We start from the raw sequence: 229759 nt of genomic DNA, 5'->3' as shown, positions 1-229759 counted from the left end.
GCAAATCGTCTGTCGACAACAGCAACGGCGAGATCGGCATCATCGGCTCGTGCCCGCCGATGCAGGACCTGTACAGCAAGATCCGCAAGGTCGCGCCGACCGACTCCAATGTCCTGATCCAGGGCGAGTCCGGCACCGGTAAAGAACTGGTGGCCCGCGCCCTGCACAACCTGTCCAAGCGTGCCAAGGCACCGATGATTTCGGTGAACTGCGCGGCCATCCCGGAAAGCCTGATCGAGTCCGAACTGTTCGGCCACGAAAAAGGCGCGTTCACTGGCGCCAGCGCCGGGCGCGCCGGTCTGGTGGAAGCGGCGGACGGCGGCACGCTGTTCCTCGACGAGATCGGCGAACTGCCGCTGGAAGCCCAGGCCCGCCTACTGCGCGTGCTGCAGGAAGGCGAGATTCGCCGCGTGGGTTCGGTGCAGTCGCAAAAGGTCGATGTGCGTTTGATCGCCGCGACCCACCGCGACCTCAAGAGCCTGGCGAAAATCGGCCAGTTCCGTGAAGACCTGTATTACCGCCTGCACGTGATTGCCCTGAAACTGCCGGCGTTGCGCGAACGTGGCGCCGACGTCAACGAAATCGCCACGGCGTTTCTCGCCCGCCAGAGTGCGCGCATCAACCGTACCGACCTGAAATTTGCCGCCGATGCCGAACAAGCCATCCGGCATTATTCCTGGCCGGGTAACGTGCGTGAGCTGGAAAACGCCGTGGAGCGCGCGGTGATCCTGAGCGAAAGCCCGGAAATCTCCGCCGACCTGCTGGGTATCGACATCGAGTTGAGCGACCTGGAAGACGACGAGTTCATCGGCTTGCCCGCGCAAACCGCGGGTAACACCAGCAACAGCAGCCATGAGCCGACGGAAGACCTGTCGCTGGAAGACTATTTCCAGCACTTTGTGCTTGAGCATCAGGATCACATGACCGAGACCGAACTGGCGCGCAAACTGGGCGTCAGCCGCAAGTGTCTGTGGGAACGTCGTCAGCGCCTGGGCATTCCACGGCGCAAGACCGGGGTCACCAGCGAGAGCTGAACGTTACCTGTCGAGTGTGCGGGTAACGCTTGAAGACGTGAAAAAACTGTTACCTCAGCTTTTTCACGTAACAGAAGCCGGGGTTATCGGTAACGAAACCCCGGCTTTTTTTCGCCCCGAGAAAACCGTTATATCGACCTAACCCCTTGTTTTATTGGGCTTCGCAAAAGTTGGCACGGCACCTGCTATATGTTTGGTACAAGAACAATAACAAGCAATGCACAAGACAATAAAAATAAGACGAATCGACTCACGCACAATAAAAACAAGACGGCGAGAGGCGCAGCTAACTGATTCTTTTGGAGAGGCGTTGTATTTGGGGCTAGCCCCACGACCAGGCCGAGAACAACAAAAACTGTCCTAAGACAGAGCCTGTACTGGTTGGATCGCAAGATCACTGCAACACAGCGACCAAAGCAATCCGTTTGCTCTTGGCTCCCGATTGGGAGGGTCATGAAGGAAAAGCTTCATGGCGAGGGCACTCAACAAAAACAAGAAGCCCGAATCAATAATAAAAAGAGCACGCAACTACTTCTTGGGGAGCTTCGGCTCCCCTTGTAGTTTCTGTCTTTCGGCAAAAACCTCCGTTTCGACCCTGCCCGATGCCTGTAGCCTGCGGCTTGCAGCGCAAATCTGCTGCGTCCTACACCATCCCCCGACTAAATGCTAGAATCTGCGCCCATCATGCGGTCATTCTTTGGTATGGCCGAACATTCCTTCAAACAGTGCATCCCATGCTGAAGAAGCTGTTCCAGTCATTCCGAACACCCGTGCGTCGTACGCAACACATCCGCAGCACTCCTGAAGTGCTCAACAGCGGCCAACATTCGCTGCAAAAGGGGCAATTCAGCCGCTATGCGGTGAATATCGTCGAACGCTTGCAGGGCGCCGGCTACCAGGCCTATCTGGTCGGCGGTTGCGTGCGTGACATGCTCCTGGGCATCACGCCCAAGGATTTCGACGTCGCCACCAGCGCTACCCCCGAGCAAGTCCGAGCCGAATTCCGCAATGCGCGGATCATCGGTCGCCGCTTCAAGCTGGTGCATATCCATTTCGGTCGCGAAATCATTGAAGTCGCGACCTTCCGCGCCAATCACCCGGTCAATGAAGACGACGAAGACAGCAATCAGTCCTCGCGTAACGAGAGCGGACGGATTCTGCGCGACAACGTCTACGGCACCCTGGAAGAAGACGCGCAACGCCGCGACTTCACCATCAACGCCCTGTATTACGATCCGGTCAGCGAGCGCATTCTCGATTACGCCAACGGCGTACACGACATCCGTAATCACCTGATCCGTTTGATCGGCGATCCGAAGCAGCGTTACCAGGAAGATCCGGTACGCATGCTGCGGGCCGTGCGTTTCGCCGCCAAGTTGAATTTCGGCATCGAGAAGCACACCGTGCAGCCGATCCGCGACCTGGCGCCGATGCTGCGCGAGATCCCGTCCGCTCGCCTGTTCGAGGAAGTGCTCAAGCTGTTCCTCTCCGGCCACGGCGCGATCACCTTCGAGATGCTGGTCGATCTGCAACTGTTTGCCCCACTGTTCCCGGCCAGTGCCGACGCCCTGGAATACAACCCGGAATACACCCACACGTTGATAAGCGAAGCGCTGACCAACACCGACCTGCGCATAAAACAGAACAAACCGGTCACACCGGCGTTCCTGTTTGCCGCCCTGCTGTGGCCTGCCCTGCCGGCCCGCGTATTGCGCCTGCAAGAGCGTGGCATGCCGCCGATTCCGGCCATGCAGGAAGCCGCGCATGAGCTGATCGCCGAACAGTGTCAGCGCATCGCCATTCCAAAGCGCTTCACCATGCCGATCCGCGAGATCTGGGACATGCAGGAACGTCTGCCACGCCGCAGCGGCAAACGCGCCGACCTGCTGCTGGACAATCCACGTTTCCGCGCCGGTTACGACTTCCTGCTGCTGCGGGAAAGCGCTGGCGAGGAAACCGACGGTCTGGGCGAATGGTGGACGGATTATCAGGACGCCAACGACAGCGAACGTCGCGACATGATCCGCGATCTCAGCGGCAAAGGTGATGACGCCAGCGGTGCGCCACGCAAACGTCGCCGCAGCAGTGGTTCCAAGCGCAAGCGTGCCGGGGCTTCCAGCTCGACGGGCGAATAAGGCATGGAACGCATCTATATCGGTCTGGGCAGCAACCTCGCTGACCCGGCCGAACAACTGCGCAGCGCGCTCAATGCGCTGGGGCAATTGCCGCAAACTTCCCTTGCTGGTGTTTCGGCGTTCTATCAGAGCGATTCACTGCTGCCGGGACAACCGCGTTACACCAACGCGGTCGCTGCCCTCGACAGTGATCTCGCGCCGCTCGACCTGCTCAATGCCCTGCAAGCCATCGAAAACGATCAAGGTCGGGAGCGCCTGGAGCGCTGGGGGCCGCGTACGCTGGATCTGGATATCCTGTTGTTCGGTGATCGCCTGATCGACCAGCCGCGACTGAAAGTCCCGCACTACCAGATTCAGGAGCGGGCATTCGTGCTCTATCCTCTGGCCGAACTGGCTCCCGCCGATCTGCGCCTGGCCGATGGCCGCACGTTGGCTGACCTGCTCGCCGCCTGCCCGTTCGTAGGCTTGGAACGCCTCCCGACAGATTGATTACAATCCCCTGTGGGAGCGAGCCTGCTCGCGAAGGCGGTGTGTCATTCAACACTGCGTTGACTGATCCGCCGCCTTCGCGAGCAGGCTCGCTCCCACATGGGTTTATTGCATACGCTGGATTTTGTCGGACAAAACTCGCCGAATCAGCTCCGCCGTGCCGCTGAATCGCATCAGTAACGCCGGTAACACTCCCCTCGTAACAATGCGGTAACACACGCAATTGACTTCCTAGGTTCTCCTCACGACTATAGGCGTCCCGCTGCCGCCAACCCGGCACATACGGGCGCAATCCAGGCCTTATAAGCACGACAAAAGACCGTGCGCCTGAGTAGACGAAGAATCACGCGCGTTACTCGCAGTAGTTTCCAGAGCGCCTGAACGAGGATTTTTTACATGCCAGCCATCACCCTGACCACGCTCCAGAGCCTCAAGCAGAAAGGTGAAAAGATCACCATGCTGACCTGCTATGACGCGACCTTCGCCCACGCCTGCAACGAGGCCGGTGTCGAAGTGCTGCTGGTGGGCGACTCCCTCGGCATGGTTCTGCAAGGGCACGACAGCACCTTGCCGGTGACCATCGCAGAAATGGCCTATCACACCGCTTGCGTCAAACGCGGCAACACCGACGCCCTGATCCTGGCTGACCTGCCGTTCATGGCCAACGCCACGATCGAGCAAACCCTGACCAACAGCGCCACGCTGATGCAGGCCGGCGCGCACATGATCAAGGTCGAAGGTGCGCTGTGGCTGGCGGAGTCGATCCGCCTGCTGGCCGAACGCGGTGTGCCGGTCTGCGCGCACATGGGCCTGACCCCACAGGCGGTGAACATTCTTGGCGGCTATAAAGTGCAGGGCCGCAACGAGAACCAGGCGCGGCAGATGCGTGCCGATGCGATCTCGCTGGAACAGGCTGGGGCCGCCATGCTGTTGCTCGAATGCGTGCCGAGCGAACTGGCGGCGGAAATCAGCCAGGCCGTGAAGATTCCGGTCATCGGGATTGGCGCCGGTAGCGATACCGACGGTCAGGTACTGGTGCTGCACGACATGCTCGGCCTGTCGATCACCGGTCGCGTGCCGAAATTCGTCAAGAACTTCATGCAGGGTCAGGACAGCATCCAGTCCGCCCTGAAGGCCTACGTCAACGAAGTCAAAGGCGTTACGTTCCCAGGCCTCGAACACGGATTCTCTGCATGAACACTGTCAAAACCGTACGCGAATTGCGTGCCGCCGTGGCCCGCGCCCGCAGTGAAGGCAAACGCATCGGCTTCGTGCCGACCATGGGCAACCTGCACAGCGGTCACATTGCGTTGATCACCAAAGCCACACAGCGCGTGGACTTCGTGGTTGCCAGCATCTTCGTCAACCCGCTGCAGTTCGGCGCCGGCGAAGACCTCGACAAGTACCCGCGCACCCTGGCGGCGGATCAGGAAAAGCTGCTGCAAGCCGGCTGCCATTTGCTGTTCGCCCCGACCGTCGAAGAGATGTACCCCGACGGCATGGCCGGGCAGACCCGGGTCAGCGTGCCGCAACTGTCTGAAGGCCTGTGTGGCGCCAGCCGTCCGGGGCACTTCGAAGGTGTGGCGACGGTGGTCAGCAAGCTGTTCAACATGGTGCAGCCGGACTTGGCGATCTTCGGTCAGAAGGATTTCCAGCAACTGGCGGTGATCCGCGCGTTGGTGCATGACCTGAACATGCCGATCCAGATCATCGGCGAACCGACCGTGCGTGCCGCCGACGGCCTGGCGCTGTCATCGCGCAACGGTTTCCTCAGCGAAGACCAGCGTGCGGTGGCCCCGGTGGTCTATCGGACCCTGAGCGCAATCGCCGAGTCGATCAAGCAAGGCGAGCGCGACTACCCGGCGCTGATCGCCGCTCAAGTGCAACAGCTGGAGGCCGCCGGCCTGCGCCCGGACTATTTGGAAATCCGCCACGCCCTGACCTTGCGTCCGGCAACGGCTGAAGACCGCGATCTGGTGATTCTGGTGGCCGCGTTCCTCGGCACCACGCGGTTGATCGACAACCTGCACCTGAACCTCGATACCCCCGTTTAAAGCAAGATCAAAAGATCGCAGCCTGCGGCAGCTCCTACACATGAGTCCATGTAGGAGCTGCCGCAGGCTGCGATCTTTTGCGTTGTATTGCCGCCCCCAAAGCCTTCGGGCACACTGCCCGCCGTTCGTTTCCAACCCGGGAAATTCCTCATGCAAGCCATCATGCTCAAGGCCAAGCTGCACCGCGCCGAAGTCACTCATGCGGTACTCGATTACGAAGGCTCCTGCGCCATTGATGGCGAGTGGCTGGACTTGTCCGGCATCCGTGAATACGAGCAGATCCAGATTTACAACGTCGACAATGGCGAGCGCTTCACCACCTACGCGATTCGTGGCGAAGAAGGTTCGCGGATGATTTCGGTGAACGGCGCAGCCGCGCATAAGGCCAAGGTCGGCGACCGCGTGATTATTTGCGCCTACGCCCATTACAGCGAAGCGGAACTGGTCAATTTCAAACCGCGCATGCTGTACATGGCCCCGGGCAATGAGCTGAGCCACACCAGCAACGCGATTCCGGTTCAGCTCGCCTGAGCCGCTTCGAGGCGCCACTCCCCTTCCGTTGGTCGGCCCGTTCCCGGTATTGATGTTAAAAAAGTACAGGGAACAGGTCAGAAGAAGTCAAGACAGATCGCAGCGCGAGGTTTACTGTATTCGCCCTGCGTTGAAAAATCGTGTCGACGCATTTGACCCTCGCCCAACCAGGGCGTATCGGTCTGTTCTGTGTTCAAAAGGCCGTTCAAGTAAAAAGGAAAACCGCAGCGATGGCGTACTACCGCACTCCTCATGACGTTACCGCTCTGCCTGCCTGGCAGGCGTTGAAAGATCACCGCCAAGCCATGCAGGATTTCAGCATGCGCGAGGCCTTCAACGCCGATCCGCAGCGCTTCAATCAATTCACGCTCAGCAGCTGCGGCCTGTTTCTCGATTATTCGAAGAACCTGATCAACGCCGAGACCCGCAACCTGCTGGTGGGCCTGGCCAATGAAGTCGATCTGAAAGGCGCGATCAAAGCGCTGTTCGACGGCGAAATCGTCAACGCCTCCGAAGGCCGCCCGGCGCTGCATACCGCCCTGCGCCGCCCGGTGGGCGACAAGCTGTCGGTCAATGGCGTCAACGTGATGCCGGAAGTGCACAAGGTGCTGAACCAGATCACCGATCTGGTTGGCCGCATCCACGACGGTCTGTGGCGTGGTTACACCGAGAAGCCGATCACTGACGTGGTCAACATCGGCATCGGTGGCTCGTTCCTCGGCCCTGAGCTGGTTTCCGAAGCATTGTTGTCCTATGCGCAGAAAGGCGTGCGCTGCCATTACCTGGCGAACATCGACGGCAGTGAATTCCACGAGCTGACGCAGAAGCTGCGCGCCGAAACCACACTGTTCATCGTTTCGTCGAAATCCTTCAACACCCTCGAAACCCTGAAGAATGCTCAAGCCGCCCGTGCCTGGTATCTGGCGCAGGGTGGTTCGGAAGCCGAGCTGTATCGCCATTTCATCGCGGTATCGAGCAACAACGCGGCAGCCGTCGCGTTTGGCATCCGCGAAGAAAACATCTTCCCGATGTGGGACTGGGTCGGCGGTCGTTACTCGCTGTGGTCGGCCATCGGTCTGCCGATTGCCCTGGCCATCGGCATGTCCAACTTCAAGGAACTGCTGTCCGGTGCCTTCACCATGGACCAGCATTTCCAGAGCGCACCGTTCGAACAGAACATGCCGGTGCTGCTGGCCCTGCTCGGCGTGTGGTACGGCAACTTCTGGGGCGCGCAAAGCCACGCGATCCTGCCGTACGACCACTACCTGCGCAACATCACCAAGCACTTGCAACAGTTGGACATGGAATCCAACGGCAAGAGCGTGCGTCAGGACGGCACCTCGGTGTCGACCGATACCGGCCCGGTGATCTGGGGCGGCGTCGGCTGTAACGGTCAACACGCGTATCACCAGTTGCTGCACCAGGGCACCCAATTGATCCCGGCCGACTTCATCGTGCCGATCGTCAGCTTCAACCCGGTCTCCGATCACCATCAGTGGCTGTACGCCAACTGCCTGTCGCAGAGCCAGGCGCTGATGCTCGGCAAGACCCTGCCGGAAGCCGAGGCCGAACTGCGCGAAAAAGGCATGAGCGAAGAGCAAGTGCGCAAACTCGCACCGCACAAGGTGATTCCGGGCAACCGCCCGAGCAACACCCTTGTGGTCGAGCGCATCAGCCCGCGTCGTCTTGGCGCGCTGGTCGCCATGTACGAGCACAAAGTGTTCGTGCAGAGCGTGGTCTGGGGCATCAACGCCTTCGACCAGTGGGGCGTGGAACTGGGCAAGGAATTGGGCAAAGGCGTTTACAACCGTCTGGTCGGCAGCGATGAAACCATAGCTGACGATGCTTCCACCCAAGGCCTGATCAACTACTTCCGCGGTCGTCACCGCGGGTGAGGTGAATGGCTTGCCCACAAATCCTGTGGGCAAGCCATTTCCAATGTGGGAGCGAGCCTGCTCGCGAATTCGGTGTGTCATTCAGCATCTTTGTGGCTGATACAGCGCATTCGCGAGCAGGCTCGCTCCCGCAGTTGTTTCAGGGATGACTTGAACCTCCAGGCCGCTCGGCGCATCTTTATTCCTGTCGCACAACAAGAATAAGGAACCGTCATGTTCGATATCAGCACGTTCCCCAAAGCCGATGCCGTCCGCCGGGCTGCGCAGTTGAGTCAGGACGACTATAAGCGTCTGTACCGCGAATCGATTGAACACCCCAGCGCCTTTTGGGCCGAACAGGCCACGCGCTTCCTCGACTGGAGCACACCGTGGCAGACCGTTCAGCGCTACGACCTGAAAACCGGTGAAGCGTCCTGGTTTGCCGGCGGCCAACTGAACGTCAGCTACAACTGCATCGACCGCCACCTCGCACAACGCGGCGAGCAGACCGCGATTCTCTGGGAAGGCGACGACCCTGCCGAATCGGCACAGATCACTTACAAAAAACTCCACCATCATGTCTGCCGCCTGGCCAACGTCCTGAAAAGCCGTGGCGTGAAAAAAGGCGACCGGGTGTGCATCTACATGCCGATGATCCCCGAGGCGGCCTACGCGATGCTCGCCTGCGCGCGGATCGGCGCGATTCACTCGGTGGTGTTCGGTGGTTTTTCCCCGGACTCCTTGCGCGACCGTATCCTCGACGCCGACTGCCGCACGGTGATCACCGCCGATGAAGGCGTGCGCGGCGGCAAATTCGTACCGCTCAAGCAAAACGTCGACAAGGCCCTGCACAGTTGCCCGGACGTCAGCACGGTCGTCGTGGTCGAACGCACTCAAGGCAAGGTCGATTGGGTCGAAGGCCGTGACCTCTGGTATCACCAGGCCGTGCGTGACGTCAGCGACGACTGCCCGCCGGAGCCAATGGACGCCGAGGATCCGCTGTTCATCCTCTACACCTCCGGCAGCACCGGCAAACCCAAGGGCGTGCTGCACACCACCGGCGGCTACCTGCTGCAAGCGGCGATGACCTTCAAGTACGTGCTCGATTACCGCGAGGGCGAAGTGTTCTGGTGCACCGCCGACGTCGGCTGGGTCACCGGCCACAGTTACATCGTCTACGGCCCGCTGGCCAACGGCGCGACCACACTGATCTTCGAAGGCGTGCCGAGCTACCCGAGCAGTTCGCGCTTCTGGCAGGTGATCGACAAACACCACGTCAACATCTTCTACACCGCGCCGACTGCCCTGCGCGCGTTGATGCGCGAAGGTGCCGGACCGCTGCAGGAAACGTCGCGCCAAAGCCTCAGACTGCTCGGCAGTGTCGGTGAGCCGATCAACCCGGAGGCGTGGGAATGGTACTTCAACGTGGTCGGTGAACAGCGCTGCCCGATTGTCGATACCTGGTGGCAGACCGAAACCGGCGGCATCATGCTCAGCCCGTTGGTGAGTGCCCAGCGGATCAAACCGGGTTGCGCCACGCAGCCGATGTTCGGCGTGCAACCGGTGTTGCTCGACGAGCACGGCAAGGAAATCAAAGGCGCCGGCAGCGGCGTGCTGGCGATCAAGTCGAGTTGGCCGGCGCAGATCCGCAGCGTCTACGGCGACCCGCAACGGATGGTCGACACCTATTTCAAACCCTACCCCGGCTATTACTTCACTGGCGACGGCGCACGCCGCGACGAGGACGGCGACTACTGGATCACCGGGCGTATCGATGACGTGATCAACGTCTCCGGCCACCGCATCGGCACTGCCGAAGTGGAAAGCGCGCTGGTGCTGCACGACAGCATTGCCGAGGCCGCCGTGGTCGGTTACCCGCACGACGTCAAAGGCCAGGGCATCTACGCCTTCGTCACTCCCATGAACGGCTTCGAGCCGAGCGATGATCTGAAGAAAGAGTTGCTCGCCCACGTCAGCAAGGAGATCGGCAGCTTCGCCAAACCGGACCTGATCCAGTGGGCGCCGGCCTTACCGAAAACCCGTTCAGGCAAGATCATGCGGCGCATCTTGCGCAAGATCGCCTGCAACGAACTCGACAGCCTCGGTGACACCTCAACCCTGGCCGATCCGAGCGTGGTGCAGGGTTTGATCGACAAGCGCCTCAATCAGTAACATCCGTGGCGCGGTCACCCGGCCGCGCCCGTTCATCACCAATGAGTTGTCATGGAATTCATCCGCAGCCGTATCGAAAACCAACTCATGAGCCTGACCGGGCTGTCCCTCGGTCAACTCGATCTGGAAAACCCCAAGGGCGATCCCGGGCTGTTCGGCCCCGACTCGATCAGTTGGCAAGTGCACGGCGATTTCAGCAGCATGCTGATCGGCGGCATCAGCGCGCTGTTGCTGCAAGCCCTGCATCCGCTGGCGCTGGCCGGGGTCTGGGATCATTCGAACTTTCGTCAGGACATGCTCGGCCGCTTGCGCCGCACCAGTCAATTCGTTTCCGGCACCACGTTCGGCTCGCGCAAGGACGCCGAATGGCTGATCGACAAAGTGCGCACCATTCACCTGCAAGTGGTCGGTACCGCGCCGGACGGCCGACCGTATGCGGCCAGCGATCCGGACCTGCTGACCTGGGTGCACGTAGCCGAGGTCAGTCACTTTCTTGCCGCGCATCTGCGTTACCGCAACCCGCAATTGTCGGGGGCGGATCAGGATCGCTACTACGCAGAAATCGCCGTGGTCGCCGAGCGCCTGGGTGCGCAGGACGTGCCGAAATCACGTCAGGCCGTGGCCGACTATCTGCAACGCCTGCGCCCGCAACTGCTCTGTGATGAGCGCAGCCGCGAAGTCCTGCGCCTGCTGCTCGACGCCCCGGCCCCAAGCGTGCTGGCCCGACCTTTTGGCGACCTGATGATGAAGGCCGGCATAGACTTGCTGCCGGACTGGGCCAGCGCCATGTTCGGCATACGGCAGAATCCGCTGCAACGCCAGCTGATCCGCGCCAGCGTCAAGCGCAGTGCACCGATGCTGCGCTGGGCGATGCGCAATGGTTCGGTGCAGCGAGCCAAACGACGGATGGGTCTGTTGATCTGATCTATACACAGAACCTGTGGCGAGGGAGCTTGCTCCCGCTGGGTTGCGCAGCGACTCTCGAAATGTTGCGAGCGCTTCGCACTCGAGCGGGAGCAAGCTCCCTCGCCACAGGTCTGAGCAATGGCTCAGGGCATCTGTAGCTGCACAATGCTAAACTCCCGCGCCCACATTCTCACCAGCAAGGCGCACGCATGTCTTCCTTGAATCAGGCGCTGCGCGCCGCCCTCGACCAACGCCAGGATCTGCTCGCTGAGCTGCACAGCCAGGGCACCGATTGCTATCGGCTGTTCCACGGCAGCCAGGAAGGCGCCGGCGGCCTGACGGTGGACCGCTATGGCCCGCAACTGCTGGTGCAGAGCTTTCACCAGACGCTGGAACGTGACGACCTGCTGCAACTGCACGCCCTGGTCAACCAGACCCTGGGGTTTGACACCCTGCTGGTCTACAACGACCGCTCCCGCGGCAACTCGCGGATTGACCGCGAAGACAGTGTCTACAAAGCCGACGAGGCCGCGCTGGTGGATTTGGTCGGTCATGAGTGGGGCCTGAACTACCGCGTGCGCGGGCGGCATGCCGGACAGGATCCGTTGCTGTTCCTCGACCTGCGCAACACCCGTGGCTGGGTCAAGGATCACGCCAAGGGCAAGCGCGTGCTCAACCTCTTTGCCTACACCTGCGGCGTTGGCCTGAGTGCCGCTGCCGGTGGTGCGCGCGAGGTGTGCAATCTGGATTTCGCCGAAGGCAATCTGGCGGTCGGCCGTGAGAACGGCCTGCTCAACCCGCAATTGCCCGAGATGCAATTTATCCAGTCCGATTATTTCCCGGCGATCCGTCAGTTCGCCGGGCTGCCGATCAGCCAGCGGCGCGGGCAGAAACTGCCGAGCTATCAGCGCCTCGAACAGCGCCAATACGATCTGGTGCTGCTCGATCCTCCGGCCTGGGCCAAGAGCGCGTTCGGCACCGTCGACCTGCTGCGCGACTACCAAAGCCTGCTCAAACCGGCGCTGCTGACCACCGCCGACAACGGCGTGCTGATCTGCTGCAACAACCTGGCGAAAGTCAGCATGGACGACTGGCGCGAACAGGTCCTGCGTTGTGCAGAGAAGGCCGGGCGACCGGTGCGCGAATGGAGCGTGATGACCCCGGGCGCGGACTTCCCGTCGCTGGACCAACAGCCACCGCTGAAAACCCTGATCCTGCAGCTGTAACCCCCCCTGCGGGACTGGCAACCATCCAATGTGGGAGCGAGCTTGCTCGCGAAGGCGGCGCGTCAGTCAGCATATTTCTCGACTGATCCGCCGCCTTCGCGAGCAAGCTCGCTCCCACAGTGTCTTGGTCCTACAGAACAATCTGAACAATCCTGTCCCCCACGATGTACTTCGGAACCAGAATCGCGTGCCATACTCCAAGGCACTCCGATTCAGACAGATGAAGCCGCACATGCCCAAAGGATTGATCCGCGCGATTGGCGCCTTGTTGACTGCTCTGGCCCTCTACAGCCTGCTGGGGTTTCTGATTTTGCCGGGCGTCGCCCTGCGCATTGCCAACCAGCAACTGGCGAACTACGCCACGGTGCCGGCGCATATCCAGCGCATCGAACTCAATCCGTTCAGCCTGGAAGTCACCCTGTGGGGCTTGGTCGTCGGTGAGCCGGGCAAGGAGCAAGTCGGCTTCGAGCGGCTGTACGCCAACCTGCAACTCGACAGTCTGTGGACCAAGGCGCTGCACCTGGCCGATATCGAGCTGGACAAGCCCAAGACCGAAATCCTCTTCGCCAAGGACGGCCAGCTCAATCTGCTGGGCCTGTTCAAGATTCCCGCCAGCGAACCGACCCCGGCCGATCCGAATGCCAAGCCGTTCCCGCTGCGCATCGATCGCATTCAGCTGGCCGGCGGCAACGTGCATTTCGAGGACGCGCGGCCGAGCGAGCCCATCGAGTTCCTTTACGACAAACTCGACTTCGAACTGAAAAACCTCAGCACCCTGCCCGAAGACAATGCCGACATGACCCTGGTGGCTGCCGGCCCGGCCGGTGGGCAGATCGACTGGAAAGGCAACTTCAGCCTGATCCCGTTCACCTCTGAAGGCACCTTGAAAGTCACCGACGGCAAGATGAAATCCTTCTGGCCCTATGTGCGTGACGCCCTGCCGCTGGTGCTCGAAGACGGCGTGATCAACCTCAGCACCGAGTACAAACTGAATCTGTCGAAAGAAACCGAACTGCTGCTGAACAACGTCGCGGTGAACATAGCGCCGTTCGCAATCAAGGCGCCGGACGGACGTCCGCTCGCCAGACTCGAACGCCTTGATGTCAGCGAGACCTCGCTGGACCTGGCCAAACAGCAGGTAGTGGTCGGCAAGATCCGCAGCAACAAACTGGAAACCTGGGCCGCGCTCGAAGCCGACGGCCAGCTCGACTGGCAGAAACTGTTCGCCAGTCAGCCGTCAAAACCTGCCGCCAAGGCCGCCGCCGAACCCAAGACCACTCCGGCCGCCGCCGACTCGCCGAAAGAGCCGGCCGCGCCGAGCAAGCCCTGGCAGGTGCTGCTCAAGGATGTGCAACTGCGCAACTACACCGTGCATCTCGCCGACCGTTCGGCCAACCCGCCGGTGGCGCTGGATGTGACGCCGCTGAATATCGACCTGCAGGATTTCGACAGCCTCAACGGTTCGCCCTTCAAGGTCAGGCTCGACAGCGGTCTGGGCAAACAAGGCAAGATCAACGCCGACGGCGTGGTCAACCTCGCACCGGTTACCGCCCAGCTCAACGTGAAGACCCAGGACATCGACCTGCGTGTCGCGCAGTCCTACATCAATCCGTTCATTCGCCTGGAATTGCGCAGCGGCATGCTCGGCAGTGACCTCAAGGTCAACCTCAAGAGCACCGAGCCACTGGCACTCAGCGTTACCGGGCGCGCGCAGATCGATCAACTGCACACCCTCGACACCCTGAAAACCCGCGACTTCCTCAAATGGCAGCAAGTGGTGGTTGAAGGCATCAACTATCAACACGGTGACAGTGTGTCGATCGACAAGGTCAACCTGTTCCAGCCGTATGTGCGGTTCATGATCAACGATGACCGCACCACCAACATTGATGATTTGCTGATCCCGCAACCTGCCGATTCCGGGGCGAAAACGGCAGCGGCCAAACCCGCCAGTAACTCGAAACCGCTGGGCATTCACATTGGCGGTATCGCGATCAATGACGGCTCGGCCAACTTCGCCGACTTCAGCCTGACCCCGAACTTCGCCACGGCAATCCAGCAACTCAACGGCCAGATCGGCACCATCGACAGCCGTCAGGCGAAACCGGCCAGCGTCGACGTCAAGGGCAAGGTCGACCGCTATGCGCCGGTGACCATCAAAGGTGCGGTCAATCCGTTCGACCCGATGGCCAGCCTCGATATCGCTACCAGTTTCAAACGCGTCGAACTGACCACGCTCACCCCGTATTCCGGCAAATTCGCCGGCTACCGCATCCGCAAGGGTCGGCTCAATCTCGACCTGCACTACCTGATCACCAAGGGCCAGTTGAAGGCTGAAAACAAAGTGGTGGTCGAGCAGCTGCAACTCGGCGAGAAAGTCGACAGCCCGGATGCCGTGAGCCTGCCGTTGAAACTGGCGATTGCCCTGCTCAAGGACGTCGATGGCAAGATTTCCATCGAATTGCCGGTCACCGGCGACCTCAACAACCCGCAATTCAGCGTAATGCCGATTGTCTGGCAGACCCTGCGCAATCTGATCGTCAAAGCGGCTGCCGCGCCGTTCAAGCTGATTGGCGGGCTGGTCAGTGGCGGCGGCTCTGAAGACCTCGGCACCGTGTCCTTTGCCCCAGGTTCGAGCGACCTGAGCAAAGACGCCGAATCAGCGCTGGACAAACTGTCCCAGGCGCTCAAGGAACGTCCGGCCCTGCGCCTGGAGATCGAAGGCACCGCCGCGCAAAGCAGCGACGGTCCGCTGCTGGCCGAACAGCGTCTGGAACGCGAATACCAGTACAACTACTACAAGATGCTCCAGCGCCGTGGCGACAAGGTGCCGGCCCAGGCTTCCCTGCTGCAAGTGCCGGAGAACGAGAAAGGCCCGTTGCTCGAAGGCATCTACCGCACGCGTCTGAAAACCCAGCCGCCGGCCGAATGGAAGGATCTGGGCAAGGAAGAACGCACGGCGAAAATGCGTGACGGCGTGATCAAGTTCTGGAGCTCCAGCGATGTCCTGCTGCGCCAGTTGGGTCAGGAACGCGCCAGCAGCATCAAGGACTATCTCGTCGACAAGGGCCAACTGGCCGATGACCGGGTGTACTTCATCGATGCCAATCTGGGCGAGGCCGAGAGCGATGGCCGGGTCGTGACGCAAATGCACCTGGACGCCGAATGATGAACCGCAAATGGCGGGTGGCTTTGACGCTGCTGCTCGCCGCCAGCCCTGCGCTGGCCTCCGACACGCTGCGCTGTGGCAGCCAACTGGTCAGTCTCGGCGACCGTGCCAGCGAAGTGCTGCAGAAATGCGGCGAACCGGTCAGCCGCGATGTCCTCGGCTACAAGCGCAGCGCCAACCGCCGCGAAGAATTTCAGGTCGAGGAATGGACCTACGGCCCGAGCAACGGCATGTATCAATACCTGCGCTTTGAAGGCAATCGCCTGCGGCAGATCAACAGCAAGCGCGGTAACTGAAAGATCAAAAGATCGCAGCCTCCGGCAGCGCCTACAGGGAAATGCATTCCACTGTAGAAGCTGCCGGAGGCTGCGATCTTTTGCTTCTACCCAATAGAACAGGCCCCGACACAAGTGCCGGGGCCCGTAATGGTCACATCCGTGTGACCGTTCGCATGAACTCTAAAGTTGCGGCAGACGTATTGCTCGGCCCGTCTGTCGCGTCTTCTCCCGGTCCAGGCGAGAAGTCCTGCCTTACTCGGCTTTCAGGCCGTCAGCGGAGACCGCTTTGACGCCTTTGATTTTCTTGGTGATGTTCACAGCGGTGGTTTTCTGAGCTTCGGTGACAGCGACGTCAGAAGACAGGGAAACCACACCTTTGTTGGTTTCGACTTTGATGTCGGTACCAGGAATGCCTTTTTCGGTTACCAGGTCGCTTTTGACTTTGGTAGTGATCCAGGTATCGGAAGTAGCTTCTTTAGCCTTGGTCATTTCACCAGCAGCCAGAGTCATTGGAGCCTGAGTAGCCTGGGTGGATTGTGCGAAAGCACCGGAAGCCATGGTCAGGGTCAGCGCGGTAGCAGCAGCGGCAGTGATAGCGAACTTCTTCATACGAGTAACTCCTGTTTTTCTGGAAAGTCTGCTGGTTGTCTTGTCAGCAGGGTTACTGGGTATATTGCGAACGCTGTGCCAACTTTTCGAAAGACAATAAATCGTTATAAATCAATAAGTTATGAATTAGATAAATTTTCGAAATCATGCAATTTGCATGACGCGTGGATTATCGACATGCAAGTTGCGGTTTTTTGGAAAGTTCCTAAATGGCTGAAATTATTGAAGCTTTTTTTACTGCTCTGGAAATGAAAATGCCCCGAAGATCGGGGCATTTGCCATTCAGGCCCTCGCATCAAGTGCCACTGGCAGTGCAACCTTTTGGCGAGTAGTCAGGGTTGACGGTGGTTGCGCAGGTCCACACGCCAGAGGTGCTGCCCGTTGCAGCGCCTGAACGGGTGAGCGTGATTGTCTTACCCAATACCGGACCCGGTGCGTTCACCAGTGTGCACGTGATGGTGCCGGCACCGGTCGAGGCCGTCCCAGAGGCCGCCAGTGTGCAGTTCGACGTGGTCGCGGAAGCGCCGCCCGCCACCAGTGTCAGCGTCGGATCCGTACCTTGATTGATGGTGTCTTCAAACGGCACTTTGAGCGCGCTGATTTCTGCCAGACCCGCTGTCACTTTCGAACGGGCCTGGTATTTGGAGTATTGCGGCAGGGCGATGGTCGCCAGAATGCCGATGATCGCCACCACGATCAGCAGCTCGATCAGAGTGAAACCCTTTTGGTTGTTCATAGACAGGCTCTCCATGCATGAGTCGGAATCTCATGATCTGCAAAGGGCTCAGCATAGGCCGTGCCAACCGCTTGCAGACCCCGTGCGCTGGGCTTCAACACGCGATATCGCGCTTTCCTACAACCTCTAACCGCACTATCTGACACTTTTTGTCACCTGCAGAGAGGGTGTTTGGCGCTGTCACTTGACTAGGCTATAAGTCATGAACTGTCAGCTTCCGGAATCCCCATGAATGACATCGCTCTGAGCGGTCTGGCCAAGCAGTTGGTACAGGCCGAACTGCTCACGGAAAAAAGCGCCCAGCAGGCCTGGCAACAGGCGCAGCGCAATCGGCTGTCGCTGGTCAGTTATCTGGTGCAAAACAAACTGGTGAAGAGCTCACAGGTGGCCGAGATCGCTTCAGAGCATTTCGGCATGGCCTTCATGGACCTCAATTGCCTGGACAAGGAAACCCAGCCCAAAGGCCTGGTCAGTGAAAAACTGGTGCGCCAGCATCACGCCCTGCCCTTGTGGCGCCGTGGCAACAAGCTGTTCGTGGGCATTTCCGACCCGAGCAATCATCAGGCGATCAATGACATTCAGTTCAGCACCGGGCTGAGCACCGAAGCCATTCTGGTGGAGGACGACAAGCTCACCGAGGCCATCGAGAAATTCTTCGACACCCACGCCAGCGGTCTGGAGGACATGGCCGACGTCGATCTCGACGGCATGGATGTCGAGTCCGTCGACGACAGCCGCCAGGACGCCATCGGCGGGCTCGACGCCGATGACGCGCCGGTCGTGCGCTTCGTGCACAAGATGCTGCTCGACGCGATCAAGAGTGGCTCCTCCGACCTGCACTTCGAACCCTACGAGAAAAACTTCCGGGTGCGGGTGCGCACCGACGGTATCCTGCGCGAGGTGGCCAAACCGCCGATTCAACTGGCCGGACGGATCGCCGCACGCCTGAAAGTCATGGCCAGCCTCGACATCTCGGAGCGGCGCAAACCGCAGGACGGGCGGATCAAGATGCGCCTGTCGAAGACCAAGTCGATCGACTTCCGGGTCAACACTTTGCCGACCCTGTGGGGCGAAAAAGTGGTGATCCGGATTCTCGACCCGTCCAGCGCGCAGATCGGCATCGATGCATTGGGTTACGAACCGGCGCAGAAAGACCTGTACATGGCGGCGCTCAAGCAGCCGCAGGGCATGATTCTGGTGACAGGGCCGACCGGTTCGGGGAAAACCGTATCGCTGTACACCGGCCTGAATATTCTCAACACCGTCGACATCAACATTTCCACCGCCGAAGACCCGGTGGAAATCAACATGGAAGGCATCAACCAGGTCAACGTCAATCCGAAACAGGGTCTGGATTTTGCCCAGGCCCTGCGTTCGTTTCTGCGGCAGGATCCGGACGTGATCATGGTCGGCGAGATCCGCGACCTGGAAACTGCCGAAATCGCGATCAAGGCCGCACAGACCGGCCACCTGGTGCTGTCCACGCTGCACACCAACAGCGCCGCCGAAACCCTGACCCGCCTGCACAACATGGGTATTCCCGGGTTCAACATCGCCACCTCGGTGAGCCTGATCATCGCCCAGCGCCTGGCGCGCAAGCTGTGCAACCACTGCAAGAAACCGATCGAAATCCCCCGCGAAACGCTGATCAAGGAAGGTTTCCCGCCGGAACAGATCGGCAATTTCACGATCTACGAGCCGGTCGGTTGCGATCACTGCAACGGCGGCTACAAGGGACGCGTGGGGATTTATGAAGTGGTGAAAAACACTTCCGAGCTGCAGCGGCTGATCATGGCCGAAGGCAACTCGCTGGAAATCGACAGCCAGATGCGTCGCGACGGCTTCGACGACCTGCGCACCTCGGGCCTGCACAAGGCCATGCAAGGCATCACCAGCCTGGAAGAAATCAACCGGGTCACCAAGGACTGAACATGGCGGTCAAGGCAGCGAAAATCAGCATCTACGCCTGGGAAGGCACGGATCGCAAAGGCAGCAAGGTCACGGGCGAGTTGAGCGGGCAGAACCCTGCGCTGATCAAGGCCCAACTGCGCAAACAAGGCATCAACCCGGGCAAGGTGCGCAAGAAATCCACCTCCTTGCTCAGCCTCGGCAAACGCATCAAGGCCCAGGACATCGCCCTGTTCACCCGGCAGATGGCAACCATGATGAAGGCTGGCGTGCCGTTGTTGCAGTCGTTCGACATCATTGGCGAAGGCTTCGACAACCCGGCGATGCGCAAACTGGTGGACGAAGTGAAGCAAGAGGTGGCGGCCGGCAACAGCTTCGCCGCCGCCCTGCGCAAGAAGCCGCAGTATTTCGATGAGCTGTATTGCAACCTGGTGGATGCCGGCGAGCAATCCGGTGCACTCGATACGTTGCTCGAACGGGTCGCAACCTATAAGGAAAAAAGCGAAGCGCTCAAGGCCAAGATCAGGAAAGCCATGACTTACCCCACAGCCGTGGTGCTGGTGGCGATGGTGGTCACGGGGATTTTGCTGGTGAAAGTGGTGCCGCAGTTTCAGGCGGTATTTTCCGGTTTTGGCGCTGAACTGCCGGCCTTCACGCTGATGGTGATCAGCATCTCCGAGTTCATGCAGCAATGGTGGTGGGCGGTGCTCGGCGCCCTGATTGCAGCAGTGTTCGGCATCCGTCATGCGCTGAAGACATCCCAGGCATTGCGCGACCGCAAGGACACCTGGCTGCTGAAGCTGCCGCTGGTGGGCACGCTGATGTACAAATCGGCGGTGGCGCGATTCGCCCGCACCTTGTCGACCACCTTCGCCGCTGGCGTACCGCTGGTGGAGGCACTGGATTCGGTGGCCGGCGCTACCGGCAACGTGGTGTTCAAACGTGCAGTGCTGCGTATCCGCCAGGACGTCGCCACCGGCATGCAGCTGAATTTTTCCATGCGCAGCACCGGGGTGTTCCCGAACATGGCGGTACAGATGACCGCGATCGGTGAGGAGTCGGGCGCGCTGGATGACATGCTCGACAAGGTCGCCGGTTTTTATGAGGACGAAGTGGATAACATGGTCGACAACCTCACCAGCCTGATGGAGCCGTTCATCATGGTGGTGCTCGGGGTCATCGTCGGCGGGCTGGTAGTGGCCATGTACCTGCCGATTTTCCAGCTCGGCTCAGCGATCTGACATGCCTATCGACCAACTCTTCAGTCTGTATCCGCTGGCCTTTGTGTGCACCGCCCTGCTGCTGGGTCTGGTGGTGGGCAGTTTCCTCAACGTGCTGGTCTGGCGTCTGCCGAAAATGCTCGAGCGCGATTGGCGCCAGCAGGCGCAGGACGTCCTCGGCCTGCCGAGCGAAACGCCACTGCCGACCTACAACCTGATGCTGCCGCACTCCCAGTGTCCGCACTGTGGCCACCGGATTCGGCCGTGGGAAAACTTTCCGCTGCTCAGCTACCTGTTGCTGCGCGGACGCTGTTCGGCGTGTACCGCCCCGATCAGCAAACGTTATCCCCTGACCGAACTGGCTTGCGGCCTGCTCTCGGCATTCGTCGCCTGGCATCTGGGGTTCGGCTGGCCGGCCGCCTTGTTGATCGTCCTCACCTGGGGCCTTCTGGCGATGAGCCTGATCGACACCGAACATCAATTGCTGCCCGATGTGCTGGTGTTGCCGTTGTTGTGGCTGGGGTTGATCGTCAACAGCTTCGGGCTGTTCGTCTCGCTACACGCCGCGCTGTGGGGCGCGGTGGCCGGCTACATGGCGCTGTGGTCGGTGTTCTGGCTGTTCAAGCTGCTGACCGGCAAGGACGGCATCGGCCACGGCGATTTCAAGCTGCTGGCGCTGCTCGGGGCCTGGGGCGGCTGGCAGATTCTGCCGCTGACGATCCTGCTGTCATCGCTGGTGGGGGCGATTGTCGGGGTGGTTCTACTGCGTCTGCGTGAGCAGAAAACCTCGACGCCGATGCCCTTCGGCCCGTATCTGGCAATTGCCGGCTGGATTGCCTTGCTCTGGGGTGGTCAAATAACCGACTTCTATTGGCAGTTTGTCGGTTTGAAATGAATACCCCTGTGGAAAAACCCTGGATTCTCGGCCTGACCGGCGGCATCGGCAGCGGCAAAAGCGCCGCGGCCCAGCACTTCATCAATCTCGGGATCCATGTGGTCGACGCTGATCACGCAGCGCGCTGGGTGGTCGAGCCCGGGCGTCCGGCGCTGGCGAAAATTGCCGAACACTTCGGGCCCGGCGTCCTGCAAGCCGATGGTACGCTGGACCGTGCGGCCCTGCGCAAGTTGATCTTTGAAGTGCCGGAAGAACGCCGCTGGCTCGAAGCCCTGCTGCATCCGTTGATCGCCGAGGAAATCGCTCACCATCTGGCGCTGGCAAAATCGCCTTATGCGATTCTGGTGTCACCGCTGCTGATCGAATCCGGGCAATACGCGATGACCCAGCGCATCCTGGTGATCGACGCCCCGCAACAATTGCAGATCGAACGCACCTTGCAGCGCGACCAGACCAGCGAACAGCAGGTCCAGGCGATCCTCAAGGCCCAGTCGAGCCGCGAAGACCGCCTGAGCCGTGCCGACGATGTGGTGGTCAACGACCGCGACCTCGCCTGGCTGCACAGCGAAGTCGAGCGCCTGCATCACTTTTACCTGACTTTATCCGGAGGCCAAGCATGAGCCCAATCCCAACCGTTGACTGCCCAACCTGCGGCGCCCCCGTGGAATTCACCCCAGAGAACAAATTCCGCCCGTTCTGCTCCGATCGCTGCAAGCTGATCGACCTCGGCGCCTGGGCGTCCGAAGAGCACAAGATTCCGGTCGCCCCGGATGCCGAAGACGAAATGTTCTCCGGTGATTTCGACCCGCGTCACTGATCGCGATCAGGGCCGCATGAAGCCGTAGTCCTGATCGTCGTCGAGGTTTTCCGCGAGAAAGCGCAATTCGTCGGCCAGGTCTTCGGCGTTGCGCACCGTCTTGCTCTGCTGCACCACCGCGCTGAGCAAGGCGCGCAAACTCAGGCCCGGATCGAAGCCGACCTCCAGCGCCATCTCCAGACTCTGCCGCGTTTCCTGCCTCGCCCACTCGTAAACACTCATGCCGCTGCTCCTGAAGGGATTTGATTGAGCATGAAATGCCGCGAGGGTGACGGATTTGATGTGGATCAAGACTTGGGATCGTCGTCCTTCCACGGCGCCGAAAGGTAGCGGGTGCGATTGAAGGTCTCCAGCCAATCGGGACTGAACACCACCAACGCGCTGATCACCATGCCGTTGATGAACGCTTCGGGGAAAATCAGCAGCCACAGGTAGCCGATGAAGTCTTCCAGCCATTCCGGCATGGCAAACAGACCGTCGTACCACAGCAGGCTAAGGCTCAACGTCAGGCACAACAAGGCCGACAACGCTGCGGCAAAGAATCCGGAACAGAAGATATACACGAACGGATTTCGCGGCTGGGCACGCTCGACGATGATCGCCACGCACTCAGTGATCAACACCGGCAACAGGATCAGCAACGTACCGTTGACCCCGACCGCCAGCAGATCCTGACGCCCGAGCAACACCAACCCGATCTGCGCCACCAGCCCGCCGACAATCGCCAGCGGCCAGTCCAGCAAAAGTGTCACGGCGGTCATGCCGATGAAGTGATAAGAAACTCCGGTGTCGAAATCCCTGCGCACCATCCACAGCAAAAACACGGCGAACACGGTGCCGAACAGCAGGTGCTGACGGCGACTGTCACTGAACAACTCGACCCACGGCGCACGACAGATCGCCCAGATAAGCACCGGCAGATAGATCAGCCAGCCGACCGTCAGGCTTTGCGGTGACAGCAACTCGGCGCCGATCATGGGCGGGCCTTCTCCAGTGCCTCGTGCAGTTGGGCCGCGTCGGTGTACTCATGTTGCTCGAGCAGTCGGCCGTCCTTGAGTTGCAGCCACAGCACCGAGCCTTCGGCGCCGGGATAACGCGACGCCACCCTGCCTTCACGATCAAGCATGACCCGATAGCTGTAGTCACGCATCGCCGGTATCGCGAACATCTTCGCGATCAGCGCCGGCATGCGCTGGATGTCAGCGACAAACACGGCGTGACGCGCCTCCAGATAGCCTTTTGGCTGGTCTTTCAACGCCTGCTTGATCAGCTTCGCGCCGTCCATGTCGCGCGCCACCAGCAGCGTCGTGGTGCGGTTATCGAGGGTGAACGGCTGATCGTATTGATCCAGCAACGTCCAGGGCGCCAGCCGCTCACCGATTTCAAGCGCCTGGGCCCACAGCGGAATCACAGCCAACACCAGCAGCCAGCGAAATTTCACGTTCATCCCCTCGATTTGGCATTAATGGACGGTTTTCCTCAGTCTACACCGCCCATTGCAACCGCCCACTGACACACATTGCCGCGTGGTGCTTTCAGCTTGTCGCAATTGAACGCTAAGCTTGGGCTTATGGATGACTCAGATTATTTACGCCTGCTGACCATCGCGGCCGAGCAAGCCAACGCGTTCCTGTCCAATGCCCGCAAATGGGAGCGTGAGCGTTGGGTCTGCCAGCGCCTGCTGCAAGGCTTGAACATTCCTTACCGCGCCGATGAGTTTGCCCCTGCTGGCGAGCCGCCGGATGTGCTGTTTCGCGATGCCAATTTCGAAGTGTTTTTCGTGCTCGACGAAGGCCGCCGACTCAACGACGAATGGCGCGACGAACTGCAACGCCGGCGCAGTGCATTTTCCCTCAGCCAACTGGTGCGCCGTGAAGCCAAGCCACGGCGGATCCCGGCCAATGAATTCTTGCTGCGACTGGCGCCGACCTTGCGCAAAAAAGCGCACAACTACAAGGAACGCGGCATGGATCTGGGCGAACTGGACATCATCGCCTTCGCCAGCCTCAAGCGCGAAGTGCTGGACCTCAACAGCCACTTCCCACCGCCCACCGAATACCTGCGTCAGGGCTGGCGCTCGCTGTCGCTGGTCGGGCCGACCTTCGCCCGGGTGCTGTTCGCGCATCCTGATGCACCGGATTTCCTGCGCAGCAACCTCGGTCGCAGCATCGTCTTCGATGTCGGGATCAGCCTGTGACGCCGCTGCAGCAGTTGATTGCCGACGTCCCGCAGACCGGGCGCGTGCGCTGGATCGGCGTGCGCCCCGAGTCTCGCGGGCCGATGATCGAACTCGACGCGGTGGAAGCACGACTGGAGGCCGGACTGACTGGCGATCACGCCCGCCCGGGGGTGCGCAACGCGCGGCAGGTGACGTTGATCCAGTTCGAACACCTGGCCGTGATCAGCGCGTTGATGGGCCGGTCACAGGATCATCCGGTCAAGCCTGAAGACCTGCGGCGCAATCTGGTCATCAGCGGTATCAATCTGTTTAGTCTCAAGGGTCGGCGCTTTCGCATTGGTCAGGCAATATTCGAGACCACTGGCTGGTGTCAGCCCTGCGCACGCCTGCAAAACAACCTCGGCCCCGGCACCTTTCAAGCGGTGCGCGGGCATGGCGGAATTACCGCCCGGGTGTTACAAAGCGGGATCATCCGCCTCGACGACGGTGTTTCTGTCGAACCGGTTCCGGCCAGTGGCTATGCTGCGTTCAACCCGGGATAAAAACCGCTGTAGCGTCTCCACCTTCAGCAACGTCTACCTGACGAGGCCTTTATGACCAGCCGCCTGAACCCCGAAGACCAGAAGCATGTCGAAGAGTACCTGCAGTTGTCCCAACACCGTGTCGAGCGCCGGCCTTTCCGGCCGTGGATGCTCCTGGTGCTGGTGCTGGCAGTGACCATTGGTCTGGGCTTGCTGAGCCGACTTATCAGTTACCTGACGCTATGAGCTGCCTGGCGCTCGCTCGGGTAACCGCACCGATTTCCTTTAAAAACCTTGCGAGTTATCCCTATGTCCCATCGTATTGTCATTGTCGGCGGCGGCGCCGGCGGTCTGGAGCTGGCTACCCGTCTGGGTAAGACTCTGGGCAAGCGCGGCACGGCCAGCGTGATGCTGGTCGACGCGAACCTGACGCACATCTGGAAACCCCTGCTGCACGAAGTGGCCGCCGGATCGCTGAACTCTTCCGAAGACGAACTCAACTATGTTGCCCAGGCGAAATGGAACCACTTCGAGTTCCAGCTGGGGCGCATGAGCGGGCTTGATCGGGCGCAGAAGAAAATCCAGCTGGCCGCCACCTACGACGAGAACGGCGTGGAACTGGTACCGGCGCGTGAAGTGCCTTACGACACGCTGGTGATCAGCGTCGGCAGCACCACCAACGATTTCGGCACCCAGGGCGCGGCGCAGCACTGCCTGTTCCTCGACACCCGCAAACAGGCCGAGCGTTTCCACCAGCAGCTGCTCAACCACTATCTGCGCGCGCACGCCGGACAGACCGATGTGGTCGAGCAGATCAGCGTGGCCATCGTCGGTGCCGGCGCCACAGGTGTCGAGCTGGCGGCAGAGCTGCACAACGCGGCGCATGAACTGGCGGCTTATGGTCTGGACCGGATCAAACCGGAGAACATGCACATCACCCTGATCGAAGCCGGCCCGCGAGTGCTGCCAGCCCTGCCGGAACGCATCAGCGGCCCGGTGCACAAGACCCTGGAGAAACTCGGGGTCAATGTAATGACCAATGCGGCGGTCAGCGAAGTAACCGCCGACAGCCTGATCACCGCCGATGGCAATGTGATCAAGGCCAGCCTGAAAGTCTGGGCCGCCGGGATTCGCGCACCGGGTTTCCTCAAGGACATCGATGGCCTGGAAACCAACCGCATCAATCAGCTGCAAGTGCTGCCGACGTTGCAGACCACCCGCGACGAAAACATTTTCGCCTTCGGTGACTGCGCCGCGTGCCCGCAACCGGGTTCGGATCGCAACGTGCCGCCGCGTGCACAAGCCGCACACCAACAGGCATCGTTGCTGGCCAAGTCGCTGAAGCTGCGTATCGAGGGCAAAACCCTGCCGGAGTACAAGTACACCGACTACGGCTCGCTGATCTCGCTGTCGCGTTTTTCCGCTGTGGGTAACTTGATGGGCAACCTGACCGGCAGCGTGATGCTCGAAGGCTGGCTGGCGCGTATGTTCTACGTGTCGCTGTATCGCATGCACCAGATGGCGCTGTACGGACCGTTCCGCACGGCGATGCTGATGCTGGGCAGCAAGATCGGTCGCGGTACCGAGCCACGCCTGAAGCTGCACTAAAACCAAAACGTGTGGGAGCTGGCTTGCCAGCGATAGCGGTCGGTCAGTCGGCGATGATGTCGACTGATCCGCCGCTATCGCGGGTAAGCCACGCTCCCACATTGTTTTGTGCAGCTCACAAAATCAGCAAGCTCACTCCTGCAATCGATCACCGCTCATCAAAGCTGGAAGCGGCGCACCATGCCTTGCAGCGCGTTGGCCAGTTGCGACAGTTCGTGGCTCGACGCACGGGTCTGATCGGCACCCGTCGCCGAACGGACCGACAGGTCGCGAATGTTCACCAGATTACGATCCACTTCCCGCGCGACTTGCGCCTGCTCTTCGGCGGCACTGGCGATCACCAGATTACGCTCATGGATCTCATGCACCGAAGCGGTGATGGTTTCCAGCGCCTCCCCGGCCCGCTCGGCCAATGCCAGTGTGGTCGTGGCCCGTGCAGCGCTGGCCTGCATCGAATCCAGCGCCAGGCTTGAACCACTGCGCATGCCCTGCACCATCTGCTCGATCTCCTGCGTCGATTGCTGGGTGCGATAGGCCAGCGCCCGCACTTCGTCGGCGACCACCGCAAAACCTCGTCCGCTTTCCCCTGCGCGGGCCGCCTCGATGGCGGCGTTGAGCGCAAGCAGGTTGGTCTGCTCGGCAATGGCACGGATCACATCCAGCACTTTGCCGATGTCCTGTGACTGGTTGGCCAGCGATTGCACCAACTCGCCGGTGTGCTGCACGTCGCTGGCCAGCGCATGGATGGCCGATGCGGTGTCACTGACCCGCGCCTGCCCCAGTTGCGCCGACTCACTGGATTGGCGGGTGGCATCGGATGTCGACACCGCGTTGCGAGCGACTTCTTCAACGGCCGTGGTCATTTCATTGACCGCCGTCGCCGCCTGTTCGATTTCGTTGTTCTGCTGCTGCAAGCCTTGTGTGCTGTCGAGCGTCACCGCGTTGAGTTCATCAGCAGCGCTCGCCAGTTGCGTGGCCGAACCGCTGATGCCTTGCAGCGTTTCCCGCAGGTTTTGCTGCATGGTCGCCAGCGCCTTGAGCAATCGGCTGACTTCATCGTTACCGTGGGTTTCGATCGGCCGGGTCAGGTCGCCTCGAGCCACACTTTCGGCAGCGCTGACGGCGCTGCTCAGCGGACGGACGATGCTGCGGGTGAGCAACATCGCCAGCGCCACCGTAGCCAGCGCCGCCAGCGCTATGAACAGGCTGACGATCGTGCGCGAGGTCTGGTAGTGGTCAGCGGATTTCTGGCTCTCCGCAGCAACCTGTCTGGCGAACAGATCCGACAGGTCATTGAGCTGCTTGCCGGAGCCGTCGACCACGGTCTTCATATCAACCAGCAACAGTTTGGTCAGCTCGTCACGCTGGCCTTGATCGGCCAGGGTGAAGGATTGCGCGATGCCGGTGCGATACGCGGCGAAGGTTGTTTTGAACTGGTCATAGAGCTGCTGGCCTTCCGCCGTGGTGACCAGTTTGTCGTAGGCGGCGATCTTCTCGCTCAGCTCCTTGTCGCGGGTATCCATCTGGCTGCGGTAAGTCGCGATGTTCTGCGGATCCTGATCAAGGGCCATGCGCAGGGAAATCGTACGGATCCGCAACATCAGCTCGCGAATTTCGTCACCGCCACGAATGCTCGGCAGCCACTGGCTCTCCACCGCGACCTCACTGTCACGAATGCTCGACATCTGCCCCAAGGCAAATACGCCGAGCAACGCCACCAGGACCGCAATCAGGGCAAAACCCAACGCGGCACGAGGAGCAATATTCAACTGACGAAGCAACATGACGAACGCCCTTATTCTTGTATTGGCCAGATTGAAGGGGCGAACAGTGGCAGCCCCTCTCGTTAGCGGGCTATCGGCAAGTTGTACGATGACTTGAAAGGAATTGTCTGACGCGAGGACAAAAAAAATCCCCGTATCTTTCGATACGAGGATTTTTAATATGGTCGGGGTAAGGGGATTCGAACTCCTGACATCCTGCTCCCAAAGCAGGCGCGCTACCGGACTGCGCTATACCCCGGTAAAAAAAAGGCGACCTTTCAAAGATCGCCTTCTTCGATCAGCGCTTTTGGCCTCTGATCTTAAGATTCGATCCCAGTGTTACCTGGTTTCAAAAATGGTGGGTCGTGTGGGATTCGAACCTACGACCAATTGGTTAAAAGCCAACTGCTCTACCAACTGAGCTAACGACCCAAAAATGGTCGGGGTAAGGGGATTCGAACTCCTGACATCCTGCTCCCAAAGCAGGCGCGCTACCGGACTGCGCTATACCCCGGCTTGAAATTGGCTCCGTGACCAGGACTCGAACCTGGGACCCAATGATTAACAGTCATTTGCTCTACCGACTGAGCTATCACGGAACTACATATTTCAATTTACAACGGTGAAACTTACAGCTCTTAGACGTCGTTCGCATCGCTGCGTTCGTGTGTCTGAGGCGCGCTATTCTACAACCTAGAACACCTCTGTCAACCCCCTAAATCGCTTTCAAGTTAATGATTTGCAACTTATTTCAGATTTCAGCTCAGTGAGCTGAGATGCTGCGGGTGACTGACTGCGGGGCGCACTTTACAAGCCTTTTCCTTAGAGTTCAACAGCCTAACGAAAAAAAGGCCTCGCAAAGCGAGGCCTTCCTTATTTCATTGGCTTTACCGCTCAGTCGAAAACGATTTCGTCGTTCACGACCTTGCCGGTTGCCGTGTCGCCCGGCAGGAAATGCCCTGACAGGATCAACTGCGCCAACGGGTTTTCGATCCAGCGCTGGATCGCACGTTTGAGCGGACGTGCGCCATACACCGGGTCGTAACCCACGGCAATCAGCTTGTCCATCGCTTCCGGGCTCAGTTCCAGCTTCAGCTCGCGCTCGGCCAGACGACTGCGCAGACGGCCCAGCTGGATCTCGGTAATGCCCGCGATCTGATCCCGCGCCAATGGCTCGAAGATCACTACTTCGTCGACCCGGTTGATGAACTCGGGACGGAAGTGCGACGTCAGCGCGTCCATCACCGCTGCACGCTGCGCCTCACGATCACCGACCAGTTCCTGGATCTGCGACGAGCCGAGGTTCGAGGTCATGACAATCACGGTATTACGGAAATCCACCGTACGTCCGTGGCTGTCGGTCAGGCGTCCATCCTCCAGCACTTGCAGCAGGATGTTGAACACGTCCGGGTGCGCCTTCTCGACCTCATCCAGCAGGATCACCGAGTAAGGCTTGCGACGTACCGCTTCGGTCAGGTAACCGCCCTCCTCGTAACCTACGTAGCCTGGTGGTGCCCCGATCAGCCGCGCCACGGAATGTTTCTCCATGAACTCGGACATGTCGATCCGCACCATTGCCTCTTCCGTGTCGAAGAGGAATTCGGCCAGCGCCTTGCACAGCTCGGTTTTACCGACCCCGGTCGGGCCGAGGAACATGAACGAACCGCTCGGACGATTCGGATCCGCCAGCCCGGCACGCGAGCGCCGTACGGCGTTGGCCACCGCGACCACCGCTTCGTCCTGACCGATCACGCGCTGGTGCAACAGGCTTTCCATCTTCATCAGCTTGTCGCGCTCGCCTTCGAGCATTTTCGACACCGGAATACCGGTCCACTTCGAAACGACTTCGGCGATTTCCTCTTCGGTCACCTTGCTGCGCAGCAACTGGTTCTCGCTCTTGCCGTGCTGGTCGACCATTTGCAGGCTGCGCTCCAGATCCGGGATCACCCCGTACTGCAATTCGGCCATGCGGTTGAGGTCGCCTTTACGGCGCGCGGCTTCCAGTTCCTGACGCGACTGTTCGATCTTCTGCTGAATCTGCGCCGAACCCTGAACCTCGGCTTTTTCCGAGTTCCAGATTTCTTCCAGATCCGAGTACTCACGTTCGAGGCGGACAATTTCTTCCTGGAGTTTTTCCAGGCGCTTCATCGCCGCTTCATCGCTTTCTTTCTTCAGTGCCTGGGATTCAACCTTGAGCTGAATCAACCGACGCTCCAGACGATCGAGCACTTCCGGCTTGGAGTCGATCTCCATGCGGATGCGGCTGGCAGCCTCGTCGATCAGGTCGATGGCCTTGTCCGGCAACTGCCGATCAGTGATGTAGCGATGGCTGAGCTTGGCGGCCGCGATGATCGCACCGTCAGTGATCGCCACCTTATGGTGAACCTCATAACGCTCCTTGAGGCCACGCAGGATGGCGATGGTGTCTTCTTCGCTCGGCTCGTCCACCAGCACTTTCTGGAAGCGCCGTTCGAGGGCGGCATCCTTCTCTATATATTGGCGGTACTCGTTGAGCGTGGTTGCGCCGACGCAATGCAACTCGCCGCGAGCCAATGCCGGTTTGAGCATGTTGCCGGCATCCATCGAGCCTTCGCCCTTACCGGCGCCGACCATGGTGTGCAGCTCGTCGATGAACAGAATGATCTGCCCTTCCTGCTTCGACAGTTCGTTGAGCAGTGCTTTGAGGCGTTCTTCGAACTCACCGCGATATTTGGCACCGGCAATCAGCGCGCCCATGTCCAGCGACAACAGGCGTTTGCCCTTGAGCCCGTCCGGCACTTCGCCGTTGATGATGCGCTGGGCCAGACCTTCGGCAATCGCGGTCTTACCCACACCAGGCTCACCGATCAGCACCGGGTTGTTCTTGGTGCGACGTTGCAGCACCTGAATGGTGCGGCGGATTTCGTCGTCACGGCCGATCACCGGATCAAGCTTGCCGTCTTCGGCGCGCTTGGTCAGGTCGACGGTGTACTTGTCCAGTGCCTGACGCGACTCTTCGTGGTTGGCGTCATTCACCGCCTCACCACCGCGCAGGTTGTTGATTGCGTTCTCCAGGGCTTTCTTGCTCACGCCCTGGCCGAGCAGCAGTTTGCCGAGCTTGCTGTTTTCGTCCATCGCGGCGAGCAGCACCAGCTCGCTGGAAATGAACTGGTCGCCCTTCTGCTGGGCCAGACGATCAGCCTGATTGAGCAGGCGCGCCAGATCCTGCGACATGTTGACGTCGCCGGTCGGGTTCTGGATTTTCGGCAATTGATCGAGCTCTTTGGTCAGCTCTTTGCGCAGGCTGTTGACGTCGAAGCCCACTTGCATGAGCAGGGGTTTGATCGAACCACCCTGCTGTTCAAGCATGGCTTGCATCAAGTGCGCCGGCTCGATGGCCGGATGATCGTGGCCAACGGCCAGGGATTGGGCGTCGGACAACGCCAACTGTAATTTGCTGGTTAAACGGTCTATACGCATGGGGTCACCTTCCTTTTGAGCAGGTCGGACCTAAAAACCATCCTGAATAAAGAAACCTGCCAGATACCACTGTAGATGCGGTCGATTCTGGGAGATTCAAGCGTCGGGAGATTGATGTAGATCAGACAAGCTTAGCGGGTGAGCCAGACAAGGGAGGCAAAGCGCCCCGTGCGCGACGCACGGCGGTAAGAAAAGAAGCGCGGATCGGTCACCGTGCAGAAACCGCCACCATAAACCGCCGTGACACCTTTGGCCGCCAGACGCAGGCGCGCCAGCAGATAAATGTCAGCCATGAACTTGCCAGCATTGTGGCTGGGCACGAAGGCGGCTGCCGCTTCCGGCAGTTGCTTGACGAAGACTTCGCGTACTTCCGGGCCGACTTCAAACGCTTTCGGGCCGATGGCCGGGCCGAGCCAGACCAGCACGTCCGCCGCAGCGGTGTCGAGATGATCGAGGGTGGCTTCCAGTACGCCGGCCGCCAACCCGCGCCAGCCGGCATGGGCCGCCGCGACGCGAGTGCCGGCCCGGTTGCAGAACAATGCCGGCAGGCAATCGGCAGTCATCGCCGTGCAGGCAATCCCGGGAGTTGCCGTCCAACTGGCATCGGCGGTTGCCACCACGCCCGGATCAGCATGAGCCACGACAATGCCGTGCACTTGCTGCAACCAGGCAGGCTTTATAGAGAAATGTTCGGTCAGACGCCGACGATTCTCGGCGACTGCGTCCGGGCGATCATCGACATGATCGCCCAGATTGAGGCTGTCGAACGGCGCCTCGCTGACACCTCCCTCGCGGGTGGTGACACAGGCCCTGACGCTGGCCGGCGCAGGCCAGTCCGGCGTCAGCCAGTTCATCCGACGAAGGCCTCGCGATCCTGCTTGAGCAGGGTCAGCAGCCAGACGAAATCTTCCGGCAGCGGCGATTCCCAGCTCATGCGCTCACCGGTGGTCGGATGATCCAGCTCAAGGAAACGCGCGTGCAGCGCCTGACGCGGGAAGTGCTTGAGCGACTCGACCATGGTCGGGTTCGCCGCCGGCGGAATGCGGAAACGACCGCCGTACGCCGGGTCGCCGACCAACGGGAAGTTGATGTGCGACATGTGCACACGGATCTGGTGGGTCCGGCCGGTTTCCAGTTTGACCCGCACATGCGTGTGGGACCGGAAACGCTCCAGCACGCGGTAGTGACTGACAGCCGGCTTGCCGCCTTCCATCACGGCCATGCGCTGGCGCTGCTGACCATGACGGCCGATCGGGGCGTTGATCTTGCCCCCGGCGGTCACCACACCGATCACGATGCACTCGTAGATCCGGCTGACGCTGCGGCTCTGCAGCTGGGCAACGAGCTTGGTCTGCGCCTGAATGGTCTTGGCCACCACCATCAGACCGGTGGTGTCCTTGTCCAGGCGATGCACGATACCGGCACGCGGGACATTGATGATGTCCGGCACGTGGTGCAGCAAGGCATTGAGCAAGGTGCCATCGGCGTGGCCGGCAGCCGGGTGCACCACCAGGCCCGCAGGCTTGTTGATCACCAGGATGTCGTCGTCTTCATAGACGATGTCGAGCTCGATGTCCTGGGCGATCCACTCGCCCTGGGCTTCCTGCTCGGCAGTCAGCTCAAGGACGGCACCGCCATGCACGATGTCGCGCGGGCGGATGACCGCCCCGTCCACAGTCAGGCGACCTTCTTTGATCCAGGCGGAAAGGCGCGAGCGTGAGTGCTCAGCGAAGAGTTGGGCGGCGACTTGATCGAGGCGTTGGCCGCCCAAATCGGACGGCACCTCTGCGCGAAGTTCAATTTTATCGGACATGCTCTGACTGGGCGTCGGCACAGCCTTTGGTTTCGGCTGCGCGCTTGTGGTTAAATACGGCGTCTTTTGCCCCGAGGCTTTTCAACGGGGCGCTCATCATAACAGGACGGCCCCGCCCAAGACAGCGGCCGTCATAGGGACGCAAGCCGCCATGCAAGTGAAACACCTGCTGCTGATCGCCATCCTCGCATTGACCGCTGCTTGCTCATCGAAGGAAGTCGTCGACGAAAACCTGAGCGAAGCCGAGCTGTACCAGCAGGCTCAGACCGACCTGGACAACAACAGCTACACCAGCGCCACGGCCAAGCTGAAGGCTCTGGAGTCGCGTTATCCGTTCGGTCGCTACGCGGATCAGGCACAGCTTGAACTGATTTATGCCAACTATAAAAACGCCGAGCCGGAAGCTGCCAAGTCCGCCGCCGAACGTTTTATCCGTTTGCACCCACAGCACCCGAACGTGGACTATGCCTATTACCTCAAGGGCCTGACCTCGTTCGACCAGGACGTCGGCCTGCTGGCGCGCTTCCTGCCGCTGGACATGACCAAGCGTGACCCTGGCGCTGCCCGCGACTCGTACAACGAGTTCGCCCAACTGACCAGCCGCTACCCGAACAGCCGCTACGCGCCGGACGCCAAGCAGCGCATGATCTACCTGCGCAACCTGCTGGCCGCCTACGAAATCCACGTAGCCGACTACTACCTGACCCGTCAGGCCTACGTCGCCGCCGCCAACCGTGGCCGTTATGTAGTGGAAAACTTCCAGGAAACTCCATCGGTCGGCGATGGCCTGGCGGTGATGACCGAGGCTTACCAGCGTCTGCACCTGGACGAACTGGCCGCTACCAGTCTGGAAACCCTGAAACTCAACTACCCGAATCACCCGAGCCTGCAGGACGGTCAGTTCGTGCCATCGGTTGCCGAAGCCGACAACCGCTCGTTCCTGAGCAAGGCGACTTTGGGCCTGATCGAGTCGCGTCCACCGCTACCGCCGGGAGAAACCCGCGCCAACCAGGACGTGCAGAAGCAGTTCCAGGACGCGAAAGACGCGATCCCGAACGAGCTCAAGCCTAAAGACGAAAACGGCGACGTGATCGAGGAAGAGCGTCATGAAGCCGAAGGCAACAACGAAGATCGTTCGTGGTTCAGCTACATGACCTTCGGCGTGTTCGACTGATCACATCGGTTACATAAAAAGGGAGATCTGCGGATCTCCCTTTTTTGTGGCGGCGCGTTAATAGTCTGTGCGCTTGCCGGCTCCTTGGCTAAACTGCCGAATCATTAGCCGAAAAGCCGCCCATCATGCTTCGTTTACTGTTCTGGATTGTCCTGATTTTCGCTGCGGTATGGCTGTGGCGCAAATTCAAGGCGCCCGCCTCGTCTGCTCAATCGCCCCGCGAGCAAGACGCCGCACCGATGGTGCGCTGCGCCCACTGCGGCGTGCATCTGCCCCGCGACCGCGCGCTGAACCTTCAGCAACAATGGTATTGCAGCCAGGCTCATCTTGAGCAAGGCCCGGGTGCCAGTGATCGCTGAGGCCGCCAACGCCGACCGTAAACAGGCGCAGCGCCTGCTGCGCCTTTATCATCTTTACCGTTTGAGTGTCGGCATCACGCTGGTGCTGCTGATCTCCAGCAATATGGACAATCGCCTGCTGACGTCGGCCGACGACGATCTGCTGCGCAGCGGCAGCTGGTTGTATCTGGTGCTGAACATCCTGCTGGTGGTGTTTCTGGAAAATACCCGGCGGCCCTCGCAGCTGTTCAGTCTGGCGCTGGTGGATGTGCTGCTGTTGTGCGGTTTGTTCTACGCGGCGGGCGGCGTGGCCAGCGCCATCGGCAACCTGCTGATTGTCTCGGTGGCGATCGCCAACACCCTGCTGCGCCGGCGCATCGGCCTGCTGATTGCCGCCATCGGCGCACTCGGCATAGTCGGCTCCAGCTTTCTGCTGGGCTTCAGTCACCCCCTGAGCGCCAATGACTATCTGCAAGCCGGGACCCTCGGCGCTTTGTGTTTTGCCGCATCGTTGCTGGTCCAGGGCCTGATCCGGCGCCTGGAAGTCAGCGAAAATCTCGCCGAACAGCGCGCCTGCGAAGTCACCAGCCTTGAAGCCCTCAACGCTCTGATTCTGCAACGCATGCGTACCGGCATTCTGGTGCTCGACGAGCAGCGCCGGGTACAGCTGGCCAACCACAGCGCGAAGACGCTGTTGGCCCAGTCGCATCTTGAAGGCCATTTGATCAGCGACTATTCGCCGGCATTGGTCGAGCGCCTGCAACTGTGGCTGAGCAACCCGACCCTGCGCCCGCAGAGTCTGAAGATTCCCGGCAACGGCCTGGAACTGCAACCGAACTTCATCGCCCTCGATCAGAGCCCCAACCAGCAAACCCTGGTGTTCCTCGAAGATCTGGCGCAAGTCGCGCAGCAGGCCCAGCAACTCAAGCTCGCCGCGCTCGGGCGCCTGACCGCCGGCATCTCCCATGAAATCCGCAATCCACTGGGCGCCATCAGTCACGCCGCGCAGCTGCTGGGCGAGTCCGAGGAACTCGATGGTGCGGATCGGCGTCTGACGCAGATCATTCAAGACCACTCCCAGCGCATGAACCGAGTCATCGAAAACGTCCTGCAACTGTCGCGCCGCCAGCAGAGCGCCCCTCAGCGCCTGGATCTCAAGCCATGGCTGGAGCACTTCGTTGCCGAGAGCCGCGAACAGGCGAGCGAGCGGCAGTCGATTCATTTGCGGATCAATTCCGGGGACTTCATCACGTTGATGGATCCGGATCAGCTCACGCAGATTCTCGACAATCTGTTACGTAACGGCTGGCGCCACAGCGCCCTGCTGCACGAGCAGGCCGAGGTCTGGCTGGCGCTGCTCATCGACCCCGAGAGCCAGCTGGCGGTGCTTGAAGTCCAGGACAATGGCCCCGGTGTACCACTGGATCAACAACCGCATCTGTTCGAACCCTTCTTCACTACCAGCAGCCAGGGCACCGGCCTTGGGCTTTATCTGTCCCGTGAGCTGTGCGAAAGCAACCAGGCGCGCCTAGACTTCAAACCACGCCAAGGCGGCGGCTGCTTTCGCATCACCTTTGCTCACGGACGGAAACAAAGTTGAACACGAGCCCACGGCAAAAAATCCTCATCGTCGACGACGAGCCGGATATCCGCGAACTCCTGGAAATCACCCTGGGACGGATGAAACTCGACACCTTCAGTGCTCGCAACCTCGGCGAAGCCCGGGCGCTGTTGCAACGCAATGCGTTCGACCTGTGCCTGACCGACATGCGCCTGCCCGACGGCACGGGGCTGGACCTGGTGCAGCACATCCAGCAACGTCATCCACAACTGCCGGTGGCGATGATCACCGCGTATGGCAGCCTGGAAACCGCGATCAATGCGTTGAAGGCCGGCGCCTTCGACTTCCTCACCAAGCCGGTTGATCTGACGCGCTTGCGTGAACTGGTCAGCACCGCGTTGCGCATGCCGGCGGTGGGCGGCGCCGGCACGTCGATAGATCGGCGCCTGCTCGGCGACTCGCTGCCCATGCGCGATCTGCGCAAACAGATCGACAAGCTGGCGCGCAGTCAGGCGCCGGTCTACATCAGCGGAGAGTCGGGCAGCGGCAAAGAACTGGTCGCACGGCTGATCCACGAACAGGGACCGCGCGCCAGCAAGCCATTTGTGCCGGTCAATTGCGGGGCGATTCCGTCCGAGCTGATGGAAAGCGAGTTTTTCGGCCATCGCAAGGGCAGCTTCACCGGCGCGGTCGAGGACAAACCCGGACTGTTCCAGGCCGCGCATGGCGGCACCCTGTTTCTCGACGAGGTGGCGGACCTGCCGCTGGCGATGCAGGTCAAACTGCTGCGGGCGATTCAAGAGAAAGCCGTGCGCAGTGTCGGCGGCCAGCAGGAAGCGGTGGTCGATGTGCGCATTCTCTGTGCTACCCACAAGGATCTTGAGGCCGAGGTCGCCGCCGGGCGCTTTCGCCAGGACCTGTATTACCGCTTGAACGTGATCGAACTGCGCGTGCCGTCCCTGCGCGAACGGCGCGATGACATTCAGGTATTGGCTGCGCACATGCTCCAGCGTCTGGCGGCAGGCAGCGGTCGAGCGGCGGTCCGCCTGCACCCACAGGCGCTTGAGGCGCTGAAGAGTTACCGCTTCCCGGGGAATGTGCGAGAGCTGGAAAACGTCCTCGAACGGGCGCACACGCTGTGTGAAAACCAGTTGATCGAGGCGGCAGACTTACGCCTCAGCGAAGGTAATTGCGCGGTCGAGGGCGGCATCGCCGATCTTACCCGGATCGACAACCTTGAGGATTATCTGGAGAACGTCGAGCGCAAGCTGATCCTGCAGGCGCTGGAGGAAACCCGCTGGAATCGCACGGCAGCGGCGCAACGCTTGAGTCTGTCATTTCGCTCGATGCGCTATCGGCTGAAGAAACTCGGTCTGGATTGAGGCCCCCTTCGCGAGCAGGCTCGCTCCCACATTGGATTTTGTGACCGACAAAGATCAACTGTGGGAGCGAGCCTGCTCGCGAAAGCGATCTGCCAGGCTACAGAAAATATCAGACTAAATGCGACCTTCAGGCGCATACGGCGCCGGATCGATAATCGGCGTACGCCCGAGCATCACATCGGCAAACAACTGACACGACGCCGGCGCCAGCACCAGGCCGTTGCGGTAATGCCCGCAGTTCAGCCACAAACCGTCAAACCCTGGCACCCGGCCGATATACGGAATACCCTCCGGCGAACCCGGGCGCAAACCGGCCCAATGCCCCACCACTTCGGCCTCTGCCAGCGCCGGCAGCAATTCGACTGCCGAAGCCTTGAGGCTCTCCAGCGCGACCTCGGTCGGGGTCTTATCGAAGCCTTCGTGCTCCAGCGTGCTGCCGATCAGAATGTGCCCGTCGCGACGCGGAATCGCATAACGTCCCTTGGCCAGCACCATGCTCGGCAGAAAATCCGCTGCACACTTGTAGAGAATCATCTGGCCCTTGACCGGCTCCACCGGCAGCGTCAGATCCAATGTCTTGAGCAGATCACCGCTCCATGCCCCGGCCGTCAGCACGATCTGCTCGCCGCGGATCAGGCCCTTGGACGTCTCGACGCCACTCACTTGCTCGCCTTCGCGAACAAACCCGCTGACTTCGCATTGCTCGTGAATCGTCACGTTCGGCAACGCCAGCAACGCGGCTTTCAGCGACTTCACCAGCCGTGGGTTTCTGACGTTGGCCACATCGGCCATGTATATCGCCCGGGCGAACCCGCCACCCAGCACCGGCACCGCGTCGTGCACCGCCGAGATATCCACAGCCCGCAGCGGACGGTTTTCCCGCTCAGCCCAGGCCAGTGCTTCGGTTTCATCTTCCAGATCCAGCCAGTACAGGCCGGTGGTGTGCACTTCGGGATCAACCCCGGTATCGGCAAACAGTCGCTCGCCCAGTTGTGGATAAAAATCCTGCGACCAATGCGCCAGCGCGGTGACGGCCGGGCTGTAGCGCCACGGGTACAGCGGGGAAACGATGCCGCCACCGGCCCAGGACGATTCCTGGCCGACGTTCGAGCGATCCAGCAGCACCACGCTGCGCACTTCGGAGGCGAGGTTGTAGGCGGTCAGCAGGCCAATCACCCCGCCACCGACAATCACCACTTGCTGTTGCCTGGTCATGTTTGATCCAACCGTAATAAAGACAGCGGGCGCAAAGAGGCGCCCGTAAGAAGTTACCTCAGCGGCCCCAACAATCCTTGGTGGTCAGCCCGGTGGTAGCGTTGTTCATGCTTCTGACGCCGGTGTTGGTCAGGGTGAAATCCCCGCACTTGTCGGTCGCCATGGTCGTACCGGCCTTGCGGGTGGCGGTCAGCAGGAAGGTCTGGTCAGCGATCGTCGGGGTGATGGTGTAAAAATCATTGCCCGTGCTCAGACCGGTGATGCCGGTGTAGACGTTGTTTTTGGTGTAGAAGCGCTCGAGGATCTGCGCCTGTTCCGAAAGCAGCGACACCACTTCGGCGCGCCGGCCCTTTTTCAGGTACTCGGTGTAGCTCGGTGCGGCGATGGTGATGATGATCCCGATGATCGCAATCACGATCATGATTTCGATCAGGGTGAAGCCCCGGTTGAATCTGCGCATGCCTCAATCTCTCACTTACTGTATTTGTCGCCACATGATACGACGGCTGCCGCCACCGGGTTTTTCCACCAGCGTGGTCACGGTGCCACTGGAATCGTTGACGAACTTGCGAGTCCCGCCGTTGACGATGGCGTTCAGGGTCGGAATCCCGCCGGTGAACACTACGCCACTGGAGATCGTGTCGTTGCTGTCGACCACGCCATCGGAACTGGTGTCGAGCACCGCGTAGTTGAGCATCTTACCGCTGAACGCATCGAGTTCGACCAGTTTGCCGGTACCGAAACTGGCACAAGGGTCCGTGGTGTCGACACTGGCCGTGGTAAACACGATGCGTCCGAGCACCAGACTGGCCTGATTGATCACCCGCTCGCCAGTCAGCACATTGTTGTACACCAACGGCAGATACCAGCCCTTCTCCCCCGGATAGGTCGTGTCGTTCTGGCTGGTAGTGATGAACTGCCCAGTGCTGCCGGAGAACACGCCGGTCACCGCCTGCGCCTGCAGACTGCTGACCGTCAACTGTCCGGAACCGCCGTCGGCATCCCACACCGAGTAGAACGCCTGCAAATCCTTGTTGGTCTTGTCGGCGGTCTCGTTGAATTTGCCGGTGCCGACGAAGATCTGTTTGCCCCCCAGCGAATTGTCCGCCAGCAGCGGCTGCGCGGTGATCGGCTGAGTCGCACCGCCCGCCGTGGTGAACAGTGGTTTGCCGGAAAACGCCACGCCCCAGCTGTCGGTCGACGTCGCGCTCAGATCGAATTTCCACAGACGCCCTTTCAAATCACCGCCATAGGCGGCCTGCACCACGTTCGAAGAATTGACCTTGAGCTTGACCGACGACAGACCATTGGTGGTCTCGGTGCTGTCGATGACGATCTTCTTGATCAACGAACCGTCACGCACATCCAGCACATACAAAGCCGCCACTCCGGAGTTGCTGCCATAACCATTGGCAATGAACGCCGCCCAGCGACCATCGGCCAAGCGTGCCACTTCCGGCCGCGCGTAGGCATAACCCAGATCATTAAATGCGTTGGCTGTGTTCGCTGTGGCGGGTGCGCTGACTTCCCACAAGGCATTGAGCACATTGCCCGCAGACGCGTCGAACAATTGCAGCGCGTAGAAAGTCTTGCCGCCAGCGCCGGTGCCGCCGATGGCCAGGGTTTTCCAGGCGCTGTTGATTTGCGCGTCATACACACCGACCTGACCGTCCACCAGAAACTTGTGGCTGACGCCATTGATGTACGCTGGATCGGCAATCAGCCGTAGCGACGGCAACACGCTGGACGGCATGTAGGCATAACGTCGAGTGCCGTTGGCCGAGTTGATCACGTTGACGAAGCCGTCGTTGGCATTCACCACCAGACTCGAATTCATGTTCGCTGCTTTGGTGGTCAGGTACGTGGTGTAAGTGGTGTCGCCCGACAGGTCGGAGGCGGTTTTATCACTGGGCGAAGCCAGCACCAGTGGCGAGTTGATGATGTCGCCGAGTAATACGCTGCGCACCTTGAGCCCGGTCTTGCTGGTGCCCTTGCTCCACTCCACCAGATCGCTGCCGCTGATGCCGGTGGGCAGGCTCTGACTGAGCGCCGTCTGTTGGGTCGCGGAAAAGTTGCCGTAGGCCAGCGTCACGGCGGCGTTGCTGCTGGTGTTCCACGATTGATAGGTCGGTGCGGTCGCGCCCGGGACGATAGTGGTATCGGTGGTCCACAGGGCCGCCGAGGTGTTCACCGCGCCCGCCGAAGTGAAGCCGAATGACTTGATCGTGCCACGCCAGTCCTTGGGGTCGTAGCTGGTCTGGAAATAACTGGTGCCACTGGCCAGCGTGGTGCCGCTGGTGACTCCCGCGCCGCCGGAACCGGCCTTGGAGGTGATATCGCTCAACGCCGAAGACAACGCGGTGTTGAGACCGGTGCTGTCGGTCGCCTGGTAATAGCGGCCCTGCCCGTAGCTGGCAGCGTCCGAGAGCATGTCGTTGTCGGCGGTAAAACCGACGGTGTAGGTATTCATGTTCTGCTTGGGAAAATCCACCGCGTTCCAGCTTTTGCCGGCAGCGTCGGTCCCCGTCGAACGCATGTCGATGTCGAAGGCGAATTTGGCAATGTCATCCAGATACAGCGTGTCACCCTCGTTATCGCCATTGGGGTTGTTGCCGTCATTGTTGATGCCGTCCCAGTTCGGCAGACGACTGCCACCCAACGGATCATTGCTCGGGAAGGTGCGGTCGTAAGTCGGCAAACCGTCGGTGATGACCACGCCGTAGTTTTTCTGGCAGCGGTACTGGATCGGACTGGTGTAAGTCGTCGGCGTGCTGTTGTAGTACGGCGCCATGCCGCGCATGTAGCGGGTGATTTCGTAGTAGGTTTCCGCCAGTGGCGTGTTGGCCACGGCACCTAAAGCGTTGATCGAGGAAATCAGCGCGTTGTAGTTGGTGTCGGCCTGCGCCTGGGTCACGCTGCCGGACACCGGTGACAGGTCGCTGATGGAGCGGGCGATGTAGCCACCATTCCCGGGATTGTTGTTGGTGACCGGGTTGAAGGTCGACAGGCCCATGCGCAAGTTACGGTTGCTGGTGACCAGGGCGGTGGACACGTTGCGCGCGACGTTGATCCGGTAGTCGTTGGGAATCGCCCCGGTGGTGAAGTCGCGGGTGCCGTTGTTGATCGCCAGACTGACCACATAAGAAATGTAATCCCCCGTGTAGCGCGTATTGCCGCCGCCCACCGGATCAGGCAGTTTCAGGCACAGCGGTGCAATGCTGTTGTTGTAGAAGGCGAAGGCGCCGCCGGAACAACCGGATGTCGGCAGGTTCGATAAAAATACCGGATCGCCGGTAATCGCGGGCGCATTCAATGCCGAACACAGGCCAAGGAACGCATTGCACTGCCGGGCCGGGGTGCGCGTGACGTTCGGGTCGAATCCTGCCGCGTAAATGATGCTGTTCATACTGCCGGAATCGTCGATCAGCAACATCACGTTGGGCGGCACCGCCGCTGCGCTCAAGAGTGGCGAGTCGGACGGCGTGAACGCATACGCCGGCGCCGCCAGATACAAGCCCAGCAGCATGCCGGCCAACAGTGTCCAGCAGCGCTCAATACTTCGCATAGACACTCTCCACCACACTGCGCGACGTACCGGCAATGCCGACTGCCGTAACCCGATACAGGGTCGCCGACGTGTTGCTCGGCACGTTGACCGCCGTCAGAGTGGTACCGATATTCTGTACACCATAAAAGCCGTTACCGGCTGCGATCCACGTTACGCCGGAAGTCGAATTAAGCCCCGCCGCACTGACCACCGAGGACTCTGCTGGCGGCGCACACTGCGTGGTATTGGCACACACCGCCAGCGAGTAACTGTCGAGCTGTACCGCACTCTCGCCGATACGCAACGCGGCCTCGGCGGTCTGGAACGACTGATTGCGCAGGCTGACGCTGCCGGCCATTTTCTCCTGCAGGTTGGCGCTCTGCATCGAGGACAGCCCGATCAAGGTCAGCAGCAACAGGAACACCAGACTGACCAGCAGCGCCATTCCGCGCTGGTTTTGCCGCTGGTTGAATGCAACTTTCATCAGCCCGGCCCTCACTGCAAGCGGTTGCGCAATGCGGCAACCACGTTGAAGGTTTGATTGGCCACCCGATTGTTCGGGTCGGTGAGGGTCAGGCTCAGGCGCACACTGCGGATGCGCGCCGGATCGCTGGGGTTGGCGCTGTAGGAGGAAGCCGCGACGTCGGTGGCGGACGCGGCCAGGCCGAAGGTCACATTAAAGGCACTGACGTTATTCACCAGGACCTGTTGGGTCGGGGTGCCGCTGCCGGTGCCCATGAGAATCTGGTTGTTGCTGAAGCTGTAGATCAAGCGGCGGATCGGAAAGGCGATCTGCCCGCTCGCCGCCGCCCGCAACCCGGTATAGGCCGTGGCGCTGTTGCGGCAATCGGAGAGCACCGTCCAAGTCGGTGTGCCGCCACTGCCGCCAACATCGGCGGTGACCAGGGTCAGCTTGAGGTTGCTGTTGTCCCAGTTGATCGGCGTAACCTGCGCCGCGTAGAAATCCCCTGCCGAACTCGCGTCAGTAATTGTGCCCAGGCAGCCAAACATGCCGACCATGCGCAGTTCCTGGATCATCTTGCTCAGGACAAAACGCGCGTCTTCCTGCATCGCAGCGGCGGTGTTCTGGCTGACGTAAGTGTTTTTGGCCGCAAGGAACGTCTGCACCACCCCCAGTACGATGATCAGCCCAAGCGCCAGCGCGATGAGCATTTCGATCAGGCCGAACCCCCGCTGATCATGCTTCATGGCGTGGCCACCGGGTCGACCGTGGCGCGACTGGTCAGAACAAAGCTGCGTGTGGTGCCGGTGGCATTCGCGGCCCGCGAGTCATTCCAGTTGATGGTGATGGTGTACACCCGCTGATTGAGGGTGATCGTGCCCGTGGCGGTGGGCCCGCCGAAATTGACGATGTTGGTGGTGAAGTCGTAAAGATCCTGATCGCGGGCCACACCGAGATTGCCCGAGGTCGGCGGCGTCACCGTGTAGTCGGCGGCAGCGTTGGCGCGGATGCGGTCCATCATGTCGTAGGCGATAAAACTGGCCTGACTGGTCATTCGTGAACTGTCAGTGTATTTCAGCGCATTGAGTTGCACGGCGGCTGCGCCCAATATCCCGACCGTCAGAATCAGCAACGCGACCAGCACTTCGATCAGCGACATGCCTTCCTGTGCCTGTGTGCTCCCTGCCCTCATCCGCAACTTCCACCCGATTGAATTCGTCCGTTCAGACACACGTTCAGCGTCCTGCTTTGCGTTCCCAGCACGTAACTGATGACCACCGCTGTCGACGGCGCCGCCAGGCCACCCAGATTATTGAAATCCAGTGCGGACACTCCTGAGGGTAGCGTCAGAGTCGCGCCGCTGCTCATCGCTGGAACAACCCGCAATACATTGGCCGCAGTGCCAGTACCGTCGTAAACCGACAATTCGCCAGTCCACACGCTGCCGCCGGCGCTCGGGCGCAAGCGTGTGGTCACGCCGCGATCAATCGCCTCCAGCCGCGCAAAGTTGATGGCACGCTGCAGGTCGCCCATTTCCGTATCGGCCTTGCTGCTCTGGATCGAGCGGGTGAAACCCGGCACCGCCAGGGTGATGAGGATCACCAACACGGCGACCGCAGCCAACAGCTCGGGCAGCGTGAAACCTTTTGTACGATGATCCATCGATGCCCTCCGTTGCCGTCGGCTATACCTGCTTCTACAAACTAGAACATTCGACCGGCCTGCGTCGGTTGATTTGCCCTGCCCGACGAAAAGGATCGTGCCGGGCTTCATGCTCCACGGAGGGAGTCGTCATGCCGCAACAGGGTTTCAGCCTGATCGAATTGCTTATGGGACTGGCGATTGGCGCAATTGTTCTGTCATTGGTCAGTCCGGCGTTCGCCGCCTTCAGCGAGGCGACTCATCGCGAGCAGGCAGCGCGGTCGCTGCTCGAGGGCATTCGCAACGCCCGCACCCTGGCCATCACCCGCAATCAGAGTGTGGTAATCCATGGCATCGGTGGCGACTGGAGTCAGGGCTGGCGGATCATTCTGGATCTCAACGGCAAGGGGCCGCAGGACAGCAGCAATCCGCTGCTGGTGGAAAAGGCGAGTGACGGACGAATACCGATCGTCGGCAATTGGGCGGTGAGTCGTTATGTGCGTTTCAGCAGTCTGGGACAACCGCTGATGCCCGGGCGGGCGTTTCAGGCGGGGACGCTACATATCTGCTCGGCACGCGAGCCGGTCAGCCAACTCCAGGTGGTGCTGGCGGCAACCGGTCGGGTGCGCCTGACCAGCGCAAAGGCTGAGCAGGCGCTGTGCCTGAAGACGAAAAACGTCAGATCGAGCGGACGCGCAGCTCTTTCGGCATCGAGAAGGTGATGTTCTCTTCGCGGCCGGCCAGCTCATCGGCACCCGTCGCGCCCCAGGCCTGCAACTGCTGGATCACGCCGCGAACCAACACTTCCGGCGCGGAGGCTCCGGCGGTGATGCCGATGCGCTCAACGCCATCGAACCAGCTTTTCTGCAGGTCTTCGGCGCCGTCGATCAGGTAGGCCGGCGTGGCCATGCGTTCGGCCAGTTCACGCAGGCGATTGGAGTTGGAGCTGTTCGGGCTGCCCACCACCAACACCACGTCGCACTCGTCAGCCAGTTGCTTGACCGCGTCCTGACGGTTTTGCGTGGCGTAGCAGATGTCGTCCTTGCGCGGACCACCGATGGCCGGGAAACGTGTGCGCAGGGCATCGATCACGCGACTGGTGTCGTCCATCGACAGGGTGGTCTGGGTCACGAACGCCAGTTTTTCCGGGTTACGCACCTGCAGTTCGGCCACGTCTTTTTCGTCTTCGACGAGGTAGATCGCGCCACCATTGCTGGCGTCGTACTGGCCCATGGTGCCTTCGACTTCCGGGTGGCCGGCGTGGCCGATCAGGATGCATTCACGGCCGTCGCGGCTGTATTTGGCGACTTCGATGTGCACCTTGGTCACCAGCGGGCATGTGGCGTCGAATACCTTCAGGCCACGGCCGGCGGCATCATTGCGCACGGCCTGGGAAACGCCGTGGGCACTGAAGATCACGATGACGTCGTCCGGCACTTGATCCAGTTCTTCGACGAAGATCGCGCCACGGTTGCGCAGGTCTTCGACGACGAATTTGTTGTGCACCACTTCATGACGCACGTAGATCGGCGGCCCGAAGACTTCCAGGGCGCGGTTGACGATTTCGATCGCCCGGTCCACGCCGGCGCAGAAGCCACGGGGGTTGGCGAGTTTGATTTGCATGCTGTGCCTCGTGTCTTGCGCGCAAGAAATAGCGAAAACGGTTGAAAACATTGTGGGAGCGAGCCTGCTCGCGAAGGCAGTGTGTCAGACAACAGCTATGTTGAATGTCAGTCAGCATTCGCGAGCAGGCTCGCTCCCACATTTTTACAGCGCTTTGACGTTGATGATCTCGACGTCAAAGGTCAGCGTCTTGCCTGAGAGCGGATGGTTGAAGTCGATGGTCACTTGCGCGTCGTCGAACGCTTTCACCACACCCGGCAACTCAGTATTGGCCGCATCATTGAAGATCACCAGCAAACCCGGCGACAGTTCCATGTCGACGAACTGCGAACGCGGGATGATCTGTACGTTTTGCGGGTTCGGCTGGCCGAAGGCGTTTTCCGGCTCGACGGTCAGCGTACGCTTGTCGCCGGCCTTGAAGCCGAACAATGCCGCTTCGAAACCCGGCAGCAGGTTGCCGTCGCCGACCTTGAAAGTCGCCGGGGTTTTGTCGAATGTGCTGTCGACCGTGTCGCCGTTCTCCAGGCGCAATGCAAAGTGCAAAGTGACTTCCGTGTTCTGGCCGATGCGTTGCTCAGCCAATACCTGTTCAGTCATGAACGGCTTCTCCGGTTTTCTTCGATTTGAACATGTCCAGTGCGAGCATCACCGCACCCACGGTGATGGCGCTGTCGGCGAAGTTGAACGCCGGGAAGTACCAGCGGTTCTGCCAGTGCACCAGAATGAAGTCGATCACATGGCCCAGGGCAATGCGGTCATACAGATTGCCCAGCGCGCCACCCAGCACCAGCGCCAAGGCGACGGCCAGCCAGGTATCGTTGCGGCCCAGGCGTTTGAGCCAGACCACCAGCACCGCACTGACCACGATCGCGATCAAGGCGAACAGCCAGCGCTGCCAGCCGGAGCTGTCAGCCAGGAAGCTGAACGCCGCGCCGGTGTTGTAGGCCAGGGTCCAGCTGAAGTAATCGGGAATGATCACGATCTGCTGGAACATTTCGAGCTTGCCTTCGAAGTAGAACTTGCTGGCCTGGTCGATGACCAGAACCAGCAAGCTCAACCAGAGCCAGCCCAACCGTCCGAAACGGCCAACGGCGTTAGGCATAGTGACGAACCTCGCCGGCGCCATCGATGTTGTCGACGCAACGGCCGCAGATTTCCGGATGCTCCGGGTTCACTCCGACGTCTTCACGGCAGTGCCAGCAACGGGCGCATTTCGGGAAGGCCGATTTGACGATCTTCAGTTTCAGGCCACTGACTTCGGTGGCTACCGCGTCCGCAGGAGCCTGAACGAAAGGTGCCACGCTGGCAGTCGAGGTGATCAGGACAAAGCGCAGTTCGTTGCTCAGCTTCGCCAGGTCGGCGCTCAGCGCGTCTTCGGCGAACAGCGTCACTTCGGCTTGCAGGTTGCCACCGACGGCTTTGGCCGCACGCTGGATTTCCATCTCTTTGTTGACCGCCACCTTCACTTCCATGATGCGATCCCAGTACGCGCGACCCAGCTCGAAGCCTTCCGGCAGTTCGGTCAGACCTTCGTACCAGGTGTTGAGCATGACGGATTCGTTGCGCTCGCCTGGCAGGTACTGCCACAGCTCGTCGGCGGTGAACGCGAGGATCGGCGCGATCCAGCGCACCAGCGCTTCGGAGATGTGGAACAGCGCGGTCTGGCACGAGCGGCGTGCCTTGCTGTCGGCGCCGGTGGTGTACTGGCGGTCCTTGATGATGTCGAGGTAGAAACCACCCAGCTCCTGCACGCAGAAGTTGTGGATCTTCGAGTAAACGTTCCAGAAACGGTATTCACCGTAGTGCTCTTGCAATTCGCGTTGCAGCAGCAGCGTGCGATCCACCGCCCAGCGATCCAGCGCCAGCATGTCTTCTGCCGGCAGCAGGTCGGTGGCCGGGTTGAAACCGGTCAGGTTGGAAAGCAGGAAGCGCGCGGTGTTACGGATACGGCGATAGGCGTCCGCGCTGCGTTGCAGGATCTGCTCGGACACCGCCATTTCGCCGGAGTAGTCGGTCGACGCGACCCACAGACGCATGATGTCGGCGCCCAGAGTGTCGTTGACTTTCTGCGGCGCGATCACGTTGCCCAGCGATTTGGACATCTTGCGCCCGGACTCATCGACGGTGAAGCCGTGGGTCAGCAGTTCGCGGTACGGCGCGTGATTGTCGATGGCGCAACCGGTCAACAGCGACGAGTGGAACCAGCCGCGGTGCTGGTCGGAACCTTCCAGGTACAGGTCGGCGCGTGGACCGGTCTCGTGGCCCATCGGGTGTGAGCCGCGCAATACGTGCCAGTGAGTGGTGCCCGAGTCGAACCAGACGTCGAGGGTGTCGCTGATCTTGTCGTATTGCGGGGCTTCATCGCCCAGCAGTTCGGCAGCGTCGAGTTTGAACCAGGCTTCGATGCCTTCGACTTCGACGCGCTTGGCGACTTCTTCCATCAGTTCGACGGTGCGTGGGTGCAGCTCGCCGCTTTCCTTGTTGAGGAAGAACGGGATCGGCACGCCCCAGTTGCGCTGACGGGAGATGCACCAGTCCGGACGGTTGGCGATCATCGAGTGCAGGCGCGCCTGGCCCCAGGCCGGAACGAACTTGGTGTCTTCGATGGCCTTGAGCGAGCGTGCGCGCAAGGTGTCGCCGCTGACTGGTTCTTTGTCCATGCCGATGAACCACTGCGCGGTGGCGCGGTAGATCAGCGGGGTCTTGTGACGCCAGCAGTGCATGTAGCTGTGTTCGATGACGGTGGTGTGCAGCAGCGCACCGACTTCGGTGAGTTTTTCGACGATGGCCGGGTTGGCCTTCCAGATGAACTGGCCGCCGAAGAATTCCAGCGACGGCACGTACACGCCGTTGCTTTGCACCGGGTTGAGGATGTCATCGTTGACCATGCCGTATTTCTTGCAGGTCACGAAGTCGTCCACACCGTAGGCCGGAGCGGAGTGAACCACGCCGGTGCCAGCGCCCAGTTCGACGTAGTCGGCCAGGTACACCGGCGACAGGCGGTCGTAGAACGGGTGGCGGAAGTTGATCAGTTCCAGCGCCGAACCCGGCGCAGTGGCCAGTACGGTGCCTTCAACGCCGTAACGCGACAGGCAGGATTCAACCAGCTCTTCAGCCAGGACCAGCAGCTTGTCGCCGATATCAACCAGCGCGTAGTTGAATTCCGGGTGCACGTTCAGCGCCTGGTTGGCCGGGATGGTCCACGGGGTGGTGGTCCAGATCACGATCGAGGCAGGCTTGCCCAGCGACGGCAGACCGAACGCGGCGGCCAGTTTGGCTTCGTCGGCGATCGGGAACGCCACGTCGATGGTCGAGGACTTCTTGTTCTCGTACTCGACTTCGGCTTCGGCCAGCGCCGAACCGCAATCGAAGCACCAGTTCACCGGCTTGAGGCCCTTGAACACGAAACCGCCCTTGACGATTTCGGCGAGGGCGCGGATTTCACCGGCCTCGTTCTTGAAGTCCATGGTCTTGTACGGGTTGGCGAAGTCGCCGAGCACGCCGAGGCGGATGAACTCGGTCTTCTGCCCTTCGATCTGCTCGGTGGCGTAGGCACGGCACAGCTCGCGGGTCTTGTCCGCGCCCAGGTTCTTGCCGTGGGTCACTTCAACCTTGTGCTCGATCGGCAGGCCATGGCAGTCCCAACCCGGAACATAAGGCGCGTCGAAACCCGACAGGGTTTTCGAGCGGATGATCATGTCCTTGAGAATCTTGTTCAGTGCGTGACCGATGTGGATCGTGCCGTTGGCGTACGGAGGGCCGTCGTGCAGGACGAACTTCGGACGATCCTTGCCAATCTCGCGCAACTTTCCGTACAGGCCAATACTGTCCCAGCGCTGCAGAATCTGCGGTTCGCGCTGTGGCAGGCCGGCCTTCATTGGGAAGGCGGTGTCCGGAAGGTTTAGCGTGGCTTTATAGTCGGTCATTTAAGGCTCTTCATTAGCGATGGGCGCTAGGTGCGGCTAGTGCACGGGCGGCGGCGACATCCGCGTTGATCGCCGTTTTCAGTGCCTCCAGGGAGGCGAAACGCTGCTCTTCACGCAGCTTTTGGTGGAAAACCACCGTCAGACGCCGGTCATACAGATCGCCGGCAAAATCCAGTAGATGAACTTCAAGGTGGGCTTTGCCATCACCTTGGACCGTGGGCCGCACGCCGATATTGGCGACGCCGGGCCAGGTCTTGCCGTCGATGTCCACATCCACCAGGTATACCCCGGTGAACGGCACACGACGACGCTTGAGTTGAATGTTGGCAGTGGGCGTACCCAGTTGCCGGGCCAGTTTCTGGCCGTGCAGCACGCGACCGGCGATCCGGTACGGGCGGCCGAGCAAGCGTTCGGCCAAGGCAAAATCGGCGGCGGCCAACGCGTTGCGCACCTGGGTGCTGCTGACGCGAATGCCGTCCAGCTCGACGGTTTGCGCGGCTTCGACGGTAAAACCGTGAACCTGCCCGGCCTGCAGCAGGAAATCGAAATCGCCGAGGCGGTCGCAACCAAAGCGAAAATCGTCGCCGACTTCCAGATGCTGCACGCCGAGACCGTCCACCAGGATGGTATCGACGAACTCACTGGCGCTGAGCTTGCTCAGGCGCTGGTTGAATGCCAGGCACAACACCCGGTCGACACCTTCGGCAGCCAGCAGCTGCAATTTGTCGCGCAAGCGGGCCAGACGTGCCGGCGCGGTCTCCGGGGCAAAGAACTCCCGGGGCTGCGGCTCGAAAATCACCACGCAGCTGGGTACGCCCAACTCAAGCGCACGCTCACGCAGCCGGGCCAGGATAGCCTGGTGACCACGGTGAACACCGTCAAAGTTGCCAATAGTGGCGACGCAGCCCCGATGCTGGGGGCGCAAGTTGTGGAGGCCTCGAACCAGCTGCATAACGCGCTTCTTGCTCATAAAGTGGTCGATTATAACCACACCCGACGGTCGACGACAGGCAACACCGTAACGCAAAGTGCTCGAGCCGACAAAACTGCCAGCCCATGCCCGTATTTAATGGCTGAAACCTCAGCTCAAGGCCTTGCGATTGAAGTCACGCAGGCGGAAACCGAGCAGCAGCAACATACCGAAATACGCCACCACACCAGCAACCACCAGCGCCCCCAGACGCAGGAAGCGCTCCAGCATGTGTCCCTGATCCCAGGCCGGCATGAAATGCATGCCCAGCAGCAGCACTGCCGACATCACCGCCACCGCTACCACCAGCTTGAAACCGAACATGTACCAGCCCGGTTGCGGCTGATACATCTTTTGCTTGCGCAGTTGATAGAACAGCAACCCGGCATTGAGGCAGGCCCCGGCACTGATCGCCAGCGCCAGACCGGCGTGAGCCAGCGGGCCGATCAACACCAGATTGAACAACTGCGTGCACACCAGCGTGAAGATTGCGATTTTCACCGGGGTGCGGATGTTCTGTTGCGCATAAAAGCCCGGCGCCAGCACTTTGATCACGATAATTCCGAGCAGACCGACAGAATAGGCAATCAGCGCACGCTGGGTCATGGACGCATCGAACGCGCTGAATTGCCCGTACTGGAACAGAGAAACGGTCAGCGGCTCGGCGAGAATCCCCAGCGCCAATGCACACGGCAGCACCAGCACAAAGCACAGGCGCAGGCCCCAGTCGAGGATCCGCGAATATTCGTGGCGATCCTTGCTCGCATAGGTCTTGGCCAATGTCGGCAGCAGAATCGTGCCCAACGCTACGCCGAGCACGCCGGACGGCAGCTCCATCAAACGGTCGGCGTAATACATCCACGACACCGACCCGGCCACCAGGAACGAAGCGAAAATGGTGTTGATGATCAGCGAAATCTGACTCACCGAGACGCCAATGATCGCCGGCAACATCTGCTTCATCACTCGCCAGACACCGGTATCACGCAGGTTCAGGCGTGGCAGCACCAGCATGCCGATCTTTTTCAGGTGCGGCAGTTGATAGAGCAACTGCGCCAGACCACCGACCAGCACCGCCCAGCCCAACGCCATGACCGGCGGGTTGAAATACGGCGTCAGGAACAGCGAAAACACGATCATGCTGACGTTAAGCAGGGTCGGCACGAAGGCCGGCACCGAAAAACGGTTCCAGGTATTGAGAATCGCCCCGGCCAGCGAGGACAGGGAGATCAGCAATATATAAGGGAACGTCACCCGCAACAGATCAGAGGTGAGCTGGAATTTTTCCGGTGTGTCGGTAAAACCCGGAGCCGTGGCCCAGATCACCCACGGTGCAGCGATCATCCCCAGCGCGGTAACCAGCGCCAGCACCAGGGTCAGCAAACCGGAAACGTAAGCGATAAAGGTGCGAGTCGCCTCTTCGCCCTTTTGGCTTTTGTATTCGGCCAGAATCGGCACGAAAGCCTGCGAGAACGCACCCTCGGCGAAGATTCGTCGCAGCAGGTTGGGCAATTTGAAGGCAATGAAAAAGGCGTCCGTCGCCATTCCGGCGCCGAAGGTGCGAGCGATGAGCGTGTCACGGACGAACCCCAGAATCCGGGAAAGCATCGTGATAGAGCTGACAGCGGCCAACGATTTGAGCAGATTCATTGAGGAAATTAGTGCCTGTCGATAAACAGCAGGCGAACAATGCGCCTACTTGTGCGATACTCCGCGCCGCAACAGCACAGAGCCAAAGCTCGCGAGTTTACAGGTCAAGCGCCGGAAATAAATATCCCGCCTCTTTATACCTACCACTTAGCGGAACGTTTCAAGCGCCCTTGACAAGACTTCTCTTCATCGGCATGATTCGCGGCCTATTTTGTTTGCTATTTCCTAAAAAGTCTTTCGAGGAGCTCGACGGTGGCCAACTCACCTTCCGCCAAAAAACGTGCAAAACAGGCTGAGAAGCGTCGCAGCCACAACGCCAGCCTGCGTTCCATGGTTCGTACCTACATCAAGAATGTAGTTAAAGCCATCGACGCAAAAGACGCTGAAAAAGCTCAAGCTGCATACGTTCTGGCTGTGCCAGTTATCGACCGCATGGCCGATAAAGGCATCATCCACAAGAACAAGGCTGCTCGTCATAAGAGCCGTCTGAATGGCCACGTCAAAGCACTGAAAGAAGCTGCTTAATCGACGTAGTCATTAAAAAACCGACCTTAGGGTCGGTTTTTTATTGCCTGCAATTTGATAAACGCAGAGCAAAAAAATGCAGGAGCGAGCAAGCTCACCCCTGCAATTGGTTTTGCGCTGTTACTGCTGGACCGGCACCCACGGCACGATCGGAATTGCGGTTACCGCATTCTGCGGACTCCCTTCGATCACGCGATCGCTGTAGACCAGATACACCAGCGTATTGCGCTTCTTGTCGAGGAAACGCACCACCTGCATGGTCTTGAACACCAGCGACGTGCGCTCCTTGAACACCTCGTCGCCGTCTTTCAACTCACCCTTGAACTTGATCGGACCCACCTGGCGACAGGCAATCGACGCTTCAGCGCGATCCTCGGCCAGACCGAGGCCACCCTTCACCCCACCCGTTTTGGCGCGAGACAGGTAGCAGGTCACGCCGTCGACTTTCGGATCATCGAAAGCCTCGACTACGATTCGGTCATTCGGGCCGACGAACTTGAACACCGTCGACACCTGACCGATTTCCTCGGCCGAGGCCAGCAATGGCAACGCCATCAGCAGACCCAACAATCCTTTTGCCATGCGCATGCGTAATTTCCCTTAGACCAGAATCAGGTTGTCACGGTGAACCAGTTCCGGCTCAGCCATGTAGCCCAGCACGCCGACAATTGCATCCGACGACTGACCAATGATTTTTTGCGCCTCAAGCGCACTGTAGTTAGCCAGTCCACGGGCAATCTCGCGACCATCAGGTGCCACGCAGACCACCATTTCGCCCCGGCGAAAACTGCCCTGAACCAGCTTCACTCCGACCGGCAACAGACTCTTGTGGCCCTGCGACAATGCCGACACCGCACCTTCGTCCAGCACCAGCGTGCCGCGAGTTTGCAGATGCCCGGCCAGCCACTGCTTGCGCGCAGCCAGCATGCCGCGCTCAGGCGACAGCAGCGTGCCGATGCGTTCACCCGCCTTCAAACGATCAAGCACTCGCTCCAGACGCCCACCGACGATGATCGTATGCGCCCCGGAACGCGCCGCCAGACGTGCCGCTCGCAGCTTGGTCTGCATGCCGCCACGCCCCAGCGCACCGCCGGTGCCGCCCGCCACCGCATCCAGAGTCGGATCATCGGCACGCGCCTCATAAATCAGTTGCGCATCGGGGTTATTGCGCGGATCAGCATCGAACATGCCATCGCGATCGGTGAGGATCACCAGCAGATCAGCCTCGACCAGGTTGGCCACCAGCGCTGCCAGCGTGTCGTTGTCGCCGAAACGGATTTCGTCGGTAACCACCGTGTCGTTTTCGTTGATCACCGGGATGACTTTCAGCTCGACCAGTGCACGCAGGGTGCTGCGGGCGTTCAGGTAGCGCTTGCGGTCGGACAAGTCATCGTGAGTCAGGAGAATCTGCGCGGTGTGCCGACCGTGCTCGGCAAAGCTCGATTCCCAGGCCTGCACCAAGCCCATCTGACCGATTGCCGCGGCAGCCTGGAGCTCGTGCATCGCACTGGGTCGTGCGGTCCATCCCAGACGGCTCATGCCGGCAGCCACAGCACCGGAAGACACCAGCACCAGCTCGACACCCGCCTCATGCAAGGCCACCATCTGCTCGACCCAGACACTCATTGCCGCGCGATCCAGCCCTTTGCCATCAGCCGTCAGCAAAGCGCTGCCGATCTTCACGACCCAACGCTGCGCACCTGTCACCTTGCTCCGCATCATCTTCAACCTTAGCTTGAGGGCAGCGCGACCCAGCGCCGCCCATGTCGTTATTTGTGACTTGCGATTTCCAGATACTAAAACGCCGCTCGATTGAGCGGCGCTTAAGTTTACTGCAACGAATCAGTCGCGCACGTAAATGATTTCCGGACCGTCTTCATCATCCACATCTTCTTCGTCCCAGTCATCGTCGCCGATGTCATGGACCGACTTAACGCCACTGCGACGCAGGGCACGCTTGTCGTCCAGCGCCTGCAATTGAGCACGAGCTTCATCTTCGATGCGCTGATCGAGATCGGCCAGCTCTTCCTTGTACGCCGGGTCGTTAGCCAGACGATCGGCACGATCTTCCAGGTAACGCATGATGTCGCGCGTCAGACGCTCGGTGCCTTCTTTGGCGATGGCCGAGATCACGTAGACCGGACCTTCCCACTGCAGACGATCGACGATTTCCTTGACGCGCTCTTCGTGCTCTTCTTCAAGGATCTGGTCGCATTTGTTCAGCACCAGCCAACGATCACGCTCAGCCAGCGAAGGACTGAATTTGACCAGTTCATTGACGATCACTTCAGCCGCGTCTGGTGCACTGCTGTCATCCAGCGGCGCCATGTCGACAAGGTGCAGCAACAGACGCGTACGCGCCAGGTGCTTGAGGAAGCGAATACCCAGACCGGCACCGTCGGAAGCGCCTTCGATCAGACCCGGAATGTCGGCGATGACGAAGCTTTTCCAGCGGTCGACGCTGACCACACCCAGGTTCGGCACCAGCGTGGTGAACGGGTAGTCGGCGACTTTCGGCTTGGCCGCCGACACCGAACGGATAAAGGTACTTTTACCGGCGTTCGGCAAGCCCAGCAGACCAACGTCGGCCAGCACTTTCATTTCCAGCTTCAGGTCGCGCTGCTCACCCGGCTTGCCCGGCGTAGTCTGGCGCGGCGCACGGTTGGTACTGGATTTGAAACGCGTATTGCCCAGACCGTGCCAACCGCCCTGCACTACCATCAGTTTCTGGCCAGCCTTGGTCAGGTCGCCAATCACTTCCTGGGTGGCCGAGTCGATCACGGTGGTACCGACCGGCACGCGCAGGATCAGGTCTTCACCCTTCTTGCCGGTGCAATCGGTGCTGCCGCCGTTGGAGCCACGCTCGGCATCGAAGTGCCGGGTGTAACGGTAGTCGACCAGGGTGTTGAGGTTTTCGTCGGCCATCATGTAGATGGAACCGCCGTCACCGCCGTCACCACCGTTCGGGCCGCCGTTCTCAATGAATTTTTCCCGACGGAAACTCATGCAGCCATTGCCGCCGTCGCCAGCTTTTACGCGGATCGATACTTCGTCTACAAACTTCATAACTCAACGCCTCTCGCCATACGGACGAGCCGAAAAACAATCAAGACATAAGACTCTTGCAAAAATGAGCGCAGCGACCCCAAACCACGACCTGCATCGCACGCCGACAGCCCATACAAACAGTTTTGCAAGAGACTCACCCCACAAACGAAAAAGCCCCGTCGCAAGACAGGGCTCTTCCAGCGATCTCGCGATTAAGCCGCGACAACGCTCACGTAACGACGACCGAAGGCGCCTTTTACTTCAAACTTGATCACGCCTTCGATTTTCGCGAACAGGGTGTGATCTTTACCCATGCCAACGCCGTAGCCAGCGTGGAATTGGGTGCCGCGCTGACGCACGATGATGTTGCCGGCCTTGATGACCTGGCCGCCATACATCTTCACGCCAAGGCGTTTGGCTTCTGAGTCGCGACCGTTACGGGTACTACCACCAGCTTTTTTGTGTGCCATGAGTTCAATTCTCCTAGTGAGGAATTAGGCTGTAATTAAGCCTGAATACCGGTGATTTTGATCTCGGTGAACCACTGGCGGTGGCCCATACGCTTCATGTGGTGCTTACGGCGACGGAACTTGATGATGCGGACTTTATCGTGACGACCTTGGGAGATCACTTCAGCCTTGACGGTTGCGCCAGCAACAACAGGTGCGCCGATGTTCACGTCGTCGCCATTGGCGACCAGCAGAACGCGGTCAAAAGTCACGGATTCGCCAGTAGCGACTTCCAGTTTTTCGATCTTCAGGTATTCACCTTCAGCGACCTTGTATTGCTTACCGCCGGTAACGATTACTGCGTACATGGTATTTCTCCGATAATCCTGCTCACCCAGCTCTTTATAAGAAGAGGTATTGGCTGGCATGGCTGCATGGGGCTGGAACGGCCCAAGTGCAATTGCGTAAGGCAGGTGCTGCCCAGGAAGTTCAGGGTGCGCGATTGTACGCAAGCATCGAGAGTCACGCAAGAGGCCGTCCATCGCGCCTTGACAGGCCCCGGTGTGGGTCCTAGCATGCCGCGCAACCCTTCTGGAGCAACTGTCGCTGATGCAACCCCAAGCTTTCTACCGCGCGGTGGCGGACGATTTTAGCGCCGTCGACGGCATCATCAAGAAGCAGCTGACTTCCCGAGTGCCGCTGGTATCGAAAATCGGCGATTACATCACCTCGGCCGGCGGCAAACGCCTGCGTCCTTTATTGGTGCTGCTGTGCGGCAAGGCCCTGGGTCGCGAAGGCGACGACCTGCGCCTGCTGGCCGCCACCATCGAATTCCTGCACACCGCGACCCTGCTGCATGACGACGTGGTCGACATGTCCGGCATGCGCCGTGGCCGCTCGACCGCCAACGCCATGTGGGGCAACGCTCCGAGCGTGCTGGTCGGCGATTTCCTGTACTCGCGCTCGTTCGAAATGATGGTCGAACTGGGCTCGATGCCGGTGATGAAGATCCTGTCCCAGGCCACGCGCATCATCGCCGAAGGCGAAGTGCTGCAACTGTCCAAGGTGCGCGACGCCAGCACCACCGAAGAAACCTACATGGAGGTCATCCGCGGCAAGACCGCGATGCTCTTCGAAGCCTCGACCCACAGCGCTGCCGCACTGGCCGGTGCCTCCGCCGAGCAGAGCGAAGCCCTGCGCACCTTCGGCGATCACCTCGGCGTGGCGTTCCAACTGGTCGACGACTTGCTGGACTACAAGGGCGACGCCGAGACCCTGGGCAAGAACGTCGGTGACGATCTGGCCGAAGGCAAGCCAACCCTGCCGCTGATCTTTACCATGCGCGAAGGCACGCCGGAACAGGCTGCCCTGGTGCGCCAGGCGATCCAGAAAGGCGGAATCGAAGACCTCGAAAGCATCCGCATCGCCGTGGAAGCCTCGGGTTCGCTGGAGTACACCGCGCAACTGGCCCGTGACTACGTGGCCCGTGCGATCAAGTGCCTCGACGCGCTGCCGGCCAGCGAATACCGCGATGCACTGGTAGAACTGAGCGAGTTTGCGGTCGCCCGCACGCACTGATATCGCTGAAGCAAGATCAAAAGATCGCAGCCTGCGGCAGCTCCTGCACAATCATCTGTAGGAGCTGCCGAAGGCTGCGATCTTCTGCTTTTGGCTCCATCAAAGGCTAAAACCTTATACAATGTGCGACTTTTAGCGATCCACATCCCAAGGAGCCTTAGTGAGCACGTTGCCACCCTGCCCGAAATGCAATTCCGAATACACCTACGAAGACGGTGCCCAACTGATCTGCCCTGAGTGCGCCCACGAGTGGTCGGCCAACGGCGAAACCGAAGTGGCGTCCGATGATGCCGTGAAGAAAGATTCGGTCGGCAACGTCCTGCAGGACGGCGACACCATCACCGTGATCAAGGACCTGAAGGTCAAGGGCACCTCGCTGGTGGTCAAGGTCGGCACCAAGGTCAAGAACATCCGCCTGTGCGATGGCGACCACGACATCGACTGCAAGATCGACGGCATCGGCCCGATGAAACTCAAGTCCGAGTTTGTCAGAAAGGTCTGATCCTGCTGTCAGCCATCCCACGCCCGGCGTGGGATGGAGCTCCGCCCTCTCCCGCTTTGCTCCCGCAGACTCGCGTAATAGCCAGACGCCAGCCGTTTTGACCTTACGCAATCTTTACCCGGAAAAAATCGCATTCCGCCAATAGACGCTTGCTATTTGACGAATAAGAATTATTCTCATTGAAACCTTTCAAGGAGATGAGACCCATGACTTATTTGATCGACGCCTGGCTGGATCGCCCACACCCGTACCTCAGAATCCTGCATCGGGAAACCGGCGAAGTCTGTGCGGTTCTGGAAGAAGAAGCCCTGCATGAGCTGCAGGATCAGGGCGATCTGGACGTCAGCAGCCTGAATTCCAGCGAGCCGCTGGTGCTCAAGGAGCTGGTGCGTAATCTGTTCCTGTTCTGCTATGCCCGGGCCTTGCGCCCGACCCATGAGCTGCATCACAAGATCGAAATATGAGTAGCGCGGTAAAAACTGTGGGAGCCAGCCTGCCGGCGAAAGCGGTGTGTCAGGCAACGAATGAGTTACCTGAAAGGACGCCTTCGCGAGCAAGCCCGCTCCCACATTATTGACCTGTCACCGGGACAGGCCAGGCATTACAGAACGTCCAGCAGCTCGACGTCGAATACCAGAACGCTGTGCGGCGGGATGCTGCCAACGCCTTGAGCGCCGTAAGCCAGTTCGCTCGGCACGTACAGGCGCCATTTGCTGCCGGCGTTCATCAGTTGCAGGGCTTCGGTCCAGCCGGCGATCACGCCGCCCACCGGAAATTCTGCTGGCTGGCCACGATCGTAGGAACTGTCAAACACGGTGCCGTCGATCAGCATGCCGTGGTAGTGAGTACGCACGGTGTCTTCACGGGATGGCTTGGCGCCTTCGCCTTGGGTCAGCACTTCGAATTGCAGACCGGAAGCCAGAGTAGTGATGCCTTCTTTCTTGGCGTTTTCAGCCAGGAACGCACGGCCTTCACCGGCAGCCGCTTCAGCTTTGGCGGCGGCTTCGGCTTGCATGATCTCGCGGATCACCTTGAAGCTGGCGGACATGGCTTCCTGATCGACACGGCTTGGCTTGCCGGCGAATGCGTCGGTCAGACCGGCCAGGATGGCGTCCAGGCTGACACCCGGTGGCGGGTTGTCGCGCAGCTGGTCGCCCAGCTGACGGCCAATGCCGTAGCTGACGCGGGTTTCGTCGGTGGACAGATTTACTTCGGACATGACACTGCTCCGCTGTGCGGACGGCCGCAAGACTTGCCGTGCGTGCACAGCGCGTCCCGGCGCGCCCGGAACCTAAAAGGGCGAGCAGACTAGCACAGATGCCCAGCGATGGCGCGCAACGCCTACAGGGCCGAGCGCCACGCCAGCGGCACTTTCAGGCTTTCATCGACGCTGCCGCCCAAACCGCACATTTCGTCGTGCACCGAGGTGTGGACGAGGTTGAACGGCAGCACCGGAAAGTTATGCAGCAAATCCCGCGCGTGCTCCACCGAACGCAGCTGCAGCATCTGGCCCTTTAGATCACTCAACGGATACGCGGCTCCATGCATCCGCGCCTCGAGCAGATAAATCCCGCCCTCCATGGAGATCAGGTTCAGCTCATCAACCTTTCTGGCGATGGCAAACGCATTCAACTCTTGCAGGTTCATGAAGGCACCTCGTGCGATGGCGAGCCAGGACCTTTACAGGGATATGCCCGCGCGCACCAAAGCACAAGCCACAAACGGCACCGCCCGTCTGTTTCGCAACAGACGGGCGGTGTATTGGCAGCGAGCAATCAATGATCAGTGCTTGGTGAGCTTGTCCAGATAGCCCATCGCAAACGCCGAGATCACGAAGGTCATGTGGATGATCACGTACCACATCAGGTGCTCGGGATCGACGTTCTTGGCGTCCATGAAGATCCGCAGCAGGTGGATCGAGGAAATCGCCACGATCGACGCCGCCACTTTCATCTTCAGCGACGAGGAGTCCATGGTGCCCAGCCAACTGAGCTTCTCTTTGCCTTCATCGATGTTCAGCTCGGACACGAAGTTCTCGTAGCCGGAAATCATCACCATCACCAGCAAACCGCCCACCAGCGCCATGTCGATCAGCGACAGCAGCACCAGGATCAGATCCGATTCGGCCATGGAAAACACGTTGGGAATGACATGAAACACTTCCTGGAAGAATTTCAATGCCAGCGCCAGCAGCCCGAGGGACAGCCCGATATAGATCGGCGCCAGCAGCCAGCGCGTGGCGTACATTGCATTTTCGATAAAGCGTTCCATTGACTCTCACACAATAAGGATTGAAATCGGCGGCGAGTATACCAGCCGACCGTGACAGCCAGAAACGGCCCGGCCCGTACCTCCAATCAGCGCAACCTGCGTGTGTGTATGATTTTTTTTCTGCTACTGTCCAAACCATTGACCGCCTAGCGAAAGTGGACAGGACGACTGGAAATGGATGTGCGATTGCCGTTGAAAACTGCCGGGATTTGCCTCGCTCTGCTGCTGGGCGGCTGCTCTCCCGGCGAAGAGAAAAAAACCTCGGTCAGCCTCGACGCGAAGACGGCAACCTTCGAACATTCACTGGACGCCATCACCGATCCGAAGCTCAAGGACGCCGTGACCGAACTCGGCGGTTCGCTGCTGTTGCTCGAACGCGCGCAACTCAAGCTCGACAGCACACCGCTGAAAACCGTCTACGGCGAAGACACGCTCGGCATCCTCAAGCACTACCCTTCGCCGCAGGCGCTGGTCGATACTTTCATCAACGGGCTGTTCGTGCTGCACAAGGACGCCAGCTCCGACTACCTCACCGACCTGCAGCCAGTGTTCCCGTTCAACCTGAACATTCCCGGCGGTTTTCTGTTTCCGCATGGCGTGGAATGGCAGTCGGTGACCCTGAGCAACAAGCGCGTGATCACCTATCAGCCGGAATGGTCGGAAACCGATCCCGGCATTCAGTTGAGCCCGTCCAGTTCCAATGTCAACAACCCCGATGACCTGACCGTGACCTACCCTTTCATCGAGGGGCTGGACGTCGACAAGAATACACAATCGCAGCCAGTGAGCCTGCAGGGCAACGTCGAAGTCATCACGCCGCGCCGCCTGTTCAGCTTCAACCTGAGTCAGAAGGATGTCGGCCAGACCCGCACCGATGACAACCTCAGCGTCACCCTGCTCAAGCTTGCAAAAAACTACGCCGAAGTCGAATTCAGCAACAGCCTGCCATTGGCCCCCGAGGTCGAGGGGGCGCAGCTCAATCCGTTGATCGTTCAGGCCCGCGACACCACCGGGCAATACCTGGTGCGCGCCGGCTCAATCAATGAGAGCCCGGCACAGGTGGCTTTCTACGAGAAACAACTGGCGCAACTGCAACAGCAGAAAACCTGGAGCGAGGCGCTGGAAAAACAGCTTGAGGACGAACAGCAGGCCTTCACACAGCAGCATCCGCGCCGCTATAACAAGGTCTACTTCAACGGCCCCGTCGATACCCTGGAGGTCAGCGTGCTCGATTTTTCATCGGCGACCGTGACCCGCAAGGCACTGGATTTGCCGGTGCGCACTTTCAGTCAGCACACCACGGAAAAGACCATCCAGCCGCTGGACCCGGACGTAGTGGTCTATGACGATCTGGCGCCGAACTGGCTCAAAGGCGCGAGCCTGACCGAGGAAGCGTTGAAGGCCGGCATCCGCATCCATCAGTCCGTGGAGGATCCGAGCGCCGCGCGCATCGAGTTCTCCCACCGGCGTACCTTCAATGATGAATTGCTCGGCGATGATTTCAGCCCGGGAGAAAGCCCGGTGACGTTCTTCACCGAGAAACGCAGCGGCAAACTCGACGAGCCGATCGAACTGCCACCCGAGGCCTATCAGGTCGATCCGCTGCAAGCGACCATCACTTACGATTTGAACCTGTTCCCGGAAACTCCGGCAATTGCTGTGGGTTCGATGCCGCTGTTTCTGGCGAGCGTCGACAAGAAAACCTACGACGCCAAGGCCCTGCCCAAAGGCCTGGAGATCAAGAACAACACACTGGTGGTGGACCTGAAACGGTTCCCGGCCAACGCCTGGCGTTTCTTCGTCAAGGACGACAGCGGCAACTACCTGAAACAGATTCTCTCGGTCAGCCACGACGCGAGTGCGCAAGGCCCGGCGCTGTTCGGCGTGCATTACTTCTATGGCCGTCCAACGCAGGTGGAGACCTATCAGCGAACTGAACTCAATACCGTGCAATACGGCTTTGAGGTCAAGCTCGACAAGGCGCCGTTGCCCGACACGGCGCGGTGATTGCGCCTAATGGTCGAACACACCGGCCGGACGTCCACGGCCACCGTTGATCTGGCGCAGCTGCGCCTGCAAGTGCAAGCTCCAGATCTGCGGATCATTGGCCAGCTCGTAGCCGTGCATCGTCAGGCTTTCCACAATGGTGTCGAGAATCGACTCGGCGGCGACCGGCCCGTGAAACGGGCCCTGGGCCTTGATGGCGGAGGGTTGTTCGCCGGCCATGCCGGCAGCGAAGAGCAAGGTCCACATGCCGTTATCGCCGGCCAGAGGTTTAATGGCGCATTCGATACGGGTCACAAGACCCAGGCATTGACGGGTGAGGCAGAGGTTGCGCGACATGGCGGCGACCCTCGGTAAAACCTGTATTCAGCCTTCACGCGAAGGCTGTTTCGATCCAGTGATACTGTCGATGTCCTTGAGCTGAGAATAGAAGAAAAGTCCGCCGCGCAAGCCGGATAGAACCAGAAGGCGCCGAATGGTCATTGTGTGAATTCTGACGCCAGAGTAGTGGCACTTTTCCCGAAGATCAGCGCAAAAATCAATCTGAAAAACAACTGTGGGAGCGAGCTTTCTCGCGAATGCGGATGTTCAGGCAACTAAATGTCGACTGGTATGCCGCCTTCGCGAGCAAGCTCGCTCCCACAGGATTTGCTCTAGACTTTTTAAGCTGGTTTGGCTTCTGCCAACGCCTCCTGCGCCAACTCCTTCTCGGCCTCTTTCAGATCCTCTTCACTGATCATCTCGGCAATCACCCGCAGACGCTCGACCACGCGCGCATTGACGCTGCCTTCAGGGAACTGACCGTCAGCATCCGGCTCACCGGCCGGCTCGCCGACCAACAGGCTCAGCGCCTCATCGGCCTGACGCACCGCGTACACGTGGAACTGCCCGGCGCGCACCGCCGCCAACACCTTCTCGTCGAGCATCAGCGTGGCGACGTTGGCCTGCGGAATGATCGCGCCCTGCTCACCCGTCAGCCCACGTGCTTCGCAGAGACGGAAGAAGCCCTCGATTTTCTCGTTGACCCCGCCGACCGCCTGCACTTCACCGAACTGGTTGATGGAACCAGTGATCGCGAAGCACTGCTTGAGCGGGGTTTTCGACAACGCCGAAATCAACGTGCAAGCCTCGCCCAGCGACGCACTGTCGCCATCGACGTAACCGTAGGATTGCTCGAGCGCAATGCTCGCGGAAATCGCCAGCGGGAATTCCTGGGCGTAACGGCTGCCCAGATACCCGGTGAGGATCATCACGCCCTTGGAGTGGATCGGCTGACCCAGGTTGACCTCGCGTTCGATGTCGACGATGCCGCTGCCGCCCGGGTACACCGTGGCGGAAATCCGCGCCGGTACACCGAACGCCGAATCGCCGACTTCCAGCACGGTCAGCCCGTTGCACTTGCCGACCGCAGCGCCGTCGGTGTCGATCAGGATGATCCCGGCGAGCATGTCGTCGAGAATCCGCGCCGATACGCGGCCAGTGCGAGTGGCTTTGGCTTTCAGCGCACGCTCGATGTGCCCGGCGTCGGTCATTTCATCACCGGCCAGATGACGAATGAAGTCCGCCTCGCTGACCAGTTGGAACAGGTCGCCGATACGCGCCGACAAACGCCCCTGATGTTCGGCCAGCCGTGCGCTATAAGTCGCCAGACGCGCCACCGCATCGGCGGTCAGCGGCGCCATGCCTTCTTCCGAAGTGCGGGTTTTCAGCAACTGGGCGAACTGCTCCAGGCTTTCGTCGACCATCGGGATGTCTTCGTCGAAGTCGACCAGCACGCGGAACATCTCCTGGAAGTCCGGATCCAGGTCCTGCAGCGTGTAATACAACTGCCGCGCACCGATGATCACCACTTTGACCTGCAACGGAATGTGCTGCGGATTCAGGGTCACGGTGGCGAAACGGCCCATCTCGCCCAGCGGCGACTCCATCTTCAGTTTGCGCGATTGCAGGGCGCGCTTGAGTGCGTCCCACACGAACGGCTCACTGAGCATTTTTTCCGCTTCAAGAATCAGGAAGCCGCCATTGGCGCGATGTAATGCGCCTGGGCGCAACTGGCGATAAGTGGTGTAAAGCGCACCCTGATCGGTGGTGTATTCAATGCGGCCGAACAGGTTTTCGTAGGTCGGATGCGGTTCGAACACCACCGGCGCACCGCCACTGTGCGGATGACCGACCACCAGGCTCGGCGCGTATTGCTCTTCCAGCAGCTTGCGCGCCACGGCGTCGGTCTTGCTGTCGTCGACCAGTTGCTCGACCACGGTTTTCAGCAGATACACCTGCATCGCTTGCAGGTAACCGCAGACCGCGGCGTTCTCCGCGTACTTTTCCGACAGCGGCGACAGCAACGGCTGCAAGGCCAGGGTGATGGTTTCTTCGTTGAGCTGACGCAGCTGATTGTTCGACTCGCGCTTCCACTGCGGCAGGCTCGCGAGTTCTTCATTCAGCCGCTCTTCGAGGCCGGAGATATCCTCGTGGAAACGCTCGCGCTCGGCTTCCGGCAATTGCGAAAACTCGGCTTCATCCAGCGCCTTGCCTTCGAGCATCGGGGTGAAGGCGATGTTGCTGCTGTCGCGGTACAGGGCGACGTCTTTTTCCAGGGCCAGACGTTCGATGACATCCAGTGCCTTGTCGTAGCGCTGGTTGAAGGCGCGGTCGATGGCGCTTTTTTTCTGCTGGTAGGACGGGTGTTCGAACACCGCCGGAAACGTCGCCAGCAGGTTGTCGATCAAGCCGTTGATGTCACCGATGAATGCGCTCGCCGTACCCGATGGCAGCTCCAGCGCGCGGGGTTCGCGCGGCTCATCGAAGTTGTTGACGTAGACCCAGTCCGCCGGGGTCTGCAGGCGTTTGCCTTCGGCCTTCAGGTAGCGTTTGACGAATGAGAAGCGACCGGTGCCCGGTTCGCCCATGACAAAGACGTTGTAACCGGGGCGGGGCATGGCCACACCGAACTGCAAGGCTTCGACCGCACGTTCCTGGCCAAGCACACCGCGAAAGGGCTCCAGATCATTGGTGGTAGTGAAGCTGAACTGTTCAGCGGAAAACGGACGGGTCAGCGCTTCGGGCGCTAGACGCAAGCTGGCAGCAACAGGATCAGGCATCGGGCTTCCTTAACAATCAGGCGGGGCAGATAGCGGCATTCTGGCGCTGCCCGTGCCCCACTGGCAAGGCGCGCCATGCGACAAAGCATAGACAAGCGCCGAGCCGCGCGGCCCGCCCCGTGAATCCGGGGATTTCAACGAATAATCAGCAAAAAATCACGGAACCACGGGAACGTGCCTAAACTCCAAACTGCGCGGCTGGAACTAATAACCGGCCCACTGGCTTCAAAAGGGTCTGTCTAGGCAGCACTTGGGGGGCCAGAACCCTGTCCATTGGTATGCACACAAAGAGAACAAAGCTATGAAACGGATTCTTCTCGGTACTCTCTTCACCGTTGTTTCCCTCAATGCCATGGCGCAAGCGCCAGGCGGTCCGGATTGCGGTTGGGGCAACATGCTGTTCGAAGGTCAGCGTGGCACCCCGGCACACTTCCTGGCATCCACCACCAACGGCACCTCCGGTAACGCTACGTTCGGTATGACTTCCGGCACCAACGGTTGCTCCACCAACGCGTCGCTGACCTACGGCGGTAAATCCTGGTTCGCCATGAATGGCATGATGAACGAGCTGTCCGAAGACATGGCAAAAGGCAACGGCGAAGCGCTGACGACTTACGCTGTGGTACTGGGCGTGGCGCCGGAAGACCGTGCGCATTTCGCCGCTGTCACTCACGAGCACTTCCAGCAAATCTTCAGCAAGGCTGACGTGACCGCCGAAGACGTGCATACCAACACCCTGGCTGTACTGAAATCAGACCCACGTCTGGCCAAGTACGCCACTCAGGCTTAAGCTCGACCCCACCCGCTTCTTTCGGGAAGCGGGTTTTGTTTTTTATGGCCCACCCTTTTTGAGCAATGCAAGTCAGTTGTGACATGTGCTGAGCCCTGTGGCGAGGGAGCTTGCTCCCGCTGGAGTGCGCAGCGCTCCCGGTTTTCAAAACGGGGCCGCTGCGCGCCCCAGCGGGAGCAAGCTCCCTCGCCACAGGGTTGGTGCGGGTTTGACTGGTCGACATTAATGCTTGGGGTCTTTGTTTTTCTTTCGACTTAAGTTGCCACTTATGCTCAAACGCCTTGCCTGGCTGGCGCTCTGTGTCTGCGCCCCGCTGTCCGCCGCGCCTCACATCGACCCTCAACGTTTGCAGCAACTGGCCAACGACCGCTTCTGGATTTCCCTCGGTCATTACGAAACCGCCAAGCTCGGCGGCTGGCGCAGCTATGTCAGCGACAGGAAATTCTTTCTCGCGCCTGATGGCAACGAACACCCCGACCACGAGTTGGCCGCCACCGTGCAAGCGCTGTATGCCCCGGCCAGTCTCGGCGAGCAGCACGCGCAGTGCGTCTATCCGGCCCGCACCCGCTGGCTGAAAGCGCAGCTCAACCTGAGCGATCTGCCCGCCCCCGATTGCGCCGAATTCAAGAAATGGTTCAAGGACGTCTCGCCGCACAGCGCGGTGATGATCTTCCCGGCGGCGTACCTCAACAGTCCGTCGTCGATGTTCGGCCACACCCTGCTGCGCATCGATCAGGCCGACGTGCAGGCCGACAAGACTTCGCTGCTCAGCTACGCCATCAACTTCGGCGCCTACATCGAAGGCTCCGACAACAGCATCCTCTACGCCTGGAAAGGCTTGATGGGCGGCTACCCGGGGCTGTTCGCGCTGGTGCCGTATCAGGAAAAACTCTCCGAGTACCGCAGCCTGGAAAACCGCGACCTGTGGGAATACCGGCTGAACCTGACGCAAGCAGAAACCGCACGCATGGTCGAACATGTGTGGGAACTGAAGCAGATCCAGTTCGACTATTTCTTCTTCGACGAAAACTGCTCCTATCGCCTGCTCGAATTGCTGCAGGTGGCGCGTCCAAGCCTGCGCCTGACCGAGCAATTCCCGCTGACTGCCATCCCTACCGACACGGTCAAAGCCGTGAAGGAAGCCGGACTGGTGGAAAGTATCGAATACCGCCCATCCCGCGAACGTGAACTGCTCAGCCGTGCCCAGCCGTTGAGCAGTGACGAACAGCAATGGGTGCTGAAAGTCAGCGCCGATCAACAAGTGTTGCAAGACCCGACCTTCAAAGCCCTGCCCCGGGATCGACAGGCGCTGATCATCGATGCTGCGTATCGTCTGGAACGCTATCGCGCCAACGGTCAGGAACGTGATCCGCAACGCGCTCAGCGCAGCTTCGAACTGCTGCGGGCGATCAACAAAAACCCGGCGCCGGAGCTGCAGATCCCCCAACCGGGCCTGCCCGAAGACGGCCACGAATCACGCACCTGGCAGGCCGGCATCGGCACCCGGGGCGACCGTGCGTTCGGCGAGTACGGTTTGCGCATGGCCTATCACGACCTCAACGACAACGCCGAAAGCTTCCCCCTCGGCGCACAGATCGAAATCCTGCAAATGAAGCTGCGCCAGTACGAAGGCAACCAATGGCAATTCCAGCAACTGGATCTGGCGACCATTCGCTCGCTGACCCCGCGCAATGAGTTGCTGCAGCCGCTGTCGTGGCAAGTCACTGGCGGCCTTGAGCGCGTACCGGGCAAACACGATGACGAAAACCTGGTCAGCCACGTCAACGGCGGCGGTGGCGGCACCTGGCAACTGGGCGAAGACACGCTCGGTTTTGCCCTTGGCACGGTGCGCATCGAACACAACAATGACTTCGCCGAATTCGTCTCCCCGGCCGGCGGTTTCAATACCGGCGTGTTGTGGAAAAACCCGCTGGGCAATCTCAGCCTGGAAGCCAAGGGCGATTACTTCTTCAATGGTGAAGTGCGCCGTAGCCTGAGCCTGAACCAGCAGTGGGAATTGTCGCGCAACCTCGGTTTGCGCCTGAGTGCGCAGCGTGAGTTCAGTCATGTGGCGACGCCGGAAAACGAAGTGATGCTCGAAGTGAAGTGGTATCACTATTAAAAGATCGCAGCCTGCGGCAGCTCCTACAGTGGGAATGCATTTTTCCTGTAGGAGCTGCCGCAGGCTGCGATCTTTTGATCTTCCTTTCACACCCCATCAACGAATCCCCTTCTAGACTTTCCCTATCAGCCGAGAATCGGCGCAGGAGAGTGCAATGTGGCGGTGTGCGGGACTGTTGGGTGTTTTGCTGTTGCTCGGGGGTTGCCAGACCACCCATGAAGACTTGATCGCCAAAGGTTATCCACCAGCCTTCGCCGACGGTTTCGATGACGGTTGCGTCAGTGGCCGGCAAGCCGCCGGCTCGATCAGTGGCGAGTTTCGCAAGAACGTGCCGCGCTACCTCAAAGACAAGCAATACGCCGAAGGCTGGACCGACGGCTTTCGCCAGTGTCAGGCGATGCTCGAGAACAAGGATCGCGAAGAGTATCGCAACGAACACTGGGACGAGCGCGAGCGCGCCTGGCAACAACAGAAGGATCAGGACGCCGGACGGGCCTATCGCTCGCAATAGGTCGTTTCCAGACATCCAGTGAAACCAAATGCCGGCGACCATGGCCCAAACTCTATGCAGAGGAGGACAGCATGAGCCGCGCTTTCGTCAACGAAGACAATGCCGCCGCGCAAGCCGATCAGCCCGTCGAACGGCAGGTCAGCGCGCAGCCCAATTACGTCACACCGCAGGGGCTGGCACAGCTGCAGGCCAAAGTCGCCGAGCTGCAAGCCCTGCACGCCGAACAATCGGCCAAGGGCGAACAAGCCGACAAGCAGCGCCTGGCCGATCTCGAAAGGGATTTGCGCTACTTCAACCAACGCCTCGCCAGTGCACAAGTCGCGGCCCCCGCGACCTCTACCGAAAAAGTGCAGATTGGCAGTTGGGTGACCTTTGCCGACGAGCACGACACCGAAAGTCGGGTGCAACTGGTCGGCGAAGATCAGGCCGACGCCAGTCAGGGCCTGATCAACTGGGGCTCGCCGCTGGGCCGGGCGCTGCTCGGCGCCCGGCTCAATGACGAGGTGCTGTGGCAGCGCCCCGCTGGCGATCAGCTGATTGAGGTGATTCGCATCGAACCGGCTTAAACCACGCCTTGGGCCAACATCGCATCGGCGACTTTGACGAAGCCGGCGATGTTCGCGCCTTTGACGTAGTTGATCCGCCCGTTCTCTTCGCCGTAATGCACGCAAGCGTGGTGGATCGACTGCATGATCGCATGCAATTTGCTGTCCACCTCGCCAGCGGTCCACAGCAGGCGCATGGCGTTCTGCGACATCTCCAGCCCGCTGACCGCGACCCCGCCGGCGTTCGACGCCTTGCCCGGGGCGAACAGAATGCCGGCCTCGATAAAGATATCCACAGCCTCCAGCGTGGTCGGCATGTTTGCGCCCTCGGCGACGCACACGCAGCCGTTGCGCAGCAGTGTGCGCGCGGCGTTGGCGTCGAGTTCGTTCTGCGTGGCGCACGGCAACGCGATGTCGCACGGCAGCGACCACGGCAACTGCCCGGCGCGGAACTCCAGACCGAACGCCGTGGCCAATTCGCTGATGCGTCCGCGTTTGACGTTTTTCAGTTCCAGCAGCGCCAGCCACTGTTCTTCGCTCAGGCCCGATTCGCAGTACAACGTGCCTTCGGAGTCGGACAGGGAAATCACCTTGCCGCCCAGGTCCATGACCTTGCGCGCCGCGTACTGGGCGACATTGCCGGAACCGGAGATCGCCACGCGTTTGCCTTCGACGGTCTGTCCGCGGCGCTTGAGCATTTCTTCGGCGAAGTACACGCAACCGAAACCGGTGGCTTCCGGGCGAATCAGGCTGCCGCCGTAGGTCATGCCTTTGCCGGTCAACACGCTGGTGAACTGGTTGCTCAGGCGTTTGTACTGGCCGAACAGAAAGCCGATCTCCCGCGCCCCGACACCGATGTCGCCAGCCGGCACATCGACGTCCGCGCCGATGTGGCGGTACAGCTCGCTCATGAACGCCTGACAAAAACGCATCACTTCGGCGTCGCTTTTGCCTTTCGGATCGAAGTCCGAACCGCCCTTGCCGCCGCCCATGGGCAATGAGGTCAGGGAGTTCTTGAAGGTCTGTTCGAAGGCGAGAAACTTCAGCACGCCCAGGTTCACCGAAGGATGGAAACGCAAGCCGCCCTTGTACGGGCCGATGGCGCTGTTCATCTGGATGCGGAAACCGCGATTGACCTGGACCTTGCCCTGATCGTCGACCCACGACACGCGAAACACAATCGCCCGCTCCGGCTCGCAGATACGCTCCAGAATCCCTGAGGTCAGGTAATGCGGATTGGCTTCGAGAAACGGCCACAGACTGCGCAGGACTTCTTCGACGGCCTGGTGGAATTCGGGTTGATCCGGGTCGCGTTTTTTCAGTCGGGCGAGGAAGGATTCGACGGATTCGATCATGGGAAAAGTCTCGGCAAATTTATTGTCGTTGGAAGCGATTGAGCCGGACTGTAACAAACGAATTGCGCACAGTAACAGCGCAAAATGTCGCAGTTATGAAATTAAATGGTGCACAGGATATAAATCAGGCGGTTTTTTGATCTGGTTTTGCACCTGAATGGGGAGAACAGATTGAAGTGATGCACCAACAGTTACACCGCTATCGCTGGCAAGCCAGCTCCCACAGTTTTCGTGGCGCTCACACATTCCAGGTACAACAAAAATCCTGTGGGAGCTGGCTTGCCAGCGATGAACGCAACTCGGTATTGCCGAAAAAACCAGGCAAAAAAAAACGGAGCCCGAAGGCTCCGCTTTTTCATTCAACCAACCCGAATCAGGCCAGTTTCTTGTGGCGGACCCGGTGTGGCTGGGCCGCTGCTTCGCCGAGACGCTTTTTGCGGTCGGCTTCGTACTCGGTGTAGTTACCTTCGAAGAACACCGCTTGCGAGTCGTCTTCGTACGCCAGGATGTGAGTCGCGACGCGGTCCAGGAACCAGCGATCGTGAGAGATCACAATGGCGGCGCCTGGGAAGTCCAGCAGGGCTTCTTCCAGGGAACGCAGGGTTTCAACGTCAAGGTCGTTGGACGGTTCGTCGAGCAGCAGAACGTTGCCGCCCTCCTTCAGGGTCAGCGCCAGGTGCAGACGACCGCGCTCACCACCGGACAGGTCCTTGACGAACTTCTGCTGATCGCCGCCCTTGAAGTTAAAGCGACCGACGTAAGTGCGCGACGGAATCTCGTAGTTGCCGATGCGGATCTGATCGGAACCGTCGGAGATCTGCTGGAACACGGTCTTGCTGCCGTCGAGGTCTTCGCGGCTCTGATCCACGCAGGCCAGTTGCACGGTTTCGCCGATTTCGATGGAGCCGGAATCCGGAGTCTCCTTGCCCATCAGCATGCGGAACAGGGTCGACTTACCGGCACCGTTACCGCCGATCACGCCGACAATGGCGCCCTTCGGCATGGAGAACGACAGGTTGTCGATCAGGACGCGATCGCCGTAGCCCTTGGTGACGTTCTTGAATTCGATGACCTTGTCGCCCAGACGCGGACCGGCCGGGATGTAGATCTCGTTGGTTTCCGAACGCTTCTGGAACTCCTGCGACTGCATTTCTTCGAAGCGTTGCAGACGTGCCTTGGATTTCGACTGGCGGGCTTTCGCGCCTTTGCGCACCCACTCCAGTTCTTCCTTCATGGCTTTTTCGTGAGCCGACTGTTGCTTGGATTCCTGGGCCAGACGATCGGACTTGGCTTCCAGCCAACCCGAATAGTTGCCCTCGTAAGGAATGCCCGCGCCGCGGTCGAGTTCCAGAATCCAGCCGGCGACGTTGTCGAGGAAGTAACGGTCGTGCGTGATCGCGACCACGGTGCCCGGGAAGTCGTGCAGGAAGTGCTCCAGCCACGCCACGGAGTCAGCGTCCAGGTGGTTGGTCGGTTCGTCGAGCAGCAGCATGTCCGGGGCGGACAGCAGCAGGCGGCACAGGGCCACGCGACGCTTTTCACCACCGGACAGGTGTTCGACCTTGGCGTCCCAGGCCGGCAGACGCAGGGCGTCGGCGGCGACTTCCAGTTGACGCTCCAGGTTGTGACCATCGCTGGCCTGCAGGATTGCTTCGAGCTTGGCCTGCTCGGCAGCCAGCTTGTCGAAGTCGGCATCCGGGTCAGCGTAAGCGGCGTAGACCTCGTCCAGACGCGCTTGCGCGTCCTTGATCACGCTGACGGCTTCCTCGACCACTTCACGCACGGTCTTGGTCGGATCAAGTTGTGGTTCTTGCGGCAGATAACCGATGTTCAGGTCCGGCATCGGACGGGCTTCGCCCTCGAACTCGGTGTCGACGCCGGCCATGATTTTCAGCAGCGTGGACTTACCCGAACCGTTGAGGCCGAGTACGCCGATCTTGGCGCCGGGGAAGAACGACAGCGAAATGTTTTTCAGGATTTCCCGCTTCGGCGGAACAACTTTGCCCAGCCGATGCATGGTGAAGACGTATTGAGCCATGGAGAACCTTGGGTCAGTGACAGATGAATGATTGGAGCGCAGGCGATGCCCGGCCAGACCGATGCGCGTCGTTCACTTGATGGTCATCAATGCGTGCGCGCTGAAAAAGTCTGAGTCTAGGAGCTGGAACGCTCCCGCGTAACCGGCAAAGCTACCTGAATGACGGAAGGCAGTCCAGCCGAGTGGGGCTGGCACTTCGCCACAACTCAAGGCATGCTAGCCGCCCTTCGGGCGTCCGGCTTATAGTGCACGTCGCGCCAGTCCAGCCAAACCGCAGGATTTCAGCTTGTCCAACGTTACCCCGCCAGCTTCTGTGAGCGCGTCCAACCCGGGGACCGGCTCGCCCCTGCGCGGAACATTGAAGGGTGCCTTGGCGACGCTGGTACTTTTGCTGCTGGCATTGCTGTTCTGGCAGTTGCTCGACCAATTGCGCGAGACCCAGAAAAACCAGCGCCAGTACACCATCGACTACACCGCCGACCTCGCCTCACAGGTCAGCCTGAACATGTCGCTGAATGCGCAAATCGCCCTCAACCTGCTACCGATCGTCGAACAGCCACAGTCGTCCGACGAACAGCAGGCGCTGCTGCGCAAGCTCCAGCAATCGCTGCCGGACGTACGCAGCCTGGCCCTGCTCAGCCCGTCCGGGAAAATCCTCAACGACAGCGCCAGCGACAGCCACGACGCCGATTACCTCGCTGAACTGGTGCGCCGCAGCCGCGCCCAGGCGCATTACTTCAGCAACGCCGACGACGGCTCGGTGGTGCATCTGTTATTGCATCAAGCCAGCGGCAGCACGCGCGGTTACTGGGTGTTGCGCCTGACCCCGACCTTCTTCGACTCGCTGACCCAGCAGGGCGAAACCGGCATCCGCCCGTTGTGGCTGGTGGAAAACCGCCTCAACCACCAGATCATCAGCCGCGACGAAGCGCTGTCTTCAGCCAGGCCCGGCGTGCTGAGCCCCGACGACCTGGCCAACACTGTTTTAACCGTGCCGCTGAGCAGCAGCGACTGGCAGTTGCGCGGGCTGTTCGACCGTCAGCGGGTGCTCGAAGAACTGTTGCCAGCGTTTATCGGCAAATGCCTGCTGGGTCTGGCGTTCTCGATGCTGCCAGTGATCGCGCTGCTGAACATGCGTCGCCGCCAGCGCCAGTTGCATGAAGGCCGCCGGCGTTATCAGGACATCTTTGAAGGCACTGGCGTTGCGTTGTGTGTGCTCGATCTGTCCGGCCTCAAGCAGGTGTTCGACAAAGCACAGATCCAGACCAGCGACCAGCTCAAAGCCTGGCTCGACCAACCGGTCCAGCGCCAGCAACTGCTGCAAGAACTGCGCGTTACCGAGGTCAATCAGGTCGCGCTGCAGCTGCTCAATGTCAATTCCTGCGAGCACGCCTGGCAACTGCTGATCGACGGCCAGCCGCACAGCCAGTGCGCCATCGGCAACCAGGTGCTCGACGCCGTTCTGCAGCAACAGAATCAACTGGAACTGGAAATCAGACTGCCGGATATCAATGGCCGCGATCAGCACCTGTGGATGGTTCTGCGCCTGCCTGAAGAGCTGCACGACTATAAAGCGGTGATTCTGAGCATCAACGACATCACCAGCCGCAAGCTGATCGAACTGTCGCTGCTGGAGCGCGAAGGCTTCTGGTCGGACGTGGTGCGCACGGTGCCGGATCATCTGTATGTGCAGGACGTGATCAGCCAGCGGATGATCTTCAGCAACCATCACCTCGGCCAGACCCTCGGTTACAACCGCTCCGAGCTGCACCAGATGGGCGAGTACTTCTGGGAAATCCTCCTGCACCCGGAGGACGCCGACTATTACCACCGCTCACGGCAGATGCAGCGGCACGCCGGTTACAGTCAGTTGCTACAATGTCAGCTGCGCTTCCGCCATCGTGACGGCAAGTGGCGGCGCTTCGACATTCGTGAGCAAGCGCTGGCCCGGGACAAACACGATCAGGTCACGCGGATCATCGGCGTGGCCAAGGACATCACCGAGCAGATCGAGGCCAGTGAATCGCTGCGTGACAGCGAGCAGCGCTACCGCATGCTCGCCGAAAGCATCAGCGACGTGATTTTCTCCACCGACAGCAAGCTGTCGTTGAACTACGTCAGCCCGTCGGTGCAGGCGGTGCTGGGTTACGACGCCGAGTGGATTTTCCAGAACGGCTGGCAATCGACCATCGCCAACCCGCAGCAGCTGAGCGGCATCTATTCCCTGATGGACCGGGTCAGCAAAGCGCTCGACAAGCCTGAGCAACTCGCACAGCTGCGAAGCCAAGTGCAAACGCAGATGTTCCTGTTCGACTGCCTGCGCGCCGACGGTCGCAAGATCCCGATCGAGCTGCGCCTGGTGTTGGTGTGGGATGAACACGGCGCCTTCGAAGGCGTGCTCGGCGTCGGTCGCGATATCAGTCAGCAACGCCGCGCCGAAAAAGACTTGCGTATGGCGGCCACGGTATTCGAGCACTCGACTTCGGCGATCCTGATCACCGACCCCGCCGGTTACATCGTGCAGGCCAACGAAGCCTTCAGCCGGGTCAGCGGTTATGCAGTCTCGGAAGTGCTCGACCAGCTGCCGAACATGCTCACCGTCGACGAACAACAGGATGCGCACCTGCGTTACGTGCTCAAGCAACTGCATCAGCACAGCACCTGGGAAGGCGAAGTCTGGCTCAAGCGCCGTAACGGCGAGCATTACCCGGCATGGGTCGGCATCACGGCGGTACTCGACGATGAAGGTGATCTGGCCAGTTACGTGTGCTTCTTCAGTGACATCAGCGAGCGCAAGGCCAGCGAACAACGCATTCATCGCCTCGCCTACTACGACGCCCTGACCCACCTGCCGAACCGCACGCTGTTCCAGGATCGCCTGCACACCGCGCTGCAATCGGCCGAGCGGCAGAAGTCGTGGGTGGTGCTGATGTTCCTCGACCTCGACCGCTTCAAGCCGATCAACGACTCCCTCGGCCACGCCGCCGGCGACCGCATGTTGAAAGACATGGCCACGCGCCTGCTGGCCTGCGTCGACGAAGACGACACCGTGGCGCGCATGGGCGGCGACGAGTTCACCCTGCTCCTGCAACACCGCTCCAGCCGCGAAATGGCGCTGAACCGGGCGATTCATGTGGCCGAGCAGATCCTCGCCAGCCTGGTGAAACCGTTCGTGCTGGAAGGCCGCGAGTTCTTCGTCACCGCCAGTATCGGCATTGCTTTGAGTCCGCAGGACGGCAACGAACTCAGCCAGTTGATGAAGAACGCCGATACCGCGATGTACCACGCCAAAGAGCGTGGCAAGAACAACTTCCAGTTCTATCAGGCCGACATGAACGCCAGTGCGCTGGAGCGTCTTGAACTGGAAAGCGACCTGCGCCATGCGCTGGAACAGAACGAATTCGTCCTGTATTACCAGCCGCAATTCAGCGGCGACGGCAAACGCCTGACCGGCGCCGAAGCGCTGCTGCGCTGGCGTCATCCGCGTCGCGGGCTGGTGCCGCCGGGAGATTTTATTCCGGTGCTGGAAGAACTCGGTCTGGTGGTCGACGTGGGCGACTGGGTCATCAGCGAAGCCTGCCGTCAGCTCAAGACCTGGCACCAGAACCGCGTGCGCGTGCCGAAAGTCTCGGTGAACATCTCGGCGCGGCAGTTCTCCGATGGCCAGCTCGGTACGCGCATCGCCACGATCCTGCGCGAAACCGGGCTGCCACCGGCGTGCCTGGAGCTGGAGCTGACCGAAAGTATCCTGATGCGCGAAGTCAGCGAGGCGATGCAGATTCTCGCCGGGCTGAAAAACCTTGGTCTGAGTATCGCGGTCGACGATTTCGGCACCGGTTATTCATCACTGAACTACCTCAAGCAGTTCCCGATCGACGTGCTGAAGATCGACCGCACCTTTGTCGACGGCCTGCCGTCCGGCGAGCAGGACGCGCAGATCGCTCGGGCGATCATCGCCATGGCCCACAGCCTCAATCTGGCGGTAATCGCCGAAGGCGTGGAAACCCATGAGCAACTGGACTTCCTGCGCGAGCATGGCTGCGATGAAGTGCAGGGCTATCTGTTCGGCCGACCGATGCCGGCAAGCCGGTTTGAAGCGCAGTTCAGCAATGATGCGCTGTTCATGTTCGACTGAGGTTCTGTGTAAAGGCTGCTGACCCCATCGCTGGCAAGCCAGCTCCCACAAGGGTTGATGTCGATCACAAGTCGTGTAGTTCACCCAGGTTAATGTGGGAGCTGGCTTGCCAGCGAAGAGGCCGGCAAAAGCACCGCACATCTGTCATGAACGCCACTTGTCTGCGACATGATGTCGTTTCATATGCCATCCAAAACCCATTGGGTTAGAATGCCCCCCTTTTCTGCCCCCGATCCTTGAGGACCGCCATGTTCAGCCGTGATTTGACTATTGCCAAGTACGACGCCGATCTCTTTGCCGCCATGGAGCAAGAAGCTCAGCGCCAGGAAGAGCACATTGAGCTGATCGCTTCGGAAAACTACACCAGCCCTGCGGTGATGGAAGCTCAAGGCTCGGTACTGACCAACAAATACGCCGAAGGCTATCCGGGCAAGCGCTACTACGGTGGTTGCGAGTACGTTGACGTCGTTGAACAACTGGCCATCGACCGCGCCAAAGAGTTGTTCGGCGCCGATTACGCCAACGTTCAGCCGCACGCCGGTTCGCAAGCCAACGCCGCTGTTTACCTGGCCCTGCTGCAAGGTGGCGACACCATTCTGGGCATGAGCCTGGCCCACGGCGGTCACCTGACCCACGGCGCCAGCGTTTCCTCCTCCGGCAAGCTGTACAACGCCGTGCAGTACGGCATCGACGCCAATGGCCTGATCGACTACGACGAAGTCGAGCGTCTGGCCGTTGAGCACAAGCCGAAAATGATCGTGGCCGGTTTCTCTGCCTACTCGCAGATTCTGGACTTCCCGCGCTTCCGTGCCATCGCGGACAAAGTCGGTGCCTACCTGTTTGTCGACATGGCTCACGTGGCCGGTCTGGTCGCCGCTGGCGTCTACCCGAACCCGGTACCTTTCGCTGACGTCGTGACCACCACCACGCACAAGACCCTGCGCGGTCCACGTGGCGGTCTGATCCTGGCGCGCGCCAACGCCGACATCGAGAAGAAGCTGAACTCTGCAGTATTCCCGGGCGCCCAGGGTGGCCCGCTGGAGCACGTGATCGCTGCTAAAGCGATCTGCTTCAAGGAAGCGCTGCAGCCTGAGTTCAAGGCTTACCAGGAACAAGTGGTGAAGAACGCCCAGGCCATGGCCGAAGTGTTCATCGCGCGCGGTTTCGACGTGGTTTCCGGCGGTACCAAGAACCACCTGTTCCTGCTGTCGCTGATCAAGCAGGACATCTCCGGTAAAGACGCCGACGCCGCGCTGGGCAAAGCGTTCATCACCGTGAACAAGAACTCCGTGCCTAACGATCCACGCTCGCCGTTCGTCACTTCCGGCCTGCGCTTCGGTACTCCGGCTGTGACCACTCGTGGCTTCAAAGAGGCAGAGTGCAAAGAGCTGGCCGGCTGGATCTGCGACATCCTGGCTGACCTGAACAACGAAGCGGTGATCGACGCCGTTCGTGAGAAAGTCAAAGCCATCTGCAAGAAACTGCCGGTATACGGCGCTTGATGCGACGTTAAATCAGCAGCATGAAAAACCGGCCAAGTGATTGGCCGGTTTTTTTTCGTCTGCGTGAAAGTCGCTGCCGCCTCACTTAAAACTTGAAACAACAACTTCAAAGAAAAACAGGACACCAACAAAACTTAGCTGTTAGTGTTAAAAACAGAATACGCAACAGCAACTAAAAATCCACACAAAACAAAGAAACACCCATCAAAAACTCAAGGAAGAGTTCATGACAACAAACAGGCAAAAGTCATTTATCGCAACACTAACACTGGATCAGCACCATCTGAACGTCCTGGGCGCGCTTTATGAAAACCCAGTCTTGCGTTATGACAATTCATTTTCCGGCGGTTTTTATACAGGCGCCCCCAAAACGATCGATGATGCCCATCTATTGGGTTGCCGCCCCCAAAGGGAAGTAAAGAATGTTCAACCCATGAACATTTATTTTCGCTGCACTGATGACTATTACCACCTTTACATACGCGACCACGCCACGCACACCGGCTATTGCTTGAGCAAGGGTCGCGCCGGGGTATTAGGGGCTTTTCTGCCGGCGGGCAGCGATACCACCTCTTTCAACTTGCTGAGCCACGATAACCGGATCATCACCTTGCAGGATATGGGCGGTGATCGTCAGCGAGTGCGGCTCAAGGCACGCAACGCAGGCCAGATAACAGCGCTGCGTCGACGAGGCGCGCCCTACACCTACCTGGCCGAGACGGATAACACAGGCCTGCCATTCACATTGAACATCATCGAGCGCAATGCATCGTTTCTCAGTGATCCCGACGAAATCTGACATCAACGTTCAAATATTCAATATTTACGCCATTGAACAGTCCGCTGTTTATTTATCAGCACTCAAATAATCGAGAAATACCATGAGCACCAATCAGGAAAAATCCTTTATTGCAACATTGAGCACTCGCTATGGCTACCCGCACTTCCCCAAGTTGACGTATGGCAGAAAGGTCACGACTCCGCGTCCTGATTATGAAGCTTTTACGTTCTCCCACCACCTGGATGTTTCAAACTATCTCTTTCTCAAGCCGGATGTTGCACCGGACGCACTGACTCTTTACTTCCGCTGCCTTGACGACTACTACACTATCTATATCTTCACGCCAGGCGAGTACTACTACAGAACCATCAGCCGTGAAGAAAAAGATTTCTTGAACTCTTATGCAACCGAAGATGGAGACCAGACCACGTTCAACTTGCTCAATGCCAAGGGCAATATCATCACGCTGGATCAGATCGAAACGGATACGCCCACCGTCAGAATCCAGACCCGAAGCGGCGCGCTGTTGTGCGCCGGGCAAAGTCGCAACAAGCATGACCCCAGAGTCGGCACGTTCGTACGCACCAACGCGAACCGCAGCGCCGGTGTTCTCGACTTCAAGCTCAATATCCTGAAGCGCAACGTGCCTTACTGAGCAGATTGAAATCCGCCAGCGTCAGCACAAACCAGCCCGGCCGAACATCGCCGGGCTTTTTCGTTGCGCACCGGCTCCACAGCAACACCGAGCAAAGCACCACTGGTCAGACCGGTCATGCCAATTTCCGACCTCCCTCTTGTATTTCAAGAAATCTCGCGCGTAGACTGCGCCTGCACTGGACATACCGGTAAGACCACAATAATTAAGTCCTGAATCTGATGTGCTCCGCACACGGCAACCAGGACACCGACCAGGATTCCTCCCATGCTCAGATGGTGCTCGCGTTCAATCTTCCTCCAAGTGGTTCTCGGACTGGTGCTCGGCATCATCTGCGGACTGACCCTTCCCGAATATTCCGCTCAGCTCAAACCCTTGGGCGACGGCTTCATCAAACTGATCAAGATGCTGATCGGCCTGATCGTGTTCTGCGTGGTGGTCAGTGGCATCAGCGGCGCAGGGGATCTGAAGAAGGTCGGGCGTATCGGCCTCAAATCGGTGATCTATTTTGAAGTACTGACCACCATTGCGTTGGTGATCGGTCTGGTGTTCGCGTTCAGCACCGGGATCGGCAGCGGCGCGAATATCCATCTGGAGCAGTTGTCCGTCGCTGACATGGGCGATATCGCCGAACGCGGCCAGCACATGCACACCACCACGCAGTTCCTGATGGACCTGATCCCGACCTCGGTGCTCGGCGCCTTTGCCGACAACAACATCCTGCAGGTGCTGCTGTTTTCGGTGCTGTTCGGCAGCGCACTGAATCTGGTGGGTGAAGCGGCCTCCGGGATCTCACGGCTGATCAACGAGCTGAGCCATGTGATCTTCCGCATCATGGGCATGATCGTACGCCTGGCGCCCATCGGCGTGTTCGGCGCCATCGCCTTCACCACCAGCAAGTACGGCCTCGATTCGCTGCAGCACCTGGGCAGTCTGGTCGGCTTGTTCTACCTGACCTGCGTCGCGTTCGTCAGCGTGATCCTCGGTGTGGTGATGCGTGCCTCGGGCCTGCGCCTGTGGCCACTGCTCAAATATCTGCGTGAAGAGCTGCTGATCGTCATGGGCACCGCCTCCTCCGATGCCGTGCTGCCGCAGATCATGCGCAAACTCGAACATCTGGGCATCGGCAGCTCGACGGTCGGGCTGGTGATACCCACCGGCTACTCGTTCAACCTCGACGGGTTTTCGATCTACCTGACGCTGGCCATTGTGTTCATCGCCAACGCCACCGGCACGCCATTGGCGATGACCGACCTGCTGACGATTCTCCTGGTGTCGCTGATCACCTCCAAGGGCGCCCACGGCATTCCCGGTTCGGCGCTGGTGATTCTGGCGGCGACACTGACAGCGATCCCGGCGATTCCGGTGGTCGGGCTGGTGCTGGTGCTGGCGGTGGACTGGTTCATGGGCATCGGCCGGGCGCTGACCAACCTGATCGGCAACTGTGTCGCCACCGTGGCCATCGCCCGCTGGGAAAAGGACATCGACGTACAACGCGCCAACAAAGTACTCAGCGGTCAGCAGGGCTACAACTTTCAACCGCGTAAAACCGGAACTCCGGCGCACCAGCAAGAGTTCTGATTTTCAACCCTGCAGGAGCTGCCGCAGGCTGCGATCTTTTGATCTTGTTTGCGGCATCCCCTATAGGCTTACGGAGCTAGACAAGTGATCACCACATCAACCGTCGTCAACTCAGTCGTAGAAAAACTGCGCGCCGCCCTCGCTCGTGGTCAGTGGCGCTCCGGCGACATGCTGCCGGGCCAGCGCGAACTGGCCGAACAACTGGGCATCAGCCGTCCGAGCCTGCGTGAAGCGGTGATCGTTCTGGAGACCCTGGGCCTGGTCCGTTCAATGCCGGGCAAAGGCGTGGTAGTGCTCGACGCCCAGCTCAGTGACAGCCAGAGCCACGACAGCGCGGTCGCCGGCGCCAGCCTCGAAGACGTGCTGCAACTGCGCTACACCCTTGAGCCGTTCATTGTCGGCCTGGTCGCGCAGTCGATCAGCAGCAAGGAAGTCGGCCAGTTGCGCCTGACCCTGATGGACATGCGCGAAGCCCTTGAAGCGGGCGACAGCGAAGCAGGCGTCAGCGCCTACATCGCCTTCCACGAAGAGCTGTTCACCCTGACCTCGAACCCGATTTTCCAGAGCGTGGTGCAGCAGACCAGCAATGCCCTCAAGCAAAGCGCCGAAGTGCTGCGCAATTCGCCTGAGCATCTGGCCGAGCGCCTGGAAGAAAACGAAGCGGTGGTGCGCGCGATCCGCAGCAAGAACAGTGCTCAGGCCAGCGCCGAAATGCGTCGGCACATCCTGCGCGAAGGCCAGCGGATGGGCATCGAACTGAATATCCCGGAAGACAACCTCAGCCACTGAATGCTTCACACTGGAGACCGGCCATGAACAGTCTTGCCACGTCGCCGCACACTCGTCAGATGTCGGCACCTCTGCCCTTCTCGCGCCTGCGAGCGCCGGCAGATGCTCTGTACCCGCGGCTGTTCGAGGCCATTCTGGACCGGCGAATCGACCCGGCCAGCCGCTTCACCGAAGACAGTCTCAAGCAGATGTTTGGCGTCAGCCGCGCCGATGTACGCCGAGTACTGACGCAGTTGTCCCATGAGCAGGTGATTGTGCTGCGCGCCAATCATCGGCCACGGGTCGCCGCACCGGATGCAGAGCAGACCCGACAAACCCTGCACGCTCGGCGCCTGACCGAAGCGACGCTGGTGCGTCTGGCTTGTCAGAATGCGTCGGCGGAGGGTTTGAAACGCTTGCGCACGCTGGTCGAACGCGAACGCCTGGCCGTGGTTCAGGAACGGCATGCGGCGGCGATTCGTTTGTCCGGCGAGTTTCATCTGCAGTTGGCGCAGATGGCGGGGAATGCACCGCTGGCGCATTTTCTCGGTAGCCTGGTGCCGTTGACGTCGCTGGCGATTGCGCGGTGTGATGGATCAACGCCAGGTTGCTGCGCGTGGCAGGAGCACCTGGCGATTATCGAGGCGGTTGAATGTGGAGATGGGGTTAAGGCCAGTCTACTGATGAATCGGCATCTGGATGATCTGGAGCAGACGCTGCTGGAGCCAACCGTCAAGCATTGCGTTGTCGGTTGAATCGCCATCGCGGGCAAGCCCGCTCCCACAGGGTTATCGTCGTTCACAGATTGTGTGTACACCTATAAACCTGTGGGAGCGGGCTTGCCCGCGATGGCGTCAGCCCTGACACCGAAGAACCATCAGGCAGAAGCCACCTTGGCAAACCCCGCCCGAATCTTCTCTTCCGGCAAATCATCGGCAATAAACACGATCACACTTTCCCGCGCCTCACCCTCGGCCCACTCGGTGTCCCAGTCGAAACCGTAGAGTTTCAGCACGCCCTGGAACACCAGGCGCCGATCCTCGCCAGCGATGTTCAGCACTCCCTTGTAACGCAGCAATTGCTTGCCGTGCTCTTCCAGCAACTCATTCATGAATTCGCTGAGCCGATCGATATCCAGCGGCTGGTCCGTGCGCAGCACCAGGCTGGAGATGCGATCGATGGAAGGCGCCTTGCTCACCGGACGCAGGCTGACCCCGCCGCCCAGATCGGCGTTGAGGTTGAAACCACGCACATCAAGCAGTTCCGCCAGATCGATGTTGCCGTGCTCGACCACGCGGATTGGTGCACGGCGGTTGATTCGCGTCAGGCGTTCGCTCAGTGCATTCAACGTGGCCTCATCCACCAGATCAGTCTTGCTGACCAGCAAGCGGTCGGCGAAACCGATCTGCGCCTGGGCGATGGTCTGGGTCAAGTGCAGGTCGGCGTGGGCGGCGTCGACCAACGTGATGATGCCGTCGAGCAGATAGCGCTCGCGCAGCTCTTCATCGATGAAAAAAGTTTGCGCCACAGGCGCTGGATCGGCCAGCCCGGTGCATTCGATCACCAGCCGGTCGAAGGCGATTTCGCCGCTGTCCAGACGTTCGAGCAGCAGGTACAGGGCCTTGGTCAGATCAGTGTGAATGGTGCAGCAGACGCAGCCGTTGGCCAGGGTCATGACTTGCACCGGCTGGTCGCCGAGCAACTGGGTGTCGATGCCGGCGTCGCTGAATTCGTTCTCGATCACGGCGATTTTCAGACCGTGCTCGGCTTTCAGCAGATGGCGCAGCAAGGTGGTCTTGCCGGCACCGAGAAAACCACTGAGTACCGTTACGGGTATGGGAGAAGACAAAACAGATCCCCTTCACAAAATGAATGAACAACACAAAAACAAATGTGGGAGCGAGCTTGCTCGCGAAAGCGGTGTGTCAGTCAAATCATTCATCAACTGACACTCCGCATTCGCGAGCAGGCTCGCTCCCACAAGGGGGATTGCATCAACCGCAGGCTGTCAGCTCAACAGCACTTCGGCCCACCCTTGCCACCGTAACGCGCTTCCTGACGCTCGCGAAAGAACATCTCGTAGCTCATCACCGGCTTGTCCGGGTGTTTGGTTTGCATATGCTCGACGTAGGTGTCGTAGTCGGGCATGCCGACCATCAGGCGCGCGGCCTGACCGAGGTATTTACCGAGGCGACTCAGGTCATTGAACATGGTGCAATCCTCTGGTTACGCGTCCGGCAGGGCCTGGAATGGCGATTCTTTATCCGTACGCTCTTTTTTGCCCCAGGCGGCAATGCCGACCTTGAGCGCGTAGAACAGGATGCTGAAGACCACGAACAGGAACAGCGCGGTGAGCGTTGCGTTGGTGTAGGCGTTGAAGATCACGTGCTGCATCTGCTCGATGCTCTTGGCCGGAGCAATGACTTGGCCGGCGGCCAGGGCATCGCTGTACTTCTTGGCCAGCGACAGGAAGCCGATCGCCGGGTTGGCGTCGAACAGCTTGATGAAGCCCGCAGTCGTGGTGCAGATCAGCAGCCAGGCGGCCGGCAGCAGGGTGACCCAGATGTAGCGCTGGCGCTTCATCTTGATCAGGACCACAGTGCCGAGCATCAGCGCGATACCCGCCAGCATCTGGTTGGAGATACCGAACAGCGGCCACAGGGTGTTGATGCCGCCCAGCGGATCGATCACGCCCTGATACAGCAACCAGCCCCACATCGCCACACAACCGGCGGTGGCGATCAGGTTGGCGGTCCACGATTCGGTGCGCTTGAGCGCCGGAACGAAGGAGCCGAGCAGGTCCTGCAGCATGAAGCGCCCGGCACGGGTGCCGGCGTCCACAGCAGTCAGGATGAACAGTGCTTCGAACAGGATCGCGAAGTGGTACCAGAACGCCATGGTGTTTTCACCCGGCAGGACACTGTGCAGGATCTGCGCGATACCGACCGCCAGGGTCGGCGCACCGCCGGCACGGGCGAGGATGGTGGTTTCACCGATGTCATGGGCAACCGCTTGCAGCGCCTCAGGCGTGATCGCGAAGCCCCAACTGCTGACCATCTGTGCCACCGATGCCACGTCACCACCGACCACCGCGGCCGGGCTGTTCATGGCGAAGTACACGCCCGGCTCGATCACCGAAGCGGCAACCATCGCCATGATCGCCACAAACGATTCCATCAGCATGCCGCCGTAACCGATGTAACGGGCGTTGGTTTCGTTATCCAGCAGCTTCGGCGTGGTACCCGACGAGATCAGTGCGTGGAAACCGGATACTGCACCGCAAGCGATGGTGATGAACAGGAACGGGAACAGACCGCCCTTCCACACCGGCCCGGTGCCGTCGACGAACTGGGTCAGCGCCGGCATTTTCAGCTCGGGCATGGTCACCAGAATACCGATCGCCAGAGCGATGATGGTGCCGATCTTGAGGAACGTCGACAGGTAGTCGCGTGGCGCGAGGATCAGCCACACCGGCAACACGGCGGCGACGAAGCCATAACCGATCAGCATCCAGGTGATTTGCACACCGGTGAAACTGAAAGCCTTGGCCCACACCGGATCAGCGGCAATCTGCCCACCGAGCCAGATCGAACCGAGCAGCAGCAACACGCCGATGACCGAGATTTCGCCGATGCGACCCGGGCGGATGTAGCGCATGTAGATGCCCATGAACATCGCGATCGGGATGGTCGCCATCACGGTGAAGATGCCCCACGGGCTCTCGGCCAGGGCCTTGACCACGATCAGCGCCAGCACCGCAAGGATGATGATCATGATCAGGAAGCAGCCGAACAGGGCGATGGTGCCGGGGATGCGGCCCATTTCTTCACGGACCATGTCGCCCAGGGAACGGCCGTTGCGCCGGGTCGACATGAACAGGACCATGAAGTCCTGCACCGCGCCCGCCAGCACCACCCCGGCAATCAGCCACAACGTGCCGGGCAGGTAGCCCATCTGCGCCGCCAATACCGGGCCGACCAGAGGTCCTGCGCCGGCAATCGCGGCGAAGTGGTGACCGAAAAGAATGTGTTTGTTGGTCGGCACATAGTCCAGACCGTCGTTGTTGAGCACGGCGGGGGTGGCCCGACGTGGATCGAGTTGCATCACATTGTTAGCGATGAACAGGCTGTAGTAACGGTACGCAACCAGATAAATGGCCACTGCCGCGACCACGATCCACAAGGCGTTGATCGCCTCGCCTCGGCGCAATGCCACTACGCCCAGGGCGCACGCTCCTACGATTGCCAGCACTAGCCAGGGTAAGTGGCGTAGCAGGCTATTATTATTTTTCATTTTATTATTCCAGCCAGGGTGGACAAGAAAGACAGCCACCCCGAGTTTAGCGCTTACGGCGCCAAAGGCCATACCCCGACGTTGGTCTAGACGGCTCGTTGATTGGCAGCCACCCGCGAGTCGGGTCTATAGTCAGCGAACGCTTCCGAGGATTGCGCCATGAGCGAACAACCAGCCAATCGCCGTCGCTTCAAACGTATTGCGTTCGATGCCAGAACCGAGCTGAGTCAGGGCCAATTCATCTGGCCGGTGAAACTGATCGATCTGTCCCTCAAGGGGCTGCTGATCGAGCGGCCGGAGCCTTGGCTGGGGGACAAGGAACAGGATTTCTTCGTCGACATTCATCTGAGCGATGACGTGGATATTCAAATGGATGTGCATCTGGCCCATGAGGATCACGGCCAACTGGGGTTTGTCTGCCGGCATATCAGCCTGGAATCGATCCAGCGCTTGCGGCGGTTGATCGAACTGAATCTGGCTGACGAAGCCGAGCTGGAGCGCGAATTGGGTGCTCTGATCGAAATCTAGCCATCAATGGAAATTCCCTGTGGGAGCGAGCCTGCTCGCGAAGACGGTGTGTCATTGAGCAATGATGCCGACTGACACGGCCCCTTCGCGAGCAGGCTCGCTCCCACAGGTTAAGCGTTCACTCAAACAATGCGTCGAGCGCCTGTTCGAGGCGGGTCACGGCAATGATCTGCAGCCCCGCCGGCGCCTCTTTCGGCGCATTGCCTTTGGGCACAATCGCGCGTTTGAAGCCATGCTTGGCCGCTTCCTTCAAGCGCTCCTGACCGCTCGGCACCGGGCGTACCTCGCCGGACAAACCGACTTCGCCAAACACCAGCAGATCATGCGGCAGCGGCCGGTTGCGCAGGCTCGACATCACCGCCGCCATCAACGCCAGGTCGGACGCGGTTTCCAGCACCTTCACCCCGCCGACCACGTTGAGGAACACGTCCTGATCGTGGGTCGGGATGCCGCCGTGCCGATGCAATACCGCCAGCAACATCGCCAGACGATTCTGGTCCAGACCCAGGGTGACCCGGCGCGGGTTGGCCAGATGACTGTCATCGACCAGCGCCTGCACTTCCACCAGCATCGGCCGCGTGCCTTCCCACGTGGCCATGACCACACTGCCCGGGACTTCCTCCTGGGCACGGGTGAGAAAAATCGCCGACGGGTTGGAGACTTCTTTCAGGCCCTTGTCGGTCATGCCGAAGACGCCGAGTTCGTTGACCGCGCCGAAACGGTTTTTCACCGCCCGCAGCAAGCGCAAACGCCCGTCCGATTCACCTTCGAAATACAGCACGGTATCGACCATGTGCTCCAGGACTCGCGGGCCGGCGAGCGCGCCTTCCTTGGTGACGTGACCGACGAGAAAAATCGCCGTGCCGCTCTGCTTGGCATACCGCACCAGCAACGCCGCACTCTCACGCACTTGCGATACACCACCCGGCGCTGATTGCAGCTGTTCGGTGAAAATGGTCTGGATCGAGTCGATCACCATCACCTTGGGTTTTTCCTGGCGGGCGGTGGCGATGATGGTTTCGATGCAGGTTTCGGTCATCACCCGCAGTTGATCCTGCGGCAGTCCGAGACGGCGGGCACGCATGGCCACTTGTTGCTGCGATTCTTCGCCGGTGACGTACAGCGCCGGCATGCTCTTGGCGAGGTTGCACAGTGTCTGCAACAGGATCGTCGACTTGCCGATGCCCGGGTCACCGCCGATCAATACCACCGAGCCGTCGACCAGACCGCCACCCAGGACCCGGTCCAGCTCACCGGACGCGGTAGAGAAACGCGGAATCTCTTCGATGCTGACTTCGGCCAGGGTCTTGATCTGCGCCTGCTGCCCGGCCCAGCCGGTACGCCCGGTGGGCGCCGTGGCGCCGCCGCTCTCGATCATGGTTTCGGTCAGGGTATTCCAGGCGCCGCACTCGCCGCACTGGCCCGCCCATTTGGGAAAGGTTGCGCCGCATTCGGTGCAGCCGTACATGCGCTTGGCCTTGGCCATCTGGATCCCCCGGCAAAAACCGCGATGATAACGCAGCCACCGCTCAGCGCGGCACGGCGGTGCGGATTTCGCCGTTGGCCAGACGCGCGGCGCTATTGCCCAGCGGATCCTCGGCATTGAGGTCGGCGCCCTTGGCCTTGAGCGCGTCGAGCAGTTCGATGCGCTTGAACAACCCGGCGTACATCGCCGCCGTCTGGCCTGCGCCATTACGTTGATCGGGGCTGCAATCGGTGGCCATCAGGCGGCGGGCGATCTGGATCTCGCCCTTGAAAATCGCGCCCATCAGCGCCGTGTTGCCGCGTTGATCCTGCGCACAGGCATCAGCACCTGCCACCAGCAATCGCTCAACTGCCGCACCCTGGCCGTGATACGCCGCCAGAATCAGTGCGGTGTAGCCCTTGCTGTCGCGGGTATCGAGGGAATAACCGGACTCGATGAAGGTCTCGAGCATCGGCACATCACCACGCCGGGCCGCATCGAAATAGTAATCCTGCAACTGGGCCTTGATCGCCTCGGGGTTCTGTTCGGCCAGCGCTGTACATGACAGGCAACCGAGCAGCAATAACAGACAAAATCGCATCAGCCTTCTCCTTGAGCAGAACGGGGCCTGCATCAGGCCCCGCGTTGCATGGCGTCGAGATCAGTCGACCAGTTTCGCTGCCAGCGCCTTGACCCGGCTCAGGTCACCCTTGGCCACTTTCGTCACGCCAGTGCCGTATTCCGGATCGGCCTTATAAAGGAAGGACAGGATGATGTGCTTGCTCTCGTCATCGGTGGTGGCCAACGAGCCGCCGAAGCTGGCAATCAGGTCCTGACGTTCCTGCTGGCTGAACGAGCGGTACAGATCACCGGCCTGCTTGAAGTTCTGCTCGCGCTGAATCTTCGCCTGCTGGGTGCTGCCGGACAGCGCCAGCTGGCTGTAACGCGCACTTTGCTGCTCTTCACGCGGTTGCAGGCGGCTTGGCTGATAGTTCACGCCAGACTGCGTAGCACCGAAGTTCATCGCACCGTCCTGATTGCCATTGTTGACGGCAACTTTGGGCGCGTTGATCGGCAACTGCAGAGCATTGGCTCCCAGACGATACATTTGCGTATCGGCATAAGAGAACACTCGGCCTTGCAACAGACGATCTTCCGAAGGTTCGATACCCGGCACCACATTGGCCGGGGCCATCGCAACTTGTTCGGTTTCCTGGAATACATTGGCCGGATTACGGTTCAACACCATTTGTCCAACTTTTCGCTCAGGAACATTCGGCCAGATTTTGGTAGCGTCCAATGGATCGAAATCAAACTTGGACAAATCTTGTGGATTCAGCACTTGGATGTACAAGTCCCATTTCGGGAAATCACCCTTGTTGATATGACTGACCAGATCATTAGTCATATGACTGTAATCCTTGCCCTGAACTTTCTCGACTTGTTCAGGTGTCAGGTTTTTGATGCCCTGCAAACTTTTCCAGTGGAACTTCACATAGTGCACTTCGCCTTTGGCGTTCACCAACTTGTAGGCATGCACGCCATTACCGTCCATCTCCCGATAACTGGCTGGAGTACCCGAATTGGAATACAGCTCGGTCAGCGTGCGAGTGGCTTCCGGCACGTGGGAGAAGAAGTCGAAACGACGCGAGTCATCGTCCAGGTTGGTGCGTGGATCGGGTTTGAAGGCGTGAACCATGTCCGGGAACTTGATCGCATCGCGGATGAAGAAGGTCGGGAAGTTGTTGCCCACCAGATCCCAGTTGCCATCGGCGGTGTAGAACTTGGTGGCAAAACCCCGTGGATCACGCAGGGTTTCCGGAGAGTGGTTGCCATGCACCACGGCGGAGAAACGCACGAACACCGGTGTGACCTGGCCAGCGGCGAATACTTTGGCCTTGCTCAAATCGCTGAGGTCGTTGGTCACGGTGAAGGTCCCGTGAGCCCCGGTGCCGCGGGCATGCACCACGCGCTCGGGAATGCGCTCACGGTCAAAACGCTGGAGCTTCTGGATCAGTTGCACATCCTGCAGCAACACCGGGCCGGTGGCACCGGCGGTCTGCGAATTCTGGTTGTCGCCGACCGCGGCACCGTTATCACGGGTCAGGGGTGCAGCGTGCACGGAGAAAGTCAGCAAGCTGGCGGCCAGCACGCCGAAAGTACGGCGATGGGGAAAAGCCCCCAGTCCAAGAGTGGAGTTCATATCAGGTTCCTCTGGTTTTTTTGGGCGCATCCAGGTGCGCAAACCAGAGGCTAGAGGGCTATGACGGTGAACATAAATAGAAAGTTCGTAACTCGACGATTGAAAAAAATGGCTTTGTGATCAGCGTTTTACGGCGTATTTCGCGCGCGATTAGTGGCACTTTGCAAACTAATCGTTGATTCATGTGTCGATAAAAACGGGCATTGTAATAAGGTGTTTCGCGCAGGACGCGTTTTGCTGATTTACACTGCGTACACCAACCTCATCTGTAACAAGGAAATAACCTATGGGCGTGCTAAGTGAGTTCAAGGCCTTCGCGGTCAAAGGCAATGTGGTCGACATGGCCGTCGGTATCATCATCGGTGCAGCCTTCGGCAAAATCGTTTCGTCGTTTGTCGGCGACGTGATCATGCCGCCAATCGGCCTGTTGATCGGTGGGGTGGACTTCAGTGATCTGGCCATCACGCTGAAAGCCGCCGAGGGCAACGCCCCAGCCGTGGTACTGGCTTACGGTAAATTCATTCAGAGCATTCTGGACTTCGTGATCGTCGCCTTTGCGATCTTCATGGGTGTGAAAGCCATCAACCGCCTGAAACGCGAAGAAGCCGTGGCCCCTTCCCTGCCGCCGGTTCCAACCAAAGAAGAAGAGTTGCTCGGCGAGATCCGCGATCTGCTCAAGGCGCAGAACAATCGGCCTTGACGGCTTCATGAATGAAAACGGCGCCTGATGGCGCCGTTTTTTTTTACCAGTAATTTTCCACCGCCACCTGACCGGGCCGCCGCGCCAGGCTCAGGCTCATGTGGCGTTTCTTCAACAACGCGCGGGTGTCATCAATCATCTGCGGATTGCCGCAAAGCATGACGCGCGAGTGCTCGGGGGTCAGTTCCACGCCGGCCTCACGTTCCAGTTCGCCGCTTTCGATCAACGTGGTGATGCGACCGTGCAAGGCGCCAGGCCAGCGTTCGCGGGTAACCGTGGGGATGAACCGTAATTTATGGGCATGCTCTGCCAGGTAATCACGTGTGGAAAGCTCAGCGATCAATGATTGATAGGCCAGCTCCCTTGCCTCGCGCACGCTGTACACCAGAATAATTCGCTCGAAACGCTCCCACACTTCGAAATCCTGCAGGATCGACAGAAACGGCGCCACGCCGGTCCCTGTGGATAACAACCACAGATCCCGGCCGTCGACAAAACGATCCAGCGTCAGGTATCCAAAGGCCTGGCGCTCCACCAGCACGGTATCGCCGACCTGCAACCGGCTCAGTTCACTGGTGAATTCGCCACCCGGCACCACAATAGAGAAGAACTCGAGAAACTCGTCGAAGGGTGAAGAAACCATCGAGTAGGCACGCCACACCGTGCTGCCATCCGCCTTGGTCACGCCCAAGCGGGCGAATTGTCCTGCGCGGAACCTGAAACCCGTATCGCGCGTGGTGCGCAAGGTGAACAGGCTGGGGGTCAAGGGCTGCACGTCGAGCAAGGTCTGGGCAGTAAACTTTTCTGCACTGACAGTCATGGGCCACTCCACTGTAAAGAACCCAGACAGTTTCGCGCAAACTGACACTGTAAACACCACTGTTTTTGTAATGTCTTTTCATTTAGCGAAGCCAATGAGAAACAAACCCAGATACAACCAATGGAGAAACTTTCATATCTCAATCTGAAATTGAATGACACCTTGAATACAACGCTCTACTCCGGACTAATAACATTATTGCAATCAAACTTCTCTGCAAAGAGCAAAAAAGTTCAACGCCAACTGTAGGACATGTCCTACACTCGGTTGCGTGATGGATTCATTGGATCCAAACAGCCCAGCGCGTAAAACGACTCACGGAGAGTTTGTGATGGAAATGTGGAAGGAGTCGCAATTAAAGCAACTGACTTTCGCGAGAGAAATAGAGACCGCTTATCCGATCCTGCTGAGATTCGCTCAAAACATAGGCTTCAACTTTTGTGCTATCTCTTTGACATCAAACAATCGGAACGCTGACTTTAAAGCCTTGCAAATCAATAACTATCCCAAAGAATGGAATAATCTCTATGAACAGAAAAGCTACAGCAAAGTTGACCCGGTAGTCATACACTGCAACCAGTCAATGCTGCCGATTGTCTGGACCGAAAAGTTGTTTGCGCCAACTCCACAGTTGTGGGACGCACAACAGGAACATGGATTGCGCCACGGCTGGTCCCAGTCGTTTCACCATGAAGCCAGCGGGCTGTGCAGCACGCTCAGCCTTGTCAGGAAAAATGGTCCTCTGAGCCCGCTCGAGTTGTACGAGCATTTTGGCTACATGTTTTACGCGACCAGTCATCTGAGTGATCTGTTTGCCAGAACCCTGCCCACAGCCCCGCAAAAACCCCAACAACCGCACCTTTCACCGCGGGAACTGGAAGTGCTGAAGCTCTCGGCGCTCGGCAAAACAGCCTATGAAATCGCCAGGATCCTCTGCCTGAGCGAACGAACCGTGAATTACCACGTGCAAAACGTGATTATCAAACTGAACGTCTGCAACAAAATCTCCGCCGTCATCGCCGCCAGCCGCTGCGGCCTTCTCGACGCCCCCTCCGCCTAAAAGCCACGGGTATTTCAACAGAAAAAAACGTACCATTTGAGGCCTTCCCGAGTGATGACGTGAGCAGTGACGTCGTATTGCACTCGGACGGTTCCGCCGCACACTCCCTTGGCCGCGGGCCACCCGTTGATTATCCAGAGTCCCCGCCCCATGCCTTTGCTCGACACGCCCTTTGCCCAACTCGACCTGATCCGCCAGCCCGAGCAGCAGAATGAACCTCTGCAAGCCTTCGACGCGGCTGACGAGTACCTGCTCAATCATCTGGCCGCGCAACAACCGGCCGCAGACACTCGGGTATTGGTACTCAATGACAGCTTCGGGGCCTTGGCAGCGAGTCTGGTGGGCAAGGTTCAGGTCAGCAGCAGCGGCGATTCGTTTCTCGCGTTCCAGGGTCTGGAAAAGAATCTGGTACGCAACGGACTGCCATTCGATGCGGTGCGCGGCGTTGCGGCGAGTGAGCCGTTGACCGGGCCGTTCGACAAGGTGTTGATCCGCGTCCCCAAGACGCTCGCACTGCTGGAAGAGCAACTGATCCGCCTGCAAGGGCAACTGGCCCCCGGCGCCGAAGTGGTGGCAGCGGCCATGGTCAAACACTTGCCGCGCGCCGCCGGTGATCTGCTGGAGCGTTACATTGGCCCGGTACACGCTTCACTGGCGGTAAAAAAGGCTCGCCTGCTGATCGCGACACCCGAGGCCAAAGCCCCGGCGACCTCGCCCTACCCGTCGCGTTACCAGCTCGACGAGCCGGCCATCGAGTTGCTCAACCACGCCAACGTGTTCTGCCGTGAAGGTCTGGATATCGGCACCCGGGCCTTTCTCCCGCACCTGCCCAAAAACCTCGGCAGCGCCCGGGTCGCCGACCTTGGCTGCGGAAACGGCGTACTGGCCATCGCCAGTGCTCTGCACAACCCTGACGCACACTACACGCTGGTCGACGAATCGTTCATGGCCGTGCAATCGGCTGCGGAAAACTGGCGCGCCGCGCTCGGCGAGCGCGAAGTGATCGTGCGCGCCGGCGATGGTCTGGCCGGACAGGAGCCGCAATCGCTGGACGTGGTGCTGTGCAATCCGCCGTTCCATCAGCAGCAAGTGGTCGGCGATTTCCTCGCCTGGCGCATGTTCCAGCAGGCCCGCGAGGCGCTGGTGGTAGGCGGTGCGTTGTACATCGTCGGCAACCGGCACCTGGGCTATCACAGCAAGCTGGCGCGACTGTTCCGTGGCGTTGAGCAAGTGGCGGCCACGCCGAAATTCGTGATTCTCAAAGCCCGCAAGTAAAGCATCAGGCAAAAAAAACCCTCCGCGGTACAGAGGGTCATAAAACCGTGCCCAAGGGCAGCGGGACGGGATGTTTCAGTGTGTGGTAAGGCCGGCCGCGTTCATGAACAGGCGCATCAGGCTGGCGGCAATGAACAGCGCGCCAACGCTACCGATCCAGATCAGGGCCAACCAGGCGAGCCGCTGCCACAGCGGCTTTTTTTCGGCTTCTTCAATCTCGTGCAGGGAATGTTTGCCGTTCATTGCATTGTTCCTCTTGGGCGATGGCGTCGCTGAGGACGCCACCGCGAGCCGGCTTGCTCTCACAGGGTGAGCAGAGCGAGAGATCAGTGGTAACCGTCTTCATGGGTGACCTTGCCGCGGAACACGTAGTAGCTCCAGAAGGTGTAACCCAGGATGAACGGAATGATGAACAGCGTACCAACCAGCATGAAGCCCTGGCTCTGCGGCGGTGCGGCGGCGTCCCAGATCGAGATCGACGGCGGCACGATGTTCGGCCACAGGCTGATGCCCAGACCGCTGTAGCCGAGGAAAATCAGCACCAGGGTCAGCAAAAACGGCATGTAGTTGGCGTTGCGTGCCACCGCGCGGATCAGCCCGTACAGCGTCACCAGCACCAGAATCGGCACCGGCATGAACCAGAACAGGTTCGGCATGCTGAACCAGCGTGTCGCGATCTCGGGGTGAGCCAGCGGCGTCCACAGACTGACGATGCCGATCACCGCCAACAGCACGAATGCCAGCGGCCGCGCGAGGTTGTGCATCTGCTCCTGCAACTTGCCTTCGGTCTTCATGATCAACCAGGTACAGCCGAGCAAGGCATAGGCCACCACCAGCGCGGCGCCGCAGAACAGGGTGAACGGTGTCAGCCAGTCCAGTGAACCGCCGGCGTATTGTCGATTGACCACCGGCAAACCGTCGATGAACGCCCCGAGTGCCACGCCCTGGAAGAACGTCGCCGCCACCGAACCGCCAATGAACGCCTTGTCCCACAGGTGACGTTTGTCGTCCTTGGCCTTGAAGCGGAACTCGAATGCCACGCCGCGAAAAATCAACCCGATCAGCATGAAGATCAGCGGCAGGTACAGCGCCGACAGCACCACCGAATAGGCCAGCGGGAACGCGCCAAACAACGCCGCGCCGCCCAATACCAGCCAGGTTTCATTGCCGTCCCACACCGGGGCGACAGTGTTCATCATCACGTCACGGTCGGTCTTGCCCGGGATGAACGGGAAGAGAATCCCGATCCCCAGGTCGAAACCGTCCATGACCACGTACATCATGATGCCGAAGATGATGATCACGGCCCAGATCAGCGGAAGATCAATACCCATGAGTCAAATCTCCTTTTCCAGGCTGCGCGGCGAGTCAGCGTCGGCGCCTTCGTCATCGGCGGCGGACAACGGCCGCGCCGGGGTGCGTTTCTGGCCGGGACCCCCTTCGTTGGTCTCCTTGCCTTCGTCGGTTTTCGGCCCTTTGCGCACCAGGCGCATCATGTAGCCGAGCCCCGCACCGAACAGCGCGAAATACACCACAACGAACATGATCAGGGTGATGCTCATCTGCATGAAGCTGTGATTGGACGAAGCATCCGCCGTGCGCATCAGCCCGTAGACCACCCACGGCTGCCGACCGATTTCAGTGGTGAACCAGCCAGCGAGGATCGCGATCAGGCCGGACGGCCCCATCCACAACGCCAGATACAGGAACGGGCGTGAGGTGTAGAGCGTGTCGCGCTTGCGCAGCCACAGGCTCCACAGACCGGTGAAGATCATCAGGAAACCGAGGCCGACCATGACCCGGAACGACCAGAACACGATGGTCGAGTTTGGCCGGTCTTCTGGCGGGAACTCCTTGAGCGCCGGCACCTGCTTGTCCAGCGAGTGGGTCAGGATCAGGCTGCCGAGGTACGGGATCTCCACGGCGAATTTGGTTTTCTCTTCTTTCATGTCCGGCCAGCCGAACAGGATCAACGGCGTCGCTTCGTTGCCTTTGTTTTCCCAATGGCCTTCGATTGCGGCGATTTTCGCCGGCTGGTGCTCAAGGGTGTTGAGGCCGTGGAAGTCGCCGATCACGGCCTGGATCGGCGCGACGATCAGTGCCATCCACATCGCCATCGACAGCATGGTGCGGATCGCCGGGTTGTCCCTGCCGCGCAGCAAGTGCCAGGCCGCTGACGAGCCGACGAAGAACGCCGTGGCGACGAACGCCGCCGTCGCCATGTGCATCAGGCGATACGGGAACGAGGGGTTGAACACGATGGCCAGCCAGTCGGTCGGGATCACTTGACCGTTGACGATCTCGAAGCCTTGCGGCGTCTGCATCCAGCTGTTGGACGCGAGAATCCAGAACGTCGAGATCAGCGTGCCGATCGCCACCATCACCGTGGAGAAAAAGTGCAGTTTTCGTCCGACCTTGTTCCAGCCGAACAGCATCACCCCGAGGAAACCGGCCTCAAGGAAGAACGCGGTGAGCACCTCATAGGTCAGCAACGGTCCGGTGACGGAACCGGCGAAGTCCGAGAAACGGCTCCAGTTGGTACCAAACTGGTAGGCCATGACCAGACCAGAGACCACCCCCATGCCGAAGTTGACGGCAAAGATCTTCGACCAGAAGTGGTACAGGTCTCGGTAGGTGTCGTTATGGGTTTTCAACCACAGCCCTTCGAGCACCGCCAGGTAGCTCGCCAGACCAATGGTGATGGCCGGGAACAGGATGTGGAACGAGATGGTAAATGCGAACTGAATTCGGGCGAGATCGAGCGCCTCTAAACCGAACATAAGTCTTCCTCTGTCAGGTAATACCGGCGATGGGGCTTGTGGCCCCTGCACCTACTGCCCCCACGGATATCGAGTGCGGCGAATTCTGATTCGTTCTTTTTTAATAACCATCGCAACGCAGGGAGTCTGGCCGTCGGGCCACCAGACCATGGCCCGGGAGGGTCTTGATCTGGATCAAGCAACGTTAAAAGAGTAGTCCCATTTCCGACGAAGAACGGCGTGGTCGTTTGCCGCGTGACAAGTTGCCTCAGCGCCTGAGTAACGCTCTGAAATACATCCCCCAGATCCAGAAAACCGTCCTGTGGCGAGGGAGCTTGCTCCCGCTCGGCTGCGCAGCGGTCGTAAAAAGGTTTTCCAGCGCTTGCCCGAAGGTATGATTTCGCTGCGTTGGGGCCGCTTCGCGACCCGGCGGGAGCAAGCTCCCTCGCCACAGAGAATGGGGTACCCGGATAATCGATGTTTGGCTAACTAAATTTTTCGTCATGGCAACTTCCTGTTACAGACTGGTGATAACCTCACCCTTCCGCCCCGAGCCAGACCTGCCTTCAGATGCCCAGCCAAGAGCCCCTGCTGTTACGTCACCATCGTCCGTTTCTCGCGTTCTGGTTCGCCCGGATCTTCACCGCCAGCGGCTTTCAGATGCTCACGGTGGCGATCGGCTGGAATCTGTATCAGTTGACCGGCAACGTGCTCGACCTGGGCCTGGTCGGTCTGGTGGAATTCGCGCCACGGGTGCTGTTCATGCTGCACACCGGTCACGTCGCCGACCGCTATGACCGGCGCCGGGTGGCGGCGATCTGTCAGTCGTTGCAGGCGTTGATTGCCTTGGCACTGGCCATCGGCAGTGCGACCGATCACGTGACCCGGGAAATGATCTTCGTCCTCGCCTTCCTGCTCGGCGGCGCGCGCTCCTTCGAGCTGCCGACTACCCAGGCGCTCCTGCCAAGTATCGTGCCCAGCGCCCTGTTTCCACGCGCGGTCGCCGCAGCGCAATCGGCTCAACAGTCAGCCACCATCGTCGCCCCGGCCCTCGGTGGCTTGCTTTACGCGTTTGGCAGTGTCTGGGTCTACGGCCCGACGGTGTTGCTTTACGTCATCGCCTGCACCTTGATGCTCAACCTGCCCGCGCGACAGACGCCATTGAACAAAGGCAAAGCCACGCTCGACTCGTTGCTGGCGGGCATCCGTTTCATTCGCAGCCGCCCGGACATTCTTGGGGCGATCTCGCTGGACCTGTTCGCCGTGCTGCTGGGCGGCGCCACCGCGTTGCTGCCGGTGTTCGCCAAGGACATTCTGCTCACCGGGCCGTGGGGCCTGGGCCTGCTGCGTTCGGCGCCTGCGGTCGGCGCGCTGGGGATGTCGCTGTTTCTGGCGCGATTCGCCGTCGAGCGCAACGTCGGGCGCGTAATGTTCACCGCCGTCGGCGTCTTCGGCGTGGCGACCATCGCCTTCGGCCTGTCGACCTCGTTCTGGTTCTCACTGGCGGTGCTGGTGGTGCTCGGCGCGGCGGACATGATCAGCATGGTGATCCGCGCCTCCTTCGTGCAACTAGAAACCCCGGACGAAATGCGCGGCCGGGTCAGCGCGGTGAACGGCCTGTTCATCGGCGCCTCGAATCAGCTCGGCGAATTCGAATCCGGCCTCACCGCACACTGGTTCGGCACCGTCCCAGCCGTGGTGATGGGCGGGATCGGCACGCTGGTGGTCACCGGAACGTGGATCAAACTGTTCCCGACCCTGGCCAACCGCGACCGGATGCATGTGCCGGTGGAGGAGGCGAAGGTTTGAGACTCCTCAAACCAACATATCCCCCGCCACTTTCGCCCGCAATGCCTTGCCACCAAGCTGCTCCACCAACATCAGGGCAAAGTCCAGTGCGGCGCCGGAGCCCTGGGCGGTAATGCAATTGCCGTCGACCACCACCGGTTGATCAACAAACGTACAGCCCGACAGTTGATGACTGACACTTGGCAGGCAAGTCATGCGTCGCTGGCGTAACACGCCAGCGGCTTGCAGAGCGATGGCCGGGGCTTCGGCGATGGCGGCGAACAGGCGTCCGGCGCTGGCCTGGTCCTTGAGCAATTGTTGCAGCGGCTGATGCGCCGCCAGATGTTGAGAACCGACAACCCCGCCGGGCAGGACGATCAGGTCAAACGTCTGCGCCAGTACATCGACCAGCATGCCGTCCGCCGTCAGGCGCGTACCGCGTGCGCAGGTCAGCATGCGCCGGCCTTCGATGCTGGCCGCCACCACTTCAATGCCGGCGCGGCGCAGCACGTCGATCAGGGTCACGCTGTGCAGATCATCGATGCCCTCGGCGAGGGTAATCAGGGCTCTAAAGGTCATGGGCGCCATCCGCTGAGTGATCTTTAAAGCGTAGTCAGCTTTGCCCTGCCTGTTTGCTGACAGCCGTTACTTGATGTAAAGCTGGGTCGACATCGTGTTGCGTGGCGCGTTGATCGAGGTGTTGCTGAAGCTGAACGTGCCTTCCTGCTTGCCCGCCAGATCGAAGGTATACAGTGAGCCGACCGTTTTGCTGCCGGGGGTGCATTCGGTCAGATTGCCGGTATCGAAAGCGCACACCGGGGCGCGGGTGCCATTCACTTCAAAACCGTCCAGCGTGGCGTGCGGCTGGTTCTGGCCATAGCCGATTTCCAGCACATACACCTTGATGCTCGGGCCGCTGTGATTACATTGGGTTTGCGGCTGGTTATCGCCAATGTCTTCCAGGCCACAGGCCGGCGACTGGACCTTGATCACTTTCACTTCGGTCAACGGTGGCGCCGAGGCTGCCAGCACCGCCGTCGGCCCGGCCATCAGCCCTGCCATTAACCCGAAAGCCTGCATCCAGCGCTTGCCCATGTGATCGCGTTTCCCCAAAAAATTCAGCGTGCAGTATGGCGCAGATAACCCTGCTACAAAACTTCGACGACGTTCGGCACCAACAACCGCCATATTCCTCACGCTGCTGGTATGATGCGCGGCTTTTTCCGGCCCACCACAAATTCCCAGGCGCTTGCGACGGTCTGTGCTTTGCTGTTGAGGTCGATACATTCACGGCGCCACGCGCGCCACGGGGAGCAGACATGCTGGAAAGGCTGTTTCAACTCAAGGCACACAACACCAACGTGCGGACCGAGATTCTGGCGGGCGTCACGACTTTCCTGGCCATGGCCTACATTCTGTTCGTCAACCCGAGCATTCTCGGCGAGACCGGCATGGACAAAGGCGCGGTGTTCGTCGCCACCTGTCTGGCAGCTGCCATCGGCTCGACCATCATGGGCCTGATCGCCAACTACCCGATCGCCCTCGCCCCGGGCATGGGCCTGAACGCCTTCTTCACTTACACCGTGGTGCTGCACATGGGCCACACCTGGCAAGTGGCGCTGGGCGCGGTGTTCATCTCGGCGGTGTGCTTCTTCCTGCTGTCGATCTTCCGCATCCGCGAATGGATCATCAACAGCATCCCGCTGCCCCTGCGCTCGGCGATTGCCGCCGGTATTGGCCTGTTCCTGGCGCTGATCGCCCTGCACAACGCCGGTATCGTGGTCAGCAACCCGGCGACCATGGTCGGCCTCGGTGATCTGAAAGCCCCGGCCCCGATCCTTGCCACCCTCGGCTTCGCCCTGATCGTCGCTCTCGAAGCACTGAAAGTGCGCGGCGCGGTGCTGATCGGCATTCTGGCGGTGACCATCATTTCCATCGCCATGGGCTTCACCCCGTTCGGCGGCGTGACCTCGATGCCACCTTCGCTGGCCCCGACCTTCATGCAACTGGACATCAAGGGCGCACTGGACATCGGTCTGGTCAGCGTGATCTTCGCCTTCCTGTTCGTCGACCTGTTCGACAACTCCGGCACCCTGATCGGCGTCGCCAAGCGCGCCGGCCTGATGGGCAAGGACGGCCACATGCCGAAAATGGGTCGTGCACTGATCGCCGACAGCACCGCGGCGATGGCCGGCTCGCTGCTGGGTACTTCGACCACCACCAGCTACATCGAATCCGCTGCGGGCGTGAGTGCCGGCGGCCGTACCGGTCTGACAGCGATCGTCGTGGCGATCCTGTTCCTGCTGGCGCTGTTCTTCTCGCCACTGGCGGCCAGCGTTCCGGCATTCGCCACCGCACCGGCGCTGCTGTTCGTCGCCGTGCTGATGACCTCGGGCCTGGCGGAAATAGACTGGGAAGACATCACCGTTGCCGCACCGGTCGTGGTCACCGCGCTGGCGATGCCGTTCACTTACTCGATCGCCAACGGCATCGCCTTCGGTTTCATCTCCTGGACCGTGATCAAGCTGCTGTCGGGCCGCGCCCGTGAGCTGAACCCGGCGCTGGTGATTCTGTCGATTCTGTTCGTGATCAAGTTGGGTTGGTTCAACGCATGACTTTCGATTCCCAGGCCTACGCCACTCAGCTCGAAGACAAGGTCACGCGTTTGCGTGACCTGCTGGCCCCGTTCGATGCGCCAGAGCCGACCGTGTTCGACTCGCCGCTGCAGAACTTCCGCCTGCGCGCGGAATTTCGCCTGTGGCGCGAGGCCGGTGAGCGGCACTACGCGATGTTCTCCCAGGACGACAAACGCACGCCGATCCTGATCGAAGAGTTCCCCATTGCCAGCCTGCGCATCAACCAGTTGATGCCGCAGCTCAAGGCCGCGTGGCAGGCCAGCGCGGCGCTGAGCCACAAGCTGTTCCAGGTGGAATTCCTGACCACCCTGGCCGGCGACGCGATGATCACCCTGTGCTACCACCGTCCGCTGGACGAGCACTGGCATGCGGCCGCGTCGAAGTTGGCGGCTGATCTCAACGTCAGCGTCATCGGGCGTTCCAAGGGCAAGCGCGAAGTGATCGGCCACGATTACGTGGTGGAGAAACTCGACGTCGGCGGTCGCACCTTCAGCTACCGTCAGCCGGAAGGCGCGTTCACCCAGCCCAACGGCACGGTGAACCAGAAAATGCTCAACTGGGCCTACGAAGCACTGGGCGATCGTCCTGACGATCTGCTGGAGCTGTATTGCGGCAACGGCAACTTCACCCTGCCGCTCGCCACCCGCGTGCGCAACGTGCTGGCCACCGAGATCAGCAAGACTTCGGTCAACGCCGCACTGAGCAACCTCAGCGAAAACGCTGTGGATAACGTCACGCTGGTGCGGCTGTCCGCCGAAGAGCTGACCGAAGCACTCAACGAAGTGCGCCCGTTCCGTCGCCTGCAGGGCATCGACCTGAAAAGCTACGAGTTCGGCAGTGTGTTTGTCGACCCGCCGCGCGCCGGCATGGATCCGGACACCTGCGAGCTGACTCGGCGCTTCGACAACATCCTGTACATCTCCTGCAACCCGGAAACCCTCGCGGCCAACATCGCCCAACTGCACGACACGCACCGCATCAGCCGCTGCGCGATGTTCGACCAGTTCCCGTGGACGCATCACATGGAGTCCGGGGTGTTGCTGACTCGGCGTTGATGGCGAATGCCAGATGCGAGAAAGCCGTCGTGATTGACGGCTTTTTTGTGGACACCACAAAAGATCGCAGCCTGCGGCAGCTCCTACCTCTGGAATGCGATCCTCCTGTAGGAGCTGCCGCAGGCTGCGATCTTTTGTTTTGTGCGATTAACGAACACTAAGCGCCAAGGGCAACGCCGTTCAATTGACCAAGGTAACCATCTGGTACATTTTACCTCCACAGGCTGAAACCTTCGGCCCAAGCCAAAAACAATAAGTGGAGTTTGCCCCCATGCCCCCTATCGTTCTGGTGCTCAACGGCCCGAACCTGAACCTGCTCGGCACCCGTGAACCGGCAACCTACGGTCACGAAACCCTGGCTGACATCTCTGCCCTGTGCGGGCGCGCCGCCGAAGAATTCGGCCTGGCCGTGGAGTTTCGCCAGACCAATCACGAAGGCGAACTGCTCGACTGGATTCATGCGGCACGCGGCCGTTGCGCCGGGATCGTGATCAACCCGGCAGCCTGGACGCACACCTCGGTGGCGATCCGCGACGCCTTGGTCGCCAGTGAGTTGCCAGTGATCGAAGTGCATCTGTCCAACGTGCATGCGCGTGAACCGTTCCGCCATCACTCGTTCGTCTCGGCCATCGCCACGGCGGTGATGTGCGGCTTTGGCAGCCATGGCTATCGCCTGGCTCTGGAGCATTTCAGTCAGCGACTGAAGGGGCGCGCAGCATGACCCGTAAACCGGTAATACTGGCTGGCCTGATCGGCGCGGGCATTCAAGCCTCGCGCACGCCAGCCCTGCATGAACACGAAGGCGATGCCCAAGGCTTGCGCTATCTGTATCGGCTGATCGACCTCGATCAGTTGCATCTCGACAGCAATGCCCTGCCCGACTTGCTGCAGGCCGCCGAACGGATGAACTACACCGGCCTGAACATCACCTTCCCGTGCAAGCAGGCGATCATCCCGCTGCTCGACGAACTGTCGCCGGAAGCCCGGGGCATCGGCGCGGTCAACACCGTGGTGCTCAAGGACGGCAAACGCATCGGCCACAACACCGACTGCCTGGGTTTTGCCGAAGGTTTTCGTCGCGGCCTGAAAGACGCTGCGCGTGCACGTGTCGTGCAGATGGGTGCCGGTGGCGCAGGCGCGGCGGTGGCCCATGCGCTGTTGAGCGAAGGCGTGCAGCAACTGAGTATTTTCGACGTCGATCGCGAGCGCGCCGAGAGTCTGGCGAACAACCTCAACCAGCATTTCGGCTCAGGTCGCGCGGTGGCCGGGCACGATCTGCCGAGTACGCTGAACCAGGCCGATGGTCTGGTGAACACCACGCCGATGGGCATGGCCAAACTGCCGGGGATGCCCGTGCCGGTGGAGTTGCTGCGCAAGGAATTGTGGGTCGCGGAGATCGTGTACTTCCCGCTGGAAACCGAACTGCTGCGCAACGCCCGCGCCTTGGGCTGCCGCACGCTGGACGGCGGCAACATGGCGGTGTTTCAAGCGGTGAAGGCGTTTGAGCTGTTCAGCGGCGTGGTGCCGGATGCGCAGCGCATGCTGGCGCATTTTCAAAGCATGAACGTTTAAAAGATCAAAAGATCGCAGCCTTCGGCAGCTCCTACAGGGACTTGTGTAGGAGCTGCCGAAGGCTGCGATCTTTTGCTTGTCAGGGCTGCAAGTAGCGCAACACCGACTCGCAGATCATCTCGCGATGACGCTGCTTGATGCTTTCATCCGGCAGATCGATCTGAAAGATCTCACCGAACGTGTGGCGGTTCGAGACGCGGTAGAAGCAGAACGAGCTGATCAGCAAGTGCACATCCAGCGCGTCGAGCCCGGCGCGGAACACGCCCTCCTCGGCACCGCGGCGCAAAATCTCGCCCAGCGAATCGAGGATCGTATTGTTCATCGCCTTGATCGCGTCCGAACGCTTCACGAATTCGGCGTTGTGGATGTTTTCGATGCAGACGATGCGCACGAAATCGACGTTGCGGTCATGGTGGTCGAAGGTGAACTCCACCAGTCGGCGGATCGCCACCACCGGCGGCAACTCGGCGAGGTGCAGGCGGTTTTCGGTGCTGCGGATATCGCCGTAAAGCTTCTCCAGCACCTCGACGTACAACTGCTCCTTACTGCCGAAGTAGTAATAGATCATGCGTTTGGAGGTATGGATACGCTCGGCGATCGCGTCAACGCGGGCGCCGGACAAACCCTGCTGGACGAACTCGACGATCGCCTCCTGCAGGATGTTCTCGCGGGTCTTTTCCGGGTTGTTCTTGCGACTCTTGCGCGGCTCGATGCCGGATACGACGGAGGCGGCGGGGAGTTCTGAAGTCATTGTCATTGCGGGCTCACGGCCATCACTGCACAGGTGGGCGATTATGGGCCGCGCTGCACAGTGAAGGAAGCCACGCGGCCCGTGTTTAATCCCGCGTTTACGAAATTCCTACAACTTCGCCTGGCGCACCGCGCCGCTGCGTGATTTGGCCATCGCCGCCAGACGTACCGCGACGTTCGCCGCACCATAACCGGCATAGCCGTTTTTACGCTGAATGATCTCGAAGAAGAAGCGTCCCTCGAACGGCTCGGTATAGACGTGGAACAGTTCACCGCCCTGGGCATCGCGGTCGTAGAGCACGTTGTAGTACGCCAGTTCGCTGAGGAACTCGTCGTCGAAATCGAAGCGCGCAGCGAGGTCGTCGTAATAGTTGAGCGGGATATCCAGCAACGGCACGCCAGCCTCCTTGGCGCGGCTGACTTCGGCGAAGATGTCATCACAATCGAAGGCGATGTGATGCACACCGGAGCCGCGGTAACTCGACAGTGCGTGAGAGATCGCAGTGTTGCGGTTCTCCGAGATATTCAGCGGCAAGCGGATCGAACTGTCGCGGCTGCGCAACGCGCGGCTCTTTACCAACCCGTACGGATCGGGCAGCACCACTTCATCGTCGGCCTCGAAATCCAGCAGGCTCTTGTAGAACAGCACCCAACTGTCGAGGCTGTCGGCCGGCAACGCCATGGCCATGTGATCGATGCGCTTGAGGCCGCCACGGGCCTGGGCGTTCGGCAGCAGATTGAAGTCGGTGCCATAGACATCCGCCGCTTCATCCACCAGATAAATCAGGCTGCCGTCCGGTGCACGCACCGCGGCCAGTTCCAGTTCGTTGGGGCCGACCAGGCCGCGATAGGGCTGGCCCTTGTAGGCGACGGCGCGGGCCAGGGCGCTGGCGCTGTCCTTGACCCGCACGGCGGTGGCGCACAGCGATGGGCCGTGCGCCTCAAAGAAACTGTGGCCGAACGAATACGGTTCGGCGTTGAGGATCAGGTTGATATCGCCCTGACGCAGCAGGCTCACGCTCTTGGAGCGATGCTGCCCGGCCTTGACGAAGCCCAGGCGCTCCAGCCAATTGCTCAGTTTGGCGCCGAGGCTTTCGTCGACAGCGAACTCCAGAAACTCAATGCCGTTGTACTCGCTGGCCGGCGGCGTTTCGAAGAGGATCTCGCGGTTGGCCACCGGCGTCGGTTGCTGCTCCAGCCGCTGACGGGTCTTCTCTTCCAGGTACAACAGCGAACGCAGACCATCGGCGGCATTCGCTCGAGGTGGCGCGGCGCGGAAGCCGTCGTTGAAAATTTCCAGCGACAACGGGCCGGTGTAACCGCTCTGGATGATCGGCGCGAGGAAGCCCGGCAGATCGAACTCACCCTGCCCCGGGAAGCAGCGGAAATGCCGGCTCCACTCCAGCACATCCATGGCGAGAATCGGCGCGTCGGCCATTTGCACAAAGAAGATCTTGTCGCCGGGAATGTCGGCAATCGCGCTTGGATCACCTTTCAGCGACAAGGTGTGAAAGCTGTCGAGCAGCACGCCGAGGGCCGGGTGATCGGCCTGGCGGACGATGTCCCAGACCTGTTGATACGTATTGACGTGCCGGCCCCAGGCCAGCGCTTCATAGCCGATGCGCAACCCGCGCGCGCCGGCCCGTTCGGCCAGCAGCCGCAGGTCATCGACCAGAATCTGCCGGTCGCCGACGCTGTCCGCCGAGGCGTTGCTGCAGACCAGCACCAGGTCGGTGCCCAGTTCCTGCATCAGGTCGAATTTGCGCTCGGCCCGCTCCAGATTGCGCGCCAGCCGATCTCGGCGGCAACCTTCGAAATCGCGGAACGGCTGGAACAGCGTGATGGCGATCCCCAGGTCAGCGCACATCTGCCTGATTTCCCGCGGACTGCCGTCGTAATACAGAAGATCGTTCTCGAAAATCTCGACGCCGTCGAACCCGGCGGCGGCAATGGCTTCGAGCTTTTCCGGCAGGGTGCCGCTCAGGGAAACGGTGGCAATGGAACGCTGCATGTTGCTACTCCCGGACTGCGCCGCGCTTATCTTTAAGGTAGGAGCTGCCGAAGGCTGCGATCTTTTGATCCTGGTCCTGAAAAGCAAATTCAAAAGATCGCAGCCTTCGGCAGCTCCTACACAGGATGTTTTTTATCGTTGGGAAATTATTGGCTGCATGACTGCGCACAGCAATTTAAAGTGTACCAGCCGGTTAGTTTTGCGTGCGATTATCGAACACTATGGCGTTTCGACGAATTGACGATTTTTCGTCCACTGCCCACCATCGACTCCACATTGAGTCCGGATATGAACCTTCGGTCGCAGTGCGTGCAAACAACACCACATAACAAATTCAAAAACGGGTGGAACAATGATTCCTTCACAGACTTCCCGCATGGCTCCGGCCATGAGCACTGCCACGGGTGGCATCGGCGACAAGATCCGCGGCGCCATGGCCGTCGGCAAGACCCGTTGGGGCATGCTGGCGCTGGTGTTTTTCGCCACGACCCTGAACTACATCGATCGCGCGGCCCTCGGCGTCATGCAGCCCATTCTTGCCAAAGAAATGAGCTGGACGGCGATGGATTACGCCAACATCAACTTCTGGTTTCAGGTCGGCTACGCGATCGGCTTCGTCCTGCAGGGACGCCTGATCGACCGCGTCGGCGTCAAGCGCGTGTTCTTCTGCGCAGTGCTGCTCTGGAGCCTGGCCACCGGCGCTCACGGTCTGGCGACGTCGGCCGTCGGCTTCATGGTCTGCCGGTTTATCCTCGGCCTGACCGAAGCGGCCAACTACCCGGCCTGCGTGAAAACCACGCGCCTGTGGTTCCCGGCCGGCGAACGCGCGGTGGCCACCGGCATCTTCAACGCCGGGACCAACGTCGGCGCCATGTTCACGCCGATGCTGCTGCCGCTGATTCTCCACGTCTGGGGCTGGCAGGCAGCGTTCCTGTGCATGTCGGCACTGGGCGGGATCTGGCTGCTGTTCTGGGGCTTGAAATACTTCAACCCGGAAGACCATCCGAGCGTCAAACAGTCGGAGCTGGAATACATCCAGAAAGAAGTCGAACCGGAACAGGCCCGCGTCCCGTTCTCACGCATCCTGCTCATGCGCGGCACCTGGGCGTTCGCCCTCGCCTATTCGCTGACCGCGCCGGTGTTCTGGTTCTACCTGTATTGGTTGCCGCCGTTTCTCAACCAGCAATACAACCTGGGCATCAACGTCACCCAAATGGGTATTCCGCTGATCATCATCTACGTGACGGCCGACTTCGGCAGCGTCGGTGGCGGCATTCTGTCTTCGTTCCTGATCGGTCGCGGCATGAACTCGATCAAGGCGCGGCTGCTGTCGATGTTCCTGTTCGCCTGCTGCATCATCGGCGTGATCATGGCCGCCGGTTCGGGCAATCTGTGGGTCGCCGTCGCGGCAATCTCCCTAGCGATCGGCGCGCATCAGGCCTGGACCGCGAACATCTGGAGCCTGGTGATGGACTACACGCCCAAGCACATGATGAGCACGGTGTTCGGTTTCGGCGGCATGTGCGCAGCGATTGGCGGGATGTTCATGACCCAGATCGTCGGCCACATCCTGACCGTCACCAACAACAACTACACGGTGCTGTTCACCCTGATCCCGGCGATGTACTTCATTGCCCTGACCTGGATGTACTTCATGGCACCGCGCAAGATTCCAGACGTCAGCGAGTAACCGGCCTACCCTGTAGGAGCTGCGGCACGCTGCGATCTTTTGATCTTGATTTTGAAGATCAAAAGATCGCAGCGTGCCGCAGCTCCTACACAGGAATTTGTGGATCCTTCAGCGACGGCTCTGCTGCCACGCCGCCGCCAGGCCGCTGCAGCAGATCACCACAATGCCGATCACCGTCAACAGGCTCGGCGTGTGATTGAACACCACCCAACCCAACAACCCGGCAAAGACGATCTGACAGTAACCGAACGGCGCCAGCAATGCCGGCGCGGCATGGCGAAACGCCTGGGTCAGAAACAGGTGCGCGGTCATCCCGCAACTGCCCAGCGCCAGCATCAACACGGCATGCATCAACGTCGGCACCTGCCAGAAGAACGGCACCAGCGCACTCATCACCAAGGTGTTGCACAGACCGGCGAAGAAGTTGCTGGTGGTCGGGCTATCGACCTCACTGAGCTTGCGCGTCAGCAGTTGATAGAAGCAGAAAAACAACGCCGAGCAGAACGGCAGCAGCACCGCCGGAGTGAACAATTCACCGCCCGGGTGAACGATGATCAGCACGCCGATGAATCCACAGATCACCGCAATCCATTGCCCGCGCGTCACCCGTTCCTTGAGCAACGGCACCGACAATGCCGTCACCAGCACCGGCGCAAGAAAGTTGACCGCCGTGGCCTCGGCCAGCGGGATGTACAACAGCGCCGTGGTGAAAAACAGACTGGTGCCGAGCAGACACAGCGCCCGCGCCAACTGCCACAACGGCCGTTTGGTACGCAACACCCGAAGCCCCGATTGCGGCAGGAAGATCCCCGCCATCAGCAAGGTGTGCACCAGATAACGCGCCCATACCACCATGACGATCGGGTAGAAACCCGATAGGTATTTCGACAGCGCGTCGTGGCTGGAGAACAGGAAAGTCGCCACGACAATCAGCAAAATCCCCTTGAAGGGTTGGTTGACACCGGAGAGCGGGGTGCTGACGGTCATTGGATATCTCTGAAGGAAAAATAAACAGTGGCGGGGACGCTGGCGCCCCGCCACAAAAACTGACTTATAACTGCGTCAACAATTCCCGCGTCCTGTCGAGCGCCATCTGCGCTCGTTGCAATCCGCTGACGCCCTGCTCCAGCAGTTTCACCGTGGGGATCTCCAGGCTCAATGGAATATTAGCTGGCAGACTGCGCAACAAACCGTGCAGGTCGCAATCGCCCTCGCCGGGAAACCGCCGCTCGTTGCGCGCCTGACGCAAGATCTCGGCCATGTCCGCCGGTCTCGGCCCCGCCACATCGCACAATTGCGCATAACGCAGGCGCGCCGGTGCGACGCTGGCCAGATCCTCCAGCCGTGAGCCGGAGCGATCGAAATGAAAGGCATCGACCAGCACCGCGGCGTTTTCCCGGTCGGCGTTGGCAACGATGCGCAACGCCTGCTCGAGGTTGCGCGCATCGGTCCAGGGCATGAACTCCAGATGCGGATGCAAACCGTAAGGCGCCGCCAGATCACACAGCGCGGCAAAGTTGTCGGTGAGCCGTTGCTCGTCAGGATCATTGCCGGCGACGAGTAATTCACTGGCGCCAAACTCCGCGCCGACGGCCAGCAGCTTGTCGAAATCGGCAACCACCGTGTGCGGTTTCAGGCGCAGGATTTCCACGTCGAGCACCGCGATGCCAGTGTCGCGCAAACGCCTCAACGTCTGACGCCGCAGATCACCATCGGCCACCAGCGGAAAGTGATATTCCTCCGGCGTCGCCGGTTCCAGGCGCAGGCCGACATGGCTGTAACCGGCACGCGCCGCCACCTCGACCATTTGCGGTGGCGATAATTCGAGTACGGTGAGACTGGCCAGAGACAGGATTCGTTCGTTCATGCTCAAGCCTCGACCGCTGCCGGGGAACAGGCACGGCCGCTGGCCGCCGCTTCACGAATCGCCTCGACCAGCGCCAGGGTTCGCGCGGCATCGGCGGCACTGACCAAGGGTTCGACTTCACGCCGCGCGACCTGCACAAAATGTTGCAGCTGCAAACGCAACGCGTCCCCGCCCTCACACTGTTCTTGCAGCGCGATCAGCGGTTCGTGCCAACCGGCATCGACTTGATCGGCAGCGTAATGCCAACGCTTGAGTTGCGGAATGCTTAACGCTCCGGCAGTGCCCGCCAGCAAATAACACGGCTGATCGGCCTGACGCGGGTAAACCGGGTTTTCTGCGGAATTCAGCTCCCAGCTCCACGGCGCAGCGACCGCATCGGAACCGCTCAGCGTGCCCAGTGCACCGCCGGCAAATTGCAGTAACACCGCGACGCTGTCTTCGTTGGCAAAACCCCGCACCGCGTTGTCGGTGACGGCCTGCACCGACTGCACCTCCCCGCACAGGTGACGCAGCAAATCGAGGTCGTGAATCAGGTTGGTCAGCAACAGGCCCGCGCCCGGCTCACGGCGCCACGGGACCTCGAAATAACGGTCGGGTTTGCGCACCTGGAACAGTGCGGTAACCGTGGTCAGCCGCCCGAGCGCGCCGCTGCGCAGCAATTGGTGGGCACGCACGATCAACGGATTGTGCCGCCGATGATGGCCGACCAGCACCGGCACGCCGCTGCGTTTGACCGCCGCCACCAGTTCGAGTGCCTCATCCAGATGCACGCCCACCGGTTTCTCCAGCAGCACCGCAATCCCGGCGGCGAGGCAATCCAGCGCCGTGCTGACGTGCTGATTATTCGGGTTGGCCACGATCACCGCATCGGGCCTCACCTGCTCCAGCATCTGCCGGTGATCGGCGAAATACGCCACGCCCCACTGCGCCGCCAGCGCGGGAACCTGCGGGCCGGGATCGGCCACTGCACACAACCGGGCTTCATCGAGGGTTTGCAAGTGCTGGTAATGCTGGTGGCCCATGTTGCCGGCGCCGATCAGGGCGATACGAAGGGGCGGAGTCAAGGCGCGATCCTCTTGTGATTGTTGTCGGAAATGTCACTCCAGCAACAATTTAGAATCGAGTTCCAAAATCAAACACCCACTAATAGAAAATCCGTGCGAACACCGCACAACTTCGCACACGACGCTCAACCTGTAAGAGTTGCCGCAGGCTGCGATCTTTTGCTCTTGATCTGAAAAACAACGTCAAAAGATCGCAGCCTTCGGCAGCTCCTACAAAGATCGGCGCGGGTCAGACAAACAATTCGGACGCCAGGCTCGCCGCCGACAACTCCTCGGTGAACTTCATCAGCAACGGCGCCAGTTCATGCAGCCGCGCGCCAGGCATCCGCGCGCTTGGCCCGGCGATGCTCAGTACGCCGATCACCCGTCCGTCAACGGGATGCTTGACCACCGCGGCAATCGCCGAAGTGCCCACCGCCGAACTTTCCTCGACGCAGGCATAACCCTGCTCACGCGCCAGCCGCAGGCGCTCCAGCAACTCGATATTGGAGCGCGGCGCATTCGGCCCAATGCCCACCGGCACTTCCGCGCCCTGGCGCTCGACCAGCGACAACGCCTCGGCATCGCTCATGCAGGCCAGCCACGCGTGCCCGGAGGCGGTGTAGAACAACGGCGCGTCGCGGCCCATGTCCGGGTCATAACGCAGGCCCGTCCGGGCGCCCTGCGCCTTGGCGATCCAGGTCTGGCGCTCGCCATCGATCACCCCCAGACGCACCAGTTCGCCGGTTTCCTGCGCCAGTCGATCCAGCACCGGCTGCACGATGTCGGCACCGCTGCTCGACAGGTACTGAAACCCCATCGCCACCAGTTTGGTCGACAAGTGATAGCGCAGAGTGTCTGCATTCTGCCGTACATAACCCAGCCGAATCAGCTCGGCGAGCATACGGTGAGTGGCACTTTTCGGGATGTCGAGCTGCTCGGCCAGGGTCTGCATCGGCAGCCCGCGCGGCTCACTGGTGAGGCTTTCCAGCACGCTGAAAACCCGTTCGATCTGACTGCCGGCCATGGGAAGATCCAAATGAAATTTCGCCGATTCTAAAAGACATCCGAGACAAAGCGAAATCCGGAACTGGCTGTGCGATAACCGCCCACTTTACTGAACCATGCCTTGTTGCAGCTGCACATAATTAGTTAATTTCTGGAACCTAATTCCAATAAAACCCAGCTGCGGAGCTTTGCCTGATGCCTGCCGAACTTCCCGAAATCGACTGTGACGTGCTGGTCGTCGGCTCCGGTGCCGCCGGTTTATCTACAGCGGTCACTGGCGCATGGCACGGTCTGAAAGTCATCGTGGTTGAAAAGGATCCGCTGTTCGGTGGTGCCACGGCGTGGTCCGGCGGCTGGGCGTGGGTACCGTGCAATCCACTGGCGCGACGCGCCGGCATCGTCGAAGACATCGAGCAACCGCGCACGTACCTGCGCCACGAACTCGGCGAACATTACGACCCGGCCATGATCGACGCCTTCCTCACTGCCGGACCACACATGGTCGCGTTTTTCGAACAGCACAGCGCTTTGCAATTTGCCGACGGCAACGCCATCGCCGACATCCATGGTGATACGCCGGGCGCTGGCACGGGCGGGCGCTCGGTCATCGCGGCGCCTTACGACGGACGCCAAGTCGGACGCCTGCTCAAGCGCCTGCGTACAACGATGCGCGAAACGTCCTTCATGGGCATGCCGATCATGGCCGGCGCCGACCTTTCGGCGTTCCTCAATCTCACCCGTTCGCTGAAAGCGGCTTGGCATGTAACCCGTCGTTTTACCCGACACTTGCTGGATCTGGCGGTACACGGCCGGGCCATGCAACTGGTCAACGGGGTGGCGCTGGTCGCCAGGCTGGCGAAATCCGCCGAGGACCTTGGTGTCCTGTTATGGGAGTCGGCGCCGGTGAGCGAACTGCTGCGCGATGAAGCAAGGGTTTACGGCGCCGTGGTCAACAGCGCAAAAGGCCCGATCCGCGTCCATGCACGCAAAGCCGTAGTGCTGGCCGCCGGCGGTTTCGCCAATGACGTCGAACGGCGCAAGGCCTTGTTTCCGCGCACGCCCACGGGTCATGAACACTGGGCACTGCCGCCGCTGGCGGTGAATGGCGATGGCCTGCGTCTGGGCGAAAGCGTCGGTGCCACGGTCAATACCGAGCTGGCGTCGCCCGTGGCCTGGGCGCCGGTCTCGCAAGTGCCGCATGCTGACGGCAGCATCGGCCATTTCCCACACATCATCGAACGCGGCAAACCGGGAATCATCGGCGTACTGCGCAACGGCCAGCGCTTCGTCAACGAGGCCAACGGTTACTACGACTACGTCAGCGCCATGGTTGCCGCCACGCCTGAAGGCGAGGAAGTCGCCTCGTGGCTGATCTGCAGCCGCGCCTTTCAACGGCGTTATGGCCTGGGCATGTCGCGGCCATTTCCCGTTCCGCTGTCAGGATTTATTCGCAGCGGCTATCTGAAAACCGGCAACACCCTGGAAGAATTGGCCAGCGCCTGCGGCATCGACCCGAGCGGATTACGTCACACGGTGGATCACTACAACTCGCATGCGCGCCTTGGCGAGGACCCGTTGTTCGGTCGCGGTTCCACGTCCTACAACCGCAAGCAGGGCGATCCGGCGAACCTTCCCAACCCCTGCGTTGCCCCAATAGAGGCCGGCCCTTTTTATGCCGTGAAAGTGCAACCGGGCTGCTTCGGCACCTTTGCCGGGCTCAAGGTCAACCCGCAGGCACAAGTGCTCGACGCCCATGCCCAGCCCATCGCCGGGCTCTACGCCGCCGGTGGCGACATGGCCAGCATCATGGGCGGGCACTATCCGGCAGGCGGGATCAACCTCGGCCCGGCGCTGACGTTCGGCTACATCGCCGCCCGGCATATCGCCGGTATTACTGCTTTCGAACAGGAGATCGACCATGCAGCACATCGTTAACGCCCAGGGTTTGAACATGCCGAAACTCGGCCTCGGCACCTGGCCGATGCTCGGCGACGAATGCACCCGTGCCGTCGAGCAGGCGCTGGAACTCGGTTATCGGCATATCGACACGGCAGCGGCCTACAACAACGAAGACGCAGTCGGACAAGCGTTGGCGAACACATCGACACCCCGCGAGCAGATTCATGTCACCACCAAGGTCTGGTGGGACCAGTTGCAACCCGACGCCATGCGCCACTCGATGGAACGAAGCCTCAAGGCTTTGCGCAGCGAGTACGTCGACCTGTTCATGATCCATTGGCCGAGCATTGACTGGGACTTGCCGCGCACGCTTGAAACCCTCGCATCCTTCAAGGAGCAAGGTCTGGCTCGCAACATCGGCGTGGCGAATTTTCCGCTGCCGCTGCTGCGCAAAGTCGTCGAGGAATACGCCATCCCTCTGTCAGCGATCCAGGTCGAGTACCACGTCTTGCTCGGACAAAACGCCTTGCTCGACTATGCCCGCCAACACGATCTGGCACTGACGGCCTACACGCCATTGGCGCGCAACAAGGTCTCGGACATTGCGCAGATTCAGCAGATCGCGAAAAAACACAGTGTGCTGCCGACTCAGATCGCATTGAAATGGCTGCTCGATCAGCCCAACGTCGCGGCGATTCCCAAAGCCAGCAGCCGGGCCAATCAACTGGCGAACCTGGCTGCGCTGCAGGTTGAGCTGGACGCTGAAGACCGCGCACTGATCGCCGCACTGCCGAAAAATCAGCGTCAGGTCAGCCCGGATTTCGCCCCGGTGTGGGACGCCTTCGATCGCTGACGCACAGTGCGAAAGGAGAAATCCGCCAACGGATTGAATTAGTCGCGCACACGCTCGTCAATAACAGGCCCGCCCTCGTCACCCGAGGCCGGGCCTGCTTGCGTGTGCGCCAATGGACGGACGACCGGACTGGCGCCACACTCACACACCAGCAACACTCATCACCACGTACAGATAGAGGATTCCCACATGCTATGGAAAAAAGGCCGACGCAGTGACAACGTCGTCGATGCCCGTGGCGATGATAGCGGCGGTGGCGGCGGCATGCGTTTCGGTGGTGGCAAAGGCCTGAGCCTCGGGGCGATCCTGCTGATCGTCGGCATCGGCTGGATCACCGGGCAGGACCCGCTGCAGATCCTCGGCCAGCTCACCGGGCAAATGACCGAACAATCGGCACCGGCCTCGACGCAAACCCGTCAGGCGCCACCGGCCAACGACCAGCAGGCCGAATTCGTGCGTTCGATCCTCGGCGATACCGAAGACACCTGGGGCGCGATTTTCCAGCAGGCCGGCCGCCAATATAAGGACCCGACTTTGGTGCTGTTCAGCAACCGGGTCAATTCCGCCTGCGGTCTGGCGACTTCGGCGACCGGCCCGTTCTATTGCCCGGCGGATCAGAAAGTCTATCTGGACATGGCCTTCTTCCAGGAAATGGCCCAGCGCTTCAAGGCTGCCGGCGACTTCGCCCAGGCCTACGTGATCGCGCACGAAGTCGGCCACCATGTGCAGACGCTGCTCGGCGTCTCGGCGAAAATTCAGGCAGCCCGGCAGCAGGGGCGGCAGATGCAGGGCGACGGCGGTTTGCTGGTGCGTCAGGAATTGCAGGCTGACTGCCTGGCTGGCGTCTGGGCCTACCATGCGCAGCAGCGCCTGAACTGGCTGGAAGCGGGTGACGTCGAAGAGGCCTTGAACGCGGCCAACGCCATCGGTGATGATCGCCTGCAACAACAGGGTCAGGGTCGAGTGGTGCCGGACTCGTTTACCCATGGCACGTCAGCGCAAAGGGTGCGCTGGTTCAAAACCGGATTCGCCCAGGGCCAGGTCGGCCAGTGCGATACCTTCGCGGCGAAAAACCTGTAAATGCACAAATGGCTTTTGGCGTTACTGATCATCGGCGGCAGCGCACACGCGGCGGGCGTCGATGCCATCAGCTCCGGGCGTCTGCAACTCAAGGCCGGCGAAATGGCCGTGGGCATCAGCCCCGCACCGGAAAAAATCGAGCGGGTGCTGATCGTCATTCACGGCCGTCTGCGCAACGCCGAAACCTACCGCAAGAGTGCCGAGCACGCCACGGAATTGGCCGGACAAACTGCGCACACGCTGGTGATCGCGCCGCAGTTTCTCAATGAAAGCGACGTCGCCCTGTACTCGCTGCCCAACACGTTGCTGCGCTGGAAAGGCAACGAGTGGATGGGCGGCGGGTTATCCACAGGGCCGAATCCGCTGAGTTCCTACGCCGCGCTGGATGAAATCGTCGCCCGGGTCAGCGACCGCAAGCAGTTTCCGGATGTGAAACAGATTGTGATTTTCGGCCACTCGGGTGGTGGCCAAGTGGTGCAGCGTTATGCCCTGCTGGCAAAGGATCAACCGGCGCTGAAGGCCAACGGCATTCGCCTGCGGTACGTGGTGGCCAACCCGTCGTCATACGCGTATTTCAACGAACAGCGGCCAGTGGCCTTCGATCACGCACAGTGCCTTGGGTTTAATCGCTGGAAGTACGGCCTGAGCGACATGCCGGTGTACGCCGGCGGGCAAACGCCGTTGCAGCTTGAAAGCAGTTACATCAAGCGCGAGGTGATTTATCTGCTCGGTCAGCAGGACACCGACCCGCAGCATCCGGCGCTGGACAAGAGCTGCGCCGCCGAAGCCCAGGGCGCGTATCGACTGGAACGCGGCAAACTGTTTTTCGGCTACCTGCTGCGCCGGCATCCGGAAGGGGTGAATCAGCGGCTGGTTGAAGTGCCAGGGGTCGGGCATAACGGCGATGGGATGTTGACGTCGCCGGAGGGGCAGAAAGCGCTGTTTGATCAGTAAACTGTTTAGCGGATTTTATGCCCTCTTCGCGAGCAAGCTCGCTCCCACAGGGGAATGTATTTCAAATGTGGGAGCGGGCTTGCTCGCGAAGAGGTAGCTCAGGCACCAAAGAACTTAGGCCAGAAGCATCCGCCGCAACTCGACACAATCCTGCGCATGCCAGTCGGTCAGCTCCGGCCATGGGTTATCCGGCAAATTCACCAGCACCGTCCGCGCCCCGGCCGCTCGCCCGCAATCCAGGTCGAAGCGGTAATCCCCGACCATCACCATCTCGCACGCCGGCACCTTCCAGGCCTCGGCCAGTTTCAGCAACCCGCCGGGATGCGGCTTCGGCGGTGCTTCATCGCGGCCCAGCACATCGTCCACGGCGAAGCAGTCGGCCAGACCAATCGCTTCGAGCGTCACATGCGCCAGCTCCCGCGCGTTGCGCGTCAGGATGCCCAGGCGATAGCCACGCCCGTGCAGATCGCGCACCAACTCCACCGCACCGGCAGCCGGTTTCGAACCCAGCGCCAGATCGCGCTCATGCTCCAGCAGCCAGGCATGTTTCGCCGCCGCTTCGTCGGCCGGCAGCGCCGCGAGGTGGGTGAGAATGTCGTCCTCGGGCGGAATCGCCAGCGCCACGCGGATCGCCGCAAAGTCATGCACGGCGATCGTCAGCGTGCCGTCCATGTCGAACACCCAGTGCTTCACATCGCTCAGGCTCATGCCCAGTCCTTGCGGTGACGAATCAGGCCTTCCTGGGTCACCGACGCCACCAGTTGCCCGGCGCGGTTGTACACGCTGCCACGGGAGAACCCACGGGAATTACCGGCCCACGGGCTGTCCATCGCGTAGAGCAGCCAGTCGTCGGCGCGCAGATCATTGTGGAACCACAGCGCGTGATCGAGGCTGGCGACCTGCATGTCTTTCTGCCAGACCGACTTGCCGTGGGGCAGCATCGAAGTGGTCAGCAGACCGAAGTCCGAGGCGTAGGCCAGCAGGTATTTGTGCAGCGCCGGAATGTCGGCCAGCGCGCCATCAGCACGGAACCACACGTACTTCACCGGATCGGCCGGCTGCGGGTTGTACGGGTCTTTTTCAGTGACCGGGCGCACTTCGATCGGTTTCGGGCAGAGCAATTTTTCGCGCATGTGCTCGGGAATCAGGTGCGCGCGCTGCTGGGTCAGTTCCAGCTCCGACGGCAGGTTTTCCGGACCGACCACCACCGGCATCTGGCTCTGGTGCTCGAAGCCTGCCTCGTCGTACTGGAACGACGCGCTGCAGGTAAAAATCGGGTGGCCCTTCTGGATCGCGGTGACCCGCCGGGTGCTGAAGCTGCCGCCATCACGCACGCGATCCACCGAGTAAACCACTGGCAATTTGGCGTCGCCGGGGCGCAGGAAATAACCGTGCATCGAATGCACATGGCGCGCCTCTTCAACCGTCTGACTGGCCGCCGACAGCGACTGGCCGAGCACCTGCCCGCCGAACAACTGACGGAAACCCAGGTCCTGGCTGCGGCCACGGAACAGGTTTTCCTCGATCGGCTCCAGGGTCAGCAGGTCGACCAGATCTTCCAACACTTGGCTCATTCAGACTCTCCTCACACAACGCTATGCCACGCAGTCTTGGCTGCGGCGGCCCATTCAGGTTCTGGCGCGAGCCATTGTCGCGCCATTGTAAACGTCCGTGTCGGCTTAGCCATGCAGGGTTTGCAGCCATTGCTCCCTGGTAATCCGGTACAGCACATGCCGGCGCAACGGGTGATCGACGGCAACTTTGGGGTGATCGAAATCATCGGCCGGATCGTGCTGCATGCCAATCGCTTGCATGACTTTCTCCGAAGGCAGATTGCTCTGGGCGGTGAAGGACACGATTTCCTTCAGCGACAACCGGTCAAAGCCGCAACGCAGAGCGGTCCATGCCGCTTCACTGGCATAGCCCAGCCCCCAATGCTCGCGGGCCAGGCGCCAGCCGATTTCCACCGCTGGCGTGAACGGGGCATCGAAACCGACCACACCCAGACCGGTGAAACCGATGAACTCGCCGCTGTCCTTGCGCTCCAGCGCCCATAATCCGAAGCCGTGTTCGGCAAAATGGCCGCGCACCCGACCAATGAGCGAAGCACTTTCCAGGCGGCTCAAGGGCTGTGGAAAGTAACGCATGACCTGCGGATCGGCACACATCGCCGCAAATGCCGGCAAATCCTCGTCCTGCCATTGGCGCATCAGCAATCGCGCACTTTCCAGTTGCAGTATCGGCTCCATCATGCCCCTCCGTTTCCATGCCGCAAGTCTACATCGCTGGTAGGATCGTTCACTCTTTCCATCGTTCCTACATGAAGTCGCCATGCCACTGCCGTTGATCTACCACGAAGACTACAGTCCCGAGTTTCCGGCGGATCACCGCTTTCCGATGGACAAGTTCCGTTTGCTGCGCGACCACCTGGTCGACAGCGGCCTGACCCGCGACGCCGACCTGCTGCGCCCGGAGATCTGCCCCAACGACATCCTCGCCCTGGCGCATGACCGTCGCTATATCGAACGCTACATGAGCGGCGAGTTGTCCCGCGAAGACCAGCGGCGCCTTGGCTTGCCCTGGAACGAAGCGCTGGCGCGGCGTACGGTGCGGGCGGTCGGCGGTTCAATTCTGGCGGCAGAAAAAGCCCTGGAGCATGGTCTGGCCTGTCACCTGGCCGGCGGCACCCATCACGCTCACTACGACTACCCGGCCGGGTTCTGCATCTTCAACGACCTGGCGATCATCAGCCATTACCTGCTGCAAAGCGGTCGGGTGAACCGTGTGCTGATCTTTGATTGCGACGTGCATCAGGGTGACGGCACCGCACGCATCCTCCACGACACGCCGGAGGCGATCACCGTTTCCCTGCACTGTGAAAAGAATTTTCCTGCACGCAAGGCCGAAAGCGACTGGGACATTCCGCTGCCTAAAGGCATGGGCGATGCCGACTATCTGCAGGTGGTGGATGACACCCTCAACTACCTGCTGCCGCTGTATCAACCGGACCTGGTGCTGTACGACGCCGGGGTCGATGTGCACAAGGACGACGCCCTCGGTTATCTGCAGCTGACAGACGAAGGCGTCGCCGCCCGCGATGAAAGCGTGATGCGCCATTGCCTGGGCCGCGACATCCCGGTGGTTGGCGTGATCGGCGGTGGCTACAGCAAGGATCGCCACGCCCTCGCCCGCCGCCACGGCATCCTGCATCACAGCGCGCAACGGGTCTGGACGTCACACGGTTGTCATTAAGCTGTGCTGCGTTACCCACAATGGCTGTGGAACGGCCTGTGGATAACCTGAGCGAAAGGGACTACAGGCCATACCGCTCATAGCGTGCAGCACACTGATTAATTTTAACCAGGTATCGAATCCACTAAAAACCCCTGTGGGAGCGAGCTTGCTCGCGAAAGCGGTGGGTCGGTCAACTAGATGTTGAATCTACCGACGTCTTCGCGAGCAAGCTCGCTCCCACAGGGATCTCCCACATTGGTCTGCGCTGTTAGAATGCGCGCCTTATCCCGCCATACCGCAGCGCACGCCATGACCCAGACCTCCGCCCCCCTCCCCGCTCACGTCGCCATCATTGGCGGTGGCCCCGCCGGCCTGATGGCCGCCGAAGTGCTGAGCCAGGCCGGCGTGCGGGTCGATTTGTACGACGGCATGCCCTCGGTGGGGCGCAAATTCCTGCTGGCCGGGGTCGGCGGCATGAACATCACTCACTCCGAGCCTTACCCGGCGTTCCTCGCGCGCTACGCCGAACGCGCACCACAGATCGCGCCGTTGCTGCGCGGCTTCGACGCTGACGCGCTGTGCCGCTGGATTCATGAGCTGGGCATCGAGACCTTTATCGGCAGCTCCGGCCGGGTATTCCCCACCGACATGAAAGCCGCACCACTGTTGCGCGCCTGGCTCAAGCGTCTGCGCGACAGCGGCGTGGTTATCCACACCCGCCATCGCTGGCTCGGCTGGGATGAACATGGCGCACTGCGCATCAGCAGCCCCGACGGCGAAATCACCGTCAAACCCGACGCCACCCTGCTCGCCCTCGGCGGTGGCAGTTGGTCGCGGCTGGGTTCGGATGGCGCGTGGATGCTGCCGCTGGAACAAAAAGGCGTAGGACTGGTGCCGTTACAGCCGAGCAATTGCGGATTCGAGGTGCAGGCCTGGAGCGAGTTGCTTGTCAGCAAATTCGCCGGCGCACCACTGAAAAATGTCGCCATCGGTTTGAACGACGATGTGCCGCGCCTGGGCGAATGCGTGATCACCGCAACGGGCGTTGAAGGCAGCCTGATCTACGCGCTGTCGGCGCCGATCCGCGAGGCGATCAACGCCCACGGCTCAGCCACGGTGCACATTGATCTGCTGCCCGGCCGGCCTGTGGATAAATTGCAGGCTGCGTTGAGCAAACCGCGCGGCTCGCGCTCGATGGCCAAGCATCTGCACAGTCAGGTCGGGATTGATGGGGTGAAAGCGGCGTTGTTGCGTGAATTGACTGACGCGGCAACCTTCGCTGATCCGGCGTTGTTGGCGCGGGCGATCAAGGCGTTACCGCTGACCTTGGTGAAAACCCGTCCGCTGGACGAAGCGATCAGCAGTGCCGGTGGCGTGACGTTCGAAGCGCTGGATGAACGTTTGATGCTCAAGGCGTTGCCGGGGGTGTTCTGTGCGGGCGAGATGCTGGATTGGGAAGCGCCGACAGGCGGCTATCTGCTGACCGGGTGTTTTGCCAGCGGGCGGGCGGCGGGAATTGGAATGTTGCAGTGGCTCAAGTCCGAGGTGCCTGCCTGAACCCTCACCCCAACCCTCTCCCCGAGGGAGAGGGAGCCGACCGAGGTGTCTGGCGTAACACATCGACCTGAAAGACCGAGTCGATTGTGGATTCACAGCAGCAGAATCAGGTCGGCGTAGAATTCAAGCATCCTCCAATCAGTCCCCTCTCCCTCCGGGAGAGGGTTAGGGTGAGGGGCTTTTGGCTTTAAGGCTTGCGCTTACGCGGCCCGGTATTGAACACCGGCACTTTACGCACAGGCTTGATCGACGGCTCCGGCGCCTGGGTGTCGCCACTGTCGACCCACTTGCCCAGATTGCGTTTGCCGCCACCGCCACCGGAGGTCTTCGGCTTTTTCGGTTTCTTCGGCTTCTTGATCACCTGACCGCTGGCATCGGTCTCCGGCACACGGTGCTCAGGTTCGAAATCCGGCTCGTTCTGACGCTTCAAGGTCTGACGGGTGAGCATCTCGATGGCCGAGAGCATGTTCACTTCATCGGCACACACCAGCGAGATCGCCTCGCCCGTTGCACCGGCACGGCCGGTACGACCGATGCGATGGATGTAATCCTCGGCCACGATCGGCAGGTCGAAGTTGACCACCAGCGGCAGGTCTTCGATGTCCAGACCCCGAGCAGCGACGTCGGTCGCCACCAGAATCTGCACTTCACTGAGTTTGAAACGATCCAGCGCGCGCTGACGGGTCGCCTGCGGTTTGTCGCCGTGAATACCGTCGGCGTTCACACCGAGGCCCTGGAGTTTTTCCACCAACGCGTCCACGCCGTTGCGGGTCTTGGCGAACACCAGCACCTGCTTCCACTTGTTCTTGCGCATCAGGTGCACGAACAGTTCCGGCTTGCGCTTCTTGTCCACCGTCACCACCCACTGCTTGACGGTGTTGGCCGCGACGTTGCGCGGGCTGACTTCGATGCTCAGCGGATCGTTGAGCATCTGCCCGGCCAGCAGGCGAATGTCATCGGAGAAGGTCGCGGAGAACAGCAGCGTCTGACGCTTCTTCGGCAGCGCGCGATAGATGTTCGCCAGCTCTTCGGAAAAGCCCAGGTCGAGCATGCGGTCGGCTTCGTCGAGCACCAGGGTTTGCAGCTGATTGAATTTCAACGCGTTCTGGCGGAACAGGTCGAGCAGACGGCCCGGGGTTGCCACCAGCAGGTCGACGCCGCCGCGCAGTTTCATCATCTGCGGGTTAATGCTGACACCGCCATACACCGCGTAGGTGCGCAACGGCAGGTTTTCTGCGTACTGGCGCACGGATTCGTGAACCTGCTCGGCCAGTTCGCGGGTCGGTACCAGAATCAGCGCACGCACCGAGTTGGCGGTGACTTTCGGCCCTTCCATGGCCAGCAACTGCAGCAGCGGCAAAGCGAAACCGGCGGTCTTGCCGGTACCGGTCTGGGCCGCAGCCATCAGGTCGCGACCGGCCAGCACGGCCGGAATGGCTTGCGCCTGGACCGGCGTCGGGGTCTGGTAGCCGAGCTTCTCAAGGGAGCGCAGCAAGGGTTCGATCAGGCCAAGGGTGGCGAAAGTCATGGGAGTACCGTAGGAAAAATCAGCGCGGTTGCGCAAAACAAGGGTGCAATGGCGCGCAGTTTACCCTAATTCACACGCGGTTCTGCTGGAACGGCGGTCTTCGGCGGCTCCGCGACCAGCGGCTGCGCCGGCCGCCGCCATTGCGGCAGACCGATCAGCACCACGGCACTGATGATCACCAGCATCGCCAGCGCTTCTTCCATGCCGATGGTCTCGCCGACAAACACGATCCCCAGCAACACCGCCACCGCCGGGTTGACGTAGGCATAGCTGGTGGCCGCCGCTGGACGCACGTGCTTGAGCAGGTACATGTAGGAATTGAAAGCGATGATCGAGCCGAAGAAGATCAGATACCCCAGGGCCAGCCAGCCTTCCACTGGCGGCAAGGCTTGCAGGTGCTCGCCGCTCACTGCGCTGCCGATCAGCAGGACCACGCCGCCCACCAGCATCTCCACGGCACTGGCCATCGCCCCTTGCGGCAACGGCAGGTGTTTGCTCCACACCGAGCCGAAGGCCCAAGTCGCCGCCGCAAAAATCAACAGCGCCGCGCCCAGCGGACTCGATTGCAGGTTGGAACCCATGTTGAGCATGGCAATGCCGACGATCCCCAACGCCACCCCGGCCCATTCGAGGCGGGTATTACGCGCGCCCCAGAAATAGCCGCACAACAACGTAAACAACGGCACAGTCGCCACTGCCAGTGCCGCCACGCCGGACGCCACACCCGTGTGCTCGGCGACACTGACCGCGCCGTTACCGAAGCTGAGCAACAGAATCCCGATGATCCCCGCCGCTTTCCACTGCACCCAGGTCGGCGCCGGCGCGCCACGCCAGCGCAGGAAGGCGTACATCAGGCTGCCGGCAATCACGAAGCGCACCCCGCCGAGCATCAGCGGCGGCCAGTATTCGACGCCGAGGCGGATTACCAGATAGGTCGATCCCCAAATCACATACAGCGCGAAAAACGCGGCGATCAACGGCAAGGAAAAACGGCGCAAGGCAGGCATGGGCAGCTCGACAGTCAGAGGCAGGGTGAGGATTATTCTAGAAAGGCCCGTGAGCAAAAATAAGTTACAAAACCTGTTTATCGCGCCGGTACACTTTTGAAACAACGGAGATCGACGGGATAAGCCGTGATTTCGAAAGTCTGGCATTTTCAGGAGTCCGGCCTTGGACAAATACGACCGCATGTTGCTCAGCGCTCTGTTGGAAAACGGTCGCGCGTCCTACGCCGATCTGGCGCGCAAGGTGAACCTGTCCGCCCCGGCAGTGGCCGAACGGGTGGCCAAGCTTGAGGCGTCCGGCGTGATCACCGGGTATCAGGCGAACATCGACCTGTCGAAAATCGGTTTGCCGATCCAGTGCATGATCGAATTGCGCCTGCACCAGAACGGCAGCCAGAAGGTCTACGACGAACTGGTGAAAATCCCGCAACTGACCGAATGCTTCCGTGTGACCGGCGATCCATGCGTGATGATGAAGGGCGCGGTGGGCTCGATGACCGAACTGGAGGAACTGATCAATCACGTGGCGAAGTTTGGCTTCAGCAAGACCTCGATTGTGTTGTCCAGCGCAATCGAGAAGCGCGTGCCGCTGAGCCATATAGAAGCCAACGGCAAATAGTTCGGGCCAACCACAAATCCACTGTAGGAGCTGCCGAAGGTTCGGGCCGCGTTCGGACGATCTTTTGACTTTGACTTTTAAAAGCAAGATCAAAAGATCGCAGCCTTCGGCAGCTCCTACAAAGGTTCTGTGTCGGGCTGGGGATCAGCGGTAGCGCTGCAGGTGTTCGCTGACTTTGGCCGCCGGGACTTTCTGCAGTTTGCACAGCAAGTCATGGTTCAGCTCACGCACGCCATGCTTGTGCCGCAGCTCTTGCGCCAGATGCGCCATCAGATTGGCCGCCATCTCGGCATCCGCCATGGCCCGGTGCGCCTGGCCGGTGTGCGGCAGGCGCGCAAATGCAGTGAGCGTACCGAGCTTGTGATTGGGTGCCGCGGGCATCAGGCGCCGGGCCAGCAGCAGTGAACAGGCGAAGTTCTGCAGACGGGTGCGTTTGATCCGTCCCAGTTCAAAGTCCCAGAATTTCTGGTCGAACGAAGCGTTGTGCGCCACCAGCGGGGTGCAGCCGACGAATTCGTTGACCTCTTCCATGACCCGCTCCGCCGCAGGCGCGGTACGCAGCATGGCGTTGCTGATGCCGGTCAGTTGTTCGATGAAGGCCGGGACGCGCACGCCGGCATTCATAAGGCTCTGGTAACGCTCGACGATACGGCCGTTTTCCAGCATGACCACGGCGATTTCCGTGGCGCGACAGCTGCTGTTCGGCGACAGGCCGGTGGTTTCAAAGTCGATGACTGCAATGCGTTCCAAACCGGGTTCAACTCCGTTCAAATCAATTTTTCAGCTTAATTCTTCAGCAACAACGCGCCTTCGATCGGCACGTAACGGCTGGCGGCGCGGATCAGCGAGTTGGCGGTCAACCCGGGCACGCCGTAGGCGACTGCCTGTACGCCGTGCTTGCTGATGATGCGTTCGAGCAGCATGTCGAAGTCGCCGTCACCGGAGGCCAGGACGATTTCGTCGACGTGGTCGGCGGCGTCCATGATGTCGAGGGTGATGCCCACGTCCCAGTCGCCCTTGGCCGAGCCGTCGCTGCGCTGGATGTAGGGTTTGAGTTTTACGGTGAAGCCGAGGTTGCGCAGGATCTGCTGAAACTGCTGCTGCTTGCTGTCGCCACGATCGATGGCGTAAGCATAGGCCTCGACGATCTGCCCGTGTTTGCTCACATCCGCCCACAGCGCGGCGTAGTTGAAATGGCAACCATAGGCCTGACGCACGGTGTAGTAGAGGTTCTGCACGTCGGCGAACACTGCGATTTTTTTCACCGGGATTCCTGTGAGCGCATAGCGCACGAAGCGGGATCAGGCGCCTGGCCCGAAAAAGGCGCTCAGTATGCCAGTAAAAAGCAGTGTGGCGAGGGAGCTTGCTCCCGCCGGGCTGCGCAGCGACCCTGTCTTTTAAAAGAAGGGCCTGCTGCGCAGTCCAGCGGGAGCAAGCTCCCTCGCCACAAGGTTCGATGCCGACCGTTAGTCAGACAAACGAATCGTCGTCATCGAAAAACGACGAGCTGTCATCGCTGTAGTCCGTGTCGGTAAACCCGCCCTGGTCATTGCCAGAGAAACCGTTATCGGCCACACGCTGGTCATTGCCCCAGTCATTGCCGCTCTGGTCGGCCACCTGCGCCGGCTCTTCCTTGATCACTTCAACGATTTCTTCAGGCTGCTGGTTGTGATGGAACAGGCTGCTGATGCCCTGTGCCAGCATCACACCACCGGCCACGCCAGCGGCGGTTTTCAGGGCGCCGCCGAGGAAGCTGCTGCCCGCAGCCGGGGCGGCTTGCTGCGCGTAATTGGGCGGTGGTGCGGCATAGTTCTGTTGTGGCGCTGGCGCCGTATAGTTCTGTTGCGGTGCCGGTTCACGCCAGCCGCCGGTAGAGGCCGGAGCGCTCTGGGTCGGCGCCGGACGCGAGCTGCTGCCGCCGAAGATGCTCGACAGGAAACCGCCACCGCCGCTTGGCGCCGGGGCCGCACTCTGAGCCTTGGCCGCTTGCAGTTCAGCCTGCAACTGCTGGACTTGTTGGGTCAGTTGCTTGTTCTGTTCGTCGAGGCTCTTGATGGCCGCCTCTTGCACCAGAATCGCCTGGGTCATGAAATAACCTGCCGCCGGCTGGCGGGTCAGGTGTTCCTTGATCCGCGCCTCGGCCTGGGCGTCGCGCGGGGCTGCCTCCGTTTCGGCCTGTTGCAGCCGGGAAAACAGTCCATCGATCAGGGTTTGCTCTTCGCTGTTCATGGCGACCTCGTAGATTGCCGGGGATAACGTTGCCCGTGCCCACTGCGGACATGGCGCACCTCTGTAATGGAGGCAGTGACAGGATGTTTCAACGACCTTTACCGAATGTTTACGTTTGTGTCGGCCCACGCATCATCGGTTAAAGTGAGCCACTGTTTTCCACCTGCGATACCGACTGATGAATGCCTTCGATGTACTGCGCGACTCTCTGTATTTTTTCAAACGCCACCTGGGCAGCATCGTGCAGCTGTGCCTGCCGCTGGTGATCTTCGAGGCGGCGCTGCAGCAAGTGGTGGACCATGTCACCGACCCGGACAGTTTCTCCGCCGCCAGCGTGGTGGTCGGTCTGCTGGTGTATCCGCTGTACACCGCCGCGCTGATCCTGTTCCTCGACGCCCGCACCCGCGGCGAAGCTCCGCGCAATCTCGATCTGCTGGCGATGTCCGCGCGCCTGTGGCCGCGTTTCGCCCTGCTCACGGCGCTCAATACCTTGCTGATTCTGCTGGGGCTGTCGTTGTATTTCCTGCCAGGCTTGATGCTGATGGTCATGCTCGCATTTGGTGAGTACCTGCTGGTGTTGCGCGGTATGGGGCCGTTGCAGGCGATGAAGGAAAGCCTGCGCCTGACCCGTGGGCATTTCTGGCGGATCCTGCTGTGCATTCTGTGTGTGATGGGGCCGTTGTGGCTGCTCAAGGGAGCAACCCTGGCGGCCTACCCCGACCCGCAGAATCCCCTGATCGCGGTATTGATCGACAGTGCGCACAGCTTCCTGCAGCTGTTCACCAGCGTGGTGCTGTTCCGCCTGTTCATGCTGATCAGCGAATCGCCTGACAAACGTAGCGGAGCAGTCTGACTTCAGGAGACTTGGGCCAAGCGTCTGCGGTCGGGTATGCTCGCAAGCACTTTTGTAACGCGATAAGCCGAGCCATGCCCCGTCTGCTGCGCTACACCCTATTGTTGATCGTGCTCGCCATCGCCCTGATCGGCGGGCTGATCTACAGCCTGACCTGGCGCCCCGGCGCGCGCGAAACCTTGCCGGTCACCTGCACCGGCACCCCACCGACACTGGTGCCGGGGCAAGCCCTGAAAGTCATGACCTGGAACGTGCAGTACCTGGCGGGCAAGCGCTACGTGTTCTGGAACGACCTCGCCCAAGGCACCGACGAAGCGCCAACCCCGGAAGACATGGCTTTCAGCCTCGACGAGGTAGCAAGGGTGATCCGGGACGAGCAGCCCGACGTGGTGCTGCTGCAGGAACTGGATGACGGCGCCAAGGCCAGTGATTACCAGAACCAGCTCAAGTTGCTGCAGGAACGGGTCACCGACCTCTACCCGTGCAGCGCTCACGCATTCGACTGGAAGGCCGATTTCGTTCCCGACCCGCACATTTTCGGCAGCGTTGGCCGGCAATTGGCGACCCTCAGCCGCTACCGCATCGAACACGCCGAACGCCTGCAATTACCGGTGCCGCCGGCGAATGTCATTGCTCGCCAGTTCGCCCCCAAGGATGCGTTGCTCGCCACCAAGCTGCCGCTGAGTGACGGCGGGCAACTGACGGTGTTCAACACCCATCTGGATCGCGCCAGCCAACCCGACGACACCTTGCACGCGCAAGTGACGGCGGTGGCCAAGGTGCTCGACAAGTATGAGAGCCAAGGCCTGGCGTGGCTGATCGGCGGCGATTTCAACCTGTTGCCGCTGGGCCAGTATCAACGCCTGCCCGCTGAACAGCGCACGCCCTACTCCGTCGACAGCGCCCTGCATCTGTTGTGGGACAAGTACCCGATGATCCCGACCAACAACGAGGCCAGCGGCATCGACCGCGCCCACTGGCTGACTCACTACCCCAACGACCCCGGCCTCAACGGCCCGGATCGCACCGTCGACTACCTGTTCTACAGCCCGAAAATCAAACGGGTCGAAGCGAGCGTGCGCCAGGACGATACCTTGCGCATTTCCGATCATCTGCCGGTGATTGCGCGATTCCTGCTGCCCGCTGCTCCCTGATCACCAATTACCGCTGTAGGAGCTGCCGAAGGCTGCGATCTTTTGACTTTTTTAAGGACAAGATCAAAAGATCGCAGCCTGCGGCAGCTCCTACAGGGGACTCATGTGATCAATGGACTTCTTCCAGGTCGTCATGCAGCAAGCCGAAAATCTCCCGCTTCATGTCGATAAACGAGCGCTCCATCACCATGTCCAGTGAGCGCGGACGCTCGATCGGCACGTCGAGGATCTGCTTGATCCGCCCCGGTTTGGCGCCCATGACATAGACCCGGTCGCCCAGCAGGATCGCCTCGTCGATATCGTGGGTGACGAACAGCACGGTCTTCTTGCTGTTGCCCCACACCCGCAACAATAACTGCTGCATTTGCAGGCGGGTCTGGCTGTCGAGGGCGCCGAACGGTTCGTCCATCAGCAGAATCTGCGGGTCGTTGGCCAGCGCCCGGGCAATCGCCACGCGCTGCATCATCCCGCCCGAGAGCTGCTTGGCGTAATTGTCAGCAAACCCGGCAAGCCCGACTTCGTTGACGTAGTAATCGACAATTTCCTTGCGCCGCGCCGCCGGCATGCCACGCCGTTTGAGGCCGAACTCGACGTTCTGCCGCACCGTCAGCCACGGAAACAGCGTGTAGCTCTGGAACACCATGCCGCGATCGGCACCGGGGCCCTGCACTTGCTGGCCGCCGACGTAGATCTCGCCGGAGGTTGGCTCGGCGAGGCCGGCGGTCAGGTACAACAGGCTCGATTTGCCGCAACCCGACGGCCCGACCAGCACCGCGAACTGCTGATCCGGCACCTCGAACGACACCTGTTCCAGCGCCGTGAACGTACCGCCATCAGGCTTTTTGTAGCGCAGGCTGACCTTGTCCACTTGCAGGCGCGGGGCGGCTTGCGGCGCCGCAGCGCGCGATTCGGTAAAGCGATGATTGGCGGCAGTTACTGAGCCCATGCGGCAACCCTCAGGCGAAGAAAGCGGAACAGTTGATCGGTGACCAGCCCCAGCAGGCCGATGATCGCGATGGCGAGGAAAATCACGTCGACCTGAAAACCGCGCATGGCTTTCAGGCTCAGGTAACCGAGGCCGCTCGACGCGGCGACCAGTTCGGCCACCACCAGATAGGTCCAGGCCCAGCCCATGGTCACGCGCAAGGTGTCGAGCACACCGGGCACCGAGGCCGGGGCGATCACATGCAGCACCGCGTCGCGGCGGTTGGAACCGAGCGTGTAAGAGGCGTTGATCAGGTCCTTGGAGATGCCCTTGGACACATCCGCGATCATCACCAGTTGCTGGAAGAACACGCCGAAGATGATCACCGATACCCGCTGCTCCAGACCGATGCCAATCCACAGGATGAACAGTGGCACGAACGAGGTCACCGGCAGGTAACGGATGAAGTTGACCAACGGTTCGAGGAACGCCTGGACGATGCGAAAGCTGCCCATCAGCAACCCCAGCGGTACCGCCACCAGCGACGAGACGATGAACCCGACCATCACCACTTCGACACTGGCCCACACATGGGTGCCAAGGGTGCCGTCGCGGCTCAGGCGCACGGCGGCTTCAACCACCGCGCCGGGCGTCGGCAGAAACATCCCCGGGACGATGCCGCCGTAGGACAGCCCGGCCCACAGCCCGACCAGCAACACCCAGGCCAGACCACTGGCGCTCCATACCACCGGCACCGGTAAGCCGGTCTTCGGTGTGATGCAGCGACTCAGCCATGAATTGCGCTTGAACATGACCAGTCTCCTAGAGCGGGCTGACGAAACGGTTATCCACCAGATCGTCGTTACTGACGTTATAGGGCTTGCCCTGCAATTCGCTGGCGGTTTCGTTGGCCAGTTTGATCAGCGGTGCGCTGTCACCCGGCGCGCCCGGCTTGCCCAGCAGCTTCTCGCTCATGGCCTGATCGTAGAAACGCACGCCTTGCGCTGCAGCAGCCAGTTCCTTCGGATCGGACAGATAACCGCCGACGCCCTTGGCCATGATTTCGTAGGCTTGCTGTGGATGGTCCTTGGTGTATTGCACCGCCCTGTAGAGACCGGCGACCAGCGCCTTGACGTCTTCGGGCTGCTTCTCGATCACCGTGCAGTTGAGCGCCACGACATCGACAATCACCCCGGGCGTGCTGCTGCTGTCGATCAGCACTTTGCCCTGCTGCTTGTCGCGCACCATCGACAGGTGCGGTTCCCAAGTCACGGCGGCCGGCACGCGACCGGCAATGAACGCGGTGGCAGCATCGTCGGCAGTCATGTTCTGCACGGTGATGTCGCTCATTTTCATGCCGTTCTTCTTCAGCAGATAGGAGAGCCAGAACTGCGAGGTCGAACCTTCGTTGACGGCCACGGCCTGGCCCTTGAGTTCCTGCAACGACTTCACGTCCTTGCCCACCAGCACGCCGTCGCCACCATGGCTGTCATCCAGCGCCGCCACGGCTTTGAAGCAGAACTGCGGACGGTACTTGAGCACTTCGTCGATGGTCGAGGCCGAACCGGAGAGTTGTCCGGAAGCCTGTGCGGCCATGTACATCGAAGCTTCCTCGACCACCGGCAACTCGACGGTAAGGCCGTTTTCCTTGAAGTAGCCCAGGTCCTGAGCCAGATACAGCGTGCCATAACCCACCCAGGTGGTATGGCCGATGGACAAGGTACCGGCCTGCGCGCCGGTCGCGACCGTGGCCGCCAGGGCGGTAATCGCCAGTGGATGGGTGAGACGGAGACACAAGGACTTGATCATGGAGCACTCCCGACGCTGTTGATTTAGTTTTGTCATGGGCAGTACGGCCAGCACCAATGATGTGAATCCACGCTGCGGTCTCTGCTGGACTCTGGCGTGAACCACCGGGCTGGCAAGATCGATGGTGGCCCATGTGCGGGCTGAGGAAAATCAGGAAATTGTTGGCAGCAAATGATGAAAAAACTGCTTAGCGTGCACCGCAAAAGCGCGACCTGAGCAGGGATGGTGCACATTCCTGAAAAGCAAAAGATCGCAGCCTTCGGCAGCGCCTACAGGATTCAGGTTCGCCCGGTGTAGGAGCTGCCGAAGGCTGCGATCTTTGCTTTTGAATCAACCGCAATCAGCGCAACTGAAACCAGGTGGTTTTCAGCTGGGTGTATTTGTCGAACGAGTGCAGCGACAGGTCGCGGCCGAAGCCCGATTGCCTGCCGCCGCCGAACGGCACGGTCACGTCCAGCGCATCGACGGTATTGACCGATACCGTGCCCGCCCGCAGCCTTCGCGCCACGCGGTGCGCGCGATGCAGATCATCGGTCCACAGCGACGCCGCCAGCCCATACACACTGTCGTTGGCCAGGCGCACCGCCGCGTCTTCATCATCGAACGGCACCACCGCCAGCACCGGGCCGAACACCTCTTCGCGAAACAACGCCATGTCGGCACTCACGCCGGTGAAAATCGTCGGTTCGATGAAGTTGTCCGAGCCGTTGAAGCGCCGTTGCTGACCGCCACACACCAGGCTCGCACCCGCCTGCTCGGCCTCACGGATGGCGCGCATGATGCTCACTGTCTGCCGCTGATCGACGATCGCTCCGGCACGGCTTTGCGGGTCGAGCGGATCGCCCGGCAGCCAGCGTTCTGCCTGGGCTTTGAGGCGCTCGACAAACGCATCATGAATCGAACGCTCGACCAACAATCGCGAGTTGGCCGAACACACTTCGCCCTGATTGAAAAAGATCCCGAACGCGGCTTTTTCCGCCGCCAGATCCAGATCCCGGCAATCAGCGAACAGCAGATTGGCACTCTTGCCACCGCACTCCAGCCACACCTGTTTGAGGTTGGATTGCGCCGAGTACTGCATGAAATATTTGCCGACCTGCGTCGAGCCGGTGAACACCAGACAATCGACATCCGGGTGCAGGCCCAAGGCTTTGCCGGTCTGCTCGCCAAGACCCGGCAACACGTTGAGCACGCCCGGTGGCAGGCCCGCTTCCAGTGCCAGCTCAGCCAGACGCAATGCCGAAAACGGTGATTGCTCGGCCGGTTTGAGGATCACCGAATTACCCGCTGCCAGCGCTGGCGCAAGCTTCCACGCGGCCATGTCCAACGGAAAATTCCACGGCACCACGGCAGCCACCACGCCCAGTGCTTCACGGGTGATGGTCGCCAGCACATTGACGGCGCCGGGAGCGATCTGGTCGTAGAGTTTGTCGATGCTTTCGGCGTACCAGCGAAACACCCCGGCGGCGCCCGGCACATCAATGTTGTAGGCATCCATCACCGGTTTGCCCATGTTCAGCGAGTCGAGCAGGGCCAGCTCCTGACGATGTTCCATCAACAGCTCGGCCAGGCGCAGCAGCACCTGCTTGCGTTCGGCGGGCGGGCGTTGCGCCCAACTGCCAGCCTCGAACACGTGTCGCGCGTTACGCACCGCCACGTCCACATCCGCCTCGCCACACGCCGCGACATTGGCCAGCAACTGGCCGGTGGCGGGGTTGATCGCGGCGAACGTCTGCCCCGATTGCGCGGCGCAGTGCTGGCCGTTGATCACGGCTCGATCGGGAAATTTCAAGGCACCGGCCTGGCGCTGCCACTCTGCAAGTTCGAACACGTCGAATGCTCCTTGGACGTTATTGTGCAGTCGATGGTGGCGCAGGCCCGGACGGGCGAAAATTAGTAAAAATGTCTTCGCAGGCAATGAAAAAACTGCTCAATCGGTTTCCCCAAAACCGCTGTGGATGACTAAGGTTCAAGGATAAAAACAACGTCGCGCAGCGGACGCGGCGGCGCACAAATTGCTTGGAAGTCGAGTCCGCTCGTCCTGAGGTTTGCCGTGGCCGCCTACAATTTGCGTCAGTTGAAATACTTCATCACCACCGTCGAATGCGGCAGCGTTGCCGAAGCCTCGCGCAAGCTGTACATCGCACAACCAGCGATCTCTACGGCGATCAAAGGTCTGGAAGACAGCTTCGCGGTGCAGCTGCTGATCCGCCATCACGCTCAGGGCGTATCCCTGACGCCGAGCGGTGCACGGTTCTTTCGCAAGGCGCAGGAGCTGTTGCGCATGGCCCGGGAGTTCGAGCAGAACGCCCTCGCCGACAACGACATCGTCGCCGGGCAGATCGACATCGGCTGCTTCGAAACCGTCGCGCCGCTGTACCTGCCGCAATTGATCGCCGGGTTTTCTGCGCTGTATCCGGGCGTGAAAATCCGTATTCGCGACGGCGAGCAACAGGAACTGGTGCAAGGCCTGACCTCGGGCAGTTTCGACCTGGTGATCCTCTATGAACACGAACTCGATGCCACCATCCAGACCGAGCCGCTGATGCCGGCGCAACGGCCGTATGCGCTATTACCGGCCGACCACCGTTTCGCCCAGTACAAGCAAGTGTCGCTGCGCGATCTGTGTCTGGAGCCGATGATTCTGCTCGACGTGCAGCCGAGCCGAACCTACTTCGTCAGCCTGTTCGAAGAACTGGGCCTGACCCCGCGCATCGAGTTCAGCTCGCCGTCGATCGAGATGGTCAGGGGCATGGTCGGGCAGGGTTTCGGTTTCTCGATCCTGGTGACCCGGCCCCACTCGGAATGCACCTATGACGGCAAGAAAGTGGTGTGCGTGGACATCGTCGAAGACGTCACCGGCTCAGGTCTGGTCGCCGCGTGGCTCAAGCGCGGGCAACTGACCAAACCGGCACAGCTGTTCGCCGACTATTGTCGCGAACAGTTGACCGCCAAGACCGCTGCCTGCCGCACCGAGCCATCAGGAAACCGGGACTGAGCGCTGTTCCACATCGATGCCGATCAACGGGCGTTTGAGCGCAATCGATACCCAGGCGCCCACGGCGGCGATGACGCAGGCAGCAAACCCCAACAGAAACGACATGAAGCTCAGCTCGTTGGCCACTGCCAGCAGGCCGAGCACGGCGGCGGTAGCTTCGGCAGCGCCCCAGACACAGGTCTGCACGGCCATCGCCACGGAACTGCGCCCGCGCCAGATCTTCACGGCCTGAGCCTGGTACAGCGGGCCGCAGATCATCTCGCCGATCACGATAAACACCACCACGACAAACAGGATCGCCTGCGCCTGTGACGAAATGATCAACAGCAGGCAGCCCGCGCCGATCAACAGGTTGGAAACGATGACCCGCCACAATCGTGAGACACGCTGCGCGAATGAGGTCACGTAAACCTGGCTGAAGATGATGATCCCGCTGGCCACCAGAAACAGCACGCCGACCAGTTCACTGGAAAAGCGCTCGGTGGCATAGGTAGGGAACACGTAATAAAACTGCGCATAGCCGATCATGGTCAGAAAGTTGATCGCCATGAACGCCACCACTTTGGGCGATGCCTCGGTTTCGCCCAGCGTGGAAGCACGCGCGGCAAACGCCACGCCTGCACTACGCGCCACCTGCGGAATCAGCCGCGTGGAAGCCGTGGCCAGCACGCCCAACAACAGCGGCAGGGCGACAAACCAGTAACCGGTGCCGGCAAGAATCAACGACGCCACGAACGGCGCGACCCCGGCCCCTGCGTTCGCCGCAACATTCTCGTAAGAGAGCACGCGTTCGTGCTCGCCCTCGCGAAAGTACTGCACGATGTAGGAAATCTGCGAGATCGTGGCAATCGAATTGGAGACACCGAACACCACAACCAGTACGACCCAGATCAACACGTTGGTAATGCCCATCGCGGCGGTGACCAGCATCAATAGCGCCGCCACCGCCACACAGAACAAGGCCAGGGCTATTTCCCGGCGTCGCTCGACCTTGTCCAGCATGCCCTGAAAAGCCAATGCGCCGATGCGGTTGGAGACAATCGCGAACCCGACAACGACCCCCGCCGCACTGTTACTGAGGCCCACGGACGCATTGAGCCAAATGGCCATGAACGGATAGAAACAGCTCCAGGCCGCGGACGAAAGAAACCGGACGAAGTAAATCATTTGAAGACCGGGCTTCTAGGGCCGCGATCGGTCAGGACACGTACCTGGCCAATCTCGCGCGCAACGACATCGGCATAGCCGGTGAGCATGCCGACCCAGGCGTAGTCGGACGTGCCGATGGGCTGGATCACGCTGCCGACGTTGGCAATGGGCGTGTGAATGGAAGCCATCGGCGGAATCTCCCAGTCATGCACGACGGCTTCGTGATCCAGGCAGTACCAGTAGCTCAGGGTCTGGCGGCAAGATTCGACCGGCTGGTATTGAAGCGCAGCCTCCAGCAAGCCCAGTGGCAGCAGCGCCACGTGTTGCAGGACAGTCGCTGGCGCCAGATCGTAGGCCAGCGCAATCTGTTCAACGATACTCGCGCCGCCCAGGCGCCCCATGTTGGCATCGATCAGATAAGCCGTGGCGTCGTTCGCAATGAACTCGCAATGGAAGAAGCCATTGTCGAACCCTGAACGGGCAATCAGATCGCGGACCGCCTTCTCGATTTTCGCACGCACGGGCAAGGCCATGCGGGCGTCGGCCGGGAACTGGTTGGCGACTTCCGTGAATCCCACTCGGTCGCGCCTGGACAGTCCGAGGAAGACCACCCGCCCCTCCTGGGCAAAGCCTTCCAGGCTGACGAGATCACCCGTGCAATGCGCCTGGACAATCCAGGCAGTGTCTTGCGGGTCGTCGATTCCGCTGTTCAGGATGGCGGCGCGGATTACTGCGCCAGGGTCAGCGTCCGGTGCAATCGAGAGCAGGGTGGTGGCCACCGCGCCAGAGCCGACCGAGGGTTTGAGCACCACATTGTTTTGTTGCCCGGGTGTCAGCCAGGGAATGACCACGTCGCCATCGCTCAGCGACACACAGGTCTCGGCGGGCACATGTTCCGGGATCAAGCGGCCGACGAAGCCCTTGGAGGACAGCCGGGCAAACACCTCAGGCGGCGCCTTGAAGCCGAATTCTTCGGCAATCGCGGATACGACCGGGAACAACTCGTCAAAGAATGTCGTGATGCTGCGAATCACGCCAACCAGTGCGGGATGGGCGTTCAGGTAAGCGGACAGCGCGACTCTGTCGGTAAAGGCAGGAATGCAGGTGACCCCTTCGAACACGTTTTTCGCCGCGCCATGAAAACCCGAGGGATCAACGGACAGTATCGGTTCGAAGCCCGCACCGCGGATCGCCTCGCACACGTACTTGATGGAGACCTTGTTGATGCCCACTATCAAAATATGATCCATACCTTTCACATCCATCCTTAAAAACAAAAATTCGACAGTTATCGAGCGTCAACCCGTAACGATTGATACATCTTGCCGGGGTTGAACAGGTTGTCCGGATCCAGGGCCGATTTGATGGCCCTCATGAACTGCAGCGCTGCGCCGTGTTGCGCCGACATCCACTTCAGTTTTCCCTGCCCTACCCCATGCTCGCCACTGACGGTGCCGCCGAACGACAACGCGCGACTCGACAGCCGGCTGAGGAACGCCTGAATGTCCGCACTTTCGTCTTCACCCTCATCGAGCATGATCAGCAGGTGAAAATTACCGTCACCGACATGGCCGATAAGCGGCGCATCAAGACCGGAGGCAGCAATGTCGGCGGCCGTGGCGCTGATGCAGGCACTCAGACAGGACAACGGGACACAGACATCGGTGGCCAGCCCCTTGCGGCCTTTGTAGAAAGCGTGAAAGGCCCACCAGGCGTCATGTCGGGCTTTCCACAGAGCCGTGCGTTCTTCAAGGCGCTCGGAGATCCTGACCTGCCCGCCGTACTCACCGGCGCAATCCTTGAACAGCTCGACACTGCTGGCGACCGTCGACCGGTCGCCGTGGAACTCCAGAAACAGATGCGGCGTTTCCACCAGCCCCAGTGCCGCAGAATAGGCATTGCACGCACGCACCGCCGTGGTATCCAGCAGCTCGATCCGGGCGATCGAGAGTCCTTGGCCCAAGGCACTGGCCACCGTCTGTACCGCGTTATCCACCGAGTCGAACGAACAGACACCGGCAACGATGGCCTCGGGCACCGGATGCAGGCGCACTTGCAGTTCGCTGAAGATGCCCAGAGTGCCCTCTGAACCGATGGCAATCGCCAGCAGATCCAGACCCATGGCCGATTTGGGCGCGCGGGAACCAATGGCGGCGACCGAGCCGTCCGCCATGATCCAGCGTGCGGCTTTGACATTCCCGGCCATGGTCCCGTAACGCACCGAGTTGGTCCCCGATGCACGGGTCGCCGCCATTCCGCCCATGGAAGCGTTGGCGCCAGGATCGACGGAAAAGAACAGTCCGGTCTCACGCAAGTGGCTGTTGAGTTGCTCGCGGGTAACGCCCGGCTGAACCGTGGCGGTCATGTCGGTGACGTTCACATCGACAATCGCGTTCATTTCCGAGCAGTCGACGCAGACGCCACCCTGTGGCGCATTGATCTGCCCTTCGAGGGACGAACGCGCACCCGACGGGATCAGCGCCACACCGTACTCACGGCAAAGCTTCACGACCTGAATGATTTCGTCTTCGCTGCGAACGGTCACTACCGCATCGGGGGGACTCAGCTCGATGCCGGGAGGCGCCTGGCAGAACTGTTGCCGGATTCCCTGTTCGAGCCTCAAGCGTTCGCCGAACAACTGACGGAGTTTTTCTACGACTGGAGCATTCATTCATCTCATCCCTGTTCTGACTGATGACGGCCGGGTTGCGGTTCTGCGCCCCGTTTTCTGTACTGTCCGCGCACTCCTGTGAACGGTTGGTTTTTGCCGGGCCATGCCACACAGAAGCGGCGAAGCGCCCGGCAGTTGTTCACTCCTCGTCTTTTTCACCGACGCGGGCCGCGCGCCCGTCGTATTCCGGACGCCCGGAAACCACCAGCCCGAAGAAATAAGGCTGTGCGCCTGAATCCTCCAGCTGACGACCAGACTTGTTATGCACTTCGATGACCGAGAACAGGTCCACCAGACGGTCCTGAATCTGTTCTATTTCGGCGTCCTTGAGTGTCACCATCGAGCTGTATTTGAAAGAGCCTGAAACATCGAAGTATTCGCTCTTCTCCGGCTTGAGCAGCGACCGGTCCACTTCATGGCGCAGGAACTGATCCTTCAACTTCAACGCATCCACCGTCCTGGGCATCCTCAACGTGGGTGCATGCCGGACAAACGGGTCATCCGGCGTCGCGCGCGGCTTGGACACCAGGTTCAGGAACGCTTCAGTGTCCCGGTCATAAGCCAGACCGATCTGCTGGCACACCAGCTGAATCTCCGCCACTGAGGCGCTGTCGACCATGTACAGATACGTCATCAATGGCAGCAGTTCGAATTGCGCCTCGAACGCGGCGATCACCTCTTCGGTGACAATGAACTCACGCTCGTAGCGACTCAGGCTCAGGGCCCGGCGCAAGATTCTGGAGTCGTGTTCGCGCAGTTCCAGGCGCGAAGAGAGATCGGTCACCTCGACGCCTTTGCCGAACAACATTTCGTGGACGTCCGCCGGCAACAAATCCCTGAAGTAGTGCCAGAAATAATCAAAACTGGCTTTGCTGGCCGCATCGATGCCAAGGTGATCATGCAGTTCGACGGCAGCATCGATACTCAGGTATTTCCTTCCGGCCTCGACGTCGCGGTAGTAATTGGCGGAGAACGGAATATTGACCTCGTCGAGAAACGTGGAGATCTTCAGATGCCCCGCGTCGATTCGAAACTGCATGAGAAATGCGCCAAACGCACGTTTGCTATCCAAGCTCTTCCGCCTCTGCCGACAGAGTGACAAGCACTCTGGTCGTGTTTTTCTTGATCTTCATACTGGAAGTCACCACGCCTATTTCTTGCGTATTACGCACATGAACGCCCCCACAGGGGATTGACCAGTCTTCGCATTGCCACCAACGAAATCCCTGTCCCTGGCGGGTATCCGCTTCCGTACGAATCTCATGACTTGCAGAGCAAAACTCGTTCAAGGCATCTGTTGCGCGCCTCAGACTGTCTTCGTCGAACTCACCGACAAACTCGTATTGGTTCTCGCCACCCTCGTCGCTCAACGGCGAACGAACCGGATGCGCAATCGCTCGCCCGAGCGTCCGCTCGAGCATGCAATGAATCAAATGCATCGCCGAATGAACCCGCATCTGATGATATCGCAATGGCCAATCCAGCGTGGCGGTCGCCTGCTGGTCGCTCACCCGCGTCTGCAGGTCTGCGAACGTTTCGTCGTCAATGCTCAGGTAATGCCTGATCTGATCGTCCCGTTTTTTCGTCGCGACGATCTCCAGCGAGCGCAGTGCCTCACCCTCCCCCGCGAGCGGAATGTTCAATACCCCCCGATCGCCCAGTTGCCCGCCTCCCTGGGGGTAGAACACGGTCTCGCCGAGGAGTGCGAAAGGCAGGCCGGCGTCGTCGCGCTCCAGTCGATCAACTCGGCAGTCCAGTTGCTTCAAGTAGGGTTCAGCGTGAAACAACGTCAGCGTCTGGCTCATTTTTACCTCAGTCAAGGTTTCCTGATCTTGCCCTGGAAGCCCTGGGCAATCGCCGAAGGCTCCCTGCCCTGCTGGCCTCAGGCAAGTTCCATGGTTTGCAGTTTTTGCTTCAGTACAGCGCGCAACCGGGTCATCTGCGCCTGGTTGCCGAAGGAGATTCGCAGACACGTCTCAAGACCATAGTCGGTCAACCGGGACGTCAGGAAACCTTCCCTCTCCAGATGCTGATGCAAATCCTGGCAGCGTGGCGCGGTGACGCATTCGACGAAAACAAAATTGACGTAGCGGCTTCTGGCTTCAATGCCGTGAGACTTGAACAGGCTCACGAGCTCCTGCCCCCACGCCTGACAATACGCCGCCGTGTTGTCCAGATGATCGCCGTCCTGCAGGACGTATTCGCCTGCCAGGGCGGAAAACGAACTGACGTTGTACGGCGCACGCCGCGCTTGCAGCGCCGACACCTGATCGCCGCTCGCGTAAGCCCAGCCAAGGCGCAGGCCGGCAATGCCGTAGGCCTTGGAAAACGTGCGCAGGCATATCGCGTTTTCCCGGCTGTTGACGATCTGAATACCAGCCGTGTTTTCCCGATCCGGCGCAAACTCTGCGTACGCTTCGTCGATGATGACGGTCGTGCCGGGTGGAATCAGCGCCACCAGCGATAACAGCTGCGAGGGCAACAGATAGTCGCCCAATGGATTGGACGGATTGACCAGCACCACGACGTCGGGCTTTTGCTCAAGAGCCAGTTGCAATGCCGCCTCATAGTCGCCGCTGGCATCCGGGGTCATCTCGCTGTAGTCGGCCCCCAGCAACGCGGCCCGGATTTTGTACATCTTGAAGCCGTGCTGTTGCGTCACGATGCGACTGCCGGGCTTCAACAGGCTACGCAGCGCAATGTCGATCAGTTCGTCCGAACCGGCGCCCACCACGACGCGCTCGGGATCAACGCGCCAGCGCTCGCCGATTGCCAGGCGCAGAGACTTGTAAGTGACTTCGGGGTATTCGCTGAGGAGCGTCGGCATCGAGGCGCACAGCTGCAGGGCCAGGCCCGATGCACCCAGCGGATTTTCGTTGGCATGCAGCCGGACCGGCTCAGTGATGGCTGTTGCCAACAGGTCACTCTTTCCCGACGAACTCATCGGCCGTGCCCTCCCAGTACCTGGGTAACGAGCGCTTCCAGGTAAGCGGTCAACGCCACATCCCGATCCAGATACGGAATGTGTTCACGCACCCGCGCATGCCAGGCGCGGCCCTTCGGCCCGAGTCTGGCGTTGCCACGAATATCGGCGGCCTGGGCTGCACAGATCAGTTCAAACGCGAGGACGTAACGCGTGTTCTGCAGCACTTCGGTCACCCGGCGCGCGGCGACCAGGCCGAAGGAAACCACGTCCTGGAAATCGCCGGTGGTGGTCAGGGTCTGGATCGAGACGGGGGTGGCCAGCGAACGGTTTTCCGCCGTCAGCGACGCCGACATGAATTGCCCGCCCATGAGCCCGAAACGCAGGCCACCGTTTTCCGCGCACAGGAATGACGGCAGGCCATTGCTGTTGGCTTTGGTCAGGAAGCGATCGATCCGCCGATCCGAAAGATTGCACAGGGTGATGATGGAGATCGTCAGGTAGTCCATGGCCGAAGCGATGTATTGCCCATGAAAATGGCCATTGTGAAAAACCTCGCCGTTTTCAGGGGTGATCAACGGGTTGTCGTTGGACGAGTTCAGTTCGTTGCCGACCACGCGCTCGACAAATTCGATGGTCTCCAGCACTGGCCCGAGGATTTGCGGCGTGCAGCGAATGGAATAGGCATCTTCGATGGGCATGTCTTCCTGGCGTACCTGGTCGGTGCGCAGGGCGCTCAATTGCGAAGAGAGTTCAAGATCGTCAATCGCCAGCTCCGAGCCTTGCAGATCGGCCCAGATGGCCTCGGCAATTTTTTGCTGGCCCAGGTGCGGTTTCAACTGGTGAACATCCGGATGGAAAGGACGCACCCGAGCCTGCAGCGCTTCAAACGAGAAGGCCGAGATCGACGTGTATTGCTCGAGCAGTTCCCGGGCCTCAACCACATTCATCGCCGCCACCGCGACCATGCAGGAGGTGCCATTGATCAGCGCCAGCCCTTCCTTGTAACTCAGGTGCAGCGGCGCCAGGCCCAATTGCTCGAGCGCTTGCGCCGCCGGAATCCGGGCACCGTCGAGGTAGGCATGACCGTCCCCGGTCAGCATCCGCGCAACCGCCGCCAGCGGCCCCAGGTCGCCACTGGTCCCCAACGAGCCCTTGCTCGGGATTTCCGGGATCAGGCCGGCGTTGTAAATGGCGATATAGCGGTCGAAATTCTCCAGCGAGAGTGCCGAGTTACCACGGGACAGCGATACGATCCGCGCAAACATGGTGGCTCGCGCCACACTGTCCGGGAACCGCTCGGCAACGTTGGTCGAGACGCCCTGAATCAGGTTCGATTGAAGCTCGTGGGCTTTGTCGATGGGCACCAGATGGTCAACGAAACCACCCATCCCGGTGTTCACCCCATAAATCACCGCGCCTTGTGCAACGAGATTTTCCAGGGCGTCTCGCGATGCCTGAACCCGTTGCCGGGTGGCTTGCGAAGCGACCACTTTTGCCCCGGGCCGGGAATACCTGATCAAGTCCTTGAGACTGACATCCACGCCGGGGGTCAGTACAAACGTGCTATCCGACGTGAAGTTTCTTTCCTGAATCGTCATCTTTTCATCCCTGAGCTGCGTGTGGCTGATCATCCGCCCAATCGGCGATGATCACGTTGATGGTCCTGTTGCCGGAAAAGGCGCGCCGGCCGTGGGCATACTGGAAATTGTCGAGCAGCAAAATATCGCCCGCTCGCAGATCGACATCCTGTTCCAGACGTCTGACGGTGTGGAACAACTCCAGAGTCAGGTCTTGCGGCAGTGGTTCGCCGTCACCGAAACACATGGCCTCCAACAGTTGCGGCGTGTTGCGCAGCGCCTCGGCCAATTCATTGGCGTCCTGTTCACGACCGTCGATACGCGCCCATTCGATCATCGCGGCCGCGCCCCAGAAGTGCGCCTGATTGCACCAGATGTCCGCCGCTTTGCGCGGGTGTCGGCGCATCGGGGCGATACAGTCCTGCCAGAGGATCAGGTCGCCGCCACTCCACTCGAAGTCCCAACCGCGCGCCCGGCACAGCACTTCTGCCTCGGCGGTGCTGGAAGTGGAGAACGTCTCCTGCCAGCTTTTTTTCACCCCGGGCTTGAGATTCACCCGCGCCTCGCCGGGCAGCGTGCGGCGCAACTTGAGCCCGCGATCGGTCAGTTGCTGCAGGATGGCGCGATCAATCAACTGCTCCAGTTTGCGCATGTCCCCGACCACGGATTCACCGCCGCGCTCCGCAGGCTCGACACACACGAAAGCGATGATTTCGGGCGGATGTTGTACATAGGCCATTTCCTGATGAAGGATCACCGACCAGTCGGGCGGGGTGCGCGTCGCTTCCATGACCTTGCCCTGGATCGTCGAGCGTGGAGAGCTGCCGCCGACGTAATCGCGCGTGTGAAAACCCAGCGCACCGATGGCCCGTTCAAACACCTCGGGATCCCTGCACGGCGTGGCACCGCGAATGAGCACCGCGCCTTCACTCAGCAGTTGTGCCCGAATGTCCTGCGCCGCCGCTGAAAAATAGCCCGCCGGATCGGCCTCGGCGCCGACCACAAAATCGAATGTCCCTAGTGCATTGCAGCCCGTCACCGTCATCACTCCTCAGTCCCTGGAATCGTTGGCATGTCCCTGTGCGATGCATTAGATACCATCCCCCATTTACAAATTCAACAGATAGAAATATGTTTCTTCCAATAGATTTTTCCATGGAGCGCGCACGAAATCGCGCGTAACCAAGCTGAAAACTCGATCTAACTGATTGATAAAAATAGAAATAATCTGAAGGAACAGAAAACGTATGACTGTGGAGAATTACCTGTCCCCCACTGTTGGCACCGTCGCGTCACTGCATCGGCCCGCCTCGCCCCGCGCAAGTGTCTTGCAAACACTCAAGCCACCTTGCGAGTACCCTTTCTCATGAGCGGACTCCATGCGCACTCAGGTCAACTGCAACGCAGCCTGAAAAATCGACACATCCAATTGATCGCACTGGGAGGCGCCGTTGGCACGGGGTTATTCCTGGGCTCGGCGGGCGCACTCAAGTCTGCCGGGCCCTCGATGATCCTCGGTTACGCCATTTGCGGCTTCATCGCCTTCATGATCATGCGACAACTGGGCGAGATGATCGTTGAAGAGCCGGTTGCCGGCTCTTTCAGCCATTTCGCCCACAAGTATTGGGGCGCATTCGCCGGTTTCCTGTCGGGATGGAACTGCTGGATGCTGTACACCCTGGTCGGCATGTCCGAACTGACAGCCGTCGGCAAATACGTGCATTACTGGTGGCCCGAGATACCGATCTGGGTATCGGCTGCGGTGTTTTTTGTGCTGATCAATGCGCTCAACCTGATCAACGTCAAAGTGTTCGGCGAGGCGGAATTCTGGTTCGCCATCATCAAGGTGCTGGCGGTGATCGGGATGATCGCCATGGGCAGCTACCTGCTGGTCAGCGGTAACGGAGGGCCGCAGGCATCGCTGAGTAACCTGTGGCAACACGGCGGCTTTTTCCCCCACGGGATGGCCGGCCTGGCCATGTCCATGGCGGTCATCATGCTGTCCTTTGGCGGGCTGGAGATGCTCGGTTTTACCGCCGCCGAAGCGCAAAACCCTCGTCGCGTGATCCCCAAGGCAATCAATCAGGTGATCTACCGTATCCTGATTTTCTACATCGGCGTACTCGTCGTGCTGTTGTCATTGATGCCGTGGGACAGCCTGCTGACGTCACTCAATGCCTCTGGCGATACCTACAGCGGCAGCCCCTTCGTACGTGTGTGGTCAATGCTCGACAGCAATACCGCCGCGCACATTCTCAACTTCGTGGTCCTTACCGCGGCGTTGTCGGTCTATAACAGCGGCACCTATTGCAACAGCCGGATCCTGCTCGGTCTGGCCCGGCAGGGTGACGCGCCACAAAGCCTGGTCAAGATCGACTCGCGCGGGGTTCCTGTGCGCTCGATCCTCGCAACGGCTGCAGTGACTTTGATGGCGGTGGTGCTGAACTACGTGATCCCGCAGCAGGCCCTCGAAATACTGCTATCGCTGGTGGTGGCGACGCTGCTGATCAACTGGGCGATGATCAGCCTGGCCCACGGCAAATTTCGCCGACACCTGAACGAGACCCGGCAGACACCACGGTTCAAGGCGCTGTGGTACCCCTACGGTAACTATGTCTGTCTGGCCTTCATGGTGTTCATCATGGCGGTCATGCTGATGGACCCCGTCAACCGGATGGCGGTCTACGCGATTCCGCTGTGGATCACGCTGGTGTGGGTCTGCCACAACATCAAGCACCGCCGCCGTGCTGCGCAAAGCCTCTACGGCGAGGCCTGATCAACCCCGGGCAAAGGCTCACTTGCGCGGTTTGATCCGCGCCGTGGCCTCGGCCACCAGCGGATCATCCGGCCAATAATGCTTCGGATACCGCCCCTTCAGATCCTTTTTCACCTCGGCATAGGTGCTGCGCCAGAAGTTGGCCAGATCCTGCGTCACCTGCACCGGCCGCCGCGCCGGGGACAATAGGTGGAGCTTGACCACTTGCCGCCCGCCGGCGATTCGCGGCGTCTCGGCGAGGCCGAACAGCTCTTGCAAACGCACCGCGAGAATCGGCGGCGACTCGCTGTAGTCCAGACGAATCGATGACCCCGACGGCACACTGATGTGATGCGGCGCCAGCTCATCAAGCTTCTGCGGCAATGGCCACGGCAGCAGACTGCGCACGATGCTCGACAGGTCCAGATTGGCGAAATGACTCAGTCGCGAGACTTTGCCCAGATAGGGCATGAGCCATGCCTCCAGGGTTTTGAGCAACGTCGCGTCGCTGACATCCGGCCATTGGCTGTCGGCCTGTGTCGCCAGATCCAATTGCCGCAACAACGCGACTCGCGCCTGCCACTGACGCAATTCCGGCGTCCACGGCAGCAGCTCCAGACCTTTGCGCCGTACCAGATTGACCAGCGCCTGACTGCGCGCCGCTTCGTCAAGCCCGGTCAACGGTTCGCGGCTGAGGATCAGTTCGCCAACCTTGCGCTGACGCTCGGCGCGCAGCACGCCTTCGCGCTCGTCCCAGTCCAGTTGATCGACGGCACGCACTTGCTCGGCGAGCACCGAGTCGAACAGCGTCGGATCGAAATCCGCCGCCAGGTAAATCCGCTCCTCGCGCTGCCCCTGACGACTGCCGAGGTCGGCGATCACAATCCACGCTTCCTTCATCAGGCTGTCGGCTTCGGCGAACAGCGCAGCGCGACCATTGGCCAGCCGATATTCGGCGCCACCGGCACGCCGCTGTTGGGCGACGCGATCCGGATAGGCCAGCGCCAGCAATGCGCCAAGCCAGCGCGGATGATCGGGATCGCTGACGGGCTCGCTGGCCTTGCCGCGCAGGTAACCGCGATACTGCCGCGCCAGTTGCCGCGCACGTTGCACGCCGCCCTGAGCACCACGCGATGCGCGCTCCTCGCCAGAGAGCAGCACCAGGCGGCTGTGCAGATCCGCCCCGGCGCCGCGCAAAATATCGCGTTCGCCGAGCAGTGCCGCGACATCGCACGCCATCTGCGCCAGCCCCAGTGCCTGGCCGCGCAGCAACAGATGAGCGATGCGCGGATGTGCCGGCAATTCAGCCATGGCCTGACCGTGGGCGGTCAGCGCCTCGCCTTCAAGTGCGCCCAGGCGCTGCAACAAATCCTGCGCCTGTGCATAGGCTGCTGCCGGCGGAATATCGAGCCAGACCAGTTCGCCGGGCGTGACGCCCCAGCGTCCGAGTTGCAGCGCCAGACCCGCCAGATCCGCCGACAGAATTTCCGCACTGCCGTAAGCGGCGAGTTGCTCGTGCTGATCCTGCGACCACAGGCGATAACACACGCCCGGTTCCAGACGTCCGGCCCGGCCCGCACGCTGGGTGGCGCTGGCCCTGGAAATACGCTGCGTATCGAGACGGGTCATGCCGCTGCCCGGGTCGAAACGCGGCACCCGCGCCAGCCCGGCGTCGATCACCACCCGCACGCCGTTGATGGTCAGACTGGTTTCGGCAATGTTGGTCGCCAGCACCACTTTGCGTTGGCCGGCCGGCGCCGGGTCGATGGCGGCGCGCTGGGCGTTGAGGTCCAGTTCGCCGTGCAGCGGGCAGAGCAAGACATCTTTACGCTCACCGATGGCATCGCTCAGTTGCTGATGCACACGACGGATTTCCGCCTGCCCCGGAAGGAACACCAGCAGGCTGCCGGTTTCATCGTGCAGGGCTTCGAGGACGGTCTGGGTCACGCGCTGGTCGATGTATTCGCCAGGCTGGAACGGCCGCCCCCAGCGCATCGTCACCGGGTACATGCGCCCTTCGCTGCGCAGGATCGGCGCGTCATCCAGCAACCCGGCCAGACGCTCGCCTTCCAGCGTGGCGGACATCAGCAGAATCTTCAGCGGCTGTTCAGCGCGGAACAGTTCACGACCGTTCAAACTCAGAGCCAAAGCCAGATCGGCATCAAGGCTGCGTTCGTGAAATTCGTCGAAGATCAGCAGACCGACGCCTTCCAGCGCCGGATCATCCTGCAGACGCCGGGTGAGAATACCTTCGGTGACCACTTCGATGCGGGTGTCGGGGCCGACCTTGCTGTCGAGACGGATGCGATAGCCGACGGTTTCGCCCACCTTCTCGCCCAGTTCGCTGGCCAGACGTTCTGCGGCTGCACGCGCGGCGAGACGGCGCGGTTCGAGCATCAGAATGGTCTGCCCGGCCAGCCAGACTTCATTGAGCAAGGCCAAAGGCACGCGGGTGGTTTTACCGGCGCCGGGCGGTGCTTCGAGCACGGCTTCGTGGCGTGTCGCCAAGGCTTCACGCAGGGCGGGTAAAACTTCATCGATCGGCAAAGAAATCATGCTGGCTCCCAAACAGAGGCGCGAGTATAACGGCGAACTGCCAGGCGTTTGTCAGGGTCTTAATTCCACACAACGCTGCTTCGTTTTTAGATGACTCAGGAGATCCATCACATGCGCTTACCTTCTCGCCTGATCGGCGGTGTACTGGTCGCCACCCTGCTCACTCAACTCACGGCCTGCGGTTCGATTTTCTATCCGGACCGTCGCGGTCAGATCGACGGCAAGATCGACCCGGCGATTGCCGTACTCGACGCCGTCGGCCTGCTGTTCTACGTCATTCCCGGGCTGATCGCTTTCGCGGTCGACTTCACCACGGGCGCGATCTATTTCGAACCGGGCCACACGGCGCAGGTCGATCCGGCGAAACTCAAACAAGCGATCGGCCCGGACGGCCAGGTCGATAACCTCAAGTTGCAGGCTATTCTCGAAACTGAACTGGGCCGCAACATGCCGCTGGACGATCCACGCCTGATCCAGCACAAGGGCAGCACCCAGCAACTGGCCATGTTCGGCCTGCAACCCGCCGCCTGATCCATAAGGAATTTCTGCACTCATGACCACCAGCCCCGAACACGCCCGCCTGCTGCGGCTGGCAACCCGCGCCTCGGTGGCGGTGGCCTGCACGCTGATCATCGCCAAAGCCATCGCCTGGTGGCTGAGCGGTTCGGTGAGCATGCTCGCCGGCCTCACCGACTCGGCGCTGGATGGCGTCACTTCGCTGCTCAATCTGCTGGCGGTGCATTACGCACTGCGCCCGGCCGATGACGATCACCGTTACGGCCACGGCAAGGCTGAATCGCTGGCGGGCATGGCGCAGGCGCTGTTCATCGGTGGCAGTGCGGTGCTGATTGCGTTTCAGGCGTATGAGCGCATCAAGCAACCGGAGCCGTTGGGCGCACCGTGGCTGAGTATCGGTGTGATCGTTTTCTCGCTGCTGCTGACCGCGGCTTTGCTGACGCTGCAACATCGGGTGATCAAGCAGACCGGCTCCAACGCCGTGCGCGCCGACTCGCTGCACTACCGTTCTGACATGCTGCTCAACGGCAGCATTCTGATTGCGCTGATTCTCGCCGGCATGGGCTTTCATCAGTTGGACGCATGGTTCGGTCTGGGGATTGCCGGGTACATCTTGTGGAGCGCGATCCAGATCGCCCGGGAAAGTTTTTCGGTGCTGATGGATGAAGAGCTGCCGACGGACGTCAGTCAGCACATGCTCGAACTGGCCTGCGGCGTACCCGGCGTACTGGGCGCGCATGATTTGCGCACGCGGATTTCAGGCAACCACTGGTTCGTGCAGTTGCATCTGGAATTGCCGGGAGAGCTGACCTTGTCAGTGGCTCACGGCATCAGCGATCAGGCGGCGGACGCGATTCACGCCGCCTACCCGCGAGCCGAAGTGCTGGTGCACGCCGACCCGCAGGAAGTGGTCAAGACCGAACGGGCGCAAACCCGGCTTCAGTAAGACACCTGATAACCGCGACTGCTCAGGCAGTTGCCCTGCGCCTGACGGTAAGCCTGCACCACTTCGGGCGCCGGTTGGTACGTCGCGGTACGCGGATCGAAACCGCTTTGCTGCACCGCGTACTGGTAGCACTGGTAACCGTCCTGCTGCACCTGTTCCGGCGACTGACCGTTGGCGGGATACGCCTCGACGTCATACCCCTGGGATTGCGGCTGCGGCGGCTGCTGCACCGGTGGCTCGACCACGACGTAATCCTGGGTGGTTTCCTGATACGCATAGTAGGAACCGGCAGCGAGGAACAGCAGCGCACCGCCGATCCACACTTCACGGGCGTAGTCCGGCAGGTACTGAATACGAATCCCGCGTGGCGGCTGCACGACGATGTAGCGCGGGCCTTGCGGGCGATACCAGTAGCCGCCGGAATAGAAGTAATCCTGACCGCGATACGGCACGCGATATTCACGATCCGGGAAGCGGTCGATCACATGCCCCGGGCGATATTGCGGGCCAGGGCCCCAACCGTTGCCATGCCCGTCCGGGCGACCCGGCCAGCGATTGTCATCGGGCCGGTTGCCGGTTTGCCACTGCTGGTTGTGGTAACCATTCTGCGGACGCTCGTCGCGGTAGTAGCCCTGACGCGGTTCCTGAATCTGGCGCACGGTGTCGGGACGTGGCTGGATCGGCAGGTTGTTCGCCGGTGGCGGTGGCGCCTGATGAACCGGTGCAGGCTGATTGGGCGCGCGGTTCTGGTTCTGCCATTGGCCGTTATTGTGCGGCTGACCGTTGTGCTCGAATTGGCGGCTGTTGTCGCCGCGAATGATGTCGCTGTTCTGCGGCCGCGGCGGATTTTGCGGCGGCGGATTGTTTTGCCCATGGGGCTGACGCTCACCGCCATGCCCCTGATTGCCCTGATGCTCACCGCCGTGCCCGTTATTCTCGGGGCCACGATTCTGTGGCTCGTCGGCCAACGCTTGGGCTCCGACGCTCACACACAGCAAACCAACACCGGCCAGACGCCAGATGCGCGACTTCATGCTTTTCCTCACTGCGGGTATTAAGAGGGCTTGTAGCTAAGACCGGGAATACGCACACCGGGTTCTGCGACAGGTTATCAGTCACGAAACTTATTTATTGAGGGAAGCCGTACATCGAGGCACAAAAATCGCAGACAAGAAAAAGGGAGACCCGTCGGCCTCCCTTTAGAGAACTTCGTCCTGGCTCGACGCTTTTGACGTCGGCTCACCTCACGCCGTCTTCTGGACAGTGTGCAGCTCGGGGGCCGGCACATCCCCGGTGGGGGTGGCGGCCGCGGCGGGCCTGATTGGGCGGGCCGCAGTGGACTGTGTTACCGAGCAGTGATTCTGGGGATAAGAATAGGCCGCAATGCGCGACAGATGATTGCGAAGATTGCTCAAATAAACACCGCTTGCGCAATTTTTAACCCTGGATAGATAATCCGCCGCAATAGTTACAACCAAGGACTGATTCATGAGCAAACTCGACCGTTACGACCTGAGTATTTTGGCGGAATTGCAGCGCGACGCCCGCATCTCCAACCAGGAACTGGCCGAGCGCATCGGTCTGTCGCCCTCGCCCTGCTCGCGCCGGGTCAAACAACTGGAGGATGACGGCTACATCTCGCGCCAGGTCGCCCTGCTCGATCGCAAGATGCTCGGCCTGAGCCTGACCGCCTACGTGCTGATCGGCATGGACCGGCACACCCCGGAACGTTTCGAGAACTTCGAAGCAGCGATCCGCACCTTGCCGCAAGTGCTGGAATGCAGCCTGGTGACGGGCGTGGATGCCGACTATCAGTTGAAAGTGGTGGTGCCGGACATGGATCACTATCAGAAGCTGCTGCTGGGACACCTGACCCGGATTGAAGGGGTGACCAGCGTGCGTTCGAGCTTTGTGCTGAATCAGGTGCTCAACAGCACCGAGTTGCCGCTGACTCATCTGCGCAGCTAACCTGCACTCCCCTGTAGGAGCTGCCGAAGGCTCGGGCCGCGATCGGACGATCTTTTGATTTTGCTTTTCAAGATCAAGATCAAAAGATCGCAGCCTTCGGCAGCTCCTACAGGGGGGGCGTGTGGTAGAGGTGCGGTGCACCGACGCAGATCAATGCGTCCCCAGCCACCCCAGGCGTATAATCGCCCAGCCCTTTCAGCCCTGTGCGCGCCGGAGATGCCCGATGGATCCTGCAGTATTCGAAGAGTGGATGATGACTGGCCTGGTCAGCATCCTGATCATTTTCATGGGTTTCATCGTCTGGGATCTGGCGAAGAAGTCCAAGGCCGGGCGCTTCGGCTCGTTCATTCTGTTCTTCGTGCTGGGTCTGGGCGTGGCCGCGTTCATCATCAAGAGTGTGGTGATCGGCCTGATCGAATCCGGCGCTCTATAACCGCGCCGGCACTTCCTTCCACTGGCCCTGATCGAGCCCTTCAAGCGTCCAGTCGCCAATCCGCACCCGCACCAGCCGCAACGTCGGCAGCCCCACCGCGGCAGTCATCCGTCGCACCTGACGGTTGCGTCCTTCACGAATCACCAACTCCAGCCAACGGGTCGGCACGCTTTTGCGAAAGCGTACCGGCGGATTGCGTGGCCACAGTTCAGGCTCATCCAGTTGCCGCGCCTCGGCGGGCAGGGTCATGCCGTCGTTCAGCTCGACCCCGTCGCGCAGACGCTGCAGTTGTTCAGCCGTCGGCTCGCCTTCGACCTGCACCCAGTACGTCTTCGGCAACTTGTGTTTCGGGTCGGCGATCCGCGCCTGCAACTGACCGTCATTGGTCAGCAACAACAAACCTTCACTGTCGCGATCCAGGCGCCCCGCCGGATAAATGCCCGGCACATCGATGAAATCCTTGAGCGTCGCCCGCCCGCCTTCGTCACTGAACTGCGTCAGCACATCGAACGGTTTGTTGAACAGGATCAGCTTCGGCTCGGCCGGCGGCGCCTTGGCGACACGACGTGGCGCTGAGGGGGAAGGCTTCGCGCCAGGGCGGCGGGAAGGAGGACGCGGGGGACGGGACATGGCGAAAAGAACATCTGACGGTCAGGGCTGCTAATGCTAGTGCCCCGACCGCCAAATGACCACGACTAACCGTTAACGGAACGGCGGCTCGTCGAAGCTGCGCAGTTTGCGCGAGTGCAGCGAGTTGAGTTCGGTGCGCAGCAGATCCACCGCCTCGATGCCGATCTTCAAGTGCTGACTGACCGCACGCTCGTAGAACGCGTTGGCCGAACCCGGCAGCTTGATTTCACTGTGCAGCGGTTTATCCGAGACGCACAGCAACGTGCCGTAAGGCACTCGCAGGCGATAACCCTGGGCGGCGATGGTGCCGCTTTCCATGTCCACCGCCACGGCGCGGGACAGGTTGATCAAAGGACGTTCCTGCGCCCAGCGCAATTCCCAGTTACGGTCATCGTAGGTCAGCACGGTGCCGGTGCGCAGACGCTTTTTCAGCTCCTCGCCCTTCTCGCCGGTGATATTGGCCGCGGCTTGTTGCAGCGCCAGTTGCACTTCGGCCAGCGCCGGGATCGGAATGTTCGGCGGCACCACACGGTCGAGAATCCCGTCGCGACGCATGTAGGCGTGCGCCAGCACGTAGTCGCCGATGGTCTGCGACTGGCGCAGGCCGCCGCAGTGGCCAATCATCAGCCAGCAATGCGGACGCAGCACCGCCAGGTGGTCGGTGATGTTCTTGGCGTTGGACGGGCCGACACCGATGTTGACCAGGGTCACGCCATGGCCGTCGTTGGCGATCAGGTGATAGGCCGGCATCTGGTAGCGGTGCCAGACCACGCCAGCGGCAATCGCCGAGGCTTCGCCGTGATCCATGCCCTTCTCGATGATCACATTGCCCGGCAGGACCATACGCACGAAACGCGGGTCTTTGCGCAGTTGTTCCAGGCCATGGACGATGAACTGGTCGACGTAGCGATGGTAGTTGGTCAGCAGTATCCACGGCTGCACATGGCGCCAGTCGCTGCCGGTGTAGTGCACCAGACGACGCAGCGAGAAGTCGACCCGCGCGGCGTCGAACAGCGCCAGTGGCAGCGGATCGGTGTTTTCCCAGTCGTAGAGACCGTCGGCGATGCCATCGGTGGCGGCGGACAGGTCGGTACTCGGGAACACTCGCGCCAGCACCGCAGCGGTGACGCCGGAGCCGGCCAGCTCATCGCCCTGCTCGACCACGTACGGGTACGGAATGTTCTGCTGGCTGACGCCGACTTCCACGGTCACGGTGAAGTCGTGCATCAACGGCACCAGTTGTTCCAGCAGGTATTTGCGGAACGCCTTGGGGTGGGTGACGGTGACGCTGTAAGTGCCCGGCAGTTGCACCTTGGCATAGGCGCGGGTGGTCTGCGGGACTTCGCCCTGACACAGGTAGGTCAGACGCAGTTCGGGATAACGAAACAGAGCGCGCTGTTCGGCGTCGGGCTCGACGCGATCCTTGAGGTAACGCTTGAGCGCCGAGTTCAGCGCAGTGGTGGCCCGCTCATGCAGCTCGGCCAGACGATCCACGGCTTGCTCGGCGGTTTGAACGACAATAAACGCTTCGGTCACGATCAGCTTCCTGTGTTCTGACTTGCAGAGCTTCATCTTGCCTGCATCGTGGTCTCACGGGAACAGTGGCGTTGTGGCTGTACCCAAATCTTTCAAACAAAGCGAATCCCAGTGGGAGCTGGCTTGCCAGCGATGAGGCCGGCACATTCGATATCAATGTTGACTGACAGGTCGCCATCGCTGGCAAGCCAGCTCCCACAGGGTTTTGCAGTGTTCGAAGGACCGGGGTCAGAAACCCTGCGGGGTTGAGCGGGTGACGATGGCTTCGACGTCCAGGCCCCGCGGCAATGCGCCATAAACCCGGCCGCCACCGTTCAGACGGCTGGCAATAAACGCATCACTGACCGCCGCATTCCCCGCCTCCAGCAACAACTTGGCTTGCAACCCCAGCGCTATATCTTCAGTCAGTTGCCGCGCGCGGTATTGAATATCGCTGGTGTCCTTGAACTGCGCCTGCAACTGCTGAATATGCGCGGCCAGGCGCTTGTCGCCATGGCCGTTGCCCAACTCGCTGAACAGCACATCGAGCACACCTGGCTCTTTCGACAGTGCACGCAGCACGTCGAGGCACTGCACATTGCCCGAGCCTTCCCACGTCGAGTTGACCGGTGCTTCGCGATACAGCCGTGGCAGGATGCTCTCCTCGACATACCCGGCGCCGCCCATGCACTCGGCGGCTTCGTTGATCATTCCGGGGGCGCGTTTGCAGATCCAGTACTTGCCCACCGCCGTCACCAGCCGGGCGAATTGTGCTTCGTGGCGGTCATCCAGATGATCCAGCGCCTTGCCCATGCGCAGGCTCAGCGCCAGTGCGGCCTCGCTTTCCAGCGCCAGATCGGCCAGCACGTTCTGCATCAACGGCTGCTCGCTGAGCAGTTTGCCGCCGACCGAACGGTGCGCGCAGTGATGGCTGGCCTGAGTCAGCGCCTGACGCATCAGCGAGCTGGAGCCGACCATGCAATCGAAACGGGTCATCGCCACCATCTCGATGATGGTTGGTACGCCGCGCCCCTCCTCGCCGACCATCCATGCCAGCGCGCCGCGAAACTCCACTTCACTGGAGGCGTTGGACTGGTTGCCGAGTTTGTTTTTCAGGCGCTGGATGTAGAACTGATTGCGCGTGTCGTCGGGGCGATGGCGCGGCAGCAGGAAGCAGGTCAGGCCCTTGTCGGTCTGCGCCAGCGTCAGGAACGCATCGCACATCGGCGCCGAGCAGAACCACTTGTGCCCGACCAGTTCATAGGCCTGGCCCGGGCCACTGGCACCCACCGGGTAAGCCTTGGTGGTATTGGCCCGCACGTCGGTGCCGCCCTGTTTCTCGGTCATCGCCATACCGATGGTCACGCCGGCCTTGTGCGCCATACCGACATTGCGCGGGTCGTACTCGGTGGCAAGGATTTTCGGCAGCCACTGTTCGGCCAGATCCGGCTGCAAACGCAGGGCCGGGACGCTGGCGAACGTCATGGTCAACGGGCAACCGCTACCCGCCTCGGCCTGGCTGTGCAGATAGCTCATCGAGGCGCGGGCAACATGCGCGCCGTCCTGCGGATGAGTCCAGGGTGACGAGGTCAGGCCATGTTCGATCGCAGTGCGCATCAGCTCATGATAGGCCGGATGAAACTCCACCAGATCAATGCGATGGCCGTAACGGTCATGGCTGACGAACACCGGTTTGTTCTGATTGGCGAGGAACCCGGCTGCCATCAGCGGTCCGCCGGCCAGCGCACCGTAGGCATCGATCCGCGACTCGGCCCAACCGGCGCCAAAGCGGCGCGACCACTCCTGCAATGGCAGGTCGATGCGGTACAGGTTGGCACCGTCCAGCGATGGCGGCTGGTTGGTGACTTCGTGGGTTTCGGCGAACTGATGCAGGTTCATGACGGGGCTCCTTTGGTCAGCCAAGGGATTCAGTTAAGCACCGGCCCGTGACTGATCAAAGTGTCATATGCGCCGAACTGTCGGCGCTTTCACCCTGTTACGCGCTGAGCACCCGACGCTCCAGCGCCGTCTGCAGGTCTTCGAATTTCACCGGTTTGTTCAGGTAATCGATGCGCGTACCCGGCGCGCAATGCTCGCGATCCGTGCCCTGCGCCAGCATGAACACCGGCAGACTGGCGCAGCCGGGCAACGCATGAATCTGGCAGCACAGCGACGCCCCTTCGTGGGAGGGCAACTGGCAATCGATCAGCACCGCATCAAAGTTTTCCCGTTGCAGACAATCGAGTGCCGCCGCGCCGTGGTCCGCCGTGCGCACACGGAAACCGAGCTTGAGCAGCATGCCGCGCATCACCAGTTGGTTGACGCTGTTGTCGTCGACGAGCAATACCGTGCAGTCCTGCGGCGCACGGATCCGCTCCTGCAGCGGGGCCGGGTTCGGCGCCGCTTCAACCGCTGGCAGTTCGAACTCGACGTCCAGCTGAAAACGGCTGCCACGCCCGGGTTCGGAACGATGGGTGAGCTTGCCGCCGAGCAACTCCACCAGTTGCCGACAGATCGCCAGCCCCACGCCCAGGCCGCCGTATTCGCGGGTCATCGAACCGTCGAGCTGGAAGAAGCGCTGATACAGCGTCGCCTCGCCCAGATCGGTGAAACCGATGCCGGTGTCGATCACCGCAAACGACAGCGCCAAGTGGTTTTCCGCCGCCGGCTTGCCGGTGACGCGCAGAGCCAGGCCACCGACCCGGGTGAACTTGATCGCGTTGTCCAGCAGGCACTCCAGGCACTGCGCCAGTTTTGCACTGTCGCCGTGCAAGCGATCCGGCAGGGTCGCCAGCACCTCGACCTTGAAGTCCAGCGACTTGCTCGCCGCGTTGCCGTCGAACTGCACGCGCAAGGCCTCGACCACCGCGCGCAGGCTGAAGCTGCCCGGCGTTGCTTTCAGCTTGCCGGCCTGCAATTCGGTGAGGGTGAGGATGCCATTGACCATGCGCATCATGTCCCGCGCAGAACCGGCGGCGGTTTGCTGGTATTGCTCCAGTTCAGGCTCCAGTTCGACGGTCTGCATCAGTTCCAGCGAACCGATCACGCCGTTCATCGGCGTGCGCAATTCGTGGGTCAGGGTCGCGAGGAATTCATCCTTGAGCTTGTTGCTGTGCGCCAGTTGCTGGTTGAGCACTTCGAGTTTCTGCCCGGCATCGAACAGGGTCTGCGCCTGTTGCTCGCGCATCGCGTTGATGCGGTCGGCCAGCGCCAACGACAGCAGCGCAACTTCGATCGCCGAGCCGATCTGACTGGCGTACATGGTCAGGAACACGTTCGGCAGCAGGCCCAGCACCATCAGCGTGTTGACGATGCCGCCGAGCAGGAACGCCGACCAGGCAATGATGAAATAACGCGCCACCCGCAAGTCGCGCCACCAGGCGAGGATACCCGCAGCGAAGATCACCACGGTGAACACCAGCGCCAACAGGGTCGCCAGGCGCAACGACAGCGCATAGCTGGTCATCAGCGACAGCCCGACCACCAGCGCACCGAACGCAATCAAAGCGATCAGCAGATAGTCTAGCCAGCGGCTGTGGGTTCTGGTCTGCAGGAAACTGCGGGCGAACTGGCTGCCGAACAGCCCGGCGCAACCGATGAAGAACGGCGTGGCGGCGTTGGCCCACCACGGATTGTCCGGCCAGAAATACTCGACCGCCGCGCCATTCACCGACAGTTGATAAAGGCCGAACGAGGCGATGTAGAAGATGTAATAAAGGTAGCTGGTGTCGCGCACGCTCAGGTAGATGAACAGGTTGTAGACCAGCATCCCCAGCAGCACACCATAAATAATCCCCAGCACATACAGGCGCACCGGCTGGTCTTCGAGGTAAGCCGTGCTCGACCATAACGTCACTGGTGCCTGGATCGAACCTTCACTGGCCAGACGCAGGTACACGGTTTTTTGCTGGTCAGGGGCGAAGGTCAGGTCGAACAGGTAATTGTTCTGCCGGATTTCGCGACTGGCGAACGGCAAAGCGTCGCCGGTTTGCCGGATCAGCCGATAGTCGCCATTGGCATCGGCCATATAAAGGTCGAGGTGATCCAGCGGCGGATACGCCAGCTCCAGCAGCCAGGTGCGCTGCGCGGCCGGATTGTTCGGACGGTAATGCAGATCGATCTTCAGCCAGAACGCCGAGCGCGAGTAACCGGCATTGAGCGTGGCTTTGTCGTGGGGTTTGAAATTGCCCGCCGCCGCTTGAGCGCGAACGTCGGCGATGTTCGCCTGACCGCTCGGGTCTTCGAACACCTGCAAGGAGCGGCCCAGCGGGAGGCTCTGGGTATTTTCGTCGAACTCGACGGCGCTTGCGAGGAGGGGCAAGCAGAACAGCAACATCAGCAAATAGCGCATTGAAGCCCCAGCGTGGCTCGTCCGGTTGTGTCAGGAAGCCCCCCATTCCCTTTGAGTAGACGTAAAACCGGTATTACCTGTTATTGGTTTGGATCCAGACTAGCATAGCCGTTGATGGCCATTGAGCACCATCGAAATTTTTCCTGCAAAGGCTCTAGAACGGGCGTTTCAGAGCAAAGCTGCGGACTAGAGCTGTTGAGTTGGTCAACTCAATCATTGCGATCCGCTTTTGTGGCGAGGGAGCTTGCTCCCGCTCGGCTGCGCAGCAGTCGTAAACCTGTAAATACGCTGTAGCTGAATAAATGCAGGGGCTGCTTCGCAACCCAGCGGGAGCAAGCTCCCTCGCCACAATGGTAGCTGCAGTGTTGTCCGACAATCTGCTCGCAAACACCGTCAGGACTGAACCCCAAAATCAGGTTTGGTGGTAAGCTCGCGCACCATGAATATCTACAGCTCCCGCCCCGTTGTCCTCTGTCTCTCCGGCCACGACCCCAGTGGTGGCGCCGGCTTGCAGGCAGATATCGAAGCCTTGCTTGCGCAGGGTTGCCATGCGGCTCCGGCCGTCACCGCCCTGACCGTGCAAGACACCGTCAACGTCACTGACTTCCGCGTCCTCGACCGTGAGTGGGTACTGGCCCAGGCCAATGCCGTGCTCAACGACTCCGAAGTCGCAGCGGTCAAACTGGGCATGCTCGGTTCGCTGGAAATGGTCGACACTGTGGTCGAACTGCTTTCTGCGCACCCGCACCTGCCGGTGGTCTGCGACCCGGTGCTGCGTGCCGGCGGCGGCGGACGACTGGGCAAGGATGAAGTCGGTTACGCGATGCGCGAGCGTCTGCTGCCACTGTCGATCATTGCCACCCCCAACCTGCCCGAAGCGCGGATTCTTGCCGAACTGCCCGAAGGCACCGCGGACGAATGCGCGGAAAAACTCCTGCCGTTCGTCAAAAACCTGCTGATCACCGGCGGCCACGGCGACGAAACTGAAATCCACAATCGCCTGTACGGCCGTGACGGCCTGCGTGAAACCTTCTATTGCCAGCGTCTGCCAGGCAGCTATCACGGCTCCGGTTGTACTCTGGCCAGCGCTATCGCCGGTCGTCTGGCCCAGGGCGAATACCTCGCCAGCGCCGTGCGTACCGCGCTGGATTACACTTGGCGCACCCTGCGCGATGCCGAACAACTGGGCAAAGGCCAGTTTGTGCCGCGTCGTCTGCCGCTGGATTTTTGCTCGTAACGCCGTGAGGTCTGCCTGATGAAACTACGTGGCCTGTACGCCATCACCGACAGCCAGTTGCTGGCGGGCAAGTTTCTGTCGTACGTGGAGGCGGCGCTGGAAGGCGGCGTCACCCTGCTGCAATACCGCGACAAAAGCAGCGACGAGGCCCGCCGCCTGCGCGAGGCCGAAGCTTTGCGTGATCTGTGCGAGCGTTACAAGACGCAGTTGATCATCAACGATGACGCCGAACTGGCCGCGCGCCTGAACGTCGGCGTGCACCTGGGGCAGACCGACGGCCCGCTGTCGCCGACCCGCGCCCTGCTCGGCTCCAAAGCCATCATCGGTTCGACCTGCCACGCGCAACTCGAACTGGCCGAGCAAGCCGCCAAAGAAGGCGCGAGTTATGTCGCCTTCGGTCGCTTCTTCAATTCCAGCACCAAACCCGGCGCGCCAAGCTGCAGCCTCGATCTGCTCGACGAGGCCAAACGCAAGCTGCATCTGCCGGTCTGCGCGATTGGCGGCATCACCCTCGACAACGCCGCGCCGCTGGTGGCCCACGGTGTCGACCTGCTGGCGGTGGTCCACGGCCTGTTCGGTGCCCAGAGCACCGCCGAAGTGACCCGCCGCGCCCGCGCCTTCAACGAACTTCTGAAAATCTGATTTGAGAGCCCGAACATGTCTCGTTCCGAAACCCTGTTTGCCAGTGCCCAGAAACACATTCCCGGTGGCGTGAACTCGCCGGTTCGCGCGTTCAAGAGCGTGGGCGGCACACCGCTGTTCTTCAAGCATGCCGAAGGCGCCTACGTCACTGACGAAGACGACAAGCGTTATGTGGATTACGTCGGTTCGTGGGGGCCGATGATCCTCGGCCACAGTCACCCGGATGTGCTCGACGCGGTGCGCAATCAACTGCAACACGGCCTGTCCTACGGCGCGCCGACCGCGATGGAAACCGAGATGGCCGATCTGGTCTGCTCGCTGGTGCCGTCGATGGACATGGTGCGCATGGTCAGCTCCGGCACCGAAGCGACCATGAGCGCAATCCGTCTGGCCCGTGGTTACACCGGTCGTGACAGCATCATCAAGTTCGAAGGTTGCTACCACGGTCACTCCGACAGCCTGCTGGTCAAGGCCGGTTCCGGCGCACTGACTCAAGGCGTGCCGAGCTCCGCCGGTGTACCGGCAGCATTTGCCAAACACACCTTGACCCTGCCGTTCAACGACATCGACGCGGTTGAGAAGATGCTCGCCGAAGTCGGTCAGGATGTCGCCTGCATCATCGTCGAGCCAGTGGCGGGCAACATGAACTGCGTACCGCCGGCACCGGGTTTTCTCGAAGGCCTGCGTTCGCTGTGCGACAAGCATGGCGTGGTGCTGATTTTCGACGAAGTGATGACCGGTTTCCGTGTGGCCCTCGGTGGTGCCCAGGCGTACTACGGCGTAACCCCGGATCTGACCACGTTCGGCAAGATCATCGGCGGCGGCATGCCGGTCGGCTGCTTCGGCGGCAAGCGCGAAATCATGCAGCGCATTGCGCCGCTGGGCCCGGTGTATCAAGCCGGCACCCTGTCGGGCAACCCGCTGGCAATGGCTGCCGGTTTGACCACCCTGCGCCTGATCAGCCGTCCCGGCTTCCACGCCGAGCTGACCGATTACACCACGCGCCTGCTCGATGGCCTGCAACAACGCGCCGATGCGGCGGGCATTCCGTTCGTCACCACGCAAGCGGGTGGCATGTTCGGCCTGTACTTCAGCGGTGCCGACGACATCGTCACCTTTGAAGACGTGATGACCAGCGACGCTGCGCTGTTCGGTCGCTTCTTCCACCTGATGCTCGAAGGTGGCGTGTACCTCGCACCGAGCGCATTCGAAGCCGGTTTCACCTCGATCGCCCACGGCGAAGCCGAGCTGAAAATCACTCTGGACGCTGCCGAGCGCGCCTTCGCCGCACTGAAGTAATCGCCGTGCCGCTGACGTTGGCCATCGCCAGCGTCAGCTTTTACCTACACCCAAGCCGTTTTTCCCACGCCTCTGCTAAAAATCCATCAGAAAGTGGGCGATATATTCCCCGCGCAGCAGAAAAACGAGTAAAGACTTTGTAAGGTTGGCCCTGCTTATTTCATAATGCGCGCTTATTGGATCCCTCGATGGGTCCGCGTGCCCTTCAGAGGTAAGTCGATTCCCATGAACCGCACCGGCCGCACCCTTACCTTGGGCTGCCTGTTGCTCCTTCAGCCCCTGCTCGCGCATGCACAAGCAGGCGGCAACTCGTTGTTGATCCCGGCGATGGGTCGTTGCACCCTCAATACCCAGCCGCAAGACGTCACGCAGGCACTGGCCGCCTGCCAGAAAGCGGCGGACGAAGGGGATGCACAAGCGCAATACGAGTTGGGTGAGTTCTACTACGACGGCAAGAATGCGCCACGCGATCTCAATCAAGCCCTGAGCTATTTCGAAAAGGCCTCGTTGCAAGGCCACGCTCAGGCGCAGTTCAAGCTCGGCACCATGTTCTTCCACGGCGAAGGCGTGCAGGCCAACAACATTCAGGCGTACATCGTGCTGAAGATGGCCGCGGTCAACGGCGCCGAAGATGCGCTGGACACCGCCGACGAAGTCTCCGAAAAAATGTCCCGCGAAGACCTCGAAACCGCGACCCAGGTGCTGGGGCAAATTTTCCGTAAATACCTGATGGAACTGCAGAACGCCGATGGGCGTACGCCGTTTTCGCCATTGCCATAAGAGCTTTTGTGGCGAGGGGATTTATCCCCGATGGGTTGCGTAGCAGCCCCAAAACCCTGCAATCAAGTTCCTTCTGACATACCTTGCTGAATGGACTTGCGACTGCTTCGCAGTCGATCGGGGATAAATCCCCTCGCCACAAATCATTTCAAATCCAGATCCGGGCTTACTTCTCAGGCATCGGCATCGGAAACGGCATCACATTGCCGACCGCACCGCGGGCTTCGCTGATTTTCGGGGTGCCCAGACGTTCCACCTCGTCGATGCGCACGATCGAATGCATCGGCACAAAGCTGCGCACCACGCCTTCGAACTGCGCCTTGAGCTTCTCTTCGCTCGGATCGACCACCACTTGCGTGCGCTCGCCAAAGACGAACTCTTCCACTTCCAGAAAACCCCACAGATCACTTTGATAGATCTGCTTGGCGTACATTTCGAACACCTGGCCCTGGTTGAGGAAAATCACCTTATAGATTGGAGCTTCGCGTTTGGTCATGGCGGGGGGATAACATCGGGGATAAAAATGAGGGCGCAAACTATAGCATAGCCACCGGACGCGCAGCGGTAGGAACCTGAGGGCTTGTTCCCTATAATGCGCGGTTCTTTGAATCACGTGACGACCAAAATCCATGGCCAAGAAGCTTTACATCGAAACCCACGGTTGCCAGATGAACGAGTACGACAGCTCGCGCATGGTCGATCTGCTGGGCGAACATCAGGCCCTGGAAGTCACCGCCCGTGCCGAAGACGCCGACGTGATTCTGCTCAACACCTGCTCGATCCGCGAACGTGCTCAGGATCGGGTGTACTCGCAGCTCGGCCGCTGGCGCGAACTGAAGCTGGCCAACCCGGACATGGTGATCGCCGTCGGCGGTTGCGTCGCCAGCCAGGAAGGCGCGGCGATCCGTGATCGCGCCCCGTATGTCGACGTGGTCTTCGGCCCGCAAACCCTGCACCGTCTGCCGGAAATGATCGACGCCGCACGCAGCAGCAAGCTGCCGCAGGTCGACGTCTCGTTCCCGGAAATCGAGAAATTCGACCATTTGCCCGAGCCGCGCATCGACGGCCCGAGCGCTTACGTGTCGGTGATGGAAGGCTGCAGCAAATACTGCACGTTCTGCGTGGTGCCTTACACCCGTGGTGAAGAAGTCAGCCGGCCGTTCGATGACGTGATCGCCGAGATCATCCACCTCGCCGAAAACGGCGTGCGTGAAGTGACCCTGTTGGGGCAGAACGTCAACGGCTATCGCGGCCTGACCCACGATGGGCGTCTGGCCGATCTGGCCGAGCTGATCCGCGTGGTCGCCGCCGTCGACGGTATCGACCGTATCCGCTACACCACCTCGCACCCGCTGGAGTTCTCCGACAGCCTGATCCAGGCCCACGCCGAAGTGCCGGAGCTGGTCAAACACCTGCACTTGCCGGTGCAGTCGGGTTCCGACCGGATCCTCGCGGCGATGAAGCGCAACCACACCGCGCTGGAGTACAAGTCCAAGCTGCGCAAACTGCGCGCTGCCGTGCCGGGCATCTGCATCAGTTCGGATTTCATCGTTGGCTTCCCGGGCGAGACCGAAAAAGACTTCGAACAAACCATGAAGCTGATTGCCGATGTCGGCTTCGACTTCTCCTATTCGTTCGTCTACAGCCAGCGTCCGGGCACGCCGGCGGCCGATCTGGCCGATGACACCCCGGAAGAGCTGAAGAAAGAACGCCTGAACGCCTTGCAGCATCGCTTGAATCAGCAAGGGTTCGAGATCAGCCGACAAATGGTCGGTTCGATCCAGCGCATTCTGGTCACCGACTACTCGAAGAAAGACCCGGGCGAGCTGCAAGGGCGTACCGAGAATAATCGTATCGTCAACTTCCGCTGCGATAATCCGACCCTGATCGGCCAGTTCGCCGACGTGCACATCGACGCGGCGCAACCGCATTCGCTGCGCGGCTCGCTGGTGCAGTAAACGTAAGGCGTCAAAGTGCCTCTGTGGCGAGGGAGCTTGCTCCCGCTCGGTTGCGAAGCAGCCGCAAACCAGACACCTCGATCATCCTGAATGATCAAGGCTGGAGGAGTTGGGAGCGCTTCGCACTCCAGCGGGAGCAAGCTCCCTCGCCACAGTAATCCAGTGAGACCGTTTTAAGAGCTTTCGCACCCACGCCACTGGCGTTATCCTTGATTTCATCTTAATTGCCCCAGGGCGGCTAAATACGACCTTGAACGCACCCATAGAACCACATCGTTTTATCCTCGAGCCCTTTGAGGCTCGCCGCTTCGCCAATCTGTGCGGGCAGTTCGACGAGCATCTGCGCTTGATCGAACAGCGCCTGGCCATCGAGATCCGCAACCGCGGAAACCAGTTCGAACTGATCGGCGAACCCAAGCACACCACGTCTGCGGAAAACCTGCTGCGCCGCCTGTACCGCGAAACCAAGGGTACCGAGCTGTCGCCGGACCTGGTGCACCTGTTCCTCCAGGAATCGGCCGTCGTCGAACTGGACAATCACGCTCCCGCTGAAGCCTCCGTCGCCCTGCGCACCAAGAAAGGCATGATTCGCCCCCGTGGCTTGAATCAGTTGCGCTACGTGAAGGAAATCCTCGGCAACGACATCAACTTCGGCATTGGTCCGGCCGGTACCGGCAAGACTTATCTGGCGGTGGCTTGCGCCGTTGATGCCCTGGAGCGCGAGCAGATCCGCCGCATCCTGCTGGTGCGTCCGGCGGTTGAAGCCGGTGAGAAGCTCGGCTTCCTGCCCGGTGACCTGGCGCAGAAGATCGACCCGTACCTGCGCCCGCTCTATGACGCGCTCTACGAGATGCTCGGCTTCGAATACGTGGCCAAGCTGATCGAGCGTCAGGTGATCGAAGTCGCGCCACTGGCGTATATGCGCGGTCGTACGCTGAACAACAGCTTCATCATTCTCGACGAAAGCCAGAACACCACCGTCGAGCAGATGAAAATGTTCCTGACCCGGATCGGCTTCGGCTCCACCGCCGTGATCACCGGTGACATCACCCAGGTCGACCTGCCGCGCGGCACTAAGTCTGGCCTGCATCATGTGATCGAAGTACTCAAGGATGTTCCGGGCATCAGCTTCACCCACTTCCAGCCCAAAGACGTCGTGCGCCACCCGTTGGTGCAGCGGATCGTCGAGGCCTACGAGCGCTTCGAGACCCGTGCCGAAGCCGCCAGGGAAACCTCGCGCGATGCTTGAGCTGGATCTGCAAATCGCCACCGAAGCGAGCGCCCCGAGTGAAACCGAGTTCCGCCAATGGTGCGAACTGGCCCTGCGCCAGCGCAGCGCCGACTCGGAAATGACCATTCGTCTGGTTGACGAGGAAGAAGGTCGTGAGCTGAATCACACCTGGCGCCATAAGGATTACGCGACCAACGTCCTGTCGTTCCCGGCCGAAGTCCCTGACGAGTTTCTCGACATCCCGCTGCTCGGCGATCTGGTGATCTGCGTGGCCGTGGTCGAGCGCGAAGCTGCCGAACAAGGCAAGGAACTCAAGGCCCATTGGGCACATCTAGTCATTCACGGCTGCTTGCATCTGCTTGGTTACGACCATATAGATGACGACGAAGCCGAAGAAATGGAAGCACTGGAACGCGAGTTGCTTGCCGAACTGGGCTATCCCGATCCGTACGCGGACGACGAAACCGAAACATCCCCTATCGTTACAACAAAGGATTCAGAGTAATCGCTATGAGCGAAGATCGATCGAGCAACGGGCAGAAGTCATGGCTGGGTAAACTGACCCAGGCTTTTGCCCACGAGCCGAAGAACCGTCAGGAGCTGCTTGAGCTGCTGCGTGATGCACATCAGAACAAACTGCTGGACAGCGAAGCGCTGGCCATCGTCGAAGGCGCCATTCAGGTGGCTGACCTGCAAGTACGCGACATCATGGTCCCGCGCTCGCAGATGATCAGCATCAAGGCGACCCAGACCCCTCGTGAATTCCTTCCGGCCGTGCTCGACTCGGCGCATTCTCGCTACCCGGTCATTGGCGAAAGCCACGACGACGTGATGGGCGTGTTACTGGCCAAGGACCTGCTGCCGCTGATCCTCAAGGAGAACGGCGACAGTTTCAACATCAAGGACCTGCTGCGCCCGGCCACCTTCGTGCCGGAGTCCAAGCGTCTGAACGTGTTACTGCGTGAATTCCGCGCCAATCACAACCACATGGCTATCGTCATTGACGAATACGGCGGCGTGGCTGGTCTGGTCACGATCGAAGACGTGCTGGAACAGATCGTCGGCGACATCGAAGACGAGCACGACGTCGAAGAAGACAGCTACATCAAGCCGCTACCCAGCGGTGATTTCCTGATCAAGGCCCTGACGCCGATCGAAAACTTCAACGAGTTCTTCGACAGCGAATTCTCCGACGACGAGTTCGACACCGTCGGCGGTCTGGTGATGAGCGCGTTCGGGCACTTGCCAAAACGCAATGAAATCACTGAAATCGGCGCCTATCGTTTCCGCATCCTGAATGCCGACAGCCGTCGGATTCATTTGCTGCGACTGACGCCAATCGCTCGTTAAATCTAAGGATTGGGGTATGTCATCAGCTATTTCCTGTATCGCGTTGCGCCTGAAAGCGGGCCAGGCAAGGCGCAGTCCGCAGGGAATGGCATTCCCTTTCCAAGGACTGCAACGCAGCATGGCCCGCTTTCAGGCGTAACCCGGAGGGCCGGGCCTGCTGTTACGCAGGGCTGCGTTGCTCGTCGTTCATTTGAAAAACCAAACTTCACTCCTCGCGCCTTGCCCTGCGTAACAGCAGACCCGGCGCGATACAGGAAATAGCTGATGACATACCCCCTGCGCTGGACAACCCGCCCCGGCTGGCCCGGTAACCTGCTGGCCGTGGCGGCCGGTGCAATCACTACCTTCGCCCTGGCCCCGTTCAACATCTGGCCGCTGGCTTTGCTCGCGGTCGGCCTGTTCTACGCCGGCCTGCGTGAGCTGAAACCGCGTCAGGCGCTGGGCCGTGGCTGGTGCTTCGGTTTCGGCCTGTTCGGTGCCGGCACCAGCTGGATCTACTACAGCATCCACCATTTCGGTGGCGCATCGGTGCTGCTGGCCGGGTTCCTGATGTTGCTGTTCACCGCAGCGATCGCCTTTTTCTTCGCCCTGCCCGCCTGGGTCTGGGCGCGCTGGTTGCGCCGCAATGAGGCGCCGCTGGCCGATGCCTTGGCGTTTGCTGCGTTGTGGGTCGGCCAGGAAGCGTTTCGTGGCTGGTTCCTCACCGGTTTCCCGTGGCTCTACTCCGGCTACAGCCAGCTCGACGGCCCATTGGCCGGGCTCGCGCCGGTGGGCGGCATGTGGTTGGTGTCGTTCGTTCTGGCGCTGACTGCGGCGCTGATCTACAACGCACCGCGCCTGCTGCAATCCGGTCGTAAAGGCTTTATCGCGGCCGGTTTGCTGTTGCTGGTCGGGCCATGGGTGGCGGGTATTGCGCTCAAGGGCCACGCCTGGACCAGTCCGTCCGGTCCGGCACTGAGCGTTGCCGCGATTCAGGGCAACGTCGAACAAAGCATGAAGTGGGACCCGGCGCAGCTCAACGCGCAACTGGCGCTGTATCGCGACCTGAGTTTTCGCTCCAAACCGGTGGACCTGCTGATCTGGCCGGAAACCGCGGTGCCGGTGCTCAAGGAGTCCGCCGAGGGCTACCTGAACATGATGGGTAACTTCGCCGCCGAGCGTAAATCGGCGTTGATCACCGGCGTACCGATCCGCGAGACGGTTCGTCACGAAAAACGCTTCTTCAACGGCATTACCGTGGTCGGCGAAGGCGATGGTACCTACCTCAAGCAGAAATTGGTGCCGTTCGGCGAATACGTGCCGTTGCAGGATCTGCTGCGCGGGTTGATCGCGTTCTTTGATTTGCCGATGTCCGACTTCGCTCGCGGTCCGGCGGATCAGCCGCTGCTGCAGGCCAAGGGTTATCAGATTGCGCCATTCATCTGCTACGAAGTGGTGTACCCGGAGTTCGCTGCCGGTCTGTCGGCACGCAGCGACTTGCTGCTGACGATCAGCAACGACACCTGGTTCGGCACCTCGATCGGCCCGTTGCAGCACCTGCAAATGGCGCAGATGCGCGCACTTGAAGCGGGCCGCTGGATGATCCGTGCTACGAACAATGGCGTGACCGGACTGATCAACCCGTTCGGGCAAATCACCGAGCAGATCCCGCAGTTCGAGCAGGGCATTTTGTATGGCGAAGTGGTGCCGATGCACAACCTGACGCCGTACCTGCAATGGCGCTCGTGGCCGCTGATCGTCGTCTGTGTGCTGCTGTTTGGCTGGGCGCTGATGGCGAGCCGGATGTCGAAAACCCTTTAAAAGCAGGTCACTGACCTGTGGCGAGGGAGCTTGCTCCCGCTCGGCTGCGAAGCAGTCGTAAATCCAGCGCCCGCGATCTGTCTAAGACAGTGCGTTTATCTGGATCAGGCCTGCTGCGCAGGCCAGCGGGAGCAAGCTCCCTCGCCACAAAAGGCCTCACTGCCACTGAGTGATTCAGCGGTAAAACAACGAATACCCCACCTGCCCTACCGCCTCATTCAGCAATTGCCCGCTCTGCCAGATCGACTTGAATTCCGGCAGCCAGCCACCAAACGGTCGCGCATTATCGGTCCCGAGAAACCCTACGGGCGCCGGCACCACTTCAAATCCTGCCTGCTGAAAACACCACACGGCGCGCGGCATGTGCCAGGCCTGCGTGACCACCACGACGCGCTTGATGCCTTGTGGCAACAACATATCGGCGCTGAATTTGGCGTTTTCCCAGGTGGTACGGCTCTCGCCTTCCTGCCAGCGCGTGGTCACGCCGAAGTCATCGCGCAGCGAATCGGCCATCAGCTTCGCCTCGGTCGGTGGCGTGCCGTAATGCAAGCCACCGCTGGTCAGAATCGGCAGCCCGGAGGCCTTGGCCAGTCGCGCCGCATAGCGCTGACGCTCCAGCCCCACGCCGGTTGGCTGGTCCTCGCCCCAGGCCAGATCGCCGCGCTCGCGCCCGGAACCCAGCACCACGATGGCATCGGCCCGCTGCGCCAGGATTGACCAGGCATCACGGGGCAGCGGCGGCTCACGTTCCAGTGCCTTGGCGCCCCACTGCACGACCACCGGCAGGCTCATCAGCCAGAAACCACCCAGCCCAATGGCAAAACACAGGCCTGCCAGTCGCGGCCGGGAACGGCGCAGCCACCAGGCGATCAGCAACAGCAGCAAGAGAATGCCGGGCGGCAACAGAAGTTGTTTGATGAAGTAACGAAAAGGCATCGGGGCATCTCCAGAGATGCCCGAAGCCTAAGAGTGTTAATGATGCGTTACAACCGATAGGTAGGATCCTGTTGGAAAAGATCCGTTATTTGACCTGCCATGCGTTTACTTGGCCTGTACAGAACGAACCTTGACGGTGTCTCTGCCGGGCGCCTTGTCCTTGAGCCAGATGACCTTGGCTGAATGTGCTGCATCGAGCTGTTTCACTGCCTGCGACAAGTATCCATGCGCTTCACGCTCACTGCGATCCAGATAGGCCTTGACCAGTTTGAACTCGGCGGGGCTCAAGCCACGCAATTCCAGTTCCACGGGGCGCTCGTCGCGCAGCCGGCCAGCGGTTTTGGCAGCGTCGAGCGCCATGCCCAGACGATCCATCAACCGTTCGTACAACTCGGGTTTCGTCACGTTTTTTTGCCGTTGCTCCACCATCCCTCACCTCATTGAAGATAAGACTCACTCCCCAATAAGAGCTTAGCTTCGCTGCACAAACCGGCTGAACGCCGCGACCAACGGCCCTCGCCACGGTTTTCGGGGGCCAGACAGCTGTAATCAGGGTTTCCCTAGGCCAAGCGCGGTCATGTATGCTACGGCGCTTCCTGTCATTCCACTTCCAGCCTGTCCGGAGCATCCCCGGAGGGCGCGTTGAAGAGGATTAGGCCACCCCTATCCAGTACAAAAGTAGCCATGCACGAACAATATCAGCCCCGTGAAATCGAAGCCGCCGCCCAGTCGTTCTGGGACGAGCAAAAGTCCTTTGAAGTCAGTGAACAGCCAGGCAAGGAAACCTACTACTGCCTGTCGATGTTCCCTTACCCCAGCGGCAAGCTACACATGGGGCACGTGCGTAACTACACCATCGGCGACGTGATCTCCCGCTACCAGCGCATGCAAGGCAAGAACGTTCTGCAACCGATGGGTTGGGACGCCTTCGGCATGCCGGCGGAAAACGCCGCGATGAAGAACAACGTGGCACCCGCCAAGTGGACCTACGAAAACATCGCCTACATGAAGTCCCAGCTGCGCAGCCTGGGCCTGGCGGTGGACTGGTCCCGTGAAGTGACCACCTGCAAGCCGGACTACTACCGCTGGGAACAATGGCTGTTCACCCGCCTGTTCGAAAAAGGCGTGATCTACCGCAAGAACGGCACCGTGAACTGGGACCCGGTCGACCAGACCGTGCTGGCCAACGAACAGGTGATCGACGGTCGCGGCTGGCGCTCCGGCGCGCTGATCGAGAAGCGCGAAATCCCGATGTACTACTTCAAGATCACCGCTTACGCGGATGAGCTGCTGGAGAGCCTCGACGAACTGACGGGCTGGCCGGAACAGGTCAAGACCATGCAGCGCAACTGGATCGGCAAATCCCGCGGCATGGAAGTGCAGTTCCCGTACAACGTCGACTCGATCGGCGAAGCAGGCACCCTCAAGGTCTTCACCACCCGTCCGGACACCCTGATGGGCGCGACCTACGTTGCCGTGGCTGCCGAGCACCCGCTGGCCACCCAGGCCGCGCAGAACAATCCTGAGCTGCAAGCGTTCATCGCCGAATGCAAGGGCGGCAGCGTCGCTGAAGCCGACGTCGCCACTCAAGAGAAGAAAGGCCTGCCGACCGGCCTGTTCGTCGAGCACCCGCTGACCGGTGAAAAACTCCCGGTATGGGTCGCCAACTACGTGTTGATGCATTACGGCGACGGCGCCGTGATGGCGGTCCCGGCGCACGACGAGCGCGATTTCGAATTCGCCCACAAGTACAACCTGCCGGTGAAATCGGTGGTGCGCACCAGCTCCGGCGACACCAACCCGGCTCCGTGGCAAGACGCCTACGGCGAGCACGGCACGCTGATCAACTCCGGCGAGTTCGACGGCCTGGACTTCACCGGCGCCTTCGACGCCATGGAAGTCGCCCTGATCAAGAAAAACCTCGGCGCCTCGCGCACCCAGTTCCGCCTGCGCGACTGGGGCATCAGCCGTCAGCGCTATTGGGGCTGCCCGATCCCGATCATCCACTGCGCCACCTGTGGCGACGTGCCAGTGCCGGAAGACCAGTTGCCGGTGGTTCTGCCAGAAGACGTGGTGCCGGACGGCGCCGGTTCGCCACTGGCGCGCATGCCGGAATTCTACGAGTGCAGCTGCCCGAAATGCGGCCAGCCTGCCAAGCGTGAAACCGACACCATGGACACCTTCGTCGAGTCCTCGTGGTACTACGCCCGTTACGCCTCGCCGCACTTTGAAGGTGGCCTGGTGGAAAAATCCGCGGCCGACCACTGGTTGCCGGTGGATCAGTACATCGGCGGTATCGAACACGCCATTCTCCACCTGCTGTACGCACGCTTCTTCCACAAGCTGATGCGTGACGAAGGTCTGGTCAGCTCCAACGAGCCGTTCAAGAACCTGCTGACCCAGGGCATGGTAATCGCCGAGACTTACTATCGTCGCGAAGCCAACGGTGCCTACACCTGGTTCAACCCGGCGGACGTGGAACTGGAGCGCGACAGCAAAGCCAAGGTCATCAGCGCCAAACTGAAATCCGACGGCTTGCCGGTGGAAATCGGTGGCACCGAGAAAATGGCCAAGTCGAAGAACAACGGCGTCGACCCCCAGTCGATGATCGACCAGTTCGGCGCCGACACCTGCCGCCTGTTCATGATGTTCGCCTCGCCGCCCGACATGAGCGCCGAATGGTCGGACTCCGGCGTTGAAGGCTCGCACCGTTTCCTCAAGCGCGTCTGGCGTCTGGCGCAGACCCACGTCACCCAGGGTCTGCCGGGGAAACTGGATGTCGCCGCTCTCAACGACGAACAGAAAGCCGTGCGCCGCGCCATCCACCTGGCCATCAAGCAGGCCAGTCACGACGTCGGCCAAAACCACAAATTCAACACCGCCATCGCTCAGGTGATGACGCTGATGAACGTGCTGGAAAAAGCCGCGCAAGGCACCGAACAGGACCGCGCGCTGATTCACGAAGGCCTGGAAGCCGTGACGCTGCTGCTGGCTCCGATCACGCCGCACATCAGCCATGAGCTGTGGAAGCAACTGGGCCATGCTGACCCGGTGATCGATGCAGGCTGGCCTGCGGTCGATGAAAACGCACTGGTACAGGACAGCCTGCAACTGGTCATTCAAGTGAACGGCAAGCTGCGTGGCCAGATCGAAATGCCGGCCAGCGCCACCCGCGAAGAAGTCGAAGCGGCTGCCCGTGCCAACGAAAACGTGCTGCGTTTCGTCGACGGTCTGACCATTCGCAAAGTGATTGTTGTACCAGGGAAACTGGTCAACATCGTCGCCAGCTAAATTGGATTGGGCGCCAGGTTCGCCTGGCGCCCTGTAAAACCTTTCGGGCCGCAGGGTCGGCCCACATGGTTTCAAGGGGAGCAACACAATGATCAAACGCAATCTGCTGGTGATGGGCCTCGCCGTTCTGCTGAGCGCCTGCGGTTTCCAGCTGCGTGGTACCGGCACCAATGAACTGACGATCAAGGAGCTCGACCTGAGCGCCCGCAACGCTTATGGCGAGACCGTCACCCAACTGCGTCAGGTGCTGGAGTCCAGCGGCGTCAAGGTTTACAACGGTGCACCGTACAAGCTGTACCTGGCTGACGAGCAGGAGAGCCAGCGTATCCTCAGCTACGCCGGGGCCGGCCGTACGGGCGAATACCAAGTCAGCACCGTGCTGAACTACGACATCGTTGGCGAACATAACCTGAACCTGCTGAGCGACAAGCTCGAAGTGCAGAAAGTGTTCATTCACGACGGCAACAACCTCGTCGGCTCCGATCAGGAAGCCAACGACGCCCGTCGCGAAACCCGTCGCGAACTGGTTCAGCGCATGATGCTGCGCCTGCAACAACTGACGCCGGGCCAACTGCAGCAATTGCAGCAAGCGGCCAACGACCGTGCCCGGGCTGAAGCCGATGCACTGAAGGCGGCACAGAAGGCTGAAGCGGAAACCCCGCGTCAGTCGCCGCTCGAACTGCCGCAGCAGTAAGACGTACGGGGCGCTAAGGCGCCCCGTTCGCCCTCTCTTATGAAGCTCGCTCCCGCTCAACTCGGCAAACACCTGCAAGGCGCGCTCGCGCCCGTCTATATCATCAGCGGCGATGACCCACTGTTGTGTCAGGAAGCCGCCGACGCCATCCGCAGTGCTGCCCGCCAGCAAGGTTTCGACGAACGCCAGGTGTTCGCCGCCGACGCCAATTTCGATTGGGGGACCTTGTTGCAGGCCGGCGCCAGCATGTCGCTGTTCGCCGAAAAACGTCTGCTGGAACTGCGCCTGCCTTCGGGCAAGCCCGGTGACAAGGGCGCTGCCGCACTGATCGAATACTGCTCACGCCCCGCTGAAGACACCGTGCTGCTGATCAGCTTGCCCAAGCTCGATGGCAGTGCGCAGAAGACCAAGTGGGGCAAGGCGCTGGTCGAAGGTCAGCAGACCCAGTTCATTCAGATCTGGCCGGTGGATGCCAATCAGCTGCCGAGCTGGATTCGTCAGCGCCTCTCCCAGGCCGGGTTATCGGCCAGTCAGGATGCGGTCGAACTGATTGCCGCACGCGTGGAGGGCAACCTGCTCGCCGCCGCGCAGGAAATCGAAAAGCTCAAGCTGATGGCCGAAGGTGGGCAGATCACCGTCGAAACCGTGCAGGCCGCGGTGGCCGACAGTGCGCGCTTCGACGTGTTCGGCCTGACCGACGCCGTACTCAACGGCGAACCGGCCCACGCCTTGCGCATGCTCGAGGGCCTGCGCGGTGAAGGCGTCGAGCCACCGGTGATTCTCTGGGCGCTGGCGCGAGAGTTGCGCCTGCTGGCCAATATCTCGCTGCAGTACAGCCAGGGCACGCCGCTGGACAAGTGTTTCAGTCAGGCGAAACCGCCGGTCTGGGACAAACGCAAACCGCTGATGAGCAAAGCCCTGCAACGCTACTCGGCGCCACGCTGGGCGCAGTTGCTGCTGGAGGCCCAGCGCATTGATGCGCAAATCAAGGGTCAGGCCGCTGGTTCGCCATGGATGAGCCTGAGCCGATTGGCGTTGTTGATGGCGGGCCAACGCCTTTCGCTGCCCGCCGAATAATCTGTCATACCGCAAACGACCCTTCGCGAGCAGGCTCGCGAAAGCGTGAGAACACTCCTACCTATCAGGGACTGGACAGACGTCCAACATCGGCAGATTATTTCCCCCGCAAAACCACTCACTCGAGAGAATCATCATGAGCAAAAAGCCATCAAAACATGGCCCGAACAAGGCCAAATCCATTGTTGCCCAACCCCTGTTCCGCAGCCGCCAGGAACGACCGACCAAGGGCAAAGGCAGCTACCGCCGCGAAGCCTTCCAGTCTGACAGCTGGGAGGCTTCTTACTTTCTGGCTGCCTGAAGCGCAGTACCCCCCGCTCATGTTAAGGTCTGTGCCTGAATCGTATCCCCTGGAACCGTGCATGCCCTTTCGTCTTTCCCGTCGTTGGCCCGTTCGCCAACTGATCGCTGCCTCCAGCTTCATTCTGCTTGTCGCCTGCGCGGAAAAACCTACCGCCGCCGATGCGCAACCCCTTCAAGCCGCCCCTGTCGCAACAGCCCCGGCAATCATCCCGCCGGTAGTGCCGTCCGCTGACCCTCTTGATCTTCAGCCCACCCAGACCTTTGCCGAATGGCAGGCCGGTTTCCGCAAGGATGCCTTGGCGGCCGGGATCCGCGCCGAGCTGTTCGATCGCGCATTTGCCAATGTCAGCTTCGATGCCAGCGTGATCAAGGCCGACCGTAGCCAGCCGGAATTCTCACGTCCGGTGTGGGAATACCTCGACGGCGCCCTCTCGCCACTGCGAGTGCGCAAGGGCCAAGCGCTGATCAGTCAGTACGCCGACATCCTGCAAAGCATCGAACAGCGATATGGCGTCGATCGTCAGGCACTGGTGTCGGTGTGGGGCATGGAAAGCAATTTCGGCCAGTTCCAGGGCACCAAGTCAGTGATCAACTCGCTGGCGACCCTGGCCTACGAAGGTCGTCGTCCGGGCTTTGCCCATGCGCAACTGATTGCGGCGCTGCAGATCCTGCAACAGGGCGATATCACGCCAGACAAGATGTTGGGCTCGTGGGCCGGTGCGATGGGCCAGACCCAGTTCATTCCGACGACCTACAACACCCACGCCGTGGATTTCGACGGTGACGGTCGCCGCGACATCTGGGGCAGCCCGGCCGATGCGCTGGCCTCCACCGCGCACTACCTGCAAAGCTCAGGCTGGCAGCGTGGTCAGCCGTGGGGCTTCGAAGTGCAATTGCCGAACAACTTCAACTACAACCTGGCCGATGGCGCGATTCGCAAAACTGTCGCCGAATGGCGTCAACTGGGCGTGAGCCTGCCCAATGGCAGTCAGGCGCCGGCCGGCTCGGAACAGTTGTCCGCCGCCCTGCTGCTACCCGCCGGTTATCGTGGCCCGGCGTTTCTGATCCTCGACAACTTCCGGGCGATCCTCAAGTACAACAACTCGTCATCTTATGCACTGGCGGTGAGCCTGTTGTCCGAGCGCTTCAATGGCGCTGGCCTGATCAACGGCACGTGGCCGAAAGATGACCTGCCACTGAGCCGCACCGAGCGTATCGAATTGCAGACCCTGCTGAGCGCGCGTAATTACGATGCAGGCACGGCTGACGGGATTATCGGCGCCAATACGCGCAAGGCGATCCGCAGTGCCCAGCAGGCGTTTGGCTGGCCGGCGGACGGGTATCCGACGCATAAGTTGCTTGAGAGCCTGCGTACTCAATAAAGCAAAATCAAAAGATCGCAGCCTTCGGCAGCTCCTACAGGGTAAACACTAATCCAATGTAGGAGCTGCCGAAGGCTGCGATCTTTTTGCGTCACCCGAGCATTATCGGGTGACCACATCCTGCTCCAGCATCAATTCCTTCTTCCCTGCGTCCAAACGAACCAGCGCCCCCATCGGCAGCGTCAGGTTCGGATCACAATGCCCGCTGCGCCACCCCGACAGCACCGGAATCCGCAACGGCTCAAACGTTTGCTTGAGCAGGCGGTTCAACGCATCGATATCGACCCCGGCCACATCACCGACCAGCACCCCGCGCAATCGGGCCAGTTTGCCGGCCAGACGCATCTGCGTGAGCAAACGGTCGATGCGGTACAGCGGCTCGTTGACGTCCTCGATCAGCAGAATCACGCCCTCGACATCAATCTCATACGGTGTGCCCAGCGTTGCGGCGATCATCGCCAGATTACCGCCGAGCAAACGCCCGTGCGCGATGCCCGGTTCGACGGTGGTCAAGGGATAAGCCACCGGATGGCTCAACACACTCCCCGCCTTCAACTGACCGCGCAGCATCGCAAAGAATGAAGTGACAGTCGGCGGCTCCTTGTCGCCCAGCAAATCGGCGTTGAGCAGCGGGCCGTGGAAGGTCACGAACCCGGCGTAGCGACTGATTGCCAGATGCAGCGCAGTGATGTCGCTGTAGCCGACAAACGGCTTGGCGTGACGACTCAGCAGATCGTAATCGATCCGGTCCAGCAGGCGCGGCGTACCGTAGCCGCCGCGCAGGCAGATGATCGCGTCGACTTCGGGATCGGCGAAAGCGGCATGCAGGTCGTTGAGGCGTACATCATCGCTGCCGGCCAGATAGCCGTCCTTCTCGTAGACACCGGGGAACACTTTCAGCGCATATCCGCGGGCGCGCATCCACTGCACAGCCTTTTCCGTGTCCAGCGCACCGGGGCCGGCGGGCGCGATCAGGCCGATCAGCCCTTCGGACGGCAGCGCCGGTACGGTTTTATGCGGAAAAAGGCTGTGGGTCGGTCGAACGGTCATCCATGGGTCTCCCTGTGTGAAGTCTTGCAGACACAGTAGTCAGGTCCAGAGACAAACAAAAGAGTGCGCGGCAGACCCAAACAAAAATACCCGCCGAAGCGGGTATTTTGTGAAGCCTTCAGCGCCGGATCAGGAACCGAGCAGCTCGGCCTTGACCAGTTTCGCCTGCTCGTCGGCGTGATACGAGGAACGTACCAGCGGACCGGAAGCGACGTTCTTGAAGCCCATCTTGTAGCCTTCTTCGGCGAACCAGGCGAAGGTGTCCGGGTGCACGAAACGCTGCACCGGCAAGTGGCTGCGCGACGGTTGCAGGTACTGCCCGAGGGTCAGCATGTCGATGTCGTGTTCGCGCATGCGCTTCATGACTTCGATGACTTCTTCGTCGGTCTCGCCCAGACCCAGCATCAGGCCGGATTTGGTCGGAATGTGCGGCATCATCTGCTTGAAACGCTGCAGCAGGGTCAACGACCACTGGTAGTCCGAACCCGGACGCGCAGCCTTGTACAGGCGCGGCACGGTTTCCAGGTTGTGGTTGAACACATCCGGCGGCTCGGCGGCAGTGATTTCCAGGGCGATGTCCATGCGGCCACGGTAGTCCGGGACCAGGGTTTCCAGCTGCACGTTCGGCGACAGCTTGCGGATTTCGCGGATGCAGTCGGCAAAGTGCTGGGCACCGCCATCACGCAGGTCGTCGCGGTCAACCGAGGTGATCACCACGTACTTGAGTTTCAGGTCGGCGATGGCGATGGCCAGGCTTTCCGGCTCGTTGACGTCCAGTGGTTTCGGACGACCATGACCCACGTCGCAGAACGGGCAGCGACGGGTGCAGATGTCACCCATGATCATGAAGGTCGCAGTGCCGCCGGAGAAGCACTCGCCCAGGTTCGGGCAGGACGCTTCTTCACAGACGCTGTGCAATTTGTGTTTGCGTAGCAGGCTCTTGATCCGGTCGACTTCCGGCGAAACCGGGATACGTACGCGAATCCAGTCGGGCTTCTTCGGCAGTTCGGTGGTCGGAATGATCTTTACCGGGATGCGTGCAACCTTCTCGGCGCCGCGCAGCTTGACGCCGGCTTCAACCTTGGGACGCGGGGCCGGGCGCTCGGTCACGTCGAGCGTCGGGATCATGGTTTGCACTGCATCAGTAGTCATATCAGTCGATTCCGCCCGTCAGGGTCGTCTGCTCAGCATAGTCGAGGTGTTTGACGAGCTGCGCGCGCAGCCGGGCACTTACCTCGGCAAATTCAATCGATCCTGCGTGATCGCTCAGCTGGGTCATCGCCAGCCCGGCATAGCCGCAGGGATTAATCCGTCGAAACGGTTCCAGGTTCATATCCACGTTCAAGGCCAGGCCATGAAAGGAGCAACCGTGGCGAATCCGCAAACCCAGAGAAGCGATTTTCGCTCCGTCGACGTAGACGCCGGGAGCATCTGGCTTGGCGGCGGCGGTGACGCCGTAGCTGGCCAGCAGTTCGATCAGGCACTGTTCCATGCGCGTGACCAGATCACGTACGCCGAAACCCAGCTTGCGCACATCCAGCAACAGGTAGGCGACCAACTGGCCCGGGCCATGATAAGTCACCTGCCCGCCGCGATCGACCTGTACTACCGGGATATCACCCGGCAGCAGCAGGTGTTCGGCCTTGCCGGCCTGGCCCTGGGTGAACACCGGTGGGTGCTCGACCAGCCAGATTTCGTCGGCGGCATTGCTGCCGCGTTCGTTGGTGAAGCGTTGCATGGCATGCCAGACCGGCTCGTAAGCCATCTGGCCAAGTTCGCGAAAGCCCAGCGTGCCCGGCATCACAACACCATGTGCACGAAACCGGAAGCCCGCAGCTCGCTGTTGATGTTGTACAGCTGATCCTGGTCTGTCGCGACGATGTGCAACTGGATGGTGGTGTACTTGCCGTTGCTGCTTTGACGCTCGTCGATGCGCTCATCATTGATGGTCGCGTGTTTCTTGACGATGTCGATGATCTTGTCTTTGTTGCCGACGCCCGTATCGCTGATCACCTTAATCGGATAATCAGTTTGCGGAAATTCGATCTTTGGCGCCTTTACTTCGGTATCGGTCATGGCGTAACGGCCTCTAGAGCGCAAGCCGTGGTAACGCACATGGCCCCGCACCGGATCGGGGCGGGGCCATGCAGGTCAACACAAATCAGTTGAACAAGCCGTAGAAGAATAGACGGATGCTATCCCACATGCGGCGGAAGATACCACCCTCCTCGACAGCGTCCAGAGCGATCAGGTCGGCGCTGTGCACCACCTTGTCGTCCAGTTTCACTTCGACTTTACCGATCACGTCGCCCTTGGCGATTGGCGCGGTCAGTTGCGGGTTCATGGTCATGCTGGCAGCGAGCTTTTTCAGCTGGCCTTTTGGCAGGGTCATGGTCAGGTCTTCAGCCAGGCCGGCCTTGACCTGGCTGGTGGTGCCTTTCCACACCGGGGCCTGAGCCAGTTCGGTGCCCTTCTGATAGAAGGTCTGGGTTTCGAAGAAGCGGAAGCCGTAGGTCAGCAGCTTCTGGGTTTCAGCAGCACGGGCCACTTCGCTGTTGGTGCCGAACACCACAGCAATCAGACGCTGGCCGTCACGTACAGCCGAGGACACCATGCAGTAGCCGGCTTCGTCGGTGTGACCGGTTTTCAGACCGTCAACGGTCTTGTCGCGCCACAGCAGCAGGTTGCGGTTAGGCTGCTTGATGCCGTTCCAGAAGAACTCTTTCTGCGAGTAGATCGCGTAGTGAGCCGGGTCTTCGTGGATAATCGCGCGCGCCAGGATCGCCATGTCGTGAGCCGACGAGTAGTGCTCTGGGTTCGGCAGGCCGGTCGGGTTCATGAAGTGCGAGTTGGTCATGCCCAGATCGGCGACCGTCTTGTTCATCAGATCGGCGAACGCGTCTTCGCTGCCGGCGATGTGCTCGGACAGCGCCACGCTGGCGTCGTTGCCGGACTGAATGATGATGCCGTGCAGCAGGTCGCTGACGGTCACTTGCGAGCCGACTTTGATGAACATCCGCGAACCGCCGGTACGCCAGGCGTTTTCGCTGACGGTCACCGGGTCGTTCTCACCGATCTGGCCACGGCGGATTTCCAGCGTAGCGATGTACGCGGTCATCAGTTTGGTCAGGCTGGCTGGCGGCAGACGCTGGTCACCGTTGTTCTCCACCAGCACGTTGCCGCTGCTGGCGTCCATGAGCACGTAGGCTTTTGCAGCCAGTTGAGGTGGCGACGGCATCATCTCGGCCGCGAAGGCGGCTGGCGAGAGGAGCAGCGGGACTAGCAGACACAGGCGTTTGGCAAAGGTGGTGATGTTCATCCGTCTCTCGAAATCGCTAATGGAAACTTGCCCGAAGGCAAAACTATTCAGACAGCCTTCTAACGGGCCATCGCGTGTTCAGTTGCTCACTCCAGTCACCCTTGCCGGGCTTTTGTTCTTCGACGAGCCAACAACCTGGTCCACCCCCCAAAACCGCAAGTGAACCGTCAATCAAGTGCTACGTTTCTTACTCGGTGACCACGCTCGGCGAGCCGAGATTGGCCAGGCGCACACTGTTCTGCACCTGGGCGATCTCACCCGGCGAACCGATCGGCCCCAGGCGTACCCGGTGCAGGGTCTGCTGATTGCGCACGATCGAGCTGATGAACACCGGAGCGCTCACCATCCCGCTGAGCTTCGACCTCAGGAGTTCTGCAGCGTCCGGGTTGGCGAACGCGCCCACCTGCAGATACTGGCCAGACGCTGGTGCAGAAGCGTTTTTTTTTGCGCTGATCTGTACAGGGACAGTATCAGAGGCATGTTGCTGCGGCGGCGGCGTCCACTGCTCGATGGTACCGGCTGAAGCCGTAATGACCGGGGCGCTATTCTGCGCGACTTGCGGCTCGTTGAGCATCAGCGGCGCCGGACGGCCCTTCGCGGCCCACCATTGCTGCGGATCGATACCCTCGACCTTGACGCGCGCGGTGCCGATTTCGGCATAACCGAGCTTCTTCGCGGCTGCGTAGGACAAGTCGATGATCCGGTCCGAATAGAACGGCCCGCGATCGTTGACCCGCAGGATCACGCTCCGGTTGTTGTCCAGGTTGGTCACCCGCACGTAACTGGGCAGTGGCAGAGTCTTGTGGGCGGCACTCATGCCGTACAGGTCATACACTTCGCCGTTGGCGGTGTTCTGCCCGTGAAACTTGGTGCCGTACCAGGAAGCGGTACCCGAGGCGACGTAGGTCTTGGATTCCTGCAACGGGAAATAGGTCTTGCCCAGCACGGTGTACGGGTTGGCCTTGTACGGACCGGTGTGCAGGGTCGGCGTGGCGTCCGGGATGCGCGAAACATCGACATCCCACCACGGCGCGCCGTCTTTGTGCGCGCGGTTGATGTCCAGCCCCGGCTGTGCACGCACGGCGGTGGACGAGGTCTTCTGGGTTGGCGCGCGGCTGGTCGAACAGCTGGCGACCAGCACCGCCAACGCGGCGAATGCCACCAGCTTCAGGGGTTTATTGATAGGCAATGCCCGCATTACTTGACGCCCCGTGCTTTTACCAGCTCTTCAGACAGTTGATGTACGGCCATGGCGTACATCACGCTGCGGTTATAACGCGTGATCGCGTAGAAATTCTTCAGGCCCATCCAGTATTCAGGGCCGTTGTCGCCTTCGAGGCGAAATGCAGTAACCGGCATATCATCGCGCAGCGCATCATGACTTGACCAGCCCAGCGCCCGCAACTCTCCGACCGTTTTCGTCGGCTCGATGCCGGTGGTCAGACCTTCGTCGACCTGCTCGCCGCGCACGTCAGCGCGGCTCACCACCGGTTCCCCGGCGACCCAGCCGTGACGCTTGAAATAGCTGGCCACACTGCCGATCGCATCGTCCGGATTGGTCCAGATATTGATGTGACCGTCACCGTCAAAATCCACCGCGTAGGCGCGAAAGCTGCTCGGCATGAATTGCGGCAAGCCCATCGCTCCGGCGTACGAGCCCTTGAGGGTCAATGGATCGACCTGCTCTTCACGGGCCAGCAGCAGGAACTCACGCAATTCCTTGCGGAAAAATTCGGCACGGGGAGGATAGTCGAATCCGAGCGTGGACAACGCATCAATCACCCGGTAATTGCCGGTATTACGTCCGAAAAAGGTCTCGACGCCGATGATCGACACGATGACTTGTGCCGGTACGCCGTATTCCTGCTCGGCACGGGCCAGCACGGCCTCGTGCTGGCGCCAGAAGTCCACACCACGGGCGATGCGCGCGTCGGTGATGAACATCGGGCGATATTCTTTCCACTGCTTGACCCGCTCGGCGGGCTTGGAGATGGCGTCGAGAATCGCCTGTTTGCGCTGAGCCTCGCGAAACACGGCCATCAGTTGCTCGCCGGCAAAACCGTAGTCGCGGGTCATTTCGCCGACGAATTCGGCCACCTGTGGCGAGCCTTCGTAATCGCCGGCCAGCGCTTGCTGCACGCCGCCAAGGATGCCGACCAGGCCGACCCACGGCGCGTAACGAGTCGCCCAGCTGCGCATGACTTGCATTGAACTCTTCACCTTATTCAAACCTGTGCGATCCACTTGCGATGCGTATGAATCGACATCAAAACCCCAAACGCTGACAGCAGTGTCACCAGCGAAGTTCCTCCGTAGCTAATGAAGGGCAACGGCACCCCCACCACCGGCAACAGGCCACTGACCATACCGATGTTGACGAAAACATAAACAAAAAACGTCATGGTCAACGCACCGGCGAGCAATTTGCCGAACAGCGTCTGCGCCTGGGCGGTAATCACCAGGCCGCGACCGATCAGCAACAGATAGATCAGCAGCAGCGCGCAGATGCCGACCAGACCGAACTCTTCGCCGAGTACCGCGATGATGAAGTCGGTGTGGCTCTCCGGCAGAAAGTCGAGATGCGACTGGGTACCCAGCAGCCAACCCTTGCCGAACACGCCGCCGGAACCGATCGCGGCTTTCGACTGGATGATGTTCCAGCCAGTGCCCAGCGGATCGCTTTCCGGGTCGAGGAACGTGAGGATCCGCTGCTTCTGGTAGTCGTGCATGATGAAGAACCACATGGCGATCGCCACCGGCACCGCCGCAGCCAGCACGCTGAGGATCCAGCGCCAGCGCAGCCCGCCCATGAACAGCACGAACGCGCCGCCGGCCAGAATCAGCAGCGACGTCCCGAGGTCAGGCTGGCGCACGATCAGAATGAACGGCACACCGATCAGCATCAGACTGATACCAACGTGCTTGAGCTGCGGCGGCAGCGTGCGCTTGGACAGATACCAGGCAATCGTCGCCGGCATCAGGATCTTCATGAACTCCGAGGGCTGGAAGCGGATCACCCCGGGGATGTTGATCCAGCGCGTCGCGCCCATGGCGTTGTGGCCCATGATGTCCACCACCATCAGCAGCACCACGCCGACCACATAACCGAGCGGCACCCAGCGGGCCATGAACCGCGGTTCGAACTGGGCGATGACGATCATCGACACCAGGCCGATGCCGAACGAAGTGGCCTGTTTGCCCAGCAGATCCCAGCTCTTGCCGCTCGCCGAATACAGCACGAACAGACTGCCCGCGGCGAGAATCAGCAGCAGGATCAACAGCGGGCCATCGATATGCAGACGTTGCAGCAGCGTCGCACGACGACGCATCACATCCTCACTGGAGAGCATGCGATCAAAATTATTCATCACGGGCCGTAGCCTCCGCACTGATAGGACCGGCGTATTCGGCCTTCAATCGACCCTCCTGATCCAGAAGCCAGGCATCCATGACCTGACGCACGACCGGCGCGGCGACACCGGAGCCGGACTCACCGTTCTCGACCATCACCGAAACAACGATTTTCGGGTTGTCGGCCGGGGCGAAACCGACGAACAAGGCGTGGTCGCGGTGGCGTTCCTGAACCTTGGAACGGTCGTACTTTTCACCTTGTTTGATCGCGACGACCTGAGCGGTACCGGACTTGCCGGCGATGCGGTATTGCGCACCGATTGCCGCCTTGCGCGCAGTACCCCGGGCGCCGTGCATCACCTGCTGCATGCCGTGGTTGACCTTGGTCCAGTCCGACGGATCGCGCAGAACGATATCCGGCATCGGGTTTTCATCTACCGGCTTGGCACCTTCGATGGTCTTGGCCAGGTGCGGCCGGTTCCAGATGCCTTTGTTGGCCACCAGCGCCGTGGCCTGCGCCAGTTGCAAGGGCGTGGACTGCATGTAGCCCTGGCCGATCCCCAGAATCAGGGTTTCGCCCGGGAACCACGCCTGTTTGCGCGTCGCACGCTTCCACTCGCGGGACGGCATCAGGCCGGGAGATTCTTCGAACATGTCCAGCGAGACCTTCTGGCCGATGCCGAACTTGTTCATGTAGGCCGACAAGCGATCAATGCCCAGCTTGTGCGCCAGGTCATAGAAGTAGGTGTCGTTGGAACGCATGATCGCCGTGTCGAGGTCGACGAAGCCGTCGCCGGTGCGGTTCCAGTTGCGGTACTTGTGATCGTAGTTGGGCAGCATGTAGTAACCGGGGTCGAACACCCGGCTCGACGCCGTCACGACACCGGCATCGAGACCGGCAATCGCCACCGCTGGCTTGATCGTCGAACCCGGCGGGTACAGACCGCGCAACACCCGGTTGAACAGCGGCCGGTCGATGGAGTCGCGCAGCTCGGCATAGGCCTTGAAGCTGATGCCGGTGACGAACAGGTTCGGGTCGAAACTCGGCTGACTGACCATTGCCAGTACTTCGCCGGTATTCGGATCGAGCGCCACCACCGCGCCGCGCCGCCCGCCCAGTGCAGCTTCCGCCGCTTCCTGCAGTTTGATGTCCAGACTCAGGACGATGTCCTTGCCGGGAATCGGATCGGTCCGCTTGAGCACGCGCAGCACGCGGCCGCGGGCGTTGGTCTCGACTTCCTCGTAACCCACCTGCCCGTGCAGTTCCGGCTCGTAGAAACGCTCGATGCCGGTCTTGCCGATGTGGTGGGTACCGCTGTAATTGACCGGGTCGAGGGTCTTCAGCTCTTTCTCGTTGATCCGCCCCATGTAACCCACCGAGTGCGCAAAATGCGCGCCCTGCGGGTAATGACGCACCAACTGCGCGACCACTTCCACCCCGGGCAGGCGGAACTGGTTCACCGCGATCCGGGCGATCTGCTCTTCGGTCAGCTCGAACAGAATCGGCACCGGCTCGAACGGCCGGCGCCCCTGGCGCATGCGCTTTTCGAAGATCACCCGGTCCTCGGGCGTCAGCTGCAGCACTTCGACGATCACGTCGAGCACTTGCTGCCAGTCGCCGGAGCGCTCGCGGGTCATGCTCAGGCTGAAGCTCGGACGGTTGTCCGCCACCACCACGCCGTTGCGGTCGAAGATCAACCCACGGGTCGGCGGAATCGGCTGCACATGGACGCGGTTGTTTTCCGAGAGTGTCGAGTGATACTCGTACTGGATCACCTGCAAGTAGTACAGCCGCGCAATCAATACGCCGATCAACAGCATGACCGCAACAGCCCCGAACACGACGCGGCTACGCACCAGGCGGGCGTCCTTTTCGTGGTCCTTGATGCGGATCGGCTGAGACATGAGGGCAGGACTACTTGTGGTAAGGGTGACCGGACAGCACGGTCCAGGCACGGTACAGCTGTTCGCCGATCAGGATCCGCACCAGCGGGTGCGGCAAGGTCAGCGGCGACAACGACCAGCGCTGGTCGGCGCGAGCGCAGACTTCCGGCGCCAGCCCTTCGGGGCCACCGACCATGAAGTTGACCGTGCGCGAATCCAGCCGCCAACGGTCGAGTTCGACCGCCAGTTGCTCGGTGCTCCAGGGCTTGCCGTGGACTTCCAGCGTGACGATCCGCTCGTTCGGCCCGGCCTTGGCCAGCATGGCTTCGCCTTCCTGGCGGATGAAACGGGCCACGTCGGCGTTCTTGCCACGGGTATTGAGCGGAATTTCCACCAGTTCCAGCGCCAGTTCGGACGGAAGACGCTTGGCATATTCATGCCAGCCTTCTTCCACCCACTTGGGCATGCGTGAACCGACGGCGATCAGTCGCAGTCGCACAGCAATCCCTTACAGCTGGTCTTTGTTGAGCTTGGTGAAATGCTCGTGGGTGTTTTCCGGGCTGTGGTGCTTGGCGTCTGCCGCACGGCTTTGCTCGGCACCGGCCCACAGGCGCTCCAGGTCGTAGAACTGACGCGCCGAGGCAGTCATCATGTGCACGATCACCAGGTCGAGGTCGAGCAGCACCCAGTCGCTGTCGCCCTTGCCTTCTTCGCCCAGCGGCTTGGCGCCTTGCTTTTTGACTTCTTCACGGACCTTGTCCAGCATCGCGTTGATCTGGCGATTGGACGTACCAGTGGCGATGATCATGTAGTCGGTAATGCTCTGCTTGTCGCGAACATCGATGATCTGGATGTCTTGTGCCTTGACGTCTTCCAGGGCGGCCACGGCAACCTTGACCAGCTCGTCGCCCTTGAGCGGCTCGTTGGTATTGGCGACTTCCGGCAGCGGTGCGCTCTTGAACGTGCCTTTGCGCTTGACTTTGCTTACATCTTTGTCGGTCATATAAAACTCGTTTTGCTCATGTATTCGGCGGCTTGGCGATACGTGGATTCGTATCAGTGAAGCACGCCTTGTTCAGTTCGACGCACGGTACAGACCGTGCGCATCGATGTAGGCCAGGACCGCGTCGGGCACCAGGAAACGTACCGACTTACCGCTGGCCAGCAGTTGACGGATCTGGGTGGCGGAAACCGCGAGCGGTGTCTGCCAGACGAATGCAATCTGTCCGCTCGGCCCTTTGAGGGCCAGCGGGTCGCTCACCGAACGCGCTGCCAGCAGGTTGCGCAAGGCATCCGGCGGTTCGCTGTCGGCGTCCGGGCGCTGTAGCACCAGGATATGGCAATGCTGGAGCAACTCCTCCCAGCGGTGCCAAGTGGGCAGGCCGCAAAATGCGTCCCAGCCCAAAAGCAGAAAAACCTGGGTCTCGGCGGCCATTTCGGCACGCATCAACTCCAGGGTATCGATGGTCCAGGACGGCTTGTCCCGCTGCAATTCGCGGGCGTCCACCACCAGCGGCGGCACTCCGGCCACCGCACACTCAACCATGGCCAGCCGATCCTGCGCCGACACTTGCGGCGTATCGCGATGCGGCGGCCGGGCGCTGGGCATCATGCGCAACTCGTCAAGCGCCAGTGCTTCGGCGACTTCCAGCGCACCGCGCAAATGGCCGATGTGCACCGGGTCGAACGTGCCGCCCAGTACGCCAATGCGTTGCGGGCGAGACTCGCTGCCGGTTTGCGGCGCTGTCAGGTCGAGGTCGGTCAAGTCAGACCGTCGCCTGGCCGCGCAACTGGCCATCACCGACCACGATGTACTTCTCGCAGGTCAGCCCTTCGAGACCCACCGGGCCGCGGGCGTGCAGCTTATCAGTAGAAATGCCGATCTCGGCACCCAATCCGTATTCGAATCCATCGGCGAAGCACGTCGGGGTGTTGATCATCACCGACGCCGAGTCGACTTCCGCGACGAAACGTCGGGTGTCGGCGAGGTTTTCGCTGACGATCGAGTCGGTGTGGTGCGAGCCGTAATGGTTGATGTGGTCAATGGCCTGGTCCAGTCCGTCGACCACGCGGATCGACAGGATCGGCGCCAGATACTCGGTACTCCAGTCGTCCTCGCTGGCCGCATTCGCGTCAATGATCGCCCGGGTGCGCTCGCAGCCACGCAGCTCGACGCCTTTTTCGCGGAACTGGGCTGCCATCGACGGCAGGAAATCCTTGGCAACACATTGATCGACGAGCAGGGTCTCCATCGCGCCACAGATGCCATAACGGTAAGTCTTGGCATTGAAGGCGATGCGCTGGGCTTTCGCCAGATCGGCGTGGGCACTGACATAAACGTGGCAGATGCCGTCCAGGTGCTTGATCACCGGCACGCGGGCGTCACGGCTGATGCGCTCGATCAGGCCACGGCCACCGCGCGGCACGATCACGTCGACGTACTCGGGCATGGTGATCATCGCGCCGACGGCAGCGCGGTCGGTGGTTTCGACCACTTGCACCACGGCTGCCGGCAATTCGGCCTCGGCCAGACCGCGCTGGATGCACGCGGCAATCGCCCGGTTGGAATGAATCGCCTCGGAACCACCGCGCAGGATGGTCGCGTTACCGGACTTCAGGCACAGGCTGGCGGCATCGATGGTCACGTTGGGCCGGGATTCGTAGATGATCCCGATCACACCCAGCGGCACGCGCATCTTGCCGACTTGAATGCCGGACGGGCGGAAGCTCATGTCACGGATCGCACCGACCGGATCCGGCAGTGCTGCCACCTGGCGCAGGCCGACGATCATCCCGTCGATGCGCGCGGGAGTCAGTTCCAGACGTTCCAGCAAGGCTGGCTCCAGACCATTGGCGCGACCGGCGGCCAGATCCTGTTCGTTGGCTGCGGCCAGCTCGGCGCGCGCAGCGTCCAGCGCATTGGCAGCAGCCTGCAGGGCGCGGTTTTTCTGCGCGGTGCTGGCACGGCCGATGACCCGGGAAGCTTCGCGGGCGGCGCGACCCAATCGGGTCATGTAGTCAAGAACGGACTCAGTCATGGTCTGCTGGGGTCTTGGCAAAGAGGAAAGCGGCAGATTATAGCTGTCGCGTCCCGGGACTAACAGCGGTGACAGGCGGATGGTCGAAATGGACTGCAATTTGCCGACGTTCAGCCGTAATTAAGCCGCGGATTGTTATCATCACGACCTCCTTCGTCTGGATAAACACCGTTTGCCATGTCCAACCTGACCGTTCGCGCCACCGCCGAGCGCCTGCCACTGGGCCTTCCGGACAATTTTTTCGACCGTGACGCGCAAGTACTGGCCCGCGATCTGCTCGGCAAAGTCATCCGCCACCGGGTCGGCGATCTATGGCTCAGTGCCCGGATCATCGAAACCGAAGCCTATTACTGCGCGGAAAAAGGCAGTCATGCATCGCTCGGTTACACGGAAAAGCGTAAGGCTTTGTTTCTGGATGGCGGACACATCTATATGTATTACGCCCGTGGCGGCGATTCACTGAACTTCAGCGCTCAGGGGCCGGGCAATGCGGTGCTGATCAAATCCGCCTACCCGTGGGTCGATGAGGTCAGCGGGCCGGCGAGCCTGGCGCAGATGCTGCTGAACAATCCCGATGCCCAAGGCCGCCCGCGTCCTTCGCAAAAGCTGTGCGCCGGGCAGACACTGCTGTGCAAGGCGCTTGGGCTGAAAGTGCCGATGTGGGACGCCAAGCGTTTCGACCATGAACTGCTGCTGGTGGAAGACACCGGCCCGGCGCCGACGCAGATCATTCAGACCACACGCCTGGGCATCCCCCAGGGCCGCGACGAACACCTGATGTACCGCTTCGTCGACGCCACGTATGCCCAGTGGTGCACGCGGAACCCGTTGCGCCGGGGTCAGGTCGAAGGGCGCGATTATTTCCTGTTGTAAACACGTAACCCTGCGGCAGTTCCTACAGGGATCATCAATGGTTTGGAGTTTTTTGGTATGGGCCCATGGCTCGATAGCGTAACCGGATGGCTGGCGGCCAATCCGCAGTGGCTGGCCGCTGCGGTGTTTATCGTCGCATTCGTGGAGTGTCTGGCCATTGCCGGAATAATCGTGCCCGGCACCGTGCTGTTGTTTGCCGTGGCCGTACTGGCCGGCAGCGGTGCACTGTCGTTGAGTGAAACCCTGCTGCTGGGCTTCCTCGGCGGGATTCTGGGCGATGCGGTGTCGTATTACCTGGGCCGCCACTTCCACCAGAACATCCGCCGCCTGCCGGGTTTGCGCCACCATCCGGAATGGATGGCCGGGGCTGAAACCTACTTCCAGCGTTACGGCATCGCCAGTCTGCTGGTCGGGCGCTTCATCGGTCCGCTGCGGCCGATGCTGCCGATGGTCGCCGGGATGTGCGACATGCCCTTCCCGCGCTTCGCCGCCGTCAGCCTGCTGGCGGCGGCCGGCTGGAGCGTCGCCTACCTGCTGCCGGGCTGGGCCACCGGCGCGGCGATCCGCTTGCCGCTGCCGGAAGGTTTCTGGCTGCAGGCCGGCATCGTCGCCGCCAGTATCGCAGTGATGGTCGGCCTGAGCGTCAACAGCAGCTTGCGCCAGCATCGCCGGGCGACGATCTGGATCAGCAGCATGAGCCTGTTGATTCTGATCGGCCTGTTTATTGGCTATCCGTATCTGCACGCCCTTGACCAGGGCGTGATGACCCTGGTGCAGGAACATCGCCAACCGATGCTGGACGAGATTGCGGTGACGTTCACCCTGATCGGTGAATTCCGCAACATGCTGATGTTCAGCGCCCTGCTCACCGGCCTGTTGCTGCTGTGTCGGCAATGGCGCCAGGCAATCTTTGCCGGTGGCGTGCTGCTGTGCACCGCGCTACTGAACACCGTCACCAAACAGTTTTTCGCCCGGGTCCGCCCGGAAGTGCTGACCGATCCGCTGACCAGCTACAGCATGCCCAGCGGCCATGCCTCCGGTTCGTTCGCACTGTTTCTGGTGCTCGCGGTCCTCGCCGGTCGCGGCCAACCGCCGCGCATGCGCCTGACCTGGCTGCTGCTCGGCTGCATTCCGGCGCTGTCGATTGCTTTGTCGCGAGTCTATCTGGGCGCGCATTGGCCGACAGATATTCTGGCGGGTGCGATGCTGGCGGCATGCGTGTGTGCGGCGGGCTTGTGGCTGAGTCAGCGCAAGGCGCCGCTCAATGCCATGCCGTTCAAGGTCTGGTGGCTGATTCTGCCGGCACTGCTGGTGCTGTTCAGCCTGTTCGTTCTGCGGCATCTACCGGACACGATGTTGCGTTACGCCTACTGATACTCAGGCGAACAGCTCGCCCTGCAGCTCATCGAGCAGCGCCTGGATCGCATCCAGTCGCTGCTGCGGATCGTCGAGTTGCAGCAGGTCGATCTTGTCTTCTTCGGCGAACGGCAGCAGATACGCCAGTTGATTGGCCAGCGACTGCTGCCCCAGCGCTTCGGTGCCCATGTTCAGCGCCTCGACCATCGGGTGCTCGGCCAAGGCCTTGAGCAGCGCTACCAGATCGGCGTCTTCGTCCTGCAGCGGTTGCTCCGGCTCATCGTCCAGCCATTCGACGTCGGCGAGGATCAACTGATCGCGCTGCACCTCTGTGCGCAATACCTGAAAACGCCGCCCGCCCTGCACCCGGATCCCCAGCAGGCCGTTGTCCTGTTGCTGAAAATCGGTGATCCGCGCCTCGCAGCCGACCAGGGCAAAGCCTTCGGGCGCGACGCCGACTTCGTGGCCGTCGAGGATGCACACTACGCCAAAGCCGCCACCCTGTTTCATGCAGCGGCCGATCATGTCCAGGTAGCGCGCCTCGAAGATCTGCAAGTCGAGGTTGCAGCCGGGAAACAGCACTGTGTTCAGCGGGAAAAGCGGCAGACTCATAGACATTTCCTTAGACCACCATCGACACCGCCAACGGCAGGAACACTGCCGTGGCCACGCCCATCAGACTCATCGCCAGCGCCGCGAAGGCGCCGCACTCATCGCTTTCCTGCAGCGCCACCGAGGTGCCGACCGCGTGTGCGGTCATGCCCAGCGCCATGCCCCGCGCTTCAGGACTGTGCACGCCGAGCCGGGTCAGCAACGCCGGGCCGAAGATCGCGCCAATCACCCCGGTGATCAACACGAACACCGCCGCCAGCGCCGCCACGCCACCGATCTGCTCGGCCACCAGCATCGCAATCGGCGAAGTCACCGACTTTGGCGCCATGGTCATCAAAATCATGTGCTCGGCGCCGAACCACCAGCCGAGCAACACGCCCATGCCCGTGGCGACTACCCCGCCTATCACCAGCGTAGTAAAAATCGGCCAGAACAATTGGCGGATGCGCTTGAGGTTCAGATACAACGGCACCGCCAACGCCACCGTCGCCGGGCCCAATAGAATGCTGAGGATCTCGGTGCTCTTGCGGTACTCGGCATACGTCAGGCCGCAGCCGACCAGCACGCCGATCACCAACAGCATGGAGACCAGCACCGGCTGCAGAAAGATCCAGCGGGTTTTCTCGAACGCCGCCAGCACCAGTTGATAGGCACCGAGGGTGATGCCGATGCCGAACAGCGGATGATGAATCACCGAAGCCCAGGCACCTTGCCAATCGAAAAGCATCAAGCGTCCTCCGAGTTCGGTGCGTGACGCTTGACCAGCCGTTGCATCAGCACCCCGGCGAAGGCCATCGACAGGATCAACGACAGCACCAGCGCGCCGACAATCGCCCAGAAATCAGCAGCAATGTCGCTCGCATAAACCATCACGCCCACCGCCGGCGGCACCAGCAGCAACGGCAGATAACGCAACAGGCTGCCGGCGGCGAGGTTCAGCGGCTCGCCGACTTCACCGCGAATGATCAGGAACACCAGCAACAGCAGCAGACCGATGATCGGCCCCGGCAGCACCGGCAACAGCAAATGGTTGAGTGCCGTGCCGAGCAGTTGAAACAGCACCAGCATGGTCAGGCCACGTAACAACATCAGACATCTCCCCCCGCAAGTCCTCGGCATTATAAGCACGGCGGCGCTATGGATCGGCATTCGCCAAAAGCATGGTCGGTTGACCGGAGCAAAACGCCATGATGATCTACAGTGGTTCGCAGGGCGGTCAAATCCCCCACCTGAAAAACTATAAAACCGATGAACCCAAGGAGAGTCTCAATGCCCTATGTTCCCGTTGCAGAGCTCAAAGATTATGTCGGCAAGGAACTCGGACGTTCCGAATGGCTCACCATCGATCAGGAGCGCATCAACCTGTTCGCCGAAGCCACCGGGGATTATCAGTTCATCCATGTCGACCCGGTCAAAGCCGCGCAAACGCCATTTGGCAGCACCATTGCACACGGTTTCCTGTCGTTGTCGCTGATCCCGAAACTGATGGAAGACATCCTCGTGCTGCCGCAAGGCCTGAAGATGGTGGTCAATTACGGTCTGGACAGCGTGCGTTTCATCCAGCCGGTGAAGGTCAATTCAAAAGTGCGCCTGAAAGTCGACCTGGCCGAAGTGACCGAGAAAAAACCCGGTCAATGGCTGCTCAAGGCCACCGCGACGCTTGAGATAGAAGGCTCGGACAAACCGGCCTATATCGCCGAACCGCTGTCGCTCTGCTTCGTTTGAGTCACCGGATGCGAAACAGCGCACGCTGTTTCGCATCCGCGCTGTTTTCCCGGCTGTATAAGGTCACATGGCTGCGGCATACTCGGTCGCCTAATTGCCCGGATCCCGCTATGCGCCCACTCGCTTCTCTTGCACCCCTTGCCCTGACCCTGATGCTCACCGCGTGCGGCGACGGCGAATCGCTGCTGCCCCCGGATGCACGCCTGCCGGACGGCGGACGCTATCGCGGTGAACTGGTCAACGGCTTGCTGCAAGGCCAGGGCCGCGTCGACTATCCCAACGGCAGTTGGTACGCCGGGCAGTTCGACAAGGGCCAATGGCATGGCCAGGGCGAATGGCACGGCAGCAACGGCGAGGTTTATCGCGGCCAGTTCCAGCAGGGCCTGTTCGACGGCCAAGGCAGTCTGACCACCAATGCCAGCAGTTACACCGGCGGTTTCAAGCAGGGCCGACGCGATGGCGAAGGCACGCTGAAAGAAAACGGCATGACCTACCGTGGCGAGTTCAAGGCTGACCAGTATTCCGGGCTGGGGCGTCTGGAAATGGACGACGGCAGCGCCTATCAGGGCCAATTCGCCCACGGCAAACCCAACGGCGAAGGCCAGCGCGGCGATGCCAGCGGCAACACCTTCAGCGGCCATTTCGTCAACGGCCAGCTCGAAGGCAATGGCACGTTCAACAGTGCCGATGGCGACATCTATGTCGGCGGTTTCAAGAACAGCCAACTGCACGGCAAAGGTCGCTATGAAAACGCCGACGGCGACGTGTGGCTCGGCCAGTTCAAGGAAGGCGCGCTGACCGGCAAGGGCGAATTGATCGGCGCCGACGGCAGCCACTACATCGGCTATTTCAATGACTGGCGCTTCAGCGGCCAGGGCCGTTTGAACCTGTCTGACGGCAGCTTCTACATCGGTGAGTTCGACAGCGACAGCTACGCCGGGCGCGGCACCCTGGTGCTGACCGACGGCACCGTACTCAGCGGCACCTGGATCAACGGTCAGCGCGTGCGTGACGCCGACGGCAAGCTGCTGCCCGACACCCTCGAACTCGGTCTGCTGGCCCAGGGCCGCCTGCTCGATAACGCGCTGGCCGCCGTGCCCGCCTCGACCCCGGCGGTGGAGCTGTACACCCTGACCCTCGGTGGCGACGGCAAGCAAAGCGTGTTCCTGCGCGAGTCCGACTACGTCGCCAACATGCTCACCACACGTTTCGGCGCTTTCGGCCAGATTCGTCTGGTCAACCACCGTGACCACCTCACCGACCGGCCAATGGCCACCCGCGAAAACCTGCGCCGCGCCGCGCAGACCCTCGCAGAGCGCAGCGGCCCGGAAGACCTGGTGTTCATCTACCTGACCAGCCACGGCACCGCCGAACACGAGCTGGTGCTCGACCAGCCGCGCATGGAGCTCGCCGACCTGCCCGCCGACGAACTCGCCACGGTGCTGGCGCCGCTGAAGAATCGCGACAAGGTGATCGTGATTTCATCGTGCTATTCCGGTGGTTTCATCCCCGCGCTGAAAGATGAGCGCACCCTGATCATGACCGCCTCGCGAGCCGACCGCGTGTCGTTCGGTTGCTCGGAAGAAGCCAACTTCACCTACTTCGGCGACGCCTTGTTCGCTCAGGCGCTGAACCAGACCGACGACCTCGAGCAAGCCTTCAAACTGGCCAAGGCCACCGTCGCAGAGCGCGAACTGGCGGACAACTTCGAAGCCTCGGAGCCGCAAATCTGGGCACCGAAAACCGTGCTGGCGCACTGGCAACTGCTGCGTAAGCAGCAGGCCAGAAAAGCGTTGCAGAGTGCTGCGTTGAACGACGGAGCCACAAACAGCAACTAAGCTGAACAGTATCAAGGGAGAAACACTATGTACTTGACGCCTCAGCACGTATTGCTTGCCGGAGCCACCGGACTGACCGGTGAGCACCTGCTCGACCGTTTGCTCAACGAGCCGACGATCACCCGCGTGCTCGCCCCGTCCCGCCGGCCACTGGCGGAACATCCGCACCTGGAAAACCCGGTGGGCGACCCGCAGGCGTTTCTGCCGCAACTCAGTGGTCGCGTCGATATCGCCTATTGCTGCCTCGGCACCACGATCAAACAGGCGGGTTCCGAAGCCGCGTTCCGCGCGGTGGATCTGGACATGGTCGTGGCGTTCGCCAAACGTGCGCGGGAGATGGGCGCGCGGCACCTGATCGTGATCAGCGCACTGGGCGCCGATCCGAAATCGTCGATTTTCTACAACCGGGTCAAAGGTGAGATGGAGCAGGCGTTGCGCGCGCAGGACTGGCCGCAACTGACCATCTGCCGACCATCGCTGTTGCTGGGCGATCGCACCGAGCCGCGCCTGGGCGAACAACTGGCCGCGCCGTTTTCCAAATTGATTCCCGGCAAATACCGCGGCATCGAAGCCTGCCAACTGGCCCGGGCGATGTGGCGTCTGGCGCTGGAAGAACAGGATGGGGTGCGGATCGTCGAGTCGGATGAGCTGCGCAAGCTCGGCAAATAACAGCAGGACTTTGTGGAGAGGGAGCTTGCTCCCGCTCGACTGCGCAGCAGTCGCCAGCCCTGAATAATGCGGTGTATCTGAAGGATTTAGTCGTGGGGTTTGGGGCCGCTTCGCAGCCCAGCGGGAGCAAGCTCCCTCGCCACAGGAGTGCGCAGCACTCCCCTACAATCCACCCGTCGCCTGAAACCCAACGCCGATCACGGTCAGCAACGACAGCGGCAACAGCAGCGTATCGAGCAACGCACTCGCCGGCAGGTCCACCCCCGGATAACTCGGCGCCTCAGCACCGAAGCGATCCATCGCACAGCACCCGCCATTCATCGCGTACAAATCCAGGCGTGTCCCGGAATACACCACCGGCGCCCCCGGCTTGGCGGCATCCAGCGTGCGCGCGGTGGCGCAGCCGGCCAGTTGCAGCGCCAGCGCAATCACCAACAGCTTATTCATCGCTGCTCAGATGATGCTCGCCCCAACGCGGCAGCATGTCCTGCGGAATGCCCAACAGATTGAGAATCCGCGCGACGACGAAATCGATCAGGTCGTCGATGGTCTGCGGCTGGTGATAGAAACCCGGCGAGGCCGGCAGGATGGTCACGCCCATGTTCGACAGCTTGAGCATGTGTTCCAGATGAATGCTCGAATACGGCGCCTCCCGCGGCACCAGAATCAACTGGCGACGCTCCTTCAAGGTGACGTCCGCTGCGCGTTCGATCAGATTGTTGCAGGCACCGGTGGCAATCGCCGACAGGGTACCGGTGGAACACGGCACCACAACCATCGCCGCTGGCGCGCCGGAGCCCGAGGCCACCGGCGACATCCAGTCTTCCTTGCCGTACACACGGATCTGCCCGGTGGCTGCCCCGGTGTACTCGGTGAGAAACGCCTGCATCATCTGCGGCTTGGCCGGCAGCGAGACGTCAGTCTCGGTGGCCATCACCAGTTGCGCGGCCTTGGAGATCAGGAAGTGCACTTCGCGATCTTCCCGTACCAGGCAGTCGAGCAGGCGCAATCCATACTGCGCGCCGGACGCGCCGGTCATCGCCAGCGTGATGCGTTCCGGGCCGCCGCTCTGGGCAAAAGTGTTCATTTCAGCGCCTCGGCGAGTTTGCCGTGCAGGCCGCCGAAGCCGCCGTTGCTCATGATCACCACGTGGGTGCCGGGCTGGGCCTGGCTCTTCACGCGTTCGATGATGCCTTCCAGCGAGTCGCTGACAATCGACGGCACGCTGCACAGTGCCGCGGTGGCTGCCAGATCCCAACCGAGGTTGGCCGGGGCATACCAGATCACCTGATCGGCATCGACCACGCTGTCCGGCAGACCGTCACGGTGCGCGCCGAGCTTCATCGAGTTGGAGCGCGGTTCGATGATCGCGATCAGCGGTGCGTCGCCGATGCGCTTGCGCAAGCCATCGAGGGTGGTGGCGATGGCCGTCGGGTGGTGGGCGAAGTCGTCGTAGATGGTGATGCCGCGCACTTCGGCGACCTTCTCCATTCGGCGCTTGACGTTCTTGAACGCGCTCAAGCCGGCGATGCCCATCGCAGGCACCACACCGACATGCCGCGCCGCTGCAAGAGCAGCCAAGGCGTTGGCCACGTTGTGCTGGCCGGTCAATTCCCATTCAACAGTGCCTTGGGACTCACCTTCGAACAGCACTTCGAACGCCGAGCCGTCGTCCTTGAGCAACTTGACCTGCCACTGACCGCCGGCACCGGTGGTTTGCACCGGAGTCCAGCAGCCCATTTCGATCACGCGCTGCAAGGCCGGCTCGGTGGTCGGATGGATCACCAGACCTTCACTCGGAATAGTCCGCACCAAGTGGTGGAACTGCCGCTCGATGGCCGGCAGATCGGGGAAGATGTCCGCGTGATCGAACTCAAGGTTGTTGAGGATCGCAGTGCGCGGACGGTAGTGGACAAACTTCGAACGCTTGTCGAAGAAGGCGCTGTCGTACTCGTCAGCCTCGATCACGAAGAACGGCGTACCGCCTAGACGGGCCGACACCGAAAAATTCTGCGGCACGCCGCCAATCAGGAACCCCGGGCTCATGCCGGCGTGTTCCAGCACCCAGGCGAGCATGCTGCTGGTGGTGGTCTTGCCGTGCGTACCGGCAACCGCCAGCACCCAGCGCCCTTGCAGCACGTGATCGGCCAGCCATTGCGGGCCGGAGACGTACGGCAGGCCTTTGTTCAGCACATATTCCACCGCCGGGTTGCCGCGCGACATGGCGTTGCCGATCACCACCAGATCCGGTGCCGGATCGAGCTGCGCCGGGTCATAGCCCTGGGTCAGTTGAATGCCCTGGGCCTCAAGCTGCGTGCTCATCGGCGGATAGACGTTGGCATCGGAGCCGGTCACGTGATGGCCCAGCTCTTTGGCCAGAACCGCCATCGAGCCCATGAAAGTCCCGCAGATACCCAGAATATGAATGTGCATAGTCGACCTCGTAAAACATGGCCGCAGGTTAGCGCAGGGAGGGGGAAATCGCACTCTTTAGCTGATCACCATCACCCCACCTGTAGGAGCTGACGAGTGCAACGAGGCTGCGATCTTTTGATCCTGTAAAGAACAAGATCAAAAGATCGCAGCCTCCGGCAGCTCCTACAGGGGGATTTATGCGGTTCGGGCGATACCGTGTTTACGCAGCTTTCTGTAGAGGGTATTGCGGCTGACGCCGAGCTGCTGCGCAGTCTGGGTCATGTGCCAACGGGTCTGCTCCAGCGCCGTGAGCAACGCCAGACGTTCGGCGTCCTCCAGCGGATGCTCGGACTCAGCCGCCCTCAGCTCCAACGGCGACCGCGCCTGGCGAATCATCGCCGGCAAATCGTCCAGCCCGATCCGCCCTTCATCGCACAACGCCGCCAGCGTGCGCAGAACATTGCGCAACTGCCGCACGTTGCCCGGCCAGTTGAACGCCAGCAACGCCTGACGGGCCGCCTCGTCAATCACGATTGTCTCGCCGCCAGCCTCCTCGGCCAGCAGGAAATCCAGCAACTGCGATTTATCACTGCGTTCGCGCAGCGCCGGCAGCGCAACTTCGAGGCCATTGAGCCGGTAATACAGGTCTTCACGGAAGCTGCCGTCTTCGACCCGCTCCAGCAGATGGCGGTGCGTGGCGCTGATGATCCGCACGTTGACCGCCTCCGGTTCGCCGCCAATCGGCACCACTTGCCGGTCTTCCAGCACTCGTAACAACCGGGTCTGCAACGCCAGCGGCATGTCACCGATTTCATCGAGAAACAAGGTGCCGCCATCGGCCTGCTGCAACTTGCCGCGCATGCCATCCTTGCGCGCGCCAGTGAAACTGCCACCGCGATAACCGAACAGCTCGCTCTCGATCAGGCTCTCGGGGATCGCCGCACAGTTGAGGGCGACGAAGGCTTTATTGGCGCGCTGGCTGGCGTGATGCACAGCTTTGGCGAAGGCCTCCTTGCCTGAGCCGGTTTCGCCATTGATCAGCAGCGGCACGTCGCGCTCGAATACCCGCAGCGCCTTGCGAAAATCCGCTTGCAGCGCGGCGTCACCGAGGCAGATGCCCGCCAGTGGCTGAGCTTTGACCACGACCGGGGCCGGCATGATTTTCGCCGGTTTGCGCGACTCGCCACGCAGCAAGGCAAACAGATGCCGCCCATCGCGGGTGCGCAGCGGCCAACTGGCGCTGGCATTGGCGCTGGCCCGACCGAGCAACTCGTCCAGCGAACAATCGAAGAACGCTTCCACCGGCTTGCCGAGCAAACCACCGCGAATATGCCCGAGCAGGTTCAGCGCGCTCTGGTTGACCGCGCTGATCCGCCCTTCCCCGTCAAACGCCAGCAGCCCTTCGCTGAACAAGCCGACGGATTCGGCCTGCAGATGAAAACGCAGCAACCACTGGTTATCGAAGCAACGCAGAAAATAGCAGCTCTCGATCATCTTCGCCGACAGATTGACCAGCGCCATGGTGTGGAACTGGCTCTGGCGCGAAACGTCGTGGCGCGCCGAGGATACGTCGAGCACCGCCAGCAATTCGCCGTGCGGGTCGAACACCGGGCTCGCCGAGCAGGTCAGGCCGGTGTGGCGACCGCGAAAGTGTTCGTCCTGGTGGATGGTCAGCGCTTGGCGCTCGACCAGGCAAGTGCCGATGCCGTTGGTGCCTTCGCAGGCTTCGCTCCAGTCGGCGCCGAGCCAGAGCCCGGCGCGTTCGAATATCTTGCGCTCGGCAGGTGCGGTGACGCAGTTGAGGATCACCCCGCGCGCGTCGGTCAGCAGCACCGCATGACCGGCGCCGGACAGTTGTTGATGCAGGCTGCTCATTTCATTGCCGGCAATCTGCAACACCTGTTGCAGGCGTTCGCGGCTTTCCAGCACGCGCCCGTGTTCGAGCACGGTGGGCGCCATGGTCAGGGCCGGATCGAGGTGATAGTCCTCAAGACAGCGCAGCCACGAGCGGGCAATCGACGGATCGGCACCGGGTCCGTGCAGGTGCGGCTTGCCCTGACTGACGGTGAGCACCTGCTGGGCATGGCGACTCAAATGGTTGTCGTGCATTTCTTATTATTCTCCCCGAAAGGTCGACCCTTCCAGACTACCAACACTGACCTGTGGCGAGGGAGCTTGCTCCCGCTCGAGTGCGAAGCGCTCGCCAAAGTATATGAGCGGTAAACATTTCAGGACTGCTGCGCAGCCCAGCGGGAGCAAGCTCCCTCGCCACAAAAATCAACCACTGGGCGATTGGCAGTCAGCATCCTCCAGCCATCGGCGCATTGCAATGCTGGCAAGACCAGCCGGTCACTGGCTGTGCCAAAAGCGGTACAAACTGTCACCCCCTCTGTACCGAAACCATCACAGGCGCCGCCCGCCCGTCCGACAAAAAATACGCAAAGCCTTGATTTGCCTGCCCTGCACGGCAGTGGCCCGACCTTTGCTCTACGCTTATAGCAAGCGCACTTGCGCGTTTCTCTAATAAGTACAAAGCCAAGGAGAACAACATCATGCGTTACGCTCACCCCGGTACTGAAGGCGCCAAAGTCTCGTTCAAGAGCAAGTACGGTAACTACATCGGCGGCGAGTTCGTCGCGCCTGTCAAAGGTCAGTACTTCACCAATACCTCGCCAGTGAATGGCCAACCGATTGCCGAATTCCCCCGTTCCACTGCCGAAGACATCGACAAGGCACTGGACGCCGCCCACGCCGCTGCCGACGCGTGGGGCGCAACCTCGGTGCAGGCGCGCTCGCTGATCCTGCTGAAAATCGCCGACCGCATCGAACAGAACCTCGAACTGCTGGCGATCACCGAAACCTGGGACAACGGCAAAGCCATCCGCGAAACCCTCAACGCCGACATCCCGCTGGCGGCCGACCACTTCCGCTACTTCGCCGGTTGCCTGCGCGCCCAGGAAGGCAGCGCGGCCGAAATCGACGGCAACACCGTGGCCTACCACATCCACGAACCGCTGGGCGTGGTCGGCCAGATCATCCCGTGGAACTTCCCGCTGCTGATGGCCGCGTGGAAACTCGCCCCGGCACTGGCCGCCGGCAACTGCGTGGTGCTCAAACCTGCCGAGCAGACGCCGTTGGGCATCTGCGTGCTGATGGAGCTGATCGGTGATCTGCTGCCACCGGGCGTGCTCAACGTGGTGCAAGGCTTCGGCAAAGAAGCCGGCGAAGCACTGGCCACCAGCAAACGCATCGCCAAGATCGCCTTCACCGGCTCGACCCCGGTCGGCTCGCACATCATGAAATGCGCCGCCGAGAACATCATTCCTTCCACCGTGGAACTGGGTGGCAAGTCGCCGAACATCTTCTTCGAAGACATCATGCAGGCCGAGCCGAGCTTCATCGAGAAGGCTGCCGAAGGTCTGGTGCTGGCGTTCTTCAACCAGGGCGAAGTCTGCACCTGCCCGTCCCGTGCCCTGGTTCAGGAATCGATCTATGACGAATTCATGCAAGCGGTGATGAAGAAAGTCAGCCAGATCAAACGCGGCGACCCGCTGGACACCGACACCATGGTCGGCGCTCAGGCGTCCGAGCAGCAATTCGACAAGATCCTGTCGTATTTGGAAATCGCCAAGGGCGAAGGTGCCGAACTGCTGACCGGCGGCCAGGTGGAAAAACTCGAGGGCAATCTGGCGACCGGCTATTACATCCAGCCGACCCTGCTCAAGGGCACCAACAAAATGCGCGTGTTCCAGGAAGAAATCTTCGGCCCGGTGGTGAGCATCACCACGTTCAAGGACGAAGCCGAAGCCCTGGCGATCGCCAACGACACCGAGTTCGGCCTCGGTGCCGGCCTGTGGACCCGCGACATCAACCGCGCTTACCGCATGGGCCGCGCGATCAAGGCCGGTCGCGTGTGGACCAACTGCTATCACCTGTACCCGGCGCACGCCGCGTTTGGCGGGTACAAGAAGTCCGGCGTCGGCCGTGAAACCCACAAGATGATGCTCGATCACTACCAGCAGACGAAAAACCTGCTGGTGAGCTACGACATCAATCCGTTGGGCTTCTTCTAAAACCCGGGGCGACACAGGTATTTCCGTGTTGCCCTCCAAATAGCTATCGCTGGCAAGCCAGCTCCCACAGGGATCTTTGCAGATCTCGATAACGGGAACACCACAGATACCTGTGGGAGCTGGCTTGCCAGCGATGGCGTCCTCAATGACACAACCCCAAGGCCTGGCCGCTCTGGCACGGCACTTGCGTACCCGTCATTCAGGTTTTGCAAAAAAACTGCCGCTGCGTGAACAGCTTCCATCCACCTCAACCGCTGCACCCGAAAGTCCAACAGATCGAACAATAAAAAACAGAGAGGACTTATGACTTCCACCACTCAGCTTAAACCCACACTCGGCACCCTGCACCTCTGGGGCATTGCCGTCGGCCTGGTGATTTCCGGCGAATACTTCGGCTGGAGTTACGGCTGGGGCACGGCCGGCACCCTCGGATTTCTGGTCACGGCGCTGATGGTCGCGACCATGTACACCTGCTTCATCTTCAGTTTTACCGAACTGACCACCGCGATTCCCCACGCGGGAGGGCCGTTTGCCTACAGCCGCCGAGCGTTCGGCGAAAAAGGCGGGTTGATCGCCGGCATCGCCACGCTGATCGAATTCGTCTTTGCCCCACCGGCGATTGCCATGGCCATCGGCGCCTACCTCAACGTGCAGTATCCGGGACTCGACCCGAAAATCGCGGCGGTCGGCGCGTATTTCGTATTCATGACCCTGAACATCCTCGGTGTCAGCATCGCCGCCACCTTTGAACTGGTGGTCACGGTGCTGGCGGTCGCTGAATTGCTGGTGTTCATGGGCGTGGTTGCGCCGGGCTTCAGCTTCAGTAACTTCGTACTCAACGGCTGGTCGGGCGCCAACGAGTTCACACTGGGTTCGATCCCCGGGATCTTCGCAGCGATCCCGTTCGCCATCTGGTTCTTCCTCGCCATCGAAGGCGCGGCCATGGCCGCCGAAGAAGCCAAGGATCCGAAACGCACGATTCCCAGGGCTTACGTCAGCGGCATTCTGACTCTGGTGTTCCTCGCCATCGGCGTGATGGTGATGGCCGGCGGTGTCGGCGACTGGCGCCAGCTGTCGAACATCAACGATCCACTGCCGCAGGCGATGAAAGCCGTGGTCGGCAACAACTCCTCGTGGATGCACATGCTGGTGTGGATCGGCCTGTTTGGCTTGGTGGCGAGTTTCCACGGGATCATCCTCGGCTACTCGCGACAGTTCTTTGCCCTCGCCCGCGCCGGTTACCTACCGAAAAGCCTGGCCAAGCTGTCGCGCTTCCAGACCCCGCACCGGGCGATTCTGGCCGGTGGAGTGGTTGGCATCGCGGCGATCTACAGCGACGGCCTGGTCAACCTGCAAGGCATGACCCTGACCGCCGCGATGATCACCATGTCGGTGTTCGGCGCAATCGTGATGTACATCATCAGCATGCTCAGCCTGTTCAAACTGCGCAAAACCGAACCGAACCTGGAACGCACCTTCCGCGCCCCGGGCTACCCGGTGGTGCCGGCGATTGCGTTGTTTCTGGCGGTGGTGTGCCTGGTGGCGATGGCGTGGTTCAACACGCTGATCGGCTGCGTGTTCCTCGGCTTCATGGCCGCTGGCTACCTGTACTTCCAGCTGACCGCCAAACAACGCGCCGACGCCCCGGCAGACGCTATGCTCGAAGGTATCTGACTGCCTTATAAAAGTGCACAGCGCCCATCCAGGCACTGTGCTGGAACCCTGTAGGAGCTGCCGAAGGCTGCGATCTTTTAATCTTGTTTTTAGACAATCAAAGTCAAAAGATCGCAGCCTGCGGCAGCTCCTACAGGGGTTTATCGTTTACAGGAGGATATTGTGGCCGCATTTGCCCATTCCGTCGGCGCCCAGACCTACCGCTTCGACAGCCTCAAGGACGTCATGGCCAAAGCCAGCCCGGCGCGCTCGGGGGACTTCCTGGCTGGCGTTGCCGCGCTCAACGACGGCGAACGCGTGGCCGCGCAAATGGCGCTGGCCGACATCCCGCTCACGCATTTTCTGCAGGAAGCGCTGATTCCCTACGAAACCGATGAGGTCACCCGACTGATCATCGACACCCACGACAAACAAGCCTTCGCCGTGGTCAGCCACCTCACCGTAGGCGGCTTCCGCGACTGGCTGCTCAGCGACGCCGCTGACGAAACCAGCCTGCGCGCCCTCGCCCCCGGTCTGACCCCGGAAATGGTCGCCGCCGTGTCGAAAATCATGCGCGTGCAGGATCTGGTGCTGGTGGCGCAGAAGATTCGCGTGGTGACGAAGTTTCGCGGCACCCTGGGCTTACGCGGACGCCTGTCGACCCGCCTGCAACCGAACCATCCCACCGACGAGCCGTCCGGCATCGCCGCGAGCATTCTCGACGGCCTGCTGTACGGCAACGGCGACGCGATGATCGGCATCAACCCGGCCACCGACAGCATCGCCTCGATCTGCGCGATGCTGGAGATGCTCGACGCGATCATCCAGCGTTACGACATTCCCACTCAGGCCTGTGTGCTGACCCACGTCACCACCTCGATCGAAGCGATCAATCGTGGTGTGCCGCTGGATCTGGTGTTCCAGTCGATCGCCGGCACCGAAGCGGCGAACGCCAGTTTCGGCATCAACCTGAATGTATTGCAGGAAGGCTATGACGCGGGGCTGAGCCTGAAGCGCGGCACCCTCGGGCAGAACCTGATGTATTTCGAGACCGGTCAGGGCAGCGCGCTGTCGGCCAACGCCCACCACGGTGTCGACCAGCAGACCTGCGAAACCCGGGCCTACGCCGTCGCGCGGCACTTCAAGCCGTTTCTGGTGAACACCGTGGTCGGCTTTATCGGCCCGGAATATCTGTACAACGGCAAGCAGATCATCCGCGCCGGCCTCGAAGATCATTTCTGCGGCAAGTTGCTCGGCGTGCCGATGGGTTGCGACATCTGCTACACCAACCACGCCGAAGCCGATCAGGATGATATGGACACCTTGCTGACGTTGCTCGGTGTCGCCGGGATCAACTTCATCATGGGCATTCCCGGTTCCGACGACATCATGCTCAACTACCAGACCACCTCGTTCCACGATGCGCTCTACGCCCGTCAGACTTTGGGCCTGAAACCGGCGCCGGAGTTCGAGCAATGGCTGGCGAACATGGGTATTTTCACCCAGGCGGACGGCAAGGTTCGCTTTGGCAACAACCTGCCGCCGGCCTTCCGCCAGGCGCTGGCGCAACTGGGATGAGTGTGATGGAAAAACCGCCTGTGGACCCGCAAAACCCGTGGCTGGAGCTGCGTCGCCTGACCCCGGCGCGCATCGCTCTGGGCCGCACCGGTACCAGCCTGCCAACCCGTGCCCAGCTGGATTTCCAGTTCGCCCACGCTCAGGCGCGAGATGCGGTGCATCTGCCGTTCGATTATGCCGGGCTCAGCGCGCAACTGCGCGAACGCGGGCGCGACAGTTTGTTGCTGCACAGCGCGGCGACCGATCGCAACAGCTACCTGCAACGTCCGGACCTGGGGCGCAAGCTCAGCGACACCTCGGCGCAGGCCCTGCGTGAGCACGCGCAGGCCAATCCCGTCGGGGTCGACGTGGCGATTGTGGTGGCGGACGGTTTGTCGGCGCTGGCGGTGCATCGCCATACCTTGCCGTTTCTGACCCGTCTGGAGGAGCAGATGAGTACCGACGGCTGGTCACTTGCCCCCGTGGTGCTGGTGGAACAGGGTCGAGTGGCCATCGGTGACGAGATCGGTCAGTTGCTGGGCGCAAAAATGGTCGTGATGCTGATCGGCGAGCGTCCGGGCCTCAGCTCGCCCGACAGCCTCGGTGTGTATTTCACCTACAATCCAAAAGTCGGGCTGACCGATGCCTATCGCAATTGCATCTCCAACGTGCGGCTTGAGGGCTTGAGCTATGGCATGGCGGCGCATCGCTTGTTGTACCTGATGCGCGAAGCCTGTCGGCGGCAGCTGTCGGGGGTCAATCTGAAGGACGAAGCGCAAGTGCAGACGCTGGAGTCGGATACCGGTGCGGACATGAAGGGAAACTTCCTGCTTGCCCCACCCACAACCTGAACCGTTTCCGCATTGCGTTTCTGCGCTGCTTTAAGGCAGGATCGAAGCACGGCCGCAGGGTTTCCCATCGCCGTCAGAGCAGTTGAAGACAGCCACTTGAAGACGAGACCTATCATGCGGATTATTCAAGCGACCCTCGAACACCTGGATTTGCTGACCCCGTTGTTCGTCAAATATCGCGAGTTCTACGGTTCCCTGCCTTACCCGGATTCCTCCCGCGCGTTTCTCGAAAAACGCCTGCGACGCAAGGAATCGGTGATTTATCTGGCCCTGGCCGATGATGACGACAAGAAGTTGATGGGTTTCTGCCAGCTGTATCCGAGCTTTTCCTCGCTGTCGCTCAAGCGCGTGTGGATTCTCAACGATATCTACGTCGCCGAAGACGCCCGCCGCCAACTGGTGGCCGACAACCTGATCCGCACCGCGAAGAAAATGGCCAAGGAAACCCAGGCCGTGCGCATGCGCGTGTCCACCAGTGCGGACAATGAGGTGGCGCAGAAAACCTATGAGTCCATCGGGTTCAAGGAAGACACCGAGTTCAAGAACTACGTGTTGCCGATCAGCGACGAGCTCTAGCGCTCATCAAGGGCCTGTTGTGGCGAGGGAGCTTGCTCCCGCCGGGCTGCGAAGCAGCCCCACCTCAGTCATCTCAACAGGTCAGGCAAATCAAGGCTTGGGAGTGCTCCGCCCTCCAGCGGGAGCAAGCTCCCTCGCCACACCAAGCTTGCCGCCACCCTCAATGCCTGCCTGACATTTGTTCACACCCCGACATCCCTCGCTACAAAACCAACGCGCTTTTCACCTCTCAGACCGTATAATCCCGAGCTTTCCGGCTTGTAAGAAAAACTACACCCCGCTGTAGGCTTACACCCGAATCATCCGCACAGGCCTGCCGAGTCGGGCCGTCACCACAGGTGCCCCCATGGATTTCAACCCGCTTGACCTTATCCTGCATCTCGATGTGTACCTCGATTTGCTGGTCACCAACTACGGGCCGTGGATCTACGCGATTCTGTTCGCTGTCATCTTCTGTGAAACCGGTCTGGTGGTGATGCCGTTCCTGCCGGGTGATTCGCTGTTGTTCATCGCCGGAGCGGTGGCGGCGGGCGGTGGCATGGACCCAGTCCTGTTGGGCGGTCTGTTGATGCTCGCGGCGATCCTCGGCGACAGCACCAACTACGTGATCGGACGAACGGCGGGCGAAAAACTGTTCAGCAACCCGAATTCGAAAATCTTCCGTCGCGATTACCTGCAAAAAACCCACGATTTCTACGACAGGCACGGCGGCAAAACCGTGACCCTGGCGCGTTTCCTGCCGATCATCCGCACGTTTGCACCGTTCGTCGCCGGCGTAGGGAAAATGCCTTATCCGCGTTTCTTCGCGTTCAGCGTGTTCGGCACCGTGCTGTGGGTCGGCGGTCTGGTGACCCTGGGCTATTTCTTCGGCAACGTGCCGTTCATCAAAAAGAACCTGTCGCTGCTGGTGGTCGCCATCATTTTGCTGTCGCTGGTACCGATGATCATCGGTGTGGTGCGCAGCCGTTTCGGCGGTGCCAAAGTCGAAACCCACTGATCCGATGTGGTCACTGAGCGCCTGGCGTCGCCGGCGCATTCTGGCCAGACATCCGATTGCCGACGAGATGTGGCAACGGGTGCGCCATCACCTGAGTTTTCTCGACGGCATCAGCGCCGCCGAAGACCAATGGTTGCGTGAAGCCAGCGTGCTGTTCCTCGAGGAAAAACACCTGACCGCTCTGCCCGGCGTCGAACTGCATCAGGAACAACGCCTGCTGCTCGCCGCCCAGGCCCAGTTGCCGCTGCTCAATCTCGGCGACTTGAACTGGTATCAGGGTTTCCACGAAATCGTCCTTTATCCCGATGACTTTCTCAGCCCGCAACGGCATCGCGATGCCAGCGGTGTCGAGCACGAGTGGGACGGTGAACACAGCGGCGAAGCCTGGCAACAGGGCCCGATCATCCTCGCCTGGCCGGGGGTGATGGCCAGTGGTGGCTGGGAAGGTTACAACCTGGTGATCCACGAACTGGCGCACAAACTCGACATGCTCAATGGCGACGCCAACGGTCTGCCACCGCTGCACGCCGACATGCGCGTCAGCGACTGGGCCGAGGTCATGCAACACGCCTACGATGACCTCAACCGCCAGCTCGACCGCAACCCCGACGCCGAAACCGCCATCGACCCGTACGCCGCCGAAAACCCGGCGGAGTTCTTCGCGGTCACCAGCGAATACTTTTTCAGCGCCCCGGATCTGCTGCACGCGGCTTATCCACAGGTCTACTTGCAACTGCAGCTTTTCTACCGGCAGGATCCATTGGGCAGGCTGCGGCAACTTCAGGCCACAGACCCGGTCTATCAGGCGCACGCGTAAGCGCTGCACGACTTCTGGTACGTGGCGTCGGCGTAGGAATATGCCTATAATCGCCGCCACTTTTTGGTCAATCCGGCCAAGTGTTTTTGGTCAACTACGGGGGCAACGCCCAATGAGCTACAGCAAGATTCCGGCTGGCAAAGACCTGCCGAACGACATCTACGTCGCGATCGAGATCCCGGCCAACCACGCGCCGATCAAATACGAAATCGACAAAGACAGCGATTGCCTGTTCGTTGACCGTTTCATGGCCACCCCAATGTTCTACCCGGCCAACTACGGTTACATCCCGAACACCCTGGCTGACGACGGTGATCCCCTCGACGTGCTGGTTGTGACCCCTTACCCGGTTGCTCCAGGCTCGGTGATCCGCGCGCGCCCAGTCGGCATCCTGAACATGACCGACGACGGCGGCGGCGATGCCAAAGTCATCGCAGTGCCACACGACAAGCTGTCCCAGCTGTACGTCGACGTGAAGGAATACACCGACCTGCCACCGCTGCTGATCCAGCAGATCGAGCACTTCTTCGCGAACTACAAAGATCTCGAAAAAGGCAAGTGGGTCAAGATCGAAGGCTGGGCTGGCGCTGACGCCGCTCGCGACGCGATCACCAAGTCGGTTGCTGCCTACAAAGGCTAAGCATCTGCTGACTGCAAGATGCCTGAAGAAAACCCCGGTTGATCCGGGGTTTTTTGTGCCTGAGCAATGGCGTTTTAAACAGTGTGTTTATCACGGACTACAGAAAAGTTTCGAAGTGAGTGATTTCCCACAAGCACGTCTTACATCCAGTCGCAAAATACAGCCTTTTTTTGAACACCCGGTTTATTCAAACCGCTCTGGCACGGCCGTAGACTCGGTGTTTATGAGAAAGAACACTAGCGGTCCAAGATTCAAGGCACTCCTGGAAGCAGCGAACATCACCACCACGGGATTCGCAAAGTTCTGGGGCACGGAAGCCCAAAACATTCATAACTGGTACACCCGGGGCGTCCCGGCGTATCGCATGGAGGAAGTCTCACGCCTGCTTTCGGTCAACAGCGAGTGGCTGAAGACCGGTGAAGGCAGCAAAGAGTCACCACGCCTGCAAACGCCTGCCAGCAACGGCGACACCTTTGATGCCGAAGCCATCCGCGGCGTCTACACCGTCATCGACCCCAGGGACATCGAACTGCCGTTTTTCAAGGAAACGCCGATCACCAACGGTGCTGGCAAAACTCACGTCATCCTCGACCCCGAACAAACCATCCGCCTGCCCCGCGCCCACCTCGACCAACTGGAAATCCGCCACACCGACGCCATCTGCGCACACATGATCGGCAACAGCATGGCCGAGCGCATCGAAGATGGCTCTATCGTCGGCATAGACCGCGGCCTGACCCAGGTGGTCGACGGCGAAATCTACGCCATCGAACACGACGGCATGCTGCGCATCAAATACCTGCACCGCATGCCCGGCAACGCCCTGCGCCTGCGCAGCCATAACAGCGCCGAACACCCGGACGAAATCTTTCGCGCCGCGCAGATCGAAGAGCAACGAATCCATATCCTGGGCTGGGTATTCTGGTGGTCGACCCTGGGCAAACGCCGGCCGGTGGTACCGTTTCTCTGATCGGATACGGACCTTCGACCCTGCACCAACCCCTGTGGGAGCGAGCCTGCTCGCGAAGAGGCCCCGAAAATCAGTACAAAATACGAATTTTGCCTCCCGCAGTGGCTCTATTCCGCACTTGAGACTGGGAATCCCCAACAAAACTCAGTATCCTGCGCCCCACATTTGCGCATCGGCCCCGCTCCCGCGGCCCAGATGACGCCTGACGCGGCAGACCAACGTCTGACCAAGTCCCACAGCCGGACGCAGATCCGGGTGTACGTTTTGAAGGCTGACGCGGTTTACCAAAAATAAACCAAGCCAGTCCCCGAGAAGCCGGCCACAAGCCGGCTTTTTAATGCCTGAAAGAAAGCCAGGCCTACCGTCTGAAACCTGAATTCCCATTTGCCTGGTTCGGTGCCCCCTGCTACCGTAACGACAAACGTCATTACAGGTATTGCATCATGGCCTCCATCAACATCCGCATTGATGATGAGCTGAAACAACGCTCCTTCGCCGAGTTGGAAAAGCTCGGCGTCACACCTTCAGAGCTTCTGCGCCAAACACTTCAATACGTTGCTGAGCGGGGAAAACTGCCGTTCAAGACCGCACTTATCAGCGAAGAAGATGAAGCGCTCATTGCCGTTGTTAGCGAACGTCTCGCTTCCCCTCAACGAGTCAAGGTAAGTCTGGATGACCTATAGTCTTGAATTCGATCGTCGTGCTTTAAAGGAGTGGAACAAACTGGGCGATACGGTTCGCCAACAATTCAAAAAGAAACCCCTAGAGGTATTGGAGAGTCCTCGAATAGAAGCCAATCGACTTCGCGAGCTACGGATTGCTACAAAGTGACCTCGGCAACCCAACGCTTGCCCCCCCTCCACACATTGCTAAATCCCACCCAACACCCATACCCTCTGTTTTGCCTGCATGCCCGCCATCGGCCGGAGCTGACAGTTCAGTATGGGCGTGGCGACCACTCGCGAGTCCGGCTACGACCGATCGCGCCAACTCTCGGAGGCCGATCAGGTGCTATAGGTGCTAAAGACCAGAGAAGAAACCGCGTACAAACCCTGCGTTCTTTATACCTGAGCCTTTCGCAAGACTAACCGGACAATGCCCGCCAGTCAGGCATCGCAATAAGCCATTAGCACATCCGCCCTAATTGCCCCGCGCCCAACCTCACCACTAAATTTCCATTCTGTTTTTGTGCATTACAAAAGCGCCAAGGAATGGAGCAACACCATGTCGTCGTTTTTCAAACTCAATCAATCCGTTGTTCTGCTGACCGCACTCCTGACCGCTACCACTTCAGCCTTGGCGGACGAGCCGAAGCTTGTTGGTGACTGGTGGATCATTTACGGCAACGGTATTCCCCACAAGAACATCATGTATGTCGCCGACAGCACGTCAGTCGTGCCGTCGAAGCAGACCAAAGGGGCCAAGTTGGTCGCCGTGACGCTGGTGTATGAGGAACCCGGTAAACCGATGATCGATGCCTACAACCTCGAAGTTCAGTGTTCGACGAATAAGGTCCGAATGCTCAATGGCCAGTCGGTTGATCGCATCGCCTACATGATGCGCAACCTGAAAGTTAATGACCAATGGCAGCAGCCGAAGGAGTTCTGGGTGCAGCGCACCAGCGAGTTTGTTTGCTCACCTGCCAAAAAGGACATGATCGCGCTGGGCAAGATGGAGTACCTGCAGATGATTCAGGGTATGCAGCAGATGTTCTTCAAACTGGCGCCGATTCAGGAGAAAGGCCAGATGATGGATAACCTCGACTCGATCCTGGGCAACAAGTAAGCGGCGGGAATCACGATGAACCCATGGACTAAAACGTTATTGGCGCTGCTGATAGCGCCCGCGGTTTTGCTGGTCAATGGCTGCCACCTGATTGCCCAATCGCGCTGGGAAGGACGCGATGTACAGGAAGCGCTCGATCTGTTCGGCAAACCCGACTCGATGAAAAAGCAGACCGGCGCCAATGGCGAGAACCTCGCGGTGCTCACCTGGTATAAATCGTCCAGTTGGACCACCACGGAAGCGGCCGGTACTTCAATGAATCACACCGGCAACGGCATGGTTTACACCGAGTATTACCAGACGGTCGGCCACAGTTCCGATTGCAAACTCGAAGCCACCGTCAACAAGGCGAAAAAGATCGTGCTGTTCAGGATCGAGGACGGAAAGATCATCCACGGCAAGTGCATCAACGTGCCGTTCGTGCCTGGTTATATTCCGCCTGGTTTCTAGTGCAACCCTGAGCAGGCTGCTGCTCAGGGATAGCTGAACGACTTCACCAGCGTCAGTTCACCCACCGCCCGCATCGGCACCACAAACGTCTCCATTTTCTCGCTTGGCGTGCCTTCCTCGGTAATCACCGTCACCTGCGCCGTGGTCAGCGGCTGCACCGCCTCCTCTCCGCCTTCATCATCCCCGCGATAACCACCACCGAAGTAGTTCACATACACCAGATACTGGCCCTTGATCGGCGCCGGCATGGCGAAGATTTCTGGGCCATAGCCGGTGGTGACGTCGACGTCGAGCGCGGCGCCGTTGGGTGCGACGCGGTCGCCGTACCAGATGTGCGCGCCGTCGGGGGTGATCAGGTGCAGATCGAGGTCGGTGCCGTCGCTGTCCCACGACAGCAGCACGCGCAGTTTGGCCGGGGTGGCGCCGCCGCTGGCGTTGAGGAACTGCGTGCGGTGCCGTTGCTGGCCGTCGGGGCTGCGCACTTCGACGCTGTTGCTGCCGTTGGGGAAGGAGAACGGGCGGTCGAAGCGGCCGCTGTCGTCGATTTTCAGCGGCATGCTGACGCCATTGACGATCAGTCGCCCGGGTTCCTTGTTCTTGGGGGTGGCTTTGATTTCGCCGCTGATGCGCGCGGTGTTGGCCTGGCCGACCGGGGTGTTGACCGAAGAGGCCGGGTAGTTGACGGTCTGGCGGAAGTTTTCGCCTTCGCCCTCGGGCGCGCCGGTGCGCCAGCCGCCGACCGGGGTATCGAGTTTGACGCTGTCGGCGGCCATCGCCATCGGCCATGCATTGAACGCGCAGAGCAACAGCAAGACCTGTGGATAACGGAGTGTCATGGTCTATTCCAGCAAGAGGTGACGGGCGAGCCCTTCGATGTAGGTTTCATCCTGGCCATTGGGATGTGCTTCAAAGGCCAGGTGCAGATATTCGTGAGTCAGGTCGAGACGATCTTGTAGCGTGAGCACGCCGCGCACGTAGATGCGCTGGCGCTCGCGGTCGACGAACGGGCGGCCGAACGCCAGTTTGCACACGGCGAAGGTGCTGACTTCGTTGTAGCCGGTTTCGCTTTCCAGCGTGGGACGCCAGCCGCGACGCTGCTTTTGCAGCCAGTCTTGCGCGGCGGGCAGTGCTTCGCAGGAGGCCACCGGGTTGTCCCAACGGCTGAGGCTCGCGCGCGGATAGGCGTGCAGCAGAATCGCGTCATAGCGCTGGCCGGCGCTGGCCTGCTCGACGGCTTGTTGCCAGGCGAGTTTGTCCGGGCCGGGTTGATCGGAGTGATAGGTGACGGTGCTGCCGGCCAACACCAGATCCGCGGTCCACGCCGCAATGTTGCGCGACTCGGCGGAGGCCGGGCGCGGAGCAACGCGCTGGCGGTTGCTGCTGTCATCGATGCTCAGGCAATCGCCGTTGCGCGTGGCGTTTTGCAGCAGATAGGTGCGGATCGCCACGGCCAAGGCTTTGGCGGCTTCGGCCGGTTCAGGTTTGGCTTCGCGCTCAAGCACACGGGCGACGTATTCTTCGCGATCAAGTCTGGCGACCAGTTTGTCGTTGAGCAGAAACAGTTCGCCGCCGCTGTGGATATCCAGCGCATTGCCGTTGGCGAATTCGACGCGGTAATTGCCCTGCAAGGGCCCAGAGCCAACCACGCGCTCACCCGACATGACTCGCGAAAGCGGATAACGCGAAAACAGTCCGACCTCAACACAACGCCCTGCTTCCGCCGGCCAGGAAGCAGGCAGCACCGTCGCCAACGCCTGCCCGTAATGGCGCAAAACCATCTGACTGGTGCCCCGGCCACCGGCCCAGATCGGCGAGCCGTCCGCCGTCCAACCGGCGAAACCGCCCTGCCGCGATTGCGGATCCTGATCGCCCAGCCAGCTCCAGGTTTTCACCCGCAAGCGCCCGCCCAGCTCACCGACGACATTGCCGTCCGCCGCGTTCAGCACGACGTCGAGCAACACGCGGCGCATCTGCTCCTGTGCCGGCAGCAACGACAACACTTTCAGCAAATCAGCCACGGAAACCCGGGTAGCCGGTTGCACGCCTGGCAAATCCAGCAACCACGACGGTGCCTGCCGCGCCTGCCAATACGTGCGCCAATCGGCAGCAGCAATGCCCAATCGCGCCGGCTCAAAGTACAAGCCGCAGGATTTGACCAACGCCTGATCACGCTCAATCCTGCCGCCCGCCGAGCAGCAATAAACCTCTTCCTTCGACTGTCCGCGACATTCATACGCCGGCTCGCGCGCACCGGTATCCACCAGCCACGCATAGACGAACAATTTCCACAGGCTGCCCAGCGGCGTTTCCAGCGTCGACGGCAACGGCTCGCGCGCGATCAGTTGCGTGTGATTCAACGACAGCAACTCACCCTTGTACGCCAGCCGCAGCGGCTCATCCTGCGCCGTCGCCAGCGCAGGCATCACACACATCAGCAGCCACAGCAGCGGCCGGTTCATGTCAGTTGACCGTGACCTGACCGAGGGCGGCTTTCGCTTCCTGGGCCTGATGCTGCGGCGCGTAGACCTGAGTGAAACGCACCGGCGGCAGGTTGAACTGGCCCTTCTGCGAGAAGCGCACCAGATGGCGCAAACGCAATTCGCCGCTCAGCGCATCCACCGGCACCGCGTAGGCCAGTTGCCCCGGTTCGAAGCGTGCTTTCTCCAGCGCGGTCGGTTCGGTGCCGTCCTTGCCCTGCAACTTGATGCCCCAGGTAGTGCGCTCGACATCGGCACCCGGTGGCAACGGCACTTCAAGCATGCCGTAGCGCAGCGGTTTCGGCGCCTTGCTGGTTAGGATCACTTCGTCCAGATACAGGCTGTCGCTGGACAGCGGTTTAGCGCCGACCGGCTCCAGTTTGAAGGTGAACGCTTCGTCGCCCGGCACCAGTCGCGACAGACGCCGGGTGATGGTCACGGCCATTGGATCGACCGCCGGTTGCTGGGTCTGGAAGCTCAGCGCCGCGCGCAGCGGACGCTCCTGAGTGCCGGACACCGACAACACGCTCGGCACCGGCGTCGCCCCCTGCCAGGTCCAGTACATCTCGCCGGTGGTGCCGTAGTTTTTCTTCCAGCCTTCACCCGGCAGCAGCGCGATGGTCGGCGAGGCCTGCGCGATGCTGCGTTGCAACCAGCTCAGCGCCAGGGCGCGTTCGAGGGTCGATTGCTGCGGCAACAGACGTTGCAGCAACGCCGTCGCGCGGGCCTGATCGAACGCTTGCAGCGACAAATTCAGCGCTTCGGCAAACGGCTGCGAACTGACCGCCAGACGCTGTTGCGCGGCGCCAACCTGACGATTGAATGCGTCCGGCAACGCGACTTTCGACTGGGTCGCCAGCGCCGCAGTCAATACCCGCGCCGCCGCCAGCCCTAGCGCCGAATCCGGATCGCTCATCACCAGGCTGTCTTCACCGTCGTCCATCAGGGTTTCGGCGTTGCCCTCACCGGCCTTGGCCAGATCGTCCATCAAACCGCTGAGCAAGGTGTTCACTGGCAGGTGCATCTGCTTGGCGAACGACAGAATCAGCGCCCGCTGCAGCAATGGCGTGTTCGGCGCTTGCTTGGCGTAGACCTCCAGCACCCGCTGCCAATGCTCCGGCGGCAGAGTCAGTTCCAGCACCTGACTGGCGTTCCAGTCGGCGTAGTAGGCGTAAGCAGTGAGGAACGCGTCCGGCTCGCCGTCGAAGCCCCACCAGGTGAAGCTCGCCGACGGCCCGGCCATTTGCACCAGACGCAGGCGGCTGTTCTGCATGATCAGGCGCAGTCGATCGCGGATCTGCGGGCTCGATGCCAGCGACGGATAAGCAATGCTCAGCGGCAGCAAGCGGCTGGCGGTCTGCTCGACGCCACCGTACGGGTAGCTCAGCAGATCGTCGAGCGCGGAACGGAACAGCGCTTGCGGACTGTCATCCAGACGCAGACGAATGTCGGTGGCATCTGCTGGCAAACTCAACGGGGTGTCGCCGCCGGCCACGTCGAGGCTCTGGGTTTGCGTGAGTTGCCAGCCGTCACCGGTCGCACTCAGGCGCACGGCGAGGGCGTCAGCGATTTTGCCGTCCTGCACCAGCTCGGCAGTCCACTCACCCGAGGCCAGGGCGAACGCTGGCAGCGGCACGTAGTTGATGCCGTTGTTCAGGGTTACCGGCAGGCGTTGTTCGGCGCCAGCGTAATGGGTGACCAGCTCAGCCTTGACCGGTTTTTCGGCCTGGCTGAAGGCAAACACACCGAGTTGCGGCTGATCGCCCTTGCGGAATTTGCTCGGCCCGCTCCACTTCAGGTACAGCGGTTTTTCCGAACGGACGAACTGCTTCTTCTGCCCGACCTGGCCGTCATCGGCGATGGCCCGCGCGGTGATGCGCCAGCGGGTCAGCGAGTCCGGCATCTTGAAGGTGAAACGGGCTTTACCGTCAGCTCCGGTCAACAACTCTGGCTGCCATGCGGCGGTGTCGACGTCTTCACGACGCGGACGCTCCAGCACTTTCACCCCGCGCTCACTGCGGTTGGCCTTGCCCGGTGCGCCGGGGCTGCCCGGCAGCGCGACGTCGTAACTGATGAACGACAGGCTGGCGCTGGTGCGCACGTTGTTGCGCCGTGGGTGGTAGAAGAACTGGTCGATGGTCGGCGCGACTTCCGGTTGCAGCGCGTAGACCATTTCATCGACCACGCTGACGGTCAGGTGCGCCGGTACCGCTTTGCCGGCGAACTGCGTGGTCAGATCGACGGTGACGGTGTCGCCCGGCTGATACAGCGCTTTGTCGGTGCTGATCGCCACGTCGATTTGCGGTGCGACCACCTTGATCCCGGCGTTCTGGAAGCTGTACTGCCCGCCCTTGGTGTACAGCACCGAGAAGGTCAGGTTCGGCGCGAAATTGTCCTTCACCGGAATCCGCGCGCGGTATTGGGTGTCGCTGAGTTTTTCCAGCTTCAGCCAGTCGCCGCCCTTGGCCAGCAGCGCGGTGGCTTCGACTTTGTCGCGTTCCAGCGACAGCAGGGCATCGCTGACCGGCTCAGGAAAGGTGATCAGTGCCAGCGCTTCATCGCCGGCCTTGTACTCGGGCTTGTCGAGGACGATTTCCACAGTGCCCGGCACCGCTTTGACGCCCTCCCCCGTAACCGAATGGCCGGTGGCGCCGAGGACCCGACCGTGCTGATCTTTCAGCGTCAGGTTGTAAGTGCCCGGACGTTCGAAGGCAATGCTGAAGCCCTTGTCGGTGGCCGCCAGTTTGCCTTCACCGGTGCTCTGGTCTTCCAGGCGCACCCAGTTGTAGCTGCTCGGGGTGACCGCTTTGCTCTGCTCGCTGCCGCCATCGTTGACGTAGCGGAACGCAACTTTGTCGTTGACCGCGCTGAAGCGTTGCGGCGCGCTCAGGCGGAGGCTCGCGGCGCCACGGTCGATGAGGATTTCCTTGGTAGTCTTGACCCGATACGCCGCGCCATCACTGGCAAACACGGTGAGCATGTAACGGCTCGGTTTGTCGGCGGCCGGCAGGTCGAGGGTCGCGTTACCCTTGCTGTCGGTGGTCAGTTCGGTGCTGGTCAGTTCCACCGGGAATTGCCCGAGGTATTGCAGCTCGTTGTCGACCATCGACAGTTGTTGGGCGCGCAGGCTCAGGCTCAATTTGGCGTTGGCCACCGGTTTGCCGTCCGGGTAGAGCAACACCAGACTGCCCTTCACTGGCTCACCAGTGCGGTAATCCTGCTTGGCCAGGTTCAGCGAGATTTCGAAGTGCGGCTTGATGTATTCGGCCACTCGGAAAGCGCTGCTGTAGGCCTGATCCTTGTAATTGAAGCGGATCTCGTAACCACCGGCCACGGCGTTGTCCGGCAACTGGAACCGGCCCTGTGTACCGGCCTTGGAATCGAGTTTCAGGTCGAGGTGCTGCAGCTCGGTGCCGGTGGCATCAAGCACACTGACCGTGACGTCAGCCGCACCCGGCAATACCGAATCCCGCGCATTCTTGAACTCGCGACCGACGATTTTCAGCGACACCCAATCACCCGGGCGATACAGCGGCCGGTCGGTGAACGCGTAGAGTTTGGTGTCGTAGATTTCGCTGTCGTAGTAGAAGTTTTCCGAGACGAACACCCCGCCCTCTTCATCCTCGCCAATGACGAACGAGCGCTCGGGGCTGACGTGTTTCAGGCGCAGCAAACCATCGGCATCGGTGGCACCGCTGCTCATCACGCCGAGGCCGTCAGTCCACAGCACATTGACCTTCGGCACCGAACTGCCTTCGTGTTTGCGCGCGGCCCAGACCAGCAATTCATCGCCGGCAATCTTGCTCACCGCCACGGTGTTGGAAACGAAGACCATGGTGGTCGCGCGGTACTTGCCGATCAGCGCTTCGACCAGGTACAGGCCCGGTTTCAGGTTGCCTAGCGGGATGTACACGTTACCCGGCGCAACGCTGACGAACTCGCTGGAAGACCCGGCCAGATTGACACCGGCCGGCGGCTGGATCGGTTTGGCCTGCCACAGCGGATAACGGAACTGGCTGACCACCGGCAGACCCGGAATCAGCGCGAATTGCGGCTGCGCGTCGTACGGGGTCGGCGCGGCGATGGCGTTGCCCATCTTCAATTCCGGCACTTCTTCGGTGACCTGCTTGCGCGACTCATAGGAGAACGCACGCTGCATCACCCGCCGCGACTTGCGGTACCAGTTGTCCCACAGGTACGCGAGGGTGTTGGACAGGCCTTCGCCCTTGAACTGACCGTCGCTGACCACGCGGTGCAGGTTCTTCTGGCGCTTGAGGAAATCCAGCGGCTTGTCGATGCGGTACACGCGAATGTCGGCGCCGCCATACGGCTCCATGCGGAAACGCCGGTAGTCGCGGCCCGGTGCTTCGAGACGCACCATCGCCTGCTCGTCGGCGGCGAAACTGCTGTCGGCCAGCAGGAAGAAGCTTTCACCGGCGACCGGCGTGTAGCCGCTCGGCTCCACCGAATCTTCAGCGTTGACGGTCGCCAATGGCAGCAACAGCGCCAGCAGCAGAGGAATTCGAGCGCAGAGTCGCAGCATGCGGGCACCGGTCATTGGGAGAGAAAGTTCAGTCGATAGACGCCGATGAAGTTGGGGTTGGCTGCGTCGGGTATCCATCGGGTGTCCTTCCATGTCATGAGTTGCTGCAGGCTTGCCGAACGCATGCCGTTGTCAGTGGGGGTGGTCGTGCCGGTGTGATAGGCGATGTAGCGACCCATCCAGATCATCAGGTGCTGATCGTCGCCCTGATCGAAAAACATCAGGTCGCCGGGGCGTGCCTGGGACACGTCGCGGCTGACCAGATGGCTGTTGAACTGAATCAGTTTGATCGCGTTGACGTACGGTCCGACCTTGCCGCCGCCCTGCTGCCATTGACGGGCGAGCTTGCGCTGCTCATCGCTGAGCGACAGTTCCGGCGGCAGGTAGCGATTGGACAGGCCGTTGCTGCGCAGCCATTTGTCGTCGTGGACTTTCAGCGCTTCGTTGGCGGCGAAACGCACAAGGCCTGCGCAGTCCTGCTGATACCAGCGCGGGCTCGGGCCCTGGCTCAGTTGCTCCTGAGCGATGCGCACGAACCAGGCGCGGAATACCTGGGACTGCGCCGGATCCAGCGCAGGCGTTTCGATGGCTCGAGCACTCGCGCTGAGCAATAGCGCGAGCAGGCCGAGGCTGCGGATCAATGCCGTCACAGCGCTTTCCACTCCAGCGGCAGCCATTGCCAGTGGCCGTCAGGCTCGCTGCCTTCCGGCAGGGTCAGGGCGTATTTGCCGTAGCCGCCGAGGGTGCGCAGTTTCGGAATCAGGTAGGTTTGCGCGGCGTTGTAGAACACCGGCTCCATGTCCTGCGGCAGGCTGTCGAGGGTTTCCTGCTGCATCAGTTGCGCCATCGAATCCGGGCCGAAGTAGATCGGCATCAGCACGTCTTTCGGCAGCACGTCAGCCATCGGCGGGAAGCGCTTGTCGAGGGTGCCGAGGGCCTTGTCGACCAGTTTGTCGTCGAGGGAAAACAGCAGCGTCGAACCGTGACGCGCGAGGCTGACTTTCATGAAAGCGCGGCCGCTGATCGCGTCCGGGTTCTCGGCAGTCTTGGCGGCGTACGGACCGAAGTTCGAGCTGACCTGACGCTGCCAGACATGACTCTGACCTTCCTGCTTTTCGACCACCGGGAACGCGTGTTCATCGACATTCGCCTCGTAGGCACCGACCATCGAACCGAACAACGTGCCCAGGTCGCCATCGAGCTTGCTGCTGTCCTCGTCCTTCAGGCTGGCGACCAGCAACGGCGTGTACAACCGCGAATCGGCGTACCAGCACAGGCCTGCCGCGCCGGCCACGTGCTCGGTGAGTTTCTGCGCCACCGCTTCGTCGGCGCCGAGTTTCATCAGCAGCGGTTTCTGCGGTTCGGCCGCCACCGGCAAGGTCACGCAGGCACTGGCGCCCAGCGGCATGGCTTGCCACACCGGTTTGAAATCGAAGTCCGGCTGGTTATCCAGCTCATCCATGGCGAGATAGCTGTGCCAACCTTTGTCGTCCATGTCGAAACGCAGCCCGGCAAAGTTCGGGATGAAGCGCTGATAGCCCATCGCAAGGACGCTGGAATTGACCGACAGACGCTGTTTGATCTCCGGTGCCTTGCCTGGCAGACCGAAGGCTTCGGGGAACAGTTTGTCGCCATTGAGCAAGGCCGCCAGCGCTTGTGGCGAGACGTGCCCGGACTCTTCCGATTCACCGTTGGCCGGGTCGTAATATTTGTTCGGGTTGGACAGCACCACCAGTTTGTCACCGCGCGACGCGAACAGCAGCGATTTGCTGGCGTTGTAGCTGAGCTGGTACAGCGGCACTTCGTCACCGCCGACCTTGAGGCTGCCGAAGACGCTGAGCTGCGAATCGTCCAGCGCGACTTTCGCCAACGGTTCAAGCAGCTTCGCCAACCCGCCGCGATCCATCACCAGCAGAAAATCCTTGAGCCGGCCATCCGCACCACGCCACAACGCGACGTCGGCCGGTTGATCGAAAAGCTGCTCGATCAGGCTGTCCTGCAGCTTCAGGTCGTGTTCGTAGATGATCCGCCGCAGGCTGCCGATCAGGCCGAGCCGGTCGGCGTGGGTTTCGTAATAGAAGACGAAATCCTCGGTGAGCGTGGCCTTGAGGAACGGCACCGTCAGCAGGTCCTTGGGCAACTGGCTCAGGGAGCGGGTTTCCAGCAGCGCATCCGGACGGCTCAGACCGAGCTTGTCGCTGGCCAATGCCGCCGCCGGCACCTTGGGCTTGTGCAGCAGCCAGCCGAGACCACCGGCCACCCCGGCCACCAGGACGAGGCCGATCAGCAGCGCCGGCCAGCGCCGGGAAGGTTGGCCGGCAGGAGTCGGGACGGCCGGAGAAGCAGCGTTATCACTCATGTTCACAAAACCCGAAGTTCATCCGTGGAGCGGGATGCTTAATAGTTGAAAGTCTTGACCAGCAGCAGATCACCGATCGCCCGCAGGGGCACGATGAATGTTTCGCGTTTTTCGTCGACCGTGTTTTCGTTGAGCACCAGCGTGATTTGCGAGGTGATCACCTCGTTCTGATTGCTGGCCTCCTCGAAGTTATAGCCGCCGTCGCCGAAGTTGCCCCAATAGTTGACGTAAACCAGATAGGTGCCATGCAGCGGCGCGGTCATGGTGAACATTTCCGGGCCGGGGCCATCGACGCCATCCGGATCCAGACCGCCGCCGTTGGTCAACGCCGTGTGGGCGAAAAACGCATGCTGGCCGTCCGGGGTAATGATGTGCAGATCGAGCTCGGCCTTGGGATCATCCCAGCCGAGCACCACACGAATCTTCGCCGGGGTGCGCAGGTTGTTCGCTTCATAGAACTGCACACGCTTGAGCGACTGACCCTCGGCACTGCGCACTTCGACACTGTTGGAGCCGGCGCCAAACGCATAAGGCCGGGCGAAACGCCCGTCATCGTCGGTGTACAGATTCAATGGATTGCCGTTGACCGCCAGCGTATGCGGCCCGCGCTGATTGCCGATGGCCTTGAGCTGGCCCTGAATCATCGTGCGATTGCGCTGAATGCCGCGATCGATCGGCGGCGTGGGGTAGGCGACTTGCGGGTTTTCACTGCGATCAAGCAAGCCGTTATAACGCCAGCCACCGGATGGCTCAGACAGCTCGGCACTCGGCGCTGCCAGCAGCGCAGGCGCGCAAGCCAGACCGATCAGCAGCCAAAGAAATGAACGCATGTAATGCCTCCTGCCATGCCTGAACGAAACCTTGCACCCGATCCTCGGTACTTCACAGCGGTGGAAACTGCGTTTCGTCTGAAAGACCCATGACTAGCGGGTCGTAGAAGGCGCGAAGATTAGCGATTCGGCAGTTTTTTAACAATCGGATACATCTTGAAATGCGGTAGGAATCACGCCCTCGGGTGGACGATGAGCCGAATAGGCGTCATATTCGGCTCACGAAATGAGCCGAATAGCGTTTCTATTCGGCTCACGCACTCAGGAATGGCATTTCATGGCAACTCACTGGATCTGGCAGCAGCCCGACTGGCCCGACTTCAACTGGCAGGCAGAGCGTCTCACTGCGCTGTTGCGCGAATGCGTTCAGGCGCAGGGACAATTGATGGGCATGGCGGGATCAGTGGGCAATTCACTGAGCGCTCAGACTGAACTGGACGCGTTGCTGCAAAACATCGTGACCTCCTCGGCCATCGAGGGGGAACCATTGAATGTTGAATCCGTGCGTTCTTCACTGGCACGACGCCTGGGGCTGGAATCGCCTGATGGCGACAACGTCAGCAAGCGCAGCGAAGGGCTCGCGCAACTGATGCTCGATGCCACTCAACGCTTTGCCGAACCGCTGACACTGCAACGATTGCTGGAATGGCATTCATGGCTGTTTCCAGAACAGGAGAGTGGTTTCCTTTCGCGTGCAATCAATGTCGGCGCATTACGCGGCGATGAGCCGATGCAGGTGGTTTCAGGGCGAATCGACCGTCCGACCGTGCACTTCGAGGCGCCACCGCGACAAGGCCTTGAGCGGCAACTCGACAGTTTTCTCAAGTGGTTCGACGCCAGTCGGCAACAGGCAGGCCTCGATCCATTCTTGCGAGCTGGCATCGCACATTTCTGGTTCGTCACCTTGCATCCGTTCGACGACGGCAATGGACGCCTGACTCGCACCCTTACCGATCTGGCACTGGCTCAGAGCGAAGCGCAGGCGATTCGTTTTTATGCGATGTCTGCCAGCATCCTTGATGATCGTGCGGGCTATTACCGGATTCTCGAATCCAGTCAGAAAGCCACGCTGGACATTACCGACTGGCTCACATGGTTCCTGCAAACCTTACTGCGCAGTCTGCAACAGGCCATCGCGCGGATTGAAAGCGTGTTGGGAAAATCACGCTTCTGGCAGGCGCACCGCGAATCCGGGCTGTCGGCGGAGCAGATCAAAGTGCTCAATCGTTTGCTCGACGGTGGTGAGCGCGGTTTCGAGCACGGTATCAGTGCAGCGCAATACCAGAGTGTGGCCAAGGTCTCCAAAGCCACGGCCACCCGACATCTGGCGGAACTGCTGGAAAAAGGCTGCCTGCAACGTCTTCCGGGCGGGGGGCGGAGCACTCGGTATCAGATTCAATATCCGGGTGACTCGACCGATTGACACCCTTGTCCGTCGGCCCACTCATTTGCCCATAAACCCCCTATCTGCTAGTGTCGCGCCGGTTTAACGTCAACCGGAAATCGCCGCCATGGCCCGCAAAAAAGCTGCACTGGATTTCGAACAGTCCCTCGCCGACTTGCAAACACTGGTCGAGCGTCTGGAGAACGGTGAATTGTCGCTGGAAGACTCGCTGACCGCTTTCGAGCAGGGCATCGGTCTGACCCGTGACTGCCAGGCAGCGCTGGCCCAGGCCGAGCAGAAGGTGCAAGTGCTGCTGGAGCGCGATGGTGAACTCGCCGAGGAACCCTTCGACGCGGAACAGCCAGAATGATTGCAGCGTATTCGGCGACCAGCCAGGCGCGGGTCAATGCGGCACTGGAAATGCTCTTCAAGGCTCCGCTGCCGGAGCTGTCGCGCCTGTATGAGGCGATGCACTACAGCGTGATGATCGGCGGCAAACGCGTGCGTCCGCTGCTGGCTTACGCCGCGTGCGAAGCGCTCGGCGGCAAGGCTGAACAAGCCAATGGAGCGGCCTGCGCGGTGGAGCTGATCCACGCTTACTCGCTGGTGCACGACGATTTGCCGGCGATGGACGACGACGATCTGCGTCGCGGCCAGCCCACCACCCACAAGAAATTCGACGAAGCCTGCGCGATCCTCGCCGGTGACGGCTTGCAGAGCCTGGCCTTCAGCGCCCTGCTCGACCCGCGTTTGAGCAACCTCGACGCTGACATCCGTCTGCAACAGGTCACGGCGCTGGCGCACGCGGCCGGCCCGGCAGGTATGGTCGGCGGTCAGGCCATCGACCTCGGTTCGGTCGGCCTGAAGCTGGATCAGCAAGCGCTGGAGCAGATGCACCGGCACAAGACCGGCGCGCTGATCGAAGTCAGCGTCAAGCTCGGCGCCCTGGCCAGCGGCCGTGCCGAGCAGGATGAACTCAAGGCCCTGCAGACTTATGCACAGGCCATCGGTCTGGCCTTCCAGGTGCAGGACGACATTCTCGACGTCGAAAGCGATACCGAAACCCTCGGTAAACGCCAGGGCGCCGACATCGCTCGCGACAAGCCGACCTACCCGGCCCTGCTGGGGCTGGACGCGGCCAAGGTCTACGCTCTGGAACTGCGCGATCAAGCCCTGCACGCGCTGCGACCGTTTGACGCGGCCGCCGAGCCTTTGCGCGACCTGGCCCGGTATATCGTCGAGCGGCGCAACTGAACGCCAACCTGCCAAAAAAGACCAACGCGTGGGCAGGGGGCGATGCATCAGGTAAACTGCCGCATCTTTTATACCTATAACGATTCGCCTGATGCCCACGACGTTTCATGAGATTCCCCGCAAGCGCCCGACCACGCCCCTGCTCGACCGCGCGAACACGCCGGACGGCCTGCGCCGGTTAGGCGAAGCCGAGCTGGAAACCCTGGCCGATGAGTTGCGCCTGGAATTGCTCTACACGGTCGGCCAGACCGGTGGGCATTTCGGTGCCGGCCTGGGCGTCATCGAGCTGACCATCGCGTTGCATTACGTCTTCGACACCCCGGATGACCGGCTGGTATGGGACGTCGGTCATCAGGCGTATCCGCACAAGATCCTCACCGGTCGTCGCCAGCGCATGGAAACCTTGCGCCAGAAGGACGGCATCGCCGCCTTCCCGCGTCGCGCCGAGAGCGAGTACGACACCTTTGGCGTCGGCCACTCCAGCACCTCGATCAGCGCAGCGCTGGGCATGGCGATTGCCGCCCGCCTGCAAAACAGCGATCGCAAGGCGATTGCGGTGATTGGAGACGGCGCGCTGACCGCCGGCATGGCGTTCGAGGCGCTGAACCACGCGCCGGAAGTCAACGCCAACATGCTGGTGATCCTCAACGACAACGACATGTCGATCTCGCGCAACGTCGGTGGCCTGTCCAATTATCTGGCGAAGATTCTTTCCAGCCGCACCTACGCGAGCATGCGTGAGGGCAGCAAGAAAGTCCTGTCGCGCCTGCCCGGCGCCTGGGAAATTGCCCGCCGCACCGAAGAATACGCCAAGGGCATGCTGGTTCCCGGTACCCTGTTCGAAGAGCTGGGCTGGAACTACATCGGCCCGATCGACGGCCACGACCTGCCGACCCTGATCGCCACCCTGCGCAACATGCGCGATCTGAAAGGCCCGCAGTTCCTGCACATCGTCACCAAGAAAGGCAAAGGCTTCGCTCCGGCGGAAGTCGACCCGATCGGTTACCACGCGATCACCAAGCTCGAACCGCTCGACGCTCCGGCCGCCGCGCCGAAAAAGGCCGGTGGGCCGAAGTATTCGGCGGTGTTCGGCGAGTGGCTGTGCGACATGGCGGCGGCTGACCCGCGTCTGGTCGGGATCACCCCGGCGATGAAGGAAGGCTCGGACCTCGTGGCGTTCAGCGAACGTTTCCCGCTGCGCTACTTCGACGTGGCAATTGCCGAACAGCACGCGGTGACGTTCGCCGCCGGCATGGCCTGCGAAGGTGCCAAACCGGTGGTGGCGATCTACTCGACGTTCCTGCAACGCGGCTACGACCAGTTGGTGCACGACGTCGCGGTGCAGAACCTCGACGTGCTGTTCGCCATCGACCGCGCCGGTCTGGTGGGCGAAGACGGCCCGACCCACGCCGGCAGCTTCGACCTGTCGTACCTGCGCTGCATTCCGGGCATGGTCATCATGACCCCGAGCGATGAAAACGAACTGCGCAAGATGCTCACCACCGGCCACCTGTACAACGGCCCGGCGGCGGTGCGTTACCCGCGCGGCACCGGCCCGAACGCGAGCATCGACAAGGATCTCGAACCGATCGAGATCGGCAAGGGCATTGTTCGTCGTCAGGGCAGCAAAGTCGCTCTGCTGGTGTTCGGCGTGCAACTGAGCGAAGCGCTGAAAGTCGCCGAGAAGCTGGATGCGACCGTGGTCGACATGCGCTTCGTCAAGCCGCTGGATGAAGCGCTGGTACGCGAGATCGCCGGTAGCCACGAGTTGCTGGTGACCATTGAAGAGAACGCGATCATGGGCGGCGCCGGTGGTGCGGTCAGCGAATTCCTGGCGCGCGAGAACATCCTCAGGTCGATGCTGCACCTGGGCTTGCCGGACATCTACGTCGAACACGCCAAACCGGCGCAAATGCTGGCCGAGTGCGGGCTGGATGAAGCGGGCATCGAAGCCTCGATTCGTGAGCGCCTGACTCTGCTCAACAAGTAATCACCATCCCTGTGGGAGCGGGCTTGCCCGCGATGAGGTCGACACAGTCAACATTGATGTTGGATGTACCGACGCCATCGCGGG

The 229759-nt window shown here is 60.8% G+C and carries 211 protein-coding genes, 4 tRNA genes and 1 pseudogene (1 of these 216 cut by a window edge); 104 read left to right on the top strand and 112 right to left on the bottom strand.

Features of this window, described 5'->3' with window-relative positions; translation table 11 throughout:
- The 12 genes from OC71_RS05585 to OC71_RS05530 all read left to right on the top strand — a co-directional run.
- On the top strand, window positions 1–1034 hold the 3' portion of the coding sequence (locus OC71_RS05585) for a sigma-54 dependent transcriptional regulator (RefSeq protein WP_041065407.1). It extends 403 nt beyond the left edge of the window; the window shows 1034 of its 1437 coding nt (coding positions 404–1437); its start codon lies beyond the left edge, outside the window; its stop codon occupies window positions 1032–1034.
- 734 nt (window positions 1035–1768) lie between these two features.
- The gene (locus OC71_RS05580; protein ID WP_041065404.1) at window positions 1769–3169 is read left to right on the top strand and encodes a polynucleotide adenylyltransferase PcnB; all 1401 of its coding nucleotides are present in this window, start codon (window positions 1769–1771) and stop codon (window positions 3167–3169) included.
- Window positions 3170–3172: 3 nt separating this feature from the next.
- On the top strand, window positions 3173–3658 hold the full coding sequence (gene folK / locus OC71_RS05575; protein ID WP_041065401.1) for a 2-amino-4-hydroxy-6-hydroxymethyldihydropteridine diphosphokinase: 486 nt from the start codon (window positions 3173–3175) through the stop codon (window positions 3656–3658).
- Between the two features lie 396 nt (window positions 3659–4054).
- Window positions 4055–4855, top strand: a complete 801-nt coding sequence (gene panB, locus OC71_RS05570; RefSeq protein ID WP_041065398.1) for a 3-methyl-2-oxobutanoate hydroxymethyltransferase — start codon at window positions 4055–4057, stop codon at window positions 4853–4855.
- Window positions 4852–5712: a pantoate--beta-alanine ligase gene (panC, locus tag OC71_RS05565; protein ID WP_041065395.1), complete on the top strand. Its 861-nt coding sequence runs from the start codon at window positions 4852–4854 to the stop codon at window positions 5710–5712. The genes panB and panC overlap by 4 nt, the downstream gene beginning before the upstream one ends.
- A gap of 150 nt (window positions 5713–5862) precedes the next feature.
- Window positions 5863–6243, top strand: a complete 381-nt coding sequence (panD, locus tag OC71_RS05560) for an aspartate 1-decarboxylase (RefSeq protein ID WP_041065393.1) — start codon at window positions 5863–5865, stop codon at window positions 6241–6243.
- A gap of 230 nt (window positions 6244–6473) precedes the next feature.
- Complete coding sequence (pgi, locus tag OC71_RS05555; RefSeq protein WP_041065390.1) at window positions 6474–8138, top strand: glucose-6-phosphate isomerase; 1665 nt, start codon at window positions 6474–6476, stop codon at window positions 8136–8138.
- A 213-nt stretch (window positions 8139–8351) separates the two neighbouring features.
- Entirely contained in the window at window positions 8352–10289 is a 1938-nt protein-coding gene (acs, locus tag OC71_RS05550) for an acetate--CoA ligase (RefSeq protein WP_041065387.1), read from the top strand.
- Between the two features lie 51 nt (window positions 10290–10340).
- Complete coding sequence (locus OC71_RS05545) at window positions 10341–11213, top strand: oxygenase MpaB family protein (protein WP_041065384.1); 873 nt, start codon at window positions 10341–10343, stop codon at window positions 11211–11213.
- A gap of 191 nt (window positions 11214–11404) precedes the next feature.
- On the top strand, window positions 11405–12421 hold the full coding sequence (locus tag OC71_RS05540; protein WP_041065381.1) for a class I SAM-dependent rRNA methyltransferase: 1017 nt from the start codon (window positions 11405–11407) through the stop codon (window positions 12419–12421).
- 220 nt (window positions 12422–12641) lie between these two features.
- Window positions 12642–15590 carry a DUF748 domain-containing protein gene (locus OC71_RS05535; RefSeq protein WP_041065378.1) on the top strand — a complete coding sequence of 983 codons (2949 nt, stop codon included), beginning with the start codon at window positions 12642–12644 and terminating at the stop codon, window positions 15588–15590.
- On the top strand, window positions 15590–15886 hold the full coding sequence (locus OC71_RS05530) for a DUF2845 domain-containing protein (protein ID WP_041065375.1): 297 nt from the start codon (window positions 15590–15592) through the stop codon (window positions 15884–15886). The genes OC71_RS05535 and OC71_RS05530 overlap by 1 nt, the downstream gene beginning before the upstream one ends.
- A gap of 234 nt (window positions 15887–16120) precedes the next feature.
- Here the strand turns inward: OC71_RS05530 and OC71_RS05525 are convergent, their stop codons facing one another.
- Together OC71_RS05525 and OC71_RS05520 are read right to left on the bottom strand one after the other, a co-directional pair.
- On the bottom strand, window positions 16121–16477 hold the full coding sequence (locus tag OC71_RS05525) for a BON domain-containing protein (RefSeq protein WP_007963876.1): 357 nt from the start codon (window positions 16475–16477) through the stop codon (window positions 16121–16123).
- A 295-nt stretch (window positions 16478–16772) separates the two neighbouring features.
- A complete protein-coding gene (locus OC71_RS05520) occupies window positions 16773–17213 on the bottom strand; it encodes a pilin (protein ID WP_041065372.1) in 441 nt (146 codons plus the stop codon).
- Window positions 17214–17441: 228 nt separating this feature from the next.
- Between OC71_RS05520 and pilB the strand changes: the two genes are divergently transcribed.
- Genes pilB through yacG form a run of 5 tightly spaced genes read left to right on the top strand, consistent with a single transcriptional unit; the run spans window position 17442 to window position 22053 of the window.
- Window positions 17442–19142, top strand: a complete 1701-nt coding sequence (gene pilB / locus OC71_RS05515; protein WP_041065369.1) for a type IV-A pilus assembly ATPase PilB — start codon at window positions 17442–17444, stop codon at window positions 19140–19142.
- Between the two features lie 2 nt (window positions 19143–19144).
- The gene (locus tag OC71_RS05510) at window positions 19145–20362 is read left to right on the top strand and encodes a type II secretion system F family protein (protein WP_041065366.1); all 1218 of its coding nucleotides are present in this window, start codon (window positions 19145–19147) and stop codon (window positions 20360–20362) included.
- A 1-nt stretch (window position 20363) separates the two neighbouring features.
- Window positions 20364–21236 carry an A24 family peptidase gene (locus tag OC71_RS05505; protein WP_041065363.1) on the top strand — a complete coding sequence of 291 codons (873 nt, stop codon included), beginning with the start codon at window positions 20364–20366 and terminating at the stop codon, window positions 21234–21236.
- Window positions 21233–21856 (top strand): dephospho-CoA kinase, encoded by a 624-nt coding sequence (gene coaE / locus OC71_RS05500; protein WP_041065361.1) that lies wholly within the window; start codon window positions 21233–21235, stop codon window positions 21854–21856. The genes OC71_RS05505 and coaE overlap by 4 nt, the downstream gene beginning before the upstream one ends.
- A complete protein-coding gene (gene yacG, locus OC71_RS05495; RefSeq protein WP_007963861.1) occupies window positions 21853–22053 on the top strand; it encodes a DNA gyrase inhibitor YacG in 201 nt (66 codons plus the stop codon). The genes coaE and yacG overlap by 4 nt, the downstream gene beginning before the upstream one ends.
- A gap of 6 nt (window positions 22054–22059) precedes the next feature.
- Here yacG and OC71_RS05490 read toward each other — a convergent pair whose 3' ends face one another.
- The 3 genes from OC71_RS05490 to OC71_RS05480 form a co-directional block, all read right to left on the bottom strand.
- Window positions 22060–22275 carry a hypothetical protein gene (locus OC71_RS05490; RefSeq protein WP_041065358.1) on the bottom strand — a complete coding sequence of 72 codons (216 nt, stop codon included), beginning with the start codon at window positions 22273–22275 and terminating at the stop codon, window positions 22060–22062.
- Window positions 22276–22340: 65 nt separating this feature from the next.
- A complete protein-coding gene (locus OC71_RS05485; protein WP_041065355.1) occupies window positions 22341–23030 on the bottom strand; it encodes an energy-coupling factor ABC transporter permease in 690 nt (229 codons plus the stop codon).
- Complete coding sequence (locus OC71_RS05480; protein ID WP_041065492.1) at window positions 23027–23494, bottom strand: hypothetical protein; 468 nt, start codon at window positions 23492–23494, stop codon at window positions 23027–23029. The genes OC71_RS05485 and OC71_RS05480 overlap by 4 nt, the downstream gene beginning before the upstream one ends.
- A gap of 129 nt (window positions 23495–23623) precedes the next feature.
- Between OC71_RS05480 and OC71_RS05475 the strand changes: the two genes are divergently transcribed.
- From OC71_RS05475 to OC71_RS05460, 4 genes are all read left to right on the top strand, one after another.
- Entirely contained in the window at window positions 23624–24250 is a 627-nt protein-coding gene (locus OC71_RS05475; RefSeq protein WP_003228301.1) for a DUF1780 domain-containing protein, read from the top strand.
- On the top strand, window positions 24247–24774 hold the full coding sequence (locus tag OC71_RS05470) for an MOSC domain-containing protein (protein WP_041065352.1): 528 nt from the start codon (window positions 24247–24249) through the stop codon (window positions 24772–24774). The genes OC71_RS05475 and OC71_RS05470 overlap by 4 nt, the downstream gene beginning before the upstream one ends.
- Before the next feature lie 51 nt (window positions 24775–24825).
- Entirely contained in the window at window positions 24826–24999 is a 174-nt protein-coding gene (locus OC71_RS05465; RefSeq protein WP_003228304.1) for a DUF3094 family protein, read from the top strand.
- Window positions 25000–25062: 63 nt separating this feature from the next.
- The gene (locus tag OC71_RS05460) at window positions 25063–26361 is read left to right on the top strand and encodes an NAD(P)/FAD-dependent oxidoreductase (RefSeq protein WP_041065349.1); all 1299 of its coding nucleotides are present in this window, start codon (window positions 25063–25065) and stop codon (window positions 26359–26361) included.
- Window positions 26362–26519: 158 nt separating this feature from the next.
- On the opposite strand, the gene OC71_RS05455 is transcribed toward OC71_RS05460, so the two are convergent.
- The 8 genes from OC71_RS05455 to rluD all read right to left on the bottom strand — a co-directional run bounded on the left by OC71_RS05455 (window position 26520) and on the right by rluD (window position 33396).
- Window positions 26520–28145, bottom strand: coding sequence for a methyl-accepting chemotaxis protein (locus OC71_RS05455; RefSeq protein WP_041065346.1), 1626 nt, complete (start codon window positions 28143–28145; stop codon window positions 26520–26522).
- Window positions 28146–28306: 161 nt separating this feature from the next.
- Window positions 28307–28383 (bottom strand) — tRNA-Pro (locus OC71_RS05450).
- A gap of 97 nt (window positions 28384–28480) precedes the next feature.
- Window positions 28481–28556, bottom strand: a tRNA-Lys gene (locus tag OC71_RS05445).
- Between the two features lie 5 nt (window positions 28557–28561).
- Window positions 28562–28638: transfer RNA gene (locus OC71_RS05440), tRNA-Pro, on the bottom strand.
- Window positions 28639–28647: 9 nt separating this feature from the next.
- Window positions 28648–28723 (bottom strand) — tRNA-Asn (locus OC71_RS05435).
- 295 nt (window positions 28724–29018) lie between these two features.
- The gene (gene clpB / locus OC71_RS05430; RefSeq protein ID WP_007963856.1) at window positions 29019–31583 is read right to left on the bottom strand and encodes an ATP-dependent chaperone ClpB; all 2565 of its coding nucleotides are present in this window, start codon (window positions 31581–31583) and stop codon (window positions 29019–29021) included.
- A 131-nt stretch (window positions 31584–31714) separates the two neighbouring features.
- A complete protein-coding gene (pgeF, locus tag OC71_RS05425; RefSeq protein WP_041065342.1) occupies window positions 31715–32437 on the bottom strand; it encodes a peptidoglycan editing factor PgeF in 723 nt (240 codons plus the stop codon).
- Window positions 32434–33396, bottom strand: a complete 963-nt coding sequence (gene rluD / locus OC71_RS05420) for a 23S rRNA pseudouridine(1911/1915/1917) synthase RluD (protein WP_041065339.1) — start codon at window positions 33394–33396, stop codon at window positions 32434–32436. The genes pgeF and rluD overlap by 4 nt, the downstream gene beginning before the upstream one ends.
- 151 nt (window positions 33397–33547) lie before the next feature.
- Between rluD and OC71_RS05415 the strand changes: the two genes are divergently transcribed.
- From OC71_RS05415 to OC71_RS05400, 4 genes are all read left to right on the top strand, one after another.
- Complete coding sequence (locus tag OC71_RS05415) at window positions 33548–34570, top strand: outer membrane protein assembly factor BamD (RefSeq protein ID WP_041065336.1); 1023 nt, start codon at window positions 33548–33550, stop codon at window positions 34568–34570.
- A gap of 125 nt (window positions 34571–34695) precedes the next feature.
- Window positions 34696–34929, top strand: coding sequence for a PP0621 family protein (locus OC71_RS05410; protein ID WP_027612810.1), 234 nt, complete (start codon window positions 34696–34698; stop codon window positions 34927–34929).
- Entirely contained in the window at window positions 34919–36508 is a 1590-nt protein-coding gene (locus OC71_RS05405; protein WP_041065489.1) for a PAS domain-containing sensor histidine kinase, read from the top strand. Before OC71_RS05410 ends, OC71_RS05405 begins: the two co-directional genes overlap by 11 nt.
- Window positions 36505–37851 (top strand): sigma-54 dependent transcriptional regulator, encoded by a 1347-nt coding sequence (locus OC71_RS05400; protein ID WP_041065332.1) that lies wholly within the window; start codon window positions 36505–36507, stop codon window positions 37849–37851. Before OC71_RS05405 ends, OC71_RS05400 begins: the two co-directional genes overlap by 4 nt.
- A 114-nt stretch (window positions 37852–37965) precedes the next feature.
- Here OC71_RS05400 and thiO read toward each other — a convergent pair whose 3' ends face one another.
- The 7 genes from thiO to OC71_RS05365 are packed head-to-tail and all read right to left on the bottom strand — an operon-like array spanning window position 37966 to window position 44738.
- Window positions 37966–39066 carry a glycine oxidase ThiO gene (gene thiO / locus OC71_RS05395; RefSeq protein WP_041065329.1) on the bottom strand — a complete coding sequence of 367 codons (1101 nt, stop codon included), beginning with the start codon at window positions 39064–39066 and terminating at the stop codon, window positions 37966–37968.
- Between the two features lie 58 nt (window positions 39067–39124).
- The gene (locus tag OC71_RS05390) at window positions 39125–39526 is read right to left on the bottom strand and encodes a type IV pilin protein (RefSeq protein WP_041065326.1); all 402 of its coding nucleotides are present in this window, start codon (window positions 39524–39526) and stop codon (window positions 39125–39127) included.
- A 15-nt stretch (window positions 39527–39541) separates the two neighbouring features.
- Entirely contained in the window at window positions 39542–42631 is a 3090-nt protein-coding gene (locus OC71_RS05385) for a pilus assembly protein (RefSeq protein WP_041065323.1), read from the bottom strand.
- A complete protein-coding gene (locus tag OC71_RS05380; RefSeq protein ID WP_041065320.1) occupies window positions 42618–43097 on the bottom strand; it encodes a PilX N-terminal domain-containing pilus assembly protein in 480 nt (159 codons plus the stop codon). The genes OC71_RS05385 and OC71_RS05380 overlap by 14 nt, the downstream gene beginning before the upstream one ends.
- An 11-nt stretch (window positions 43098–43108) precedes the next feature.
- Window positions 43109–43822 carry a PilW family protein gene (locus tag OC71_RS05375; RefSeq protein ID WP_041065317.1) on the bottom strand — a complete coding sequence of 238 codons (714 nt, stop codon included), beginning with the start codon at window positions 43820–43822 and terminating at the stop codon, window positions 43109–43111.
- Window positions 43819–44268, bottom strand: a complete 450-nt coding sequence (pilV, locus tag OC71_RS05370) for a type IV pilus modification protein PilV (RefSeq protein WP_041065314.1) — start codon at window positions 44266–44268, stop codon at window positions 43819–43821. Before pilV ends, OC71_RS05375 begins: the two co-directional genes overlap by 4 nt.
- Window positions 44265–44738, bottom strand: a complete 474-nt coding sequence (locus OC71_RS05365; RefSeq protein ID WP_041065311.1) for a GspH/FimT family pseudopilin — start codon at window positions 44736–44738, stop codon at window positions 44265–44267. The genes pilV and OC71_RS05365 overlap by 4 nt, the downstream gene beginning before the upstream one ends.
- A gap of 131 nt (window positions 44739–44869) precedes the next feature.
- Between OC71_RS05365 and OC71_RS05360 the strand changes: the two genes are divergently transcribed.
- Window positions 44870–45439, top strand: coding sequence for a GspH/FimT family protein (locus OC71_RS05360; RefSeq protein ID WP_041065308.1), 570 nt, complete (start codon window positions 44870–44872; stop codon window positions 45437–45439).
- Here OC71_RS05360 and ispH read toward each other — a convergent pair.
- The 6 genes from ispH to murJ all read right to left on the bottom strand — a co-directional run bounded on the left by ispH (window position 45396) and on the right by murJ (window position 52886).
- Window positions 45396–46340 carry a 4-hydroxy-3-methylbut-2-enyl diphosphate reductase gene (gene ispH, locus OC71_RS05355; RefSeq protein WP_041065305.1) on the bottom strand — a complete coding sequence of 315 codons (945 nt, stop codon included), beginning with the start codon at window positions 46338–46340 and terminating at the stop codon, window positions 45396–45398. The genes OC71_RS05360 and ispH overlap by 44 nt on opposite strands.
- 144 nt (window positions 46341–46484) lie before the next feature.
- The gene (gene fkpB / locus OC71_RS05350; protein WP_174377367.1) at window positions 46485–46922 is read right to left on the bottom strand and encodes an FKBP-type peptidyl-prolyl cis-trans isomerase; all 438 of its coding nucleotides are present in this window, start codon (window positions 46920–46922) and stop codon (window positions 46485–46487) included.
- Between the two features lie 7 nt (window positions 46923–46929).
- The gene (gene lspA / locus OC71_RS05345; RefSeq protein ID WP_041065299.1) at window positions 46930–47442 is read right to left on the bottom strand and encodes a signal peptidase II; all 513 of its coding nucleotides are present in this window, start codon (window positions 47440–47442) and stop codon (window positions 46930–46932) included.
- Window positions 47435–50266 (bottom strand): isoleucine--tRNA ligase, encoded by a 2832-nt coding sequence (gene ileS / locus OC71_RS05340; RefSeq protein WP_041065296.1) that lies wholly within the window; start codon window positions 50264–50266, stop codon window positions 47435–47437. Before ileS ends, lspA begins: the two co-directional genes overlap by 8 nt.
- 13 nt (window positions 50267–50279) lie before the next feature.
- Complete coding sequence (gene ribF / locus OC71_RS05335) at window positions 50280–51218, bottom strand: bifunctional riboflavin kinase/FAD synthetase (protein ID WP_003228347.1); 939 nt, start codon at window positions 51216–51218, stop codon at window positions 50280–50282.
- Between the two features lie 129 nt (window positions 51219–51347).
- The gene (gene murJ / locus OC71_RS05330) at window positions 51348–52886 is read right to left on the bottom strand and encodes a murein biosynthesis integral membrane protein MurJ (protein ID WP_041065293.1); all 1539 of its coding nucleotides are present in this window, start codon (window positions 52884–52886) and stop codon (window positions 51348–51350) included.
- Window positions 52887–53138: 252 nt separating this feature from the next.
- Here murJ and rpsT point away from each other — a divergent pair, with 252 nt between their 5' ends.
- Window positions 53139–53411, top strand: coding sequence for a 30S ribosomal protein S20 (rpsT, locus tag OC71_RS05325; RefSeq protein WP_003228351.1), 273 nt, complete (start codon window positions 53139–53141; stop codon window positions 53409–53411).
- A 120-nt stretch (window positions 53412–53531) separates the two neighbouring features.
- Here the strand turns inward: rpsT and OC71_RS05320 are convergent, their stop codons facing one another.
- From OC71_RS05320 to rplU, 5 genes are all read right to left on the bottom strand, one after another.
- Window positions 53532–53999: a CreA family protein gene (locus tag OC71_RS05320; protein ID WP_003228353.1), complete on the bottom strand. Its 468-nt coding sequence runs from the start codon at window positions 53997–53999 to the stop codon at window positions 53532–53534.
- 12 nt (window positions 54000–54011) lie between these two features.
- Entirely contained in the window at window positions 54012–55130 is a 1119-nt protein-coding gene (gene proB, locus OC71_RS05315; RefSeq protein WP_041065290.1) for a glutamate 5-kinase, read from the bottom strand.
- Window positions 55131–55253: 123 nt separating this feature from the next.
- Complete coding sequence (gene cgtA, locus OC71_RS05310; RefSeq protein WP_041065287.1) at window positions 55254–56477, bottom strand: Obg family GTPase CgtA; 1224 nt, start codon at window positions 56475–56477, stop codon at window positions 55254–55256.
- 194 nt (window positions 56478–56671) lie between these two features.
- Window positions 56672–56929, bottom strand: a complete 258-nt coding sequence (gene rpmA, locus OC71_RS05305) for a 50S ribosomal protein L27 (protein ID WP_003228360.1) — start codon at window positions 56927–56929, stop codon at window positions 56672–56674.
- A 35-nt stretch (window positions 56930–56964) separates the two neighbouring features.
- A complete protein-coding gene (rplU, locus tag OC71_RS05300) occupies window positions 56965–57276 on the bottom strand; it encodes a 50S ribosomal protein L21 (RefSeq protein WP_003228361.1) in 312 nt (103 codons plus the stop codon).
- A gap of 241 nt (window positions 57277–57517) precedes the next feature.
- On the opposite strand from rplU, the gene OC71_RS05295 reads away from it, so the two are divergent.
- The 3 genes from OC71_RS05295 (at window position 57518) to OC71_RS05285 (ending at window position 59452) form a co-directional block, all read left to right on the top strand.
- Window positions 57518–58486 carry a polyprenyl synthetase family protein gene (locus tag OC71_RS05295; protein WP_041065282.1) on the top strand — a complete coding sequence of 323 codons (969 nt, stop codon included), beginning with the start codon at window positions 57518–57520 and terminating at the stop codon, window positions 58484–58486.
- A 160-nt stretch (window positions 58487–58646) separates the two neighbouring features.
- Window positions 58647–58988: a zinc ribbon domain-containing protein YjdM gene (locus OC71_RS05290; RefSeq protein WP_041065279.1), complete on the top strand. Its 342-nt coding sequence runs from the start codon at window positions 58647–58649 to the stop codon at window positions 58986–58988.
- A gap of 206 nt (window positions 58989–59194) precedes the next feature.
- Window positions 59195–59452, top strand: a complete 258-nt coding sequence (locus tag OC71_RS05285) for a hypothetical protein (protein WP_008078558.1) — start codon at window positions 59195–59197, stop codon at window positions 59450–59452.
- Between the two features lie 137 nt (window positions 59453–59589).
- Here the strand turns inward: OC71_RS05285 and OC71_RS05280 are convergent, their stop codons facing one another.
- The 3 genes from OC71_RS05280 to OC71_RS05270 form a co-directional block, all read right to left on the bottom strand.
- Entirely contained in the window at window positions 59590–60207 is a 618-nt protein-coding gene (locus OC71_RS05280) for an FKBP-type peptidyl-prolyl cis-trans isomerase (protein ID WP_003228367.1), read from the bottom strand.
- Between the two features lie 122 nt (window positions 60208–60329).
- Window positions 60330–60635 (bottom strand): DUF6482 family protein, encoded by a 306-nt coding sequence (locus OC71_RS05275; RefSeq protein WP_041065272.1) that lies wholly within the window; start codon window positions 60633–60635, stop codon window positions 60330–60332.
- Between the two features lie 135 nt (window positions 60636–60770).
- On the bottom strand, window positions 60771–61259 hold the full coding sequence (locus OC71_RS05270; protein WP_007963798.1) for a TIGR00645 family protein: 489 nt from the start codon (window positions 61257–61259) through the stop codon (window positions 60771–60773).
- 174 nt (window positions 61260–61433) lie between these two features.
- Here OC71_RS05270 and OC71_RS05265 point away from each other — a divergent pair, with 174 nt between their 5' ends.
- Window positions 61434–63266 (top strand): hypothetical protein, encoded by a 1833-nt coding sequence (locus OC71_RS05265; RefSeq protein ID WP_041065270.1) that lies wholly within the window; start codon window positions 61434–61436, stop codon window positions 63264–63266.
- A 6-nt stretch (window positions 63267–63272) separates the two neighbouring features.
- Here the strand turns inward: OC71_RS05265 and OC71_RS05260 are convergent, their stop codons facing one another.
- Together OC71_RS05260 and OC71_RS05255 are read right to left on the bottom strand one after the other, a co-directional pair.
- Window positions 63273–63602, bottom strand: a complete 330-nt coding sequence (locus tag OC71_RS05260; protein WP_041065267.1) for a hypothetical protein — start codon at window positions 63600–63602, stop codon at window positions 63273–63275.
- Between the two features lie 323 nt (window positions 63603–63925).
- Complete coding sequence (locus OC71_RS05255) at window positions 63926–66364, bottom strand: Lon protease family protein (RefSeq protein WP_041065264.1); 2439 nt, start codon at window positions 66362–66364, stop codon at window positions 63926–63928.
- Window positions 66365–66665: 301 nt separating this feature from the next.
- Between OC71_RS05255 and OC71_RS05250 the strand changes: the two genes are divergently transcribed.
- From OC71_RS05250 to OC71_RS05235, 4 genes are all read left to right on the top strand, one after another.
- Window positions 66666–67154, top strand: coding sequence for a DUF3015 domain-containing protein (locus OC71_RS05250; protein ID WP_041065261.1), 489 nt, complete (start codon window positions 66666–66668; stop codon window positions 67152–67154).
- Window positions 67155–67422: 268 nt separating this feature from the next.
- A complete protein-coding gene (locus OC71_RS05245; protein WP_041065258.1) occupies window positions 67423–69276 on the top strand; it encodes a DUF4105 domain-containing protein in 1854 nt (617 codons plus the stop codon).
- A 154-nt stretch (window positions 69277–69430) separates the two neighbouring features.
- Window positions 69431–69787 (top strand): hypothetical protein, encoded by a 357-nt coding sequence (locus OC71_RS05240; protein WP_007963787.1) that lies wholly within the window; start codon window positions 69431–69433, stop codon window positions 69785–69787.
- Window positions 69788–69858: 71 nt separating this feature from the next.
- Window positions 69859–70353, top strand: coding sequence for a GreA/GreB family elongation factor (locus OC71_RS05235; RefSeq protein WP_041065255.1), 495 nt, complete (start codon window positions 69859–69861; stop codon window positions 70351–70353).
- Here the strand turns inward: OC71_RS05235 and gdhA are convergent.
- Entirely contained in the window at window positions 70350–71687 is a 1338-nt protein-coding gene (gdhA, locus tag OC71_RS05230) for an NADP-specific glutamate dehydrogenase (RefSeq protein ID WP_041065252.1), read from the bottom strand. The two genes, OC71_RS05235 and gdhA, sit on opposite strands and share 4 nt — an antisense overlap.
- Window positions 71688–72060: 373 nt before the next feature.
- Complete coding sequence (gene ettA, locus OC71_RS05225; RefSeq protein WP_041065248.1) at window positions 72061–73725, bottom strand: energy-dependent translational throttle protein EttA; 1665 nt, start codon at window positions 73723–73725, stop codon at window positions 72061–72063.
- 286 nt (window positions 73726–74011) lie between these two features.
- Here ettA and OC71_RS05220 point away from each other — a divergent pair, with 286 nt between their 5' ends.
- From OC71_RS05220 to OC71_RS05205, 4 genes are all read left to right on the top strand, one after another.
- The gene (locus OC71_RS05220) at window positions 74012–77860 is read left to right on the top strand and encodes a bifunctional diguanylate cyclase/phosphodiesterase (RefSeq protein WP_041065245.1); all 3849 of its coding nucleotides are present in this window, start codon (window positions 74012–74014) and stop codon (window positions 77858–77860) included.
- Between the two features lie 248 nt (window positions 77861–78108).
- Entirely contained in the window at window positions 78109–79362 is a 1254-nt protein-coding gene (gene glyA / locus OC71_RS05215) for a serine hydroxymethyltransferase (protein ID WP_041065242.1), read from the top strand.
- A gap of 226 nt (window positions 79363–79588) precedes the next feature.
- Window positions 79589–80161: a hypothetical protein gene (locus tag OC71_RS05210; protein ID WP_041065239.1), complete on the top strand. Its 573-nt coding sequence runs from the start codon at window positions 79589–79591 to the stop codon at window positions 80159–80161.
- Between the two features lie 82 nt (window positions 80162–80243).
- The gene (locus OC71_RS05205; protein WP_041065236.1) at window positions 80244–80798 is read left to right on the top strand and encodes a hypothetical protein; all 555 of its coding nucleotides are present in this window, start codon (window positions 80244–80246) and stop codon (window positions 80796–80798) included.
- Here OC71_RS05205 and OC71_RS28470 read toward each other — a convergent pair.
- Window positions 80792–80917 (bottom strand): hypothetical protein, encoded by a 126-nt coding sequence (locus tag OC71_RS28470; RefSeq protein ID WP_256198918.1) that lies wholly within the window; start codon window positions 80915–80917, stop codon window positions 80792–80794. The genes OC71_RS05205 and OC71_RS28470 overlap by 7 nt on opposite strands.
- A 148-nt stretch (window positions 80918–81065) precedes the next feature.
- Here OC71_RS28470 and OC71_RS05200 point away from each other — a divergent pair, with 148 nt between their 5' ends.
- The 3 genes from OC71_RS05200 to OC71_RS05190 all read left to right on the top strand — a co-directional run bounded on the left by OC71_RS05200 (window position 81066) and on the right by OC71_RS05190 (window position 83902).
- Window positions 81066–82379, top strand: a complete 1314-nt coding sequence (locus OC71_RS05200) for a C4-dicarboxylate transporter DctA (protein WP_041065233.1) — start codon at window positions 81066–81068, stop codon at window positions 82377–82379.
- A gap of 84 nt (window positions 82380–82463) precedes the next feature.
- The gene (locus OC71_RS05195; RefSeq protein WP_025108765.1) at window positions 82464–83168 is read left to right on the top strand and encodes a FadR/GntR family transcriptional regulator; all 705 of its coding nucleotides are present in this window, start codon (window positions 82464–82466) and stop codon (window positions 83166–83168) included.
- A 23-nt stretch (window positions 83169–83191) separates the two neighbouring features.
- Window positions 83192–83902: a GntR family transcriptional regulator gene (locus OC71_RS05190; protein WP_041065230.1), complete on the top strand. Its 711-nt coding sequence runs from the start codon at window positions 83192–83194 to the stop codon at window positions 83900–83902.
- Window positions 83903–84024: 122 nt separating this feature from the next.
- On the opposite strand, the gene yjiA is transcribed toward OC71_RS05190, so the two are convergent.
- From yjiA to OC71_RS05175, 3 genes are all read right to left on the bottom strand, one after another.
- Complete coding sequence (gene yjiA / locus OC71_RS05185) at window positions 84025–84996, bottom strand: GTPase (RefSeq protein ID WP_041065227.1); 972 nt, start codon at window positions 84994–84996, stop codon at window positions 84025–84027.
- Window positions 84997–85160: 164 nt separating this feature from the next.
- On the bottom strand, window positions 85161–85358 hold the full coding sequence (locus OC71_RS05180) for a YbdD/YjiX family protein (RefSeq protein ID WP_003228401.1): 198 nt from the start codon (window positions 85356–85358) through the stop codon (window positions 85161–85163).
- A gap of 15 nt (window positions 85359–85373) precedes the next feature.
- On the bottom strand, window positions 85374–87440 hold the full coding sequence (locus OC71_RS05175) for a carbon starvation CstA family protein (protein ID WP_007963766.1): 2067 nt from the start codon (window positions 87438–87440) through the stop codon (window positions 85374–85376).
- Window positions 87441–87599: 159 nt separating this feature from the next.
- On the opposite strand from OC71_RS05175, the gene OC71_RS05170 reads away from it, so the two are divergent.
- Window positions 87600–87968 (top strand): PilZ domain-containing protein, encoded by a 369-nt coding sequence (locus tag OC71_RS05170; protein ID WP_041065221.1) that lies wholly within the window; start codon window positions 87600–87602, stop codon window positions 87966–87968.
- Between the two features lie 118 nt (window positions 87969–88086).
- On the opposite strand, the gene radA is transcribed toward OC71_RS05170, so the two are convergent.
- The 3 genes from radA to katB are packed head-to-tail and all read right to left on the bottom strand — an operon-like array spanning window position 88087 to window position 91636.
- A complete protein-coding gene (gene radA, locus OC71_RS05165; protein WP_003228407.1) occupies window positions 88087–89454 on the bottom strand; it encodes a DNA repair protein RadA in 1368 nt (455 codons plus the stop codon).
- A 43-nt stretch (window positions 89455–89497) separates the two neighbouring features.
- Complete coding sequence (locus OC71_RS05160) at window positions 89498–90034, bottom strand: ankyrin repeat domain-containing protein (RefSeq protein WP_041065218.1); 537 nt, start codon at window positions 90032–90034, stop codon at window positions 89498–89500.
- 60 nt (window positions 90035–90094) lie between these two features.
- Entirely contained in the window at window positions 90095–91636 is a 1542-nt protein-coding gene (gene katB, locus OC71_RS05155; protein WP_041065216.1) for a catalase KatB, read from the bottom strand.
- Window positions 91637–91922: 286 nt separating this feature from the next.
- Here katB and mscL point away from each other — a divergent pair, with 286 nt between their 5' ends.
- A complete protein-coding gene (gene mscL / locus OC71_RS05150; protein ID WP_007963760.1) occupies window positions 91923–92336 on the top strand; it encodes a large-conductance mechanosensitive channel protein MscL in 414 nt (137 codons plus the stop codon).
- Window positions 92337–92379: 43 nt separating this feature from the next.
- Here mscL and OC71_RS05145 read toward each other — a convergent pair whose 3' ends face one another.
- On the bottom strand, window positions 92380–93156 hold the full coding sequence (locus OC71_RS05145) for a ferredoxin--NADP reductase (protein WP_041065214.1): 777 nt from the start codon (window positions 93154–93156) through the stop codon (window positions 92380–92382).
- A 331-nt stretch (window positions 93157–93487) separates the two neighbouring features.
- Here OC71_RS05145 and OC71_RS05140 point away from each other — a divergent pair, with 331 nt between their 5' ends.
- Together OC71_RS05140 and OC71_RS05135 are read left to right on the top strand one after the other, a co-directional pair.
- A complete protein-coding gene (locus OC71_RS05140) occupies window positions 93488–94216 on the top strand; it encodes an autoinducer binding domain-containing protein (RefSeq protein WP_041065211.1) in 729 nt (242 codons plus the stop codon).
- A gap of 150 nt (window positions 94217–94366) precedes the next feature.
- A complete protein-coding gene (locus tag OC71_RS05135) occupies window positions 94367–95491 on the top strand; it encodes a class I SAM-dependent methyltransferase (RefSeq protein ID WP_041065209.1) in 1125 nt (374 codons plus the stop codon).
- Between the two features lie 75 nt (window positions 95492–95566).
- On the opposite strand, the gene OC71_RS26835 is transcribed toward OC71_RS05135, so the two are convergent.
- The 3 genes from OC71_RS26835 to OC71_RS05125 all read right to left on the bottom strand — a co-directional run bounded on the left by OC71_RS26835 (window position 95567) and on the right by OC71_RS05125 (window position 98271).
- The gene (locus OC71_RS26835) at window positions 95567–95734 is read right to left on the bottom strand and encodes a DUF2474 domain-containing protein (protein WP_065118208.1); all 168 of its coding nucleotides are present in this window, start codon (window positions 95732–95734) and stop codon (window positions 95567–95569) included.
- A gap of 83 nt (window positions 95735–95817) precedes the next feature.
- Entirely contained in the window at window positions 95818–96825 is a 1008-nt protein-coding gene (gene cydB, locus OC71_RS05130; RefSeq protein ID WP_007963753.1) for a cytochrome d ubiquinol oxidase subunit II, read from the bottom strand.
- A 3-nt stretch (window positions 96826–96828) separates the two neighbouring features.
- Complete coding sequence (locus tag OC71_RS05125) at window positions 96829–98271, bottom strand: cytochrome ubiquinol oxidase subunit I (protein ID WP_041065206.1); 1443 nt, start codon at window positions 98269–98271, stop codon at window positions 96829–96831.
- Window positions 98272–98820: 549 nt separating this feature from the next.
- Here OC71_RS05125 and OC71_RS05115 point away from each other — a divergent pair.
- The gene (locus OC71_RS05115; protein ID WP_041065200.1) at window positions 98821–100059 is read left to right on the top strand and encodes an MFS transporter; all 1239 of its coding nucleotides are present in this window, start codon (window positions 98821–98823) and stop codon (window positions 100057–100059) included.
- Between the two features lie 6 nt (window positions 100060–100065).
- Here the strand turns inward: OC71_RS05115 and OC71_RS05110 are convergent, their stop codons facing one another.
- The gene (locus tag OC71_RS05110) at window positions 100066–100617 is read right to left on the bottom strand and encodes a DJ-1 family glyoxalase III (protein WP_041065197.1); all 552 of its coding nucleotides are present in this window, start codon (window positions 100615–100617) and stop codon (window positions 100066–100068) included.
- A 66-nt stretch (window positions 100618–100683) separates the two neighbouring features.
- Window positions 100684–101133: a DUF4879 domain-containing protein gene (locus tag OC71_RS05105; RefSeq protein ID WP_041065194.1), complete on the bottom strand. Its 450-nt coding sequence runs from the start codon at window positions 101131–101133 to the stop codon at window positions 100684–100686.
- A gap of 224 nt (window positions 101134–101357) precedes the next feature.
- Here OC71_RS05105 and OC71_RS05100 point away from each other — a divergent pair, with 224 nt between their 5' ends.
- From OC71_RS05100 to OC71_RS05085, 4 genes are all read left to right on the top strand, one after another.
- A complete protein-coding gene (locus OC71_RS05100) occupies window positions 101358–102653 on the top strand; it encodes an NCS2 family permease (RefSeq protein WP_007963748.1) in 1296 nt (431 codons plus the stop codon).
- Window positions 102650–103729, top strand: coding sequence for a tRNA (uridine(54)-C5)-methyltransferase TrmA (gene trmA / locus OC71_RS05095; protein WP_041065191.1), 1080 nt, complete (start codon window positions 102650–102652; stop codon window positions 103727–103729). Before OC71_RS05100 ends, trmA begins: the two co-directional genes overlap by 4 nt.
- A gap of 271 nt (window positions 103730–104000) precedes the next feature.
- On the top strand, window positions 104001–104450 hold the full coding sequence (aroQ, locus tag OC71_RS05090) for a type II 3-dehydroquinate dehydratase (RefSeq protein ID WP_025108744.1): 450 nt from the start codon (window positions 104001–104003) through the stop codon (window positions 104448–104450).
- Entirely contained in the window at window positions 104447–105301 is an 855-nt protein-coding gene (locus tag OC71_RS05085) for a shikimate dehydrogenase (RefSeq protein WP_041065187.1), read from the top strand. Before aroQ ends, OC71_RS05085 begins: the two co-directional genes overlap by 4 nt.
- Window positions 105302–105380: 79 nt before the next feature.
- Here the strand turns inward: OC71_RS05085 and OC71_RS05080 are convergent, their stop codons facing one another.
- Complete coding sequence (locus OC71_RS05080; RefSeq protein WP_041065184.1) at window positions 105381–106058, bottom strand: TetR family transcriptional regulator; 678 nt, start codon at window positions 106056–106058, stop codon at window positions 105381–105383.
- A 102-nt stretch (window positions 106059–106160) separates the two neighbouring features.
- Entirely contained in the window at window positions 106161–108062 is a 1902-nt protein-coding gene (gene quiC, locus OC71_RS05075) for a 3-dehydroshikimate dehydratase QuiC (protein ID WP_041065181.1), read from the bottom strand.
- Here quiC and OC71_RS28275 point away from each other — a divergent pair.
- Window positions 108061–108303, top strand: a complete 243-nt coding sequence (locus tag OC71_RS28275) for a hypothetical protein (protein ID WP_041065179.1) — start codon at window positions 108061–108063, stop codon at window positions 108301–108303. The two genes, quiC and OC71_RS28275, sit on opposite strands and share 2 nt — an antisense overlap.
- Window positions 108304–108414: 111 nt before the next feature.
- A complete protein-coding gene (locus OC71_RS05065) occupies window positions 108415–109752 on the top strand; it encodes an MFS transporter (RefSeq protein ID WP_041065176.1) in 1338 nt (445 codons plus the stop codon).
- 108 nt (window positions 109753–109860) lie between these two features.
- Here the strand turns inward: OC71_RS05065 and OC71_RS05060 are convergent, their stop codons facing one another.
- The 4 genes from OC71_RS05060 to OC71_RS05045 form a co-directional block, all read right to left on the bottom strand.
- Window positions 109861–110739, bottom strand: a complete 879-nt coding sequence (locus tag OC71_RS05060) for a DMT family transporter (RefSeq protein ID WP_041065173.1) — start codon at window positions 110737–110739, stop codon at window positions 109861–109863.
- Window positions 110740–110803: 64 nt separating this feature from the next.
- Window positions 110804–111619: a sugar phosphate isomerase/epimerase gene (locus OC71_RS05055; RefSeq protein ID WP_041065170.1), complete on the bottom strand. Its 816-nt coding sequence runs from the start codon at window positions 111617–111619 to the stop codon at window positions 110804–110806.
- Window positions 111620–111621: 2 nt separating this feature from the next.
- A complete protein-coding gene (locus OC71_RS05050) occupies window positions 111622–112683 on the bottom strand; it encodes a Gfo/Idh/MocA family protein (protein ID WP_041065168.1) in 1062 nt (353 codons plus the stop codon).
- Window positions 112684–112912: 229 nt separating this feature from the next.
- Window positions 112913–113689: an IclR family transcriptional regulator gene (locus tag OC71_RS05045; protein ID WP_041065166.1), complete on the bottom strand. Its 777-nt coding sequence runs from the start codon at window positions 113687–113689 to the stop codon at window positions 112913–112915.
- Between the two features lie 176 nt (window positions 113690–113865).
- Here OC71_RS05045 and OC71_RS05040 point away from each other — a divergent pair, with 176 nt between their 5' ends.
- The 4 genes from OC71_RS05040 (at window position 113866) to OC71_RS05025 (ending at window position 118456) form a co-directional block, all read left to right on the top strand.
- On the top strand, window positions 113866–115605 hold the full coding sequence (locus OC71_RS05040) for an FAD-dependent oxidoreductase (RefSeq protein WP_041065164.1): 1740 nt from the start codon (window positions 113866–113868) through the stop codon (window positions 115603–115605).
- On the top strand, window positions 115589–116422 hold the full coding sequence (locus tag OC71_RS05035; RefSeq protein WP_041065161.1) for an aldo/keto reductase: 834 nt from the start codon (window positions 115589–115591) through the stop codon (window positions 116420–116422). Before OC71_RS05040 ends, OC71_RS05035 begins: the two co-directional genes overlap by 17 nt.
- 189 nt (window positions 116423–116611) lie before the next feature.
- Window positions 116612–117502 (top strand): neutral zinc metallopeptidase, encoded by an 891-nt coding sequence (locus OC71_RS05030; RefSeq protein ID WP_041065158.1) that lies wholly within the window; start codon window positions 116612–116614, stop codon window positions 117500–117502.
- Complete coding sequence (locus OC71_RS05025; protein ID WP_041065155.1) at window positions 117503–118456, top strand: alpha/beta fold hydrolase; 954 nt, start codon at window positions 117503–117505, stop codon at window positions 118454–118456.
- A gap of 114 nt (window positions 118457–118570) precedes the next feature.
- Here OC71_RS05025 and OC71_RS05020 read toward each other — a convergent pair whose 3' ends face one another.
- The 3 genes from OC71_RS05020 to OC71_RS05010 all read right to left on the bottom strand — a co-directional run bounded on the left by OC71_RS05020 (window position 118571) and on the right by OC71_RS05010 (window position 120705).
- Window positions 118571–119164 (bottom strand): HAD family hydrolase, encoded by a 594-nt coding sequence (locus tag OC71_RS05020; RefSeq protein WP_041065152.1) that lies wholly within the window; start codon window positions 119162–119164, stop codon window positions 118571–118573.
- Entirely contained in the window at window positions 119161–120030 is an 870-nt protein-coding gene (gene tesB / locus OC71_RS05015; RefSeq protein WP_003228466.1) for an acyl-CoA thioesterase II, read from the bottom strand. Before tesB ends, OC71_RS05020 begins: the two co-directional genes overlap by 4 nt.
- A gap of 105 nt (window positions 120031–120135) precedes the next feature.
- Window positions 120136–120705: a GNAT family N-acetyltransferase gene (locus OC71_RS05010; protein WP_041065149.1), complete on the bottom strand. Its 570-nt coding sequence runs from the start codon at window positions 120703–120705 to the stop codon at window positions 120136–120138.
- 82 nt (window positions 120706–120787) lie between these two features.
- Between OC71_RS05010 and OC71_RS05005 the strand changes: the two genes are divergently transcribed.
- Complete coding sequence (locus tag OC71_RS05005; protein ID WP_041065146.1) at window positions 120788–121708, top strand: histone deacetylase; 921 nt, start codon at window positions 120788–120790, stop codon at window positions 121706–121708.
- Window positions 121709–121999: 291 nt separating this feature from the next.
- Entirely contained in the window at window positions 122000–123247 is a 1248-nt protein-coding gene (locus tag OC71_RS05000) for a TIGR03862 family flavoprotein (protein ID WP_041065143.1), read from the top strand.
- Between the two features lie 187 nt (window positions 123248–123434).
- On the opposite strand, the gene OC71_RS04995 is transcribed toward OC71_RS05000, so the two are convergent.
- Both OC71_RS04995 and yedA read right to left on the bottom strand, forming a co-directional pair.
- Window positions 123435–124775, bottom strand: a complete 1341-nt coding sequence (locus tag OC71_RS04995; RefSeq protein WP_041065140.1) for a DEAD/DEAH box helicase — start codon at window positions 124773–124775, stop codon at window positions 123435–123437.
- A 65-nt stretch (window positions 124776–124840) separates the two neighbouring features.
- A complete protein-coding gene (gene yedA, locus OC71_RS04990) occupies window positions 124841–125782 on the bottom strand; it encodes a drug/metabolite exporter YedA (RefSeq protein WP_041065137.1) in 942 nt (313 codons plus the stop codon).
- Between the two features lie 163 nt (window positions 125783–125945).
- On the opposite strand from yedA, the gene OC71_RS04985 reads away from it, so the two are divergent.
- The gene (locus OC71_RS04985; RefSeq protein WP_041065134.1) at window positions 125946–126398 is read left to right on the top strand and encodes an Lrp/AsnC family transcriptional regulator; all 453 of its coding nucleotides are present in this window, start codon (window positions 125946–125948) and stop codon (window positions 126396–126398) included.
- Between the two features lie 144 nt (window positions 126399–126542).
- On the opposite strand, the gene OC71_RS04980 is transcribed toward OC71_RS04985, so the two are convergent.
- The 3 genes from OC71_RS04980 to OC71_RS04970 form a co-directional block, all read right to left on the bottom strand.
- Window positions 126543–127148 (bottom strand): PolC-type DNA polymerase III, encoded by a 606-nt coding sequence (locus OC71_RS04980; RefSeq protein WP_041065131.1) that lies wholly within the window; start codon window positions 127146–127148, stop codon window positions 126543–126545.
- Between the two features lie 35 nt (window positions 127149–127183).
- A complete protein-coding gene (locus OC71_RS04975; RefSeq protein WP_041065128.1) occupies window positions 127184–127663 on the bottom strand; it encodes an NYN domain-containing protein in 480 nt (159 codons plus the stop codon).
- A gap of 205 nt (window positions 127664–127868) precedes the next feature.
- Window positions 127869–128627, bottom strand: a complete 759-nt coding sequence (locus tag OC71_RS04970) for a DUF2076 domain-containing protein (protein ID WP_041065125.1) — start codon at window positions 128625–128627, stop codon at window positions 127869–127871.
- Between the two features lie 178 nt (window positions 128628–128805).
- Here OC71_RS04970 and OC71_RS04965 point away from each other — a divergent pair, with 178 nt between their 5' ends.
- Window positions 128806–129480, top strand: a complete 675-nt coding sequence (locus OC71_RS04965; RefSeq protein ID WP_041065122.1) for a YciC family protein — start codon at window positions 128806–128808, stop codon at window positions 129478–129480.
- Between the two features lie 74 nt (window positions 129481–129554).
- Window positions 129555–130634 carry an endonuclease/exonuclease/phosphatase family protein gene (locus OC71_RS04960; protein WP_041065119.1) on the top strand — a complete coding sequence of 360 codons (1080 nt, stop codon included), beginning with the start codon at window positions 129555–129557 and terminating at the stop codon, window positions 130632–130634.
- Window positions 130635–130743: 109 nt separating this feature from the next.
- Here OC71_RS04960 and OC71_RS04955 read toward each other — a convergent pair whose 3' ends face one another.
- From OC71_RS04955 to OC71_RS04940, 4 genes are all read right to left on the bottom strand, one after another.
- Complete coding sequence (locus tag OC71_RS04955) at window positions 130744–131580, bottom strand: ABC transporter ATP-binding protein (protein ID WP_041065116.1); 837 nt, start codon at window positions 131578–131580, stop codon at window positions 130744–130746.
- Window positions 131568–132371, bottom strand: coding sequence for an ABC transporter permease (locus tag OC71_RS04950; RefSeq protein ID WP_041065113.1), 804 nt, complete (start codon window positions 132369–132371; stop codon window positions 131568–131570). The genes OC71_RS04955 and OC71_RS04950 overlap by 13 nt, the downstream gene beginning before the upstream one ends.
- Window positions 132372–132381: 10 nt before the next feature.
- Window positions 132382–133368, bottom strand: coding sequence for an ABC transporter substrate-binding protein (locus OC71_RS04945; RefSeq protein WP_041065110.1), 987 nt, complete (start codon window positions 133366–133368; stop codon window positions 132382–132384).
- A 340-nt stretch (window positions 133369–133708) separates the two neighbouring features.
- Entirely contained in the window at window positions 133709–135199 is a 1491-nt protein-coding gene (locus OC71_RS04940) for an aldehyde dehydrogenase (RefSeq protein WP_041065107.1), read from the bottom strand.
- A gap of 222 nt (window positions 135200–135421) precedes the next feature.
- On the opposite strand from OC71_RS04940, the gene OC71_RS04935 reads away from it, so the two are divergent.
- Window positions 135422–136366, top strand: coding sequence for a LysR family transcriptional regulator (locus OC71_RS04935; RefSeq protein WP_041065104.1), 945 nt, complete (start codon window positions 135422–135424; stop codon window positions 136364–136366).
- Here OC71_RS04935 and OC71_RS04930 read toward each other — a convergent pair.
- From OC71_RS04930 to OC71_RS04895, 8 genes are all read right to left on the bottom strand, one after another.
- A complete protein-coding gene (locus OC71_RS04930; protein WP_041065101.1) occupies window positions 136349–137533 on the bottom strand; it encodes an MFS transporter in 1185 nt (394 codons plus the stop codon). The two genes, OC71_RS04935 and OC71_RS04930, sit on opposite strands and share 18 nt — an antisense overlap.
- Window positions 137530–138765: an acetyl-CoA carboxylase biotin carboxylase subunit family protein gene (locus OC71_RS04925; protein WP_041065098.1), complete on the bottom strand. Its 1236-nt coding sequence runs from the start codon at window positions 138763–138765 to the stop codon at window positions 137530–137532. The genes OC71_RS04930 and OC71_RS04925 overlap by 4 nt, the downstream gene beginning before the upstream one ends.
- Before the next feature lie 38 nt (window positions 138766–138803).
- Window positions 138804–140186 (bottom strand): FAD-binding oxidoreductase, encoded by a 1383-nt coding sequence (locus OC71_RS04920; protein ID WP_041065096.1) that lies wholly within the window; start codon window positions 140184–140186, stop codon window positions 138804–138806.
- A 139-nt stretch (window positions 140187–140325) separates the two neighbouring features.
- A complete protein-coding gene (locus OC71_RS04915) occupies window positions 140326–141225 on the bottom strand; it encodes a hypothetical protein (protein WP_254616369.1) in 900 nt (299 codons plus the stop codon).
- Between the two features lie 25 nt (window positions 141226–141250).
- Entirely contained in the window at window positions 141251–141991 is a 741-nt protein-coding gene (locus tag OC71_RS04910; protein ID WP_041065090.1) for an alanyl-tRNA editing protein, read from the bottom strand.
- Window positions 141992–142068: 77 nt separating this feature from the next.
- The gene (locus OC71_RS04905; protein WP_256198917.1) at window positions 142069–143103 is read right to left on the bottom strand and encodes a histidinol-phosphate transaminase; all 1035 of its coding nucleotides are present in this window, start codon (window positions 143101–143103) and stop codon (window positions 142069–142071) included.
- 23 nt (window positions 143104–143126) lie between these two features.
- Window positions 143127–144710 (bottom strand): phenylalanine aminomutase (D-beta-phenylalanine forming), encoded by a 1584-nt coding sequence (locus tag OC71_RS04900; protein ID WP_041065084.1) that lies wholly within the window; start codon window positions 144708–144710, stop codon window positions 143127–143129.
- 4 nt (window positions 144711–144714) lie between these two features.
- Window positions 144715–145734: a TauD/TfdA family dioxygenase gene (locus OC71_RS04895; protein ID WP_256198916.1), complete on the bottom strand. Its 1020-nt coding sequence runs from the start codon at window positions 145732–145734 to the stop codon at window positions 144715–144717.
- A gap of 321 nt (window positions 145735–146055) precedes the next feature.
- On the opposite strand from OC71_RS04895, the gene OC71_RS04890 reads away from it, so the two are divergent.
- Window positions 146056–147465, top strand: coding sequence for an amino acid permease (locus OC71_RS04890; RefSeq protein ID WP_041065082.1), 1410 nt, complete (start codon window positions 146056–146058; stop codon window positions 147463–147465).
- Window positions 147466–147483: 18 nt separating this feature from the next.
- Here the strand turns inward: OC71_RS04890 and hrpB are convergent, their stop codons facing one another.
- On the bottom strand, window positions 147484–150000 hold the full coding sequence (gene hrpB / locus OC71_RS04885) for an ATP-dependent helicase HrpB (protein WP_041065080.1): 2517 nt from the start codon (window positions 149998–150000) through the stop codon (window positions 147484–147486).
- 111 nt (window positions 150001–150111) lie between these two features.
- Here hrpB and OC71_RS04880 point away from each other — a divergent pair, with 111 nt between their 5' ends.
- Together OC71_RS04880 and OC71_RS04875 are read left to right on the top strand one after the other, a co-directional pair.
- Window positions 150112–150531 (top strand): hypothetical protein, encoded by a 420-nt coding sequence (locus tag OC71_RS04880; RefSeq protein ID WP_041065077.1) that lies wholly within the window; start codon window positions 150112–150114, stop codon window positions 150529–150531.
- Window positions 150532–150553: 22 nt separating this feature from the next.
- Entirely contained in the window at window positions 150554–151462 is a 909-nt protein-coding gene (locus OC71_RS04875; protein WP_041065074.1) for a cation diffusion facilitator family transporter, read from the top strand.
- Here OC71_RS04875 and OC71_RS04870 read toward each other — a convergent pair.
- The gene (locus OC71_RS04870) at window positions 151456–152496 is read right to left on the bottom strand and encodes a DUF6515 family protein (protein ID WP_041065071.1); all 1041 of its coding nucleotides are present in this window, start codon (window positions 152494–152496) and stop codon (window positions 151456–151458) included. The genes OC71_RS04875 and OC71_RS04870 overlap by 7 nt on opposite strands.
- Window positions 152497–152950: 454 nt before the next feature.
- On the opposite strand from OC71_RS04870, the gene OC71_RS04865 reads away from it, so the two are divergent.
- Together OC71_RS04865 and OC71_RS04860 are read left to right on the top strand one after the other, a co-directional pair.
- A complete protein-coding gene (locus tag OC71_RS04865; protein ID WP_007909658.1) occupies window positions 152951–153430 on the top strand; it encodes an Lrp/AsnC family transcriptional regulator in 480 nt (159 codons plus the stop codon).
- A 223-nt stretch (window positions 153431–153653) separates the two neighbouring features.
- Entirely contained in the window at window positions 153654–153863 is a 210-nt protein-coding gene (locus OC71_RS04860; RefSeq protein WP_003228500.1) for a DUF2788 domain-containing protein, read from the top strand.
- Here OC71_RS04860 and OC71_RS04855 read toward each other — a convergent pair.
- The 4 genes from OC71_RS04855 to OC71_RS04840 form a co-directional block, all read right to left on the bottom strand.
- The gene (locus OC71_RS04855) at window positions 153858–154493 is read right to left on the bottom strand and encodes a pseudouridine synthase (protein WP_041065061.1); all 636 of its coding nucleotides are present in this window, start codon (window positions 154491–154493) and stop codon (window positions 153858–153860) included. The genes OC71_RS04860 and OC71_RS04855 overlap by 6 nt on opposite strands.
- A gap of 72 nt (window positions 154494–154565) precedes the next feature.
- Entirely contained in the window at window positions 154566–156065 is a 1500-nt protein-coding gene (amn, locus tag OC71_RS04850) for an AMP nucleosidase (RefSeq protein WP_161794895.1), read from the bottom strand.
- Window positions 156066–156257: 192 nt separating this feature from the next.
- Window positions 156258–157907, bottom strand: coding sequence for an acyl-CoA dehydrogenase family protein (locus OC71_RS04845; protein ID WP_041065057.1), 1650 nt, complete (start codon window positions 157905–157907; stop codon window positions 156258–156260).
- A gap of 97 nt (window positions 157908–158004) precedes the next feature.
- Window positions 158005–160359 (bottom strand): hybrid sensor histidine kinase/response regulator, encoded by a 2355-nt coding sequence (locus OC71_RS04840; protein ID WP_041065054.1) that lies wholly within the window; start codon window positions 160357–160359, stop codon window positions 158005–158007.
- 439 nt (window positions 160360–160798) lie between these two features.
- Between OC71_RS04840 and OC71_RS04835 the strand changes: the two genes are divergently transcribed.
- The 4 genes from OC71_RS04835 (at window position 160799) to OC71_RS04820 (ending at window position 164317) form a co-directional block, all read left to right on the top strand.
- Window positions 160799–161596 (top strand): hydroxymethylpyrimidine/phosphomethylpyrimidine kinase, encoded by a 798-nt coding sequence (locus OC71_RS04835; RefSeq protein ID WP_041065051.1) that lies wholly within the window; start codon window positions 160799–160801, stop codon window positions 161594–161596.
- Window positions 161597–161614: 18 nt separating this feature from the next.
- Window positions 161615–162238, top strand: a complete 624-nt coding sequence (gene thiE, locus OC71_RS04830) for a thiamine phosphate synthase (protein ID WP_041065048.1) — start codon at window positions 161615–161617, stop codon at window positions 162236–162238.
- 15 nt (window positions 162239–162253) lie between these two features.
- A complete protein-coding gene (hemL, locus tag OC71_RS04825; RefSeq protein ID WP_041065045.1) occupies window positions 162254–163537 on the top strand; it encodes a glutamate-1-semialdehyde 2,1-aminomutase in 1284 nt (427 codons plus the stop codon).
- Window positions 163538–163762: 225 nt separating this feature from the next.
- Complete coding sequence (locus OC71_RS04820; protein ID WP_041065041.1) at window positions 163763–164317, top strand: tetratricopeptide repeat protein; 555 nt, start codon at window positions 163763–163765, stop codon at window positions 164315–164317.
- A gap of 166 nt (window positions 164318–164483) precedes the next feature.
- Here the strand turns inward: OC71_RS04820 and OC71_RS04815 are convergent, their stop codons facing one another.
- Complete coding sequence (locus OC71_RS04815; RefSeq protein ID WP_003185742.1) at window positions 164484–164813, bottom strand: DUF1820 family protein; 330 nt, start codon at window positions 164811–164813, stop codon at window positions 164484–164486.
- 133 nt (window positions 164814–164946) lie between these two features.
- Between OC71_RS04815 and miaB the strand changes: the two genes are divergently transcribed.
- The 5 genes from miaB (at window position 164947) to lnt (ending at window position 170656) form a co-directional block, all read left to right on the top strand.
- Window positions 164947–166275 carry a tRNA (N6-isopentenyl adenosine(37)-C2)-methylthiotransferase MiaB gene (gene miaB / locus OC71_RS04810; RefSeq protein WP_003228520.1) on the top strand — a complete coding sequence of 443 codons (1329 nt, stop codon included), beginning with the start codon at window positions 164947–164949 and terminating at the stop codon, window positions 166273–166275.
- Window positions 166276–166525: 250 nt separating this feature from the next.
- Window positions 166526–167524 (top strand): PhoH family protein, encoded by a 999-nt coding sequence (locus OC71_RS04805; RefSeq protein ID WP_041065034.1) that lies wholly within the window; start codon window positions 166526–166528, stop codon window positions 167522–167524.
- A complete protein-coding gene (gene ybeY, locus OC71_RS04800) occupies window positions 167517–168011 on the top strand; it encodes an rRNA maturation RNase YbeY (RefSeq protein WP_041065031.1) in 495 nt (164 codons plus the stop codon). Before OC71_RS04805 ends, ybeY begins: the two co-directional genes overlap by 8 nt.
- Before the next feature lie 5 nt (window positions 168012–168016).
- Entirely contained in the window at window positions 168017–168856 is an 840-nt protein-coding gene (locus OC71_RS04795; protein ID WP_003228526.1) for an HlyC/CorC family transporter, read from the top strand.
- 276 nt (window positions 168857–169132) lie between these two features.
- Window positions 169133–170656, top strand: a complete 1524-nt coding sequence (lnt, locus tag OC71_RS04790; RefSeq protein ID WP_041065480.1) for an apolipoprotein N-acyltransferase — start codon at window positions 169133–169135, stop codon at window positions 170654–170656.
- 174 nt (window positions 170657–170830) lie between these two features.
- Here lnt and OC71_RS04785 read toward each other — a convergent pair whose 3' ends face one another.
- Complete coding sequence (locus tag OC71_RS04785; protein ID WP_041065028.1) at window positions 170831–171592, bottom strand: YdcF family protein; 762 nt, start codon at window positions 171590–171592, stop codon at window positions 170831–170833.
- Window positions 171593–171697: 105 nt separating this feature from the next.
- Window positions 171698–172021, bottom strand: a complete 324-nt coding sequence (locus tag OC71_RS04780; RefSeq protein WP_041065025.1) for a hypothetical protein — start codon at window positions 172019–172021, stop codon at window positions 171698–171700.
- Window positions 172022–172276: 255 nt separating this feature from the next.
- On the opposite strand from OC71_RS04780, the gene leuS reads away from it, so the two are divergent.
- The 5 genes from leuS (at window position 172277) to OC71_RS04755 (ending at window position 178339) form a co-directional block, all read left to right on the top strand.
- The gene (gene leuS / locus OC71_RS04775) at window positions 172277–174883 is read left to right on the top strand and encodes a leucine--tRNA ligase (protein ID WP_041065022.1); all 2607 of its coding nucleotides are present in this window, start codon (window positions 172277–172279) and stop codon (window positions 174881–174883) included.
- 88 nt (window positions 174884–174971) lie between these two features.
- Window positions 174972–175577 carry an LPS assembly lipoprotein LptE gene (lptE, locus tag OC71_RS04770; RefSeq protein ID WP_041065019.1) on the top strand — a complete coding sequence of 202 codons (606 nt, stop codon included), beginning with the start codon at window positions 174972–174974 and terminating at the stop codon, window positions 175575–175577.
- Window positions 175578–175616: 39 nt separating this feature from the next.
- A complete protein-coding gene (gene holA / locus OC71_RS04765; RefSeq protein ID WP_025108700.1) occupies window positions 175617–176654 on the top strand; it encodes a DNA polymerase III subunit delta in 1038 nt (345 codons plus the stop codon).
- A 136-nt stretch (window positions 176655–176790) separates the two neighbouring features.
- A complete protein-coding gene (gene arfA / locus OC71_RS04760; protein ID WP_016986126.1) occupies window positions 176791–176955 on the top strand; it encodes an alternative ribosome rescue factor ArfA in 165 nt (54 codons plus the stop codon).
- A gap of 61 nt (window positions 176956–177016) precedes the next feature.
- Window positions 177017–178339: a lytic murein transglycosylase gene (locus OC71_RS04755; RefSeq protein ID WP_041065011.1), complete on the top strand. Its 1323-nt coding sequence runs from the start codon at window positions 177017–177019 to the stop codon at window positions 178337–178339.
- Window positions 178340–178441: 102 nt separating this feature from the next.
- Here the strand turns inward: OC71_RS04755 and OC71_RS04750 are convergent, their stop codons facing one another.
- The 13 genes from OC71_RS04750 to OC71_RS04690 form a co-directional block, all read right to left on the bottom strand.
- The gene (locus OC71_RS04750) at window positions 178442–179389 is read right to left on the bottom strand and encodes an LD-carboxypeptidase (RefSeq protein WP_041065008.1); all 948 of its coding nucleotides are present in this window, start codon (window positions 179387–179389) and stop codon (window positions 178442–178444) included.
- 129 nt (window positions 179390–179518) lie between these two features.
- Window positions 179519–180517: a lipoyl synthase gene (lipA, locus tag OC71_RS04745; RefSeq protein WP_160768663.1), complete on the bottom strand. Its 999-nt coding sequence runs from the start codon at window positions 180515–180517 to the stop codon at window positions 179519–179521.
- Between the two features lie 25 nt (window positions 180518–180542).
- The gene (gene lipB, locus OC71_RS04740; protein WP_025108695.1) at window positions 180543–181190 is read right to left on the bottom strand and encodes a lipoyl(octanoyl) transferase LipB; all 648 of its coding nucleotides are present in this window, start codon (window positions 181188–181190) and stop codon (window positions 180543–180545) included.
- On the bottom strand, window positions 181190–181465 hold the full coding sequence (locus OC71_RS04735; RefSeq protein ID WP_027612895.1) for a DUF493 domain-containing protein: 276 nt from the start codon (window positions 181463–181465) through the stop codon (window positions 181190–181192). Before OC71_RS04735 ends, lipB begins: the two co-directional genes overlap by 1 nt.
- Window positions 181466–181550: 85 nt before the next feature.
- A complete protein-coding gene (locus tag OC71_RS04730; protein ID WP_003228546.1) occupies window positions 181551–182708 on the bottom strand; it encodes a D-alanyl-D-alanine carboxypeptidase family protein in 1158 nt (385 codons plus the stop codon).
- A 187-nt stretch (window positions 182709–182895) separates the two neighbouring features.
- A complete protein-coding gene (locus OC71_RS04725; protein WP_041065003.1) occupies window positions 182896–183906 on the bottom strand; it encodes a septal ring lytic transglycosylase RlpA family protein in 1011 nt (336 codons plus the stop codon).
- The gene (gene mltB, locus OC71_RS04720) at window positions 183906–184916 is read right to left on the bottom strand and encodes a lytic murein transglycosylase B (RefSeq protein ID WP_041064999.1); all 1011 of its coding nucleotides are present in this window, start codon (window positions 184914–184916) and stop codon (window positions 183906–183908) included. The genes OC71_RS04725 and mltB overlap by 1 nt, the downstream gene beginning before the upstream one ends.
- 17 nt (window positions 184917–184933) lie before the next feature.
- Window positions 184934–186037: a rod shape-determining protein RodA gene (rodA, locus tag OC71_RS04715; RefSeq protein WP_047296919.1), complete on the bottom strand. Its 1104-nt coding sequence runs from the start codon at window positions 186035–186037 to the stop codon at window positions 184934–184936.
- Window positions 186038–186068: 31 nt separating this feature from the next.
- Window positions 186069–187964: a penicillin-binding protein 2 gene (gene mrdA, locus OC71_RS04710; RefSeq protein WP_041064994.1), complete on the bottom strand. Its 1896-nt coding sequence runs from the start codon at window positions 187962–187964 to the stop codon at window positions 186069–186071.
- A gap of 10 nt (window positions 187965–187974) precedes the next feature.
- A complete protein-coding gene (gene rlmH / locus OC71_RS04705) occupies window positions 187975–188442 on the bottom strand; it encodes a 23S rRNA (pseudouridine(1915)-N(3))-methyltransferase RlmH (RefSeq protein WP_039594316.1) in 468 nt (155 codons plus the stop codon).
- Window positions 188443–188451: 9 nt separating this feature from the next.
- Complete coding sequence (gene rsfS, locus OC71_RS04700) at window positions 188452–188946, bottom strand: ribosome silencing factor (RefSeq protein WP_007960601.1); 495 nt, start codon at window positions 188944–188946, stop codon at window positions 188452–188454.
- A gap of 72 nt (window positions 188947–189018) precedes the next feature.
- Complete coding sequence (gene nadD / locus OC71_RS04695) at window positions 189019–189741, bottom strand: nicotinate-nucleotide adenylyltransferase (RefSeq protein WP_041064989.1); 723 nt, start codon at window positions 189739–189741, stop codon at window positions 189019–189021.
- Window positions 189710–190981 carry a glutamate-5-semialdehyde dehydrogenase gene (locus tag OC71_RS04690; RefSeq protein WP_041064986.1) on the bottom strand — a complete coding sequence of 424 codons (1272 nt, stop codon included), beginning with the start codon at window positions 190979–190981 and terminating at the stop codon, window positions 189710–189712. The genes nadD and OC71_RS04690 overlap by 32 nt, the downstream gene beginning before the upstream one ends.
- Before the next feature lie 177 nt (window positions 190982–191158).
- Here OC71_RS04690 and OC71_RS04685 point away from each other — a divergent pair, with 177 nt between their 5' ends.
- Together OC71_RS04685 and OC71_RS04680 are read left to right on the top strand one after the other, a co-directional pair.
- The gene (locus OC71_RS04685) at window positions 191159–191854 is read left to right on the top strand and encodes a DNA-3-methyladenine glycosylase (RefSeq protein WP_041064983.1); all 696 of its coding nucleotides are present in this window, start codon (window positions 191159–191161) and stop codon (window positions 191852–191854) included.
- Window positions 191855–191911: 57 nt separating this feature from the next.
- Window positions 191912–193228, top strand: coding sequence for a bifunctional DedA family/phosphatase PAP2 family protein (locus OC71_RS04680; RefSeq protein ID WP_041064980.1), 1317 nt, complete (start codon window positions 191912–191914; stop codon window positions 193226–193228).
- A 3-nt stretch (window positions 193229–193231) separates the two neighbouring features.
- On the opposite strand, the gene OC71_RS04675 is transcribed toward OC71_RS04680, so the two are convergent.
- Genes OC71_RS04675 through OC71_RS04665 form a run of 3 tightly spaced genes read right to left on the bottom strand, consistent with a single transcriptional unit; the run spans window position 193232 to window position 194911 of the window.
- A complete protein-coding gene (locus OC71_RS04675) occupies window positions 193232–193822 on the bottom strand; it encodes an LON peptidase substrate-binding domain-containing protein (RefSeq protein WP_007960613.1) in 591 nt (196 codons plus the stop codon).
- A gap of 10 nt (window positions 193823–193832) precedes the next feature.
- Window positions 193833–194549, bottom strand: coding sequence for an LrgB family protein (locus OC71_RS04670; protein ID WP_007960614.1), 717 nt, complete (start codon window positions 194547–194549; stop codon window positions 193833–193835).
- Window positions 194549–194911 (bottom strand): CidA/LrgA family protein, encoded by a 363-nt coding sequence (locus OC71_RS04665; protein WP_007960615.1) that lies wholly within the window; start codon window positions 194909–194911, stop codon window positions 194549–194551. The genes OC71_RS04670 and OC71_RS04665 overlap by 1 nt, the downstream gene beginning before the upstream one ends.
- A gap of 180 nt (window positions 194912–195091) precedes the next feature.
- Here OC71_RS04665 and OC71_RS04660 point away from each other — a divergent pair, with 180 nt between their 5' ends.
- The 3 genes from OC71_RS04660 to OC71_RS04650 all read left to right on the top strand — a co-directional run bounded on the left by OC71_RS04660 (window position 195092) and on the right by OC71_RS04650 (window position 198054).
- Window positions 195092–195547, top strand: a complete 456-nt coding sequence (locus OC71_RS04660) for a MaoC family dehydratase (RefSeq protein WP_003228575.1) — start codon at window positions 195092–195094, stop codon at window positions 195545–195547.
- Window positions 195548–195657: 110 nt separating this feature from the next.
- Window positions 195658–197385: a C13 family peptidase gene (locus tag OC71_RS04655; RefSeq protein ID WP_041064974.1), complete on the top strand. Its 1728-nt coding sequence runs from the start codon at window positions 195658–195660 to the stop codon at window positions 197383–197385.
- 27 nt (window positions 197386–197412) lie between these two features.
- Window positions 197413–198054, top strand: a complete 642-nt coding sequence (locus tag OC71_RS04650) for an oxidoreductase (protein ID WP_007968134.1) — start codon at window positions 197413–197415, stop codon at window positions 198052–198054.
- A gap of 162 nt (window positions 198055–198216) precedes the next feature.
- On the opposite strand, the gene OC71_RS04645 is transcribed toward OC71_RS04650, so the two are convergent.
- From OC71_RS04645 to OC71_RS04630, 4 genes are all read right to left on the bottom strand, one after another.
- Window positions 198217–198501, bottom strand: coding sequence for a YceK/YidQ family lipoprotein (locus tag OC71_RS04645; RefSeq protein WP_007968135.1), 285 nt, complete (start codon window positions 198499–198501; stop codon window positions 198217–198219).
- Entirely contained in the window at window positions 198494–199141 is a 648-nt protein-coding gene (ubiX, locus tag OC71_RS04640) for a flavin prenyltransferase UbiX (protein ID WP_041064969.1), read from the bottom strand. Before ubiX ends, OC71_RS04645 begins: the two co-directional genes overlap by 8 nt.
- Window positions 199138–200487, bottom strand: coding sequence for a UDP-N-acetylmuramate:L-alanyl-gamma-D-glutamyl-meso-diaminopimelate ligase (gene mpl, locus OC71_RS04635; protein ID WP_041064965.1), 1350 nt, complete (start codon window positions 200485–200487; stop codon window positions 199138–199140). The genes ubiX and mpl overlap by 4 nt, the downstream gene beginning before the upstream one ends.
- 177 nt (window positions 200488–200664) lie before the next feature.
- Window positions 200665–202578, bottom strand: coding sequence for a sigma-54-dependent Fis family transcriptional regulator (locus tag OC71_RS04630; RefSeq protein WP_041064963.1), 1914 nt, complete (start codon window positions 202576–202578; stop codon window positions 200665–200667).
- 443 nt (window positions 202579–203021) lie between these two features.
- On the opposite strand from OC71_RS04630, the gene OC71_RS04625 reads away from it, so the two are divergent.
- From OC71_RS04625 to OC71_RS04570, 13 genes and pseudogenes are all read left to right on the top strand, one after another.
- The gene (locus OC71_RS04625) at window positions 203022–204542 is read left to right on the top strand and encodes an aldehyde dehydrogenase family protein (protein ID WP_041064960.1); all 1521 of its coding nucleotides are present in this window, start codon (window positions 203022–203024) and stop codon (window positions 204540–204542) included.
- Between the two features lie 303 nt (window positions 204543–204845).
- Window positions 204846–206216, top strand: a complete 1371-nt coding sequence (gene eat, locus OC71_RS04620; RefSeq protein WP_041064957.1) for an ethanolamine permease — start codon at window positions 204846–204848, stop codon at window positions 206214–206216.
- 162 nt (window positions 206217–206378) lie between these two features.
- Complete coding sequence (locus tag OC71_RS04615) at window positions 206379–207773, top strand: ethanolamine ammonia-lyase subunit EutB (RefSeq protein ID WP_041064955.1); 1395 nt, start codon at window positions 206379–206381, stop codon at window positions 207771–207773.
- A gap of 5 nt (window positions 207774–207778) precedes the next feature.
- Window positions 207779–208603: an ethanolamine ammonia-lyase subunit EutC gene (gene eutC, locus OC71_RS04610; RefSeq protein WP_041065478.1), complete on the top strand. Its 825-nt coding sequence runs from the start codon at window positions 207779–207781 to the stop codon at window positions 208601–208603.
- 114 nt (window positions 208604–208717) lie between these two features.
- Window positions 208718–209179, top strand: coding sequence for an N-acetyltransferase (locus OC71_RS04605; protein WP_007958617.1), 462 nt, complete (start codon window positions 208718–208720; stop codon window positions 209177–209179).
- Between the two features lie 346 nt (window positions 209180–209525).
- Window positions 209526–210176, top strand: coding sequence for a DedA family protein (locus OC71_RS04600; RefSeq protein WP_041064947.1), 651 nt, complete (start codon window positions 209526–209528; stop codon window positions 210174–210176).
- Window positions 210177–210180: 4 nt separating this feature from the next.
- Complete coding sequence (locus tag OC71_RS04595; RefSeq protein ID WP_041064944.1) at window positions 210181–210993, top strand: zinc-dependent peptidase; 813 nt, start codon at window positions 210181–210183, stop codon at window positions 210991–210993.
- A gap of 112 nt (window positions 210994–211105) precedes the next feature.
- Entirely contained in the window at window positions 211106–211633 is a 528-nt protein-coding gene (gene ppa, locus OC71_RS04590; protein WP_008052339.1) for an inorganic diphosphatase, read from the top strand.
- A 223-nt stretch (window positions 211634–211856) separates the two neighbouring features.
- Window positions 211857–212603 carry a helix-turn-helix transcriptional regulator gene (locus OC71_RS04585; protein ID WP_041064936.1) on the top strand — a complete coding sequence of 249 codons (747 nt, stop codon included), beginning with the start codon at window positions 211857–211859 and terminating at the stop codon, window positions 212601–212603.
- A 443-nt stretch (window positions 212604–213046) separates the two neighbouring features.
- The gene (locus OC71_RS04580) at window positions 213047–213286 is read left to right on the top strand and encodes a type II toxin-antitoxin system RelB/DinJ family antitoxin (protein ID WP_041064933.1); all 240 of its coding nucleotides are present in this window, start codon (window positions 213047–213049) and stop codon (window positions 213284–213286) included.
- A pseudogene (locus OC71_RS26950) lies at window positions 213276–213433 on the top strand (type II toxin-antitoxin system RelE/ParE family toxin); the annotation flags it as partial. The gene OC71_RS04580 and the pseudogene OC71_RS26950, both read left to right, overlap by 11 nt.
- Before the next feature lie 394 nt (window positions 213434–213827).
- Complete coding sequence (locus OC71_RS04575; RefSeq protein WP_041064928.1) at window positions 213828–214388, top strand: hypothetical protein; 561 nt, start codon at window positions 213828–213830, stop codon at window positions 214386–214388.
- Window positions 214389–214403: 15 nt separating this feature from the next.
- Window positions 214404–214838, top strand: a complete 435-nt coding sequence (locus OC71_RS04570; protein ID WP_041064925.1) for a hypothetical protein — start codon at window positions 214404–214406, stop codon at window positions 214836–214838.
- Between the two features lie 23 nt (window positions 214839–214861).
- Here OC71_RS04570 and OC71_RS04565 read toward each other — a convergent pair whose 3' ends face one another.
- The 6 genes from OC71_RS04565 to OC71_RS04540 are packed head-to-tail and all read right to left on the bottom strand — an operon-like array spanning window position 214862 to window position 225047.
- Window positions 214862–215674, bottom strand: coding sequence for a YfaP family protein (locus OC71_RS04565; RefSeq protein WP_041064922.1), 813 nt, complete (start codon window positions 215672–215674; stop codon window positions 214862–214864).
- A 3-nt stretch (window positions 215675–215677) separates the two neighbouring features.
- The gene (locus OC71_RS04560) at window positions 215678–217297 is read right to left on the bottom strand and encodes a DUF2300 domain-containing protein (RefSeq protein ID WP_041064919.1); all 1620 of its coding nucleotides are present in this window, start codon (window positions 217295–217297) and stop codon (window positions 215678–215680) included.
- A 1-nt stretch (window position 217298) separates the two neighbouring features.
- Entirely contained in the window at window positions 217299–221873 is a 4575-nt protein-coding gene (locus tag OC71_RS04555) for an alpha-2-macroglobulin (protein ID WP_084234141.1), read from the bottom strand.
- Complete coding sequence (locus tag OC71_RS04550) at window positions 221870–222535, bottom strand: DUF1175 domain-containing protein (protein WP_041064916.1); 666 nt, start codon at window positions 222533–222535, stop codon at window positions 221870–221872. The genes OC71_RS04555 and OC71_RS04550 overlap by 4 nt, the downstream gene beginning before the upstream one ends.
- Window positions 222505–224217 carry a DUF2138 domain-containing protein gene (locus tag OC71_RS04545; RefSeq protein ID WP_041064913.1) on the bottom strand — a complete coding sequence of 571 codons (1713 nt, stop codon included), beginning with the start codon at window positions 224215–224217 and terminating at the stop codon, window positions 222505–222507. The genes OC71_RS04550 and OC71_RS04545 overlap by 31 nt, the downstream gene beginning before the upstream one ends.
- A 38-nt stretch (window positions 224218–224255) precedes the next feature.
- Window positions 224256–225047: a YfaP family protein gene (locus OC71_RS04540; protein WP_041064910.1), complete on the bottom strand. Its 792-nt coding sequence runs from the start codon at window positions 225045–225047 to the stop codon at window positions 224256–224258.
- Window positions 225048–225324: 277 nt separating this feature from the next.
- Between OC71_RS04540 and OC71_RS04535 the strand changes: the two genes are divergently transcribed.
- From OC71_RS04535 to dxs, 4 genes are all read left to right on the top strand, one after another.
- Window positions 225325–226470 (top strand): Fic family protein, encoded by a 1146-nt coding sequence (locus tag OC71_RS04535; protein ID WP_041064908.1) that lies wholly within the window; start codon window positions 225325–225327, stop codon window positions 226468–226470.
- Between the two features lie 88 nt (window positions 226471–226558).
- Entirely contained in the window at window positions 226559–226801 is a 243-nt protein-coding gene (locus tag OC71_RS04530) for an exodeoxyribonuclease VII small subunit (protein WP_003228627.1), read from the top strand.
- The gene (ispA, locus tag OC71_RS04525; RefSeq protein ID WP_041064904.1) at window positions 226798–227685 is read left to right on the top strand and encodes a (2E,6E)-farnesyl diphosphate synthase; all 888 of its coding nucleotides are present in this window, start codon (window positions 226798–226800) and stop codon (window positions 227683–227685) included. Before OC71_RS04530 ends, ispA begins: the two co-directional genes overlap by 4 nt.
- A 91-nt stretch (window positions 227686–227776) precedes the next feature.
- Window positions 227777–229675, top strand: a complete 1899-nt coding sequence (gene dxs / locus OC71_RS04520; protein ID WP_041064901.1) for a 1-deoxy-D-xylulose-5-phosphate synthase — start codon at window positions 227777–227779, stop codon at window positions 229673–229675.
- Window positions 229676–229759 lie beyond the last annotated feature (84 nt).

Origin of the sequence: Pseudomonas sp. W15Feb9B, assembly GCF_000828175.1 — a bacterium.
Classification (GTDB): Bacteria; Pseudomonadota; Gammaproteobacteria; order Pseudomonadales; family Pseudomonadaceae; genus Aquipseudomonas; species Aquipseudomonas parakoreensis.
The sequence above is the reverse complement of the archived record's forward strand: the minus strand, read 5'-3'. Positions and strand labels throughout refer to the sequence as shown.

Excerpts from the sequence above, each read along its gene's own strand:
- OC71_RS05580 (WP_041065404.1), top strand. The coding sequence starts at position 1,769 with ATGCTGAAGAAGCTGTTCCAGTCATTCCGAACACCCGTGCGTCGTACG.
- folK (WP_041065401.1), top strand. The coding sequence starts at position 3,173 with ATGGAACGCATCTATATCGGTCTGGGCAGCAACCTCGCTGACCCGGCC.
- panB (WP_041065398.1), top strand. The coding sequence starts at position 4,055 with ATGCCAGCCATCACCCTGACCACGCTCCAGAGCCTCAAGCAGAAAGGT.
- panC (WP_041065395.1), top strand. The coding sequence starts at position 4,852 with ATGAACACTGTCAAAACCGTACGCGAATTGCGTGCCGCCGTGGCCCGC.
- panD (WP_041065393.1), top strand. The coding sequence starts at position 5,863 with ATGCAAGCCATCATGCTCAAGGCCAAGCTGCACCGCGCCGAAGTCACT.
- pgi (WP_041065390.1), top strand. The coding sequence starts at position 6,474 with ATGGCGTACTACCGCACTCCTCATGACGTTACCGCTCTGCCTGCCTGG.
- acs (WP_041065387.1), top strand. The coding sequence starts at position 8,352 with ATGTTCGATATCAGCACGTTCCCCAAAGCCGATGCCGTCCGCCGGGCT.
- OC71_RS05545 (WP_041065384.1), top strand. The coding sequence starts at position 10,341 with ATGGAATTCATCCGCAGCCGTATCGAAAACCAACTCATGAGCCTGACC.
- OC71_RS05540 (WP_041065381.1), top strand. The coding sequence starts at position 11,405 with ATGTCTTCCTTGAATCAGGCGCTGCGCGCCGCCCTCGACCAACGCCAG.
- OC71_RS05535 (WP_041065378.1), top strand. The coding sequence starts at position 12,642 with ATGAAGCCGCACATGCCCAAAGGATTGATCCGCGCGATTGGCGCCTTG.
- OC71_RS05530 (WP_041065375.1), top strand. The coding sequence starts at position 15,590 with ATGAACCGCAAATGGCGGGTGGCTTTGACGCTGCTGCTCGCCGCCAGC.
- OC71_RS05525 (WP_007963876.1), bottom strand. The coding sequence starts at position 16,477 with ATGAAGAAGTTCGCTATCACTGCCGCTGCTGCTACCGCGCTGACCCTG.
- OC71_RS05520 (WP_041065372.1), bottom strand. The coding sequence starts at position 17,213 with ATGAACAACCAAAAGGGTTTCACTCTGATCGAGCTGCTGATCGTGGTG.
- pilB (WP_041065369.1), top strand. The coding sequence starts at position 17,442 with ATGAATGACATCGCTCTGAGCGGTCTGGCCAAGCAGTTGGTACAGGCC.
- OC71_RS05510 (WP_041065366.1), top strand. The coding sequence starts at position 19,145 with ATGGCGGTCAAGGCAGCGAAAATCAGCATCTACGCCTGGGAAGGCACG.
- OC71_RS05505 (WP_041065363.1), top strand. The coding sequence starts at position 20,364 with ATGCCTATCGACCAACTCTTCAGTCTGTATCCGCTGGCCTTTGTGTGC.
- coaE (WP_041065361.1), top strand. The coding sequence starts at position 21,233 with ATGAATACCCCTGTGGAAAAACCCTGGATTCTCGGCCTGACCGGCGGC.
- yacG (WP_007963861.1), top strand. The coding sequence starts at position 21,853 with ATGAGCCCAATCCCAACCGTTGACTGCCCAACCTGCGGCGCCCCCGTG.
- OC71_RS05490 (WP_041065358.1), bottom strand. The coding sequence starts at position 22,275 with ATGAGTGTTTACGAGTGGGCGAGGCAGGAAACGCGGCAGAGTCTGGAG.
- OC71_RS05485 (WP_041065355.1), bottom strand. The coding sequence starts at position 23,030 with ATGATCGGCGCCGAGTTGCTGTCACCGCAAAGCCTGACGGTCGGCTGG.
- OC71_RS05475 (WP_003228301.1), top strand. The coding sequence starts at position 23,624 with ATGGATGACTCAGATTATTTACGCCTGCTGACCATCGCGGCCGAGCAA.
- OC71_RS05465 (WP_003228304.1), top strand. The coding sequence starts at position 24,826 with ATGACCAGCCGCCTGAACCCCGAAGACCAGAAGCATGTCGAAGAGTAC.
- OC71_RS05460 (WP_041065349.1), top strand. The coding sequence starts at position 25,063 with ATGTCCCATCGTATTGTCATTGTCGGCGGCGGCGCCGGCGGTCTGGAG.
- OC71_RS05455 (WP_041065346.1), bottom strand. The coding sequence starts at position 28,145 with ATGTTGCTTCGTCAGTTGAATATTGCTCCTCGTGCCGCGTTGGGTTTT.
- clpB (WP_007963856.1), bottom strand. The coding sequence starts at position 31,583 with ATGCGTATAGACCGTTTAACCAGCAAATTACAGTTGGCGTTGTCCGAC.
- pgeF (WP_041065342.1), bottom strand. The coding sequence starts at position 32,437 with ATGAACTGGCTGACGCCGGACTGGCCTGCGCCGGCCAGCGTCAGGGCC.
- rluD (WP_041065339.1), bottom strand. The coding sequence starts at position 33,396 with ATGTCCGATAAAATTGAACTTCGCGCAGAGGTGCCGTCCGATTTGGGC.
- OC71_RS05415 (WP_041065336.1), top strand. The coding sequence starts at position 33,548 with ATGCAAGTGAAACACCTGCTGCTGATCGCCATCCTCGCATTGACCGCT.
- OC71_RS05410 (WP_027612810.1), top strand. The coding sequence starts at position 34,696 with ATGCTTCGTTTACTGTTCTGGATTGTCCTGATTTTCGCTGCGGTATGG.
- thiO (WP_041065329.1), bottom strand. The coding sequence starts at position 39,066 with ATGACCAGGCAACAGCAAGTGGTGATTGTCGGTGGCGGGGTGATTGGC.
- OC71_RS05390 (WP_041065326.1), bottom strand. The coding sequence starts at position 39,526 with ATGCGCAGATTCAACCGGGGCTTCACCCTGATCGAAATCATGATCGTG.
- OC71_RS05385 (WP_041065323.1), bottom strand. The coding sequence starts at position 42,631 with ATGCGAAGTATTGAGCGCTGCTGGACACTGTTGGCCGGCATGCTGCTG.
- OC71_RS05380 (WP_041065320.1), bottom strand. The coding sequence starts at position 43,097 with ATGAAAGTTGCATTCAACCAGCGGCAAAACCAGCGCGGAATGGCGCTG.
- OC71_RS05375 (WP_041065317.1), bottom strand. The coding sequence starts at position 43,822 with ATGAAGCATGATCAGCGGGGGTTCGGCCTGATCGAAATGCTCATCGCG.
- pilV (WP_041065314.1), bottom strand. The coding sequence starts at position 44,268 with ATGAGGGCAGGGAGCACACAGGCACAGGAAGGCATGTCGCTGATCGAA.
- OC71_RS05365 (WP_041065311.1), bottom strand. The coding sequence starts at position 44,738 with ATGGATCATCGTACAAAAGGTTTCACGCTGCCCGAGCTGTTGGCTGCG.
- OC71_RS05360 (WP_041065308.1), top strand. The coding sequence starts at position 44,870 with ATGCCGCAACAGGGTTTCAGCCTGATCGAATTGCTTATGGGACTGGCG.
- ispH (WP_041065305.1), bottom strand. The coding sequence starts at position 46,340 with ATGCAAATCAAACTCGCCAACCCCCGTGGCTTCTGCGCCGGCGTGGAC.
- lspA (WP_041065299.1), bottom strand. The coding sequence starts at position 47,442 with ATGCCTAACGCCGTTGGCCGTTTCGGACGGTTGGGCTGGCTCTGGTTG.
- ileS (WP_041065296.1), bottom strand. The coding sequence starts at position 50,266 with ATGACCGACTATAAAGCCACGCTAAACCTTCCGGACACCGCCTTCCCA.
- ribF (WP_003228347.1), bottom strand. The coding sequence starts at position 51,218 with ATGCAGCTGGTTCGAGGCCTCCACAACTTGCGCCCCCAGCATCGGGGC.
- murJ (WP_041065293.1), bottom strand. The coding sequence starts at position 52,886 with ATGAATCTGCTCAAATCGTTGGCCGCTGTCAGCTCTATCACGATGCTT.
- OC71_RS05320 (WP_003228353.1), bottom strand. The coding sequence starts at position 53,999 with ATGCGCATGGCAAAAGGATTGTTGGGTCTGCTGATGGCGTTGCCATTG.
- proB (WP_041065290.1), bottom strand. The coding sequence starts at position 55,130 with ATGCGGAGCAAGGTGACAGGTGCGCAGCGTTGGGTCGTGAAGATCGGC.
- cgtA (WP_041065287.1), bottom strand. The coding sequence starts at position 56,477 with ATGAAGTTTGTAGACGAAGTATCGATCCGCGTAAAAGCTGGCGACGGC.
- rpmA (WP_003228360.1), bottom strand. The coding sequence starts at position 56,929 with ATGGCACACAAAAAAGCTGGTGGTAGTACCCGTAACGGTCGCGACTCA.
- rplU (WP_003228361.1), bottom strand. The coding sequence starts at position 57,276 with ATGTACGCAGTAATCGTTACCGGCGGTAAGCAATACAAGGTCGCTGAA.
- OC71_RS05295 (WP_041065282.1), top strand. The coding sequence starts at position 57,518 with ATGCAACCCCAAGCTTTCTACCGCGCGGTGGCGGACGATTTTAGCGCC.
- OC71_RS05285 (WP_008078558.1), top strand. The coding sequence starts at position 59,195 with ATGACTTATTTGATCGACGCCTGGCTGGATCGCCCACACCCGTACCTC.
- OC71_RS05280 (WP_003228367.1), bottom strand. The coding sequence starts at position 60,207 with ATGTCCGAAGTAAATCTGTCCACCGACGAAACCCGCGTCAGCTACGGC.
- OC71_RS05275 (WP_041065272.1), bottom strand. The coding sequence starts at position 60,635 with ATGAACCTGCAAGAGTTGAATGCGTTTGCCATCGCCAGAAAGGTTGAT.
- OC71_RS05270 (WP_007963798.1), bottom strand. The coding sequence starts at position 61,259 with ATGGAACGCTTTATCGAAAATGCAATGTACGCCACGCGCTGGCTGCTG.
- OC71_RS05265 (WP_041065270.1), top strand. The coding sequence starts at position 61,434 with ATGGATGTGCGATTGCCGTTGAAAACTGCCGGGATTTGCCTCGCTCTG.
- OC71_RS05260 (WP_041065267.1), bottom strand. The coding sequence starts at position 63,602 with ATGTCGCGCAACCTCTGCCTCACCCGTCAATGCCTGGGTCTTGTGACC.
- OC71_RS05255 (WP_041065264.1), bottom strand. The coding sequence starts at position 66,364 with ATGCCTGATCCTGTTGCTGCCAGCTTGCGTCTAGCGCCCGAAGCGCTG.
- OC71_RS05250 (WP_041065261.1), top strand. The coding sequence starts at position 66,666 with ATGAAACGGATTCTTCTCGGTACTCTCTTCACCGTTGTTTCCCTCAAT.
- OC71_RS05245 (WP_041065258.1), top strand. The coding sequence starts at position 67,423 with ATGCTCAAACGCCTTGCCTGGCTGGCGCTCTGTGTCTGCGCCCCGCTG.
- OC71_RS05240 (WP_007963787.1), top strand. The coding sequence starts at position 69,431 with ATGTGGCGGTGTGCGGGACTGTTGGGTGTTTTGCTGTTGCTCGGGGGT.
- OC71_RS05235 (WP_041065255.1), top strand. The coding sequence starts at position 69,859 with ATGAGCCGCGCTTTCGTCAACGAAGACAATGCCGCCGCGCAAGCCGAT.
- gdhA (WP_041065252.1), bottom strand. The coding sequence starts at position 71,687 with ATGATCGAATCCGTCGAATCCTTCCTCGCCCGACTGAAAAAACGCGAC.
- ettA (WP_041065248.1), bottom strand. The coding sequence starts at position 73,725 with ATGGCTCAATACGTCTTCACCATGCATCGGCTGGGCAAAGTTGTTCCG.
- glyA (WP_041065242.1), top strand. The coding sequence starts at position 78,109 with ATGTTCAGCCGTGATTTGACTATTGCCAAGTACGACGCCGATCTCTTT.
- OC71_RS05210 (WP_041065239.1), top strand. The coding sequence starts at position 79,589 with ATGACAACAAACAGGCAAAAGTCATTTATCGCAACACTAACACTGGAT.
- OC71_RS05205 (WP_041065236.1), top strand. The coding sequence starts at position 80,244 with ATGAGCACCAATCAGGAAAAATCCTTTATTGCAACATTGAGCACTCGC.
- OC71_RS28470 (WP_256198918.1), bottom strand. The coding sequence starts at position 80,917 with ATGACCGGTCTGACCAGTGGTGCTTTGCTCGGTGTTGCTGTGGAGCCG.
- OC71_RS05200 (WP_041065233.1), top strand. The coding sequence starts at position 81,066 with ATGCTCAGATGGTGCTCGCGTTCAATCTTCCTCCAAGTGGTTCTCGGA.
- OC71_RS05190 (WP_041065230.1), top strand. The coding sequence starts at position 83,192 with ATGAACAGTCTTGCCACGTCGCCGCACACTCGTCAGATGTCGGCACCT.
- OC71_RS05180 (WP_003228401.1), bottom strand. The coding sequence starts at position 85,358 with ATGTTCAATGACCTGAGTCGCCTCGGTAAATACCTCGGTCAGGCCGCG.
- OC71_RS05175 (WP_007963766.1), bottom strand. The coding sequence starts at position 87,440 with ATGAAAAATAATAATAGCCTGCTACGCCACTTACCCTGGCTAGTGCTG.
- OC71_RS05170 (WP_041065221.1), top strand. The coding sequence starts at position 87,600 with ATGAGCGAACAACCAGCCAATCGCCGTCGCTTCAAACGTATTGCGTTC.
- radA (WP_003228407.1), bottom strand. The coding sequence starts at position 89,454 with ATGGCCAAGGCCAAGCGCATGTACGGCTGCACCGAATGCGGCGCAACC.
- OC71_RS05160 (WP_041065218.1), bottom strand. The coding sequence starts at position 90,034 with ATGCGATTTTGTCTGTTATTGCTGCTCGGTTGCCTGTCATGTACAGCG.
- katB (WP_041065216.1), bottom strand. The coding sequence starts at position 91,636 with ATGAACTCCACTCTTGGACTGGGGGCTTTTCCCCATCGCCGTACTTTC.
- mscL (WP_007963760.1), top strand. The coding sequence starts at position 91,923 with ATGGGCGTGCTAAGTGAGTTCAAGGCCTTCGCGGTCAAAGGCAATGTG.
- OC71_RS05145 (WP_041065214.1), bottom strand. The coding sequence starts at position 93,156 with ATGACTGTCAGTGCAGAAAAGTTTACTGCCCAGACCTTGCTCGACGTG.
- OC71_RS05140 (WP_041065211.1), top strand. The coding sequence starts at position 93,488 with ATGGAAATGTGGAAGGAGTCGCAATTAAAGCAACTGACTTTCGCGAGA.
- OC71_RS05135 (WP_041065209.1), top strand. The coding sequence starts at position 94,367 with ATGCCTTTGCTCGACACGCCCTTTGCCCAACTCGACCTGATCCGCCAG.
- OC71_RS26835 (WP_065118208.1), bottom strand. The coding sequence starts at position 95,734 with ATGAACGGCAAACATTCCCTGCACGAGATTGAAGAAGCCGAAAAAAAG.
- cydB (WP_007963753.1), bottom strand. The coding sequence starts at position 96,825 with ATGGGTATTGATCTTCCGCTGATCTGGGCCGTGATCATCATCTTCGGC.
- OC71_RS05125 (WP_041065206.1), bottom strand. The coding sequence starts at position 98,271 with ATGTTCGGTTTAGAGGCGCTCGATCTCGCCCGAATTCAGTTCGCATTT.
- OC71_RS05115 (WP_041065200.1), top strand. The coding sequence starts at position 98,821 with ATGCCCAGCCAAGAGCCCCTGCTGTTACGTCACCATCGTCCGTTTCTC.
- OC71_RS05110 (WP_041065197.1), bottom strand. The coding sequence starts at position 100,617 with ATGACCTTTAGAGCCCTGATTACCCTCGCCGAGGGCATCGATGATCTG.
- OC71_RS05105 (WP_041065194.1), bottom strand. The coding sequence starts at position 101,133 with ATGGGCAAGCGCTGGATGCAGGCTTTCGGGTTAATGGCAGGGCTGATG.
- OC71_RS05100 (WP_007963748.1), top strand. The coding sequence starts at position 101,358 with ATGCTGGAAAGGCTGTTTCAACTCAAGGCACACAACACCAACGTGCGG.
- trmA (WP_041065191.1), top strand. The coding sequence starts at position 102,650 with ATGACTTTCGATTCCCAGGCCTACGCCACTCAGCTCGAAGACAAGGTC.
- aroQ (WP_025108744.1), top strand. The coding sequence starts at position 104,001 with ATGCCCCCTATCGTTCTGGTGCTCAACGGCCCGAACCTGAACCTGCTC.
- OC71_RS05085 (WP_041065187.1), top strand. The coding sequence starts at position 104,447 with ATGACCCGTAAACCGGTAATACTGGCTGGCCTGATCGGCGCGGGCATT.
- OC71_RS05080 (WP_041065184.1), bottom strand. The coding sequence starts at position 106,058 with ATGACAATGACTTCAGAACTCCCCGCCGCCTCCGTCGTATCCGGCATC.
- OC71_RS28275 (WP_041065179.1), top strand. The coding sequence starts at position 108,061 with ATGTTGCTACTCCCGGACTGCGCCGCGCTTATCTTTAAGGTAGGAGCT.
- quiC (WP_041065181.1), bottom strand. The coding sequence starts at position 108,062 with ATGCAGCGTTCCATTGCCACCGTTTCCCTGAGCGGCACCCTGCCGGAA.
- OC71_RS05065 (WP_041065176.1), top strand. The coding sequence starts at position 108,415 with ATGATTCCTTCACAGACTTCCCGCATGGCTCCGGCCATGAGCACTGCC.
- OC71_RS05060 (WP_041065173.1), bottom strand. The coding sequence starts at position 110,739 with ATGACCGTCAGCACCCCGCTCTCCGGTGTCAACCAACCCTTCAAGGGG.
- OC71_RS05055 (WP_041065170.1), bottom strand. The coding sequence starts at position 111,619 with ATGAACGAACGAATCCTGTCTCTGGCCAGTCTCACCGTACTCGAATTA.
- OC71_RS05045 (WP_041065166.1), bottom strand. The coding sequence starts at position 113,689 with ATGGCCGGCAGTCAGATCGAACGGGTTTTCAGCGTGCTGGAAAGCCTC.
- OC71_RS05040 (WP_041065164.1), top strand. The coding sequence starts at position 113,866 with ATGCCTGCCGAACTTCCCGAAATCGACTGTGACGTGCTGGTCGTCGGC.
- OC71_RS05035 (WP_041065161.1), top strand. The coding sequence starts at position 115,589 with ATGCAGCACATCGTTAACGCCCAGGGTTTGAACATGCCGAAACTCGGC.
- OC71_RS05030 (WP_041065158.1), top strand. The coding sequence starts at position 116,612 with ATGCTATGGAAAAAAGGCCGACGCAGTGACAACGTCGTCGATGCCCGT.
- OC71_RS05025 (WP_041065155.1), top strand. The coding sequence starts at position 117,503 with ATGCACAAATGGCTTTTGGCGTTACTGATCATCGGCGGCAGCGCACAC.
- OC71_RS05020 (WP_041065152.1), bottom strand. The coding sequence starts at position 119,164 with ATGAGCCTGAGCGATGTGAAGCACTGGGTGTTCGACATGGACGGCACG.
- tesB (WP_003228466.1), bottom strand. The coding sequence starts at position 120,030 with ATGAGCCAAGTGTTGGAAGATCTGGTCGACCTGCTGACCCTGGAGCCG.
- OC71_RS05010 (WP_041065149.1), bottom strand. The coding sequence starts at position 120,705 with ATGGAGCCGATACTGCAACTGGAAAGTGCGCGATTGCTGATGCGCCAA.
- OC71_RS05005 (WP_041065146.1), top strand. The coding sequence starts at position 120,788 with ATGCCACTGCCGTTGATCTACCACGAAGACTACAGTCCCGAGTTTCCG.
- OC71_RS05000 (WP_041065143.1), top strand. The coding sequence starts at position 122,000 with ATGACCCAGACCTCCGCCCCCCTCCCCGCTCACGTCGCCATCATTGGC.
- OC71_RS04995 (WP_041065140.1), bottom strand. The coding sequence starts at position 124,775 with ATGACTTTCGCCACCCTTGGCCTGATCGAACCCTTGCTGCGCTCCCTT.
- yedA (WP_041065137.1), bottom strand. The coding sequence starts at position 125,782 with ATGCCTGCCTTGCGCCGTTTTTCCTTGCCGTTGATCGCCGCGTTTTTC.
- OC71_RS04970 (WP_041065125.1), bottom strand. The coding sequence starts at position 128,627 with ATGAACAGCGAAGAGCAAACCCTGATCGATGGACTGTTTTCCCGGCTG.
- OC71_RS04965 (WP_041065122.1), top strand. The coding sequence starts at position 128,806 with ATGAATGCCTTCGATGTACTGCGCGACTCTCTGTATTTTTTCAAACGC.
- OC71_RS04960 (WP_041065119.1), top strand. The coding sequence starts at position 129,555 with ATGCCCCGTCTGCTGCGCTACACCCTATTGTTGATCGTGCTCGCCATC.
- OC71_RS04955 (WP_041065116.1), bottom strand. The coding sequence starts at position 131,580 with ATGGGCTCAGTAACTGCCGCCAATCATCGCTTTACCGAATCGCGCGCT.
- OC71_RS04950 (WP_041065113.1), bottom strand. The coding sequence starts at position 132,371 with ATGTTCAAGCGCAATTCATGGCTGAGTCGCTGCATCACACCGAAGACC.
- OC71_RS04945 (WP_041065110.1), bottom strand. The coding sequence starts at position 133,368 with ATGATCAAGTCCTTGTGTCTCCGTCTCACCCATCCACTGGCGATTACC.
- OC71_RS04930 (WP_041065101.1), bottom strand. The coding sequence starts at position 137,533 with ATGATTTACTTCGTCCGGTTTCTTTCGTCCGCGGCCTGGAGCTGTTTC.
- OC71_RS04925 (WP_041065098.1), bottom strand. The coding sequence starts at position 138,765 with ATGGATCATATTTTGATAGTGGGCATCAACAAGGTCTCCATCAAGTAC.
- OC71_RS04920 (WP_041065096.1), bottom strand. The coding sequence starts at position 140,186 with ATGAATGCTCCAGTCGTAGAAAAACTCCGTCAGTTGTTCGGCGAACGC.
- OC71_RS04915 (WP_254616369.1), bottom strand. The coding sequence starts at position 141,225 with ATGCAGTTTCGAATCGACGCGGGGCATCTGAAGATCTCCACGTTTCTC.
- OC71_RS04910 (WP_041065090.1), bottom strand. The coding sequence starts at position 141,991 with ATGAGCCAGACGCTGACGTTGTTTCACGCTGAACCCTACTTGAAGCAA.
- OC71_RS04900 (WP_041065084.1), bottom strand. The coding sequence starts at position 144,710 with ATGACGATTCAGGAAAGAAACTTCACGTCGGATAGCACGTTTGTACTG.
- OC71_RS04895 (WP_256198916.1), bottom strand. The coding sequence starts at position 145,734 with ATGACGGTGACGGGCTGCAATGCACTAGGGACATTCGATTTTGTGGTC.
- OC71_RS04890 (WP_041065082.1), top strand. The coding sequence starts at position 146,056 with ATGAGCGGACTCCATGCGCACTCAGGTCAACTGCAACGCAGCCTGAAA.
- hrpB (WP_041065080.1), bottom strand. The coding sequence starts at position 150,000 with ATGATTTCTTTGCCGATCGATGAAGTTTTACCCGCCCTGCGTGAAGCC.
- OC71_RS04880 (WP_041065077.1), top strand. The coding sequence starts at position 150,112 with ATGCGCTTACCTTCTCGCCTGATCGGCGGTGTACTGGTCGCCACCCTG.
- OC71_RS04875 (WP_041065074.1), top strand. The coding sequence starts at position 150,554 with ATGACCACCAGCCCCGAACACGCCCGCCTGCTGCGGCTGGCAACCCGC.
- OC71_RS04870 (WP_041065071.1), bottom strand. The coding sequence starts at position 152,496 with ATGAAGTCGCGCATCTGGCGTCTGGCCGGTGTTGGTTTGCTGTGTGTG.
- OC71_RS04865 (WP_007909658.1), top strand. The coding sequence starts at position 152,951 with ATGAGCAAACTCGACCGTTACGACCTGAGTATTTTGGCGGAATTGCAG.
- OC71_RS04860 (WP_003228500.1), top strand. The coding sequence starts at position 153,654 with ATGGATCCTGCAGTATTCGAAGAGTGGATGATGACTGGCCTGGTCAGC.
- OC71_RS04855 (WP_041065061.1), bottom strand. The coding sequence starts at position 154,493 with ATGTCCCGTCCCCCGCGTCCTCCTTCCCGCCGCCCTGGCGCGAAGCCT.
- amn (WP_161794895.1), bottom strand. The coding sequence starts at position 156,065 with ATGAAGCTCTGCAAGTCAGAACACAGGAAGCTGATCGTGACCGAAGCG.
- OC71_RS04845 (WP_041065057.1), bottom strand. The coding sequence starts at position 157,907 with ATGAACCTGCATCAGTTCGCCGAAACCCACGAAGTCACCAACCAGCCG.
- OC71_RS04840 (WP_041065054.1), bottom strand. The coding sequence starts at position 160,359 with ATGCGCTATTTGCTGATGTTGCTGTTCTGCTTGCCCCTCCTCGCAAGC.
- OC71_RS04835 (WP_041065051.1), top strand. The coding sequence starts at position 160,799 with ATGAATATCTACAGCTCCCGCCCCGTTGTCCTCTGTCTCTCCGGCCAC.
- thiE (WP_041065048.1), top strand. The coding sequence starts at position 161,615 with ATGAAACTACGTGGCCTGTACGCCATCACCGACAGCCAGTTGCTGGCG.
- hemL (WP_041065045.1), top strand. The coding sequence starts at position 162,254 with ATGTCTCGTTCCGAAACCCTGTTTGCCAGTGCCCAGAAACACATTCCC.
- OC71_RS04820 (WP_041065041.1), top strand. The coding sequence starts at position 163,763 with ATGAACCGCACCGGCCGCACCCTTACCTTGGGCTGCCTGTTGCTCCTT.
- OC71_RS04815 (WP_003185742.1), bottom strand. The coding sequence starts at position 164,813 with ATGACCAAACGCGAAGCTCCAATCTATAAGGTGATTTTCCTCAACCAG.
- miaB (WP_003228520.1), top strand. The coding sequence starts at position 164,947 with ATGGCCAAGAAGCTTTACATCGAAACCCACGGTTGCCAGATGAACGAG.
- ybeY (WP_041065031.1), top strand. The coding sequence starts at position 167,517 with ATGCTTGAGCTGGATCTGCAAATCGCCACCGAAGCGAGCGCCCCGAGT.
- OC71_RS04795 (WP_003228526.1), top strand. The coding sequence starts at position 168,017 with ATGAGCGAAGATCGATCGAGCAACGGGCAGAAGTCATGGCTGGGTAAA.
- OC71_RS04785 (WP_041065028.1), bottom strand. The coding sequence starts at position 171,592 with ATGCCTTTTCGTTACTTCATCAAACAACTTCTGTTGCCGCCCGGCATT.
- OC71_RS04780 (WP_041065025.1), bottom strand. The coding sequence starts at position 172,021 with ATGGTGGAGCAACGGCAAAAAAACGTGACGAAACCCGAGTTGTACGAA.
- leuS (WP_041065022.1), top strand. The coding sequence starts at position 172,277 with ATGCACGAACAATATCAGCCCCGTGAAATCGAAGCCGCCGCCCAGTCG.
- lptE (WP_041065019.1), top strand. The coding sequence starts at position 174,972 with ATGATCAAACGCAATCTGCTGGTGATGGGCCTCGCCGTTCTGCTGAGC.
- holA (WP_025108700.1), top strand. The coding sequence starts at position 175,617 with ATGAAGCTCGCTCCCGCTCAACTCGGCAAACACCTGCAAGGCGCGCTC.
- arfA (WP_016986126.1), top strand. The coding sequence starts at position 176,791 with ATGAGCAAAAAGCCATCAAAACATGGCCCGAACAAGGCCAAATCCATT.
- OC71_RS04755 (WP_041065011.1), top strand. The coding sequence starts at position 177,017 with ATGCCCTTTCGTCTTTCCCGTCGTTGGCCCGTTCGCCAACTGATCGCT.
- OC71_RS04750 (WP_041065008.1), bottom strand. The coding sequence starts at position 179,389 with ATGACCGTTCGACCGACCCACAGCCTTTTTCCGCATAAAACCGTACCG.
- lipA (WP_160768663.1), bottom strand. The coding sequence starts at position 180,517 with ATGATCCCGACGCTCGACGTGACCGAGCGCCCGGCCCCGCGTCCCAAG.
- lipB (WP_025108695.1), bottom strand. The coding sequence starts at position 181,190 with ATGCCGGGCACGCTGGGCTTTCGCGAACTTGGCCAGATGGCTTACGAG.
- OC71_RS04735 (WP_027612895.1), bottom strand. The coding sequence starts at position 181,465 with ATGACCGATACCGAAGTAAAGGCGCCAAAGATCGAATTTCCGCAAACT.
- OC71_RS04730 (WP_003228546.1), bottom strand. The coding sequence starts at position 182,708 with ATGAACATCACCACCTTTGCCAAACGCCTGTGTCTGCTAGTCCCGCTG.
- OC71_RS04725 (WP_041065003.1), bottom strand. The coding sequence starts at position 183,906 with ATGCGGGCATTGCCTATCAATAAACCCCTGAAGCTGGTGGCATTCGCC.
- mltB (WP_041064999.1), bottom strand. The coding sequence starts at position 184,916 with ATGCAAGTCATGCGCAGCTGGGCGACTCGTTACGCGCCGTGGGTCGGC.
- rodA (WP_047296919.1), bottom strand. The coding sequence starts at position 186,037 with ATGCGTCGTCGTGCGACGCTGCTGCAACGTCTGCATATCGATGGCCCG.
- mrdA (WP_041064994.1), bottom strand. The coding sequence starts at position 187,964 with ATGTCTCAGCCGATCCGCATCAAGGACCACGAAAAGGACGCCCGCCTG.
- rsfS (WP_007960601.1), bottom strand. The coding sequence starts at position 188,946 with ATGACCGACAAAGATGTAAGCAAAGTCAAGCGCAAAGGCACGTTCAAG.
- nadD (WP_041064989.1), bottom strand. The coding sequence starts at position 189,741 with ATGGCCAGTTGCGCGGCCAGGCGACGGTCTGACTTGACCGACCTCGAC.
- OC71_RS04690 (WP_041064986.1), bottom strand. The coding sequence starts at position 190,981 with ATGACTGAGTCCGTTCTTGACTACATGACCCGATTGGGTCGCGCCGCC.
- OC71_RS04685 (WP_041064983.1), top strand. The coding sequence starts at position 191,159 with ATGTCCAACCTGACCGTTCGCGCCACCGCCGAGCGCCTGCCACTGGGC.
- OC71_RS04680 (WP_041064980.1), top strand. The coding sequence starts at position 191,912 with ATGGGCCCATGGCTCGATAGCGTAACCGGATGGCTGGCGGCCAATCCG.
- OC71_RS04675 (WP_007960613.1), bottom strand. The coding sequence starts at position 193,822 with ATGAGTCTGCCGCTTTTCCCGCTGAACACAGTGCTGTTTCCCGGCTGC.
- OC71_RS04670 (WP_007960614.1), bottom strand. The coding sequence starts at position 194,549 with ATGCTTTTCGATTGGCAAGGTGCCTGGGCTTCGGTGATTCATCATCCG.
- OC71_RS04665 (WP_007960615.1), bottom strand. The coding sequence starts at position 194,911 with ATGTTGTTACGTGGCCTGACCATGCTGGTGCTGTTTCAACTGCTCGGC.
- OC71_RS04660 (WP_003228575.1), top strand. The coding sequence starts at position 195,092 with ATGCCCTATGTTCCCGTTGCAGAGCTCAAAGATTATGTCGGCAAGGAA.
- OC71_RS04655 (WP_041064974.1), top strand. The coding sequence starts at position 195,658 with ATGCGCCCACTCGCTTCTCTTGCACCCCTTGCCCTGACCCTGATGCTC.
- OC71_RS04650 (WP_007968134.1), top strand. The coding sequence starts at position 197,413 with ATGTACTTGACGCCTCAGCACGTATTGCTTGCCGGAGCCACCGGACTG.
- OC71_RS04645 (WP_007968135.1), bottom strand. The coding sequence starts at position 198,501 with ATGAATAAGCTGTTGGTGATTGCGCTGGCGCTGCAACTGGCCGGCTGC.
- ubiX (WP_041064969.1), bottom strand. The coding sequence starts at position 199,141 with ATGAACACTTTTGCCCAGAGCGGCGGCCCGGAACGCATCACGCTGGCG.
- mpl (WP_041064965.1), bottom strand. The coding sequence starts at position 200,487 with ATGCACATTCATATTCTGGGTATCTGCGGGACTTTCATGGGCTCGATG.
- OC71_RS04630 (WP_041064963.1), bottom strand. The coding sequence starts at position 202,578 with ATGCACGACAACCATTTGAGTCGCCATGCCCAGCAGGTGCTCACCGTC.
- OC71_RS04625 (WP_041064960.1), top strand. The coding sequence starts at position 203,022 with ATGCGTTACGCTCACCCCGGTACTGAAGGCGCCAAAGTCTCGTTCAAG.
- eat (WP_041064957.1), top strand. The coding sequence starts at position 204,846 with ATGACTTCCACCACTCAGCTTAAACCCACACTCGGCACCCTGCACCTC.
- eutC (WP_041065478.1), top strand. The coding sequence starts at position 207,779 with ATGGAAAAACCGCCTGTGGACCCGCAAAACCCGTGGCTGGAGCTGCGT.
- OC71_RS04605 (WP_007958617.1), top strand. The coding sequence starts at position 208,718 with ATGCGGATTATTCAAGCGACCCTCGAACACCTGGATTTGCTGACCCCG.
- OC71_RS04600 (WP_041064947.1), top strand. The coding sequence starts at position 209,526 with ATGGATTTCAACCCGCTTGACCTTATCCTGCATCTCGATGTGTACCTC.
- OC71_RS04595 (WP_041064944.1), top strand. The coding sequence starts at position 210,181 with ATGTGGTCACTGAGCGCCTGGCGTCGCCGGCGCATTCTGGCCAGACAT.
- ppa (WP_008052339.1), top strand. The coding sequence starts at position 211,106 with ATGAGCTACAGCAAGATTCCGGCTGGCAAAGACCTGCCGAACGACATC.
- OC71_RS04585 (WP_041064936.1), top strand. The coding sequence starts at position 211,857 with ATGAGAAAGAACACTAGCGGTCCAAGATTCAAGGCACTCCTGGAAGCA.
- OC71_RS04580 (WP_041064933.1), top strand. The coding sequence starts at position 213,047 with ATGGCCTCCATCAACATCCGCATTGATGATGAGCTGAAACAACGCTCC.
- OC71_RS04575 (WP_041064928.1), top strand. The coding sequence starts at position 213,828 with ATGTCGTCGTTTTTCAAACTCAATCAATCCGTTGTTCTGCTGACCGCA.
- OC71_RS04570 (WP_041064925.1), top strand. The coding sequence starts at position 214,404 with ATGAACCCATGGACTAAAACGTTATTGGCGCTGCTGATAGCGCCCGCG.
- OC71_RS04565 (WP_041064922.1), bottom strand. The coding sequence starts at position 215,674 with ATGACACTCCGTTATCCACAGGTCTTGCTGTTGCTCTGCGCGTTCAAT.
- OC71_RS04560 (WP_041064919.1), bottom strand. The coding sequence starts at position 217,297 with ATGAACCGGCCGCTGCTGTGGCTGCTGATGTGTGTGATGCCTGCGCTG.
- OC71_RS04555 (WP_084234141.1), bottom strand. The coding sequence starts at position 221,873 with ATGACCGGTGCCCGCATGCTGCGACTCTGCGCTCGAATTCCTCTGCTG.
- OC71_RS04550 (WP_041064916.1), bottom strand. The coding sequence starts at position 222,535 with ATGGCTGCCGCTGGAGTGGAAAGCGCTGTGACGGCATTGATCCGCAGC.
- OC71_RS04545 (WP_041064913.1), bottom strand. The coding sequence starts at position 224,217 with ATGAGTGATAACGCTGCTTCTCCGGCCGTCCCGACTCCTGCCGGCCAA.
- OC71_RS04540 (WP_041064910.1), bottom strand. The coding sequence starts at position 225,047 with ATGCGTTCATTTCTTTGGCTGCTGATCGGTCTGGCTTGCGCGCCTGCG.
- OC71_RS04535 (WP_041064908.1), top strand. The coding sequence starts at position 225,325 with ATGGCAACTCACTGGATCTGGCAGCAGCCCGACTGGCCCGACTTCAAC.
- OC71_RS04530 (WP_003228627.1), top strand. The coding sequence starts at position 226,559 with ATGGCCCGCAAAAAAGCTGCACTGGATTTCGAACAGTCCCTCGCCGAC.
- ispA (WP_041064904.1), top strand. The coding sequence starts at position 226,798 with ATGATTGCAGCGTATTCGGCGACCAGCCAGGCGCGGGTCAATGCGGCA.
- dxs (WP_041064901.1), top strand. The coding sequence starts at position 227,777 with ATGCCCACGACGTTTCATGAGATTCCCCGCAAGCGCCCGACCACGCCC.